At 38.8% G+C, this 230,686-nt stretch carries 195 protein-coding genes, 6 tRNA genes, 3 rRNA genes, 2 pseudogenes and 2 riboswitches (1 of these 208 only partly in view); of the genes and pseudogenes, 67 read left to right on the forward strand and 139 right to left on the reverse strand.

Annotated elements, in window-relative coordinates; translation table 11 throughout:
- Nucleotides 1–516 carry the start of a bifunctional UDP-sugar hydrolase/5'-nucleotidase UshA gene (gene ushA, locus F1325_RS14340; RefSeq protein ID WP_109371359.1) on the reverse strand. It extends 1,149 nt beyond the left edge of the window, so 516 of the gene's 1,665 nt are visible here — the first part of the coding sequence; its start codon is at nucleotides 514–516; its stop codon lies beyond the left edge, outside the window.
- A 261-nt stretch (nucleotides 517–777) separates the two neighbouring features.
- On the opposite strand from ushA, the gene F1325_RS14345 reads away from it, so the two are divergent.
- Both F1325_RS14345 and ybaL read left to right on the forward strand, forming a co-directional pair.
- Nucleotides 778–2,016 carry an MFS transporter gene (locus F1325_RS14345; protein ID WP_109371361.1) on the forward strand — a complete coding sequence of 413 codons (1,239 nt, stop codon included), beginning with the start codon at nucleotides 778–780 and terminating at the stop codon, nucleotides 2,014–2,016.
- Between the two features lie 238 nt (nucleotides 2,017–2,254).
- Complete coding sequence (gene ybaL, locus F1325_RS14350) at nucleotides 2,255–4,015, forward strand: YbaL family putative K(+) efflux transporter (RefSeq protein WP_109371363.1); 1,761 nt, start codon at nucleotides 2,255–2,257, stop codon at nucleotides 4,013–4,015.
- Between the two features lie 118 nt (nucleotides 4,016–4,133).
- Here the strand turns inward: ybaL and F1325_RS14355 are convergent, their stop codons facing one another.
- The 8 genes from F1325_RS14355 to F1325_RS14390 form a co-directional block, all read right to left on the reverse strand.
- Nucleotides 4,134–5,444, reverse strand: coding sequence for an inosine/guanosine kinase (locus tag F1325_RS14355; protein ID WP_160230620.1), 1,311 nt, complete (start codon nucleotides 5,442–5,444; stop codon nucleotides 4,134–4,136).
- A gap of 103 nt (nucleotides 5,445–5,547) precedes the next feature.
- Nucleotides 5,548–6,666, reverse strand: a complete 1,119-nt coding sequence (wzz(fepE), locus tag F1325_RS14360) for an LPS O-antigen length regulator Wzz(fepE) (protein ID WP_109371365.1) — start codon at nucleotides 6,664–6,666, stop codon at nucleotides 5,548–5,550.
- Nucleotides 6,667–6,829: 163 nt separating this feature from the next.
- Complete coding sequence (hemH, locus tag F1325_RS14365) at nucleotides 6,830–7,810, reverse strand: ferrochelatase (RefSeq protein ID WP_109371367.1); 981 nt, start codon at nucleotides 7,808–7,810, stop codon at nucleotides 6,830–6,832.
- A gap of 168 nt (nucleotides 7,811–7,978) precedes the next feature.
- The gene (gene adk / locus F1325_RS14370; protein ID WP_109371369.1) at nucleotides 7,979–8,623 is read right to left on the reverse strand and encodes an adenylate kinase; all 645 of its coding nucleotides are present in this window, start codon (nucleotides 8,621–8,623) and stop codon (nucleotides 7,979–7,981) included.
- A gap of 182 nt (nucleotides 8,624–8,805) precedes the next feature.
- Nucleotides 8,806–10,689 carry a molecular chaperone HtpG gene (htpG, locus tag F1325_RS14375; RefSeq protein ID WP_160230621.1) on the reverse strand — a complete coding sequence of 628 codons (1,884 nt, stop codon included), beginning with the start codon at nucleotides 10,687–10,689 and terminating at the stop codon, nucleotides 8,806–8,808.
- A gap of 226 nt (nucleotides 10,690–10,915) precedes the next feature.
- Nucleotides 10,916–12,100, reverse strand: a complete 1,185-nt coding sequence (purT, locus tag F1325_RS14380; protein WP_160230622.1) for a formate-dependent phosphoribosylglycinamide formyltransferase — start codon at nucleotides 12,098–12,100, stop codon at nucleotides 10,916–10,918.
- A gap of 125 nt (nucleotides 12,101–12,225) precedes the next feature.
- Entirely contained in the window at nucleotides 12,226–13,137 is a 912-nt protein-coding gene (gene rarD, locus F1325_RS14385) for an EamA family transporter RarD (protein WP_109371375.1), read from the reverse strand.
- 235 nt (nucleotides 13,138–13,372) lie between these two features.
- Nucleotides 13,373–14,320: an aminoimidazole riboside kinase gene (locus F1325_RS14390; RefSeq protein WP_109371377.1), complete on the reverse strand. Its 948-nt coding sequence runs from the start codon at nucleotides 14,318–14,320 to the stop codon at nucleotides 13,373–13,375.
- Between the two features lie 272 nt (nucleotides 14,321–14,592).
- Between F1325_RS14390 and F1325_RS14395 the strand changes: the two genes are divergently transcribed.
- A complete protein-coding gene (locus tag F1325_RS14395; RefSeq protein ID WP_160230623.1) occupies nucleotides 14,593–16,059 on the forward strand; it encodes a glycoside hydrolase family 32 protein in 1,467 nt (488 codons plus the stop codon).
- Nucleotides 16,060–16,088: 29 nt separating this feature from the next.
- Here the strand turns inward: F1325_RS14395 and F1325_RS14400 are convergent, their stop codons facing one another.
- On the reverse strand, nucleotides 16,089–17,084 hold the full coding sequence (locus F1325_RS14400) for a LacI family DNA-binding transcriptional regulator (protein WP_109371381.1): 996 nt from the start codon (nucleotides 17,082–17,084) through the stop codon (nucleotides 16,089–16,091).
- 467 nt (nucleotides 17,085–17,551) lie between these two features.
- Between F1325_RS14400 and F1325_RS14405 the strand changes: the two genes are divergently transcribed.
- From F1325_RS14405 to allS, 6 genes are all read left to right on the forward strand, one after another.
- A complete protein-coding gene (locus F1325_RS14405) occupies nucleotides 17,552–18,187 on the forward strand; it encodes a response regulator transcription factor (RefSeq protein WP_109371383.1) in 636 nt (211 codons plus the stop codon).
- A gap of 944 nt (nucleotides 18,188–19,131) precedes the next feature.
- Nucleotides 19,132–19,794: a CDP-alcohol phosphatidyltransferase family protein gene (locus F1325_RS14410; protein WP_109371385.1), complete on the forward strand. Its 663-nt coding sequence runs from the start codon at nucleotides 19,132–19,134 to the stop codon at nucleotides 19,792–19,794.
- Between the two features lie 3 nt (nucleotides 19,795–19,797).
- Nucleotides 19,798–20,520 carry a lysophospholipid acyltransferase family protein gene (locus tag F1325_RS14415; protein ID WP_109371387.1) on the forward strand — a complete coding sequence of 241 codons (723 nt, stop codon included), beginning with the start codon at nucleotides 19,798–19,800 and terminating at the stop codon, nucleotides 20,518–20,520.
- Nucleotides 20,507–21,442 (forward strand): phosphatidate cytidylyltransferase, encoded by a 936-nt coding sequence (locus F1325_RS14420; protein ID WP_160230624.1) that lies wholly within the window; start codon nucleotides 20,507–20,509, stop codon nucleotides 21,440–21,442. The genes F1325_RS14415 and F1325_RS14420 overlap by 14 nt, the downstream gene beginning before the upstream one ends.
- Nucleotides 21,443–21,760: 318 nt before the next feature.
- Nucleotides 21,761–22,582: a CPBP family intramembrane glutamic endopeptidase gene (locus tag F1325_RS14425; protein WP_160230625.1), complete on the forward strand. Its 822-nt coding sequence runs from the start codon at nucleotides 21,761–21,763 to the stop codon at nucleotides 22,580–22,582.
- A gap of 375 nt (nucleotides 22,583–22,957) precedes the next feature.
- Nucleotides 22,958–23,872 carry an HTH-type transcriptional activator AllS gene (allS, locus tag F1325_RS14430; protein ID WP_160230626.1) on the forward strand — a complete coding sequence of 305 codons (915 nt, stop codon included), beginning with the start codon at nucleotides 22,958–22,960 and terminating at the stop codon, nucleotides 23,870–23,872.
- A gap of 58 nt (nucleotides 23,873–23,930) precedes the next feature.
- Here allS and F1325_RS14435 read toward each other — a convergent pair whose 3' ends face one another.
- The 7 genes from F1325_RS14435 to F1325_RS14465 all read right to left on the reverse strand — a co-directional run bounded on the left by F1325_RS14435 (nucleotide 23,931) and on the right by F1325_RS14465 (nucleotide 31,848).
- A complete protein-coding gene (locus F1325_RS14435) occupies nucleotides 23,931–25,175 on the reverse strand; it encodes an MFS transporter (protein ID WP_109371395.1) in 1,245 nt (414 codons plus the stop codon).
- A 25-nt stretch (nucleotides 25,176–25,200) separates the two neighbouring features.
- On the reverse strand, nucleotides 25,201–26,106 hold the full coding sequence (locus F1325_RS14440; RefSeq protein WP_160230627.1) for a carbamate kinase: 906 nt from the start codon (nucleotides 26,104–26,106) through the stop codon (nucleotides 25,201–25,203).
- Nucleotides 26,107–26,153: 47 nt separating this feature from the next.
- Nucleotides 26,154–26,981 (reverse strand): DUF2877 domain-containing protein, encoded by an 828-nt coding sequence (locus tag F1325_RS14445; protein WP_109371400.1) that lies wholly within the window; start codon nucleotides 26,979–26,981, stop codon nucleotides 26,154–26,156.
- Between the two features lie 43 nt (nucleotides 26,982–27,024).
- On the reverse strand, nucleotides 27,025–28,290 hold the full coding sequence (locus F1325_RS14450) for a DUF1116 domain-containing protein (RefSeq protein WP_100160111.1): 1,266 nt from the start codon (nucleotides 28,288–28,290) through the stop codon (nucleotides 27,025–27,027).
- A gap of 12 nt (nucleotides 28,291–28,302) precedes the next feature.
- Complete coding sequence (locus F1325_RS14455; RefSeq protein ID WP_109371404.1) at nucleotides 28,303–29,970, reverse strand: acyl-CoA synthetase FdrA; 1,668 nt, start codon at nucleotides 29,968–29,970, stop codon at nucleotides 28,303–28,305.
- Nucleotides 29,971–30,516: 546 nt separating this feature from the next.
- Entirely contained in the window at nucleotides 30,517–31,083 is a 567-nt protein-coding gene (locus F1325_RS14460; RefSeq protein WP_160230628.1) for a YceI family protein, read from the reverse strand.
- Nucleotides 31,084–31,170: 87 nt separating this feature from the next.
- Nucleotides 31,171–31,848 (reverse strand): hydrolase, encoded by a 678-nt coding sequence (locus tag F1325_RS14465; RefSeq protein ID WP_023582649.1) that lies wholly within the window; start codon nucleotides 31,846–31,848, stop codon nucleotides 31,171–31,173.
- Between the two features lie 280 nt (nucleotides 31,849–32,128).
- Between F1325_RS14465 and F1325_RS14470 the strand changes: the two genes are divergently transcribed.
- On the forward strand, nucleotides 32,129–33,004 hold the full coding sequence (locus F1325_RS14470; protein ID WP_109371408.1) for a pirin family protein: 876 nt from the start codon (nucleotides 32,129–32,131) through the stop codon (nucleotides 33,002–33,004).
- A gap of 77 nt (nucleotides 33,005–33,081) precedes the next feature.
- Here the strand turns inward: F1325_RS14470 and F1325_RS14475 are convergent, their stop codons facing one another.
- Nucleotides 33,082–33,987: a LysR substrate-binding domain-containing protein gene (locus F1325_RS14475; RefSeq protein WP_109371410.1), complete on the reverse strand. Its 906-nt coding sequence runs from the start codon at nucleotides 33,985–33,987 to the stop codon at nucleotides 33,082–33,084.
- Between the two features lie 527 nt (nucleotides 33,988–34,514).
- Between F1325_RS14475 and F1325_RS14480 the strand changes: the two genes are divergently transcribed.
- Nucleotides 34,515–35,987 (forward strand): anion permease, encoded by a 1,473-nt coding sequence (locus F1325_RS14480; protein ID WP_160230629.1) that lies wholly within the window; start codon nucleotides 34,515–34,517, stop codon nucleotides 35,985–35,987.
- Between the two features lie 158 nt (nucleotides 35,988–36,145).
- On the opposite strand, the gene F1325_RS14485 is transcribed toward F1325_RS14480, so the two are convergent.
- Together F1325_RS14485 and F1325_RS14490 are read right to left on the reverse strand one after the other, a co-directional pair.
- Entirely contained in the window at nucleotides 36,146–36,751 is a 606-nt protein-coding gene (locus F1325_RS14485) for a histidine phosphatase family protein (RefSeq protein ID WP_109371414.1), read from the reverse strand.
- A gap of 22 nt (nucleotides 36,752–36,773) precedes the next feature.
- Complete coding sequence (locus F1325_RS14490; RefSeq protein WP_151435928.1) at nucleotides 36,774–38,267, reverse strand: SLC13 family permease; 1,494 nt, start codon at nucleotides 38,265–38,267, stop codon at nucleotides 36,774–36,776.
- A gap of 109 nt (nucleotides 38,268–38,376) precedes the next feature.
- Here F1325_RS14490 and F1325_RS14495 point away from each other — a divergent pair, with 109 nt between their 5' ends.
- The 4 genes from F1325_RS14495 to F1325_RS14510 all read left to right on the forward strand — a co-directional run bounded on the left by F1325_RS14495 (nucleotide 38,377) and on the right by F1325_RS14510 (nucleotide 42,157).
- Nucleotides 38,377–39,291: a LysR family transcriptional regulator gene (locus F1325_RS14495; protein ID WP_109371418.1), complete on the forward strand. Its 915-nt coding sequence runs from the start codon at nucleotides 38,377–38,379 to the stop codon at nucleotides 39,289–39,291.
- A gap of 120 nt (nucleotides 39,292–39,411) precedes the next feature.
- The gene (locus F1325_RS14500) at nucleotides 39,412–40,236 is read left to right on the forward strand and encodes a VanW family protein (RefSeq protein WP_167392466.1); all 825 of its coding nucleotides are present in this window, start codon (nucleotides 39,412–39,414) and stop codon (nucleotides 40,234–40,236) included.
- A gap of 225 nt (nucleotides 40,237–40,461) precedes the next feature.
- Nucleotides 40,462–41,040 carry a YebB family permuted papain-like enzyme gene (locus tag F1325_RS14505; protein WP_196564446.1) on the forward strand — a complete coding sequence of 193 codons (579 nt, stop codon included), beginning with the start codon at nucleotides 40,462–40,464 and terminating at the stop codon, nucleotides 41,038–41,040.
- A gap of 187 nt (nucleotides 41,041–41,227) precedes the next feature.
- Nucleotides 41,228–42,157, forward strand: a complete 930-nt coding sequence (locus tag F1325_RS14510; protein ID WP_109371420.1) for a Dyp-type peroxidase — start codon at nucleotides 41,228–41,230, stop codon at nucleotides 42,155–42,157.
- A gap of 73 nt (nucleotides 42,158–42,230) precedes the next feature.
- Here the strand turns inward: F1325_RS14510 and F1325_RS14515 are convergent, their stop codons facing one another.
- The 3 genes from F1325_RS14515 to F1325_RS14525 form a co-directional block, all read right to left on the reverse strand.
- Entirely contained in the window at nucleotides 42,231–42,578 is a 348-nt protein-coding gene (locus F1325_RS14515; RefSeq protein ID WP_109371422.1) for a hypothetical protein, read from the reverse strand.
- A 171-nt stretch (nucleotides 42,579–42,749) separates the two neighbouring features.
- Nucleotides 42,750–43,013 carry a hypothetical protein gene (locus tag F1325_RS14520; RefSeq protein ID WP_109371493.1) on the reverse strand — a complete coding sequence of 88 codons (264 nt, stop codon included), beginning with the start codon at nucleotides 43,011–43,013 and terminating at the stop codon, nucleotides 42,750–42,752.
- A complete protein-coding gene (locus tag F1325_RS14525) occupies nucleotides 43,001–43,144 on the reverse strand; it encodes a hypothetical protein (RefSeq protein ID WP_160230630.1) in 144 nt (47 codons plus the stop codon). The genes F1325_RS14520 and F1325_RS14525 overlap by 13 nt, the downstream gene beginning before the upstream one ends.
- Before the next feature lie 217 nt (nucleotides 43,145–43,361).
- Here F1325_RS14525 and mutS point away from each other — a divergent pair, with 217 nt between their 5' ends.
- On the forward strand, nucleotides 43,362–45,926 hold the full coding sequence (gene mutS / locus F1325_RS14530) for a DNA mismatch repair protein MutS (RefSeq protein WP_109371424.1): 2,565 nt from the start codon (nucleotides 43,362–43,364) through the stop codon (nucleotides 45,924–45,926).
- 113 nt (nucleotides 45,927–46,039) lie between these two features.
- On the opposite strand, the gene F1325_RS14535 is transcribed toward mutS, so the two are convergent.
- The 17 genes from F1325_RS14535 to cysJ all read right to left on the reverse strand — a co-directional run bounded on the left by F1325_RS14535 (nucleotide 46,040) and on the right by cysJ (nucleotide 64,768).
- A complete protein-coding gene (locus tag F1325_RS14535; RefSeq protein ID WP_160230631.1) occupies nucleotides 46,040–47,194 on the reverse strand; it encodes a hypothetical protein in 1,155 nt (384 codons plus the stop codon).
- Nucleotides 47,191–48,450, reverse strand: a complete 1,260-nt coding sequence (locus F1325_RS14540; RefSeq protein WP_160230632.1) for a hypothetical protein — start codon at nucleotides 48,448–48,450, stop codon at nucleotides 47,191–47,193. The genes F1325_RS14535 and F1325_RS14540 overlap by 4 nt, the downstream gene beginning before the upstream one ends.
- Nucleotides 48,451–48,620: 170 nt before the next feature.
- Complete coding sequence (rpoS, locus tag F1325_RS14545; protein WP_023582671.1) at nucleotides 48,621–49,604, reverse strand: RNA polymerase sigma factor RpoS; 984 nt, start codon at nucleotides 49,602–49,604, stop codon at nucleotides 48,621–48,623.
- Nucleotides 49,605–50,291: 687 nt separating this feature from the next.
- Nucleotides 50,292–51,410: a murein hydrolase activator NlpD gene (nlpD, locus tag F1325_RS14550; RefSeq protein WP_160230633.1), complete on the reverse strand. Its 1,119-nt coding sequence runs from the start codon at nucleotides 51,408–51,410 to the stop codon at nucleotides 50,292–50,294.
- Nucleotides 51,411–51,563: 153 nt separating this feature from the next.
- Nucleotides 51,564–52,190 (reverse strand): protein-L-isoaspartate(D-aspartate) O-methyltransferase, encoded by a 627-nt coding sequence (locus F1325_RS14555; RefSeq protein WP_075673789.1) that lies wholly within the window; start codon nucleotides 52,188–52,190, stop codon nucleotides 51,564–51,566.
- Nucleotides 52,184–52,948, reverse strand: coding sequence for a 5'/3'-nucleotidase SurE (gene surE, locus F1325_RS14560; protein ID WP_088494730.1), 765 nt, complete (start codon nucleotides 52,946–52,948; stop codon nucleotides 52,184–52,186). The genes F1325_RS14555 and surE overlap by 7 nt, the downstream gene beginning before the upstream one ends.
- On the reverse strand, nucleotides 52,926–53,978 hold the full coding sequence (gene truD, locus F1325_RS14565) for a tRNA pseudouridine(13) synthase TruD (protein ID WP_109371433.1): 1,053 nt from the start codon (nucleotides 53,976–53,978) through the stop codon (nucleotides 52,926–52,928). Before truD ends, surE begins: the two co-directional genes overlap by 23 nt.
- Complete coding sequence (ispF, locus tag F1325_RS14570; protein ID WP_109371435.1) at nucleotides 53,975–54,460, reverse strand: 2-C-methyl-D-erythritol 2,4-cyclodiphosphate synthase; 486 nt, start codon at nucleotides 54,458–54,460, stop codon at nucleotides 53,975–53,977. Before ispF ends, truD begins: the two co-directional genes overlap by 4 nt.
- Before the next feature lie 4 nt (nucleotides 54,461–54,464).
- Nucleotides 54,465–55,211, reverse strand: coding sequence for a 2-C-methyl-D-erythritol 4-phosphate cytidylyltransferase (gene ispD / locus F1325_RS14575; protein ID WP_109371437.1), 747 nt, complete (start codon nucleotides 55,209–55,211; stop codon nucleotides 54,465–54,467).
- Nucleotides 55,212–55,250: 39 nt separating this feature from the next.
- The gene (gene ftsB / locus F1325_RS14580) at nucleotides 55,251–55,541 is read right to left on the reverse strand and encodes a cell division protein FtsB (RefSeq protein ID WP_167392467.1); all 291 of its coding nucleotides are present in this window, start codon (nucleotides 55,539–55,541) and stop codon (nucleotides 55,251–55,253) included.
- A 331-nt stretch (nucleotides 55,542–55,872) separates the two neighbouring features.
- Complete coding sequence (gene cysC / locus F1325_RS14585; protein WP_406588809.1) at nucleotides 55,873–56,490, reverse strand: adenylyl-sulfate kinase; 618 nt, start codon at nucleotides 56,488–56,490, stop codon at nucleotides 55,873–55,875.
- Complete coding sequence (gene cysN, locus F1325_RS14590) at nucleotides 56,487–57,938, reverse strand: sulfate adenylyltransferase subunit CysN (RefSeq protein WP_109371443.1); 1,452 nt, start codon at nucleotides 57,936–57,938, stop codon at nucleotides 56,487–56,489. Before cysN ends, cysC begins: the two co-directional genes overlap by 4 nt.
- 11 nt (nucleotides 57,939–57,949) lie before the next feature.
- Nucleotides 57,950–58,858: a sulfate adenylyltransferase subunit CysD gene (gene cysD, locus F1325_RS14595; RefSeq protein WP_109371445.1), complete on the reverse strand. Its 909-nt coding sequence runs from the start codon at nucleotides 58,856–58,858 to the stop codon at nucleotides 57,950–57,952.
- 12 nt (nucleotides 58,859–58,870) lie between these two features.
- On the reverse strand, nucleotides 58,871–60,292 hold the full coding sequence (gene cysG, locus F1325_RS14600) for a siroheme synthase CysG (protein WP_160230634.1): 1,422 nt from the start codon (nucleotides 60,290–60,292) through the stop codon (nucleotides 58,871–58,873).
- Nucleotides 60,293–60,497: 205 nt separating this feature from the next.
- Nucleotides 60,498–61,229, reverse strand: a complete 732-nt coding sequence (locus F1325_RS14605) for a phosphoadenylyl-sulfate reductase (RefSeq protein ID WP_160230635.1) — start codon at nucleotides 61,227–61,229, stop codon at nucleotides 60,498–60,500.
- A complete protein-coding gene (gene cysI / locus F1325_RS14610; RefSeq protein ID WP_160230636.1) occupies nucleotides 61,226–62,956 on the reverse strand; it encodes an assimilatory sulfite reductase (NADPH) hemoprotein subunit in 1,731 nt (576 codons plus the stop codon). Before cysI ends, F1325_RS14605 begins: the two co-directional genes overlap by 4 nt.
- The gene (cysJ, locus tag F1325_RS14615; RefSeq protein ID WP_160230637.1) at nucleotides 62,957–64,768 is read right to left on the reverse strand and encodes an NADPH-dependent assimilatory sulfite reductase flavoprotein subunit; all 1,812 of its coding nucleotides are present in this window, start codon (nucleotides 64,766–64,768) and stop codon (nucleotides 62,957–62,959) included.
- 298 nt (nucleotides 64,769–65,066) lie between these two features.
- Between cysJ and queD the strand changes: the two genes are divergently transcribed.
- On the forward strand, nucleotides 65,067–65,432 hold the full coding sequence (gene queD / locus F1325_RS14620; RefSeq protein ID WP_160230638.1) for a 6-carboxytetrahydropterin synthase QueD: 366 nt from the start codon (nucleotides 65,067–65,069) through the stop codon (nucleotides 65,430–65,432).
- An 80-nt stretch (nucleotides 65,433–65,512) separates the two neighbouring features.
- On the opposite strand, the gene queE is transcribed toward queD, so the two are convergent.
- Nucleotides 65,513–66,184, reverse strand: coding sequence for a 7-carboxy-7-deazaguanine synthase QueE (gene queE, locus F1325_RS14625; RefSeq protein WP_109371455.1), 672 nt, complete (start codon nucleotides 66,182–66,184; stop codon nucleotides 65,513–65,515).
- Between the two features lie 166 nt (nucleotides 66,185–66,350).
- On the opposite strand from queE, the gene F1325_RS14630 reads away from it, so the two are divergent.
- Nucleotides 66,351–67,718: an amino acid permease gene (locus F1325_RS14630; RefSeq protein ID WP_098942033.1), complete on the forward strand. Its 1,368-nt coding sequence runs from the start codon at nucleotides 66,351–66,353 to the stop codon at nucleotides 67,716–67,718.
- Nucleotides 67,719–67,812: 94 nt separating this feature from the next.
- Here F1325_RS14630 and F1325_RS14635 read toward each other — a convergent pair whose 3' ends face one another.
- The 10 genes from F1325_RS14635 to gmhB form a co-directional block, all read right to left on the reverse strand.
- A complete protein-coding gene (locus F1325_RS14635; protein WP_109371457.1) occupies nucleotides 67,813–68,994 on the reverse strand; it encodes a methionine gamma-lyase in 1,182 nt (393 codons plus the stop codon).
- Between the two features lie 19 nt (nucleotides 68,995–69,013).
- Complete coding sequence (locus F1325_RS14640; RefSeq protein WP_160230639.1) at nucleotides 69,014–69,412, reverse strand: hypothetical protein; 399 nt, start codon at nucleotides 69,410–69,412, stop codon at nucleotides 69,014–69,016.
- 11 nt (nucleotides 69,413–69,423) lie between these two features.
- Entirely contained in the window at nucleotides 69,424–70,617 is a 1,194-nt protein-coding gene (locus tag F1325_RS14645) for an NAD(P)/FAD-dependent oxidoreductase (protein ID WP_109371461.1), read from the reverse strand.
- Between the two features lie 184 nt (nucleotides 70,618–70,801).
- Complete coding sequence (locus F1325_RS14650; RefSeq protein ID WP_109371463.1) at nucleotides 70,802–71,587, reverse strand: endonuclease/exonuclease/phosphatase family protein; 786 nt, start codon at nucleotides 71,585–71,587, stop codon at nucleotides 70,802–70,804.
- 217 nt (nucleotides 71,588–71,804) lie between these two features.
- A tRNA-Asp gene (locus tag F1325_RS14655) sits at nucleotides 71,805–71,881 on the reverse strand.
- Nucleotides 71,882–71,931: 50 nt separating this feature from the next.
- Nucleotides 71,932–72,047, reverse strand: a 5S ribosomal RNA gene (gene rrf / locus F1325_RS14660).
- A gap of 118 nt (nucleotides 72,048–72,165) precedes the next feature.
- Nucleotides 72,166–75,069 (reverse strand): 23S ribosomal RNA (locus F1325_RS14665).
- Between the two features lie 368 nt (nucleotides 75,070–75,437).
- Nucleotides 75,438–75,513: transfer RNA gene (locus F1325_RS14670), tRNA-Glu, on the reverse strand.
- Nucleotides 75,514–75,597: 84 nt separating this feature from the next.
- Nucleotides 75,598–77,140: ribosomal RNA gene (locus F1325_RS14675) — 16S ribosomal RNA — on the reverse strand.
- Together the 16S, 23S and 5S rRNA genes with 2 tRNA genes alongside form the textbook arrangement of a ribosomal RNA operon.
- Nucleotides 77,141–77,536: 396 nt before the next feature.
- Entirely contained in the window at nucleotides 77,537–78,103 is a 567-nt protein-coding gene (gene gmhB / locus F1325_RS14680; RefSeq protein WP_109373134.1) for a D-glycero-beta-D-manno-heptose 1,7-bisphosphate 7-phosphatase, read from the reverse strand.
- Between the two features lie 192 nt (nucleotides 78,104–78,295).
- On the opposite strand from gmhB, the gene metN reads away from it, so the two are divergent.
- The 6 genes from metN to proS all read left to right on the forward strand — a co-directional run bounded on the left by metN (nucleotide 78,296) and on the right by proS (nucleotide 84,295).
- The gene (metN, locus tag F1325_RS14685) at nucleotides 78,296–79,327 is read left to right on the forward strand and encodes a methionine ABC transporter ATP-binding protein MetN (RefSeq protein ID WP_099074391.1); all 1,032 of its coding nucleotides are present in this window, start codon (nucleotides 78,296–78,298) and stop codon (nucleotides 79,325–79,327) included.
- Nucleotides 79,320–79,973 carry a methionine ABC transporter permease MetI gene (locus tag F1325_RS14690; protein ID WP_109373133.1) on the forward strand — a complete coding sequence of 218 codons (654 nt, stop codon included), beginning with the start codon at nucleotides 79,320–79,322 and terminating at the stop codon, nucleotides 79,971–79,973. The genes metN and F1325_RS14690 overlap by 8 nt, the downstream gene beginning before the upstream one ends.
- A gap of 66 nt (nucleotides 79,974–80,039) precedes the next feature.
- Nucleotides 80,040–80,855, forward strand: coding sequence for a MetQ/NlpA family lipoprotein (locus F1325_RS14695; RefSeq protein ID WP_109373132.1), 816 nt, complete (start codon nucleotides 80,040–80,042; stop codon nucleotides 80,853–80,855).
- A 130-nt stretch (nucleotides 80,856–80,985) separates the two neighbouring features.
- Nucleotides 80,986–81,396, forward strand: coding sequence for an Rcs stress response system protein RcsF (gene rcsF, locus F1325_RS14700; protein ID WP_109373131.1), 411 nt, complete (start codon nucleotides 80,986–80,988; stop codon nucleotides 81,394–81,396).
- Entirely contained in the window at nucleotides 81,393–82,100 is a 708-nt protein-coding gene (gene tsaA / locus F1325_RS14705) for a tRNA (N6-threonylcarbamoyladenosine(37)-N6)-methyltransferase TrmO (protein WP_109373130.1), read from the forward strand. Before rcsF ends, tsaA begins: the two co-directional genes overlap by 4 nt.
- Nucleotides 82,101–82,579: 479 nt before the next feature.
- Entirely contained in the window at nucleotides 82,580–84,295 is a 1,716-nt protein-coding gene (proS, locus tag F1325_RS14710) for a proline--tRNA ligase (RefSeq protein ID WP_109373129.1), read from the forward strand.
- A gap of 89 nt (nucleotides 84,296–84,384) precedes the next feature.
- Here proS and nlpE read toward each other — a convergent pair whose 3' ends face one another.
- Nucleotides 84,385–85,065, reverse strand: coding sequence for an envelope stress response activation lipoprotein NlpE (gene nlpE / locus F1325_RS14715; RefSeq protein ID WP_160230640.1), 681 nt, complete (start codon nucleotides 85,063–85,065; stop codon nucleotides 84,385–84,387).
- 262 nt (nucleotides 85,066–85,327) lie between these two features.
- On the opposite strand from nlpE, the gene rof reads away from it, so the two are divergent.
- The gene (gene rof, locus F1325_RS14720; RefSeq protein WP_109373127.1) at nucleotides 85,328–85,588 is read left to right on the forward strand and encodes a Rho-binding antiterminator; all 261 of its coding nucleotides are present in this window, start codon (nucleotides 85,328–85,330) and stop codon (nucleotides 85,586–85,588) included.
- A 33-nt stretch (nucleotides 85,589–85,621) separates the two neighbouring features.
- Here the strand turns inward: rof and tilS are convergent, their stop codons facing one another.
- The 19 genes from tilS to rpsB all read right to left on the reverse strand — a co-directional run bounded on the left by tilS (nucleotide 85,622) and on the right by rpsB (nucleotide 107,639).
- Nucleotides 85,622–86,953: a tRNA lysidine(34) synthetase TilS gene (gene tilS / locus F1325_RS14725; RefSeq protein ID WP_109373126.1), complete on the reverse strand. Its 1,332-nt coding sequence runs from the start codon at nucleotides 86,951–86,953 to the stop codon at nucleotides 85,622–85,624.
- A 173-nt stretch (nucleotides 86,954–87,126) separates the two neighbouring features.
- Complete coding sequence (locus F1325_RS14730) at nucleotides 87,127–87,870, reverse strand: SDR family NAD(P)-dependent oxidoreductase (protein ID WP_109373125.1); 744 nt, start codon at nucleotides 87,868–87,870, stop codon at nucleotides 87,127–87,129.
- Nucleotides 87,871–88,109: 239 nt separating this feature from the next.
- Entirely contained in the window at nucleotides 88,110–89,069 is a 960-nt protein-coding gene (gene accA / locus F1325_RS14735; protein WP_109373124.1) for an acetyl-CoA carboxylase carboxyl transferase subunit alpha, read from the reverse strand.
- Nucleotides 89,070–89,081: 12 nt separating this feature from the next.
- The gene (gene dnaE / locus F1325_RS14740) at nucleotides 89,082–92,564 is read right to left on the reverse strand and encodes a DNA polymerase III subunit alpha (RefSeq protein ID WP_160230641.1); all 3,483 of its coding nucleotides are present in this window, start codon (nucleotides 92,562–92,564) and stop codon (nucleotides 89,082–89,084) included.
- 21 nt (nucleotides 92,565–92,585) lie between these two features.
- Nucleotides 92,586–93,176 (reverse strand): ribonuclease HII, encoded by a 591-nt coding sequence (rnhB, locus tag F1325_RS14745; protein ID WP_006535883.1) that lies wholly within the window; start codon nucleotides 93,174–93,176, stop codon nucleotides 92,586–92,588.
- Nucleotides 93,176–94,348 carry a lipid-A-disaccharide synthase gene (gene lpxB, locus F1325_RS14750; RefSeq protein ID WP_109373122.1) on the reverse strand — a complete coding sequence of 391 codons (1,173 nt, stop codon included), beginning with the start codon at nucleotides 94,346–94,348 and terminating at the stop codon, nucleotides 93,176–93,178. The genes rnhB and lpxB overlap by 1 nt, the downstream gene beginning before the upstream one ends.
- 7 nt (nucleotides 94,349–94,355) lie before the next feature.
- Entirely contained in the window at nucleotides 94,356–95,159 is an 804-nt protein-coding gene (gene lpxA / locus F1325_RS14755; RefSeq protein WP_088494703.1) for an acyl-ACP--UDP-N-acetylglucosamine O-acyltransferase, read from the reverse strand.
- 3 nt (nucleotides 95,160–95,162) lie between these two features.
- Nucleotides 95,163–95,615 (reverse strand): 3-hydroxyacyl-ACP dehydratase FabZ, encoded by a 453-nt coding sequence (gene fabZ, locus F1325_RS14760; protein WP_006535887.1) that lies wholly within the window; start codon nucleotides 95,613–95,615, stop codon nucleotides 95,163–95,165.
- A gap of 123 nt (nucleotides 95,616–95,738) precedes the next feature.
- Nucleotides 95,739–96,767: a UDP-3-O-(3-hydroxymyristoyl)glucosamine N-acyltransferase gene (gene lpxD, locus F1325_RS14765; protein ID WP_109373121.1), complete on the reverse strand. Its 1,029-nt coding sequence runs from the start codon at nucleotides 96,765–96,767 to the stop codon at nucleotides 95,739–95,741.
- Between the two features lie 3 nt (nucleotides 96,768–96,770).
- Entirely contained in the window at nucleotides 96,771–97,268 is a 498-nt protein-coding gene (locus tag F1325_RS14770; protein WP_036934019.1) for an OmpH family outer membrane protein, read from the reverse strand.
- Between the two features lie 92 nt (nucleotides 97,269–97,360).
- Complete coding sequence (gene bamA / locus F1325_RS14775) at nucleotides 97,361–99,754, reverse strand: outer membrane protein assembly factor BamA (protein ID WP_109373120.1); 2,394 nt, start codon at nucleotides 99,752–99,754, stop codon at nucleotides 97,361–97,363.
- A 39-nt stretch (nucleotides 99,755–99,793) separates the two neighbouring features.
- Nucleotides 99,794–101,146 carry a sigma E protease regulator RseP gene (rseP, locus tag F1325_RS14780; protein ID WP_109373119.1) on the reverse strand — a complete coding sequence of 451 codons (1,353 nt, stop codon included), beginning with the start codon at nucleotides 101,144–101,146 and terminating at the stop codon, nucleotides 99,794–99,796.
- Nucleotides 101,147–101,155: 9 nt separating this feature from the next.
- On the reverse strand, nucleotides 101,156–102,019 hold the full coding sequence (cdsA, locus tag F1325_RS14785; RefSeq protein WP_109373118.1) for a phosphatidate cytidylyltransferase: 864 nt from the start codon (nucleotides 102,017–102,019) through the stop codon (nucleotides 101,156–101,158).
- 1 nt (nucleotide 102,020) lies between these two features.
- The gene (gene uppS / locus F1325_RS14790) at nucleotides 102,021–102,722 is read right to left on the reverse strand and encodes a polyprenyl diphosphate synthase (RefSeq protein WP_232797595.1); all 702 of its coding nucleotides are present in this window, start codon (nucleotides 102,720–102,722) and stop codon (nucleotides 102,021–102,023) included.
- A gap of 283 nt (nucleotides 102,723–103,005) precedes the next feature.
- A complete protein-coding gene (ispC, locus tag F1325_RS14795) occupies nucleotides 103,006–104,199 on the reverse strand; it encodes a 1-deoxy-D-xylulose-5-phosphate reductoisomerase (RefSeq protein ID WP_100158755.1) in 1,194 nt (397 codons plus the stop codon).
- A gap of 192 nt (nucleotides 104,200–104,391) precedes the next feature.
- The gene (frr, locus tag F1325_RS14800) at nucleotides 104,392–104,949 is read right to left on the reverse strand and encodes a ribosome recycling factor (RefSeq protein ID WP_109373116.1); all 558 of its coding nucleotides are present in this window, start codon (nucleotides 104,947–104,949) and stop codon (nucleotides 104,392–104,394) included.
- Between the two features lie 112 nt (nucleotides 104,950–105,061).
- Entirely contained in the window at nucleotides 105,062–105,790 is a 729-nt protein-coding gene (gene pyrH, locus F1325_RS14805) for a UMP kinase (protein ID WP_023582710.1), read from the reverse strand.
- A gap of 136 nt (nucleotides 105,791–105,926) precedes the next feature.
- Nucleotides 105,927–106,778, reverse strand: coding sequence for a translation elongation factor Ts (gene tsf, locus F1325_RS14810; RefSeq protein WP_109373115.1), 852 nt, complete (start codon nucleotides 106,776–106,778; stop codon nucleotides 105,927–105,929).
- Nucleotides 106,779–106,913: 135 nt separating this feature from the next.
- Entirely contained in the window at nucleotides 106,914–107,639 is a 726-nt protein-coding gene (rpsB, locus tag F1325_RS14815; protein WP_023582712.1) for a 30S ribosomal protein S2, read from the reverse strand.
- A 597-nt stretch (nucleotides 107,640–108,236) separates the two neighbouring features.
- On the opposite strand from rpsB, the gene map reads away from it, so the two are divergent.
- From map to F1325_RS14835, 4 genes are all read left to right on the forward strand, one after another.
- The gene (gene map / locus F1325_RS14820; RefSeq protein WP_109373114.1) at nucleotides 108,237–109,034 is read left to right on the forward strand and encodes a type I methionyl aminopeptidase; all 798 of its coding nucleotides are present in this window, start codon (nucleotides 108,237–108,239) and stop codon (nucleotides 109,032–109,034) included.
- Nucleotides 109,035–109,190: 156 nt separating this feature from the next.
- On the forward strand, nucleotides 109,191–111,836 hold the full coding sequence (glnD, locus tag F1325_RS14825) for a bifunctional uridylyltransferase/uridylyl-removing protein GlnD (RefSeq protein ID WP_109373113.1): 2,646 nt from the start codon (nucleotides 109,191–109,193) through the stop codon (nucleotides 111,834–111,836).
- Between the two features lie 34 nt (nucleotides 111,837–111,870).
- On the forward strand, nucleotides 111,871–112,695 hold the full coding sequence (dapD, locus tag F1325_RS14830) for a 2,3,4,5-tetrahydropyridine-2,6-dicarboxylate N-succinyltransferase (RefSeq protein WP_160230642.1): 825 nt from the start codon (nucleotides 111,871–111,873) through the stop codon (nucleotides 112,693–112,695).
- Nucleotides 112,696–112,765: 70 nt separating this feature from the next.
- Nucleotides 112,766–113,152, forward strand: coding sequence for a DUF3461 family protein (locus F1325_RS14835; protein ID WP_006535910.1), 387 nt, complete (start codon nucleotides 112,766–112,768; stop codon nucleotides 113,150–113,152).
- 146 nt (nucleotides 113,153–113,298) lie between these two features.
- Here the strand turns inward: F1325_RS14835 and F1325_RS14840 are convergent, their stop codons facing one another.
- The 7 genes from F1325_RS14840 to syd form a co-directional block, all read right to left on the reverse strand.
- Nucleotides 113,299–113,742: a flavodoxin gene (locus F1325_RS14840; RefSeq protein WP_109373141.1), complete on the reverse strand. Its 444-nt coding sequence runs from the start codon at nucleotides 113,740–113,742 to the stop codon at nucleotides 113,299–113,301.
- A gap of 89 nt (nucleotides 113,743–113,831) precedes the next feature.
- Nucleotides 113,832–114,317: a hypothetical protein gene (locus tag F1325_RS14845; RefSeq protein ID WP_160230643.1), complete on the reverse strand. Its 486-nt coding sequence runs from the start codon at nucleotides 114,315–114,317 to the stop codon at nucleotides 113,832–113,834.
- A 41-nt stretch (nucleotides 114,318–114,358) separates the two neighbouring features.
- A complete protein-coding gene (locus F1325_RS14850; RefSeq protein ID WP_160230644.1) occupies nucleotides 114,359–115,363 on the reverse strand; it encodes a hypothetical protein in 1,005 nt (334 codons plus the stop codon).
- A gap of 158 nt (nucleotides 115,364–115,521) precedes the next feature.
- Nucleotides 115,522–116,967: a PTS glucose transporter subunit IIBC gene (ptsG, locus tag F1325_RS14855; protein ID WP_160230645.1), complete on the reverse strand. Its 1,446-nt coding sequence runs from the start codon at nucleotides 116,965–116,967 to the stop codon at nucleotides 115,522–115,524.
- Nucleotides 116,968–117,269: 302 nt separating this feature from the next.
- On the reverse strand, nucleotides 117,270–118,034 hold the full coding sequence (gene truC / locus F1325_RS14860) for a tRNA pseudouridine(65) synthase TruC (protein ID WP_160230646.1): 765 nt from the start codon (nucleotides 118,032–118,034) through the stop codon (nucleotides 117,270–117,272).
- Between the two features lie 8 nt (nucleotides 118,035–118,042).
- A complete protein-coding gene (locus tag F1325_RS14865; RefSeq protein WP_109373107.1) occupies nucleotides 118,043–118,366 on the reverse strand; it encodes a YqcC family protein in 324 nt (107 codons plus the stop codon).
- Between the two features lie 465 nt (nucleotides 118,367–118,831).
- On the reverse strand, nucleotides 118,832–119,383 hold the full coding sequence (gene syd / locus F1325_RS14870; RefSeq protein ID WP_109373106.1) for a SecY-interacting protein: 552 nt from the start codon (nucleotides 119,381–119,383) through the stop codon (nucleotides 118,832–118,834).
- Nucleotides 119,384–119,539: 156 nt separating this feature from the next.
- Here syd and queF point away from each other — a divergent pair, with 156 nt between their 5' ends.
- The 3 genes from queF to xni all read left to right on the forward strand — a co-directional run bounded on the left by queF (nucleotide 119,540) and on the right by xni (nucleotide 122,599).
- The gene (gene queF / locus F1325_RS14875; protein WP_109373105.1) at nucleotides 119,540–120,385 is read left to right on the forward strand and encodes an NADPH-dependent 7-cyano-7-deazaguanine reductase QueF; all 846 of its coding nucleotides are present in this window, start codon (nucleotides 119,540–119,542) and stop codon (nucleotides 120,383–120,385) included.
- Between the two features lie 90 nt (nucleotides 120,386–120,475).
- Complete coding sequence (ppnN, locus tag F1325_RS14880; protein ID WP_109373104.1) at nucleotides 120,476–121,843, forward strand: nucleotide 5'-monophosphate nucleosidase PpnN; 1,368 nt, start codon at nucleotides 120,476–120,478, stop codon at nucleotides 121,841–121,843.
- A 6-nt stretch (nucleotides 121,844–121,849) separates the two neighbouring features.
- Nucleotides 121,850–122,599 carry a flap endonuclease Xni gene (gene xni / locus F1325_RS14885; RefSeq protein WP_109373103.1) on the forward strand — a complete coding sequence of 250 codons (750 nt, stop codon included), beginning with the start codon at nucleotides 121,850–121,852 and terminating at the stop codon, nucleotides 122,597–122,599.
- A 132-nt stretch (nucleotides 122,600–122,731) separates the two neighbouring features.
- Here the strand turns inward: xni and rlmM are convergent, their stop codons facing one another.
- The 3 genes from rlmM to F1325_RS14900 are packed head-to-tail and all read right to left on the reverse strand — an operon-like array spanning nucleotide 122,732 to nucleotide 125,181.
- Nucleotides 122,732–123,829: a 23S rRNA (cytidine(2498)-2'-O)-methyltransferase RlmM gene (gene rlmM / locus F1325_RS14890; RefSeq protein ID WP_109373102.1), complete on the reverse strand. Its 1,098-nt coding sequence runs from the start codon at nucleotides 123,827–123,829 to the stop codon at nucleotides 122,732–122,734.
- Nucleotides 123,822–124,217, reverse strand: a complete 396-nt coding sequence (locus tag F1325_RS14895; protein WP_036913817.1) for a DUF423 domain-containing protein — start codon at nucleotides 124,215–124,217, stop codon at nucleotides 123,822–123,824. The genes rlmM and F1325_RS14895 overlap by 8 nt, the downstream gene beginning before the upstream one ends.
- A gap of 43 nt (nucleotides 124,218–124,260) precedes the next feature.
- Nucleotides 124,261–125,181 (reverse strand): transcriptional regulator GcvA, encoded by a 921-nt coding sequence (locus F1325_RS14900; protein ID WP_023582728.1) that lies wholly within the window; start codon nucleotides 125,179–125,181, stop codon nucleotides 124,261–124,263.
- 663 nt (nucleotides 125,182–125,844) lie between these two features.
- On the opposite strand from F1325_RS14900, the gene csdA reads away from it, so the two are divergent.
- The gene (gene csdA / locus F1325_RS14905) at nucleotides 125,845–127,056 is read left to right on the forward strand and encodes a cysteine desulfurase CsdA (RefSeq protein ID WP_160230647.1); all 1,212 of its coding nucleotides are present in this window, start codon (nucleotides 125,845–125,847) and stop codon (nucleotides 127,054–127,056) included.
- A gap of 5 nt (nucleotides 127,057–127,061) precedes the next feature.
- Nucleotides 127,062–127,502 (forward strand): cysteine desulfurase sulfur acceptor subunit CsdE, encoded by a 441-nt coding sequence (csdE, locus tag F1325_RS14910; protein ID WP_109373100.1) that lies wholly within the window; start codon nucleotides 127,062–127,064, stop codon nucleotides 127,500–127,502.
- 77 nt (nucleotides 127,503–127,579) lie between these two features.
- Here csdE and tcdA read toward each other — a convergent pair whose 3' ends face one another.
- Together tcdA and mltA are read right to left on the reverse strand one after the other, a co-directional pair.
- Nucleotides 127,580–128,428: a tRNA cyclic N6-threonylcarbamoyladenosine(37) synthase TcdA gene (tcdA, locus tag F1325_RS14915; RefSeq protein WP_109373140.1), complete on the reverse strand. Its 849-nt coding sequence runs from the start codon at nucleotides 128,426–128,428 to the stop codon at nucleotides 127,580–127,582.
- Between the two features lie 110 nt (nucleotides 128,429–128,538).
- The gene (gene mltA, locus F1325_RS14920) at nucleotides 128,539–129,633 is read right to left on the reverse strand and encodes a murein transglycosylase A (protein ID WP_160230648.1); all 1,095 of its coding nucleotides are present in this window, start codon (nucleotides 129,631–129,633) and stop codon (nucleotides 128,539–128,541) included.
- Nucleotides 129,634–129,929: 296 nt separating this feature from the next.
- Between mltA and F1325_RS14925 the strand changes: the two genes are divergently transcribed.
- The 3 genes from F1325_RS14925 to F1325_RS14935 all read left to right on the forward strand — a co-directional run bounded on the left by F1325_RS14925 (nucleotide 129,930) and on the right by F1325_RS14935 (nucleotide 130,212).
- Nucleotides 129,930–130,006, forward strand: a tRNA-Met gene (locus tag F1325_RS14925).
- A 30-nt stretch (nucleotides 130,007–130,036) separates the two neighbouring features.
- Nucleotides 130,037–130,113, forward strand: a tRNA-Met gene (locus tag F1325_RS14930).
- Between the two features lie 22 nt (nucleotides 130,114–130,135).
- A tRNA-Met gene (locus F1325_RS14935) sits at nucleotides 130,136–130,212 on the forward strand.
- A 204-nt stretch (nucleotides 130,213–130,416) separates the two neighbouring features.
- Here F1325_RS14935 and amiC read toward each other — a convergent pair.
- On the reverse strand, nucleotides 130,417–131,679 hold the full coding sequence (gene amiC / locus F1325_RS14940) for an N-acetylmuramoyl-L-alanine amidase AmiC (protein WP_109373098.1): 1,263 nt from the start codon (nucleotides 131,677–131,679) through the stop codon (nucleotides 130,417–130,419).
- A gap of 240 nt (nucleotides 131,680–131,919) precedes the next feature.
- Between amiC and argA the strand changes: the two genes are divergently transcribed.
- Nucleotides 131,920–133,254: an amino-acid N-acetyltransferase gene (gene argA / locus F1325_RS14945; protein ID WP_109373097.1), complete on the forward strand. Its 1,335-nt coding sequence runs from the start codon at nucleotides 131,920–131,922 to the stop codon at nucleotides 133,252–133,254.
- A gap of 73 nt (nucleotides 133,255–133,327) precedes the next feature.
- Here the strand turns inward: argA and recD are convergent, their stop codons facing one another.
- Genes recD through recC form a run of 4 tightly spaced genes read right to left on the reverse strand, consistent with a single transcriptional unit; the run spans nucleotide 133,328 to nucleotide 145,136 of the window.
- Complete coding sequence (gene recD / locus F1325_RS14950) at nucleotides 133,328–135,238, reverse strand: exodeoxyribonuclease V subunit alpha (RefSeq protein WP_160230649.1); 1,911 nt, start codon at nucleotides 135,236–135,238, stop codon at nucleotides 133,328–133,330.
- A 2-nt stretch (nucleotides 135,239–135,240) separates the two neighbouring features.
- Nucleotides 135,241–138,852: an exodeoxyribonuclease V subunit beta gene (gene recB / locus F1325_RS14955; protein WP_160230650.1), complete on the reverse strand. Its 3,612-nt coding sequence runs from the start codon at nucleotides 138,850–138,852 to the stop codon at nucleotides 135,241–135,243.
- On the reverse strand, nucleotides 138,849–141,737 hold the full coding sequence (gene ptrA / locus F1325_RS14960) for a pitrilysin (protein WP_160230651.1): 2,889 nt from the start codon (nucleotides 141,735–141,737) through the stop codon (nucleotides 138,849–138,851). Before ptrA ends, recB begins: the two co-directional genes overlap by 4 nt.
- A 15-nt stretch (nucleotides 141,738–141,752) precedes the next feature.
- Nucleotides 141,753–145,136 carry an exodeoxyribonuclease V subunit gamma gene (recC, locus tag F1325_RS14965; RefSeq protein WP_160230652.1) on the reverse strand — a complete coding sequence of 1,128 codons (3,384 nt, stop codon included), beginning with the start codon at nucleotides 145,134–145,136 and terminating at the stop codon, nucleotides 141,753–141,755.
- A gap of 134 nt (nucleotides 145,137–145,270) precedes the next feature.
- On the opposite strand from recC, the gene F1325_RS19485 reads away from it, so the two are divergent.
- Complete coding sequence (locus F1325_RS19485; protein WP_269812639.1) at nucleotides 145,271–145,393, forward strand: hypothetical protein; 123 nt, start codon at nucleotides 145,271–145,273, stop codon at nucleotides 145,391–145,393.
- Between the two features lie 87 nt (nucleotides 145,394–145,480).
- On the opposite strand, the gene F1325_RS14970 is transcribed toward F1325_RS19485, so the two are convergent.
- The 7 genes from F1325_RS14970 to rppH all read right to left on the reverse strand — a co-directional run bounded on the left by F1325_RS14970 (nucleotide 145,481) and on the right by rppH (nucleotide 151,920).
- Nucleotides 145,481–145,942 carry a DUF2509 family protein gene (locus F1325_RS14970; RefSeq protein WP_109373092.1) on the reverse strand — a complete coding sequence of 154 codons (462 nt, stop codon included), beginning with the start codon at nucleotides 145,940–145,942 and terminating at the stop codon, nucleotides 145,481–145,483.
- Nucleotides 145,939–146,583: a prepilin peptidase-dependent protein gene (locus F1325_RS14975; RefSeq protein WP_109373091.1), complete on the reverse strand. Its 645-nt coding sequence runs from the start codon at nucleotides 146,581–146,583 to the stop codon at nucleotides 145,939–145,941. Before F1325_RS14975 ends, F1325_RS14970 begins: the two co-directional genes overlap by 4 nt.
- Nucleotides 146,577–147,086 (reverse strand): potassium:proton antiporter, encoded by a 510-nt coding sequence (locus tag F1325_RS14980; protein WP_244185048.1) that lies wholly within the window; start codon nucleotides 147,084–147,086, stop codon nucleotides 146,577–146,579. The genes F1325_RS14975 and F1325_RS14980 overlap by 7 nt, the downstream gene beginning before the upstream one ends.
- A gap of 180 nt (nucleotides 147,087–147,266) precedes the next feature.
- On the reverse strand, nucleotides 147,267–148,118 hold the full coding sequence (locus F1325_RS14985) for a thymidylate synthase (RefSeq protein ID WP_109373090.1): 852 nt from the start codon (nucleotides 148,116–148,118) through the stop codon (nucleotides 147,267–147,269).
- Between the two features lie 46 nt (nucleotides 148,119–148,164).
- Nucleotides 148,165–149,055: a prolipoprotein diacylglyceryl transferase gene (lgt, locus tag F1325_RS14990; RefSeq protein ID WP_109373089.1), complete on the reverse strand. Its 891-nt coding sequence runs from the start codon at nucleotides 149,053–149,055 to the stop codon at nucleotides 148,165–148,167.
- Nucleotides 149,056–149,134: 79 nt separating this feature from the next.
- Entirely contained in the window at nucleotides 149,135–151,381 is a 2,247-nt protein-coding gene (gene ptsP / locus F1325_RS14995; protein ID WP_109373088.1) for a phosphoenolpyruvate--protein phosphotransferase, read from the reverse strand.
- A gap of 8 nt (nucleotides 151,382–151,389) precedes the next feature.
- Nucleotides 151,390–151,920, reverse strand: coding sequence for an RNA pyrophosphohydrolase (gene rppH / locus F1325_RS15000; RefSeq protein WP_036934096.1), 531 nt, complete (start codon nucleotides 151,918–151,920; stop codon nucleotides 151,390–151,392).
- Nucleotides 151,921–152,032: 112 nt separating this feature from the next.
- A riboswitch (TPP riboswitch) is annotated at nucleotides 152,033–152,124 on the forward strand.
- Between the two features lie 64 nt (nucleotides 152,125–152,188).
- On the opposite strand from rppH, the gene thiB reads away from it, so the two are divergent.
- From thiB to rluA, 6 genes are all read left to right on the forward strand, one after another.
- Nucleotides 152,189–153,202 carry a thiamine ABC transporter substrate binding subunit gene (gene thiB / locus F1325_RS15005; protein WP_109373087.1) on the forward strand — a complete coding sequence of 338 codons (1,014 nt, stop codon included), beginning with the start codon at nucleotides 152,189–152,191 and terminating at the stop codon, nucleotides 153,200–153,202.
- A complete protein-coding gene (gene thiP / locus F1325_RS15010) occupies nucleotides 153,202–154,782 on the forward strand; it encodes a thiamine/thiamine pyrophosphate ABC transporter permease ThiP (protein ID WP_160230653.1) in 1,581 nt (526 codons plus the stop codon). Before thiB ends, thiP begins: the two co-directional genes overlap by 1 nt.
- Nucleotides 154,775–155,476: a thiamine ABC transporter ATP-binding protein ThiQ gene (gene thiQ / locus F1325_RS15015; protein WP_160230654.1), complete on the forward strand. Its 702-nt coding sequence runs from the start codon at nucleotides 154,775–154,777 to the stop codon at nucleotides 155,474–155,476. The genes thiP and thiQ overlap by 8 nt, the downstream gene beginning before the upstream one ends.
- Before the next feature lie 88 nt (nucleotides 155,477–155,564).
- The gene (locus tag F1325_RS15020) at nucleotides 155,565–157,919 is read left to right on the forward strand and encodes a DNA polymerase II (protein ID WP_160230655.1); all 2,355 of its coding nucleotides are present in this window, start codon (nucleotides 155,565–155,567) and stop codon (nucleotides 157,917–157,919) included.
- A gap of 185 nt (nucleotides 157,920–158,104) precedes the next feature.
- A complete protein-coding gene (gene rapA / locus F1325_RS15025) occupies nucleotides 158,105–161,008 on the forward strand; it encodes an RNA polymerase-associated protein RapA (RefSeq protein ID WP_109373083.1) in 2,904 nt (967 codons plus the stop codon).
- A 55-nt stretch (nucleotides 161,009–161,063) separates the two neighbouring features.
- A complete protein-coding gene (rluA, locus tag F1325_RS15030) occupies nucleotides 161,064–161,717 on the forward strand; it encodes a bifunctional tRNA pseudouridine(32) synthase/23S rRNA pseudouridine(746) synthase RluA (protein WP_072064290.1) in 654 nt (217 codons plus the stop codon).
- 243 nt (nucleotides 161,718–161,960) lie between these two features.
- Here rluA and djlA read toward each other — a convergent pair whose 3' ends face one another.
- A complete protein-coding gene (gene djlA, locus F1325_RS15035; RefSeq protein ID WP_109373082.1) occupies nucleotides 161,961–162,761 on the reverse strand; it encodes a co-chaperone DjlA in 801 nt (266 codons plus the stop codon).
- A 430-nt stretch (nucleotides 162,762–163,191) separates the two neighbouring features.
- Here djlA and lptD point away from each other — a divergent pair, with 430 nt between their 5' ends.
- The 6 genes from lptD to apaH all read left to right on the forward strand — a co-directional run bounded on the left by lptD (nucleotide 163,192) and on the right by apaH (nucleotide 169,978).
- Nucleotides 163,192–165,564 (forward strand): LPS assembly protein LptD, encoded by a 2,373-nt coding sequence (lptD, locus tag F1325_RS15040; protein ID WP_109373081.1) that lies wholly within the window; start codon nucleotides 163,192–163,194, stop codon nucleotides 165,562–165,564.
- 77 nt (nucleotides 165,565–165,641) lie between these two features.
- Nucleotides 165,642–166,952: a peptidylprolyl isomerase SurA gene (gene surA, locus F1325_RS15045; RefSeq protein WP_244185047.1), complete on the forward strand. Its 1,311-nt coding sequence runs from the start codon at nucleotides 165,642–165,644 to the stop codon at nucleotides 166,950–166,952.
- Nucleotides 166,942–167,940, forward strand: coding sequence for a 4-hydroxythreonine-4-phosphate dehydrogenase PdxA (gene pdxA / locus F1325_RS15050; RefSeq protein WP_109373079.1), 999 nt, complete (start codon nucleotides 166,942–166,944; stop codon nucleotides 167,938–167,940). Before surA ends, pdxA begins: the two co-directional genes overlap by 11 nt.
- A complete protein-coding gene (gene rsmA / locus F1325_RS15055) occupies nucleotides 167,933–168,751 on the forward strand; it encodes a 16S rRNA (adenine(1518)-N(6)/adenine(1519)-N(6))-dimethyltransferase RsmA (RefSeq protein ID WP_156734007.1) in 819 nt (272 codons plus the stop codon). The genes pdxA and rsmA overlap by 8 nt, the downstream gene beginning before the upstream one ends.
- A 25-nt stretch (nucleotides 168,752–168,776) precedes the next feature.
- On the forward strand, nucleotides 168,777–169,154 hold the full coding sequence (gene apaG, locus F1325_RS15060; protein WP_006535978.1) for a Co2+/Mg2+ efflux protein ApaG: 378 nt from the start codon (nucleotides 168,777–168,779) through the stop codon (nucleotides 169,152–169,154).
- Nucleotides 169,155–169,156: 2 nt separating this feature from the next.
- A complete protein-coding gene (apaH, locus tag F1325_RS15065; protein WP_109373077.1) occupies nucleotides 169,157–169,978 on the forward strand; it encodes a bis(5'-nucleosyl)-tetraphosphatase (symmetrical) ApaH in 822 nt (273 codons plus the stop codon).
- A gap of 434 nt (nucleotides 169,979–170,412) precedes the next feature.
- On the opposite strand, the gene folA is transcribed toward apaH, so the two are convergent.
- Entirely contained in the window at nucleotides 170,413–170,898 is a 486-nt protein-coding gene (gene folA, locus F1325_RS15070; RefSeq protein WP_088494660.1) for a type 3 dihydrofolate reductase, read from the reverse strand.
- A gap of 175 nt (nucleotides 170,899–171,073) precedes the next feature.
- On the opposite strand from folA, the gene F1325_RS15075 reads away from it, so the two are divergent.
- Entirely contained in the window at nucleotides 171,074–171,688 is a 615-nt protein-coding gene (locus F1325_RS15075; protein WP_109373076.1) for a LysE family translocator, read from the forward strand.
- 46 nt (nucleotides 171,689–171,734) lie between these two features.
- On the opposite strand, the gene F1325_RS15080 is transcribed toward F1325_RS15075, so the two are convergent.
- The 10 genes and pseudogenes from F1325_RS15080 to nudF all read right to left on the reverse strand — a co-directional run bounded on the left by F1325_RS15080 (nucleotide 171,735) and on the right by nudF (nucleotide 186,363).
- Complete coding sequence (locus F1325_RS15080; RefSeq protein ID WP_109373075.1) at nucleotides 171,735–172,811, reverse strand: hypothetical protein; 1,077 nt, start codon at nucleotides 172,809–172,811, stop codon at nucleotides 171,735–171,737.
- A gap of 110 nt (nucleotides 172,812–172,921) precedes the next feature.
- A complete protein-coding gene (pta, locus tag F1325_RS15085; protein ID WP_109373074.1) occupies nucleotides 172,922–176,152 on the reverse strand; it encodes an autotransporter Pta in 3,231 nt (1,076 codons plus the stop codon).
- Nucleotides 176,153–176,604: 452 nt separating this feature from the next.
- The gene (ftsP, locus tag F1325_RS15090) at nucleotides 176,605–178,026 is read right to left on the reverse strand and encodes a cell division protein FtsP (protein WP_109373073.1); all 1,422 of its coding nucleotides are present in this window, start codon (nucleotides 178,024–178,026) and stop codon (nucleotides 176,605–176,607) included.
- A gap of 233 nt (nucleotides 178,027–178,259) precedes the next feature.
- Nucleotides 178,260–179,009: a 1-acylglycerol-3-phosphate O-acyltransferase gene (locus tag F1325_RS15095; RefSeq protein ID WP_109373072.1), complete on the reverse strand. Its 750-nt coding sequence runs from the start codon at nucleotides 179,007–179,009 to the stop codon at nucleotides 178,260–178,262.
- Nucleotides 179,010–179,073: 64 nt separating this feature from the next.
- A complete protein-coding gene (locus tag F1325_RS19575; protein ID WP_406588771.1) occupies nucleotides 179,074–179,799 on the reverse strand; it encodes a DNA gyrase C-terminal beta-propeller domain-containing protein in 726 nt (241 codons plus the stop codon).
- A gap of 51 nt (nucleotides 179,800–179,850) precedes the next feature.
- A pseudogene (gene parC / locus F1325_RS15100) lies at nucleotides 179,851–182,031 on the reverse strand (DNA topoisomerase IV subunit A); the annotation flags it as partial.
- A gap of 31 nt (nucleotides 182,032–182,062) precedes the next feature.
- Nucleotides 182,063–183,958: a DNA topoisomerase IV subunit B gene (parE, locus tag F1325_RS15105; RefSeq protein ID WP_109373070.1), complete on the reverse strand. Its 1,896-nt coding sequence runs from the start codon at nucleotides 183,956–183,958 to the stop codon at nucleotides 182,063–182,065.
- A 124-nt stretch (nucleotides 183,959–184,082) separates the two neighbouring features.
- Nucleotides 184,083–184,658 (reverse strand): esterase YqiA, encoded by a 576-nt coding sequence (gene yqiA, locus F1325_RS15110; RefSeq protein ID WP_109373069.1) that lies wholly within the window; start codon nucleotides 184,656–184,658, stop codon nucleotides 184,083–184,085.
- A 3-nt stretch (nucleotides 184,659–184,661) separates the two neighbouring features.
- Nucleotides 184,662–185,501: a 3',5'-cyclic-AMP phosphodiesterase gene (gene cpdA / locus F1325_RS15115; protein ID WP_109373068.1), complete on the reverse strand. Its 840-nt coding sequence runs from the start codon at nucleotides 185,499–185,501 to the stop codon at nucleotides 184,662–184,664.
- 226 nt (nucleotides 185,502–185,727) lie between these two features.
- The gene (nudF, locus tag F1325_RS15120) at nucleotides 185,728–186,363 is read right to left on the reverse strand and encodes an ADP-ribose diphosphatase (RefSeq protein WP_109373067.1); all 636 of its coding nucleotides are present in this window, start codon (nucleotides 186,361–186,363) and stop codon (nucleotides 185,728–185,730) included.
- Nucleotides 186,364–186,576: 213 nt separating this feature from the next.
- Here nudF and tolC point away from each other — a divergent pair, with 213 nt between their 5' ends.
- The 3 genes from tolC to F1325_RS15135 all read left to right on the forward strand — a co-directional run bounded on the left by tolC (nucleotide 186,577) and on the right by F1325_RS15135 (nucleotide 190,204).
- Nucleotides 186,577–187,974 carry an outer membrane channel protein TolC gene (gene tolC, locus F1325_RS15125; protein WP_109373066.1) on the forward strand — a complete coding sequence of 466 codons (1,398 nt, stop codon included), beginning with the start codon at nucleotides 186,577–186,579 and terminating at the stop codon, nucleotides 187,972–187,974.
- A 329-nt stretch (nucleotides 187,975–188,303) separates the two neighbouring features.
- Entirely contained in the window at nucleotides 188,304–189,032 is a 729-nt protein-coding gene (locus F1325_RS15130; RefSeq protein ID WP_072070058.1) for a DUF1190 family protein, read from the forward strand.
- 8 nt (nucleotides 189,033–189,040) lie between these two features.
- Complete coding sequence (locus F1325_RS15135; RefSeq protein WP_109373065.1) at nucleotides 189,041–190,204, forward strand: glutathionylspermidine synthase family protein; 1,164 nt, start codon at nucleotides 189,041–189,043, stop codon at nucleotides 190,202–190,204.
- Nucleotides 190,205–190,301: 97 nt separating this feature from the next.
- Here the strand turns inward: F1325_RS15135 and F1325_RS15140 are convergent, their stop codons facing one another.
- From F1325_RS15140 to ribB, 4 genes are all read right to left on the reverse strand, one after another.
- Nucleotides 190,302–190,622 carry a CcdB family protein gene (locus tag F1325_RS15140; RefSeq protein ID WP_160230657.1) on the reverse strand — a complete coding sequence of 107 codons (321 nt, stop codon included), beginning with the start codon at nucleotides 190,620–190,622 and terminating at the stop codon, nucleotides 190,302–190,304.
- Nucleotides 190,622–190,873: a type II toxin-antitoxin system CcdA family antitoxin gene (locus F1325_RS15145; RefSeq protein WP_099074463.1), complete on the reverse strand. Its 252-nt coding sequence runs from the start codon at nucleotides 190,871–190,873 to the stop codon at nucleotides 190,622–190,624. Before F1325_RS15145 ends, F1325_RS15140 begins: the two co-directional genes overlap by 1 nt.
- Nucleotides 190,874–191,218: 345 nt before the next feature.
- A complete protein-coding gene (gene ygiD, locus F1325_RS15150) occupies nucleotides 191,219–192,004 on the reverse strand; it encodes a 4,5-DOPA dioxygenase extradiol (protein ID WP_109373064.1) in 786 nt (261 codons plus the stop codon).
- 180 nt (nucleotides 192,005–192,184) lie between these two features.
- Entirely contained in the window at nucleotides 192,185–192,838 is a 654-nt protein-coding gene (gene ribB / locus F1325_RS15155) for a 3,4-dihydroxy-2-butanone-4-phosphate synthase (RefSeq protein WP_023582768.1), read from the reverse strand.
- Nucleotides 192,839–192,962: 124 nt separating this feature from the next.
- A riboswitch (FMN riboswitch) is annotated at nucleotides 192,963–193,122 on the reverse strand.
- Between the two features lie 202 nt (nucleotides 193,123–193,324).
- On the opposite strand from ribB, the gene ubiK reads away from it, so the two are divergent.
- The gene (gene ubiK / locus F1325_RS15160) at nucleotides 193,325–193,645 is read left to right on the forward strand and encodes a ubiquinone biosynthesis accessory factor UbiK (protein ID WP_160230658.1); all 321 of its coding nucleotides are present in this window, start codon (nucleotides 193,325–193,327) and stop codon (nucleotides 193,643–193,645) included.
- Nucleotides 193,646–193,747: 102 nt separating this feature from the next.
- On the opposite strand, the gene F1325_RS15165 is transcribed toward ubiK, so the two are convergent.
- Nucleotides 193,748–195,070, reverse strand: a complete 1,323-nt coding sequence (locus F1325_RS15165; RefSeq protein WP_109373062.1) for a 6-phospho-alpha-glucosidase — start codon at nucleotides 195,068–195,070, stop codon at nucleotides 193,748–193,750.
- Nucleotides 195,070–196,698, reverse strand: a complete 1,629-nt coding sequence (locus F1325_RS15170; RefSeq protein WP_109373061.1) for an alpha-glucoside-specific PTS transporter subunit IIBC — start codon at nucleotides 196,696–196,698, stop codon at nucleotides 195,070–195,072. The genes F1325_RS15165 and F1325_RS15170 overlap by 1 nt, the downstream gene beginning before the upstream one ends.
- A 301-nt stretch (nucleotides 196,699–196,999) precedes the next feature.
- Between F1325_RS15170 and F1325_RS15175 the strand changes: the two genes are divergently transcribed.
- The gene (locus tag F1325_RS15175) at nucleotides 197,000–197,704 is read left to right on the forward strand and encodes a GntR family transcriptional regulator (protein WP_109373060.1); all 705 of its coding nucleotides are present in this window, start codon (nucleotides 197,000–197,002) and stop codon (nucleotides 197,702–197,704) included.
- 107 nt (nucleotides 197,705–197,811) lie between these two features.
- Here F1325_RS15175 and hldE read toward each other — a convergent pair whose 3' ends face one another.
- From hldE to F1325_RS15190, 3 genes are all read right to left on the reverse strand, one after another.
- Complete coding sequence (gene hldE / locus F1325_RS15180) at nucleotides 197,812–199,236, reverse strand: bifunctional D-glycero-beta-D-manno-heptose-7-phosphate kinase/D-glycero-beta-D-manno-heptose 1-phosphate adenylyltransferase HldE (RefSeq protein WP_109373059.1); 1,425 nt, start codon at nucleotides 199,234–199,236, stop codon at nucleotides 197,812–197,814.
- Between the two features lie 95 nt (nucleotides 199,237–199,331).
- Nucleotides 199,332–202,172, reverse strand: a complete 2,841-nt coding sequence (glnE, locus tag F1325_RS15185; protein WP_109373058.1) for a bifunctional [glutamate--ammonia ligase]-adenylyl-L-tyrosine phosphorylase/[glutamate--ammonia-ligase] adenylyltransferase — start codon at nucleotides 202,170–202,172, stop codon at nucleotides 199,332–199,334.
- A gap of 26 nt (nucleotides 202,173–202,198) precedes the next feature.
- Nucleotides 202,199–203,122 (reverse strand): inorganic triphosphatase, encoded by a 924-nt coding sequence (locus F1325_RS15190; protein WP_109373057.1) that lies wholly within the window; start codon nucleotides 203,120–203,122, stop codon nucleotides 202,199–202,201.
- A gap of 219 nt (nucleotides 203,123–203,341) precedes the next feature.
- On the opposite strand from F1325_RS15190, the gene F1325_RS15195 reads away from it, so the two are divergent.
- Both F1325_RS15195 and F1325_RS15200 read left to right on the forward strand, forming a co-directional pair.
- The gene (locus F1325_RS15195; protein ID WP_109373056.1) at nucleotides 203,342–203,962 is read left to right on the forward strand and encodes a TIGR04211 family SH3 domain-containing protein; all 621 of its coding nucleotides are present in this window, start codon (nucleotides 203,342–203,344) and stop codon (nucleotides 203,960–203,962) included.
- 26 nt (nucleotides 203,963–203,988) lie between these two features.
- The gene (locus F1325_RS15200; protein WP_160230659.1) at nucleotides 203,989–205,227 is read left to right on the forward strand and encodes a multifunctional CCA addition/repair protein; all 1,239 of its coding nucleotides are present in this window, start codon (nucleotides 203,989–203,991) and stop codon (nucleotides 205,225–205,227) included.
- Here F1325_RS15200 and folB read toward each other — a convergent pair whose 3' ends face one another.
- Nucleotides 205,228–205,578: a bifunctional dihydroneopterin aldolase/7,8-dihydroneopterin epimerase gene (folB, locus tag F1325_RS15205; protein WP_109373054.1), complete on the reverse strand. Its 351-nt coding sequence runs from the start codon at nucleotides 205,576–205,578 to the stop codon at nucleotides 205,228–205,230.
- Between the two features lie 104 nt (nucleotides 205,579–205,682).
- Here folB and plsY point away from each other — a divergent pair, with 104 nt between their 5' ends.
- A complete protein-coding gene (gene plsY, locus F1325_RS15210; RefSeq protein ID WP_023582777.1) occupies nucleotides 205,683–206,339 on the forward strand; it encodes a glycerol-3-phosphate 1-O-acyltransferase PlsY in 657 nt (218 codons plus the stop codon).
- 80 nt (nucleotides 206,340–206,419) lie between these two features.
- Here plsY and tsaD read toward each other — a convergent pair whose 3' ends face one another.
- Complete coding sequence (tsaD, locus tag F1325_RS15215; protein ID WP_098941951.1) at nucleotides 206,420–207,442, reverse strand: tRNA (adenosine(37)-N6)-threonylcarbamoyltransferase complex transferase subunit TsaD; 1,023 nt, start codon at nucleotides 207,440–207,442, stop codon at nucleotides 206,420–206,422.
- Between the two features lie 342 nt (nucleotides 207,443–207,784).
- On the opposite strand from tsaD, the gene rpsU reads away from it, so the two are divergent.
- The 6 genes and pseudogenes from rpsU (at nucleotide 207,785) to F1325_RS15240 (ending at nucleotide 213,869) form a co-directional block, all read left to right on the forward strand.
- The gene (gene rpsU / locus F1325_RS15220) at nucleotides 207,785–208,000 is read left to right on the forward strand and encodes a 30S ribosomal protein S21 (protein WP_001144069.1); all 216 of its coding nucleotides are present in this window, start codon (nucleotides 207,785–207,787) and stop codon (nucleotides 207,998–208,000) included.
- 112 nt (nucleotides 208,001–208,112) lie between these two features.
- A complete protein-coding gene (dnaG, locus tag F1325_RS15225) occupies nucleotides 208,113–209,861 on the forward strand; it encodes a DNA primase (protein ID WP_109373137.1) in 1,749 nt (582 codons plus the stop codon).
- A gap of 186 nt (nucleotides 209,862–210,047) precedes the next feature.
- Nucleotides 210,048–211,904, forward strand: coding sequence for an RNA polymerase sigma factor RpoD (gene rpoD, locus F1325_RS15230; protein ID WP_109373053.1), 1,857 nt, complete (start codon nucleotides 210,048–210,050; stop codon nucleotides 211,902–211,904).
- A gap of 317 nt (nucleotides 211,905–212,221) precedes the next feature.
- Nucleotides 212,222–212,298 (forward strand) — tRNA-Ile (locus tag F1325_RS15235).
- Between the two features lie 171 nt (nucleotides 212,299–212,469).
- Nucleotides 212,470–212,597, forward strand: a pseudogene (locus F1325_RS19420) (site-specific integrase); the annotation flags it as partial.
- Between the two features lie 48 nt (nucleotides 212,598–212,645).
- Nucleotides 212,646–213,869 (forward strand): hypothetical protein, encoded by a 1,224-nt coding sequence (locus tag F1325_RS15240; protein WP_160230660.1) that lies wholly within the window; start codon nucleotides 212,646–212,648, stop codon nucleotides 213,867–213,869.
- Nucleotides 213,870–214,154: 285 nt separating this feature from the next.
- On the opposite strand, the gene F1325_RS15245 is transcribed toward F1325_RS15240, so the two are convergent.
- The 19 genes from F1325_RS15245 to F1325_RS15340 all read right to left on the reverse strand — a co-directional run bounded on the left by F1325_RS15245 (nucleotide 214,155) and on the right by F1325_RS15340 (nucleotide 228,613).
- A complete protein-coding gene (locus F1325_RS15245; RefSeq protein ID WP_160230661.1) occupies nucleotides 214,155–215,816 on the reverse strand; it encodes a terminase large subunit in 1,662 nt (553 codons plus the stop codon).
- Nucleotides 215,813–216,166 (reverse strand): phage terminase small subunit P27 family, encoded by a 354-nt coding sequence (locus F1325_RS15250; RefSeq protein ID WP_160230662.1) that lies wholly within the window; start codon nucleotides 216,164–216,166, stop codon nucleotides 215,813–215,815. Before F1325_RS15250 ends, F1325_RS15245 begins: the two co-directional genes overlap by 4 nt.
- Before the next feature lie 273 nt (nucleotides 216,167–216,439).
- The gene (locus tag F1325_RS15255; protein ID WP_160230663.1) at nucleotides 216,440–216,886 is read right to left on the reverse strand and encodes an HNH endonuclease; all 447 of its coding nucleotides are present in this window, start codon (nucleotides 216,884–216,886) and stop codon (nucleotides 216,440–216,442) included.
- On the reverse strand, nucleotides 216,887–217,183 hold the full coding sequence (locus F1325_RS15260; RefSeq protein WP_160230664.1) for a head-tail connector protein: 297 nt from the start codon (nucleotides 217,181–217,183) through the stop codon (nucleotides 216,887–216,889).
- Nucleotides 217,176–218,399: a phage portal protein gene (locus F1325_RS15265; protein ID WP_160230665.1), complete on the reverse strand. Its 1,224-nt coding sequence runs from the start codon at nucleotides 218,397–218,399 to the stop codon at nucleotides 217,176–217,178. Before F1325_RS15265 ends, F1325_RS15260 begins: the two co-directional genes overlap by 8 nt.
- Nucleotides 218,399–218,953, reverse strand: coding sequence for an HK97 family phage prohead protease (locus F1325_RS15270; protein WP_160230666.1), 555 nt, complete (start codon nucleotides 218,951–218,953; stop codon nucleotides 218,399–218,401). Before F1325_RS15270 ends, F1325_RS15265 begins: the two co-directional genes overlap by 1 nt.
- Before the next feature lie 54 nt (nucleotides 218,954–219,007).
- Nucleotides 219,008–220,162, reverse strand: a complete 1,155-nt coding sequence (locus tag F1325_RS15275; protein WP_160230667.1) for a phage major capsid protein — start codon at nucleotides 220,160–220,162, stop codon at nucleotides 219,008–219,010.
- Nucleotides 220,163–220,394: 232 nt separating this feature from the next.
- Nucleotides 220,395–220,649, reverse strand: a complete 255-nt coding sequence (locus F1325_RS15280) for a hypothetical protein (protein ID WP_160230668.1) — start codon at nucleotides 220,647–220,649, stop codon at nucleotides 220,395–220,397.
- Between the two features lie 295 nt (nucleotides 220,650–220,944).
- Nucleotides 220,945–222,618: a DUF5906 domain-containing protein gene (locus F1325_RS15285; RefSeq protein ID WP_160230669.1), complete on the reverse strand. Its 1,674-nt coding sequence runs from the start codon at nucleotides 222,616–222,618 to the stop codon at nucleotides 220,945–220,947.
- Complete coding sequence (locus F1325_RS15290; protein WP_151251034.1) at nucleotides 222,615–222,974, reverse strand: hypothetical protein; 360 nt, start codon at nucleotides 222,972–222,974, stop codon at nucleotides 222,615–222,617. Before F1325_RS15290 ends, F1325_RS15285 begins: the two co-directional genes overlap by 4 nt.
- A complete protein-coding gene (locus tag F1325_RS15295; RefSeq protein ID WP_151251035.1) occupies nucleotides 222,964–223,269 on the reverse strand; it encodes a hypothetical protein in 306 nt (101 codons plus the stop codon). The genes F1325_RS15290 and F1325_RS15295 overlap by 11 nt, the downstream gene beginning before the upstream one ends.
- A 2-nt stretch (nucleotides 223,270–223,271) precedes the next feature.
- Complete coding sequence (locus F1325_RS15300; protein ID WP_160230670.1) at nucleotides 223,272–223,490, reverse strand: hypothetical protein; 219 nt, start codon at nucleotides 223,488–223,490, stop codon at nucleotides 223,272–223,274.
- Nucleotides 223,491–223,492: 2 nt separating this feature from the next.
- Entirely contained in the window at nucleotides 223,493–223,663 is a 171-nt protein-coding gene (locus F1325_RS15305; protein ID WP_160230671.1) for a DUF4222 domain-containing protein, read from the reverse strand.
- On the reverse strand, nucleotides 223,656–224,630 hold the full coding sequence (locus F1325_RS19580) for a host cell division inhibitor Icd-like protein (protein ID WP_432277989.1): 975 nt from the start codon (nucleotides 224,628–224,630) through the stop codon (nucleotides 223,656–223,658). The genes F1325_RS15305 and F1325_RS19580 overlap by 8 nt, the downstream gene beginning before the upstream one ends.
- On the reverse strand, nucleotides 224,627–225,220 hold the full coding sequence (locus F1325_RS15320; protein WP_151251038.1) for a BRO-N domain-containing protein: 594 nt from the start codon (nucleotides 225,218–225,220) through the stop codon (nucleotides 224,627–224,629). Before F1325_RS15320 ends, F1325_RS19580 begins: the two co-directional genes overlap by 4 nt.
- Before the next feature lie 32 nt (nucleotides 225,221–225,252).
- Entirely contained in the window at nucleotides 225,253–225,456 is a 204-nt protein-coding gene (locus F1325_RS15325) for a helix-turn-helix transcriptional regulator (protein WP_160230672.1), read from the reverse strand.
- A 141-nt stretch (nucleotides 225,457–225,597) separates the two neighbouring features.
- Complete coding sequence (locus F1325_RS19425) at nucleotides 225,598–226,260, reverse strand: hypothetical protein (RefSeq protein ID WP_244313526.1); 663 nt, start codon at nucleotides 226,258–226,260, stop codon at nucleotides 225,598–225,600.
- A 9-nt stretch (nucleotides 226,261–226,269) separates the two neighbouring features.
- A complete protein-coding gene (locus tag F1325_RS15335; protein ID WP_160230673.1) occupies nucleotides 226,270–227,673 on the reverse strand; it encodes a tyrosine-type recombinase/integrase in 1,404 nt (467 codons plus the stop codon).
- Nucleotides 227,674–227,911: 238 nt separating this feature from the next.
- Nucleotides 227,912–228,613 (reverse strand): hypothetical protein, encoded by a 702-nt coding sequence (locus F1325_RS15340; protein ID WP_109373018.1) that lies wholly within the window; start codon nucleotides 228,611–228,613, stop codon nucleotides 227,912–227,914.
- 189 nt (nucleotides 228,614–228,802) lie between these two features.
- On the opposite strand from F1325_RS15340, the gene F1325_RS15345 reads away from it, so the two are divergent.
- Nucleotides 228,803–229,720 carry a bestrophin family protein gene (locus F1325_RS15345; protein ID WP_160230674.1) on the forward strand — a complete coding sequence of 306 codons (918 nt, stop codon included), beginning with the start codon at nucleotides 228,803–228,805 and terminating at the stop codon, nucleotides 229,718–229,720.
- Nucleotides 229,721–229,792: 72 nt separating this feature from the next.
- On the opposite strand, the gene F1325_RS19205 is transcribed toward F1325_RS15345, so the two are convergent.
- Nucleotides 229,793–229,978, reverse strand: a complete 186-nt coding sequence (locus F1325_RS19205; protein WP_167514951.1) for a DUF2474 domain-containing protein — start codon at nucleotides 229,976–229,978, stop codon at nucleotides 229,793–229,795.
- Nucleotides 229,950–230,174 (reverse strand): cytochrome ubiquinol oxidase subunit I, encoded by a 225-nt coding sequence (locus F1325_RS15350; RefSeq protein WP_167514935.1) that lies wholly within the window; start codon nucleotides 230,172–230,174, stop codon nucleotides 229,950–229,952. Before F1325_RS15350 ends, F1325_RS19205 begins: the two co-directional genes overlap by 29 nt.
- Nucleotides 230,175–230,686 lie beyond the last annotated feature (512 nt).

A 230,686-nucleotide genomic window follows, 5' to 3' on the forward strand; every position in this document is an offset into this window, starting at 1 on the left:
AGTCGTTAAGCCTAATACTGCAATTTTGACACCTTGCTTATCAAAAATGGTGTAAGGCTTGAATAAACGCTCACCCGTACTTTTTTGATAAATATTTGCAGATAAGAATGGGAATGTTGCCCATTTTTCTTGTTGACGTAAAACCTCTAATGGATTATCGAATTCATGGTTACCCAATGCCATTGCATCATAGCCCACAAGATTCATACCTTTAAAATCAGGCTCTGCATCTTGTAAATCAGATTCTGGTACGCCCGTATTGATATCACCACCTGATAACAGCAGTACGCTACCGCCTTTTTTAGCCACTTCATCACGAATATTATCAACAACCGTTTTTTGTGCAGCTAAGCCATATTCACCACGATCGTTATGCCAGAAATGACCATGGTGATCATTAGTATGTAGAATAGTTATTTCGTAGGTTTTATCCTTTTCCCATGCCTGAGACATCGCAGGCGCCATCGCTAAAGAAACTGTCAATGCGCATGCTGATAATTTAAAAGATAAGCTCATGGTATATCCCCATGTATATTATTTATTGAGAAGGTTCTGCCATGGTTCTACAGTAGAAAAAGAAGACAGAAGTTAAATACTTTTGCTGTATTTTATGACGTAGGTTATATAATTTTTTTATTATTTCATTGATCCAATAGTTTTTTTGAGACATGAATCAAACTCTATTTCTCACAAAAGCACTCAACTCCAAATAGATGTAAACTAGACCAATAAAAATAGAAACAATTTATTAACAAAATAATGTGGCAGGGAATTAAAATGAGCAATGCCGATCCAACGCTTCCCATAGAAGAAACTGACGTTTTACAACGAAAAGCCAATAAGCGTAATACGGTTTTTAGTATTTTAACTGCTATCAGTTTTTCACACCTTCTCAATGATATGATCCAATCATTGATATTAGCTATTTACCCTATGTTGCAATCTGAATTTTCTCTCAGCTTTGTGCAAATAGGGATGATAACGTTGACGTATCAAATTACAGCATCCTTGTTACAGCCTTTTATTGGTCTTTATACTGATAAATATCCTAAGCCTTACTCATTACCTATTGGTATGGGTTTTACGCTAACAGGGCTTATTCTTCTCGCCTTTGCTGATACATTCCCAATGTTATTACTCGCAGCAGGATTAGTCGGTACAGGCTCGTCTGTTTTTCATCCTGAATCATCTCGTGTTGCAAGAATGGCATCAGGTGGAAGACACGGACTAGCACAATCACTATTTCAAGTGGGTGGCAATTTAGGCAGCTCTTTAGGTCCTCTTTTGGCGGCTTTACTGATTGCTCCTTATGGCAAAGGTAATGTCGGTTGGTTCTCTCTTGCTGCATTACTGGCCATTATAGTGCTATTACAAGTTAGCCGTTGGTATAAAATTCAACAAGAAGCGAAGAAAAAACAACCTAACGTACTAAACAAAAAAGCAATATTGCCACGTAAAGCCCTTTTTGGCTCTTTAGCCATTTTACTTATTCTGATTTTTTCTAAGTATTTTTATCTTGCAAGCATCAGTAGCTACTATACTTTCTATTTAATACATAAATTTGGCGTTTCAGTACAAAATGCACAAATTCACCTATTTGTTTTCCTCTTTGCTGTCGCTGCTGGCACCATGATTGGTGGCCCCGTAGGCGATAAAATTGGCAGAAAATACGTTATTTGGGGATCTATTCTCGGTGTTGCGCCTTTTACGCTGATACTACCGTATGCCAGCCTTTACTGGACTGGCGTACTTACTGTATTCATTGGTGTGATCTTAGCTTCAGCATTTTCTGCTATCTTAGTTTATGCTCAAGAGTTAATTCCAGGTAAAACTGGCATGGTTTCAGGGCTTTTCTTTGGACTCGCTTTTGGGATGGGTGGTATTGGTGCTGCGGTCTTAGGATATATTGCAGATCAGAAGAGTATTGAATATGTCTATCATATCTGCGCTTATCTCCCACTGTTAGGTATTTTCACCATTTTTCTTCCTAATATTGGGGTAGATAAAACTGAATAACTTGTAATTACCCCTGTTATCTAAATGAACGGGTAACAGGGTATTTCTTACTTTAAAAGATAAGACTGATTAAAATAACATAAAAAAGTGCATTTGCATCAAAAAACTCAATCAACTTGCTATTTTTATAAATAATCGATAATTTTTAGCGAATTTATTGCATGAATACGTTAAACTATCAGCCTGCTATATTACTCGCCCCCCGATACATGTAGTTTTATAAAAAGAAGGAGAATTGATGCCGCATTCAACACCCCTCATTACCACCATTGTTGGTGGGTTAGCACTTGCTTACATTTTAGGCATGATCGCTCAACGGCTAAAAATCTCACCTTTAGTAGGATATCTTGCTGCGGGTGTACTCGCTGGTCCATTTACTCCTGGCTTTGTCGCTGATACATCTCTCGCTCCTGAACTCGCTGAAATTGGCGTTATTCTGCTTATGTTTGGTGTAGGTTTACACTTTTCGTTAAAAGATCTGATGGCAGTAAAAGCCATCGCTATTCCGGGTGCTATTGCTCAAATTGCAGTAGCAACACTATTAGGGTTGGGATTATCAGCATTTTTTGGCTGGGGTTTATTTAGTGGCATTGTATTCGGTTTGTGCCTATCAACAGCAAGTACCGTTGTTCTTTTGCGCGCGCTTGAAGAAAGAGGCCTGATTGATAGCCAACGAGGTCAAATTGCCATTGGTTGGTTGATTGTTGAAGACTTAGCAATGGTATTAGCCCTTGTTTTACTCCCAGCTATTGCCAATATGCTGGAAAGTAGCGATCAAACCAATATTTCTCAACTCATGATCAATTTAGGTATCACAATCGGTAAAGTCGTAGCCTTTATCTTAATCATGATGATTGTTGGTCGTAAGCTTATTCCTTGGATTTTAGCTAAAACCGCGGCAACTGGCTCTCGTGAGCTATTTACACTAAGTGTACTCGCCCTAGCTTTAGGTATCGCTTATGGCGCTGTAACCTTATTTGATGCTTCCTTCGCATTAGGGGCATTCTTTGCAGGTATGGTGCTTAATGAGTCTGAGTTAAGCCACAGAGCCGCGCAAGATACCTTGCCATTGCGTGATGCCTTTGCTGTTCTGTTCTTTGTGTCTGTTGGTATGCTGTTTGATCCAATGGTGTTAATTGAACATCCTCTTGGTATCTTAGCAACACTGGCTATCATTATTATTGGTAAATCTGTCGCCGCGTTGGTGCTTGTACGAATGTTTGGGCATTCCCGACGAACAGCCTTAACCATTTCTGTCAGTCTTGCTCAAATTGGTGAGTTTGCCTTTATCCTTGCGGGTCTAGGTGTAGCGCTAAACGTTTTAGAGCCAGATGCACGTAATCTTGTTTTAGCCGGTGCTTTAGTCTCGATTATGCTAAACCCAGTTCTGTTCTCTTTATTAGACCGTTATCTGGCAAAAACAGAAACCAAAGAAGAAATGGAACAGCTACAACAAGAAGAGCTGGAAGAAGAGATGCCTGTCCCTGTTGATATTTGTGGTCACGCCATTATCGTCGGTTATGGACGTGCAGGAAGCATGCTTGCTGAAAAATTATTAGCTCAATCTATTCCATTAGTGATTATCGAAAATAGTCGTAATAAATTTGCTGAGTTAAAAGAGAAAAGTTTAAATACCGTACTGGGTAATGCATCGACTAAAGAGTCACTTGCTTTAGCCCGTATTGATTGTGCTAAATCTTTATTACTGACGATACCTAATGGTTATGAAGCAGCCGATGTCGCTGAAACGGCAAGAAGTATGAACCCTGATTTAAATATCATTGTTCGCGCCCATTTTGACGATATTATCGTGCGAGCTAACTATGATGAAGAAGCTTCTTTTATCCTTGAAAAAGGCGCAAATCACGTCGTTATCGATGAAGATCAAACAGCATCTGCAATGGCGGATATGCTAATTAAAGAAGTTGAATTTGGTTGTGCTATTGATGATACACCTGAAAATGGTCAACAAATCATTGCACCTAGTGCAGCGCAATAATCAAACACAGGTAATCACTTAAATCCATAGAATTTAAGTCAATAAAAAACCTATCAATAAATGTTGATAGGTTTTTTTATTTCACACTGATAAAACAAGACTTAGAAACAATACAAACTTATCGTTCCCAATAGGCTTCTTCCAAGCTGTCTTCTTTTTCAGGTAAACCGCGCGTCAAGCGTGGAGAATGCTGGCTTAACACTTGATAACTCACTCGGTTAGCATATTTACATACTTGTGCTAATGATGAATAAGTTAAATAAGTCCGAGGATGCTTACTTGAATTTGGCACATTAATGCGATGATAGCTATTTGCTGTAATATCATGCAGTAATGCTGATAATGCTGCATCACCCGCACCATTGGTATTCATGATTTTTTCAGGGCCGCCCATATAAGGTTCAATATGAGAATAGACTTTCTCTGGCTCGTCACAATCTTTACGGCGCATTGCACGACTAAATTCATAACGATTAAATTCAGCAATAGCACCGGGTAATAAAGGATGTGTGGTTTGGCGCTTAAAGCTGTGCTCTGTATACCCCCCCATATAAAGCCCAGCAGGTCCCGCAGTACAAAGCACTAAATCAACCCATTCTAAAGCAACATCGGAAGCCAACAGAGGATCAGCATGTCCTGTTAATTCAAAAGCTTCATCTTCATTCATGGCTACAACAGAAACGTGCTCTTTTAAGAAATCACGCCACCATTGTGGATCATCTGCAATAACATATTTTGTGCCAAGTGTGAGAACGACCGGCACATCATATTTTTTCGCATACTCAATCGCTTTCATGGTTGCTAGTGGCATCGGTTCACCTGGTTTACAGCGAACTAAGTAAGCCGTTAACACCAATGCGGAAGCTTCTGCAATCACCCCTTCCGGAATGCTTTCAGGTTTAAGTTGATTCATTTGGCCGGGACTAATAGCAAATGTGCGTTCACCATTTTCCGTGATCAGCGTAAAGCAGCGCCCAATGGCACCATCAACACCTTGAAGGTAATTGAGATCTGTACGGCTAGATGTGTTACATAAATAACGATAAGCATAGCTACCAATCTGAATGTTATTACACATAGTACCTAATAACACAGAGCGGTCGTCAGCCAATACAGAGTAGTTATGTAGCGTATTACCAATAGTGCCACCAGCAAATTCGTGTGTTATCAGATTATTGTCTGTTAATTCACGATAAAGTGCCTCTGCGACATCATCTTCAATAACAAGAGAGTGTCCCTGACTCAAGTTATAACGGTTAATAAACTCTTCATCAACTTTCGCTTCAATATCAACCAATGTTTGGTCAATACCCACGATATAAGCGCGAGAGGATTCACTCTCCGTCATATTGATGATGGGTTGTAATAGAGGATCTCGTAAACTAACGGGAAAATAGTGTTTGGATTTTCGTTTGCCAGGGAATTTCATTGTGAACGATGCTACACAGCTAAAAAAGATGCGCAATGTTAACACAATATTATGGGAGAGGCAGTAGGTGTACGTCAGTACACCTACTTATTTAAAGATATTTTTATGCGGTTTTACGACGGCTTCTTGCCATATAGCTCAGTAAAACACCCATAACAGACAGAATGAAACCAACAAAAGCAGCACCCACTAAAATCAGAGCACGTTTAGGTGCATCTTTTTTAGTCGGTTCGTAAGGCTTCAACATATATTTGAATGGTACAAATTGAAGCTCGCCTAATTTCACTTTTTCTAACTGTTGAATATTGTATAAACGGTTTTTCAGATCAGTGCTTACTGTTGTTGGATCAGTAATAGCTTCTGTGATTGCCAGTTTACTGCCTAATGCATCAGAACCCATTGCGATAGAGTAATCAGGATCATCTTTAATCTGCGCACCTTCACTTGAAATCGGTTTTTTCACGCCAGCAGCATTAGCAATTTCTAACGCATATTTTAGACGTTGCACATTCACATTACGTGCATTGGCAATACGCTCTAAATCCATTTCATAGGCTTTTTGCGCAAAACTTAATTTACGTTCAATTTGGTCATCAATTTCGTCTTTTACTTCCATACGTACTTTGGTGGAAATAAAACGAATATAACCAGAAAGTAAATCATAAGCCTCTTCTGAAGTTGGTGCAGTAAAGCTTAGATTAATTTCTCCACTAAACTCATCTTCACTTTTTTTATCATCTGAAGCTTTTAGATTAATGTCTTTCGTTACAATCTCTTCAATTAGTTTACGCTTATCCAGAGGCGTTGGATTTTCCATTTTAGCCAACAAACGTTTGTAATAATCCGTACTTATTAAATATTCTTCACGTAAAACACGAGAGTTATAGTTATTGATAAACTTTTGATAAACAGATGAACCATTCACACCAGTATCAACATCCACTAAGCTAAGCTCAGTCAATGTTGCTCTTAATTGCTTCATCTCATCAAGCATTGGCTTGGTAATTGCAGCTTGGCTCGTCCATTTTTGTGGTAAAAAGCTTGCAACAGTAAAGCCAACGATAGCAAATAATAACGTGATACCAATAATGACAAATTTTGATTTATAAATAACAGAAAATAATTCAAAAAGATCGATTTCATCGTTCTGTTTTAGATAGAAATCGTCAAAATGTCCTTTATCAACTTCTGAAGATTGTGGTTTTGAAAGCTTACTATTCATTTTCCTGCCTAAATTTAGGTAATGCAGTGTCCGTTTATCAGCACTTTTAGTGGTTCACACTAAAATACTTAAAAAATGAGAAAAGATAAGTTTATATATAACTGAAATATGATCAAATTAATATATCATCAAATCCGATAATTTTATTTATCGAATTCAGTAATTATTTTTTGCATACCTCTCTGATCATCGCTTCTAGCAAGTCAATATGCTCAGGATCATCATTTAATGCCGGAATGTATTCATACTGTTTACCACCACCATGAATAAAGAACTCTCGGTTCTGTTCATTAATTTCTTCTAATGTTTCCAAACAATCAGATGAAAATCCTGGGCACACAACCTGTACATGTTCAATCCCTTCACTTCCCAGTTTTTCCATCGTTTTATCCGTATAAGGCGATAGCCAAGGTTCACGGCCAAAACGTGACTGGAATGTCAACATGACTTGTTCTTTAGGATAACCTAGCTTCTCTTCTAATTGCTCTTTTAATTTTTCTGTTGTGAGGCAACACTCATCGTAATAAATATCACCCGTTTTGATAAAACGCTCAGGTATACCGTGGAAAGAGAGAATTAAACGATTGGGTTTGCCATATTGCTGAAAACTTTTCTCAATAGAGGTGACAAGTGCTTTGATATAAAGCGGATGAGTAGGATAACTACGAATAAAGTGAAGAGAGGGCATTGTACGCATGTCTTTAAAAATTCGACTGACACCATCAAATACCGCAGCAGAAGTAGAGCAAGAGTATTGAGGATAAAGTGGTAACAAAATAATGTTCTCAACACCTTGTTGTAATAGTTTTTCAACCCCTTCATTTAGTGATGGATTGCCATAACACATTCCTAACTCTACAGGGATATTAGGTAATCGCTGAGCAACCGCACGTTGTTGCGCTCGACTATAAACTAAAAGTGGCGATCCCTCATCCATCCAAATCTGTTGATACAATTTAGCCACTTTAGGTGAGCGAAACGGTAATATAGCCCCTTGTAATATTGGTTTCCAAATCAAAGGAGAAACATCAACAACACGAGGATCGCTAAGAAATTGTGCCAAATAACGTCGAACAGCCCCCGTTGTCGGCGCATCAGGTGTGCCTAGATTAACCAAAAGAACACCATACTTAGCATCATTCATACTATGACTCCTTAGAGTTATTTTATTAGGATAACCAAAGAGTAGAAGAATAAAGGAAAATAATAGATTGTGCTTGTCAATTTATTGGATCGCGCTTTTTATCTCATCTTCTTATTTTTAAGATAAAAAAATCCCGGCTCAACCGGGATTAGTCATCACAATGACGAATTAGCCAAGGATACTTTTCAGTTCAGCGTTAATTTCGCTTACTTTTTGTGTACCATCAACTTTGAAGTATTTCGCATTGTTTGCTTTAGCTTCATTTTGGTAATAAGAAACTAATGGTGCAGTTTGAGTATGGTACTCAACTAAACGTTTACGAACAGTTTCTTCTTGGTCATCTTTACGCGTTGTTAATTCTTCACCCGTCACGTCATCACGATTTTCCACTTTAGGTGGATTAAATTTCACATGATAAACACGACCTGATGGTGCGTGAACACGACGACCAATAATACGATCGACAATGATTTCATCCGGTACAGCGAATTCCAGTACGAAATCCACGTTAATACCCGCTTCTTTCATTGCATCAGCTTGTGGAATTGTTCTTGGGAACCCATCCAACAAGAAACCATTACGGCAATCGTCTTGTTTGATGCGCTCTTTAACTAACGCAATAACTAATTCATCAGTCACTAACTGACCATTGTCCATCAGTGCTTTTGCTTTCAGTCCTAGTTCTGTACCTGCACTTACTGCCGCACGTAACATATCACCAGTTGAAATCTGTGGGATACCATAGTTTTCTTTAATGAATTGAGCCTGAGTGCCTTTACCAGCGCCTGGAGCGCCTAGCAGAATGATACGCATCGCGTAAATCCCCTTGCATTTAATTTTTTATATTTAAACTCGAAAACGCATTACCATACCATTTTGTGAGGTCATCGCTCAAGAAATCACGGTAGCGATTGCATTTTATTTTTTATCGAAAAAGAAAAAACCACGCTCTCTTTTCAGATAAACGTGGTTTAAATGTTTGAAAACGAAAACAGTTACGCTTTTTGAACTAAAAGTTGATTCACTAAGCGAATAAACTGGTTTGGATCCTCTAAAGAGCCTCTTTCAGCAAATAAAGCCTGATCCAGTAATAAATTTACCCAATCCGCAAACAACGCTTCATCGGTTAACTCGGCGGTTTGTTTCACTAATGGGTGATTTGGGTTCAGCTCAAAGTTATATTTCACTTCTGGCACTGCTTGTCCTGCTGCTGCAAACAACTTGGCCATTTGTGTTGTCATTTCATCAGCACTGGTTGTCACAATTGCCGGAGTATCTGTTAAACGATGTGTTAATTTCACATCTTTAACTTTATCCCCTAGCAAGGTTTTAATGCGTTCAACAAAAGGCGCTAATTGTTTATCTGTTTCTTCTTGCTCAGCCTGCTTCTCTTCATCAGCAAGTTTATCAAGAGATTCATCTGCTTTGCTGACAGACTGGAATGATTTGCCATCAAACTCAGTCAGGTAATTCATCATCCACTCATCGATACGATCAGATAACAGCAGTACTTCGATACCTTTTTTGCGGAACAGCTCTAAATGAGGGCTATTTTTCGCAGCGGCATAGCTATCAGCAGTGATGTAATAGATTTTTTCTTGGCCTTCGACCATACGGTTAACGTAATCTTCCAGTGAAACTGTTTGAGCATCGCTGTCATTATGCGTTGATGCAAAACGTAGTAATTTAGCAATAGTTTCAATGTTAGATGAGTCTTCTGCTGGGCCTTCTTTTAAGACTAAACCAAACTCTTTCCAGAATGCTTGATACTCTTCAGGCTTGTTTTCTGCCAATTTTTGCAACATCTGTAATGCACGCTTAGTTAATGCACTACGTAAATTACGTGTAACAGAGCTATCTTGTAAAATTTCACGAGAAACGTTTAACGGTAAATCATTAGAATCCACTAACCCACGAATAAAACGTAGGTAATTAGGCATAAACTGCTCAGCTTCATCCATAATAAAGACACGCTGAACATAGAGTTTTAAACCATGGCGTTGTTCACGATTCCATAAATCCCAAGGCGCTTTTGAAGGCACATATAATAAGCTTGTATATTCTTGCTTACCTTCTACACGGTTATGTGCCCAGCTTAATGGATCTGCGAAATCATGAGAGATATGTTTATAAAACTCTTTATACTCTTCATCACTCACTTCAGCTTTGTTTCGAGTCCACAGTGCTTGCGCTTTATTAATTTTTTCCCATGTTACTGTGCCGTCTTCTTCATTTTTCGTTTCAATTTCAACAGGCAGAGAAATATGGTCGGAATATTTACTAATAATGCTACGCAGACGCCAATCATCTAAATACTCATCTTCACCTTCACGCAAATGAAGCGTAATTTCAGTACCACGATCAGCTTTTTCAATATCAGCAACGCTGTAATCACCTTCACCTTCAGATTCCCAAAAAACACCTTTATCTGCGCTTTCACCAGCAGCCCGAGTGCGTACTGTCACTTTATCTGCAACGATAAACGCAGAATAGAATCCGACACCAAACTGACCAATTAGTTGGCTATCTTTAGCTTGATCTTGTCCGATAGATTCTAAGAATGATTTTGTACCTGATTTTGCAATAGTACCGAGATTATCAATGACTTCATCACGAGTCATACCAATACCATTATCACTGATAGTCAGAGTACGAGCTTCTTTATCAGTGGAAATGCGTACATGCAACTCGCCGTTATTTTCATAAAGCGCTGCATCTGATAATGCACGGAAACGCAATTTATCAGCCGCATCTGATGCGTTAGAAATCAATTCGCGAAGGAAAATTTCTTTATTGGAGTAAAGAGAATGGATCATTAATTGAAGAAGTTGTTTAACTTCTGACTGAAATCCTCTTGTTTCCTGACCTTTCATACTCATTTTTACCTCAATTAATCCTAATTTGGCGAAAAAAATCAATATGAATAAAAAGTGGGGATAGTTAAGCAAGTTTCAAGGGTTGAGTAAGAAATTAAGCTAATAAAAGTGATTACACACCTTATATGATTAAAGTTTGAGCCAAAATAATACTTGTTGGATGTTTTTACCGCTAAGTTGATAATATTCACTTAGCGGTAAAATAGGCTAATTTAGATTACATTTCTAATTATTTGGCATCACTTACAACAATTGCTTTTGCACCTGCTTTTGCTTCATCTAATGCGTGTTTTATCGTATCAGCGTGAGCAAGCACAACACCTAAACGACGAAAGCCAGCAATTTCAGGCTTAGCGAAAAGGCGAATTTGACGATCCGCCTTCAACGCTTTTTCAATACCAGAATACACAATATTCGTACTATAAAGCTCTGGTAAAATAACCGCTGATGCACAAGGCCCTAATTGGCGAATTCCACCAATGGGATAGCCTAAAAAAGCACGAACATGAAGCGCAAACTCTGATAAGTCTTGAGAAATTAGTGTCACCAATCCAGTATCATGAGGGCGAGGTGAGACTTCATTAAAGAATACCTCATCACCTTGAACAAACAACTCAACACCAAATAAACCATAGCCCCCTAAGTTCTCAACCACTTTACTCGCAATATGCTCTGCTTTAGCAAGCGCGATGTCACTCATCTTTTGAGGTTGCCATGATTCACGGTAATCACCCTTTTCTTGTCGATGACCAATAGGGGCACAAAAATGGGTACCATCAACAGCGTGAATAGTCAGTAACGTGATCTCAAAATCAAATGGGATCATTTTTTCAACGATAACGCGTCCTTTTCCTGCTCTCCCGCCCTCTTGCGAGTAAGTCCAAGCTTGAGCTAAATCGTTTTCATTACGAATAACACTTTGCCCTTTTCCAGATGAACTCATGACAGGTTTTACAATACAAGGGAAGCCTATTTCTAGAGCCGCTTTTTTAAAGCTCACTTCATCATCAACAAATTGATAGTTCGATGTAGGTAAATTCAGTGTTTCCGAGGCTAAACGACGAATACCTTCTCTATCCATAGTTAGCTTTACAGCACGGGCACAAGGAACAACTTTTTGCCCCGCTTGTTCTAATTCAACCAGTAACGTTGTTGCAATAGCCTCAATTTCAGGAACGATAAAATCAGGTCGCTCTTGTTCAATAACTTGCTTTAATGCATCGCTATCAAGCATATTTACAACATAATGACGATGAGCAATATGCATAGCTGGAGCATTGAGATAGCGATCAACGGCAATCACTTCAATTCCCAAGCGTTGGCATTCTATCGCAACTTCTTTGCCTAATTCACCGGCACCTAATAACATCACTTTTGTTGCACTTGCTGTAAGAGCCGTACCCAGCACTGTCATTTTTTATCCTCACCATTAATAAAAATCACAATCACGCAAACGATTGCCTTTCATATAGCATAACGGATTTAGCTTGATAGAAAAATAGCCAGACAAAAAAATAATCAGGCAGAGAAATAAAACAATTACATTGTTTGGCTACGTTTTCCTTTTTGAATTTTTAGATAATTAAGGCGTTTTCGGATAAGTGCTAAGATGCAGCATAAAAGTCCTAACCAAATCAGTGAGAAACTCACGCCTTTTACTTCATCAAAAGCTTCATGGAATAAGAAAACAGCCAATAAAAATTGAATGGTAGGTTCAATGTATTGCGCTAATCCTATCACGGTTAACGTGGTTCGTTTGACGGCAGCAGTAAAGAATAATAACGGTAAGATAGTCACTGGAGCTGTTAAGATATAATAAAAACGAGTCAAATTATCAGCCGAAGGTAATGCACTTTTATCGGTAACAACCAACCAAATCGTAGCGCCTATTGCTAATGGCATTAACCAAAGGGTTTCCATAAATAAAGACGTGATCACATCAAAACGAATAAACTTACGAATTAATCCATATACAGCAAATGCACCGCCCATCATTATAGCCAATACAGGTAATTCACCGTACATCCACAATTGATAGCCCACACCAGCACAAATTAAGGCAACAGCCCATTTTTCTGCTGAATTAAGCTTTTCTTTAAGAAATATGACGCCTAATAAAATTGAGAAAAGCGGATTAATAAAATACCCCAAGCTCGCTTCTAATACTTGTTGATGTGTTAATGCATAGGTAAATGTACACCAAGAAACAGCCATAGCCATTGAGCTAAATAGACACATAAAAATAGAGCGCTTATCTTGTAAAACAGCGCGCCATCGTGTCCTATTTTTAATAAAGAGTCGCACGAGTAATAAAAGAGGGATAGACCAGATCAAACGCTGAGCCAACATTTCTAACGGCTGCGCTCCCGGTAACAGCCGATAAAACAGAGGAGTAATTCCCCAAAGAATATAAGAAAAAATGGCTAATACCGCGCCCGATTGAGCCCACATTTAATGTTCCATCAATAAAAGTCGATAAGATTTAATATCATACGCTTAAAATTGGCAGAACAATATGATCGGCATCGCTGATTGATTGATCAAACATCAGTACAACAGCATAGATGAGATAAAAAAAATCTCCACAAATAACCACTCCGAGAAAAGTCGTTATAAATGGAGAATAGGAAAATCCATTAAGGGAAAACCGTGGTAAAAACCACAACCAGAAAAAATAGGTGAGTTGTTAGAAAATCTCCCTAACATGCAAAGGCGGTTGCTGCTGAACAAAATCATGTAATTTTTTACGACTTGGTGCCGCGGCTATTGCCCCCTTTTTAGTGGTGGCTAAAGCACCGCAAGCAGCTGCTTGCGTCACTATTTTTGATAGATATGGTTCATCTTCAGCAAAACCATATTCAGCAAGCGCAGCTAACAAGCCTGACATAAAGGCATCACCAGCACCGGTTGTATCAATACATTCAACGATAAAGGCACTAAATGCGACTTGGGTATTTGGCGTTAAAACTAAACAACCTTTAGAGCCTTGGGTGATCACTTTTAAACGAGCGGGATAATCTTCTAATTTTTTAAGTGCATTATTCAATGTCACTTCTTGTGTCATCCACGTAAGCTCATCTTCGGATAATTTTAATATGTCCGCTTTATGCGCATAATTATCAATAACTTCGCGCATTTCTTCATGATCACGCCACATTTGAGGTCGTAAATTAATATCAAAACTCAGTAGTGAACCGCTTTCTTTAATATTTTTGATTGCACAATCTAAGGTCGAGCGACAAATGGGATTCACTAATGCTAAAGAGCAAAAATGCAAAATATCTTTTTCAAACGCAGGTAAAGATTTTTCTGTTAAAAATTGATCAGCAGACTCAGCAACTAAAAAAGTAAAATCACGCTCACCATTTTCTTGTAAAGAGACAAGAACAGTACTGGTACGATGAAACTCATCAAATTCCATTGCACGAGTATCAACGCCCAGATCAAACAATGTTTTTTGCATAAAATGGCCGAACGCATCTTCACCTACACGTCCAATAAAACCACTTTGTTGACCAAGCTTAGCAACGCCCGCAGCAACATTGACTGGCGCGCCACCAGCACATGCTTCATATTGCATGTTTTGCAATGGGATCAAGTCAACAACAGCGTCACCTAAAGACCAGACTTTCATAATCTCTCCTGAAGATAAGCAATTATTTTTCTTAACTATATTCTGTTTTTATGACTATTCATAACGAATAAGTAAAGATATTGCTCGTAAATCCACACTGATAACGTTAACATAATGAGATAAAATGATAAAGTCAATCTCATGCATCGTATTTTTTTCACTCTAAATGTTATCGTTAACAGCAAGAATAATAGTGTGATTACATCTGTTCTTTACCCTTTTGTGATCTTAAAAACACACTAATAACTCTAAAATATAATAAGGATAATGATATGAAACACCGCTTAGAACAATCAACAAAAGCCTTAAATACTTTGATTGAAAAACGAGGCAATAAATTTTATCCCCAGTTTCATTTGGCAGCACCTGCGGGTTGGTTAAATGATCCTAATGGTCTTATTTATCACGATGGTTTATATCACGCCTTTTATCAGCACCATCCTTATTCTCAAGATTGGGGACCAATGCATTGGGGACATGCCACAAGTACCGATATGATCCACTGGCAACATCAACCTATTGCGTTAGCACCAGGAGATGACTACGACAAAAGTGGTTGCTTCTCAGGATCAGCAATTAGCCATGAAGGTAAACTCTATCTTTTCTATACCGGACACAATTGGTTAGCCGCCGAAGGGGATGATAGTCAAATCTATGAAGCGCAATGTGTTGCTATCAGTGAAGATGGCATTCATTTTGAGAAAAAAGGGATCGTTTTAGAACCCCCTAAAGGTTATATGCATTTTCGTGATCCTAAAGTCTGGTATCAAGACGGTAAATGGTGGATGGTTGTTGGTGCTCGTGATGAAAAAGATCAAGGACAAGTCCTACTCTTCTCTAGCGAAACCTTATTTGAAGAAGGTCAACAGTGGAACAACGATTACACTGTTTTAGGAAAAACGGATGATAAAAATGTCTATATGTGGGAGTGCCCTGATTTCTTCCCTATTAGCCAAGAAAACGAATTTGCAATCGTCTTCTCACCACAAGGAAAACGAGCCGAAGGCTATCAATATCGCAATCTCTTTCAATCAGGGGCATTAATTGGCCAGTGGTCGCCAAATCAACCCTTTAAACCACAAGGTCACTTTATTGAACTTGATAATGGCCATGACTATTATGCGCCACAATCATTTACGACACCTGATGGTCGTCGTGTTTCAATGGGATGGATGGATATGTGGAATTCGCCAATGCCTTCAAAATCTGAATTTTGGTCTGGTTGTTTTACACTCCCTCGTGAAATCACGTTTGATAAATCCAAAAATCGCTTACGCATGATCCCTGTTAAAGAAGTCGAATCATTGCGCCAAGAAAAACAGACTATCCAGCCATTAACACTCAGTAATCAATCTATCGAACTAATAAATAATACTACCGCTATCGAACTCGACTTAACATTATCTTTAGACAGTCATGCTGAAAAATTTGGCTTATGGCTAGGTAAAGGGCTTGAGCTATTTGTTGATAATCAATCAAATCGTTTGGTTCTTAACCGCCATTATCCTCAGCACAATATGAGTGGAGCTAGAAGTATTCCATTACCTGAAGGTTGTGAATTGAATTTACGTATTTTCATTGATCGTTCATCAATTGAAGTCTTTGTAAACAAAGGTGAATTCACCTTTAGCAGCCGATATTATGCTCAACAAGATACTCAAACTTTACGTTTTTTTGCCATGAATGGCGATGCAACACTGATTAATGGTCAATATTGGCAGCTAAATAGTATTTACTAATATTAAGAAGGTAAGTAAGACGTGAGTCTTTAAATAGACTCACGTTCAACTAATTGACAAGGTACGTGTACGGTATCTCTATGGTTTCGTTCTTGAATAATATGCAATGTCGCTTCTTTACCTAACTCATAATGAGGCAGTTGTACCGTTGTTAATGGTGGATAAAACAATTCTCCCGTACCAATCATATTATCGTATCCCAAAACAGCCACTTGCTCTGGAATACGTAACCCCATAGAAAGTAAAACTTGGTAAGCGAGAAAAGCGATACGGTCATTACCACAAATGAGAATATCAAAGTCAGCCTTTTGATGAACACAATGCTTTTTCAATATTTCAATCACATCACGATAGTGTTCATCTCCAAACATCATCGTATATTGTTGTAGATCCGACAATGGTAGCCCAGCCTCTTGCCAAGCATCTTCAACGGCTTTACGACGAATAGGCCCTGCAACAGACTCTTCAGGTATATAAAAGCACAAAGGACGGCGATACCCTTTCTCGATGACTTTTTTCATCCCAAAATACTGTCCATGATAATCATCGGGAATATAAGTTGGGAAAGCGTGCGTTTTATCCAAACAGTTTGCTAACACTAAATTCTTATCGAGCAACTTTTCATGTACGGTGATTTCACGCAATCCCATCGTGGTATAAATAATACCATCTGGACGTTGAGCCAAAAGTTGCCAAATGGCATTTTCATAACAATCTTGTGCAGTCAAATTAACAACAAATGAACTCCAACCAAATTCTCTTGCGGTTTGTTCTATCGATAAAATCATTTCCACAGAAAATGGTGTCGTTGCGGTATCAATTGCCAGAACACCAATTGATGATACTTTTGTTCCTTGACCACGAATTTTTCGTGCAGAATAATCTGGAACATAGTTAAGTTGATCAATCGCATTTTGGACTTGTTTCAGTGTTTCTGGTTTTAATAACTCAGGGTTATTAATCGCTCTTGAGACTGTCATCAAAGAAACGGATGCAAGTCGAGCTACATCTTTCAGTGACGCCATAGTATTGGCTCGGTTGGTTTATTAAAAAGGGTCAGTAGAAATAAAGTGCTATTTTACAAGAAGTAAAGCCAAAAAGCCACAAAGGGAATTGTATTGTAACTAAATGCGACTATTAATTACTTCATAAAAAAACACCTAGATATATTATTTTTTTACTTATTAAGTGAGTTTAATATAGTTAAAATCACTTACGATAAAAAACTTAGTTACAATTAATAATAGTTATCTCATCCTTTCATTATAGAAATAAATTATTCTTATCTATAAAATACAAATATTGAAACAAAACAAAGTTCTGATATTTTATCTATAATATAATACAGAAGTATTAATCATTTTTAATTTGATATATTCTGAATATGGCTCCGTTGCGTGAATGTTACCCTACATAAAAAACTTATAAATTAGTCAAATTTCGTTACTCATTCACTTTTAGTGTAAGAGCAGAGTAAAACCAGGAGCAACATATGGAATCAATAATCCACTTAATCACTTTTGAAGATGACAGTACAAAAGTTCAACTTAAAGCCGTTCTTTCTTCTTTAGCGGCTAATGTGAAAACCTATTCAAATGAGCAGGCTTTCTTGAAATACTATTTTTCATCAACAAAAGGAGCTCATAAAGAGTGCATCATAATTAATACAAAGAGTAGTGCAGCACCATCAATTGCACTGATTAAAGAACTCAACAAATTGAAAAACATCATCCCTGTTATTATTATTTCTGGGGATAGTTCCATTGAGAGTTGTCGTAACGCATTTAAATCAGGGGCTTTCGAATATTTAACTCGACCTCTAAATGTGAATGAACTTCTTAATATTGTCTCGGAATCTTTCCTGCATTATGAAAGTGAAGTTGAGCAATTCCGAACATATATATCTCTAAAAGATAAATTTGGTAAGTTATCTAATAGAGAAAAAGAGGTTATGGAGATGATCCTTGACGGAAATACGAGCAAAGAAGCGGCAGAAAAACTTTCGTTATCGCCTCGTACAGTTGAAGTGCATCGTTCAAATATGTATACGAAATTGAAAATAAGATCACTACCACAATTAGTTCAAGAGTATGATTTCTTTAAGAAATATGATTTAAGAGCAAACTAATTTACAATGTGATTTCTATTTATCAATGGGTTGTATTATCTTACTATATAACGATATGACCTGTTTAATTTTCATTAAATTTTATTAATGAGAGAAAGCTGTACTTCTAAAAATATTCTATTTTGGATGAATTACGCCTAATATGGGAATAATTAATACGCTAGACACCATTCTACGATAGAAAGGGCGGCAGCTTATTTTGATGCCACCCTTTCATTAGGGTTCGTTTAATTTCAATTTAAAACATTTGTATATATTATTTTCATAATCGCTATTATTAATAACTATTATGATTGTTTTTTATTAATAATAGCAATATAAGAATAGATGAAGCCCTTCATTTGATATAAATCATTTTTTACTTATTATAAAGATGAGTATTCTCATTTCTAATTTCTCATTTCCTTTATTCTTATTTTACGAAGAAAATTATTAATGAGTAAAAAATAATACAAAAGAAATTCCCGTCTCTTTTTTTTATGCCCATTTAAAGACTGGTTATGCGTTTTGATTTTCGATTTAAACAAAAAATTCCTTATAAGAAAATTCTAATCGAAGTGTTTTAATTGCGATTATTTAAACAGTAAAATAAGAAATAATAATAAGTATTTCCTTTTATACTCCCTTTTACTTAAGAAATTTATTCTCTTTATAGTTTAATTAATGTAATACATCATTTACCATTTCTACTTAATAACAATCAAATAAAGAGCATCATTAAATGATCACATTGTGTAAGTACAATGCACTAGCTCTAAATAAGTATTAACACCTAGAAAAACAAATAATTATTAATAATTTATTTATAGTCTTAATAAGAGCAAAAAAAGAAGGAATTAATCTGCATAAAAAAATATAAGATAAACTTATACGTTTATTCTTATTTTCACTTTGAGTAAATGCCCTTATGCTATACCCTCCTAACTCGCTTTTTACAAAGAAAAATGAACACTCAAGATAAAAACCGTCGCCCGATAAAAGCAAGACAAACAAACTGGGCTACAAAGTGCAGCCGCTACTTACAACAAAAAGGGGCAACTCCTAACGGTATTTCCGTGTTTAGTGTCATATTTGCATTACTTGCAGGCTTATCACTCTTTTGTGCCCTCTTCTACACATCTGGATTATTACGCTCAATTTTACTGCTCCTTGGCGCTATCATGATCCAAGGTCGCCTCATTTGTAATTTACTAGATGGTATGGTTGCCGTCGAAGGAGGCATGAAAAGCCCAGTAGGTGCTGTTTATAATGAATTACCAGACAGAATTGCTGATACTTTAATTATTTTGGGTGTCGGTTATGGGCTATCTTCTGACTTTTCTATGGCCATTACGTTGAGCTGGGTGGGCGCTTTTTTTGCAGTAATGACCGCTTATGTTCGTGTATTAGGTGGCGCTTGTGGACTAGATCAACAATTTACAGGCCCCATGGCAAAACAACACCGAATGGCGTTATTAACCTCTGTTGCTGTTATTGCTGCATTTATTCCTAATCTTTGGGGAATATGGCTCTTTTTGATTTCATTATGGATTATTATTTTAGGTTCAATGCTGACCACAATTTTCAGAACCCGTCGAATTTTACGGGATTTAGCACAAGGTGTCTGATTAATGAAAAATGGAAAACTTGCTTTAGATGCAAAAGTGGTATCATCCGTCTTAGTCTCTATTTGTCGATTCCTAACAGGTATTCGCGCTAAACAAACTTCTCCTATTGCAAAAGATATTCCTTGTATTTATTACGCTAACCATTCTAGTCATCTTGATGGCTTAGTTATTTGGTCTTGTCTTTCACCCAATATTCGCCCTTATGTTCATCCCGTTGCCGCTGAAGATTATTGGAACAAAAACCGCTTACGCCGTTATTTATCTCATCGTATCTTTAGAGCTATTCTTATTCCTCGTCATGCCACCAAAATGAATTTTCCACAAGAGGAAAATTCTTGCGGAGAAAGCGCAGAGCAACCCGCTAATGACGCTGCATCATCAGCACCAAATAAAGCCAATGCACTTGCTCTGATGCAAGAAATTTTAGACCAAGGGGATTCTTTAATTATTTTTCCTGAAGGTACTCGAGGTAATGGCGAATCTATTCAAGATTTTAAAGCAGGTCTTTGGCATCTTTCTCGTAAAAATCCGAATGTTCAATTAGTCCCTATTTATCTGGAAAACTTAAACAGAGTTCTTCCTAAAGGCTCTCGCTTAGTTGTTCCTGTTATTTGCAGTGCAATTTTTGGTGCCCCTATTGAAGCCACTCATGAACATGAAAGTAAACAAGAGTTTCTAGTAAGAGCAAAAAGTGCGTTAGAGGAGCTACACAATGGAACGTATTAATAACGAAGTCCTCTGGATCTTTATCGGACTCTTCTCTTTCTTAATTATCGCCAGCATTATTGGTGCTATTTTAGCGGCAGTAAAAGGCCCTACATCCACCATCACGAATCTTAATTCAAGGATCAATGCGTGGTGGGTGATGTGTATTATTGCAGGTGTTGCAATAGGGATTGGAGCAATAGGTTCTGTCGTCCTATTTACTATTATCTCATGGCTTGCATTACGTGAACTTATTACCTTAACACCCACACATCGTGGCGACCATGAAGCGCTGTTCTGGTGTTTCTTCGTTATATTGCCTATCCAATACATTCTTGTTGGTGTGCAATGGTACAACTTAATGGCAGTATTTATTCCCGTTTACGCCTTCCTATTAATACCAACACGTATGGCACTTTCAGGTGACACTCGCCACTTCTTAGAACGTATGGCAAAAGTGCAATGGAGCGTAATGATAGCAATTTATTGCCTAAGTTATGCACCCGCACTTTTAATGTTGCCAATTGAAGGTTTCGAAGGTCGTAATATCAATTTACTGCTCTTTTTAATGATAGTGGTGCAAGTTTCTGACGTACTTCAATATGTGTTTGGTAAATTATTTGGCAAACATCCTATCGTGCCTAAATTAAGTCCAAATAAAACAGTGGAAGGCTTTTTTGGTGGCATTATCTCCGCCAGCCTTATTGGCATGATGTTGTGGTGGGCAACGCCTTTCTCATGGTGGGCTGCATTTTTACTCTCTTTAGTAATCACATTGGCAGGTTTTGCCGGTGGTTTATGTATGTCTGCAATCAAAAGAGATAGCGGTGTAAAAGATTTTGGCACGATGATCGAAGGCCATGGTGGCATGATGGATAGAATGGATTCGCTCTGTTTTGCAGCCCCTATTTTCTTCCACGTTATTCGCTATTTTTACGTTTAGTTTTACTCTGTTTAATCAAAAGCAAACTAACCTATATAAACTAAAGTGCCGATATTAAAACTATCGGCATTTTTATATTCCCTGTTTTACTTATGCTAATTTAATATCATAAATTAACTATCATTATATAAACTAAACATTTGTTTTAATTTTGGATTAAAAGTCGATATATTATATTTTACATATAAATCAAATAATTAAATAAAATTATTGTGCATAAAGAGGTCTGCTTTCTCTACTTTTTTATTTATAGTGATAGCTTAGAAAGCTGCTATCTTTTACCCTAACGCTCCTTTTCTTTCTAGATTATTTATCATTATGATCACTTGGCTACTCATTGCTTTTTCTTTATTACTTTTGGGTTTTAATCGCACTCTTGCACTTATTACACTTGCATTTACGGCAGTTAGCGCATTTATAACTGGCGTTATTACATGGCAAACTTTGCCCATTATTTTTGGTATTCTGCTATTAGCATTTGCTTATTCACGTTATAAAACACAACCACTGCTACGCGGGATCATCATTCTTGCGCTTATCATCATTGCCAGCGGGTTAGCCTTTCACCTTATTCCTGGTTTTAACAATTTACGTTACCTTTCACACACCGCTATAGGGATAAAAAGCGCCCCTTTTTCATTTTATTTCAATGCTGACAAAGCATTATTACCTTTTATTTTTCTGATCTTTATTCCTACGCTTTTTGTCTGCACTCCATTAAAAGAAGCAAATAAATTACAGTGGGCAATGTTAATTATTGCCATTCCTGCACTGTTATTGATCGCTGTAAAGCTAGGGGGATTAGCAATTGAATTGCATTTACCATCATGGTTACCTGCCTTTATTCTTGCGAACCTCTTTTTTGTATCACTTGCTGAAAAAGCATTATTTAGAGGTGTGATTCAACAAACATTATCACGTTATCTACCTCCTTATGTTGCTCTACTAATAGCAGCCATTATCTTTGGTTTAGCACATTTCGCAGGCGGAGTATTGTTAGTTGTTTTTGCTTCACTCGCGGGGATTATTTATGGGTTAGCTTGGATGTGGAGTGGTCGGCTCTGGGTTTCAACGCTATTTCACTTTGCACTTAATCTGACTCACCTGCTCTTTTTTACTTACCCATTTAAAATAGCCTAATTGATTTTTTTTCTTATCTGCTCGAAGGATTTTTTATCCTAACTTTCACCACCTTTTACTGATATCTTAACTTCATCAGTAAAAGGATGTGTGAAACGTGAAAGCACTCACACAAATAGAATACAGATATTCTTATTGCGCCCATTATCCGATGAAAATTTTGTTAGTATGCTTTATCGCTTATCTATAAATAATCAAAACTTCATTCGGTACACAATAACAAGCTCAAAATAATAACATCCATTAATACGATAAGAAGTTGCCTTACTTTACGGTATAGACCTTAGAAAAAATAGGTAAGCTTTGCTCTGTTTTCTTTTTTTAGTTCAGCATTATCTGCTGAAAATTTGCCTCTTTCGCCATCAGGACAAAAATATGTTAGATCAAGAAATGATCCGCACTTTTATACAGGTCGCCGACTGCCAAAGTTTTACCAAAGCAGCCGATATGCTTCATAAAACATCAGCCGCGATTAGTTACTGTATAAAAACATTAGAAGAAAATATCGGCACCCAACTTTTTAATCGCACCACAAGAACCGTGACACTCACGCCAGCGGGCGAATATCTCTTAGAAAAATGTCGTCAATGGATTGTATGGCTAGAATCAATGCCTGTGGAACTTCAACAAATGAACGCGGGTGTCGAGCATCAGGTCAATATTGTGATTAATAATCTTCTTTATGATCGCACAGCTGTTGCCAGTATGTTGGCTTGTCTTCATCAACGTTTTCCTTCTACCCAATTTCATATTACTCGCCAAGTCTATATGGGTGTTTGGGATGCACTTATTAATGAAGATTACCATTTTGCTATCGGTGTTACGGGTAATGAATCCCTTAAGAATAATATTAACATTTGTGCGATGGGCGAAATTCAATGGCAATTTGTTGTCGCGCCGAATCATCCTTTAGCCAATATCAGTGGTGTATTAAATGATGATCAAATGCGTATGTATTCTGCTGTAAACGTCGAAGATACGTCTCGCCATCTTTCTAAACGCACTGCATGGCGCTTATCGGGTCAGCACGAGATCCGTGTACCTGATTTACACACAAAATTAGCCTGTCATTTAAAAGGTGTGGGAATAGGATTTTTGCCATTAAGTTTATGCAAACCACTTATTGATAGCGGACAGTTAATTGCGAAAGAAGTAAAAAATCGTCGTCATAACTCTCCTCTTTCATTGGCATGGTGTGAAGATAAAAAAGGCGCAGTAGTCAGTTATTTAGTGGAGTTGTTTAAGCAAAATCACCCGAGTGTGCAATCGTTTTACGATCCTTTAAATTAAAAAGGCAAACCGAAGTTTGCCCTTTTACTGTATATTCAGTGGCTATCTGAATAGCGTACTACGCTTTTGCTTCTTCATTATTGTTGTTGCTTTCTTTAATAAAGAGGCTTGCCACAATACCGATACAAATCAGAATAGCTGCAAAGTAGAAACCTGAGTCCATGCTACCTGTTTTGTCTGATAGGAAACCGGTTAATGTTGGTGCAAAAACAGAACCCAGCATACCGATACAGTTATAAACACCAAATGATGTACCTAGTGCATGTCGGGGTGAGTTATCAGCAACTACAGCAACAAGTACTGGGTTTGTACTGATTTTACCAACAATACCGTAAAGGATCAGAGCACCAATTAACACAGGCATTGATTCTGACATTGGCACAGCAAGAATAGCGACTAATGACAGCGGTAACATGATCAGTAACACAGGTTTACGGCGACCAATTTTATCTGAAACCCAGCTAAAAATAAGTGAACCAGGAATAGCAAACCACGGCATTAATGATGCGATAGTTGAAATTTGTGTCCCAGTAATTCCACGCTCAGTTTCTAAGTAATACGGTAACCAAGTTACTAAGACAAAGAAACCATAGATTGAACAGAAGATGGTGACATACGCAAGGTTGATATTGCGATTACCAAATAAATCTTTAAATGTCAGTTTAACTTTTTGTTTGGCTGCGCCATTTTCTGCCGCAGGTTGTGCTTTTGGCTTATCTTTGATGATCCATAACATAACCAAACCAATAATAATAATTGGCACACCAATGATATAGAACGGAGCACGCCAGCTCATTCCCATCTCACCAACAGAAATACTTGAGATGTAGTAACCAATAGACAAACCAAATGCCATACCACTATTGATAATCGCACTACCTAATGTAATACGATGTTTTGGTATCGCTTCTGAGGATAGACCATACTGAGGGCCATAATAGAAACCTTGGAATATCCCCACCATGACCCATGCAAACATAAAGGTCACGTAAGTTGGCATCATACCCGCAATAATGGTGAATCCACCGAAGAGAACAACACCTGTTACTAATACTTTTTTCTTACCTAAATAGTCACCAATCATGCCTGATGGAATATTTAGTGCAGTATATCCGATAAAGAAAATACTCATGATGGAGCCAAGTTGAGCTTTAGACAGATCAAACTCAGCACCAATATTTACCATTAAAGGACCAACAATAGCACGGCTACCATACAGCGCAATCCAACCAAAGAAGAAGATAATGGTCAGTTTAACCCAATAAGGGACTTTGCCTTTCTCATTCACTTGTGCATCGTTCATAATGACGCTCCTGAAAGCATTTTTATTAAGACTGATAAATTAAAGTGCCAGACTGACCTTCAATAACTTGTTGAATATTTTGTAATGCACCAATATGAGCTTGTTGCCCTGTTGCATTAACAAAATCACTCACTGCCATGATTTTTGGTCCCATTGCGCCATCAGCGACAGCCATTGGTGCAAGTTCTTCTGGTGTTGCTTCACGAATTGCAGCTTGTTCTGGTGTACCCCAATTTTTATAAATAGCATCTGCCTCTGTTAAAATAACAAAGTGCTCTGCATTTAATTCACGAGAAATTAAAGCCGCAGTTAAATCTTTATCAATAACAGCTTCACTACCAATAAATTCATTATTTGAATTGTTGACTGGAATACCGCCACCGCCGCCACAAATAACAATATGACCTTTATCTAATAAAAGTCTTACTGCTTCGATATCAATAATCTTTTTCGGTGTTGGTGATGGCACAACACGACGATAATATTTACCGTCTTGTTTAAATGTCCATTGATACTTCGCAATTAACTCTTCTTTAGCAGCTTCATCATAAATAGGGCCGATAAATTTACTTGGATCGTTAAATGCTTCATCATTAATATCAACGGAAACTCGAGTCATTACCGTTGTAATAGCTTGTTCAGGATGATTTTGATTAATTTTCTGCATCATCATATAACCAATCATACCTTGGCTTTCTGCGACTAAGATATCCAATGGATATGCAGGAACGTCTTGATATGCAAGGTTTTGAAGTGCAAGTAATCCAACTTGAGGCCCATTACCGTGTACTAATACAACACGATACTCTTTAGCTAATTTATTAATTGTCTCTGACATCAATTCAATATTTTTATATTGATTTTCAGCAGACAAAACTTCCCCGCGTTGCAATAATGCATTTCCGCCTAAAGCAATAACAATTGTTTTCATAATTATCCGTATCCGAATGTTTATATAAATTCTTTTATTAAAAAATATTAATCAATATGCTGTTGTTGTTTTTTAGTTTGGTAACCAATCCATAAGCCCAGTAATGTATCTGCACCAGAATGATGACCAATAGAGAGTATTTCCAACATATCCTTAAAAATAATCTCTTTATTCTTTATTTTTTTACCTAGTTGAATGAGATAGGTAGAAAATATTCCCTGTGTGGCATATTCCAAATAATGCTTACTGACAATGGTGGTTAATTCAGATAAAGGCGGTGTGTTATTAAAAAAATTATTAAGTTTATTTTCTGGCTCTGCTAAATAATGTGCAAATAGCATACCCACCAGCATATCATCTGAACTTGGTGTTAATCCGGGGCCTTTCCCTGTAAAAATAGCCCAGTTAACAGCATTGCCTAATAGCTGATTATGAAACAGCTTAGCTAATAACTTTATTTCACTGAGTTGCGCGATTTGACGGTAATTTTTCAATGAGCCGTATAACCCCGTTGCAATCGAGGGAGATAACAGAGAAAAAAAACTTTCTAACCAACGTAAATCTAAATTCGCTTTATCTTGTAAGCGTAAATTCTCACTTTGACCTGCGATCAATGTGAGTTTATTTGCGAGTGTCGCTTGATGATTTTTAAGACTCATCACAATCGAGGGATGGCACTGTTTGGCAAAATAATCAAAATCATCTTGTTTTAGTAACCATCCCATCGGGCTTAATCCTTTTCCTTCACGATGAAAAGTCATTAAGCGTTGTTGAGGGCAAATGAAATTCAAAGCATGGTCATAAATGCCCACACATTTAATCTCACCTTCAAAGTCAGTGATATGCTGGCTGGTTTGAAGTGCTTGAATTTGCATAATGCCCCCCTTTATTGCTGCATTTTGTCGTTAAAAAACGAGATTAAGCGTCGATGCCTAGCTCTTCAGCAAGTGCAACAATTGCTTTTTCAAAGCAACCTAAAGGTGCGCGTACAGTACCAGCACCAATCTGACCAACACCCGGCTCTTTATGTGCAATACCTGTGTTAATCAGTGGCGTGATCCCTGTTTCAACAACGCGACGAGCATCTAAACCTAAACATGCACCTTGGAAATCCCAAGTTGGAATTTGCAACATCATGTTGCGTGCAAGATAGATCTCAGCCATTTCTTCAGTCACTTCACGCGCCGCATCCATACCACCTGATGCCCCCACAAAGCGTGTTACACCAGGAGCGGCAACCATTGCCGCGCCACCAATACCGAAGGTTTCAGTGATTGCACTATCACCGATATCTGGGTTCGCATCTGCTTGACTAAAGCCTGAGAAGAACAGACCTTGTGGTGTATTTACTGGAGCGGTAAACCATTGGTCACCCATTCCGCTGATTTTGATACCAAAGTTGCTACCATTACGTGTCATTACAGTGACGATAGTACCTTGCTTGATTTGAGCACCCGCATCCATCGCGGCTTTACAGTAAGCCATGGCTAAGTTCAGGAAGAATTGGTCTGTAATGCTCAGGAATTTAGTCACTTTGGTGATTTCAGCTTCTTCAAAATCTAAAGTGCCTAGTACTGGTGCAAGCTGGCGCAGTAGCAGTGCAGATGCGGCGATGTTACGTTGGTGGAATTCATCACCCATCGTAATTGCTTGTCCCATAATTGCCGTCAGATCGATACCGTTTTCAAACGTTGCAATCGCTGCTTTTAATACTGGCGCCAAGCTATTTTGCATCCAATGTAAACGCTCTTGCACATCTGGACCGTAAGCACCAAAGCGCATCACTTTACCGATACCTTCGTTCATGTTGCAGTAAGCGTAGTTACCATGAATGTGGTTTTTGATAACCAGCATTGGCATATGAGCAGAAGTAATACCGCCCATTGGGCCTACTGCATTCACGTTATGGCAAGGAATAAACTCAATTTCGCCGGCTTCTAACATTGCCAATGCTTGTTCTTCAGTTTCTGCCCAACCTTCAAATAAAGAAGCACCGATACATGCACCGCGAACAGGGCCACTCATTTCCCCCCAAGTTACTGGTGGACCTGCGTGAAGTAATTTTTTACCTGTCTCTAAAGCAGGAACAACTTCTTTTGCTAAGCTAACATCACACCAGTGAGGACGGGCTTCACGGATACGTTCGATAACTGCTTCATTCGCTTGTTCGATAGTTGAGTACATATCTGCAATTCCTTATTTCAATTTCTTTAATATTTCAGCCAGTTTTTTATTGCCACCTGCGACAGGTGCCCACTGATAATGAACAACGGGGGTGCCACTTGATTGCAGATCGTCTGCGAAGCTACGTAATCCTGCGTTGATCACAGAGATCCCGTTAAGCAGTGGCGACACTTCAGCATGTGCTTCTGCTGGATGAGGCTGGATTAATTCTTTGGCCAATAAAACGGCTTCTGGCAACGTATCCATCACAATAATGCCCGCTTCTTTTAGCTGTTTTTGCTGTTCGCTACGGTTTTGTGGATCGTCTTCAGTACCCGTAATAGTTGCGATAGTGATCAATGGATTTGCTTCGTCACGTTTCTCATTCAGTTTTTTGATTTCCTGAATTAACGCGCCAGCTGGATCTTGAGTTGCGCCATAACCAATAACAAAATCAACCAGTAACACGCCAGCTTCGGTTTTATTGCTTAGCTCACTGATAAATTTGTTACGTGTAGATGGGTCAATCATTGGGTGTGGTTTACCCTGTGTATAGAAGTCATCACCCATATCGATAATTTTGTGGCCATCAGCATCTAGCATCGTGCCTTGTTTATGTTCGTTATCGACTTCAACATTGAGTTTCTCAGATAACAACATGGCGCACTCAGCCGCTAACGTACCACCAGCATAAAGACCAATGATTTTCTTACCCGCTACTTTTGGTAATTCCGCGGCAATATCTTCAACACGAGCTAATTCAGCCGCAATACGTGCAGTTTCATCTAAAGTGCGAGTGAAATAGATATTGTCGTCTTGGAATTTCTCAGGTTTTGTTCCTAAGAATTGAGCCACAATCGGTTTGTTATGGCGTTTCATTTCAGCAATGATTTTTTGGCGAACAGCTGGCGCTGGTGGCTTAGAAACAAAAGCAATAACTCGAGTGTTAGGATCAGCAGCCAGCATATTGATAGCTGTTATTGCACTGATGCCACCAATTTGCTCAGTTAAATCACGACCACCTAAACCAATGGAGTGAGAAATACCTTGGCGCTGTAAAACAATCTGTGAGGTGATTTCTTGAATACCAGTACCTGATGCGCCCACAATACCGATTGAACCTTTAGGAGCAATATTCGCGAAAGCAAGAGGAGCTCCCGCAATATTCGCAGTACCACAGTCAGGCCCCATCACAATCAGACCTTTTGCAGCTGCTTTTTCTTTTAATGCTTTTTCATCTGCGATAGAAACGTTGTCAGAGAACAGCATAACGTTACAGCCATCTTCTAAACCGGTATCAGCTAATTCAGCCGCATATTCACCCGCAATAGAGATAAGTAACATATTGGCATTCGTGCTTTTTTGTTTAGCGGTACGCCAGCTACGCACTGTTGTTAATTTGTTACCACCTTTTTGACCACTGGCTATCTCTGCCAGTGCTTCCTCTAATGCCGTAGAAATCATATCGATAATGGAAGGATCGTCTGATTCCGCTTTAATCGAAACACAAATGTCATTCGGTGTGGCTTCGTTAAACATGTCGTGCCAGAAACCGGTGACATCGAGAAGAGATTTATTCGCTGGTGTTCCCATCATGACGGAAATTTCTTCCACCTCTGGGGCTTCACTTAATTTTCGGGAAATAATCATCAGGCTTACTGAATCCTGAAAGCTCCCTTTTTTAATAAAAGCATGGATCATTATGATATCCTTAACGCATTTAATATATGTAACAGCACATATCTATTTGCATTTCGTTTTTTTGATAATAAGAAGCCTATTTGCTTAAGTTATTAAGCAATATAAATAAATGTCTGATTTATTAATTTCTAATCTCTGTATATAAACATACTGAAGAAATATCGAAATGTAGAGTGACAGAAGTCACACTTATTTATTGTAAAAAATTTTTATTTAATCGAACGATATTTATTAAATAAATTATGATGAGGAATGCTTATTAATTTAGGGATAGAACCTAAAACTTCACAGAGGGATTTAACGAATAAGAAACAATCAATGGAATACAAACTTCAAATAAAACAAAGACAACCAATTATCAAGTTACAATTTTATAACATACAACAATAAATAATTATTATCAATAAATAAAAAAGGCTATTTTCCTTTGTTAAATTTAAAAATTAATCTTTATTTTCAATTGTATTTTATTTTATAAAAAACAAAAAAAGCCTTTTATTTAATAAGGCTTTTAAAATAGAAAGAATATTTAATATATAACTTAAGTTACTGCTTAATAGCTTCAACTTGAATTTTTAATGTCATATTATCCGCCATCCCTTCTTTGACTAAAAAGTCTACGCCCCAATCTGAACGTTTAATGGTTGTTTCAAAATCTCCCCCACAAACAGGTGCATTAAATACAGGGTTTTCATAACAATTAAATTTAGTTGCTGTTAAATGAATTGGCAGTGTTTTCCCTTTCATTGTTAATAACCCATCAATAGATGTAGGCTTATTATTAGAAAAATGCCATTGTGTTGAAGAAAACTGAATTGTTGGGTATTTATCTGCATCTAAAATATCGGCACTTTTCACATGATTATCAAATGCCTTTAATCCCGTATTTAATGTTTTAACTGGAATAGAAACATTTATTTTTCCTATATTCTTTTCTGGTGAATAAGTTAAATCCCCTTCAATCTCATAAAAACCACCACTATTTGTCGAAGTACCAAAGTGATCAATATAAAACATAGCCTTAGTGTGTGTCGGCTCAAGTTTATATTCATTTGCTTGCACTGTCGGCACAAGTAATAATGAGGATAATACGGCAGGTAAAATAAATTTCATTATTTATTCCTAATATATTTTTATAAAATAATGCCCATAAAGAAAAAGCTTTATAGGCATTTTTAAACAAAGAGAGTTTAAAATTAATTAACGCTGAGAATCTAAAACTTCGTTATTTTTTAATACGTCTTGAGCTTTGCTATAACTTTCAATTAATAACTGGTAAGCAGGGAAAATCTGAGTATACGCTTGCGCCCATTCAGCGGCATCAGCACGGTTCCATGTTTTTTGAATTTCAGAAGCAACCGCTGCGGTATCCATCGGTACTACACCCGCCTGAACAATACGAGCTAAGGTAATTTCTTCAGCCATTTTACTGTAAGTACCTGATGCATCAATCACTGCAAAGACTTGATAACCTTCAGCAACCGCACTAATTGCAGGGAATGCCATACAAACACTCGTAATAGTACCCGCGATAATTAATTGCTTTTTACCTGTTGCTTTAACAGCTTCAACAAACTCAGGATTATCCCAAGCGTTAATTTCACCTTTACGTGCAATATATTTTGCATGAGGTGCATTTTGATGAATTTCAGGAATTAATGGACCATTAGGACCTTGTGGTACAGAAGCGGTTGTAATAACAGGCATATTAGCTAATGTTGCCATTTTCGCTAATACTGAAGCGCGTGCTCGTAATTCAGTCATTGGCATATCACCTACGGTTTGAAATAAACCACTTTGGTGATCAATTAATAACATAACAGCATCTTCTGGATTAATTACAGGGCGTTGACCATTAAAATTTGCTGGAGTGCTCATTTGTTTATTCCTTTTAATTAATAAAGTTGATTATTAACATGATTGAAGAAAAATATTAGAGAAAAATATTTTTATATCGTTTCTCTTCTGCTGTAATAAACAATAGTCAATTAATTAAAAGCTCGGTAGTAGCAATTCTGATAAACACTATTCTAAAAATAGAACACTGAAACATTTTATTATTGTTCTATTTTTAGGATGATGAAATCTAATTTTGATACTACTTAAATATATTAGTCGCTCTAAAATAGCACCTATAGACATTTTATAGGAACATTTTATGAAAAAGATCATAGGTATTTATAAAGCACCTCGTCAACATTGGGTTGGTGATGGTTTTCATGTTCGCTCACTCTTTAGTTATGGTAATCATGGTAAATATTTAAACCCATTTTTACTTTTAGATAGAGCTGGCCCTACTGATTTTCCTGCATCTCAAGGACATAATCGTGGTGTCGGTGAACACCCTCACCGCGGATTTGAAACGGTCACCATTGTTTATAAAGGTGAAGTTGCACACCATGATTCCACTGGAGAAGGTGGCGTAATCGGCCCAGGTGATGTGCAGTGGATGACCGCTGCTTCAGGTATTTTACATCAAGAATATCATTCTGATGCATTTACTAAAGAAGGCGGAGTGTTAGATATGGTGCAGTTGTGGGTTAATCTTCCATCGGAAGCTAAATCAGCACCTGCTGGCTATCAGTTATTAAAAGAAAGCGCGATCCCTGTACTTCCTTTGGCAGATAACGCGGGTCAATTGCGCGTTATTGCTGGGAATTACCATGACACAGATGGCGCAGCAAAAACCTTTTCACCTGTAGATGTGTGGGATCTCCAATTAAAAAGCACAAAATCAGTGACGCTGCCGACCAAGAAAGATCGCTATGTTGGCTTAGTCGTTTTACACGGTAGTGTTTATCTTGATAATCAGACCCAATTACAAACAGGTGATTTAGTTATTTTAGATAATGAAGGTGGTACTGTTAATCTTGAAGCGATTGAAGATGATGCTATCGTCTTATATCTCAGTGGTGAACCTATTAATGAGCCTGTTGTAGGTTATGGTCCTTTTGTGATGAATAGCGAAGCACAAATCAGACAGGCCATTGATGATTTTAACCAAGGTAAATTTGGTCGTATTCCTAATGAGTAACACTTTTTTAAGTACGATATAAAGCAATAAACATTCAAACGGCTCCCTTTAATATTCGGAGCCGTTTTTATATTGTTCTACTCTTTCAATGGAGACATATTATCAGCAAGGTATTCCAGTAACACCTGAATAGCAGGTAATAACCCTTTTCTTGACGGATAAACTGCATGAATAACATCTTTAGGAAAACGCCAATTTGGCAACACTTCAATTAGCGTGCCGTCTTGTAATTCTTTTTCAACCACACTCAGTGGTAATCGCGCTATTCCTAATCCTTTTAATGTTGCTTTATAAAGCGTAATAACATCTGTTGTCGCTAATTTCGGCATTACGTGTTGTGTGGAAACCGTACCATTTTCATGAGTCAACGTAAGTGTGTATTGTTGTGAGTGTTCGCTATTTGCCAAAATAGGATAATCTGCAAGTTGTTCTGGTGAATCAGGAAGCTCTTGCCCTTCAAATAACAGGGGACTGGCAACTAGAACACGTCGAGAATAGCCTAGAATTTTCATTGTTAAACCTGAATCATCTAGCGGTAATGCTCTTACTCGTAAAGCTAAATCTAGGCCTTCACTAATTACATCAACAGGTCGATTAATGGCTAAGATCTGAATATTAATATCTGGATATTTTTCCATAAAATCGACCAAAATATCTTGAATATAAATTTGTAATAATGCGACAGGACACGAGAGTTTAATGGTGCCATGTGGGTGCCCTTGTACCGAATAAATAATTTCTTCCGCTATTTCAGCTTCTGCAACCACATTTTTACACTGCTGATAAAATGTCTGCCCGATTTTAGTGACATGAAATTGACGTGTAGAGCGATAAATCAAAGAGACATTGAGTTTCTGTTCCAAATCAGCGATACGACGACTTAGTTTAGATTTAGGTATACCTAATGTTTCTGCCGCTTGAGAAAAACCGCCAAACTCAACGACTTTCACAAAATAGTAGAGATCATTTAAATCGTACTTCATTGTGTATCACCTATTAGGTTATTTTCAATATTTAGCTGAATTGTTTCAGGTATCGATATTATGGCAAAAAATAATTGTAAATATTATTTACCATTATTCAGCTATTGTTAATGACATTATAATCACATAGGTTAATAAAATAAAGGCGACCGAAAATAGTAACACAATCCGTTATAATCTTATTAATTTAATATTATAAATGTGATATGAGATAAAATTACATACCATAATTATATTTTATTTCCACCTATCATTGAATTTAGTTTTTATTATTAATGTTTAGTTATAATAAAAACAAAAACAACAATAAAAACATAAAGATAAATAATCACTCTGTATTTCAATAACATTAAGTTACATAAAATCGCTTATTTTAAAATTAAGTTAATAAATAATTTTATTTTTATGACATCAATCAATGAATATTTAATAATATGTTAATAAGATCATCTTCAATAAAAATACTTATTAGCTTTACTTTTTACTTCCGATTATTTATTTAACCTGCAACCTAATGGAATAACCTGATGAATAAATTAACTCCATTACGACCTATACCTACATTAATCGCCGTTTCTATTACCCTTATTATCTGGTTTCTTGTTCCTGTACCACAAGGTGTTGATCCCAATGCTTGGCATTTATTAGCACTCTTTGTAGGTACTATCGCCGCCATTATTGGTAAAGCACTTCCTATCGGTGCTGTATCTATTATTGCTATCGCATTAGTCGCTGTTACAGGTGTCACTAATCCTAATTCAACCAAAGCCGCTATCGGTGATGCATTAAGTGGATTTTCCAATGATCTTATCTGGTTAATTGGTATTTCCATTATGGTATCAATGAGTCTAAATAAAACGGGACTCGGCGCTAGAATTGGTTATTATTTTATTTCACTTTTTGGTAAAAGAACCATTGGAATAGCCTATTCATTAGCAATTGCAGAAACAATCTTAGCTCCTGTAACACCAAGTAATACCGCACGAGGGGGTGGGATTATTCACCCCATTATGCGATCAATTTCAGATAGTTTTAACTCTAAAGCGGAAGATGGTACAAGTAGTAAAATAGGCCGTTACCTCTCTTTAGTGAACTACAATATAAATCCTATTACTTCTGCTATGTTTATTACGGCAACAGCTCCTAACCCGCTAATTGTCAGTTTAATTATTAGTGAAACAGATCCTACACATGAGCTTAGTTGGTCTATGTGGGCAATTGCGGCTTTTGTGCCAGCTATCGTTTCATTAATTTTAATGCCTATTGTTATTTATCTATTTTATAAACCTGAAATAACCCGCACTCCAAATGCACCTCATTTTGCCAAAGAGCGTTTAGCGCAATTAGGCCCTATTTCATTACCTGAAAAAATAACTCTTGCCGTCTTCGCCTTGTTATTAATCATGTGGGCTGGTGTCCCAGCATTATTATTTGGTGATGGATTTAGCGTTAATGCAACAACAGCAGCCTTTATTGGTTTGTCGATTTTATTATGTACTGGCGTTTTAAATTGGGATGATATTTTAAAAAACAAAGGTGCATGGGATACAGTAGTTTGGTTCTCTGCATTAGTAATGATGGCATCCTTCTTAGGAAAATTAGGATTAATTAAATGGTTGTCACTCAGTGTAGGGGCAAGTATTGATAGCATGGGCATTAGTTGGGTCAGTGGCATGATATTACTGGTACTAATTTATGTTTATTCTCATTATTTCTTTGCTAGTACTACTGCTCATATTACCGCAATGTTCGCCGCTTTTTATGCCGCAGGTTTAGCCCTTGGCGCACCACCAATGTTATTAGGGCTTATTTTGGCATTCTCATCTTCATTAATGATGTCACTCACTCATTACGGCACAGGCACCGCCCCCATTATTTTCGGTTCTGGCTACGCCACATTAGGTGAATGGTGGAAAACGGGATTTGTGATGAGTGTGGTTAACCTTATCGTTTGGATAACCCTTGGTAGCATGTGGTGGAAGGTGTTGGGATATTGGTAGGATTTTAATAAATCAGAGCAAAGTTTCCCTTGCTCTGATTTAATATTGGAGTGACTTGTTTTAAATTTCAAATTTAAATTTCAGATTTAGATTCTAGTCTTAAATAATGAATACGTTTAAAACAGTATGATTAAATTGAAAACCACTTCTTATTAATCTTAATCAGCGACATTCTTATCCGGCATATAAGATCCAATATTATAGGCTTCTAATTTTGGCGCTTTATCAGAATTAAGATCAAAATTAAATATCGTTATTGTGCCTGGTGTTGCGGGTAATAAAAACTCAGGTGACAAATTTAAAAATACTTTACAGGCTGCACGAATAACACCACTATGCACAACCGCTAATAAATCACTGTCTTCTTTATGTACCCATTCCTTTAATGCCGCACCAATGCGATCACAAAAATCAAACCAATTTTCACCTTTAGGTGGCGTATATGTTCCTGCTCGCCAATTTTTGTATTTATCGGCATGATGTCTTATGAGTTCTGGTTTTCGCTGTCCTGTCCATTCCCCCATATTTAACTCACGTAATAACGGCTCTTTAACCGCTTCGGGATGACCGACAATTTCTGCGGTTTGTACTGTTCGCCCTAAATCTGACGTAATAATCCTAGCGGGTGATAACAATTTAATGCTCTCTTTTATCGCCATTGCTTGATTAATGCCTTTTGGTGATAAACAAGAATTAGCATGTCCTTGTAAGCGTGATTCCATATTCCATAAGGTTTCACCGTGTCTTAATAAAATTAGTCTCATTATTATTCCTTAATTTAATGGCTTAAAGACCATATCCAAGAATTTGGAACCAAGTGAATATCGCAATAGAAATTACCGATGCACCAACAAAACAGGTAATTAATCCATATTTCATTTGGTCTAATACACTAAAGTAACCACTTGAAAAATAGATGGTATTTACTTTTGAATGTGGCGGTAATGTAATGGTATATGTGAGTGTAAATGACGCGGCTAATGCTAATGTTACTGGGTCCATGCCTAATGTTTTGGCAAGTGCAATAATGGCTGGAATTAATATGGTCGTTTTCACGGTTTTACTCGTAAAAATTAAATGGCTATACATACAGATAAAAACAACCACAATATAAACCATCGTCGTACTCATATTTTCGAGTCCGAGCCCATAAACCATTTTACCAATTAACCATTGCGCACCTTGTGTGGATTCTAAAGTATTACCTGCCGCATAAGCGCCCGCTGCAAATATCATAAGATCCCATTTGATATTGGCTTCATTCCACGTTAATAAGCCAATACGAGGCATCAGGCAAAGAATGGCAGCAATAACAGCGGTCATATAAACGCTAATTTTGAAACCAAACATATCTTGGTGATAACTTTCGGTTGCCCATAAGAACACTGCCATTAAAAAAATATACATGGCTTTTTTCTCATTCTTAGTTAATGCACCAAGTTGAGAACGTTCTTTTTTTAATTTCTCTAGTGAACCTTCAAAATCCACTTCCCCTTTAAAAGAGAATAATTTTAATCCAATAAAAAAGGAGATAGTCATACCAACAATAGCTAATGGGAAAGAGGCAATTAACCAATCCATATAACCAATAGAACCACCGGCTTGTGAATTGATAAATCCAACGGCAATAATATTAGCTGCAGTTCCCGTCATTACACCGGATGTTGCCAAAGCATCAGCTTGCACGCCTTGCAACATCATTAGTTTCCCGTAATTACTTTTTCCAGGAATTGCCTTATGTATCTCTAATAAGATCATACAAATAGGCACCATTAATGTCGCACGGGCAGTCGTTGAAGGAACAAAGAAAACTAAGCTGAAGTTAATTAATATCAGGACAAATAACGCTTTTTTGGGTGTTTGCCCAAATTTGGTGATCATCCATAGAGCAAAGCGTCTGGCAATATTCGATTTGATCATGGCGGACGTTAAAACAAATGCTGAAACCATCAGCCAAATAACGTCATAACCTAATGTACCGAAAACCACTTTCTCTTTTGCGACAGTTCCCGTTATTGGAAGTAAAACAATAACGAGCATTGAGGTTAAATAAATGGGTAAAGATCCACACACCCATAAAATTAACGCCGCACAAAAAATAGCAATGGCTTTTTGCCCTTCAATACTTAATCCATCTGGTGTTGGCATAAAAAATAAAACGAGTAATACCAATAAAGCTAAAGGTATTCCTATTGTTTTTAAGGTTATTTTCTTACCGTTTTGTTTTGGTGATGATGGCGCTGGTTTAGCGATGTCATCTCGCTTCGCAGTCTTTTCCATAACCGATTCCTCTTAATGTGTAGGGTAGGAAGTTCAGTATAGAAAGATTGAGGTATAAAGATAATTGTATTAATATATTATAACTATAAAAATAATTTATGGTGTTGAGATGAATTTAAGCCAACTTGATGCTTTTCTACTACTTGCCAACGGTTTTAATGTTACTGAAACCGCAGAGCGCCTATTCTGCACTCAACCAAGTGTCAGTATTAAAATCAGAAAACTAGAAGAAGAATTGCAAGCAACGTTGTTTGAAAGGATCAATAATCGGCTTTATTTAACGCCTCAAGGTAAGGTTTATCAGCAGTACGCAACCCAAATTATTAATTTAGTAAAATCATCTTCTGAGCATATGCGACAATTTGATGATCCCTCTAAAGGTGAAATTAAGTTTGGCGCTAGTCATTTTGTTGGCGTTTACCTATTACCTCAAATTATGGCGCAATTTAGAGAGCAGTATCCAGATGTGAAATTAAGTATGGATATTTCAAGCTCAACACAACTTATCCATAAACTTGATACCCAAGAATTAGAGTTTTTGATCATGTCAGATCATATCTATTTAGATCCGACGGAATATCATCTTGATACCTTTCTTATCGATCCCTTAGTGCTTATTTGTTCACCTGAACATTGGTTGGCAAAAAAGAAACATTGCAGATTTTCTGATATTGCCTCAGAAGTTTTTCTGATCAAACCAGAGCACTCTGCTACCCGTGATTTTTTATTAGATAGGATCCAAGAAAATAATAAAGAACTAAAAAATGTGATGGAAATAAATAGTTTGGAAGGAATAAAACAGGGGGTTATTCACGGTTTAGGAGTCTCAATTTTATCCCGTCTGTCTATTATGCAAGAATTAAAATCAGGTCTTTTATGTGAAATTGCATTTGATGATATCCAATTTAGCCGAGGCATTCGTTACTTTTATCATAAAGAAAAATATATCTCTCCAGCCACTAAGAATTTTTTATCTGTTTTACAATCTCAAGCTCAAATTTTAACGAAAGATATCAATAAATAAATGTATTGGCTAAATCCTTAGCTCTATTATTTTAAGGATATCGGCGTATCAATATTCTCATTCAATCGTTATCATACTCACGTTTATCTCTTTCTATTAACTATTGTTTAAAAGGATTTTATGCGTAGAACACTCTCGTCTTATCACCCTATTCTTTATACTTTGAGAGTGGCACAACGTCGTTTATTTCGCTCTCTTAGTTGGCGATTTTCAGGTCGAAAATACAGCAGAGACGTTCAACCAGAACATCGGCTTTCACATCGTTATCTAAAACACACATCTAAATTAATTAGTCGCCGTGGCGAAAGTGATATCCAATTACAATACAATAAGATAACGAATCTTAAATTAGTTGAAAAAGCATTAGATGGTATCGTGATAAAATCGGGAGAGTATTTCTCTTTTTGCTATTTAATTGGTAAACCTAGTTATAAAAGAGGTTTTATTGATGGCATGCAACTCTCCTATGGTGAAGCAAGAAAAGGTGTAGGCGGTGGAATTTGTCAAGCCAGTAATTTAATACATTGGTTAGCACTACATTCTGAATTAAAAGTGATTGAAAAAGCCAATCACAGTTTTGATCCCTTTCCTGATGAAGGAAGAGTCCTTCCTTTTGGCTCAGGAGCCGCTATTTTTTATAACTATGTAGATTTAGTCTTATATAATCCAACGCCTTATGATTATCAAATTAGATTACATGTCGCTGAACATCAGTTAGAAGGCGAACTCCTTTGTAGCGAAGCAAGGGAATATCGTTATCATATTTATGAGAAATCTTCTTCTTTTATCAAAAAGGGAGAGCATGTGTATCGTTGTAATGAAATTTGGCGAGATATTTACACTAAAAGCAATGTGGGCGCTTTTCCTCAATTAATTGCATCAGAATTGCTTTATGAAAATAGTGTAGTTGTGAAATATGATATTTCAGATGAACAACTAAGTTAATTCACTTAGATATATTTTTATTACTCAATTAAAATGTTGATTTATTATTTTAAATTTATCTTCTTATTCTGAATAAAGAATAATTTTCCTCTTAAAATTAAGAACACCTTAAATCGGAGTGTTCTTTTACATTAACAATATTGAGTTATCAAATAGAAACCTTATCTACTTATTATGGTCAAATAATGGTAATTATGTTTCTATTTAATAGGTCATATAATGATGATAAAAATTGATTATCCACAAAAATTAGAAGTTGGTGATATCGTATTTACGTGTATTGGTACCTCTTTATTTCGTCAAATTTCTTCTGCTTCTTTATGCTGGAGTAATCATGTTGGCATTATTATTGGTCATAATGGTGAAGATTATTTAGTTGCCGAAAGTCGAGTTCCACTCTCAACAACAACCACATTAACCCGCTTTATTAACCGCTCTGCGGGTAAGCGTTATGCAATACGCCGTCTATCAACACAGCTCTCTGATGAGCAAAAAAAGGCACTTGTAGCGCAAGTTCCTGAAAGATTAAATAAGCTTTACCACACGGGTTTTAAATACGACTCTTCCCGTCAGTTTTGCTCTAAGTTTGTTTTTGATATTTATAAATCAGCACTCTCTATTCGTGTTGGGGAAATAGAAACATTCCAAGAATTATTAAGAAAAAATCCTAATGCCAAATTACAATTTTGGAAATTATGGTTTATTGGGCAAATACCGTGGGAAAGAACCACTGTCACGCCTGCAAGTTTATGGCAACATCCACATCTCTCTTTAGTTTATCAAAGTCATGAAAATATTAATTAATACAGGGTATTAGTATCATAAAAAAAGAAAACAATAGCTTTTATGATACTGTTTATTCATAAAAATCCGAATAAAGATCACCCCCTCTCTTTGTAATAGAGAGGGATTTGGTGTAAAACTAAAAAATAATATTTTGTAAATATAGATTAATAACTATTCATCTATTATTCGTCATTTAGGGATCACTATGAAATACCAAGATGTTACGAAATCACCCTGTGAGAATGCTTATTTTTTAGTTTTTAACCTCACCCACTCATCTGAAAACCGCGATACTCTGATCGATTTTTGTAATAATTTTTCTGGTTTGATACGTAGTATGAGGACACGTTTTCCTGAATTGGAAACAAGTTGTGTAATGGGATTCGGTGCAAATGCGTGGACTACATTATTTCCCAATCAGCCAAAACCCAAAGAGCTAAATACCTTTAAAGAAATTAAAGGTGACACTTATACTGCGGTTTCTACTCCAGGCGATCTCTTTTTCCATATTCGAGCCCTCAAAGTTTCAGCCTGTTACGAATTAGCGTCTATCATCAGCCAAAAGCTAAAGAATATTGTTACGCCTGTTGATGAAGTTCATGGATTTAGATATTTTGACGGCCGTTCTATTATTGGTTTTGTCGATGGAACTGAAAACCCAGAGTATGAAGATGAGCGTGCTTCTTATGCCGTTATTGGCGATGAAGATCCTGAATTTAAAGGTGGCAGTTACGCCTTTGTACAAAAATATATTCACGATATGGAAGCATGGGAAAAACAGCCTCTTATCGAACAAGAAAAAGTCATTGGTAGACACAAATTCAATGATGTGGAGTTAACCGATGAAGAAAAAGAGCCCGGTTCACATAATGTTGTAACCAATATTCAAGATGAGAACGGCGAAGATTTAAAAATTGTCAGAGCCAATATGCCTTTTTCCAATCCATCCAGAAATGAATATGGTACTTACTTTATTGGTTATGCGCGTTATTTTTCAACAACTAACCGTATGTTAGAAAATATGTTTGCAGGCACACCTGAAGGCCATACCGATAAATTACTTAAATTCAGTACCCCTGTAACAGGTACATTATTCTTTGTTCCATCACCTGAATTTCTAGATGATCTAGCGTAATTTATTACAAGTAGATATATAGGCTTGTTACTTATATATCTACTTTTTTATTATGGTTTTTTCTCTGGATCAATTATAAACCGAAAACATTAACGTAAAATTCTTTGCCGTCATCGGTGCTTTCAATGGTATAAGTAATCGGAATTGAATTTTTGCCGCCTTTACCTTCAAAAGAAAGTTCAGCAGCACATGAGTAAGTATCTCTTTTCTCATCATGTTCACGAGTACGCACGCTTTCTACTTTGATCTTTATTTGATCGATCACAGCAGCCATTTTTTGATCACGAAGTTCATCTTTTGTAATATCAATGACTAAGCCTTTTGCTTCTGAGCTGTCACAGGTCGGTGTTCCACCACCACATCCCACTAAAGGTAATGCTAATGCGCCTAATAAGGCTAATTTTAGAATTCTAGTTTTCATGTTGATTATTTCTTCCTTACTCACAAGATAAAATAAATTTTTCAATATTTTACCTAATAATTATCTCGCAACAATATAGTGAGTTAATAGTCAGAATAAGATAACGATAGAAATTAATATTTTGGTGTTAAGATAATCATTAAGTAAAACCTACAAACTTTAACGCCAATATTAATGTGCTTCGATTTCTTGTTTGTTAATCACACCAATAATATCAACACGAATATTTCGTGTATCCGCTCTTCTTTTATCATCTACTGCGCGAATACGATAGTGACCACTCTTTTTGGGATACCACTCTATTGAGCGCTGATTTGTACTATTCCCTAGATAAGCATCATCAACAAACCAATAAATAATATTGCTGTCATTATCTGTTGTTGCATTAAATACAATTGATGTGTTTGGTGCTGAAGTACGTCTTAAAGAATAGATTGTGTTGTTTGTTCTGTTTTATTTTTATCTTGTGAAGGTGTTCCTGTATTCGAATTTTCATTTGAATTATCACAACCTACGGCTGATATTAATAAAAGACTTATTATCGATGCCAATATGCTCTTTTTCATAATCCCTCATTATATTATTAAGTAACCAACTCAATATAAACTATAATGAGTTTAATAATTAATGACTATTATTTATTAAATTAATTTGAAGCATCACAACAACTGACTGAAACCTTGTGATATGATCGTGCAAAGCTTGTGAAATAGAACAAAATGCAGTGTAACAACAGATTTTCACAAATAACTAAAAATTCAATACGTTAAGACAGACAACAACATGACTGACATTCAACATTTAGACTCCCACACACCAATGATGCAACAGTATCTTAAGCTTAAAGCAGAGCATCCTGAAATCTTACTGTTTTATCGTATGGGTGACTTTTATGAATTGTTTTTTGATGATGCTAAAAAAGCCTCTCGCTTATTAGATATTTCATTAACAAAACGAGGTCAGTCTGCGGGCCAACCTATTCCTATGGCTGGTGTTCCTCATCACGCCGTTGAGAACTATCTCGCTAAATTGGTGCAATTAGGCGAGTCTGTCGCCATTTGTGAACAAATTGGTGATCCTGCAACAAGTAAAGGTCCTGTTGAGCGCAAAGTTATTCGTATTGTTACGCCGGGTACAGTGACTGATGAAGCCTTACTTGAAGAGCGTCAAGACAACCTTTTAGCTGCGATTTGGCAAGACAAAAATGGTGCTTTTGGCTATGCAACGTTAGATATCACATCAGGTCGTTTCCGTGTTACTGAAATGCCAGATAGTGAAAGCATGATTGCCGAATTACAACGCACCCATCCAGCCGAATTGCTCTATCCAGAAACCTTTGAGTCAATGGCACTTATTGAACGTCAGCAAGGTCTACGCCGTCGCCCTATTTGGGAGTTCGAACCAGAAACAGCAAAGCAACAACTGAATCTGCAATTTGGTACCCGTGACTTAACGGGCTTTGGTGTTGAAAATGCACGTCTGGCACTCTGTGCCGCAGGGTGTTTATTACAATATGTAAAGGACACACAACGCACTGCACTCCCTCATATCCGTAGCATCACGATGGAACGCCCTCAGGATTCTATTATTTTAGATGCGGCAACTCGTCGCAATCTTGAATTAACTCAAAATCTTGCCGGAGGTACTGATAACACACTGGCATCGGTACTCGACCTTTGTGTAACACCAATGGGCAGTCGTATGCTAAAACGTTGGATACACTCGCCTTTGCGCCAACGTGAACAACTCATCAAACGCCAAGATGCAATAACTGCATTACAGCCTCTCTATTTTGAACTGCAACCTTTTTTACGCCAAGTGGGTGACTTAGAACGTGTTTTGGCCCGTTTAGCGTTACGATCAGCACGCCCTCGTGATCTTTCTCGTATGCGTCATGCATTCCAGCAATATCACGATATTCATCAAGTGCTCGAACAAGCCGATATGCCTTACATTAAAGAATTACAAAAGCGTATTAGCCAGTTTGATGAATTATGTGAGTTACTTGAACATGCCATTGTTGAAACACCGCCTGTATTAGTACGTGACGGTGGTGTTATTGCCTCTGGTTATAATGCGGAATTAGACGAATGGCGAGCATTAGCCGATGGCGCAAGTGATTACCTTGATAAACTTGAAATTCGTGAACGTGAAAAATGGGGTATTGATACACTTAAAGTTGGCTTTAATGGTGTACACGGCTATTACATTCAAGTCAGTCGTGGACAAAGCAATTTAGTGCCTATGCACTATGTTCGCCGTCAAACATTAAAAAATGCTGAACGTTACATCATTCCTGAATTAAAAGAGTATGAAGACAAGGTGTTAACGTCTAAAGGTAAGGCATTAGCTATCGAAAAAATGCTTTATGAAGAGATTTTTGAAAAGCTATTACCTCACCTTGCAGCATTACAAAGTAGTGCTGAGGCTTTAGCTGAAACAGATGTTCTCTCTAATCTTGCAGAACGTGCTGAATCATTAAATTATACCCGCCCAGAATTGAGTGAGAAAACAGGTATTCTGATCACTGGGGGACGTCACCCTGTTGTTGAACAAGTCCTTAGCGAACCTTTTATTTCAAATCCATTACAATTATCACCTCAACGTCGCTTACTGATAATTACAGGCCCTAATATGGGAGGGAAAAGTACTTATATGCGCCAAGCCGCATTAATTACTTTACTTGCTTATATTGGTAGCTTTGTACCTGCTGAAAAAGCTTTAATTGGTCCAGTCGATCGTATCTTTACGCGTGTGGGTGCTTCTGATGATCTTGCTTCAGGTCGCTCTACCTTTATGGTTGAAATGACCGAGACAGCTAATATTTTGCATAATGCGACTGAAAACAGCTTGGTCTTAATGGATGAGATTGGTCGAGGTACATCCACTTATGATGGGCTATCTCTAGCTTGGGCCTGTGCTGAAAACTTAGCAAATCGAATTAAAGCAATGACACTCTTTGCAACCCACTATTTTGAATTAACCACACTGCCTGAAAAACTTGAAGGTACTGCAAACATTCACTTAGACGCAGTTGAGCATGGCGACACAATTGCCTTTATGCACAGTGTGCAAGAAGGTGCGGCAAGTAAAAGCTATGGTTTAGCTGTTGCAGCATTGGCGGGTGTTCCAAAAGAAGTTATCCGTCGAGCTAAGCAAAAATTAAAAGAGCTTGAAATGCTATCAGGCAACTCCGGCTCTGGTCATGTTGAAACATCACAGCTGATGTTATTAACAGAAGCGGAACCTTCAGAGATTGAATTAGCGTTGGATAAAATCGATCCTGATGCCCTAACACCACGACAAGCATTAGAACAACTTTATCGTTTAAAAGAGATGGCAAAATAGGCCATAAACAGTAAAACATACTGATAATAAAAAAAGCTCTGTTTGATTTCACAGAGCTTTTTTATGGTTTTTTATAATTTATCAAACAGAGATAGTCAGAGATAAATACAACTCTACTTAATGAAAGCATGGCTATATTTCAGTCGTTCACCCAATAGTAGTAAAGTATCTTCGTCGCCGTAATTATCAAACAAACGAATAAATGAAGATAAAGCAGGATTAAACATCATATCGTCATTAATTTTCTCATAAGAAGTATAATTTTTTGTTTTTAATGAGAAAACTAGCGTAGTTTGATCATCGTTACGGCCTTTATTTAAAATCAAATCATCATTACTTATCATCAAATCATTTAGATATTTATAACCACTTTCATAGAAAGTTTCTAAATTTCCATCAGTTTGACGTTGAACCACAGAATAGAGATCACGAGAAGCATGTTGAGCAATAAAATAGATATCACCTTTATCATTTTGAGCAACCTCTTTAACACGCAAAGGAAGCCAGCGTGTTTTTGTTACTTCTTTATTCACTAAATTTAGCGTGATTTCTAACGTGTTTGTTGTGTAATGATGATTGTAAAAAATAACAAGAGAATCACCTGAAAGGGCATAATGAAATTGTGTAAACTCACCGAAATCCTCAGCGTAATACTGCTTCACTAGATCTTCTGTATTAACTGAATATTCCCAGCTTTCACCTTCATCTAAACTTGTCAGTATTGTCTTATTATCAACTAATACTAATTGTGATGTTGTTTGTGAAAACAGTAATTTTCCACCGATAAGCGCTAAAGGGAAGCGATAATAGCCAGCGTTAGTCTCTTGCCAAGGCATTAAATCTGCGACTGTAAACTTTGCTAAATCTATATTTTGACGCCCCTGCTCTGTAAATAATACACACTTATCAAGAACACAATAAGCGTTATAAAAGCTACCTTGGCCTTGTGATACAAAGCGTGTACCTTCTTTGTCAGAAAAGTACAGCATATATTTTCTCTGATTATCTTGGCGGTGAAGTCGACCATAAATATCTACGTCATATCGCCCACTATCAGATTCAGTCTTAATTAATATCCCACTAGAAGCATAAAAAACCTTACGCCAATCATAACGAGAATAAGGATATGAAGATAACTCAGAGGCGTTTTCATTTTTCCATTGCCACTTAGAGGCAAAACCATGAAAAAGCACACCATAACAGAGCAGTAAGCTTAAAATAAATAAGCTTGTGATGATGATAAAAGGCTTACGGAAAAAAAGGTTCATTGACGCAGCTCCGTAATATACAGTGGTCGCTTGTTCTCAACACATTGCTGCTGAAGTAAAAAATGGGTTTGATAACTACTATTACCTTTTTCTGAAAACAAAATATAAAGGTTTGAAAACAATGCAATTAAAAAGGCAAAGCCACTCATGATTAAACCATAGATAATACCCATTCCTAAAAAAGCATCACCAATAGAATACCAATCCCATTTATCCCAATAATTTCCATTATCATAAACATCGGAAATAGATAAACCAGCAACCATTGAGAACACAAAAATACTGACTAATGCGGTTATTAACAGCGATAAACGATATGTGCGCTGATGCCCAATATACATTTGTCCTGAAATTGAATAAGCGCCATTATCTGTATGATTATAAACCCCTAAGATAACAGGCCCTGAGTTCTTATCTTCAGCTTGCCAAAAGAACAATTCAACATCATCGCCATCAGCAAGAAACAAATTATGATCAGAATAAAATAAGCGCTCTCTATAACTTAATACAAAAGGATGTTTATTAATCAGACAGGATATTTGCATTATTACAGTCTCGCTATTGCGGGAATGTATTTGAAGTCTATTAATACTATGAATTTGTATTATTCCTCTAACTCGCTGTACTTTACTTTGCTTTATTTGAGGAAACGACTTTTTACTCAAGGTAAATGAAGGTAATGGAGCTGATTTTATTCCAGTAATAATGAGTTGCTCGCCATCTGGAGCTATCAATGCTTGCTTGGCGATGACTTTATCCAACGCCTTTATTCTCTTCCTATGTTTGGGCCTGGTGCGCTGAAAATAGCGATAAACTTTTTCTCCGATATAACTGATCCCAGCCATGACAGCACCAAATGAAATAATCATTGTGATAATGATAAAGAAATTAGGCTCTAAATAAATTAACGAGAAATAGCTCCACCAGCCTCCAATCACGGTCAGAAAAAATGCAATCAATAACCATTTTTTCTGTTTTGCTGTTAGCGTGAATTTTCGTTCAGGCTCCAATCTTCCTTTTGTATCATGATAAATCCATTGCACCCAGAAACTGCCATCTTTCAGTAATTCTGCACAGATTTTAAGCTCATCACCTTGTTTTAATCGTTTAAGAAGATCTTGTGAGTTAGCAAAATCCGCTTCATTAAGATAAAAGTTTTTACCTGATGCTATTAATCTCACCATTCCCTTTGGAGAGATTTTACTTTGGCTAAAATCGCAACGCTCTAGTTTAACGTTTAAAAAATAATCTTTCATATCTTCCTTTATTACTTTCATCAGACTGGCGAGGTACAAGACTGCGCTCTTGTTTTATCGTTTTGAATCGTATAACACAAGATAAAGAAAAGCCGATTAGCAAACCCACTAATCGGCTTTGGTAATAACAATATGTCAATTAAAGCTATAAACAGAAATTGGGTGGCTAACTATGCTTTGAAAAGTGCTTCAATACATAATCCCTGACTTTGTAGAATGTCTTTTAGTCGACGTAGTCCTTCAACTTGAATTTGACGAACCCTTTCTCTTGTCAGACCAATCTCTCTACCAACATCTTCTAAAGTTTCTGCTTCATAGCCTAATAACCCGAAACGACGTGCTAATACTTCACGTTGCTTAGGATTCAATTCAAATAACCACTTTATGATATTTTCCTTGAGGTTATTATTTTGAATTGTTGCTTCTGGCCCTTCTTCATTTTCGTCAGAGATAATATCAAGTAATGCTTTATCTGAATCGCCACCAATTGGGGTATCAACAGAAGTAATACGTTCGTTTAAACGTAGCATTTTACTCACATCTTCAACTGGTTTATCCAATGTTTGTGCAATTTCTTCAACACTAGGCTCATGATCGAGTTTATGTGCTAATTCTCTTGCCGTTCTTAAATAAACATTCAGCTCTTTAACGATATGAATGGGAAGGCGGATAGTGCGGGTCTGGTTCATAATGGCACGTTCAATTGTTTGACGTATCCACCATGTCGCATAAGTTGAAAAACGGAAACCTTTTTCAGGATCGAATTTTTCAACAGCACGAATAAGACCTAAATTCCCTTCTTCAATAAGATCAAGAAGAGCAAGTCCTCGGTTTGTATAACGACGAGAGATCTTAACAACTAAACGTAGGTTACTTTCTATCATTCGTTGTCTTGAAGGGATATCACCACGTAGCGCTCTACGGGCAAAGAAAACCTCTTCTTCAGCGGTCAGCAACGGAGAATAACCAATTTCTCCTAAATAAAGCTGAGTTGCATCGAGCGCACGCTGGTTGACTCCTTCAATAAGTTCAATTTCGTCTTGAGCATCAGACTCATTTTCTGCCTCTTTTGCAGCAACTTCATCGAACTCTTCCATGTTCTCTTCAATTTCATCTGTATATAACTCGTCTACTCTTAGCGTACTTTGGCTCATCAGCTGCTCCTACCCTTGATAATTTAGGTAAACGACTCATGATTAAAGTCTGTTCACCAGTTTATCGCTGTGTCACGACACAACGGGTTTACTGATTTTCCCTTGTAACGAATTACAAAATAAAAGATAACATAATCTATTTTACTGTTAATTTTATTCTTTCTTTATTCAATATATAACTTAACTATTGAGTGCAGGTTATTAACAGTTTTTTTATTATATTCTACGTACATTTATCTATACGTAAAATTACTCTATTTAATGCGCTATTTGTGACTACTTACATCTAAAAAAACAAATAAAAATCCATAATAATAAAATAATATCCAATAATTTATATTACGTACTATTATTAAAAAGATAATCTAATAAAGGAAATATCCACCTAAACAAGGGGTTATTTTATAGTCCATCTTTTAATAACAACGAATCTTTATTCATTTTTTATATAACAATTTTTAGCATACGCATTCATTGGTTGAGAATCAACCGTCTAATTTAACGTTATCTATAATTTTATATTGATCTCTCATTTTTAATAATCTTTTAATAAGCACTTATACTTAGTCAAAATTTATTTTGTTTCAATATTTTAATTAATTACAGATAAGAAAAAGCCCTCTTCTTTTTGTAAAGGAGAGGGCTTAACTTTAGGATTATTCACTATGCGAGTAAAAAATCACTTATTTATTTCTTAGGTAAATAACTCATTGGGTTGAGTGATTTTTCTTTATAGCGGATCTCAAAGTGTAGTCGGACAGAACTGGTTCCAGAGCTACCCATTGTGGCAATTTGCTGACCCGCATTCACATTTTGCTGTTCACGCACCAAAATAGTGTCGTTATGTGCATATGCACTGAGGTATTCGTCATTATGCTTAATGATAACGAGGTTACCATAACCGCGTAATGCGCTACCTGCGTAAACCACTTTACCCGCAGCAGTGGCAACTATTGGTGAACCTTTTGTACCACCGATATCAATACCTTTATTGCCGCCAGGCGCACTTGAGTAACTTTCAATAATATTACCTTGCGCAGGCCAAATCCACTTACCAGAAGCTGCCGCTGGTGCTGGTGTTGCAGCAGTTGTAGTATTTGTATTCGTTGTTGGTGGCGGTGTCGTTGTTTTTGGTGGTGTTGTTGCCGGTTTAGTAATCAATGGTCCCATAGCACCATTGTTTGTTGGTTTAGCGTGTGCCGTTTGAACACCAGCGCTACTTGATTGATTAATAACCGATGTATTGACATTGGTATTAGTACCCGTGTTGACCTGACGGTTACCAATATTCAACACCTGCCCTACGTTTAAGCTATAAGGTTCTGGGATGTTATTCATTGATGCCAGTTCTTTTACATCACTATCAGTTATCCAAGCGATATAGAACATAGTATCACCGCGTTTTACGGTGTAAGTATTACCGTTGTAGTTTCCTTTTGGAATACTGTCGTAGTTACGGTTATACACAATGCGTCCAGAGCCATCAGTGTTTACATTTTGAGCTGCAACTGACGTTTGAGCGCGAGGCTGGCTTTGAGACTGAACCACGCCTCCATTAGTCGAAGCGGAGTTCACCTTAATAGAAGGAGGAGGTGACGATTGTAAGGGGGTAGTTCTTTCAATAGGTGTCGCATTACTGTTAGTCATCACAGGTGCGGTTGATACCGTATTATTTGAAGAGCTATCATTTACAGAGGTAATTGGCGCAGGACGATAAGGTGTATCTGCACAGCCTGTTAATGCAAATCCAATTACCGAACACATGATTGCCCAGCGGACATGCTTAATTGGGCTTTCTGAATTCATACTTCCTTCTCCCTTTAAAAAGGCATTAGCATCTAGCAATTTGTCGAGTTAAACAAAAAGACTGCAATTTTTTGAAAATGTTTCATTTATTAGTGCAGATTACGACAAGCTATTAAAAAGCAGTAATAAAAAACGGTCAGATTTATCTGGAAGTTATGCTAACTCACCTGCGATTAAAGGAACAAATCTAACAGTTTCTATAGATTGATAGTGAAAATCATTACCTAAACGTCGGATAAACTTCAGTATTTGTTGTTGTTCACCAACAGGTATGATCATCCTGCCACCATCGGCTAACTGCATCAATAACTGTTGTGGTACTTCTGTTGCACACGCTGTCACTATTATGGCATTAAAAGGAGCTTTTGATGACCAACCTTCCCATCCATCACCATGACGTGTCGAGATATTATGTAAATCAAGATGTTTAAAGCGCCGTTTAGCTTGCCATTGCAATATCTTTATACGCTCAACGGAACTAACATGATGAACTAAATTTGCTAATACTGCAGTTTGATATCCCGAACCTGTACCAATTTCTAATACAGAATCGGTACTTTGTAATTCCAGTAGCGTTGTCATTTTGGCAACAATATAAGGCTGTGAAATAGTTTGCCCATTGCCAATAGGCAAAGCCGTATTTTCATAAGCCTTATGAGAAAGCGCTTCATCAATAAAAAGCTCTCTTGGTACTTTACTCATTGCTTCCAACAGGCTCTCATCCTTGATACCATGCTGTTTTAACATTGTCAGTAAGTCTTTCATTGACCGACTTAACATGTTTTTTTGACCTCTGCTTTATTTAACCAATTTTGTAGTAAATCAAGTGCTTTATAGGCTGTTAAATCGACATGTAATGGGGTTATCGAAACATAACCTTCGTCAACAGCAGCAAAATCTGTATCAGGGCCTACATCATTTTTTTCACCTGGAGGCCCAATCCAATAAAGACTATTTCCTCGAGGATCAGTATGTGTATAAACATGTTGTGAAGCATGTCGACTACCACAACGTGTAATACGAAAACCTTTTACTTCATCAAGAGGAATATCAGGTACGTTAATATTGAGAATATTTCCCGCTCTTAACGGTACTTGTTGTAACATTGCCAAAACTTCACAAGTCACTTGAGCGGCTGTCTCAAAGTGCGTTTCACCATCAAGTGAAACAGCAATGGCGGGTAAACCTAAAAAACGCCCTTCTGTTGCCGCTGCAACAGTACCTGAATAAATAACATCATCACCCAAATTAGGACCATGATTAATACCAGAAACCACAATATCAGGACGAGGACGTACTAAATGGTTTACACCAAGATAAACGCAATCTGTCGGTGTTCCCTCAACAATCGCAATATCCCCATTCTCAAGCTCTTGCTTACGTAGAGGTCTGTCAATTGTTAAAGAATTAGATGCAGCACTACGATTACGATCAGGTGCAACAATTTGTACATCATAACGCTGGCGCAATGCTTTAGCGAGAGTCTGTATCCCCTTTGCCATCACACCATCGTCATTACTCACCAATATTTTCAGCATCATCATTCCCTAATAAAATTAATTCACGTACAACGCTAGTTGCAAAGCTTCCTGCGGGTAAAAAGAATGACAGAGAAACAGTGGTGTCGTCTACCCAATTCCATGACATATTTTCTGGTAATACATTGATAGCACGTCTTGTATTATCAACGCGTTCTTGTCGAGCTAGTGACCAGAAGACTTCATATTCTGCCAGATTTTCAGTTTCAAAATCCAATGCTTGTGATTGTGTACCTAAATCACCTTTACCTGGCAAAGGTGCCGTAATATGAACATCATGCTCTTCATAACGAGTTTGTGTTTGAGCCAATTCTGCTTCATCAACAACAAACCAGCTACCTCTTCCATGAAGCTGCATTGCATCACCGAGTATCACTTTTGAATATAAATCATATTCCAATCTTTTGCTGACAATATGATTAAACATCGCACTACGGGCTGCTGAGAGATAAAAGCTACGTTTTCCTCGTTCTTTTACGCGGATTTCGTCCGTTGCCCAACGCATGGCTTGTCGTAAATTATCACCATTACGACCGAATCGTTGAGCACCAAAATAGTTAGGAATACCTTTTGCTTTTATTTGCGCTAATCGAGTATCAACAAAATCGCGATCAGAAATTTCTCGTAACACCAATGTAAAGTGATTACCTTTTAGCGTTCCTATACGTAATTTACGTTGTTGGCGAGTCGTTTCTAGAATTTCACAACCTTCTAAAACAAGCTGACTAAAATCGGGCATCTCTTTACCCGGCATTCGCAGGCAAAACCATTGTTCAGTAACAGCATTTCTGTCTTTTAGTCCAGCGTAACTGGCATCACGCGGATGAATACCTACAAATTTTGCTAATTTTTCAGCAACAAAAGCCGTGTTACAACCTGTTTTTCTGATTTTCACCATGACATGCTCGCCTTCACCATCAAGGGTGAAGCCAAGATCTTCACAGACAATAAAATCTTCAGGAATTGACTTTAGTAAGCCTGTTGCTTGTGGTTTTCCATGTAACCAATGGAGTTCAGGTAAATCACTCATTCAGGTAATGACTCTTTCATTAATAAAACGACAGCTTCACAGGCAATGCCTTCTTTTCTACCAACAAAGCCAAGCTTTTCTGTTGTAGTCGCTTTCACATTGATATCATCAACATGGCAATGAAGATCTTCAGCGATATTGACGCGCATTTGCGGTGTATGAGGTAGCATTTTGGGTGCCTGAGCAATAATCGTGACATCTAAATTACCAATTCGGTAACCTTTTGCTCTCACGCGTGAGAATGCTTCACGAAGGAGTACACGGCTATCTGCACCTTTGTATGCAGGATCAGTATCAGGAAACAATGTGCCAATGTCGCCCATCGCTACCGCGCCTAAAATAGCATCTGTAACCGCATGTAATGCAACATCACCGTCAGAGTGAGCTAACAGCCCTTGCTCATAAGGAACTCTGACGCCGCCAATAATAATGGGACCTTCACCGCCAAATTTGTGTACGTCGTAACCGTGTCCAATTCTCATTTTATTATGTGTTCCTTATACTGGTGATTTGGCGTGAGAGGAAAAACTCTGCAAGCGCTAAATCTTCTGGCTGAGTAACTTTGATATTATCTGCACGCCCTTTAACTAATAAAGGTTCATATCCAGCAAACTCCATCGCTGAGGCTTCATCAGTGATCGTCGCTTTTTGTGAGAGTGCATTTTCTATATTTTGTTTTAATAACAATGCAGGAAAGACTTGTGGCGTTAATGCATGCCATAGGGTTGTTCTTTCTACTGTTTGTTCAATATGATTATCTTGTTGATGACTACGTTTCATTGTATCGCGAACAGGTGTCGCAAGAATGCCACCACAAAATTGTGGGTTCACAACGTTTTCATCAATTAATTTAATTAGATGATCAAGATCGCCAAAATGTAGGCAAGGTCTTGCGGCATCATGAACTAACGCCCATGTATTTTCAGAAAAGTGTTGAGTGACATACTCTAAACCAGACAATACAGAGTCAGCGCGTTCACCACCACCATTAACCGTAATTATTCTTTCATCTTGCGCTAAAGGTAACGTGTGAAAATAGCTGTCATTAGGGCTGATCGCCACGATAATGTGCGTTATACGTAAGTGTTTTAATAAGGCATTAATGGTATGTTCAAGAATAGTCAATCCGCCAATCTTCAAGTATTGTTTTGGGCAGACTGATTGCATTCGACTTCCAATACCGGCTGCTGGAATAATGGCAACAATAGGAAGAGTTGAGTTTGTTATATTCATTATGATATTTGTATCAGGACACACTATTAATTCAATAAATTAACGACGTGGTTGAGATTTATCGCTCACAATTCGGAAAAATGTCTCATTAGGCTTTATCATACCTAACTCACTACGAGCGCGTTCTTCTAACGCTTCTTGCCCGCCATTGAGGTCATCAATCTCTGCAAATAGACGATCATTACGCTCTTTTAACTGCGTATTTTGCGCCAATGCAGATTGAACTTCTTGAGTTACTTTGTTGTAATCATGGATACCATTTTTACCTAACCACAATGAATATTGTAGCCAACCAAGTAAAATCAGAAGTAAGACTGTTAATTTCCCCATTACCACCCCCAAGATTAATGGGCTAATCATCCCACAACTCAACAACAGACGCCACAAAAGCGCTGGAATATATTACATTATTATTCCTCTTCTCCTCACTATAAACGTGGGTAACATCTATAAAATCCAGACTAAGGTGTGATTTTTTCTTATTAAGATGAAGTGCTATGGGGTTACTTTATAAATAAGTGAATGCTCAATTAAAGCATGAATTGTATTTTAAATGATATACAAAAATAAGCGTTTTTACTCTAATTGCATACATTATCTCTACACATTTCCCCCTTTTTATCGGCGGTTCGTGTAAAGATAATTTAATGCCATCATAAAATTAACGGTAAATTTGGTTTTGCCGTAGATATGCGAGGATTTGTTGGGTTAGTTCACTTATAGAAAGTGTACCGTCTAAATGTAATTCAGGATCAATGGGCTGTTCATAAGGTGAATCTATACCTGAAAATTGCGTTATCTCACCACGTCTTGCTTTTTGATAAAGCCCTTTCGGATCACGGGCTTCACAAATAGAAAGGGGAGTATCAACAAAGATCTCAATAAATCTTCCTTGCTCAAAGCGATCTCTCACTTGTTGTCTGTCTTTTTGGTAAGGAGAGATAAAAGCCGTTAAGACAAGAAGCCCCGCATCGACCATCAATTTAGCCACTTCCCCTACACGGCGAATATTCTCATGCCTATCTTCGGCACTAAATCCAAGATCATTACACAATCCATGGCGTAAGTTATCCCCATCTAATAAATAGCTATGAATAGGCGAATGCTTTTGTGAATATTGATAAAGCGCTTGTTCTAGTGCATCGGCAAGTGTGGATTTACCTGAGCCAGATAACCCTGTAAACCAAAGCACACATCCTTTGTGTGCTTGTTGTGATTCGCGTTCATTTAATCCAATTTTATGAGGATGCCAAACAATATCGTTGCTTATCACCACTATTTTCCTCCAAGAAGATCTCTTGCTCCCCAATGGGGAAAGTGGCGACGGATAAGCTGGTTTAACTCGACTTCAAAAGCATCATATTGCGTCATCGTTTGTATCGCGTTATCTCTCGTTTCTCGAATAAGCCCAGCACCTACGGTGACATTGCTTAGTCGATCAATCAGTATTAATCCTCCGGTATCAGCATTAACTTGATAGTTATCCAGCACCAGAGGCTCTTCAAATGAGACTTCAACACTACCAATCGCATTTAAACTTAAATTATCTGTTACTTGTTGGGTGAGTTTATTTACATCCACTTGATAATGAATATTTTCTATTTTGGCGCGGCTTTTTTTACCTGCAATTTTGATATCCAGAGTATGGCCTTGTACTAAAGGCTGCTCTGACATCCACACCACATCAATTAACGCATGAGTGCTAATATTGGCAGTTGTATCATTATCATCAACGATAATATCCCCACGACTAATATCAATTTCATCAGCCAGAACCAATGTGATTGCTTGCCCTGCTTTAGCTTGCGTTAAATCACCATCAAAAGTGACAATACGTTTGATCGTTGTATGTTTTCCTGAAGGTAATATTTTGATTTGTTGCCCTTGATAAAGCACGCCTGAAGACACCGTTCCGCTGTATCCTCTAAAATCTAAATCTGGACGATTTACATATTGTACAGGGAAACGCAGTGATTGAGACTTAGAGCCTAACTTAACTGGCGCATCTTCCAATAATGAAAGCAATGTTTTTCCTTGATACCAAGGCATATTCAATGAGGGAGAAACCACATTGTCACCATCAAGAGCGGAAATAGGGACAAATTCAATAATAAGATCTGTTGGGAGTTGATCGGCAAATTTAAGATAATCTTGCTGGATCGAATCAAAGGTCGCTTGCTGATAATCCACCAGATCCATTTTATTGATCGCAACGATTAAATGGCGGATCCCAAGGAGTGTGCTGATAAAACTGTGTCGCCTTGTTTGTTCTTGTACGCCTTTTCGAGCATCGATCAACAGAATAGAAAGTGAACTTGTTGATGCACCTGTCGCCATATTGCGAGTATATTGAGCATGTCCTGGCGTATCAGCAATAATAAACTTACGTTTTGACGTTGAAAAATAGCGGTAAGCAACATCAATCGTGATCCCTTGCTCTCTTTCCGCAGCTAATCCATCCACCAGCAAAGCAAGATCGAGCTTTTCACCTTGAGTACCGATCTTTTTACTTTCATTTTGTAATGTAGAAAGCTGATCTTCGTAGATCTGCCTTGTGTCATGAAGTAAACGTCCTATTAATGTACTTTTTCCATCATCGACATTTCCACAGGTTAGAAATCGCAGTAATCCTTTATTCTGTTGAGCCTTAAGATAGCGATCTACACCGCCCTGTTGTGCGATTTCACCCGCGACAAGTTGATTCGTTTTTATGGCTAAAAGTCCCATATTTCCTCCGATTAAAAATAACCTTGGCGCTTTTTCAGTTCCATTGAGGCCGACTGATCACTGTCAATTAAACGCCCTTGTCGTTCGCTGCTGGTGGAAATCAGCATTTCTTCAATAATGGCGGGTAGAGTTTCTGCTTGTGAAGGAATAGCACCCGTTAATGGCCAGCATCCCAGCGTTCTAAATCTCACTTTTTGCTGTGTGATCACTTCACCCGGTTTTAGATCAATTCTGTCGTCATCTACCATAATTAAGGTGCCATCACGTTCAATAACGGGTCTATTTTTTGCAAAATAGAGAGGAACAATATCGATATTCTCTAAATAGATATATTGCCAAATATCGAGTTCCGTCCAGTTAGAGAGTGGAAATACACGAATACTTTCACCTTTATTAATCTGTCCGTTATAGTTTTTCCATAATTCAGGTCGTTGGTTTTTCGGATCCCAGCGATGTTTTCTATCTCTAAACGAATAAATACGCTCTTTAGCTCGTGATTTTTCTTCATCACGGCGTGCACCACCAAATGCCGCATCAAAACCATATTTGTCTAAGGCTTGCTTTAGCCCTTCTGTTTTCATGATATCCGTGTGTTTTGCACTACCATGAATAAATGGATTGATCCCAAGTTCTACACCTTGCGGATTGCGATAAACGTTAAGATCAAAGCCATATTCTTTAGCCGTTTTATCTCGAAACTCATACATTTCTCGGAATTTCCAGCCAGTATCAACATGCAATAAAGGAAAAGGTAATTTTGCGGGATAAAACGCCTTACGAGCTAAATGCAACATCACCGAGGAATCTTTGCCTATTGAATAAAGCATGACGGGATTTTCAAACTCAGCGACAACTTCACGCAGAATATAAATGCTTTCTGCTTCTAATTGCTGAAGATGAGTTAATTGTGTTTCATTCATAACAACCTCGTTTTAGGCAAAATGAACCAAAGGTGAATGGATTGATGATGTTGATTGGGATTGTCTATCGCCAAACCAAGCAAGTTGGTGATGTAGTGCTGCGACTTCCCCTACAATTAATAAAGCGGGCATTGGCGCTTTTTCGGCTAACTGCGCTAATTGTGTTAGATTTCCCGTGAAAACTTGCTGATCACGACGTGTACCACAACTAATCACCGCGATGGGCGTTAATGGAGAACGTCCAAGTTTGATTAAACGCTGGCTAATAAGCTCGGCTTTTGTTGTTCCCATATAAATTGCTAGCGTATGGTTCGCCTGCGCTAATGAAGCCCAATCAGGCTCTATTCCATCGGGTTTACAATGTCCTGTCATAAAGGTGACAGTTTGTGCGTATTGACGATGCGTTAATGGAATACCAGCGTATGCACTTGCGCCACTTGCCGCAGTAACCCCTGGAATAACTTGGAATGAAATACCATGCTGTACTGCAACCTCTAGTTCTTCGCCACCTCGTCCAAAAATAAAGGGATCGCCCCCTTTTAATCGGACAACACGTTTACCAAGTTGCGCATATTTCACAATCAGCGCATTGGTTTCTTCTTGAGAAACACTATGGTGTCCTGCTCTTTTACCTACACAAATAGTGTCAGCGTCACGACGAACAAGCTCTAAAACCTCTGGACTCACTAAGCTGTCATAGAGCACAACTTCGGCTTGTTGAATAACCTGTAAACCACGCAATGTTAATAATCCCGCATCACCAGGACCAGCCCCAACTAATGCTAGTTCACCTTGTTGGATCTCTTTTTGTTTCAATTGTTGTGCAAGCAAGGCTTCTGCTTGTGCCAGCTGATCACTTGCCACTAAAGCGGCGAATTTACCACTGAAGGCTTGCTCCCAAAAACGGCAACGCGCTTGAAACGAGCCCAGTTGCCGTTTCACTTTATTGCGCCATTTCCCAGCAATTGTTGCCATTGTGCCTAATGAGTTTGGCAATAAAGCTTCTAATTTTTCACGTATCATTCGCACTAAAACAGGAGCTTTTCCTGCCGATGAAATCGCAATCAAAATGGGGTTTCTATCGATAATGGCGGGAAAGATAAATGAGCATTGAGGTTGTGAATCCACGACATTGACAAAAATATGCCGTGCTTGTGCATCAAGATAAACTTGCTGATTAAGCACACTGTCATCCGTTGCCACAATCACAAGCATCATTCCTAATAAATATTCAGATTGATATTTGGCTGATACCCATTCAATTTTTTCTTGCTGATAAGCAAGATGTAATTCATCACACAACTGAGGTGCAATCACTCTTAAGCGAGCGCCTGCTCTTAATAACAGAAAAGCTTTACGCGCAGCAACATGACCACCACCAACCAATAACACTGGGCGTTCTTTTAATTCCACAAATAAGGGTAGGTAATCCATACGCGCATTTCACCTTCGTTGTTCACTTTATAACTAACGACTATAAAAGGTGCTTTAAGGGTTATGAAATGACAAAAAGCTATGTGATGGAACAGAAAGGAATAAGGAAAAATAAAATACTTTCAAATAGTTATGATTTTAAGAAATGACAAAAAGGGCAATAGATAAGCTCTATTACCCAATTATTTATTGGCAGATAATGACGTTATTCGTGTAATCCACACTCACGTTTTAAGCCAAAAAATCGTGTTTCTTCTTCACTCATACCCTCTTCCCATTTTCGAGTTGTATGAATATCTCCCACTGAGAGATAACCCTGCTCCCATAAAGGATGGTAAGGTAAGTCGTTTTCTTTAAGATATTGATAAACTTTCTTATTATCCCAATCTACGATGGGTAAAAACTTAAAAATCCCTTTTGTGATTGAAAGCACAGGCAAATGTTCACGACTTTTAGATTGCTGACGACGAAGACCTGCAAACCACGTTTGAGCCTGTAATTCACGTAAAGCTCTTTCCATTGGCTCTACTTTATTTATCTGGTTATAACGCTCAATACCTTCAATGCCTTCTAACCAAAGTTTGCCGTAACGCGCCTCTTGCCAAGATGAAGATATTTCAGCTCGATAGACCTTCAAGTTAAGTTGTAACTGCTGCGTTAGACTATCAATAAACTGGTAGGTTTCAGGAAATAAGTAGCCCGTATCAGTCAAAATCACGGGGATATCAGGGTATTGTCTTGTCATTAAATGCAAACAAACCGCGGCTTGAATACCAAAACTGGAGCTTAATACAAAGGCTTTAGGTAAATTATCTAAAGCCCAAGTAACCCGTTCAATGGCGTTTAATTGCTCTAACCGTTGATTAATCTGGCTCAAAGCATGTGTCTGCTCTTCAACAGGTAACTGTTTTAGCGAAGCAAGCTGAAATAGGCTCATACCGCCTCCTGCACTTCATAAAAATCAATAGCAGAATTAAGTATGGGTTTAACAACATCAGTGCGAATAAGAAAATCACCAAAACCTTCATTGTTATGACGAGAAACTGCCCATTCACCAATCAGTGAATCAAGTATTGCGATGATTTCTTGTGAGGTAATATTTTCGCGATACATTCTCGGAATACGTGTCCCGATACGATTACCCCCTAAATGTAAGTTATAGCGATCAGGTGCTTTCCCCACCAGCCCAACTTCTGCAAGCATTGCTCGACCACAGCCATTTGGGCATCCCGTTACGCGCACAACAATATGCTCTTCACTCACACCATGTTTAGTCATTAAGCTATCAAGTGCATCGGTAAATGCAGGTAGGAAGCGTTCTGCCTCTGCCATTGCCAATGGGCAAGTTGGGAAAGAAACACACGCCATTGCATGTTCACGCAGAGGTGTAACGTTATCGTTAATCAAACCATATTGACGTGCAATAGCTTCAATATTGGCTTTTTCGCTTTCAGGTACACCTGCGACAATTAAGTTTTGATTTGCGGTAAGGCGAAAATCACCTTGATGAATTTTGGCGATTTCAGCAACACCTGTTTTTAATGGAGCATCAGGCGCATCAATCAGCCGTCCACTTTCAATAAATAAAGTCAGGTGCCATTTATCATCAACACCTTTTAACCAACCAATTTGATCGCCTCGATGGGTAAATTCATAAGGTCGAATAGCCTCAAAAGTGACACCTGAGCGACGTTCAACCTCTTGTTTAAACGTTTCTACGCCAACACGCTCTAATGTGTATTTTGTTTTTGCATTTTTGCGTTCAGTTCGATTTCCCCAGTCACGCTGAGTTGTCACAATCGCTTCTGCAATTGCCAATGTATTCTCAATAGGGATATAACCAAACTCACTGGCTAAGCGAGGAAAGGTATTCTTATCGCCATGTGTCATAGCTAAACCGCCCCCCACAAGTACATTAAAACCGACTAAATGCCCGTTTTCAGCAATCGCAATAAAATTCATGTCATTCGCATGAAGATCAACATCATTATGAGGCGGGATCACCACTGACGTTTTAAATTTTCGTGGTAAGTAGGTTTCCCCCAAAATAGGCTCTTCGTCTGTGGTTGCAACTTTCTCTTTATCTAACCAAATTTCCGCATAAGCATGAGTGCGAGGTAATAAGTGTTCTGATATTTTTTTCGCCCACTCATACGCTTCTTGGTGTAATGAAGATTGTACTGGGTTTGAAGTACATAAGACATTACGGTTAACATCATTCGCAGTAGCTAGAGAATCCAACCCTGTTGCTGCAAGCATCTGATGTGCGGGTTTTACATTACCTTTTAAAATGCCATGAAATTGAAATGTTTGACGATTAGTAATACGAATACTGCCATAAAGCGTATTTTCAGTCGCAAACTTATCAATGTTAAGCCACTGTTTAGGCGAAATAATGCCGCCGGGTAAACGGCAGCGTAGCATCATGGCATGGCGAGGTTCTAGCATTTGCTCCGCACGTTCAGCACGAATATCTCTGTCATCTTGCTGATACATGCCATGAAAGCGAATTAACAAAAAGTTATCGCCTTCAAAGCCACCAGTTAAACCATTTTGTAAGTCTTCTGTAATAGTGCCGCGTAAAAAGTGACTCTCTTTTTTCATACGTTCACTATCAGCCAGTTTCCCTTCAACCACTAAGGGCGCTTGAGTGTGTGATTTCATTTAATAGACATCCCTCTGATAACGCCGTTCTAGGCGTAGCTCACTTAAGTATTCATCTGCTTCTTCAATATTTTTATTGCCATACTCCATCACAATATCTAACAACGCCTGTTCAACATCTTTTGCCATCCGAGATGCATCACCACAAACATAAAGATAAGCACCTTGCTGTAACCATTGCCAAATCTCATTACCACGTTCACGCAATTTATCTTGTACATAAATTTTATGTGCTTGATCCCGTGACCATGCTAAATCGATATGAGTTAACAGACCGCTTTTGACATAACGTTGCCATTCCACTTGATAGAGAAAATCTTCTACAAAATGAGGATTACCAAAAAATAACCAGTTTTTACCTGTTGCAGCGTCATTTTCGCGCTGCTGCATAAAACTTCTAAAAGGTGCAATTCCAGTACCTGGACCAATCATAATGACAGATGCGGTGTTATCTTCAGGGAGACGAAAATGTGCATTTTTTTCGATAAAAACATTGACGCTATCGCCTTCTTTTAAGCTATCGGCTAAAAAACCAGAGGCTCCACCGGTATAAGTACGCGAGTTAACGTCGTAACGTACAACCCCTAAAGTAAGGTGTACTTCGTCTTCTACTTCTTGTTGTGACGATGCAATAGAGTAAAGGCGAGGAGTTAGTGGACGTAAAATATCAACAAAATCTTGTGCCGTGGGTTGAGCACAATATTGACGCACCATCTCATTAATAGGATGTTTGTCTGCATATTGCTGAAGCTTGGTTTTATCAGCTACCAATGACAATAGATCTTCATGACGTGTCAATTGGGCATAGGCTTTTACGATAGGTGCGCTATTTTGAGTTAGTTCACAATGATGCAGCAACGCTTCTTTTAAGGTGAATGTTTGAGATTTTAACGTGACAGGTTCATCACCTTTTAGCCACAACAAGGCAATAAGTTCATCAACTTTTTCAGGTGAGTTATTAAACCAAACGCCTAGCGCATCACCCGGTTGATATTGTAAATCAGAACCTTCAAGGCTGATTTCAATATGGCGAATATCTCTATCTGAATTTCTGCCTGTGATTTTTTTATTAGTCAGTAATGTAGCAGTAAAAGGCGCATCTCGATGATAAATAGAGGCATTAACTATATCTGTCGTACCTGACTGTGTTTGTTGCAGGATTTGCGTACTTTGTTCTGGTACTCTTGCTTTTAAGAGCTCTGTAAGCTGTTTTATCCATTCATCCGCAACAAATTGATATTCAACATCGGCATCAACTCTTGGTAATAAACGTGTTGCTCCCAGTTGTGCGATTCGCTCATCAAAGTCTTTTCCTGCCTTACAGAAATGCTCATACGAAGTATCACCTAAGCTCAATACTGCATAAGCTGTTTCTTTCATTTCAGCGGCTTTTTTAGAGTTCAGATATTTATAAAAAGCTATCGCTTCTTCAGGAGGATCACCTTCACCTTGCGTCGATGCAATGATGATCAAGGTTGTTGTTTTATGGATCTGCTTAAACTTATATTCACCTGCGGAATATAGTTCTACATTCAATTTGTGAGCAACCAGATTATCTCGTAACTGTTCTGCAAGGTGACGCGCATTACCGGTTTGAGAAGCAGAGATCAATGTAATGGTTTCCTGCTCTGGCACTTGTGCTGAGGTAACCGTTGTCGATGTGGGTATGACAGAAGGATTAAGCTGTCCCCACAAATAGCCAGATAACCACGCAATCTGCGCTGTTGAGAGATCTTTTGTTGCGTCCTGTAATTTACTCAATTGCTCCGAGGTTAATGGAAGCATTGATAATAATGGAGGTTGATTGCTCATTTATCCTGCCTTAAAAAAGCGAAGCACTTATCTGTGCTTTATTGTTCTTTGATAATATTTCTAATATTGAGAGGGTATCCCACGACTAGAAGGTGAATTAAAGACCTGTTGGCTCTATCTAATAACCTTAAATGCTAAATTTATTTATTGGTTTCCTTTATCAATATAATGAATAAGCAAAAAGGAACATAATAAGCCATTAAGATTAAGGGAGATTAGGCGTGATACGCTAAATCAGCTACACTGGTAGACTTCGTTCTATTTGTGTCTTTTTTTTACTAATTAAGTCAAGAGAGTTTTGATGACAACCACCATCTTTAAAGATTTTCAGTTTGAAGCAGCCCACCATTTGCCACATGTTCCTGAAGGCCACAAATGTGGGCGTCTTCATGGACACTCTTTTCTTGTTAGATTAGAACTAACAGGTGAAGTTGATGAACATTCAGGTTGGCTTATTGATTTTGCTGATGTGAAAGCCGCATTTAAACCTACTCTTGAGCGTCTAGATCACTACTATCTTAATGAAATTGAAGGCCTAGAAAATCCTACTAGCGAAGTGCTGGCAAAATGGATTTGGCAACAAGTAAAACCGTCATTGCCATTATTATCTGCGGTGATGGTAAAAGAGACGTGTACGGCGGGATGTATTTATCGCGGTGAATAAATCGGGTTTTACATTAACCCATTATCACTTAAAAGAAAATCAGCCTTTTATTGGCTGATTTTTTTATATTAAAAACGCGATCACGCAATATTTAAATACTTATGCGTTTGCATCGAGAAACGCCAATTACGTTCAATACAGGTTTTAATACATAATGCTGTCGCACTCTCTTTACAACTAATGGGCTGTAAGGCAACAACAGGCGCAGGGTGCTCTGTGCGTAATATCAGTAAGGCATCTAACGCTTCAATATCTTTTTCACGCCCAACGGGATGTTTTATCTCATTAGCTCTATTAATTGCGCTAGGTAATACCGTAAATCCCCCTTTCATGCCTACTTTTGGGGAAAGTGTCACCCATGTTTTCTCACTACATAAAATATCGTGAGTACCACTGGTTTCTATCTGACAGGCAAAACCTGCTTGCTCCAATCCTTCTGTTAAAGGGCGTAAATCATATAAGCAAGGCTCTCCTCCCGTGATAACCACATGTTTTGCACTATAACCTTGCCGTTGGAAAAGTGATAAAATCTGGGCAACACTGGCTTCTCCCCAAGTATCGCTTTCTTGCGTTTTAATAGGAATATCGCCAAGAGGAACTTTTTTTTCGTCTTCTTTTTCCCAAGTATGTTTGGTATCACACCAACTACAACCTACAGGACAACCCTGTAATCGAACAAAAAGTGCAGGAACGCCAGTAAAAACACCTTCACCCTGTAAGGTTTGAAACACTTCATTAATGGGGTATTGCATAAGAAACTCTGATATCCAATGAATGCTGATGATTATTACAGATAACTATCTCACCGTAAGAGGCTTTATGATAAGGTACATGGTTTGTTTTGAATAGCTAACGTGCGAGAAGACACTGAAAAAGAGGATAGAGTTCCTCCGTTGGACAGAGATGGGAATACTTTAGATGCAAAAAGAGAATCAACTTTCACGAGGATTATCAGGGCGGCACATTCGTTTCATGGCGCTTGGCTCTGCAATCGGTACAGGTTTATTTTATGGCTCTGCGGCTGCCATTGAGAAAGCGGGTCCGGCTGTATTGCTTGCTTACCTTATTGGTGGTGCAGCAGTATTTATGGTTATGCGTGCATTAGGTGAAATGGCAGTTCATCATCCTGTTGCAGGCTCTTTTTCACAATATGCAAGCCATTATATGGGGCCTTTAGCTGGCTTCTTAACTGGCTGGAACTACGTTTTTGAAATGCTGATTGTATGTCTTGCTGACGTCACGGCATTTGGCTTTTATATGAAACTCTGGTTCCCAGATGTTGATCAGTGGATATGGGTTTTAGGAATAGTTTGCTTTATTGGTGCCTTAAACCTTTGCCATGTCAAAATATTTGGTGAAATGGAATTTTGGCTTTCTATTGTTAAAGTGACCGCCATTATCGCCATGATCATTGGTGGTGTTGTCATTATGATGTATGGTTTTGGCCAACAAACTGAACACCCTATTGGTATCTCTAACTTATGGGAGTTCGGCGGCTTTATGCCAAATGGCATAGAAGGAGTAATAGCCTCACTTGCCATTGTGATGTTTGCGTTTGGTGGGATTGAGGTCATTGGTATTACTGCCAGTGAAGCTAAAGATCCTGAAAAAACCATTCCTAAAGCTATCAATGCCGTACCGTTTCGTATCTTATTATTCTATGTACTGACGATTTTCATTCTAATGTGCATTTTCCCTTGGCAACAAATCGGCCATAACGGTAGCCCATTTGTACAGATTTTCTCAAATCTAGGGATCAATTCAGCGGCAAATATCTTAAACCTTGTGGTTATCACAGCAGCAATTTCTGCGATCAACAGTGATATCTTCGGCGCCGGTCGTATGATGTACGGCATGGCTCAAGAAGGGCAAGCACCAAAATCTTTTATGAAGCTCACTCGCAATGGTGTGCCTTGGATGACGGTGCTAGTGATGTCTGTTGTATTGTTGCTGGGCGTAGTACTTAACTACCTTATTCCAGAGCAAATCTTTGTTTTAATCGCTTCTATTGCGACATTTGCAACAGTTTGGGTGTGGTTAATGATTTTGCTTTCTCAAGTTGCTATGCGTCGCAAGATGAGCGCAGATGAAGTGAAAACGCTTAAATTTCCAGTACCGCTATGGCCTGTTGCACCAGCACTGACTATCGTATTTATGGCGTTTGTTATCGCAATCTTAGGCTATTTTGAGTCAACCAGAATGGCATTGGTTGTCGGTATGGTATGGGTAGCTATTTTAACTGTTGGCTATTATGTCGGTATCAAACCGAGAATGAACCAGAAATAAATCACATTTCTGAATCAAATAATTCTGAGTTAAACAATAAAGGCTGTGGATTAATTCACAGCCTTTTTCTTTATTATAAATTATGCGATTTTCACTAAGCCAGAGCTTGTTTTAAATCAGCAATTAAATCATCCACATCTTCAAGACCAATCGATAGTCGAATTAAACCATCACTAATACCATGTCTTTGTCGTTCTTCTGCACTATAAGTGGCATGAGTCATTGTGGCAGGATGTTGAGCTAAAGATTCGCAGTCTCCTAAACTCACTGCTCGACTAAAGAGATTTAAACGATTGAGAAACTCTCTACCCACTTTTATGCCTCCTTTTAGCTCAATAGCTATCATGCCACCAGATAAACGCATCTGGCGTTTGGCGAGTTCATATTGAGGGAAAGAAACTAATCCCGGATAATGAATAGTTTCAACCTTAGGATTATCTGTAAGATATTCTGCAATACGTTGTGCATTTTTACAGATCTGCTCCATCCTTATGCTCAGTGTTTTTATTCCTCGTAATATTAACGAGGCATCATGAGGAGATAAACAAGCCCCCGTCATATCCTTTAAACCTTCAACACGTATTTTATCCGCTAAGGCGTGCGTGGTAATAATCGCTCCCGCAGTGACATCCCCATGACCTGATAAATATTTGGTCATAGAATGCACAACAATATCAGCACCAAGTTTTAAAGGTTGCTGTAAATAAGGCGAGCAATAAGTACTATCGACCATGACTAAAATATTATGTTGATGCGCAATTTCTGATATTTTTGCAATATCACTCACTCGCATATTAGGATTAGCCGGAGTTTCAAAAAAAATTAATTTTGTTTTCTCAGTAATCGCTTCTTTCAGTTTTTCAAGGTTAGTTAAATCAACGTGCTTTATTTTAACACCAAATTTAGCAAGTCCATGATTAAAAAATGTAAAAGTGCAACCATAAAGCGTCATATCAGCAATGAGTTCATCACCAGGCTGAAGTAACGACCAGCAACTAGAAGTAATTGCCCCTATTCCTGAAGAAAAAACAACGGCGCCTTCACCATTTTCTAATTGTGCTAAACGCTTTTCTAATAACTCTAAAGTAGGGTTTGAGATCCGAGAATAAAAATACCCTTTTTGTTTTCCAGCAAAGCAATCAGCACCATATTGTGCCGTTGGAAAAACAAAAGTGGATGTTTGAAAAACAGGAGGCACTAATGCCCCCTGAGAATCTAACGGAGAATAACCATAATGTATTGCTTGAGTATTAAAATGTTTATTACTTTGCGTCATTACATCTCCTATTTATTAATTAACTTTCTATTAGTTTGTTATTTCCCCCGATAATTTGAACTGTTCTTAAAATAATTGAAATCCCTTTAAGAGTATCAGGATTTCTTAATAATGCAAAAGTTGAACCTAATGTATATTTTTTATCTTGATAAAGAGATTCTTTCTTTGCCATATTATAAGCAGCACTTAACTCCCATATTGGAATTAATGTTTCTTCAAACGCAACCGAAATTTTTTCAACTGTTGCATTATCCATAATATCTATTGAGTCAGATATTAAAGATAATAAATCGACGATATTATCAAAGCGCTTTAATGCTAATAATGGTCTTGCTTTTTCTAATAAATGTTGAAGATGTAATTTATCTTCATCAGATAATAGTTGAATATCTGCTGGGCTTAAGTTATTTTCACTCATTATTGTATCCCCTATAATAATCCTCTAACGGTTGCCCAATATAAACCTCGGTTATAACTATTACGCAGTAATCCGCCTAGCTTTGTCGGTGGTGTAGGAATTACGTCATGTTTATAGTCATACTGTAATGGCATACCTGCTGATAATCCCATTTGTGCGACCGCTTGCACACGACCATCATAAATCGCAGCAGGATAACCGTAACGAAGTTCACCACAGATGTTATTTGCAATTACACCCGCTTGGTTATGACAACTACCGCCGGCTTTACTAATCGGTAAATCAACCGTATCACCAAGAACATACACTTGATTTAATCCATAGACTTGCAATGTTTCAGGATCAGTAGGTAACCAACCTTCACCATTATTATGTTCACTCAAACCAGTATTACGAATCGCCTCAACGGCAGTAATAGGCGGTGTACTCATAAGGATATCAAATGGCTCTTCCTCGCCCTCTTTTGAGTAAGCTATTTTCTTATCAGGATCAACATGGCTCAACGTAAAGCCTCGCTTAGCTTTAATATCTCGCTCAGAGAATACGGCCGGAAGAACTTCACAAACTTCCTGTTGCATAAACAGACAGTTTCTTAGAAGTTGAGCAACCGTAGGATAGGTATAAACAATTTCAATATTATTTCTCACCCGACGCTGACGAAGAAGCTCATCCAGCATCAATGTTGTCTCCATAGGAGCAATACCACATTGATGCGGTACATTAGGTGTTTCAGGGAAGCTAACAGTAATAAATACACGGCCTTTTTCAATTTTAGCTAATTTATCAGCAAGTGTTCTTGCGGCTTCATATTGGTAAAAATGATTTCCCGCTTCTTTTAAGCCTTCAATTCTATGAGGACTAGGAACACAACCTGTTGCTAATACTAAAAAATCATAGTTATATTTTTTATTAGACTCGCAATAAATTACTTTATTATTAAAGTCAAAACGTTCTGCTTTATCAATAACAAATTCAATTTCGGGTCTTAATAAACTTCTTTCTGATCGCATTAGCTCTTCTTTTAAAAAAAGATTAAATGCAATATACATAAATGCAGGTTTGTAATAATGATTAGGATTATCTGAAATAAGCGTAATTTTAATTTTATTTGAAAAGATTTCGTCATTTAATTTTTTAGCTAGGATATTAGCAAGAATAGTTCCGCCGGTACCACCGCCAATAATAACTATATTTTTTGTTGGCATTTTATTTCCTATATCTAGTGATATTAGATAGACCAAAAAAGTATAGTAAATAACGTTAATATAACAAATAGATTAAATAGATAGATAAATTACCCATAAAATAATATATCTAATTGATAGATGATATAATCATATTTAATTTAAATATTAAAAATTAAATATTAACTTATGTTATTATTACCTACTAATAAAATGTCGCGATTAAAGGATGATGGTCAGATGCATCTGTGATTAAGACCTCAGCTTTATTCAACGATAACCCTCGATAAAAAATATAATCCAAAGGTTTACCAAAGGCTTTTGTACGCCAATCATTATCAAAAATAACTTCTTTAAGTCTTAACGCTCTTGCAAAACGTTTTAATACATTGACTCTTGGGCGGCTCCACGCATTAAAATCACCCGCTAAAATAACAGGTCCTTTGTGATTCATGATATGAACAGATAAATTGCTCAATTGACGCTGATAAACATCGACACCAAAACTAAAATTAATCGCATGTACATTAATAACCATTAAATGATCACCCGTAATTAATGGATATACCGTAATTAATGCTGATTTGGGTAGTCGTAAAAAGGGCTCTTTCTCTCTGAGAGGGCAGCAATAGATAGGATGGGAACTTGATAATGTCATCACACCAGCTGGGTGTTGTTGAAAAGCCAAAGCAGGGACTTGGTCTGCAATTAAATGGTGAATTCCAGCAAAACGTACAAGCTCAGGTGTAGTTTGAGCTTCTTGTAACAAAAGCAAATGCGTATCTGTTGAGAGCGTTTCCAACATATTACGCCAATTGAGTCGTTGCTGTTTATAGATATTCCAAACCGCAATTTTTAGAGTGCCTTCAGTGTAAAGGGGCATTCCGATAGGTAAGGTATCCTTTCTTTCACTTAAAGGTGGGCTGGGCTCAATCCTTTCAACAGGTTGACCTGCTACAAAACGCACTGAATAATTCGGTTTTTTCGCCATTAGCAACCTCAGATAAACAGCAAGATATCTTGCTATAACTAAAGTATACCAAAGCCAAGCTTCGCTCTCACCCTTTAAAAGGACACCATAATCAACAAAAGTAATTATTTTTATATATAATAGTTATGTTTACTTAAAATTATCCGATTAATTTATTTTTTATTCTAAATTTTAAGCAAAAAAAAACCTAAGTCGTTAAACTTAGGTTTCTTAATGTTGGCGGAACGGACGGGACTCGAACCCGCGACCCCCTGCGTGACAGGCAGGTATTCTAACCAACTGAACTACCGCTCCGCGTATTCTTTGCGCGATTAATGTTATCTAACACTAACGCTTTAATTAATGCCTGGCAGTTCCCTACTCTCACATGGGGAGACCCCACACTACCATCGGCGCTACAACGTTTCACTTCTGAGTTCGGCATGGATTCAGGTGGGTCCGCTGCGCTATGGCCGCCAAGCAAATTCGGTATCATTACCCGTTACTGTTGTTTCTTTCTCAGTAACCAGCAATATTCAATCTTAAACAAGCTTACTTCATCGATGTTCGTCTCTCAGACAAAACACCTTCGGTGTTGTCAGGTTAAGCCTCACGGTTCATTAGTACTGGTTAGCTCAACGTATCGCTACGCTTACACACCCAGCCTATCAACGTCTTAGTCTTAAACGTTCCTTTAGGTCACTCTAGGTGACAGGGAAGACTCATCTCGAGGCAAGTTTCCCGCTTAGATGCTTTCAGCGGTTATCTCTTCCGCACTTAGCTACCGGGCAATGCCATTGGCATGACAACCCGAACACCAGTGGTGCGTTCACTCCGGTCCTCTCGTACTAGGAGCAACCCCTCTCAATCTTCCAACGCCCACGGCAGATAGGGACCGAACTGTCTCACGACGTTCTAAACCCAGCTCGCGTACCACTTTAAATGGCGAACAGCCATACCCTTGGGACCTACTTCAGCCCCAGGATGTGATGAGCCGACATCGAGGTGCCAAACACCGCCGTCGATATGAACTCTTGGGCGGTATCAGCCTGTTATCCCCGGAGTACCTTTTATCCGTTGAGCGATGGCCCTTCCATTCAGAACCACCGGATCACTAAGACCTACTTTCGTACCTGCTCGAGCCGTCACTCTCACAGTCAAGCTGGCTTATGCCTTTGCACTAACCGCATGATGTCCGACCATGCTTAGCCAACCTTCGTGCTCCTCCGTTACTCTTTAGGAGGAGACCGCCCCAGTCAAACTACCCACCAGACACGGTCCCCGACCCAGATTATGGGCCTAGGTTAGAACATCAAACGTTAAAGGGTGGTATTTCAAGGTTGACTCCATGCAGACTGGCGTCCACACTTCTAAGTCTCCCACCTATCCTACACATCAAGGCTCAATGTTCAGTGTCAAGCTATAGTAAAGGTTCACGGGGTCTTTCCGTCTTGCCGCGGGTACACTGCATCTTCACAGCGAGTTCAATTTCACTGAGTCTCGGGTGGAGACAGCCTGGCCATCATTACGCCATTCGTGCAGGTCGGAACTTACCCGACAAGGAATTTCGCTACCTTAGGACCGTTATAGTTACGGCCGCCGTTTACTGGGGCTTCGATCAAGAGCTTCTCCTTACGGATAACCCCATCAATTAACCTTCCAGCACCGGGCAGGCGTCACACCGTATACGTCCACTTTCGTGTTTGCACAGTGCTGTGTTTTTAATAAACAGTTGCAGCCAGCTGGTATCTTCGACTGGCTTCGGCTCCGTCCGCAAGGGACTTCACTTACCGCCAGCGTGCCTTCTCCCGAAGTTACGGCACCATTTTGCCTAGTTCCTTCACCCGAGTTCTCTCAAGCGCCTGAGTATTCTCTACCTGACCACCTGTGTCGGTTTGGGGTACGATTGTTGGTAACCTGAAGCTTAGAGGCTTTTCCTGGAAGCAGGGCATCAATTGCTTCACCACCTTAGTGGCTCGTCATCACACCTCAGCATTAAGTGACCGGATTTGCCTAATCACTCTGCCTACATGCTTGAACCGGGACGACCGTCGCCCGGACAACCTAGCCTTCTCCGTTCCCCCATCGCAGTTACCACCAGTACGGGAATATTAACCCGTTTCCCATCGACTACGCTTTTCAGCCTCGCCTTAGGGGTCGACTCACCCTGCCCCGATTAACGTTGGACAGGAACCCTTGGTCTTCCGGCGTGCGGGTTTTTCACCCGCATTATCGTTACTTATGTCAGCATTCGCACTTCTGATACCTCCAGCATACCTCACAGTACACCTTCGCAGGCTTACAGAACGCTCCCCTACCCAACAACACCTAAGTGTCGCTGCCGCAGCTTCGGTGCATGGTTTAGCCCCGTTACATCTTCCGCGCGGGCCGACTCGACCAGTGAGCTATTACGCTTTCTTTAAATGATGGCTGCTTCTAAGCCAACATCCTGGCTGTCTGAGCCTTCCCACTTCGTTTCCCACTTAACCATGACTTTGGGACCTTAGCTGGCGGTCTGGGTTGTTTCCCTCTTCACGACGAACGTTAGCACCCGCCGTGTGTCTCCCGTGATAACATTCTTCGGTATTCGTAGTTTGCATCGAGTTGGTAAGTCGGGATGACCCCCTAGTCGAAACAGTGCTCTACCCCCGAAGATGAGTTCACGAGGCGCTACCTAAATAGCTTTCGGGGAGAACCAGCTATCTCCCGGTTTGATTGGCCTTTCACCCCCATCCACAAGTCATCCGCTAATTTTTCAACATTAGTCGGTTCGGTCCTCCAGTTAGTGTTACCCAACCTTCAACCTGCCCATGGATAGATCACCGGGTTTCGGGTCTATACCCTGCAACTCATTCGCCCAGTTAAGACTCGGTTTCCCTACGGCTCCCCTATTCGGTTAACCTTGCTACAGAATATAAGTCGCTGACCCATTATACAAAAGGTACGCAGTCACCTCACGAAGAGGCTCCTACTGCTTGTACGTACACGGTTTCAGGTTCTTTTTCACTCCCCTCGCCGGGGTTCTTTTCGCCTTTCCCTCACGGTACTGGTTCACTATCGGTCAATCAGGAGTATTTAGCCTTGGAGGATGGTCCCCCCATATTCAGACAGGATAACACGTGTCCCGCCCTACTCGTCGAGTTCACAATAACAGCATCTTCAGATACGGGGCTATCACCCTTTACTGCCGGACTTTCCAGACCGTTCTCCTGATGCTGCTATTGATTAAGACTCTGGGCTGTTCCCCGTTCGCTCGCCGCTACTAGGGGAATCTCGGTTGATTTCTTTTCCTCGGGGTACTGAGATGTTTCAGTTCTCCCGGTTCGCTTCATTAACCTATGTATTCAGTTAATGATAATATCCATTGGATATTGGGTTTCCCCATTCGGAAATCGTCGGGTATAACGGTTCATATCACCTTACCGACGCTTATCGCAGATTAGCACGTCCTTCATCGCCTCTGATTGCCTAGGCATCCACCGTGTACGCTTATTCGCTTAACCTCACAACCCGAAGGTGTTTCTCTCGAAGACGACTTTAAAGGTCATGGCTACACAAGCATCAATTCGTTGTTGGGCAGTGCTCGTAATGCTCACATACTTATGTATGCTGCGCTTACTGCGCGCTGTCCGCCTAGAATTGCTGTTGCTCGCTCATGACACTCGCCTTGGAGTATCACACATTCAAGGTCTGAGATTTTGAGAGACTCATCAATATACCTCGGTGATATATTGATTTGTTTTCAATTTTTCAGCTTGTTCCAGATTGTTAAAGAGCATAATAGGTAAAATAACTCATGCGAATTATCTTAACTATTCTCTGATTCTCATCAGACTATAGTGTGGTACGCCTTTCACTCATACCGCGCAATTGGCGTCCCCTAGGGGATTCGAACCCCTGTTACCGCCGTGAAAGGGCGGTGTCCTAGGCCTCTAGACGAAGGGGACTTCAGTCAGCTTCGCAGACGCGCTTTTGCTCGTTCTTCATCAGACAATCTGTGTGAGCACTGCACATAACACGTATCTCTTAGGTAAGGAGGTGATCCAACCGCAGGTTCCCCTACGGTTACCTTGTTACGACTTCACCCCAGTCATGAATCACAAAGTGGTAAGCGCCCTCCCGAAGGTTAAGCTACCTACTTCTTTTGCAACCCACTCCCATGGTGTGACGGGCGGTGTGTACAAGGCCCGGGAACGTATTCACCGTAGCATTCTGATCTACGATTACTAGCGATTCCGACTTCATGGAGTCGAGTTGCAGACTCCAATCCGGACTACGACAGACTTTATGAGTTCCGCTTGCTCTCGCGAGGTCGCTTCTCTTTGTATCTGCCATTGTAGCACGTGTGTAGCCCTACTCGTAAGGGCCATGATGACTTGACGTCATCCCCACCTTCCTCCGGTTTATCACCGGCAGTCTCCTTTGAGTTCCCGCCATCACGCGCTGGCAACAAAGGATAAGGGTTGCGCTCGTTGCGGGACTTAACCCAACATTTCACAACACGAGCTGACGACAGCCATGCAGCACCTGTCTCAGCGTTCCCGAAGGCACTCCTCTATCTCTAAAGGATTCGCTGGATGTCAAGAGTAGGTAAGGTTCTTCGCGTTGCATCGAATTAAACCACATGCTCCACCGCTTGTGCGGGCCCCCGTCAATTCATTTGAGTTTTAACCTTGCGGCCGTACTCCCCAGGCGGTCGATTTAACGCGTTAGCTCCGGAAGCCACTCCTCAAGGGAACAACCTCCAAATCGACATCGTTTACAGCGTGGACTACCAGGGTATCTAATCCTGTTTGCTCCCCACGCTTTCGCACCTGAGCGTCAGTCTTTGTCCAGGGGGCCGCCTTCGCCACCGGTATTCCTCCACATCTCTACGCATTTCACCGCTACACATGGAATTCTACCCCCCTCTACAAGACTCTAGCTGACCAGTCTTAGATGCCATTCCCAGGTTAAGCCCGGGGATTTCACATCTAACTTAATCAACCGCCTGCGTGCGCTTTACGCCCAGTAATTCCGATTAACGCTTGCACCCTCCGTATTACCGCGGCTGCTGGCACGGAGTTAGCCGGTGCTTCTTCTGCGGGTAACGTCAATTGATAAAGGTATTAACTTTATCACCTTCCTCCCCGCTGAAAGTACTTTACAACCCTAAGGCCTTCTTCATACACGCGGCATGGCTGCATCAGGCTTGCGCCCATTGTGCAATATTCCCCACTGCTGCCTCCCGTAGGAGTCTGGGCCGTGTCTCAGTCCCAGTGTGGCTGATCATCCTCTCAGACCAGCTAGAGATCGTCGCCTAGGTGAGCCATTACCTCACCTACTAGCTAATCCCATATGGGTTCATCCGATAGCGCAAGGTCCGAAGAGCCCCTGCTTTGGTCCGTAGACGTCATGCGGTATTAGCTACCGTTTCCAGTAGTTATCCCCCTCTATCGGGCAGATCCCCATACATTACTCACCCGTCCGCCGCTCGTCAGCAAGAAAGCAAGCTTTCTCCTGTTACCGCTCGACTTGCATGTGTTAGGCCTGCCGCCAGCGTTCAATCTGAGCCATGATCAAACTCTTCAATTAAAAGTGTTTGATGCTCAAAGAAATCGAAAACTTAGCTATTCATAAATGAATTTACTTTTGTTGTTCACTCTTCAAGACTTGATACATCTAATATTTTAGAAGATATCGTCTCTGCGAGTGCCCACACAGATTGTCTGATAATTTGTTAAAGAGCAGTGCAACATTCGCTGCCGTTTCCGGTCTTCTGCGTTGTTGCGAGGAGGTGCATTCTACATCTTCCTCATTCAGTGTCAAGCGTTTATTTTCAAGGCTTTTCACTTTTTTTCTTCGTTCTCTCAGTCAGTTCGCTTAGCGCCCTGTGCCGTGACAACGAGGACGCATTATAGGGAGTTTTCTGAGGCTGGCAATAGTTTTTTAAAAAAAAATGTTCGTTTGTTGGTAAATTAAACGAAGTGCCTATTTTTTGTGGCTTTTTAGCCATTTTGGCAAGTCTGCAAGGCTATCGAGAACAAAATCTGCACACTGTTGTGCCTCTTCAGTTATCTCTTTTCCAGTGCGAACAAGAATTTTATGACCCACTCCCGCAGTTTTTGCTGCCAACATATCTTCTTTTTTATCGCCAACCATATAAGAAGAAGCCATATCGATGTTTAATTGTGCTTTTGCATCCATAAACATACCTGAGGCTGGTTTGCGACAATCACATTCTTTCTTATATTCTTCTACAGTGGCATCAGGATGATGAGGACAATAATAGATACCATCTAAATCAACACCTCTATCTGCCAAAGACCAATCCATCCACTCTGTTAGATGTAAAAATTGATCTTCACTATAGTAGCCACGCCCAATGCCCGATTGATTAGTCACTAGTACCAAGGCATATCCCATAGCTTTTAATTCAGCCATTGCCTCAATCACGCCATCGATAAATTCAAAGTTATCAATTTCAGACACATAACCATGGTCTATATTAATAGTTCCATCGCGATCTAAGAAAATCGCAGAAATCCCCTTGCTCACAGCATTACTCCATTTAGATATTTTTATTAGTATCGCATGTTTTTTCTTATATAGAGAATGATATCCACGGCTTTCTTTCTTTATTAGTCTTCAACTCTTTTTTATTGACTTAGCCGTCTAGACGCCTTAACATCTATTTTAACTCGGGCAGAATAGTCTTTATGTCCCATATCTACTTATATAAAGAAAAACATGATTAAACTGACGAATATAAACAAAGTATTTAAGCAGGGAGAGCGTTCTATACAAGCGCTATCAAATATTAACCTGCATGTGCCACAAGGGCAGATTTTTGGTGTTATCGGATCGTCAGGTGCGGGTAAAAGTACACTTATACGTTGTGTGAATATGTTAGAAAAACCCACTTCAGGTGAAGTGCTTGTTGATGGGCGTGATCTCACAAAGTTATCTGATAAAGAATTAACGAAAGCACGTCGTGGTATTGGCATGATTTTCCAACATTTCAACTTACTGTCTTCACGTACCGTATTTGATAATGTGGCACTGCCATTAGAACTTGATAACACACCTCGCGCTGAGATTAATAAGCGTGTTAATGAATTACTTGAATTAGTTGGTTTATCAGATAAGAAAGAGTATTACCCAGCAAACTTATCTGGTGGACAAAAGCAACGTGTTGCAATAGCGCGTGCATTAGCAAATTCACCCAACGTTTTGTTGTGTGATGAAGCCACCAGCGCACTTGATCCAGCAACAACACGTTCTATTTTAGAATTGCTGAAAGACATTAACCGTCGTTTAGGCCTCACCATTTTATTAATCACTCATGAAATGGACGTTGTAAAACGCATTTGTGATCAAGTCGCAGTAATAAGTGGTGGTGAATTAGTTGAAAGTGATGCAGTGAGTGAAGTTTTCTCTCATCCAAAAACACCTGTTTCTCAGGCTTTTATCCAATCAACACTACAATTGGATATTCCTGAAGATTACAAAGAACGTATGAAACCAGAGTGGGAAGAAGGTTTATTCCCATTATTGAAACTTGAATTTAACGGTCAATCCGTTGATGCACCATTAATGTCCATCGTTGCTCGTCGTTTTGACGCAGATATTAATATCTTAAGTTCACAAATGGACTATGCCGGTGGTGTGAAGTTTGGCGTGATGTTAGCTGAGCTACACGGTAAGAATGGTAATACTGAAAAGTCGATTGCGTTTTTAGAAGAGCATCATGTGAAAGTAGAGGTTCTCGGTTATGTCTGAAGGAATGGTTTATTTATTAATTAGTGGGATCTGGGAAACCTTAGTCATGACCTTCGTTTCAGGCTTCTTTGGTTTTGTCATCGGGCTACCACTTGGTGTTTTACTTTATGTCACTCGTCCTGAACAAATTATGGCAAATCCACCTGCCTATCGTGTTATCTCAGCACTTGTGAATATTTTTAGGGCTATCCCTTTTATTATCTTACTTGTATGGATGATCCCTTTTACTCGCTTGATTGTAGGAACATCTATTGGCTTGCAAGCAGCCATCGTGCCATTAACTGTTGCCGCAGCACCTTTTATTGCTCGTATGGTCGAAAATACGCTATTGGAAATCCCACAAGGATTAATTGAAGCATCTCGTTCTATGGGTGCAACACCAATGCAAATTATTAAGAAAATTTTATTACCAGAATCTTTACCAGGCTTGATTAATGCTGCAACCATTACACTAATTACATTAGTGGGTTACTCAGCGATGGGTGGTGCTGTTGGTGCAGGTGGTTTAGGTCAAATTGGCTATCAATATGGTTACGTTGGCTATAATGCAACTGTAATGAATATTGTGATTGTTCTACTCGTTATTCTTGTTTTTATCATTCAGTTTTTCGGCGATCGCTTAGTGAAGCTGACAACACATAAATAATTAGATTGAAGGTTTCAATTATTAAATCGAAACCTTTTAATTAACAGATCAAATAAGGGTAAATGTATGTCATTGAAATTTAAATCGCTCGCAGTCGTAAGTGCTTTAGTTGGCGCATTAGTATTAGCTGGTTGTGGTGAAAAAGAAAAAGATCCAAACCATATTCGTGTTGGTGTTATTTCTGGCTCTGAACAACAAGTTGCAGAAGTAGCAAAACAAGTTGCTAAAGATAAATATGGTCTTGATGTAGAACTCGTTACTTTCAATGACTTCGTAATGCCTAATGAATCATTAAGTCGTGGTGATATCGATCTTAATGCATTCCAACACAAACCTTATTTGGATCAACAAATTAAAGATCGTAATTTCAAGATTACTGCGGTAGGAAATACGTTTATTTACCCTATCGCGGGTTACTCTAAAAAAATTACTGATTTAGCTGATTTACCTGATGGCGCTCAAGTGGCTATCCCTAACGATCCAACTAACTTAGGTCGTTCACTGCTGTTATTAGAAAAAGTGGGATTAATTAAATTAAAAGATGGTGTAGGCTTATTACCAACTTCTTTAGATATTATTGAAAATCCTAAAAATCTAAAATTAGTAGAATTAGAAGCACCTCAATTACCACGTTCATTAGATGATCAAAAAATCTATTTGGCGGTAATCAATACCACTTATGCAAGCCAAGTAAACTTAACACCAGCAAAAGACGGTATTTTTGTTGAAGATAAAGAATCTCCATATGTAAATATCATTGTTGCTCGCGAAGATAATAAAGACAGTGAGAATGTGAAGAAATTTATTCAAGCTTACCAAACTGATGAAGTTGATAGTGCTGCAAATAAAATCTTTAACGGCGGTGCTGTAAAAGGCTGGTAATACGTTAAAATTTAACTTAATTATAAAAAAGGCGGACATTTGTTCGCCTTTCTCTTTTTTACTTGGCTAATTTGCATTAAATTAGTGCCGTTTAATTTTTGTATAGACAATAATAAAGAGGATATAACCCATGCACATGCGCTTGCTACTTCTTGGCATCATGGCGCTGTTTATGACAGGCTGTTCAATGCAAAAATCATCTGATGTTGATCAGTCTAAATTTACGGATATGCGTTTAAATAAACCAGGACAACCACAAAAACCGAGGTCACAAACTTTACCTTCAGTGCGTATTGTTGAAAAAACAGAAGACCTTTTAGGTGCACCTTTTAAAGATCTCGGTATTGTCGCTGGCGAATCTTGTCGTCAAACATTACAAGACCCTCCAGCAAGTTTACCTATTGCTAAAAAAAGAATGGCAACAAAAGCGGCTTACAAAAATGCGAATGCCGTTTTATTGCATGAATGCCAAATTGTCACAGGCTTAGGTTGCTATCAATCCGCCATTTGTGAAGGCACAGCCCTACTCATTACAAAATGAACACCTACCAAATGAATCCTATAGGGTATATTTCAAGCCCTTATAAAGAAAAATTTGCCGTTCCACGCCAACCTGGATTAGTCCAGGATGGTGGCGGTCAACTTATTCTACATACCCCTTATAATCACCCCGATGCAGTCAGAGGTTTAGAACAATTTAGCCACCTTTGGTTACTGTTTGTTTTTCACCAAACAGCACAACAAGGTTGGCATCCTTTGGTTCGCCCACCGAGATTGGGTGGAAACGCAAAGATTGGCGTTTTCGCCACCCGTTCAACCTTTCGTCCTAATCCAATTGGTATGTCGTTAGTTGAATTAAAAAAAGTAAATGCCGAAAATCAGTCTGTTATTTTAGAATTAGGCAGTCTCGATTTAGTGGATGGCACTCCTATTCTTGATATCAAACCTTATTTACCGTTTGCAGAATCTCGACCAAATGCGATTGCAGGTTTTGCACAAGAAGCCCCTAATAACGAAATGCCAGTTTTCTTTTCACAGATTGCATCAGAACAACTGCAACACTATGCAAGTGAATACCCTCATCTTTCACGCTTTATTACCCAAGTATTACAGCAAGATCCTCGTCCTGCTTATAAAAAGGGAGAACAAAGTGATAGAATTTATGCGGTACACTTACTCGAATTCAATGTTCGCTGGCAAGTCAATGGACAACAGACACTTGTTCTTAGTGTAGAACCGAGGTAACTTGCTATTATCTTCATTGATATTGCTATCATGAATAATCTAATCTGAGAGTCATTCTCATGTCTTTAGACAAATCAGATTGAAAAAAATGCTTTGCCCCTTTTGGCAGACCTAAGTCACTGGTAGACTAGAGCGTGTTGACCTTTGATGGTCGATTTTTATTCGAATTAAAAGCATTTTAGGCAAGGAGAGGGGCTCGCCGCCTAGTGAACTAGGCTAGCGCCTCTCAACGCAGAATAAAATGAGTGAAACGTCTTTTAATCGAACCCGTAGGGCTGTTTTTATTTTTAAGTGGTCATTGTTAATATCAATCAATGCCCAAACCCAAAATAGTTGAATATGTTGCTTGTTTTATAAATTTCTTTTGCTGTAAAAATAAGCAGCAAAGATCAACACGCTCTAAAGTCTTTCTCTAATTATATTGATATAGACTGGCGTGACAGTCAGCCTAAGTATTTTTGTTCTAATGGAACCTAATAATGCGTACTAGCCACTATTTGCTCTCTACTTTAAAAGAGACACCTGCTGATGCAGAAATTGTCAGCCATCAACTTATGCTTCGCGCAGGCATGATCCGTAAACTCGCTTCTGGTCTTTATGATTGGATGCCGACAGGGGTTCGTGTTCTAAGAAAAATTGAAAAAATTGTTCGTGAAGAGATGGACAACGCAGGATCACTTGAAATTTCAATGCCCGTTGTTCAACCCGCTGACTTATGGCTAGAAAGTGGTCGTTGGGAACAGTATGGCCCTGAATTACTGCGTTTTTCAGACAGAGGTGAGCGCCCATTCGTTTTAGGCCCAACTCATGAAGAAGTTGTTACTGATATTGTTCGTAATGAAATTACCTCTTACAAACAACTTCCACTGAACTTATATCAAATTCAAACTAAATTCCGCGATGAAGTACGCCCTCGTTTTGGTGTTATGCGTTCTCGTGAATTTATTATGAAAGATGCTTACTCTTTCCATATCTCTCAAGAGTCTTTACAAGAGACTTACGACAGAATGTACGAAGCTTACAGCAAAATTTTCTCACGTATTGGTTTAGATTTCCGTCCAGTACTTGCAGATACAGGCTCTATCGGTGGTAATGCCTCTCATGAGTTCCAAGTTTTAGCAGACAGCGGTGAAGATGACATCGTCTTCTCAACTGGCTCTGACTATGCAGCCAATATCGAATTAGCAGAAGCAGTAATGCCTGCAACTCCACGAGCTGCCGCAACTGAAGAATTACGTTTAGTGGATACACCAAACGCTAAAACAATTGCTGAATTAGTTGAACAATTCAATCTACCCATTGAAAAAACAGTTAAGACACTGATTGTTCGTGGTACAAAAGAGAGTGGTCACCCATTAGTTGCATTATTAGTCCGTGGCGATCACGAACTTAATGAAGTTAAAGCAGAAAAATGCGCTATCGTTGCAGCACCTTTAACTTTCGCTACTGAAGCTGAGATTCGCCAAGCTGTAAATGCAGGCCCAGGTTCATTAGGCCCAGTTAATCTGCCACTACCTGTTATTATGGATCGTTCTGTTTCTGTGATGAGTGATTTCGGTGCAGGTGCAAACGTTGATGGTAAACACTATTTTGGTATCAACTGGGAGCGTGACCTGCCTGTTGCTGAAATTGCAGACATCCGTAATGTTGTTGAAGGCGATCCAAGCCCAGACGGTAAAGGAACGTTACTAATCAAACGTGGTATTGAAGTTGGTCATATCTTCCAACTTGGCACAAAATATTCAGAAGCATTAAAAGCAACCGTACAAAACGAAGAAGGTCATAACCAAATCGTTACTATGGGCTGTTATGGTATCGGTGTAACTCGTATTGTTGCTGCCGCTATTGAACAAAATCATGATGCTCGCGGTATTATTTGGCCAGATGCAATTGCACCATTCCAAGTTGCTATTTTACCAATGAATATGCATCGTTCTTATCGTGTTAAAGAAGTCGCTGACAAACTTTATGACGAATTACGTGCTCAAGGTATTGATGTTCTGTTTGATGATCGTAAAGAACGTCCGGGTGTAATGTTTGCTGATATGGAACTTATCGGTATTCCACACACGATCGTGATTGGTGATCGTAACCTCGATAACAATCAAATCGAATATAAAGCACGTCGTAGTGATGATAAATCACTAGTCAATGTTGATGATGTTGTTGCCTTTATCAAAGAGCAACTCGCTTAATCATTAAGCCTCTTGACAATAAGAGGCTTCATTGAGCAACAAAAAACCCGCAAAAGCGGGTTTTTTATTAGGAATAGAATAACTAAAACTTAGCTTCTGCTACCACGATGATTTCCACAAGAACCATGACGATTAAAACGAGGTTTTTCATCTGCAACAACTAAAGCTCGGTCATATTGACCGTCTTCCATTGAAGGACGAATACTGTAATAACCATTTACTTCGAGGTAAACAGGTGTTCCACCCTCAACACCCGTTGAGAAATAGCCTTTTTCCAATTCAATACCACTAGCTGCGTAAACACGCCCTGATTGGCAATCTTTAAACGTACCTGCATCAGCAAAATAAGTGAACTCGCCGGCAAGCTGTTTAGGTTGAACCTTAGCTAAAGTATAATTTAGTTCTGAATTAATAACATTGCCATCAATATCAAGCATGACTAATTTATCTTCACGAGGTAAATAATAGCTCTTCTCACCATAACTATTAGTCAATGTCAGCTTATCTTTACCTAATACCCATGTTCCTGATTCAAAGAAACTACGTTTATCATCAGGTGAACCTTGATAGCTTTGCTCCATAACATAAGAGCCATCTTGATTAACAAGAATTGTCGTGTCGATGCCAGAGCAATCGGCACAAGGCAGAATACTGTTGTAAGTTTGGTCTACAATTTTTCCATCAAGTGATAAGCCAATATTATTTTGGCAACCTGACAGTATAAATAACCCAGCAGCAACGGCTGCAAATAAAAATTTTTTCCCCATCATCGACTCCCTACATTCTGGGTACTTTTTAATAAATCATTCTCTATATGATTCTAACATTTTTTAAAATAAAAGGGGGCAATAAAACAAGCTTTAAGATAAATGCACCCATAATTGTTAATTATTTCTCAAATCACTTCGAATAAAGAACTATTTCAGAAAATTATTATAATAACTATTGTGCTCACATCGAATAACAGCATAATGATTTTATTCTGAATTATTCACTGGCGGCAACACCGCCACGAAAGAGTGGTGAGGGAATATGTCAACAAATACAGAATATCAACCAATTAACTGTGATGATTATGAGTATCTGGAGTTAGCATGTCAGCGTGGTTTAGCACTCCATATTGAACTGCATGATGGTGAGCTTATTGAAGGTGTTGCGGATGACCTTTTCTTAAGCAAGAAAGTTGAATACCTAAAAGTCAAAACGTCTGAAGGCTCTAAAGATTTACGACTGGATGTTATTGCCAGTTTTTCTAATCCCGAACTTGGGACAATTGTTATAAAATCGGAATAACCGAATAAAGAACAACCGCCAACCGGCGGTTGTTCATTCATGAGCCTTTCGCCACTCAATAGTAATAGCGTGTTCTGATGTTGCTTTTCCCTCAAAAGTAACAAATGTGTCAATAGCTGCAATTAACGTATCATTATAATAAATCAAAGGGATCCGGGTTCTACGCCAAGGTGCAACTTCAAGCTCTTGCCAAATCTTTTTACTATGTCGAGCATGCTCTCGCCCTACAATACGTAAAGATGCTTGTGTTAAACCAAAACGCACAGTGACTTTTTCATCACTCGAAGGCTTTCTGACAGTGTTTTTTCCAATTTCGGCTACGAGTGATAGAGCACCTAATCCATTAGGTAAACATAAAGGCTCATTGAGCGACCACTCAATAGCATGCTCAGCAGGCTCTTTAATGATTGGAACTAGATAAAGGCGCTGTTTATAACGTCTGACTTCATCTTGATAAAATTGTAATCTAGGTTCGGCATCCGCTTTGGCTAAAGCCACTTCTTGCCATAGTCGTAATATTTGTTGTCTTGAAGGCATGGTTTTATTGTGTTTAGCAAACCAGCGCCTCAGTAAAGCATTGCGCTTTATAACACTACAATGGGCAAGTTGATTAATATCTAAGCTGTGTTCACTGTCCATTAAACCATTAAGTTCAGAATCTAATAGTTCGTCTAGTAGTGCTTCTTGTTCACCACACAATGCAGCACTTCTAGTTACCGCTTGTGAAAAATGAGGCCAACGTTGAGCTAGTAAGGGCATAACACGCAATCGTAAAAAATTGCGATCATAACGATCATCTTGATTACTATCGTCTTCTATCCAATTTAATCGTTGCTCTGTCGCATAGGACTCGATTTGCTCACGAGTAATATTAAGTAATGGTCGAAGTAAATAACTATTCTCAAACAACATCTTGGCAGGCATTGAAGACAATCCAGCAGGGCCACTGCCTCGCTTTAAAGCCAGTAAAAAAGTTTCAGCTTGATCATCTTGGTGTTGAGCAGTTACTAATACTTGTTGTGGCTGTAAATATCGGCGAAAGGCTTGATAACGCGCCTCTCTTGCACCACTTTCAAGGCCACCCTCTTTAGGATCTACATTCACTTTTTCACTGATAAAATCGACACGCCATTGCTGACAATATTGTTTACAGTGGGCAAGCCAATCATCTGCTTTGATATTTAATCCATGATGAATATAGATAGCTGCTAATTCTAAAGGTAACTGGAATTCATCACGCAAACGAACAAGCCCATGCAATAAAACTGTTGAATCTACCCCACCACTAAAACCCACCAAAATTTTAGTGTAAGGATCAATCTGTTGTTTGATTTCTTCAAGAAGTGAACAGTTTTCCAGTTCCATAGCATTATCATTTATCTGTGAATTCAGATGATTATGTTAAGCTTTTCTACCTGATTTTGCACGAATACAAAGCATTCCTGCAATTAATACCATATCCAAGGATCTTGAATGGCTCATATAAAGAGCCAAAAGAAAGCAGAATATTGATTATTCTGCCTTTGAACAAAAGCTATTTATGCTGTAAAACCACCATCGACCAAATAAGAGGCTCCAGTGACAAACGAAGCTGCGTCACTAGCCAAAAATGCTACAACATTAGCCACTTCTTCTGGCGTACCAAGACGACCAATCGGGTGCAATGTCGCCAACTTTTGCTTATCTAGTTCACGCCCATCTAATAAAGGTGTATCAATATACCCTGGACAAACCGCATTAATACGAATACCTTTGCTTGCATAATCAATAGCAAGTGTTTGTGTCAGTAATTTAACACCACCTTTTGATGCACAATAGGCAGGAAACTCGTGTTGACCAACAAAGGAGCAAATCGAACTACAATTAACAATTGCACCTGATAGTTTGTTTTTCAGCCAATATTGAATAGCTGCACGATTAATCAGAAAGAGCCCATTAAGATTAACGTCTAATACCCCTTTCCATTTTTCATATTCTAATTTATCTGCAATGTTATCAGTTAAAACACCAGCATTAGCAAAAATGAAATCCAGTCGCCCATATTTATTTACTACATAATCAATAAGTTGTTCGTTCTCTTTTTCACTTTTCACGTCCATTTGTATAAATTCACCCGAAAGCCCTTTTTCTTTTAGGTATTTTTCTGCTTTTTGTCCTCGAGTTAAATTACTGCCAATGATAACAACAGATGCGCCTAAGGATAAAAACTTTTCCGCAGAAGCTAATCCAATCCCGCTATTACCACCTGTAATTATCCCAACCTTACCATTAAACGATATCATCGCTTTTTCCTCACAAAAGAAGTAAATGACCCTATAAAATAATAGATAGGGTTGATTATTCTTTTAGTAAAAAAGTGAATTAATATTGTTTTTGAGATCAACTTAACATATTGATATATAATGTATTATAGTAAATATAACCTCATTTTATTATCTCAATGAGGATAGTTTTTAGAGACAAAAAAACCTCATGTTATCAACATGAGGTTTTCTTTTACTTTTTGAATAACATGGTGCTATCAGCAGTAACCGTATTCCATTAAACGTTGGTAGCGACGGTTTGTTAGCTCTTCTGATTCAAATGCATCTAACTCGTCTAAATCAGCTTTGATTTGTGCTTTTAAAGACGCTGCAATTTCATCATAGTGACGATGTGCGCCACCTAAAGGCTCAGGAATAACTGTATCAATCAGCTTAAGCTCTTTTAAACGATTTGCAGTGATACCCATCGCTTCTGCGGCTAATGGTGCTTTATCAGCGCTTTTCCAAAGGATAGATGCACAACCTTCTGGTGAAATAACAGAATAGGTGCTGTATTGCAGCATATTCACTTTATCACCAACACCAATGGCTAGTGCACCACCAGAACCACCTTCGCCAATAACAGTACAGATGATTGGCACGCCAAAGCGTGACATTTCACGTAAGTTACGTGCAATCGCTTCTGATTGACCACGCTCTTCAGCACCAACACCTGGATAAGCACCAGGAGTATCAATAAAGGTGATAATAGGAAGATTAAAACGTTGCGCCATTTCCATTAAACGAAGCGCTTTGCGATAGCCTTCTGGCGCTGGCATACCAAAGTTACGGCGGATTTTCTCTTTCGTTTCACGCCCTTTTTGGTGCCCAATAACCATCACTGGACGACCATCTAAACGAGCGATACCACCAACAATGGCTTTATCATCAGCATAAGCACGGTCGCCTGCTAATTCTTGGAAGTCAGTAAAGATACGATGAATATAATCCAGTGTGTAAGGTCTTAATGGATGACGTGCAAGTTGTGCTACTTGCCATGCACCAAGATCAGAAAAAATCTTACGCGTTAGCTCTAGGCTTTTTTCTCTTAAGCGTGAAACTTCTTCATCGATATTAATATCAATTTTTTCATCATGTTGGCTAACTGCGGTTAGCGAATCAATTTTCGCTTCTAACTCGGCAATTGGCTGTTCAAAATCCAGAAAATTAAGACTCATAACATTCCTATTTTAGTCAAATTCTAATTCTACCTGCTCATTACCCAGCAGAGTTCGCAGATCCGTTAAAAGCATATCTGTTGGCGTTACACGCCAAGTCGCACCAAATCGTAAACGTGCACAGGCATCATGCTTTTCAAAATAAAGGTGAACCGGTATCGTGCCTGAACGATGAGGTTCTAAAACGCCGCGAAGACGATTTAATAATTGCTCATTAATTTGCCTGTCCGATAATGAGATAGCAAGTCCTCGTGCATATTTTTCACGGGCTTCGTTGATATCCATAAGTTCGCGGACTGTCATTTTAAGCCCACCATTGAAATCATCAAAGCTGACCTGCCCAGTAGCAATTAAAATCTTGTCTTGTTCTAATAAATGTTGGTATTTATCCAATGCATCAGAAAATAACATAATTTCTAAGCGACCTGAACGATCATCTAAGGTACAAACGCCGATCCGATTTCCACGTTTCGTTGTAAATACTTTAGAAGCAAGTACTAAGCCTGCTACCTTCACCATTTGACCACGAGGTGTTGGTACTAAATCTTTTAGACGCGTTCCTGCCGCATATCGTTCAATTTCTTTTAAATAACGTGTGATCGGATGACCTGTTAAATATAAACCTAACGTCTCTCGCTCACCTTCTAAAACGACTTGATCTGGCCATTTAGGTATATTGGCATAAGAACGCTCAACTTGTTCAGGAGCTTCAGCTAACACACCAAACATATCCGATTGGCCTATTGCTTCAGCCTTGGCATGTTGGTCTGCGGCTTTTAATGCATCTTCTAATGAAGACATTAAAGCAGCACGATGAGGTCCCAGCTTATCGAATGCGCCTGACATTATCAGTTTTTCCATCACTCGGCGATTCAATTTTTTGGTTTCTGTTCTAGCACAGAGATCAAAAATATCTTTAAAGTGACCGCCTTGCTGACGCGCCTCTACAATCGCTTCAATTGGCCCTTCACCCACACCTTTAATGGCACCAATACCATAAACGATTTCGCCTTCATCATTTACGTGGAAATGATAAAGACCGCTATTAATATCAGGAGGAAGAACCTTTAAGCCCATTCTCCAACATTCATCAACTAATCCCACCACTTTTTCAGTGTTATCCATATCTGCCGTCATTACAGCAGCCATAAATTCAGCTGGATAGTGGGCTTTTAGCCACAATGTTTGATAAGAAACTAATGCATACGCTGCTGAGTGTGATTTGTTAAATCCATAACCGGCGAATTTCTCCACCAAGTCAAAGATCCTCATAGCAAGCTCACCATCGACACCGTTTTTAATAGCACCCTCTTCAAAAACAGAGCGTTGCTTTGCCATTTCTTCAGGTTTTTTCTTACCCATTGCGCGTCGTAACATATCCGCGCCACCTAGTGTATATCCCGCAAGCACCTGTGCAATTTGCATAACTTGTTCTTGGTATAGGATAACACCATAGGTTGGTTCTAGAACGGGCTGTAAGCTTTCATGTTGCCACTTAACATCAGGATATGAGATCTCTTCAACACCGTGTTTACGGTCAATAAAGTTATCTACCATGCCTGATTGCAATGGCCCCGGACGAAATAGGGCAACAAGTGCAATCATATCTTCAAAACAGTCAGGACGTAGGCGTTTGATGAGATCTTTCATACCACGAGATTCTAACTGGAATACCGCGGTCGTTTCTGAACGCTGCAACATGTCAAAACTGCGCTGATCCGTTAATGGGATCGCCGAAATATCAACAGGTTCGAGAGACTTTTTAGCTCGTCGGGCATTAATCATCTCTAATGCCCAGTTAATGATGGTTAGTGTTCTTAAACCTAAGAAGTCGAATTTAACAAGACCCGCGTATTCAACGTCGCTCTTATCAAATTGTGTAACGGGGTTATTTCCCTCAGCATCACAATAAAGTGGCGCAAAATCGGTGATTTTCGTTGGTGAAATAACGACACCACCCGCGTGTTTACCCGCATTACGCGTCACACCTTCTAATTTACGAGCCATATCAATAAGAGATTTAACCTCTTCGTCGGCTTCATAAATTTCTGGTAATTGAGGCTCGGCTGCAAACGCTTTTTCCAGCGTCATACCTGGATCAGGAGGAACGAGTTTTGAAATTCTATCAACAAAACCGTAAGGGTGTCCTAAAACACGACCAACATCGCGAATAACGGCTTTAGCCGCCATCGTACCAAATGTAATGATCTGAGATACCGCATCTCGACCATACATTTCAGCAACGTGGTCGATAACTCTATCCCGTTTTTCCATACAGAAATCGACGTCAAAGTCTGGCATCGATACACGTTCTGGGTTAAGAAAACGTTCGAAAAGTAAGTCGAATTCAAGAGGATCAAGGTCAGTGATTTTGAGTGAGTAAGCGACTAATGAACCAGCACCAGAACCACGCCCTGGTCCTACAGGAACACCGTTATCTTTAGACCACTGAATAAATTCCATCACGATCAGGAAGTAACCTGGGAATCCCATTTGGTTAATCACTTGCAGCTCAATATCAAGACGCTCATCATATTCAGGGCGTCTTTTTTGTCGCTCTTCAGGATCGGGAAATAAAAAGGCTAAGCGTTCTTCTAAACCTTCTTTCGATTTTTTGACGAGGAAATCTTCTGTGCTCATATCCCCAGTTGGGAATTGTGGAAGAAAGTATTCCCCTAAGCGGATCGTGACATTACAGCGTTTAGCGATTTCGACACTGTTTTCTAATGCTTCAGGTATATCAGCAAATAATTCACACATTTCTTCTTCTGTGCGCATATATTGCTGAGGACTATAATTCTTAGGACGTTTGGGATCAGATAACGTAAAACCATCATGAATTGCGACACGAATTTCATGTGCGTCAAAATCATCACTGTCGAGAAAACAGACATCATTGGTTGCAACGACGGGCAGACCTTTTTCAGAAGCCAGTGCTACTGCTTCATGAAGATAAGTTTCCTCATCAGTACGACCTGTACGAATAAGCTCTAGATAATAACTATCGGGAAAATGAGTTTGATAATATTCAAGGCACTGATCAACTAAAGCGCGATTTCCGCGAAGTAGGAACTTACCCACATCCCCCATTCTACCGCCAGAAAGCAACAAGAGCCCTTCTTTGTAGGTTGTTAACCATTCTTGTTTAATCGTCGGTCCAACAGCACCATAACCGTGTTTGTAAGCTTCTGAAATCAATAAAGTGAGGTTTTGGTAGCCTACATTATTACGGGCAAGAATAGTAAGATGAGCATATTCATCACCTAATAATTCTGTTTCAAGGTAAACATCAGCACCAATGATAGGTTTAATGCCAGCACCATGTGCAGCACCATAAAATTTCACTAACCCACATAAGTTAGTGAAATCAGTAATCGCAAAAGCAGGCATTCCCAGCGAAGCCACTTTCTTCACAAGAGGCCCTGTTTTTGCCAATCCATCGATCATTGAATAATCGCTGTGTACCCTAAGATGGATAAAACGAGGATCTGCCATAGTGTTTAATTACTCTGTGGATTACTTTAAATTTAAAGCACGTTTTACAGGCGCAAAACTTTTTCGATGATAGGGTGTTGCCCCTAATAAGGCTAGTTTTTCCATATGGAAAACAGTTGGATACCCTTTATGTTTAGCAAAACCATAATCAGGGTAAAGCTTATCTAACTCTTCCATTTCTCTATCACGAGTCACTTTAGCAAGAATAGAAGCTGCACTAATTTCTTGAACTAAACTATCACCTTTTATAACCGCTTGAGAGGCCATTGGTAATTTAGGACAACGGTTACCATCAATTAAGACCATATCAGGTGTTATTGATAATCCCGCAACAGCACGTTCCATTGCTTTCATGGTTGCCCAAAGAATATTTAATTCATCAATTTCTTCTGGCTCTGCACGACCTATCGCCCAGCATAATGCTTTTTCTTTTATTTCGTCATAAAGAGCATTACGCTTTTTTTCTGTTAGCTTTTTGGAGTCTGTTAATCCTTCAATTGGATTTGCTGGATCAAGAATAACAGCAGCGGTAACTACTGCACCGACTAATGGGCCTCGACCAACCTCATCAACTCCAGCAATAAGATTTGCTTTTGGATATACAAATTCCATTATTTCTCTACCAATTCTAATACTGCATTTGCTGCTTGCTCATCCGCATTACAACGAATATCACTATGTAGCTGTAAAAATATCTCTTTTAATTGACGTACTTTTTCTTCATCGGTTAAAAGAGGTAAAAGTTGTTGTGCTAACGCTGAGGGTTCGCACTCTTCTTGCAATAATTCTTTGATAATTTCTCGGCCAGCTAACAAATTAGGTAACGAGACATAAGGCGTTTTAACTAACCTTTTTGCTAACCAGAAAGTAAATGGTTTCATGCGATAGCCAACAACCATCGGGCATTTCGTTAACATGCATTCTAATGCAGCTGTGCCTGATGCTAACAATGTCGCATCGCTCGCTGTCATTGCTTCTCTTGCTTGCCCATCAAGAAGTTGTATTTCAAGTTCTGGTGCCACATTTTGATGTATCTGTTCAAATTGGGCTCGTCGCTTAGCATTAACTAATGGCACAACAATATGAAGAGCAGGGATTTGCTGTTTTAGTAACTGTGCTGTTTTTATAAAATCAGCACTTAGCATTTCAACTTCAGCATGACGACTACCGGGAAGCAGTGCTAAACAAGGGATTTCTTCAGATATCCCTAGATGTTCACGAGCAGCCTTTTTATCTGGATTTAAGGCTATGGCATCAGCCATTGTATGACCAATAAAACGACAAGGAACCTGATACTTATCATAAAACGCTTTTTCAAAAGGCAGAAAAGCTAAGACGAGATCTGTCGCTTTACCAATTTTGAAAACACGTTTTTGACGCCAAGCCCACACAGATGGACTGACATAGTGAATAGTTTTGATCCCTTTTTGCTTTAAACGACCTTCAAGAGTGATATTAAAATCAGGTGCGTCAATCCCCACGAAAACATCTGGTTTTAATTCTGAGAATCGTTGAGTGAGATCTTTTCTGATCTTTAATAAGCGAGGTAATCGTTCGAGAACTTCAACGATCCCCATGACGGCAAGCTCTTCCATCTCATACCAAGCCTCACAACCTTCAGCTTGCATAAGAGGCCCAGCAACGCCGACAAAGCGAACATTGGGATGCATTTGTTTTAGAGCGCGGATTAATCCCGCGCCCAAGATATCACCGGACGTTTCACCAGCAACTAAGCCGATAACTAACGGACACTGAGTAGTAGATAATTGGCCTGACAAGGTCATATCCTAATTAGCGAATGATACCGCGGTTAGATTTTGCTGAGTTCTCCAGAAAATCACTGAACAGTTTGACATGCGGATTATTATTATCAGCAACCAATTGTCCAATTTCTTCACGCGCTTCTTCCAGTGTTTTACCATTACGATAAAGTACTTTGTAAGCATTACGAATTGCATGAAGATCTTCTTTAGCAAAACCTCTGCGCTTTAACCCTTCAATATTCAGCCCATAAGGAGTCGCGTGGTTTCCTTGTGCAATAACAAAAGGAGGAACATCTTGTGCCACGCCTGAACATCCACCGACCATCACATGAGAGCCAATTTGGCAAAACTGATGAACGGCGCTCATACCACCGATAATCACAAAATCACCTAAAGTGACGTGACCACCCAGTGTGCCGTTATTTGCAATAATACAACGATCGCCAATGATACAATCATGTGCGACGTGGGTATTAATCATCAGTAGATTATCGTTACCAATTTTTGTGATATTGCCACCTTGGGTTGTTCCACGGTGGATAGTCACACTTTCACGAATAAGGTTTCGATCACCAATAATGACTTGCGTTGGTTCACCACGATATTTCAGATCCTGATTAACTTCACCGATAGAAGTGAATTGATAAATCTGATTATCTCGGCCAATGCGTGTATGCCCATTGATAACAACGTGAGATTTGATGTCAGTACCTTCACCAATCTCAACGTTAGCACCAATGACACAAAAAGGGCCAATGCGAACATTAGCACCGATTACCGCACCCTCTTCAATAATTGAGGAAGGGTGAATTACTGCGGATTTATCTATCATAGGCTAGACCTCACGGCGGCGAGCACACATCATTTCAGCTTCGCAAGCAATTTCCCCATCAACTTTAGCGACGCCTTTAAAGCGAGCAACACCACGACGTTCTTTAATGAATTCTACCTCTAGGATCATTTGATCCCCAGGTAAGACAGGACGTTTAAAGCGAGCACCGTCAATAGCAGCAAAATAGTAGAGTTCACCAGGTTCCAGCTTTCCTACACTTTTGAATGCTAAAATACCCGTTGCCTGTGCCATGGCTTCGAGGATCAGTACGCCCGGAAAAATTGGTTTTCCTGGAAAGTGACCTTGAAAGAAAGGCTCATTAAAAGATACATTTTTTACTGCTCTTAGAAATTTCTTTTCTTCAAAATCAAGGACACGATCAACCAATAAGAATGGGTAACGGTGTGGAAGTAAATCTAAAATTTCTTCGATTTGCAGAGTATGATTCTCACTCATTGCAATACTCTTCCTGTCTAATAAAACTGAGTCTAATTAATAATGACACGACCTGCTGTGACTCAAAAAGTGAGTTAACCCGCAGGTCGCAAAATGGGTAACATTCGTCAATGACGTATATTGTTACTTGTCGCTACTTTCTACTTGACGTTCAAGCGACTTGAGCCTTTTTTGCATTTCATCAATTCGCAACACAAGAGCTGCGGTTTTACGCCATGCTTTATTCGATTGCAGCGGAATTCCTGAAGAATAAACACCCGGCTCAGTGATAGGACGCATTACCATTCCCATACCTGTTACCGTGACTTTATCACAGATTTCCATGTGACCATTGATAACACTTGCTCCACCAATCATACAATAGCGGCCTATTTTCAGGCTGCCCGCCATGATGACACCACCAGCAACTGCGGTATTATCACCAATAATAACGTTATGTGCGATTTGGCACTGGTTATCAATGATAACACCATTACCGATAACTGTGTTATCTAATGCGCCTCGGTCGATTGTAGTACATGCACCGATTTCAACGCGATCACCAATCACTACTGAACCTAATTGTGGAATTTTGATCCAATTACCACGTTCATTAGCATAACCAAAACCATCTGAACCAATCACTGTACCTGACTGAACCAAACAATCTTTACCAATGATAACTTCATGATAAATAGATACATTTGCCCATAAACGGCTATTATCGCCAATATGTGCTTTTTTACCCACAAAACAACCGGCACCAATCACAACATTATCACCAAGGATAACATCAGATTCGATAACGGCATTTGCACCCACTGATACATTTTTTCCTAACTTAGCGTCAGGAGAAATAACAGCACTTGGATGGATATCCTGTGCTGGCTGCGGTGTTGTATCCATTATCTGTGCCATTTGAGCATAGGCAAGATACGGGTTTTTCACCACAAGTGCGGCAACGGGACAAAACGGAAGATCAGCTTCTGTTAATACAACAGCAGCAGCCTGACATTCACTTAATTTTTCACGATAGCGACTATCGGAAAGAAATGTAATTTGTTCGCTATTTGCTAGGCTCATTGAAGCAAGACCGGCGATAGTGATATCACCATCGCCGTGTAACTGTGCATTCAACTGCTGAGCAAGATCAGCTAATCGAATTGAAAACATCTATTATTTAACCTGTTTTTGAACCTGAGCAGTAATATCTTTACCATCTGCGAAATAAGGTACAGTGTTAGCATCAAGGATCACATCATAGCCTTCTTTCTTCGCTACTGCATCAACAGCGTCTAATACACGTTTCATGATTTTGTTACGTTCTTCAGCTTGACGACGGCTAAAGTCTTGCTCAAAAGCTTGTGCTTTTTGTGCATATGCTTCACGTTTAGCAACCAGATCTTTCTCTGTATTTGCACGTTGTGTTGCATTCATAGTTGGCGCGTCTTTTTGATATTTCTCAACAGCTGTCTGTAATGCTTTACCTAAGTTCTGCAATTCAGTGTCACGTGATTTGAATTCATTTTCCAATTGTTTCTCTACCGCATCACGGTTAGGAATTTGTTGGAGAACTTGACCGATGTTCACAACACCTACTTTATCTGCGGCTTGAACACCTGCTGACATGGTCAATGCCATTCCTAGGGCAGCGGCACATAACAATTTTTTCACGATTAAACTCCTTAAAACCAAAAATAATTTTTTGTCAGAAATCGGATGCCTTTTTCAGCATTGTGAATCAGGCATCAACTTTACTTACATCGCTACCACGTTCTACCAATATTAAACTGGAATTGCTCTGATTTATCGCCTTCGTAATCTTTTATTGGCTTAGCATAAGAGAATACTAACGGACCTAAAGGAGATAACCATTGTAACGCAACACCGGTTGAAACACGTATATCACTTGCACGGCTATAATCAGGCATACCTGCTGTCCAAGCTGAGTTAGTGCTACTCCACTTAGTATCCCACACCGTACCTGCATCAACAAACAGAGAGGTTCTAACTGAAGATGAGTATTTATCATCTACAAATGGCGTTGGAGTGATCAGCTCAAAACTTGCCACAGCCATTGCGTTACCACCGATAGCATCGCTAGATGGCTCACCTGGTTTTGGCTTACCATTTGCATCAAGATAAACCGCTTTAGGACCGATATTATTTGAACGGAAACCACGAACTGTACCCGAACCACCTGCATAGAAGTTTTCATAGAATGGTAATTCTTTACCACCTAAACCATCACCGTAGCCTAAACGACCTTTAAGTAAGGTTACCCAAGACTCTTTCTCATTAATTGGGTAATAGTACATACCGTCCCAAGTGACTTTATAGTACTTGTTGTCAGAGCCCGGTACAGTCACACGTCCACTTAAGTTACTTCTCGCACCTGATGTTGGGAAGAAACCTTTGTTTAAGTTATTAAATGTCCAACCCATACTGACAGTATAGTCATCAGCATTAAACGATTCACGTTTATCAAAGCCTGGATTTTCACCCATACTTTCTAGGTAACGCCACATTGCAACCTGCGGTTCCATACGTGACAGACCATTATGAGTATAGCCTAAGCCAAGACGTGCTGAGTTATATTCATTAATTGGGAAGCCTAATGTACCATCTACACCATAAGATTTATTGGTATAACCAGATAAATCAGCATCATTAGCGCGGAAGTCATTATAGAAAACTCGACCGCCTAAACTCACACCATTAACGGTAAAGTATGGGTCAGTCACAGATAATTCTGCGTAAGTTGAGTAATCATTTTTACTCGCGTTAATAGCAACTGCGTTACCTGTACCTAACCAGTTATCTTGAGTAACACCTACTTGGAAGCTCACGCCACTTTCAGTACCGAAACCGACACCAAAGTTAAGAGAGCCTGTGTTACGCTCTTTGACACGATAAACGATATCAACCTGATCAGGAGAACCTGGAATACGCTGAGTTTCTGTTTCAACCGTTTCGAAATAACCTAAACGATTTAAACGCTCTTTACCTTGTTCAACTAAATCGCTACCTAACCATGCACCTTCCATTTGACGCATTTCACGACGTAAAACAGAGTCTTTAGTGATGTCATTACCAGCGAAACGGACTTGACGAACATAGAAACGGTTTCCTGCATCTACGTTTACATGCAGTTTGACGGTTTTATTTTCATCATTAATTTCAGGGTTTGTCATAACGCGAGGATAAGCATATCCATAACGACCTAACAGATTTTTTATATCATTTTCTGTTTTAGTGACTTGCGCGCCATTATAAAGAGAGCCGGGTGCAATTTCGATAAGCTCTTCAATTTGTTTAGTGTAGCCCGCCGTATTACCATTGACTTCAGTATTTTCTACTGTGTATTTATCACCTTCTTTCAGGTTAATGGTAATGTAAATTCCTTTTTTGTCTGGCGTTAAACTGACATTCGTCGATTCAATATCAAAACGTGCATAACCACGATCAAGATAGAAGCTTCTTAATGTTTCTAAGTCACCAGCCAGTTTTTGCTTCTGATATTTTTCATCAGCCGCTAAGTTCCACCAAGGAACATCATCACGTAATTGGAAACGGTTAACGAGCTCAGCCGTAGAAAATGCTTTATTACCAACAATGTTGATTTGCTGAATAGTTGCTGAAACACCCTCTGCAAACACGAGTTTTAAGTCAACACGATTACGAGGAAGAGGTGTAACAACCACTTTTACAGTTGCATTATATTTACCAACACTATAATAGAAATCTTCAAGCCCTTTCTCGATATTCGCTAGCATTGTACGGTCAAGTGTTTCACCGATACGAATGTTAGAAGCATCAAGATTCTGTTTTAGCATCTCTTCCTTGATTGCTTTGTTACCAGAGAAAGTAATGCTGGCAATAGTTGGACGCTCTTTTACTTGAACAATCAGAGTATTTCCGTCACGCAGGACACGAACATCATCAAAGTTTCCTGTCGCAAATAATGAACGGATAGTTCGGCTGATATCATCATTACCGACCGAGTCTCCAACCCGGACAGGCATGTTCAGTAATGCTGCACCAACGGCGACGCGTTGAAGACCTTCAAATTGAATGTCCTGAACTACGAATCCGTCTGAACCGTATGCAGTGGCGCTGCCCAGCAGCAGCGACGCTATAAGCAACTTTTTCATCGCCATCGTTGTTTTGTGTTTTCCTAACCGGTCCCTGCTTACCAATTATAAGCGAGAGAAATCATTGAAAAGTGCAAGTCCCATTAAAAGCATCAGTGCCATAATACCAATACGATAACAGAAATCTTGTACACGCTCAGATACCGGCCCTCCCTTTATCTTCTCGATAACCAGGAAAAGCAGGTGCCCGCCATCTAGGACAGGCAGGGGAAACAAGTTAATGATCCCCAAATTGACACTGATAAGCGCCATAAACATCAAATAATAAACAAAACCAGAATCAGCAGACATTCCTGCGCCTTTCGCGATAGAAACAGGTCCACTAAGGTTAGTTAATTTGACGTCACCAACCACTAACTTGCCAATCATTTTGACAGTTAAACCCATCAACTGCCATGTTTTATCAGATGCTTCATAGAGCGCTGAAAATGGGTTGTATTGCTGCATTATCAAATATTGCTCATCAGGAGGTAATATTTGCAATTGCGCACCAACTTGCCCTACTTCAGTACCATCTTTCAGTGCAACAGCTGTCGGTGTAATATTCAACATCAACGACGAGCCGTTACGTTCAACAAGAAGCTCCAAGACTTTATTTGGACTTTGTCGAACAAAATAAGTAAATGGATGCCATGTATCAATTGGCTGACCGTCAACTTTAACGATACGATCCCCTGCCTGTAAACCCGCTTTTTCAGCAGCGGAGCCTTCCGTAACTTCAATAATCTTTGAGTCTAACCTTGCGCCAACAGGCATTATCCCTAGGGACAAGATAGGATCTTGTTTTTCAGGATCAAAATTCCATTGTTGTAAATTCAGTATATTCTCACTCTCAGAAAGAGAATTTAGATCTGAAACAACGAATGAAACCTCTTTGGCACCAATTTGACTAACTAACGCTAAACGAACTGCATTCTGATCAGGCGTTTCGATACCTGCAACGGATTTTAGTTCCATTCCAGGCGTTAATTTTGCTTGTTCTGCGATAGAATTAGGACGAATGTCTGCAATTATAGGTTTTAATGCAGGAACACCTATCATAAAAACTATCCAATAGGCGACTATCGCTAACAAAAAGTTGGCAATAGGTCCTGCGGCAACAACCGCAGCACGCTGACCAACTGTTTTATTATTAAATGCAAGATGACGGCGCTCAGGTGCAACCTCAGCGACTCTTTCATCTAACATTTTTACATAGCCACCCAAAGGTATCCATGCGATAACAAATTCAGTGCCATGTTTATCTATTTTGCGCCAAATTGCTTTTCCAAAACCAATAGAAAAACGCTCGACATAAATACCACAGCGCCTAGCTACCCAAAAATGCCCAAACTCATGTACCGTAATTAAAATACCTAAAACGATAATAAATGCGGCAAGATTCCACAGGATACCCATTACTTACCTTTATAGTTTAAAGCCAGAAGAAATCAGAAAGACCAATCCTGCAAAGACTGGGATAGCCGCAGTCAAACTATCAATTCTATCAAGCACACCACCATGTCCCGGTATCAATTGGCTACTGTCTTTAATGCCTGAAACACGTTTAAACATGCTTTCTGCTAGATCACCAAATACCGATACTATGACGACAACGCCAGATATTAATAACAAGTTATTGGGTACTTCAGTCACAGGTGCAAAATAAGTAAATAACCACGATGCAACACCTGCCGTAATCAACCCACCAACTAAGCCTTCGAGGGTTTTACCTGGGGATACTTTAGGCGCCATTTTATGTTTTCCCATTAAACGACCGAAAGCATAAGCACCAGAGTCAGCAGCCCAAACTAATAACATGACATACAGTAACCACCATGCGCCTGTATAAGTGTCAGTGTTATAACCCAACATACGCAGCGCCATCATGCCACAATAAAAGGGAACAATCGTCAATATACCGAACAATAGCTTAATAAAAACTGAATTTTTCCACATATTGGCTGAATTAGGATAACTTACAACTAATAAAATTGCTGCTACCCACCAAATTAAACCCGCCCACAAACCATTTTTTATCATTGGAGTATCTAGTAGGTGGTCAAAATTAGGTAAAGAAAATTGCATAACGAGTAACAATGCAGCAAAACCGATCCCTGTTGCAATACGTTTGCCTTGAGAATGCCAGCCAATAAATTGTGCCCATTCCCAACCCGCTAAGCCTGATATTGCGATAATCACTAATCCAAAACCTGCTGGAGGAAGTAGAAATAGTGCAGCAATAACAATAGGGATTAAAATTAATGCGGTGATGACACGATACTTAAGCAAGTTATCCTCCCAGATTTATAGTATCTGTTTCTGATGTAGTACCACCGAAACGTCTTTCCCGTTTAGCAAAAGCATCTAATGCATTCTGAAAAACTTGTTCATCAAAATCAGGCCATAAAACCTGTGTAAAATAAAGCTCAGCATAAGCAATCTGCCAAATAAGAAAATTACTTATGCGATGCTCACCACCTGTACGAATAACAAGATCGACTTCAGGCTGATTATGCAAGCAAAGATGTGAAGATATTGCATTTTCATTAATATCTTCGAGACTAATTTCCCCTTTTGCGAGGGATGTCGCTAATTGTTTTACGCTTTGAGTAATATCCCACCGACCGCCATAATTAGCGGCAATATTTAAATTAAGCCCTGTATTATTCGCAGTGAGTGCCTCAGAACTTTTAATTCGGTCCTGTAAACGACGGCTAAAACGGCTAATATCACCAATAACAGTTAATTTAACATTATGTTTATGCAGGCTCTTCACTTCGTTATCTAAAGCGAAAACGAATAACTCCATGAGAGAACTCACTTCCTGCTCTGGTCTATTCCAGTTTTCGCTACTAAATGCATATAACGTTAGTGATTCAATTTTGTGTTTTACGGAAAAGCTAACTGCATCCCGAACTGCTTTAATTCCCGCGCGATGCCCCGTTACTCGGAGCTTCCCTTGCTTTTTTGCCCAGCGTCCATTGCCATCCATAATGATAGCAACATGCTTTGGTTTTGATGCGGATGAATCATCACTGGATAAGTTCACTCAATTTAACCCTTTGCTAATCTGATACTGATACAGACAGTCCTCTTCGGATAACCTATGCACAAAAAAAAACCGTGTCACCCACGGCCCTTGGCAAAGCCTCAAAGTTGCTAAAGCAATAGCCTTAGTAATGAACTGTTAATTTTCATTATTGTCTTTAGTGATTCGGCAACTATACCATTAGCCAGAAAGACGAACAAACACCCTATATTAAATATAATCACCATTATACAAATTGGGTGATTATCTGATGAGTTTCTAATCTTGCTAATTTATCAATTTCTAGGACATCATTAATACTTTGAGGCTCTGATAAGTCAAAATGTTCAACAACTTTGCGATTAATTTTAGCAATATCAGTAAATTTCACTTTTTCGTGTAAAAATGCATCAACAACCACTTCATTAGCCGCATTTAACACTGTTGTTGCCGCTTGCCCACGTTTTGACGCTTCAATAGCAAGTGCTAAACAAGGGTAACGTTGATAATCTGGGCGAATAAACTCTAGAGATTGAATCTCAAAGAAATCTAATGCTTTTGCACCAGATTGAGTACGATGAGGATAAGCCATTGAGTACGCAATTGGTGTTCTCATATCGGGCTCACCAATTTGAGCAATAATACTGCCATCTCGATAGCGAACCATTGAATGAATGACAGATTGTGGATGAATAATAACTTCCATTTCTTCTTCAGAAGCATTAAAGAAGTAACGAGCTTCAATATACTCAAGCCCTTTATTCATCATCGTTGCAGAATCAACCGAAATTTTACGCCCCATAGACCAATTTGGATGCGCACACGCTTGATCTGGCGTCATTGCATCCAGCTCTTCTAATGGCGTATAGCGAAATGGCCCACCAGAGCCTGTTAACAAAATGCTTGTCACACCTTCATTCGCTAAAGATGCATGACCTAGGTTTTCTTGAATTGCTTTAGGTAAGCTTTGATAAATTGCATTATGTTCGCTATCAATGGGTAAAATTGTCGCACCATATTTAGCAACCGCATCAAAGAAAAGACGCCCACTCGTTATCAGTGATTCTTTATTCGCTAACAGAATTCTTTTGCCTTTTTCAATGGCTGCAAGTGTCGGTTTTAATCCTGCAACACCAGTTATAGCAGACATGACCTGATCAGCTTCATCAAGAGCTGCAATTTCATTGATCGCATGAGAGCCAGATAGAATTTCTGTTTTACAAGATGTATTAGCGAGTAACTGTTTAAGTTGATTTGCACTTTTTTCATCAGACATCACAGCGTATTTAGGCTGGAAAGCAAGGCACTGCTGTGCCATCTTGTCTGCATTTTTACCTGCGGCTAGAGCAAGGACCTGATACTCATCAGGATTATTTTCAATTACGGAAAGAGTGCTAGTTCCGATAGATCCTGTTGAGCCTAATATAGTTATTTGTTTCATTTATTAATCAATCAGTATGTCTACAACGTTTTAATTAAAGAGAATTATATCAGTATGGCAAGGTAAATGAGGATTAAAGATGAAAACTTTAATAAATAATGTGACAAAAGAAGGTATTAAGCACGAATTTTCAAATAAATAATTAAAAATAATGCCGCTAAAGAGCGGCATTATCGAAAAAAGATATAAAAATTAGAATTCCATTAACTCTGCTTCTTTCAGCGCTAATGCATCATCAATTTTTTTAATGAACATGTCAGTTAACTTCTGAATGTCATCTTGTGAACGGCGTTCATCATCTTCGCTGATTTCTTTATCTTTCAGTAATGCTTTTATTTTATCGTTAGCATCACGACGGATATTACGAACAGAAACGCGACCTTGTTCTGCATCACCACGAACAACTTTGATTAAGTCTTTACGACGTTCTTCAGTTAACGGAGGCAGTGGAACACGGATAATGGTGCCAGCAGATGAAGGATTTAAACCTAAATCTGATGCCATAATCGCTTTTTCAACAGCTGGTGCTAAAGTACGGTCGAATACAGTGATTGCCAGTGTACGGCCATCTTCTGCGACAACGTTAGCAACTTGGTTTAATGGCGTTGGTGCTCCGTAGTATTCAACTACAATGCCATCTAAAAGGCTAGGAGACGCACGACCAGTACGAACTTTATTAATCTGGCTTTTTAGTGCTTCAACGCTTTTATCCATGCGTTCTTGAGCATCTTTTTTGATTTCATTAATCACGTTATAAACCCTTGGGAACTGGTTATCTTCCAGTCGATATGAAATCATATCGACATAAATAAATTGGCGTACTCTAGATGTTAACGCCAAATTATACCGTTGTCTCTGTGTATTAAGCGTGAGAAATCAAAGTTCCTTCACTTTCACCCATTACAACCCGACGTAATGCACCCGGTTTATTCATATTGAATACGCGGATAGGTAAATTATGATCTCGGGCTAATGTGAATGCAGCAAGATCCATGACTTTCAATTCACGTTCTAATACATCCTGATAAGTCAGTGTTTCATAAAGTACTGCATCAGGATCTTTGGTTGGATCGGCAGAATAAACGCCGTCCACTTTCGTTGCTTTTAATACAACGTCAGCTTCAATTTCAATACCGCGTAAACACGCAGCTGAATCGGTAGTAAAGAATGGGTTACCTGTACCAGCCGAGAAAATAACGACTCGACCGTGGCGTAATAAGCTAATTGCTTCTGCCCAACTGTAGTTATCGCAGACACCATTCAGTGGAAATGCAGACATAAGGCGTGCGTTTACATAAGCACGGTGCAATGAATCACGCATTGCTAAACCATTCATTACTGTCGCGAGCATTCCCATGTGGTCACCCACAACACGGTTCATACCTGCCGCAGCAAGACCCGCGCCACGGAACAAGTTACCACCGCCAATTACGACACCGACTTGTATACCTAATTCAACGAGTTCTTTGATTTCCTGAGCCATGCGATCAAGTACGCTCGCATCGATACCGAAACCTTCGGCGCCTTGCAGGGCTTCGCCACTCAGCTTTAATAAAATTCGCTGATATACAGGTTTTGCATTGGTAGCCATGGTGTTCTGTCCTAAGCAGATTAGTTAATTGGAGGTTTTAGATAGCTTCTCTTTTTAACAAAAAAAAGCAAACAGCCAGTGGAGATTACAACAAAACAGAACCGCCATTAGGCGGTTCTGTTAACGCTAAGCGTTATTATTTGCTCATTGCAGCAACTTCAGCTGCGAAATCAGCTTCAACTTTCTCAATACCTTCACCAACTTCGAAACGAACGAAGTTGATAACATCAGCATTGTTTTCTTTCAGCAGTTCACCAACAGTTTTGCTTGGATCCATTACGAAATGCTGACCAGTCAGAGAAATCTCACCGGTGAATTTGTTCATGCGACCGATAACCATTTTTTCTGCGATTTCGCGTGGTTTACCTGATTGCATTGCAATATCCATCTGAATTTGGTGCTCATGTTCAACAACATCAGCAGGAACATCTTCAGGACGAACATATTCTGGTTTGCTTGCAGCAACGTGCATAGCAATGTGTTTGATCAGTTCTTCGTTAGCGCCTTTAGCTGAAACTAAAACACCGATGCGAGCACCGTGTAGGTAAGTACCTAATTCGTCAGCTTCTAATACAGCAACACGACGAATGTTGATATTTTCACCGATTTTAGCAACTAATGCAGTACGTGCTTCTTCGAATTTAGCTTTCAGAGCATCGATATCATCAGTTTTGTCTGCTAATACAGCAGCCATAACTTCTTTACCGAAAGCGATGAAACCAGCATCTTTAGCAACGAAGTCTGTTTCACAGTTCAGCTCAACCAGCGCACCGAATTTACCATCAGCAGCAACTTCTGCAAGGATGATACCTTCAGCAGCAACACGGCCTGCTTTTTTAGCAGCTTTAGCTTGACCTGATTTACGCATGTTGTCGATTGCTAATTCGATATCACCATTAGCTTCAACTAGCGCTTTTTTACATTCCATCATGCCTGCGCCAGTACGTTCACGCAGTTCTTTTACCAATGCAGCGGTAATTCCAGACATTTGTTTCTTCCTCGACTTTTCTATGGACTAGCCATAGATGTTCTCATAGCAGATGTGTAAAGGGGGCCTATTGAGGCCCCCTAACCAATATATAGCAATACCTGGTTAAATAAGGGCTCTTACGAGCATGCCTTATTATTCAGCTTCGACTAAGCCTTCTTCAGCCTGAACAGCCAGATCTTGAGAACGACCTTCACGAACAGCTGTAGCTGCAGCGGTCAGATATAATTTAACCGCACGGATTGCATCGTCATTACCAGGGATAATGAAGTCGATACCATCTGGATCAGAGTTAGTATCAACGATAGCAAATACTGGAATACCCAGGTTGTTTGCTTCTTTGATAGCAATGTGTTCGTGTTCAGCATCGATAACAAACAGAGCGTCAGGTAAACCGCCCATGTCTTTGATACCACCCAGGCTGTTTTCTAACTTACCAAGTTCACGAGAACGCATTAACGCTTCTTTCTTGGTCAGTTTGTCAAAAGTACCGTCCTGAGATTGTGATTCTAAATCTTTCAGGCGTTTGATTGACTGACGAACAGTTTTCCAGTTAGTCAGCATACCGCCTAACCAGCGGTGGTTTACATAAAACTGGTCACAGCTTTCTGCTGCTTCTTTAACAGCTTCAACGGCAGAGCGCTTAGTACCAACAAACAGGATTTTGCCTTTACGAGAAGCAATTTTGTTCAGTTCAACCAGAGCTTCATTGAACATTGGAACAGTTTTTTCCAAGTTAATGATATGAACTTTGTTACGCGCACCAAAGATGAATGGTTTCATTTTTGGATTCCAGTAACGAGTTTGGTGACCGAAGTGAACACCAGCTTGCAGCATATCGCGCATTGAAACAGTTGCCATTTTAGACCTCTATAAATTTAAATTTGGGGTTATTTCGTCCACAAATCCCATACGACCGACTCATCAGCTGTAAAGGTTTGGCCTTTACATAAGAGCACCCCGGCGTTATGTGCCGATTTGTGTGTGTAATTAACACAATTGAATGTTTCAGATTTACGGCTATTACTCACAGTGTGATGCAATAACAGAACTCCGGCGCGCTTTATACCATAAATAACCTCAAGAAACCACTATTACTTGCGTTTACCACGGGCTTATTTGACATAAAAACACATCATTTGAACAAAGAAAAAAGCGAGACTAACGCAATGATGAGAAATATTGCTCTAATATCAATTTGCTAGAAAAACACAAAATAGAAAAGCGCAATATGTAAAGACAATCAGATTAAGAAGGCGTAATGTTCGTCATTATTCTCGATATCAGACAGATTGCACATATCCTCTTTATTGGCACGCCTACTTTCTGCTGATATTATAAATGGTAATCAGAATTATTTCTCATCATCATTCATTTAACCTGCAATACAAAATATGAATACAACAAAGTGTGTTATCTAATTCGTATTGTGGCTTTTAATCTAGACGAAGAACTCAAATGGCTATTGTAATCAAGACAGAAGAAGATATTCAAAAAATGCGCGTCGCAGGTCGTCTTGCGGCAGAAGTTCTTGAAATTATCGCACCGTTCGTAAAACCTGGCGTAAACACCGCTGAATTAGACCGTATTTGCCATGAACATATTGTTAACGCACAACAGGCTATTCCTGCTTGTCTTAACTATCATGGTTTCCCTAAATCAGTCTGTATTTCGGTTAACGATGTTATTTGCCACGGTATTCCTAGCGAAGAGAAAATCCTTAAAGATGGTGATATCGTTAATATTGATGTCACTGTCATTAAAGATGGTTTTCATGGCGATACTTCAAAAATGTTTATCGTAGGTAAACCAACAATACAAGGTGAACGTTTATGTCGTATCACCCAAGAAAGCCTCTACCTTGCCATTAAAATGGTTAAACCAGGCATTCGCTTACGTGAACTTGGCAAAGCAATTCAAAAATTTGTTGAAAGTCATGACTATTCTGTTGTTCGCGAATATTGTGGTCATGGTATTGGTGAAGGATTCCATGAAGAACCTCAAGTTCTACACTACGATGCAGATGATAGCGGTGTTGTGCTACAAAAAGGCATGGCATTCACCATTGAGCCAATGGTAAACACAGGTGATTACCGTATTCGTACAATGAAAGATGGCTGGACTGTTAAAACTAAAGACAGAGGTTGGTCAGCACAATACGAACATACGTTAGTCGTTACCGATAATGGCTGTGAAATCATGACATTACGCAAAGAAGAAGAACCGTTTATTTCTGCGGTATTAGTCAACGAATAAGCTTCTTTTTAGCTAAAAATGTAAAAGCGACATATTTTTTCGAGATGTGTCGCTTTTTTTATTTTATTTGCTATGAAACAGCAGAATTACTAGTCAGGTTATCGTTTTAACATTAGTCTTAATGTCATAAGCAAACATTGAGAAAGAAGACGAACAATGACTCATAAAAACGCATTTCAAACACCGCCCCCTTCCCCTTTTTTGCTGACAGAAAATACCCTAAATTGTGCTGAGCTTAAGCAATCAATCGAACAATTTCAGTCTTGGTTAACAGAGGCTTTTCACCATGATGTTGATGTCGCTTTATTACTTCAAGCCCGTAGCCATTTCATTGATCAACTATTAACACAATTATGGCGCTATACACAATTATCCGATTATCCAGACCTTAGTATCATTGCGGTCGGTGGTTATGGCAGACAAGAATTACATCCACTTTCTGATATTGACCTTCTCTTTTTAAGTGAAACACCTTTATCACCAGAAGCAGAAGATAAAGTCAGCAAACTCATTACATTACTGTGGGATGTACGCCTTGAAATTGGTGCCAGTGTTAGAACAATGGAAGAATGTCTTTTAGAAGGTCTTTCAGACTTAACGGTTGCAACAAACTTACTAGAAGCACGTCTTATTTGTGGGAATAATTCACTTTATCAGCAATTAATTAACCATATTTTTAGCCAAGGATTTTGGCCATCACCTGATTTTTTTGCTGCAAAAGTTGAAGAACAAAAACAGAGACATCAACGATACCATAGCACTAGTTATAATCTAGAGCCTGATATCAAAAGTAGCCCTGGTGGACTACGCGATATCCACACTCTAATTTGGGTAGCACATCGCCATTTTGGTGCTGCCTCAGTATCTGAAATGGTGAATTTTGGTTTTTTAACGCCAGCGGAAGGACAAGAGCTATTAGAGTGCCAATACACGCTATGGAAAATTCGCTTTGCTCTCCATCTTGTGCTTTCTCGCTATGACAATCGTCTATTGTTTGATAGACAACTCAATGTTGCTCAACTTTTAAATTATGAAGGTGAAGGCAATCAGCCCGTTGAAAAAATGATGAAGGATTATTATCGCGTAACTCGTCGTGTCAGTGAGTTAAATGATATGTTACTTCAATTATTTGATGAAGCCATTCTTGCTCTGCAACCTAATGTAAAACCGCGACCTTTAGATAATGAATTTCAACTAAGAGGCTCATTAATTGATGTCGTTGATGACAGTTGCTTCCTTGATGATCCTATCGCTATTATGCGCCTCTTTTTACGTATGGCTGAGCATAAAGAGATCACCGGAATTTATTCAACAACACTCCGCCATTTACGTTACGCTCGTCGGCACCTAGTTCAGCCGTTATGTGAGTACCCACTCGCACGTCAAGTTTTTATGCAGATCTTGCGCCATCCTCGTGCAGTTTCTGGTGCTTTCGTTCCCATGCATAAACACAGTGTATTAGCGGCTTATTTCCCTCAATGGAATAATATTGTGGGTCAGATGCAGTTTGATTTATTCCATGCCTATACCGTTGATGAACATACAATTCGTGTTTTACAAAAACTTGAAAGTTTTGATTCTTATGAAAACCACGAACAACATCCGCTTTGTGTTGATATTTATCCCAAACTTCCTCAACTTGAATTATTACGTTTAGCTGCACTTTTTCATGATATTGCCAAAGGTCGCCATGGTGATCACTCCGTATTAGGAGCCCAAGATGTTGCTCATTTTGCTCAGCAGCATGGTTTAAATCAAAGAGAATCGGCATTAGTTGAATGGCTTGTTAGTCATCACTTACTTATGTCTGTTACAGCGCAGCGACGTGATATTCAAGATCCTGACATTATTTTTCAGTTTGCATCAGAAGTAAAAAATGAAAGCCGATTACGTTATCTTTTGTGCTTAACGGTTGCGGATATCTGCGCAACCAATAGCAGCCTATGGAATAGCTGGAAACAGAGCCTATTACGTGAACTTTTTTTATCAACAGAAAATCAGCTACGCCAAGGTATGCACTCTATTCCCGATTTACGTGAACGTATTCGCCATCATCGTTTGCAAGCACTAACTATTTTACGAATGGAACAGGTTGATGAAGATAAATTGCAGGCAATTTGGGGACGTTGCCATGCCGACTATTTTTTACGGCATACACCAGAACAAATTGCATGGCATGCACTTGCATTAATTGAGCATAATAGCGCTGAACCTATGGTACTAATCAGCCAACAAACTGAACATGGTGGTACTGAAATCTTTATTTGGTGTGCTGATAGGCCTTCCCTTTTTGCATCTGTTGCAGGTGAATTAGATAGACGTAATTTAAGTATCCATAATGCTCAAATTTTTACTAACCGCGATAATATGGCTATGGATACTTTTATTGTGTTAGAGCCTAATGGTAAACCTCTAGCAATTGATAGATATAATGCAATCCGCAACGCTCTGATCCAAGTTGTATCTGCCCCTTATAACGCCAATGCAAAAGCACGCTCATTACCCGCCAAATTACGCCATTTTGACGTTCCGACAAAAATTAACTTTATCGCTTCGAATCATAACAAGCGCACTTATATGGAACTATTTGCACGAGATCGTCCGGGATTATTAGCAATTATTGGTAAAGTGTTTGCTGATCTTTCACTTTCATTACATGGTGCCAGAATAACCACAATAGGCGAACGTGTTGAGGATTTCTTCGTATTAACCGATAGCGAAAATAAGGCATTAAACCAAAAAATGAAGGATGAAGTCGTAGAAAGGTTGACAAAAGCCCTAGTTTCAAAGGATAAAATATAGGAACCCACGACAATACATATAGGAAATACTATTAATGCAAGCATTACAATCTATTATTGATAACGCCTTCGAACATCGTGCTGATATCACTCCAAACAACGTTGAGCCTCATATTCGTGATGCCATTAATAGCGTTATTGCACTGCTAGACAGCGGGAAACTGCGTGTCGCGGAAAAAATTGACGGTCAGTGGGTGACTCATCAATGGTTGAAAAAAGCGGTTCTGCTCTCTTTTCGTATTAATCACAATCAAGTGATAGATGGCAATGAAAGTCGCTATTTTGACAAAGTACCTATGAAATTTGCTGATTATGATCAAGCACGTTTTGAAAAAGAAGGTTTTCGTGTTGTTCCTCCCGCAGCAGTTAGACAAGGGGCTTACATCGCTCGCAACACTGTTCTAATGCCATCTTATGTCAACATTGGTGCTTACGTTGATGAAGGTAGCATGGTTGATACATGGGCAACAGTAGGTTCATGTGCTCAAATCGGGAAAAATGTTCATCTCTCTGGTGGTGTTGGTATTGGTGGTGTTTTAGAGCCACTACAAGCAAACCCAACCATTATTGAAGATAACTGCTTTATTGGCGCGCGTTCTGAAATTGTTGAAGGCGTTATTGTCGAAGAAGGCGCAGTTATTTCAATGGGCGTTTATATTGGTCAAAGTACCAAAATTTATGACAGAGAAACGGGTGAAGTTCATTACGGTCGAGTCCCTGCTGGCTCTGTTGTTGTCTCTGGTAATTTACCGTCTAAAGATGGAAGTTACAGCCTTTACTGCGCCGTAATTGTGAAAAAAGTTGACGCTAAAACGCGTGGAAAAGTAGGCATTAATGAATTGTTAAGAACTATCGACTAATATAAGAACAGCGGATAGAATTAATTCTGTTCGCTATTCTTTCACTCATCTTTCTATCAGGTGCCAATATATGTACGATAATTTAAAAAATTTAGGGATCCCGCATCCTGAAGATATTGACCGCTATACTCTACGCCAAGAAGCTAACAACGATATTTTAAAAATCTATTTTCGCAAAGATAAAGGTGAATTCTTTGCAAAAAGCGTAAAATTTAAATATCCACGCCAACGTAAAACAATTTCTGATGGTCAATCAGGACAAGGTTTTAAAGAAGTAAATGAAATCAATACTAATTTACGTTATGTTATTGAAGAATTAGATCAAATTTGCCAACAAGACCAAGTAGAAGTCGATTTAAAACATAAAATTCTGGACGACTTGCGCCATCTTGAGCACGTTGTAGCAAATAAAATTGCTGAAATCGAAGCTGATTTAGAAAAACTGACTCGTCGTTAATAACAAGGCATTTTAGTTGTTATGTATGTCAGTTTTATAGAAAAACACCGCTTAGTTACTGTATAAAATAGAAACAAGCGGTGTTTTAAAATACAGAATATGGCTCATTATTTTATTAACCAATTAAATATCAGATTATTTTCTACTTAATTTAATAGGCTAACCCAGTTTTCAAGCCACTCGATTGCAAATACTTCTGGCTCTGCGACATCCATACCGTCTATTTTTAATATTTCACCAATACGCTTTGCTTGGTGCTCTTGTAGCAACTCATCAAATTGCATCCCGGCACCACAAAAATAGTCATAGCTACTATCACCTAAGGCAATCAAGCCATAACTTAGGTTTGGCTGATATCCTACATTATCACGTAGTTCATGAAATAGAGGTGCGATGGTATCAGGTAAATCACCTTGCCCTGTACTTGACGTTATCACAAGTACTGTTGAATATTTTTCCCAATCTGCAAGTGTACCTTCTTCATAAACATTAGCTTGATGATTATGCTCAAGTAAAATACGCTGCGCCTCTTCAGCAACTGCTAATGCATTACCATAAACTGTACCCACAAAAATGCCGATTTTAGCCATAATATTTAGCCCACTTAATGCTGTTTGATAACTAATAAACTAAGCATCAAACATATAATATTGTCAATTCATTCTCAATGAGAATAAATTCAGCCATCCTTTTTAAAAAGGGACTGCTTAAAATTATTCCACTTATTCTTTTCTCCATATAAATAGCCTAATAAACTTTCAGGGTACGTTATTTTAGATAACTTTGATGTAATTATTAAGATAATATCATTAATAGAAAAATATTTATTTACTTCTTCTTTATAAAGTTCAAGATAAGATGATATTTTATTAACCTCACTCTTATAATCAATTAATAAACTCACAGATTCATTATGTCTTTTAGGAAAAAAGAATTTATATACTTTAGAAAAAAAACCTGTTTCCTTTCTTTTTATACACTCATCTAATAATGATAAGCACTCATTTGTTTTTGTTGTAATTTCATTAATCGAACTGCAAGAACTATTTTTAATTGCTATATTGGAAACTTTATTTTTTATTTTCTTTTCATAATCATTATAAGCATTGGAGAAAGACTCCAGCGACTTTAATTCAATCGCTAAGGAATCTGTATTAGATTCCACCTTTCTCGTCATTTCTAATAACTTATTAATCTCGATTTTTTCTAATTTTTTTCTCTAAAGAAATTAATATAATCTTGATAAAAAACATCAAGCAATCTATGTGTTTCATTAAATTCCCTATAAGTACCCAAGCATTTTACTATATATTCCCCATCATCTTTTTCATTGAAATTTTTATAAAAATTATCAAATAAACCATCATTCTTAATAAAATTAAAGGTATTATTAGCATTATTAAGACTTACACATTTATGATATTTATTGAGTACATTATATAATTCATTAATATTTTTATTAAGAAAATTAAATGATATTTCAAATTTAGTAAGCTCAGATTTAATATTTTCTTCATTCAATGGATTATTAACTTTATTAAGATGAGTTTCAATATTATTGTCATCTTCATTTTTTATTTTAACTTCATTTTCTAATTTAACTTGATTATTAGCAGCTTCTACATTACCTAACTTAACAAATATATATTTTTTCTTATCTACTATAAAAGGTAGGTTACATCCAGGATTTAATTCTATTGTTTTATTCTCTATCTCTTTAATTAACTTACTAATAGATTTTCTCTTAAATCCACACAAAAAAACCTTCTCAAAAAATAAATTAATAGCTGGATTATTATCTTTATTAAGAATTTTATCTTTCAGAGAAGAGAAGCCTGTTTCACTAATTATAGTATCAATAAATTTTTGTACAGTATCTAATGAGTTAAGGTTTATAACTTTAAGACAATTAATATTTTCTCTATCTAAAAAAACACCACCGCATTTATTATTAGCTTTATTAATTTTATCTAAATGATGAGGAGCATCTTTTATATACTGATTAATTAAATTAGTTAATTCACTTTTTATTTCAGTGAAAAAATTCTTATCAATATAAATGTTATTACTTTTATGTTTTAAAACAAAAAAACTATCATTAGGTAATGAGTTTGAACAATTAGCTATTTTTTCAGATAGTAAAAATACTACATTTTCTCTTTTATCATTTACAGGTAAAACATTTGCTAATTTATTGAAATATAATTCCATTATTATTACTCACATTCAATTATAATATTACAATCATAATACTATTGAATAGCAGATAATAATTTCAAAAAAGAGTTTAATTCATATGCGCTATGATATAAAAAAACACGCTCAATAATAAATTTAAGCGTGTTATTTTAATTAAAGGCTATTATTTATCACTCACCAGAATCCAAAGACCGAATATATTCATCCATTTCAGTTTTTAGATTATCTGACTTAGGACCAAAAATCGCTTGAATACCCGAGCCAACAACCACAACACCTGCAGCACCTAGTCTTTTCAACTCATCACGATCGACTTTTTCAATCTCTTTAACGCCAATACGTAAACGAGTAATACAAGCATCTAAACTACTGATATTGTCTTTGCCACCAAACGCAGCGACTAAAGATTGTCCCATAGCACTTTTATCCGCTTGTTTTGCATTTTTATCTTCTACTTCTCGACCTGGGGTTTTCAGGTTTAGTTTCACGATTAAGAAACGGAAAATAGAGTAATAAGTTATCGCATAAAGTATGCCAATAATTGGGAATAAATACAGTTTACTGCTATTACCACTTAATACGATAAAATCGATTAAACCATGAGAGAAACTTGTTCCATCACGCATACCTAACAAGATACAAATAACAAATGCTAAGCCCGCTAAAATAGCGTGAATAACATAAAGAATAGGTGCGACAAACATAAATGAGAATTCGATAGGTTCTGTGATCCCTGTTAAGAAGGCAGTTAATGCCGCAGAAATCATGATACCACCGACTTTTACACGGTTCTCTGGACGTGCTGAATGCCATATCGCAATCGCGGCAGCAGGTAAACCAAACATCTTAAATAAAAAACCACCTGACAACATACCCGCAGTTGGATCACCTGCCATATAGCGAGGAATATCACCGTGGAATACTTGCCCTGCACTATTTACGTATTCACCCACTTGCATTTGGAACGGCACGTTCCAGATATGGTGTAAACCAAATGGTACTAATGCACGCTCTACAACACCATAAATACCAAAAGCAACAGCAGGGTTTTGATACGCAGCCCATTCAGAAAAACGTTGAATTGCTGTACCAATAGGGGGCCAAATAAAGGCTAAGATAATCCCAACAAAAATAGCGATTAAACCTGAAATAATAGGAACAAAACGCTTACCAGCAAAGAAGCCTAAATACTCAGGTAATTTGATGCGATAAAAACGATTGAACATAGAGGCGGCAATAATACCAGCGATGATCCCCCCTAATACTCCTGTATCAGTAAGGTGCTGAGCCTCAATTTCTGCTGGTGTTAAACCTAAAACCCAAGGAGCAACCACAATCATAGTTTTAGACATAATGCCATAAGCTACAACAGAGGCCAGTGCTGATACCCCATCATTATTGGTAAAACCTAACGCAACACCAATGGCAAAAATAAGTGGCATATTAGAGAAAACCGAACCACCAGCCTCTGCCATAACTTGAGAAACAGAAGAAGGGATCCATGAAAGATCAGCGGAACCAACCCCTAATAAAATACCGGCAATAGGTAGTACAGATACCGGTAACATCAAGGACTTTCCGATTTTTTGTAAAACAACAAATAGGTTTTTAAACATCAAGCAGACTCCCGGAATGTGGGTTTTTATATGTTGTAAGTTTTTATTTGTTTAAAGTAGTGTGGGTTTTATTTCATAAACTTATCTAATGATAAGCCTTATTTATTTTACATCATAAAATAAATCGCTTAATGAATACATGATAGCTGTCACGTTTCAAACATGTGGTCAGATCAATTAATAGAATTATATATTTTACAAATAGTTAAAATAGATTATAAATTTGCGCAAACCATTAAGACTTAAGTAAAAAAGCCTTAATAGTCACGCAAAGAAAGTAATATTTGAAATTAAGAAAGGAATTAAAAATGATGAGCTAAATCTTCACCATACTGCTCTAATTCAGGTCTTAATCCACGCCAACCAAATTGATTAATAAGGTGTTGCCAAGGCAGATCCCATTTAGCTGTTAAGTTAAGTGGTTGCAATGTGATTGGATGAATTAAGTTTAGATGGCTTGCATGTAACATCAAGCGATGAGATTGAAAATGATTTACAACACCACGGTTTTGACGTAAATCACCATGAGCAGTATCACCAATAATCGGGTGTCGAATATGAGACATATGGCGACGTAATTGGTGCTTGCGCCCCGTTTCAGGACATAACTCTAATAAACTAAATCGAGATGTAGGATAACGCCCGATCGCAACCTCTTTTTCAACAATACCTAATGGCTGACAGTGCGTCACGCAATCTTGAATTTGTGGAGGTTGAGTTGCAAATTTGTCTGCAATTTTGTCGAGCTCCTCAACTAAAGGGCTATCAATAACAGACGCCTCTTCAACGTATCCTCGAACAACAGCGTGATAAATTTTTTCTGTTTTATGTTGTTCAAAAGATTGAGATAGCGCCCTAGCAACATCAGAAGAAAGTGCCATTAATAGAACACCTGATGTAGGCCTATCTAAACGATGAACAGGGAAAACATGTTGCCCTATTTGATCTCTTAGGGTCTGCATCACAAACACTGTTTCATGTCTATCTAACCAACTGCGGTGAACAAGCCAACCCGCAGGTTTATTCACCGCAACAAGATGTTCATCTTGATAAATAATATCTAGCATTATCGACCTTATGATTTAAACATTGCGTCAAGTTCACGCAAATGATTGAGTAAATCAGTAACATCTCGACTCTTATCTTCTTTAAATGCTTCTTCGTAATAAGGTGCGATTGCGAATTTATTAGGTAATGGCATCTCGTTTTCAATCATCGATGACAATCGCGGAATTAATACCCACTGCAACCATTCATGAGCACTCATTGTATCAATACAGAAAGGCTCAACACTTTCAAATGCTTGTTCAGTAGGAGATTCTAATTGCCATAGCTCAATGTTCTTCATCTCTTCTTCAATCAAGAGCAATTTTGCTAAAATGCGTTGTTCTGGTGTCATCATTTATCCCTTATATAAAACTTACGAATAAGGATAACATTGGGATGGAATAGCAGAAAACAAATAAAAAAATAAAAGGAGCCGAAACTCCTTTTAGACAAGAAAAATAGTTGTCTGTACAACACATGCATCCAAGCAAGACCGTTTTTATCTATCCCTGTGATTAAGTCCGTATCCACATTAATGGAAATATCCTATTTCCTGTGTCCTTGATTACTCTACATTTTATCGGTCACCAAACAGTCCCTTATTTGGTGAACGTAGAATGCCAATAATTGATTAGTTAAACAACCCACAAAACAAAAGCAATTAAATAGCCATAACCATAAATAAAAACAATGAGTTAATAACTTATTGTTCTACTTAAATAAACCGATTTTATTTTTATCAGTGACGTTTTTTGATAAAAAAATACACGCTTTTTTGTAAGACATATCTCACAAGAAAAAAGGTTTATAGACTACGTCACTCATTATATACAGCGACTAATTCTGATAGAAAGAGAGATAAATTTTCAGCTAAAACTTCTCTTTTCTGTTTGCCGAAAGTTTCAAGAATAACTTCCCCCGAAACATTACATACAGAAATTATTTCATTTTCTGAATCTGTGGTGCCGATAAACAATGTTGGTGTAAGTTTTAAACGCTTTTGAGTCACCAAATGACCAATAATATTTTCTTGTAAGCGAATAAAATCCTCTTCACTCCACACTTGGATCAGGCTGAAATCTACCTCTCTAAAGCGAACCTGCATATCTCCAGCATACTGAGTGGTAAAGTAATTGTGCAATTCAGGACGAATAATAATCCCCATTGCTTTTTCAACTTTTTCTAGTTTATCTGTTCCTACAAAAGGTTGCGGTAACCAGTAAACAACTTCATCGCCTGTTCTTGATATACAAATAGAAGGAACACCATAAAGATCTTCACTTGCAGGAGGTAAGCCTGATTTTTCTTGCCATAAATCAACATACTTTTGCGTAAAGGCTTTTAATTCAGAGGAGATGTTTTCAGTCATGATTATCTGTTTTATCTATTTAAATAAGAATTTCCTTTATGTTACCTGATTATGTCACTAATTCAGAGCATCAAAAATAAAGCATTCATATACTATTGATGTTTCAATAGTATAATTAACCTTCTTTTATTTTCAGCTAAAGTTAGGATGTAAATTATGTCTTTATATCAAGGTGATAAATCTCTTGAAGCATTATCTCTGGGCAAAGAGACTCAATATCATGATCAATATGATGCCGGATTATTGCAAGGTGTACCACGTAGCCTAAATCGAGATTCACTCTCTTTAACTGCTGAAAATTTACCTTTTCATGGTGGTGATATTTGGACCATGTATGAGCTCTCATGGCTTAATAGCAAAGGCTTACCACAAGTTGCTATTGGTCATGTTGAATTAGATGCAACCACTGAAAATCTTATTGAATCTAAAAGTTTTAAATTATATCTCAATAGTTTTAATCAAACTCGTTTTGAAAGTTGGGATATCGTCGAAAAAACCTTACTTAAAGATCTAACGACTTGTGCTAAAGGCAAAGTTAATCTAATCATTTATCCACTTTCGCATTTTACATCACAACCTATTGTTGATTTTGCTGGAGAGTGTATTGATGAACAAGATATTGAAATTGATAATTATCAGTTTGATATGCAATGGTTAAACGAATCGACAACCGATACACTAGTTGAAGAAACCCTTGTCAGCCATCTGTTAAAATCAAACTGCCTCATTACTAATCAACCAGATTGGGGCTCAGTTGCTATTCAATATAAGGGTAAAAAGATTGATCGTGAAAAACTACTACGCTATTTAGTTTCATTTAGACAACACAATGAATTTCATGAACAGTGTGTTGAGCGAATTTTCCACGATATCATGCAATTATGTGCGCCAGAAACATTAACTGTTTATGCAAGATATACACGACGCGGTGGATTAGACATCAATCCTTGGCGTAGTAATTGTGAGTTTGTTCCAGAAATTAGTCGATTAGCCAGACAATAACGGAATAATGCCTGTATGTTAATATGATCTGTGTTATACCAAGATCAGTTGCACTTCAGTTTGTTATTTCAGGAGAAAAAGGAGTCCTACGTGATAACTCATGTCAGCCCATTAGGTTCCATGGATCTGCTTTCACAGCTAGAAGTTGATATGCTAAAGAGAACCGCAAGCAGTGATCTTTATCAGCTGTTTCGCAATTGTTCTCTCGCTGTTCTCAACTCTGGTAGCCTTACTGATAGTAGTAAAGAACTGTTATCTAAATACCAAGATTTTGATATTAACGTACTGCGCCGTGAACGTGGCGTAAAACTAGAGTTAGTCAATCCTCCTGAAGACGCTTTTGTTGACGGAAAAATTATTCGCTCATTACAAGCTAACTTATTTGCAGTGCTTCGTGACATATTGTTTGTTCACGGGCAAATCACAACAGCAAAACGTGATCTTCACCTGAACTTAGAAAATAGTACTCACATCACTAATACCATTTTCTCGATTTTGCGTAATGCACGAGCTCTTCATATTGATGAAGATCCTAATATGATCGTTTGCTGGGGTGGTCACTCAATCAATGAAACTGAATACCTTTACGGCAGAAAAGTAGGTAACGAATTAGGGCTACGTGAGCTTAATATCTGTACGGGTTGTGGTCCCGGAGCAATGGAAGCACCAATGAAAGGTGCTGCTGTGGGTCATGCTCAACAACGTTATAGAAATAGCCGTTTTATTGGTATGACAGAACCGTCAATCATTGCGGCAGAGCCACCAAATCCATTAGTTAACGAACTGATTATTATGCCAGATATTGAAAAACGTCTGGAATCTTTCGTACGAATTGGACATGGTATTATTATTTTCCCAGGCGGTGTAGGAACAGCAGAAGAATTGCTGTATCTGCTTGGTATTCTTATGTCTCCAGAAAACCAAGACCAAGTATTACCACTAATTTTAACTGGTCCTAAAGAAAGTGCAGACTACTTTAATGTATTAGATGACTTTATCGCCAATACATTAGGCGATGAAGCTCGTCGTCATTACCAAATCATTATTGATGATGCACCTGAAGTAGCTCGTATCATGAAAAAATATATGCCATTGGTAAAAGATAATCGTCGTAGCACAGGTGATGCTTATAGCTTTAACTGGTCAATGAAGATCAATGCTGATTTACAACATCCTTTTGAACCAACCCATGAAAACATGGCATCACTTAACCTAAGCACAAATCAATCACCAGAAAAATTAGCCGCTGACTTGCGTCGTGCTTTCTCGGGTATTGTCGCGGGTAACGTAAAAGAAGTGGGTATGAAAGCGATTGAAGCTCATGGTCCTTATAAAATTCATGGTGATAGTGAAATCATGCGTCGCATGGATATTTTATTAGCAGGCTTTGTTGAGCAACACCGTATGAAACTTCCCGGTGGTACAGCTTACCAACCGTGTTACGAGATTATCAGCTAATTTATTATGATACATTTGCTGATTATTGATGCTTTAAACCTGATCCGCCGCATTCATGCGGCATCAGGTTCTTCCTGCCTTACAGTGTGCGAACAAAGTGTCAATCAACTACTTGGCCACACACAACCTACTCATGCCGTAGCAGTTTTTGACGAAGAAGACAGAGACGGTAGCTGGCGACATAAACTGTTACCCGATTATAAAGCGGGTCGCACACCAATGCCTGATGACTTGCGACAACAATTACCTGAAATTAAAGCAATGTTACTTAATTTAGGAATACAGAGCTGGCACTCAGGTGGTGATGAAGCTGATGACGTTGCAGCAACATTGGCAACTAAAGTGGCAAATGCAGGTTTTCGAGTCACGATTATTTCAACGGATAAAGGCTATTGCCAGTTGCTTTCGCCCTCTATTCGTATACGCGATTATTTTCAACGACGCTGGTTAGATTTAGAATTTATTAGAGCTGAGTTTGGTGTTGAGCCATCTCAACTTACCGACTATTGGGGATTAACAGGCGTAAGTAGCAGTAAGGTTGCAGGCGTTCCTGGTATTGGGCCTAAAAGTGCTACCGAGCTTTTACACATTCACCCAGATCTAGAATCACTCTATCTGCATATTGATGATGTTCCGACTAAATGGAAAAACAAACTTATTACCCATAAAGAGTCTGCATTTATCAGTCGGAAAATCACGACATTACGTACTGATATTCAATTAAACGGTAATCTACAACAGTTACGTTTAAAATAGCCAAGTTCCCACACGTTAAAACTTAACGAGCGAATATCTTTGAATAACTCGCTTCCATTAAAAAAGGCTAAGTTTCTATTTATAAACTTAGCCTTTTATTGCCATCAACAAATCGATGTACTTTGAACAGTTTTAGAACTCACGATCTGGTCGATAAGCAGCCCAAATATTTTGAATATGAACCGTTATCTCTTCTCTATCATGATAAAGGTGCTTAGCTTGGATCTTAACGTTGATCCCTTTTTCCGCTAACTCTGACTTTATTTTTTCAAGGATATGAGAGACTTCCTCATAGCGCTTTTTCATTGGCAGTTTTAGATTAAAGATAGCTTCGCGACACCATTCATTAGCAATCCAAGTTGTCATTAATGCAGCAACTTTAGCTGGCTTTTCAACCATATCACAAACAAGCCATGTGATATTTTTAGTTGTAGGCTCAAATTTAAAACCATCAACTTGGTGATGACGAACTTGTCCTGTATCCATCAAAGATTGTGCCATTGGGCCATTATCAACAGCATGTACCATCATACTGCGTTTCACTAATTGATATGTCCAACCGCCGGGGCATGCTCCTAAATCAACCGCTTTCATTCCACTTGCTAAACGCTCTTCCCACTCCTCATAAGGAATGAAAATATGAAATGCTTCTTCAAGTTTTAATGTCGAACGACTTGGTGCATCTGATGGGAATTTTAATCGAGGAATACCCATATAAAATGCGGAATTATTAAAACTATAAGAGTAGCCAACATAACAACATCCCGGTGCAATAAAAAACACATGGATAATAGGGCGGCTAAAATTCTCTACTTTCAGCAAAATTTTCTCATTACGTAAATGATTACGTAATGGCACCGTAAATTTACGGCAGAATTTTAATAATTCTTTGCTTTCGTTAGTATCTGCAACTTCAACTCGAAGTTCACCCGCTTTTTCGACAGCACCTTTTAACATTCCAACAATCGGTGTAATTCTATCTTCTGGCGGTAAATCTTTAAGTAATTCACCTGTTACAAACATCTGACGAGCAAAAATTAATTCACGGAAACTCACTTCACGCGCGATCTTGTCTGCTTCACCTTCTTGGTAGCATTCAAAGATCACATAACCGCTTCCCTCTTTAACACGAGGAAAGCCATAAACGCCGATTTGACCTGCTTTATCCGTAATCTCAGCCGCGCACTCTTTTTCAAAACCTTGGCGACAATATAATGCAACTTTATTCATGGCGAGACGCCGGTGCCCTTAGACGCAAAGCGCCAATAAAAATTAAAGCCCAACCAATAAGAAAACTAAATCCACCAATTGGCGTAAAATAAGATAACAACCTAACTTGTGTTAGCGCCATACAATAAAGGCTACCACTGAAAAGTAGAATACCAACACCAAAGAAAATACCTGCCCAATAAAACCATAAAATGGTTTTACGCATTAACATTGCCGCGATCCCGACAAGTAATAAGGTATGGACGATTTGGTAGCGCATCGCTAACTGAATGTATTCCCAATGTTGTGGCGATAAATGCGGTGCAAGTTTATGAGTTGCAAATGCACCAAAAGCAACATAAAAGAAGCCACTAATCGCGGAAAACATAAGCAATGTACGACTATTCACTGTTTATTCCTTCCTATCTAGAAGATATTTGCCAATCGCAATATTAAGATGATGTCAGTAAACCCAGCTTTTCTTGCTCATTCGCTGCTTGAGATAAAATCCATTGGCGAAAAGCCGCAATTTTACCTAATTCAGCCTGGCTATCTTGGCAAACTAAATAAAATGCATTTTTACTAACAAGGACATCTGGAAAAGGTCTTACTAATCGACCTGATTCTATTTCACTACGTGCCATTACATTATTAACTAATGCAACGCCTTGTCCATGTACAGCGGCCTGTATCACCATTGAACTATGGCTAAAAATAGGCCCTTGTTGCACATTTATCTGATTTTGTATCTCTAATTGACGTACATAAGCTTGCCAATCTCGACGAGATGTATCATGTAGCAATGTATGATAAATCAGATCGGATGGGGTTTTTAGTGGTTTTTCACCTGTAAGTAAAGATGGTGCACAAACAGGGATCAAATATTCCGCATAAAGGCGGTCTGTACGTAAACCAGTCCAATTTCCTCGACCATAAAAAATAGCTACATCAACATCATCAGCCAGCTTATCTTCTTCTCTATCAACAGCCTGAATTCGCACATCAATTCCCGGATAAGCTTGATTAAATCCAGATAGCCGTGGTACTAACCATTGAATAGCAAAACTTGGAGAAAGGCTAACAGTAAGTGCGCCTTTCGCGCTTCGAGCTAATAATTTGCGAGTTGCCTCGTTAATTGATGAAAAGATTTCCTTAATATCGAGGTAATAACTCTGCCCTTCTTCGGTTAATAAAAGAGAGCGGTTGCGTCTTCTAAATAATTTTAGCCCAAGGAATTCTTCTAATGTTTTAATTTGGTGGCTCACTGCTGCTTGTGTCACAAATAATTCTTCAGCGGCTTTAGTAAAACTTAAATGACGTGCCGCTGAATCAAAAACCCTAAGCGCATTTAATGGCGGTAAACGTTTAGACATATTCGGTTCTTAAACCCCTATTTTGGCTATTAGTAGATCCTAACTTTCATCATTAGTTTTTTTTATGCGAAGCATTATAAATTGTCCCTTGATGATTAGCCAGTAAATACCTATAGTAAGCGCACTTCCTAAGCCGGAACGAAAAGTTGTGTAGTAGTAATACTGCAAAACTTTTGGCTTTGTGGTTGTGATGTTGTGTTTGCAAGTTGTCTGGAAATTCCAGACTTAGTAGCTGATGCTACTGTTTTTTTTCACTTCCTGTACATTTACCCTGTCTGTCCATAGTGATTTTATAGTGCACCGCCAAGGCGGTGCTTTTTTTATTCCTTATTTTTCTCTACTTTTGAATGACTCACACATACCGTTTTGATGTTTTCATCCATTTTTTATAATGAAGTTATCATCTTTATTCTAAAAAAACTCACCACAAATTATCCCCAATAAATTAAAACAAGAAAAAATAGGATATTAATCTGATCTCAGTGATTTGTTATTGAGTGAACTTTCATCATCTTAATCGTGTTATTATGAGCACAATGACTTATAACAAACGGATGCCTTTAGGTTTCCGTTATAAATAAATATAATTAACTGTATAATCTATACGCCCTATTTTTAACGACAAATCACGAAAATTTATTCGTCTACCAATACAGCCTAACTATGAACATATTTTCACCTGATTTATTTCGACAACAATTTCCAGCTCTTAAAGAAAAAACTATTTATCTCGATAGTGCAGCAACAGCATTAAAGCCTCTCGCCATGATAGAAGCCTCAGATGCGTTTTATCGCCATAATTTTGCGACGGTTCACCGTAGCCAATATCAGCATGCTAAAGAGACAACGCAACAATATGAGGCGACACGTCAACAAGTTGCCGAATTAATCAATAGTGCTGATAGTGATACGATTATTTGGACAAAAGGCACCACAGAATCACTCAACTTTATTGCTCAAGGTTATTTTCGTCCACGCTTACAAGCAGGTGATGAAATAATTGTTAGTGAGCAAGAACACCATGCAAACCTTATTCCTTGGTTGATACTAGCGGAACAAACAGGCGCTAGAGTGATCCGTTGGGCTATTGAGGATCATTTTTTACCTTCAATTAATAGCTTAAATGCTTTAATCAATAAGCGGACACGAATTGTTGCTGTTAGCCAAATGTCGAATGTGACAGGTGCTCAAATCGCATTAGATAAAGTGTCTCAATGCGTTCATCAATATGATAATTGCTTACTGGTTGTCGATGGAGCGCAAGGTATTGCGCATCACCCAACAGATGTCACAGCATTTGATATCGATTTCTATGTTTTTTCTGCTCATAAACTTTATGGCCCTAATGGGTTAGGTATTTGTTATGGTAAACGAAAACATTTAGAGGACATGGCACCTTGGCATGGTGGTGGGAAAATGCTCACTAACGCAACATTTGATGGTTTTACTCCCGCTCCGATTCCTCAGCGTTTTGAAGCTGGAACGCCTAATGTTGCGGGTGTTATTGCATTTTCAGCCACATTAGCCTGGTTAGAAAAACAAGATATGCATCATGCTAACCAATATGCTCTTGAGCTTGCAGAAGAAGCAGAGAGGCGTCTGAGTGAGCTAAATGGTTTTATCAGTTACCGAGCCAGCAACTCATCGATTGTTTCTTTCAATTTCGAAGGTGTTCATCATAGTGATTTAGCAACATTAATCACAGAGAAAGGTATTGCATTACGCACAGGGCAACACTGTGCACAACCTCTTATTGATTCATTAAATATTTCAGGCTGCTTACGCATTTCTTTTATGCCTTATAATCAACTTTCTGATATTGATGCCTTTATTGACGCTGTTATTTTTGCGTTAACACTCTTAAAAGACGAATAACCATCATGACCAACATTACAACACAGCATCCTTTTGGCAATGAAATTACCCTAGATATCTTGCTTAATGATTTTCAAAAATCAAAAGCATGGGAAGATAAATATCGCCAATTAATTCAACTTTCTCGTAAATTACCTGCATTACCTGATGAATTAAAAACAACAGAAAAAGAAATCAAGGGATGTGAGAACAGAGTGTGGCTAGGCGTTGAATTAAATAATGACGGCAAATACCATGTTTATGGTGATAGTGATGGTCGTATTGTAAAAGGCTTATTGACTATTATTTTAGTCGCTGTTGAAAATAAAACGGCACAAGAAATAGCTGATATCGATATGTTAGCTATTTTTGAACAATTAGGATTGGCTAATCAAATTAGCCAATCTCGCACTGACGGAGTGAATGCGATTATCGCACGATTGAAATCACTCACATCCCAGCATTAAGTTTTATACTCTAAATAATTCAAGATGTAGCTAGGCGACAAGTGAATGAGTCGCTAGGAGCATACATAAGTATGTGACTAGTGCGAATGAACGCCGTCAACAACGCTACAACTTGAAGTATGACGAGTACGTTGCGCCTTTGCTAGCATCTTCTTCAAAGCATGAGACACCGCAATAAAACCAAACGATGCCGTTACCATCGTTACTGCACCAAAGCCAGCTGAACAATCCATACGTTTCACACCATCCGCCGTACTTTTTGCCGCACAAACCGTACCATCGCCTTGTGGATAAACGAGTTGTTCTGTTGAGAAAACACAATCAATCCCTAATTTTCCCTTACTATTTTTTACGACATTAAAATCAGATTTCAAACGCTCTCTTAATTTAGCCGCTAAAGGATCTTGAATTGTTCTTGCTAAATCAACCACTTGGATTTGTGTTGGATCAATTTGTCCACCAGCACCACCCGTTGTGATCACCGGAATTTTATAACGACGACAATAAGCTAATAATGCAGCCTTTGGTCTTACACTATCAATTGCATCAATGACATAATCAAAGTTGTTATTCATCATTTCAGCGACATTATCAACCGTGACAAAATCATCAATACTAGTCACTTTGCATTCTGGATTGATTTCTAAAATACGCTGTTTCATCACATCGCATTTAGGCTGACCCACGCTTTCTTTTAACGCATGTATTTGACGATTAGTGTTAGTCACACACACATCATCCATATCAATTAAGGTGATGGCACCAATACCACTACGTGCTAATGCTTCAGCAGCCCAACTGCCGACCCCGCCTATACCCACGACACAGATATGAGCCTGAGCAAAATAAGACAACGCGTTTTGCCCATAGAGTCGCCCTATTCCAGAAAAGCGTTGTAAATATGAATCTGATAATGAATTTTGCATAATGCGATAACAACCTAAATAACAGAAATAATCATGGCTCTTAATATCCATAGCCATGTCGTTTGCATAATTTTACCGTTAATAACGAACAGATAAATAGCAAATCGTTTTTATAACGAAGGATTTAATAAGTTAAGTTGTGATTTTTTTAATACCCAAACACGCCCATAATGATTATAAAAACCTGCCATATGACCCGCATCTTTACCAATTCCATGATAAATATCGAAATGATGCCCTTTAATTGCCCCGCCTACATCTAATGCCACCATTAAACGCATTTGATATTCGCCTGTAAAATTACCGGTATTATCAAGTACAGGAATTTCAGCAAGCAACACAGTTCCGGCAGGAATAATACTTCTGTCAGAAGCCACAGAGGCAAGTGCAACAAGTGGGATAGCACTAGCGCCTCTAACCGGTGTAAAAGGCTCTGGTTTGAAAAAAACAAATGAAGGGTTTTCTTCTAATAATTTTCTCACTTCGGTATCACTATGTTTATCTGCCCACTCTCTGATAGCCAGCATAGACATATCTTTTCTTTCTACTTCGCCATTATCAATAAGTACTTTACCAATACTACGGTAAGGGTGTCCGTTTTTCCCTGCATAACCAAAGAACGTTAAAGGTTTACCATCACCAAAATCAACATAACCACTTCCCTGAACTTCCATCATAAAATTATCCATAATGGAGTTACTGTAAGCTGCAATTAAAGATTGGCTTAATGCACCATTATAAATAGCAGCACGAGACGGCAACTTTGAACGGCTATTAGCTGGCATTTTATAAAGAGGGTATTGGAATTCACCTTGTTGTGTTAAACGGGCTTCAAGAACAGGCGTGTAATATCCAGTAAACTGAACGTTACCGTACTTATCGACGCCTTCCATTTGAAATGCAGAAAGATTGAATTGACGTAATTGTCGTGTATCTGCACCAGATCGTAACCAGTTTTCTACCGCCTGATAAGTTTCTTTATTGCTATTGTATAAGCGGGATGATGTTTGGTTTATCTGGCTTACTTGTTGTAAGTAATCAGGACCATTAATCGGTGTACCTTGCGTATTTGGCGAGCTTACCTCAATAAGATCTTGCTTAAGCTTTCCATCTTTATACTGTTGCCCTTGCTCTGTTGGACGATGACATCCAGTCAAGGCAAGCGCTAACATACCTAAAATTAACGATTTTCGCCAAGTAACCATTTTTTTCCCGCTTAATAACTAAATTTGAGTACTGATTTTGAATGAGAAAGATACCAAAGCCAAATCAATAAAGATAATGAATATACATGTTGTACCTGCATTCTATTATCACCCAATCAATATGACTTTTAAACATCAAGTATATGCTCGCTAAATAACTTGAAGTATGACGAGTATAACTGCCTAAATTTGCATCTTGATGTGTTATTTCTGACCGTTTTTAAAAGAAAACTGTAAAAATTTCATAAAAAACTTGCAACTCAGCAGATCCTGAGTATAGTGCCCCTCTGTGGAGACGCGGGGTGGAGCAGCTTGGTAGCTCGTCGGGCTCATAACCCGAAGGTCGTCAGTTCAAATCTGGCCCCCGCAACCAATTCACAAAGCAGTAAGTTATAGTATCAGTCGCGGGATGGAGCAGCATGGTAGCTCGTCGGGCTCATAACCCGAAGGTCGTTGGTTCAAATCCAGCTCCCGCAACCAATTCTATAAACAACAATTCAGTCGCGGGATGGAGCAGCATGGTAGCTCGTCGGGCTCATAACCCGAAGGTCGTTGGTTCAAATCCAGCTCCCGCAACCAATTCTTTTCAATGTTATTCCTCATTTTTACCATCTCTCTTGATTTATTAATTCAAATCTATTACCCAACTTATTTATACATTTATTCTGATCATTCTCTTTTATTTTAATAAGATTATTGTGTTGAAAAACAATAAGACATTCCAATAGAAAGCAGATGATATTCACTTTCTACTGGAATATGAAAAGAAGGTATAAAAAGAATTTAACTACGATCAGCTAACGTTAATTCACCGCCATTAGCAAAATAAGCTTTGATGCCTTTGAAAATAGATTCTGCAATCTGTTGCTGGAATTTTGCTGTTTTCAGTTTTTTCTCTTCTTCGATATTACTGATAAAGGCCGTTTCAACCAGAATTGACGGAATTTCTGGCGCTTTTAATACCGCAAACCCAGCCTGATCGACTTTATTTTTATGCAGTTTATTAATTCCACCCATCAGCTTAAGCACTTCACTACCAAATTTAAGACTGTCGTTGATAGTGGCTGTTTGCACAAGATCAAGCATTGCATGGTCAACGTAGCGGTCACCACTTTTACTCACACCACCAATTAAGTCAGACTCATTTTGTGTTTGAGCAAGATAACGCGCTGTATTACTGGTTGCACCAGTTTTTGATAATGCAAAAACAGATGAACCTCTTGCAGAGCGGTTTGTAAACGCATCAGCATGGATAGAGACAAATAAATCTGCCTGCATTTTTCGCGCTTTAGCAACACGTACAGTCAATGGAATAAAGACATCTTCATTACGTGTCATATACGCCTTCATTTTGGCATCTTTATCAATAAGCGTTCTTAAGCGACGAGCAATTTGTAAAACCACATCTTTTTCACGAGTTTTATATTTGCCGATTGCTCCCGGATCTTCTCCACCATGACCAGGATCGATCATTATAATAATCGGCCTATCACGCCCCGCTCTGCCAGGTTTACGTGTGTCTGTTTGTGCGGGTACAGCTTGTTGTAAATCACCGTCGTTATATTCACGCAATAGTGCTAATAGTGGATCATCTTCAGTATCAGCCCCATGACTTGGGTAGAAATCTAGCACTAAACGGTTTTTAAATTCAGCCACAGGTTTAAGCGTAAACATTTGTGGTTGTACAGGCGTTTTTACTTCAAATACCAGTCGCACTGTTTTAGGTGTATTTTGACCAACCCGAATAAGTTTTAAATACGGATCGCTAGTCTGAACTTGATTAGCAACACCTTTCAATACGCTATTAAGTTGAATACCTTCTAAATCCACCACAATACGTTCAGGGTTTGACAATGCAAACTGACGATATTTCAGTGGTGTACTGGATTCTATAGTCACGCGAGTATAAGTCGAGGCAGGCCAAACCCTCACAGCAACAATAGATGCTGTGGCTGCAAGACCAACAGGACTAATACTTAACAATAATAACGCGCCAATTCCTTTAACAAGACGACGACGAGTTTGATTGTGCTCAGAATGACTCATGAAAATATTCCAAAAAAACGATTAACGTCAATAAACTCTAAAAAGAGATAAAAAAAGTTAAGAACAAAAAACTTTACCCAATCCACACTTCACTGTCACTTAAAAACAGCACAATTACTCACTTTTACACGAATATTCTGCCTTCAGGGAAAACAATAAGATAGGATTTTACTTGCCATTCCTCTCCAAAAAGAATAAAAATACATTAAATTCGAATAAAAATTCACTTGAGAGGGTTTTATGAAAGAGCGTAGCACCGAATTGGTCGATGGATTTCGCCACTCGGTTCCGTATATTAATGCACATAGAGGCAAAACATTTGTCATTATGCTAGGTGGCGAAGCCATTGCTCACGAAAACTTCCCATCTATCATTAATGATATTGGGTTGTTACACAGCCTAGGCATTCGTTTAGTGGTTGTTTATGGTGCTCGCCCACAAATTGATACTGCTCTTGAAATACAAAAAGTATCTCCGATTTATCATAAATATACGCGCATCACAGATAGCAAAACCTTAGAAATCGTTAAACAAGCTGCGGGTACATTGCAACTTGATATTACAGCTCGCCTATCAATGAGTTTAAGCAATACGCCATTACAAGGTGCGCATATTAATGTTGTTAGTGGTAACTTTGTTATCGCGCAGCCATTAGGGGTTGATGATGGTGTTGATTATTGTCATAGCGGAAAAATTCGCCGTATTGATGAAGAAGCTATTCATCGCCAGTTAGACAGTAATGCTATTGTATTAATTGGCCCTGTTGCAGTGTCTGTTACTGGTGAAAGCTTTAATCTCACCTCAGAAGAAGTGGCAACACAGCTTGCGATAAAACTTAAAGCACAAAAGCTGATTGGTTTTTGCTCATTCCAAGGTGTTATCGATGAAGCAGGTCACATTGTTTCTGAACTGCTGCCTAATCAAGCTGAAGATAAAATTCGAGAGCTACAAACAGAAGGCGATTATCACTCAGGTACAGTAAGATTCTTACGGGGAGCTGTTAAAGCCTGTCGTCGTGGTGTAGAGCGTAGCCACTTATTAAGTTATCAATCTGATGGTGCGCTTATTCAAGAATTATTCTCTCGTGATGGTATTGGTACTCAAATCGTCATGGAGAGTGCGGAGAAAGTTCGTAGAGCAAATATTAATGATATTGGTGGCATACTCGAACTTATTCGCCCATTAGAACAGCAAGGTATTTTAGTCAGACGTTCAAGAGAACAATTGGAAATTGAAATTGATCAATTCACTATTATTGAACGCGATAATATGACTATTGCATGCGCAGCGCTCTACCCTTATCCATCAGAAAAAATTGGTGAAATGGCCTGTGTTGCAGTGCATCCTGATTATCGTAGCTCTTGTCGTGGCGAGGTCTTGCTACAGCGCATTTCAGCGCATGCTAAGCAATTGGGGTTAGAAAAGCTATTTGTTCTAACAACTCGTAGCATACACTGGTTTCAAGAAAAAGGATTTGAACCCGCTGAAATTGATAAATTACCCATTGAAAAACAAGCACTCTATAATTACCAACGCCGTTCTAAAATTTTGATTTTAGACTTACATAAAGAGTAATTACCAAGCACAAAAAAAGACAGGTATCCCTCTCAATGCCTGTCTTTTATTATTTTCCATTATCAACTAACCGCTAATAACGTAATTTATCAATTAAGCCACTTCGACGTTGAATACGCGTTTGTATTGCCATTTTCACCATAGATTCCGAAGCATAAAGAGAAAGCTTCTGTTTTGCGCGTGTTAATGCGGTATACAACAATTCTCGACTAACAACAGGTGAAAATTTATCGGGAAGAACTAATGCTGTATGGGTAAATTCCGAACCTTGTGATTTATGCACCGTCATTACATATGCAGTTTCGTGTTGTGGTAATCGGCTAGGTTGGATCGCTTTCAATTTTCCATCAGGTAATTGGAAAAAAGCTTTCATTTCACCTTCATCGTTATTGAGCATAATGCCAATATCACCATTAAACAGACCTAACGTACTGTCATTTCGTTGGATCATAATGGGACGCCCAATATAATTACTTTGATAACTATTTGTAGGACGCCGGATCAATCGCTGGCGATGCAATAACATTTCAATTCTGTCATTTAAACCACTCACACCAAAAGAGCCTTCTCTTCGTGCGCACAATAAACGGTATTGGTTAAATGCATTAAGAATAATATCAGGTGATGCTTTTTGAGAAACTAAAGTGAGATACTCTCGATAAGCATTAACAGTATCTTGTATCATCAGTAAATAACTTTCTTTTGACTCTAAAGCAATAAAGCTCACATCTTGAGGCTCTAATGCTATTTCAAGCTGTTGTGGGCTAACCTCTGCTTTTTTCAACAACGCAATAGCTATTTTGGTTTGTCCTTTATTAACCGCAAAAGCAAGTTGTCCTATCCCTGAATCTTCACCAAAACGGTAGCTTTTACGTAATAGACACAGAGAATCACTGACGACAGACACTGGAGTTTGAGAGACAGGAATAATATCCGTAGATTTAACCAATTCACCTTGAGTTAAGTGATTAATCTGATCAAATCTTTTTTGACTAAAACCATCTTCAGAAAAACGGCAAATATCACCTAATACAGCACCCGCCTCAACAGAAGCAAGTTGGTCTTTATCACCTAAGAAAATGACGTGACATTTTGATGGAAGTGCATCAATCAAGCGTGCCATCATGGGTAAATCAACCATTGAGGCTTCATCAACAACTAAAATATCAAGCTGTAATGGATTATCTTTATGGTAACGCACTTGCTGACTTTCAGGCTGAGCCCCTAATAAACGATGAATAGTTTGCGCTTGCTTTGGCATCCACTTATTTTCTTCTTCGCTTAAATTAAGTTGCGCCAAAGCCTTACCTAAAGATTCCGTTAATCTCGCAGCGGCTTTTCCAGTTGGTGCCGCTAATTGAATAATGGGCTTATCATTTGATGTGAGCATCACAAAAGCCGCTAAAATTTTAGCAACTGTCGTGGTTTTCCCCGTTCCTGGCCCCCCTGAAATAATAGAAATGGGGCTTGTGATAGCAACACTAGCAGCTACTTTTTGCCAATTTGTTTCTTGGCTTTCTTTCGTTGCTGGAAAAAGCTGGTTGAGTACCTTAATTAATTCATTTTCATCAATATCAACAATGCTGTGCTCTTGCCTAAAAAATTGCGCTACTTTCTCTTCATAGCTCCACATTCTTTGTAGATAAAGAAGTCCATTATCTAAAATAATGGGAGAGGAAAGATCATCGTTACTTTGACTAACGCAATGACAATGAGTCAACTCTTCTACTATTTTTTTAGCAGAAGGCTTACCCATTTTTTGCCAAATTTCTTGTGCAAACTCTTTTTGTCTACCATCAAACAGTTGATCTTTTTGAATAATACTCAATGGTAAACAAACATGCCCCGCTCCAGTTTGAGCACTCAAATAAGCAAATACAAATAGTAAAATAGGGTTTTCATCTTCAACCAGCATTTGTGCAAACCGAAGATCTAAAGGTCGCAATAAGTTTTGTGTAATCGCTTGTTCTAATAGTTTGATCATTTTTATTTCTCACCGACTACATCGGATTTGCTACTTTTACCTGTAAATAATGAATCTAACGCCAAAACAAAAGCTTCATCAAGCAAATAAGCGTAAACCCCATTTCCGGGATGTTCTTTATCTATACCCCGTAAAAAAAGATAATAAATACCACCAAAATGAGTTCGATAATCATAATCAGGAATACGTTGCTGTAAAAAACGATGTAACGCTAAGGTATAGAGTTGATATTGCAAGTCGTAGCGATGATCCATCATTGCATTCATCATCGCTTCTTGTGTGTAATCCTCACTCGATTCACCTAACCAATTCGATTTATAATCCACAACATAGTATTTACCTTCCCAAGAAAAGACTAAATCAATAAAGCCTTTGAGCATGCCTTCTACTTGTTGAAATTGCAAAGTAGGACAACGTTTTGATAGAGGATCAAACTGACTAATTAATTGAGTCAATTGAGCTGATGATACTTCTTTCTCAATAGGTAAATAGAATTGTAATTCATCAAGTTGTTGTGATTTTGGGATATCAGCAAGACATAATCCTTGAGAATTAAGAGGCGTATGAAACAGCGTTTCCATCCATGTAACTAAAAGAGGAGCCCACTTTTCATCAAAGCCTTGAGCGGTCAATTGTCCTTGTATCCACAGTTCATCAATAGGCTGCGAAAAATCCAACACTTCAAGCAAACTATGTAAGAATGTTCCTGCTACTGCACCACGAGGGAAATGATGAATAGAATTTTCATCAACCTCTCCTTGTTGCTTCTCACCTTTAGCATCTGTATCAAGCCCTGGTGCGATAGATTGCACCAAAGCCTCAATATCACCCAAATCAAAATGATAATTACGATTTGAATGCTGATAGGTTAATCCTGAATAACTCGTTATACGCCAATTATCATGGATCTGACGTTTAAATATAGCGGCTTCAAGTTTTGTTTCTGCCATTAATTGAGGCTGATAGCGATGTGCTGATATGTTATCAAGCGTTGTTACTCTGATATTATCATCTAATAAAGCGTGAATTGATTGATGTAATAACTCACTATCGCCTTCTTCACCTTGCTGTAATAAATACCCTAAAGCATTTTTATGCAAATCAGTAAGTCCTGATTTACGTTTAGTCCCTTTAACAAGAGGCGCAACACCAACATAACAGCAGAATTTAGATCGTGTTAATGCCACATAAAGTAAGCGTAAATCTTCAGCTAAGCGTTCTTCATCCGCTAAACGTAAACTTTCAGGTCGGCTAAAAATATCTAATTTCGCGTGAAATTTTTCTCTGTCATGATAAAGCGCCCCTCTTTGTTCTTGGTAATTACAAGCAAAAGGTAAGCAAACAATAGGATATTCAAGGCCTTTAGATTTATGGATAGTACAAATTCGCACAAGATTTCGGTCGCTTTCCAAGCGCATTTGTTGACTTTCAGATTGCGCATCAGGATGAGAAATCTGTTGTGCTAACCAACGAATAAGGGCGTGTTCACTATCAAGTTGTAATGATGTTTCTTGTAATAATTCACCAATATGCATGATATCTGTAAGCCGGCGCTCCCCATCAATACTTGCGAGTAAATTTTCCGCAATTTGATTATCCATCATGATTTTACGCAACATTGGTAAAACACCACGCTTTTGCCATAGTACATAGTAATCAGCAAATTTCTCCACGTAGCTATTCCAGTCCGCCTCATTGCGGTTCAAATCATCAATTTGCCTTGCGCTAAAACCAAATAATCGGCTGGCTAAAGATGCCCGTAAAACACGTTCTTTCTCTGGTGTTACAACCGCTTGTAATAACCACAGTAGATCTTTAGCTTCATTGGTTTCAAATACACTTTCACGATTGGATAAGAATACGGATTGTATTGAAAGTAAATTCAGTGCATCACGGATCAGTATCGCTTCTCTACGGCTACGCACCAGTACCATAATATCAGCAGACGTAACCGCTTTTCTTGCACCTTGCTCAATCAGCCAAGCCTGTTGCTGATCCCCGGCTGATAACCAATCACGAATTTGTGCAGCACATTGCGCTGCCATGATTTGCTCATAATTTCCCGTAGAAACACTTTCGCCTTCAGCAAGCCAAAAATTAAAAGGCGAAATCGGCTCATCATGATAAATAAAGGCCATGTCTTGGTTTTTTTCAGCCGAACTTACTTCAATAAAAGGGATATGTTCAAATAAAAATGGGGCCTTGGAACACATAAAAAGCTTGTTAACTGCATTCACCATACCCGGCGCAGAGCGCCAGTTAGTATTTAATGTGTAGTGATGAGATGTCTGCTTTCGTGCTTGAATATAAGTAAAAATATCCGCACCACGGAAAGCATAAATTGCCTGTTTGGGATCACCAATAAATAGCAAACCACTATTTTCATACTCACCATAAATGGCATCAAAAATACGATATTGTTGAGGATCGGTGTCTTGGAATTCATCGATCATTGCAACTGGATAACGTTCACGAATAGCTTGCGCTAAAGCCTCTCCACTTTCACGTTTTAACGCTCTGTCTAGACGTGTTAATAAATCATCAAATCCCATTTCACCACGACGCATCTTTTCATTTTCAATACCTTGGCGTATTTCAGGGATGGCGTTGGCAAGAATAACATCACGCAGAGTTAGGCTCTGCTTTGTTAATCGTTCAATTTCAACAAAAAGAATATGCTCTGGTGCAGGGCCTTTCGTTGCCTTTTCATTCAGCGTTTCTTGAGAAAAACGAACCAAACAATCAGGTAATTGATAGCTTTTCGTTTCTAATGTTGATGCCCACAGAGTAATTTCTTCAATCCATTTAGGTAAGAAACGACTGCTATAACTACGTTTATCAACACCTGAAGCGGTTATCCATGCTTCAACTTCATGATGATGTTCATGCCAACGAGCTTTCACCTTGTTAATTGCTTCAATAACCGCTTGATGACGCTCTTTGACTGATTCATTTTCACTGTCTAATGCCACACCTTCGATTTCAGGCATTTCACCTTGTAAATAAGGCTGTATTTCATAAAGTAGTTGTTCAGGGCCAGACCAAATCTGGCTTACTGCATTAGCAACATCATAAGAAAGTGGATAACAATGACGGCGCCAAAAGTCAGCACATACCCGTTTTTTAAGCTCATATTCATCTTGGATCAAGACTTGTTCAAACAAGACTCCTGATTCAAATGCATTGTTTGCCAACATACGCTGGCAAAAGCCATGAATAGTATAAATAGCCGCCTCATCCATTTGTCGTTCTGCTTCTAACAACCACTGTGCAGCCAGCTCTTTATTCGGGATTTGTTTAAGTAATTCGTGGTAAGCGTTATCACTACTTTCAACATCATGACGGATACAGGCAAGTCTTAGTTCATGGATATTTTTACGAATACGGGCTCGTAATTCATCTGTCGCCGCATCCGTAAATGTCACAACTAAAATCTCTTCAACACTGAGAGGGCGGTAGAATGCAGACTCTCCGCCTAATCCAAGAAGCAACCGTAAATACAACAACCCTATTGTATAAGTTTTCCCTGTTCCCGCTGACGCCTCGATGAGGCGTCTTTGGTACAGAGGAAGTGTATACGGGTTTAATGGCTGTGCCTGTATCACATCACTCACTCTTTAATTTCCTCAATAGGTAAGGTTTTTTGTAATTCACTTACCGTAGCATAACGTTTCCATTGTTTATTGTCGGCGTAATCAGCATCTTTGCCATCTTTACCAATAATTTGAGAAACAAAAATAAATCCGTTTGGTTTTATAATTGCTTTTTCATAAAACTCAATAGCTTGTTTTAACGTTACTTTATTAAGCTCAGCTAAGAATTTTTCACGTCCATCATATTTTAAGTTATTACGATGGAAGTCATTTCGATAAAGAGAAACTTCTTCATAGAATGTTTGAGGTGGCTGTTTAACTTCGGTAATAATCGCTTGTTTATACTGATTAAAATCAGCCTCTTTCATTTTTTTCAAACGCTCATAAGCTTGTTGATAAAATGCGTTATAGCGCTCATTTAAATAGACAGGTGGTTTTGCATTACTTTGCAGTAAAAAGCCGATACCTGATTGCTCACCCATAGTGGCTTGATAAGCAAATACAGCATAACCAAGTTGCTCTTCTGTTCTTAATTGATCATAGAACCAAGGTTTGATAATAGACGATAACACTGAAGAAATTGCCTGACCTTCAAGGCGGCTATAACCTGTTGGGATATAAAGCTCACCTAATGCGTTATCTGTGCTCTTCGATTTATTTTGGAATTCAACTGCATTTAATTTATTGAATACTAATGTTTCACCGATCCAATATTCTGTGCCTTGATTACCTAATAATTCGTGTGCAGATTTAGCAATATTGCGGCTTTGCTCTGGCGTTAAGTTACCAATAATCAGCGCTTGAAGTGCAGCGTTTTTAATGACTTCACGGCGATTATCAATAATGTCTTGCAGTGTAATTGACTCTAATGCTTTGAGTTTGTCAGCTTCTTCATAGTACGGGATCGTATTTAATCGACGAGCTGGCAGCATAGCTGCTTCAAATGCTTTTAAGTTATGGGTCACTTCAAGTTGTTCACGATACCAAGATTTAGCTTGATCTAGCTCTTCTTGAGTTGATTCAAAACTCATGTAGTTTTTCAGTGTCGCATTAACGAGTTCTGGTAAATGTTGCGTATAACCATTCATTGAAAAATCAATACCTTGTCCTGATGTAGATGAGATATTCATTCCCGCAACAGAAGCTTGGTAAGATAATTCACTTAATGCTAGACCTGCAAGATAGTCTGTTAAAGTTTGTGTCACTTGTTGCTTAACAGTGATATCCGATTTTTTATTCACCAAACTTAATGTCACACTCGCTTTCGGTTCATCAGAAAAATAGTGTGATGGCATATAGAACAGACGAGCACTTTTATCCTGCCACAACAATTGTGGTTTGATGATTTTACTGTCCGCATCAATCAGTGAAAGATTATCAGGGATATAAGGGTTAAGTGCTGGCAATGATAATGAAATATCATCTGATAATGTTTGCCATGTTTTTAATTGTTTATCTGTGATTTTATCAACCTGATAAGGCGCGTTAACAAAGTAAGCTTGTTTGTTAGAAGGTTCATTAGGACTTATTACCCAAATACGAGCCTTCTCTGGTGTCAGTGAATCAAGACGTGAAAGGATAGCTGAAGGCTCATAATTATCAGCGATATAGTCTGCATTAAGGATATTTTTGACTGGATAACGCAGCATCATATCCGAAATGCCTTCTATGTAATTCATATCTCTTACAATAGAGCCATAACGGAATGAGAGATCTAATACATTCGCAATTTCATCAAAGTAACGCTGACTGATACCTTCTGTTTGAATTAAACGAATGTACGAAAAGATAGCGGAAATCACTTTGTCTTTTTGCGCTAACCCTTTATCGGTTAACGAAACATAAATAGTAAACGAGCCTTGGTTACGATCAATATATGGCTCTGAGAACGCACTAATATTTTCGGCTAAACCTTGGTCTTGTAACCATGTTGCTAAAGTGCCTGAACTACGATTACCAATTAAATAGCCAATGTATTCGTCCGTTTTACTGCGAAAATCAGCAACGTTGTTATCTATACCAAACTCAATTTGTAAAGTCTTTTGCGGTTGAGCGGGTACTAAGTGGATCATTAACCCTTTTTCTTTATCCGTCATGGCAGGTACAGTGGTGACAGGCACATCTGCCTTTTTATTCGGGATACGAGCGAAAGTGTCTGCGGCTAATTTAGATAATTCATCAAGTGACTTATTACTGTAAATTACCCCATTCATTAAGTTGCCAGAATAGTGCGTTTGATAGAATTTAATTAATTCATCTTGTAATTTACTGTTTGGCTTATCACTCAGCGTTTCTAAATTTCCGCCCATAAAACGGGAACTTGGATGAGCAGGGTTTAAGGTTTCTGCCCTGACTTGCCAAAAACGCATACCATCGCGCGCACGCGCCATAGTTAATTCTGCATTAACAGCATTACGTTCACGATCTGCATTTTTAGGATCAAGTAAAGGTTCAGCTAAAGCATCAGCAAGTCGATCAACCGCTTCATTAATGGCACTATTTTCCACTTCTAAATAGAATGCAGTACGATAAGTCGTTGTACTCGCATTATGAGAGCCACCATTCTTTTGTAAGAACTCAGACATGCTGCCTGATTGAGGATATTTCACCGATCCCATTAACACCATATGTTCTAAATAGTGCGCAAGACCTTGCTGACTATCAGGATCTTCTAATGCGCCAACAGGTAGCGCAACTGCCGTTAATGATTTAACTGCTTTTTCATCAGAAACCAGTAATACAGTCATTTCATTAGGTAGTTTAATCGCTTGATATTGCCGTGGATCGCTCTCACTTTTTTCAATGCTATCAGGCAATACTTGCCAGAGTGGATCAGCGGCAAAGCTGTTGATACTCACTAGCATCAATAGCAACATGATCCATAGTTGCGAGCAGTACTTTCTCATCGGATATGAGCTCCCTTATTTTTTCAGAAATGGAATTATTGGTTTAAATATTGTTAATGCCGTCTGTTTGACCGTTTGTAAAAAAGGCTCGTCTAATTGAGAGAAAGCACGCTGAACATACATATCACTCATTTCACCATCTCGATTATAGCTATCCGTTAAATGTTGCATCAGTACTAATTCTGCTTTCTCAAGTGTCTCTTCATCATCAAGTAAAAACTCTTGTGATTTTTTATCATAGCAAGCTTGTAACCAAGCCCAGCCACTTTTCGCAAATAGCGCTAATGGGCTGTTTAACCCTTGTTTATAGTCACTGATTAACTTGTCTAACGTTGAATAGGCAAATTCAGGATCAACCGGTAACAAACACCATTGAGTCTCTTTTCTGCCGTAAAACCGACTCTCGCCCGTTCCCTGTTTCAAACAATAAACTAGGTGCTCAATCCACAGCTGCAATAAGTCATTAGCGGTTAAGCTGGCTGGCCGCCAACGTAATAAACCATCAGCTTGTACCTCATTTAAACGACCAATCAATGGCATTGCACTAAAGCTTTGCTCTAATGTGACAGAATGTGTAGCTAATCGTTCACTTCTTATCTTTTCAGCTAAAGGAAGTAACTCTTCTATTTGCTGCTCCCAATAAATTTGACCAAATGCACTTGCAGGAAGTTGACCTGCTGCTTTGATACGCTCAAACAAAGCTTCTGTTGAGGTTTGATCAATTAATGCTTTTAATAACCATTGATTCAATAGATAACGTTGAAGAGCATTTATCACAAATGGCTCTTCTTCAGGTAATTCTGTTTCTTCAATAACAAAGTTTGTTTTTAACCTTTGTTGGAAGAATGCTCGAATAGGATGACGATAAAAACGTGCAAGCGCATCAACAGAGACTTGATCTATTGTGTCATCATCGTTTAGTGGCTCGGTAAAAGTTTGATGAACCATTCCTTGCCCACTGGCAGCAGGCAGCCATTCAGAGGCATAAGAACGAAAGAAAGCGCCTATTTGGAAATTTTCTTGAGCAAAAGGAACACGGCTATGTTGTGTTAATAGATGCTGATTTATACGAGCCGCACTGTCATCGACATTGAGTTCACCATCCTCCGGTAAACGGAAATTTTGCCCAATATAATCTTGTAACTCTTTGATTAAGACTGATGGATTGCATTCTCGATCGTCACGGATCGATTTTCCGATATAGCTGATATAAAGGTATTTTTCAGCTGAGCTAAGCGCTTCAAGGAATAAATAGCGGTCATCATCACGACGTTTTCTATCACCGCGACGGCGTTTTTCCGCCATTAAATCAAATCCTAACGGCTGAATATTACGAGGATAAATACCATCGTTCATACCTAATAAACACACTGCCTTAAAGGGAATGGAGCGCATAGGCATTAGTGTACAGAAATTAATGCTGCCAGCTAAAAAACGCTGACTAATTTTTTCATCATCGAACCGTACTGTTAATTCATCACGAATAAGGACTAGCGGAATTTCATTTTGATATTGTGCTTTCAATCCATTTTCAATCACTTTTTGCCATTGTTGGATAATAAGCACTAAAACTAATTCCGTTTCCTCATCAGACTCAAAAAAGGCATCAACTAATTGTTGTCCAACTTCTAGCCATGATTCTAATGAACGAGTTTCACTTAAACGTGTACGCCAATCACTTAATGTATAAAGAAAATCAGCGAGATGACCTGCAAGCTCCGCAACTAATCCACTGGATTCATCATAAGGAAGCACACCTTTCCAAGGACCATTTTCACTTTCCATCGCATAACCAAGCAACATGCGCAGTAAGCCAAACTCCCATGTATTTTTGCCCGTGATTGGCAATAAGAATGAAGCCACATTCTCATCATCTAATCCCCAGCGTATGCCTGACTCATCAACCCAACGACGTAGTAGTTTTAGTTCATTTTCAAAAATAGAAAAATGCCCTGCTAAAGCAGGGACTTCAAGCAGTGCCAACACTTGTTCAGCGGTAAAACGACTTTGAGGAAGTTCTAGCAACGTAATAAAAGCCTGTAATACAGGATGCGCTTGACGCGCTTTTCTATCTGAAATAGCAAAAGGAAGATAACGTTCTGAAGGTGCATTACCAAACACTGCTTGAATATAAGGTGTATAGCTATCGATATCCGCAACCATCACAATAATATCGCGCGGTAACAATTCAGGATCTTGTTCTAATAAATGCAGTAATTGGTCTTGCAGTACTTCGACTTCGCGCTGTGGGCTATGGCTTGCATGGAAAGTCAGTGAGTGATCATCTGGTGAAATCACACGTTTATTTTCACTACACTCATAAGTTTCAAGTGTTGTACCTAATTGCGAAAAATCTTCTAAATCAAGAATATCTGCTTGTAATTGATGAAGTAAATTATCTCTTGGGATCTCAACAAACGCATCTAACACATCGGTATATTCAAGTTCAGAGAGGAAATAAAGATTATCTTTACCTAGTTTTCCCCATGATGCTAATAGCGGATTACCGATGTTTTGCTCGCCCTCATCATTAAATAACGAAGAAGCATTTTTTTCATCTTTAAACCAAGGCGATTCATGCAATTGCTTATAATGGCGTGGCTTTCTGCTATTAAGACGAGAGAGAAATTTAGGATCTTGAATATCTCCCCAATAGTAACGGCAAGGATTAGTAAAGAGTAAATAGATCTCAGTATGACGCCCTATCGCTTGTAATGCCTGCAAATAAACTTGAGGTAGAGCCGAAATCCCACAAATAAAAATACGAGGTGGAAAACAGTGTTGAAGCTCCCCTTCTTTTGCATTATTTAAAGTCGAAATAAATTGCTGATAAAGATTAGAACGGTGCCATTGAGGCTGATTAAGATCTTTTGTGTATTGCTGTAATGCTACCCACAATATTTTTTGCCAGCGTTGATTTTCACTCAACCCTTCGATTAACTCATCATTTTCCCACGAAGCTAACCAATCTGAACGATAAACTAAATATTGGTCAAATAAGTCAGCTACACGTCCTGCTAACTGGTGAAGTTTACGTTTATCTTCATCATCATCAAGGTAATGCAGTAAGGGTTTAAATTCTTCATTAGGCAAAAATTCAGGAAGTAATGCCATTAATTTCCATGTCATCGCATCTTTAGAAAAAGCGCTTTCTTTAGGTATACCTGATAATACCCGAGTAAACATTTCCCAAATAAAGGTTGCTGGTAATGGATAACGGATATTAGCGGCAATACCCAAGCTTTCGGCAAGCTGGATTTGCAACCATTGAGACATTCCAGGGCTTTGTACAAGGATCACTTCTTGTTCAAAAGGAGAAGAAAGTGGCCTGGTCTGCATAAAGTGCACCATAAGTGACTTTAGTAATGACAACTGATTTGAGTGATATATATGAAACATCAGATCCTCATCTTATTAATAGCATGACCAGTAATACAGCCTTATTTCGGGTAATACATTATTGGCAACATAACCTTCTATTTGCTGACAACCTTCAGACTGTAAAAGTGAGCGTGTCATTATTCTGGGGTTAGATGCGAAATAATCAGGTGATTTATCAGACATTTGTTCAAATAAAACAAAAAGTTCCTGCCCTGACTGCTGAATTTGAATTAGCTGCTGAAAATCAGCTTTTAATGATTGACTATACCCTATAATAGCGACAAAACTAATATTAAAAAACAGCAATATAAACATTGTATTAAGTAATATAGAGCCACTTTCTGATTTATTTTGAATGTTATCTATAACACACACTCCTTATGCACTAATGGGCAATAATCTAGCCATCCGCTTGGATGAATAGTTATTGTTCTATTTTTATCCTTTAAGATACTAACCCATTGGTAATGATATATTTTATAACCTTTTAAGCTTTCTGCTTGTCCTTGAAGTAAGCCCTTATCTAGAGAGATCAAAAGTAGACAGCTTTTTATTTTAGGATTTGCATGAAAAGTATGACATTGCCATTTATTTAATCGAGTTGATGAAAGATCCCAATTAAGTGCGATCCCCCACTGCAATGCAGATTCAGCAAATAAAAAAGCTTGCCGTGCTTGTAACTCTTGCATCACTATTTGTTGAGACTGCCTGTAATGATAAGCAAAGCTTCCAAGCACAGATAAACTCATCACAACAAAACCCATCACCATTAATAAACTTGCAAATCCCTGTTCATTTTTTCTGTATGTAAAATCAGTATTCATAACAAGGTCACATTCCTTAAACGAATGATATTTTGATAATGTGACTTCACTTTATGATTTTGTTTTAAATGAAATTTTAAGGAGATTGAAAGATAAAAAAGAGACATCCCTTTCATTAAGTGAGGCTTTGTATAAGAACGCAAAGTAAATTCAGTCACCTCAATTTCATTACTCTCAAAAAAACGTTGCCATCCTGAAGAAGCGCAATCTTTGACTCCTCTTCGTTGTTCTAGTTGTCCATTTTTAAGACGGTATCCAAAATAATCACTCTCTTTTGAAGAAGGCAGTTCCCATTTGCCATTGCTGTTTATGTCGTAAGCAAAAATAACGCAGGAGTTTTTTTCTTGAAGGGGATATTGTCCTATCTTTAAAGAAGACTCAGCCAAGCCGTTTGGCTTCAACGTATTAACACAACTGTCATAACAATACCCTGTGCGTCTTAATTGTGCTTCTAACACCAATAACCGTTCTCTTAAAAAAATATCTAACTGGTATTGTTGGTAAGAGTAGATCAGTGTGTTCATTATTTGAGGATAAGCTCGACTGATACATAGAAACAAAACCCCACTTATCGCGATAGCAAAAAGGTATTCCATCAACATCATGCCAGACGAAAATGAAATTCCAGATCGTTTCAACATGATGAAAATGCCTTCATGCTCTGACTACATGCTCTTATTCTGCCTAATGATGAAATAATAATTTTCACTTCGCCTTCTACACTGTGAAGAACAAAGCTCATGGGCTTTAATGTTTGACGAATTCCACCGAACGTAAAATTTGAAACTGTTGATTGCTTAAGTTGAATGCCTGAAGCTAATTGAAAAATATCTTGTTGCTCTGATAAATGGCGAGAATGAAGAGGAGTCGCAATTATTTTATTATTTGGTGATAACAAAAGCGTAATTTTAATTCTTACATTAAATAATAGAGCTTGTTGTTGCTGATAAGAAAGAAAAGCAATGGTTTCACGCACGCTATGCAGTAACTGACGCTGGTAAGTAAAATGCTGATAAGCAGGAATTGATAAATAGCTTAAAATAGAAACTATCATCATCACAACCAATATTTCAAGTAAGCTTATACCAAATTCGCCCTCTTGCTGATGCACCCTACTTAGGCTTATATCCATGTTATTATTCATTTATTCCTCCTTTTAACCTACTGCGAGAATGCAGACAAAACATTTAAAGGTAAATAAAGGAAAGTGTTTTTTTCGAACAACAACGCAATAACCGTATTTTCAGAATAAATACAAAATAAGGGTAAAATGAAAAAAGCCCCTGTTTATTGCTAAACAGAGGCCTTTAAAGCAAGGAATAAATTAAACTGTAAATGGATATTTTATTGCTTCATGGCATTGATAACCTTCAACAGTAAAATCATCCGTTGTTACCCAAGTTTCAATATCTTCCAACGTTTTGATTTTTGGATTGACATGTAATGTTGGTAACGGTAATGGCTCTCTTTTTAACTGCACATCACGCATTAGTGGTAATTGATTTTCATAGATATGTGCATTGATTATCTTATGAAATGCTTTACCCGGCTTATGCCCTGTAATTTGAGCCACCAGCGCCAATAAAACAAAGCACTGAATTTGGTTGAAATTCAAACCTAACGGCACATCACAACTGCGCTGATAAGAGGTTAAATAAAGCGTATCCCCCACAAGTGAAAAGGTATGCGTATGCATACAAGGGCGTAAACAACCCAGTTCCGTTTCACCCGGATTATAGAACGTTACGATTTCACCACGATCATCGATACCTTTAGTCAGGTTATCTACCACTTTACGCAGTTGATCAAAATGAGAACCATCAGGGCGTTTCCATTGACGTCCTTGAACGCCATAAACACGCCCCATATCGTCTTCGCCTTTACGATGAGGGTTATTTAACCATGCACCATTTTCATTCGCATTGGCATTCCATGTATTGCAACCAATTTCACGAAATTGAGCGGCATTGTCATAGCCACGTAAATACCCTAACAGTTCTGCAATGGCCGCTTTATAAAAACTTTTTCGTGTTGTTATCAGCGGAAATTGGTTATTCGCAACATCATATTCCAGATCGGCATTAATCACCGTTAAACAACGGGTTCCTGTCCGTTTATTATCAATCCATTGCCCTTCATCGATAATGCGTTGACACAATGCCAGATACTGCTTCATGTTGTCTCTCTTGTTAATTAGCTAATAATAAAAAATTTATCTCACACTATTTGTGAGCAGATGTTGGGTTTTGTGCCGTTTTTTTATCTTGACGATAAGCCCATACCATAAAAATAATACCCAACAGAATCATTGGAATTGAAAGTATTTGCCCCATACTCACACCACCAAATAATCCTAGTTGTGCGTCTGGTTGACGGAAGAATTCAACAATAATACGGAATGCGCCATAACCAATCAGGAATAGACCTGACACACTTCCGACAGGACGACTTTTGCGCACAAAAATATTCAGAATAATGAATAACACCACGCCTTCTAACAGCATTTCATAAAGCTGAGAGGGATGACGAGGTAAAACACCATATTCTTGAATAATAGGCAGTAACGTTGTTGGATCTTGGGCAACAAGCTGGAGATCCGCAGAACGCGAGGTTGGGAATAAGAACGCCCAAGGCGTATCTAATGTGACACGTCCCCATAATTCGCCATTGATAAAGTTACCAATACGGCCTAACCCTAATCCAAATGGAATTAACGGTGCAACAAAGTCTGCCACTTGGAAAAATTTACGTTTAGTGCGTTTAGCAAACCAAATCATGGCACAAATGACCCCAATTAAACCGCCATGGAACGACATTCCGCCATCCCACACTTTAAAGAGGTAAAGAGGATCATTTAAAAAGACAGGTAGGTTATAAAATAAAACATAACCTAAACGACCACCGATAAATACACCCACAAAACCGACATAAAGTAATGTTTCAACTTCATTTTTATTCCAACCACTATTCGGTTTTGCAGCTCGACGATTTGCAAGCCATAAGGCAAAGACAAACCCAACTAAATACATCATACCGTACCAGTGTAGTGACACAGGCCCGATAGAGAACATAACGGGATCAATCTCTGGAAATTTAAGGTAGCTTATACTCATTATTCCCTACTTCACTTAATCAATAATTTCTGTGCTGGTTATTTATTGCCAACACAAAAAAGGCTTATACGAAGGTCTGCTAGATACCTCCGCGAATTAATCCACCTAATCCTTGCCGTTCCATAAATTCAGAAGACAATTTTTTGATTTCTGTTGTGGTTTCAGCTTGCAACACCTGTTGCATAAAAGACTGTAACATCACAGGATCAAGATGGCGCAATAAGTATTTTACCCTAGGTAAACTACGACCACTCATGCTTAACTGCCTAAAACCGAGCCCTATTAACAGCAATGCCCCTATTGGCGTACCCGCCATTTCACCACAAACACTCACTGGCAACTGATAATATTGGCATTGTGTTGCAATCAAATTCAGTGAACGCAATAACGCAGGATGCAAATTATCATAGAGTGATGCTACATGGGTATTATTACGATCGACAGCAAGCAAATACTGAGTCAAATCGTTTGTTCCAACAGAGATAAAATCGACCCGATTAGCTAATTGTGACAACATAAACACCAACGAAGGAACTTCAAGCATGATGCCTAACGGTGGTGGAACACACTCACACTTTATTTCTCGACTGACTTCATCACATGCTCGTAGCAGCAATGTTCTTGCTTCGTCAATTTCATCAAGACTTGTCACCATCGGCAACAATATTTTCAAATTTTTAAATTCGAGATTTGCTTTTAGCATTGCACGTAGCTGAATAAGGAAGATTTCAGGTTGATCGAGCAATATTCTTATTCCTCTCCAACCTAAGCAGGGGTTTTCCTCATTAATTGGCATATAAGGAAGTTGCTTATCAGCACCAATGTCTAAAGCGCGCAATACAACGGGTTTATCTGGAAAAAAAGAGAGAATTTCACGATAACGGTTTTTTTGTTCATCTTCAGAGGGAAAACCGCTTTGCAACATAAAAGGTATTTCGGTGCGATATAAACCCACACCATCTATTCCCACACTAATGCGTTGCTCATATTTTATATTTAATCCCGCATTCAATTGAACACTAACTGCTTCACCGTTTTTTAAAACCGCTTGCTGTTCAAGTTGATCTTCTGCAATTTGGCTTAATACACTCTCTTCATCAATAATTTGTTTATATTCTTGAGTAATAAAAGGCTCTGGCTCAATAAATATTTCTCCACGATAACCATCAAGAATAAGCATGCGATTATGTAACAGCTCAGGTTGAATATCTGCTCCCATAATCGCGGGTATTCCCATCGCTCTAACAAGAATGGCAGAATGTGAGTGAGTTGCGCCATCTCGAACAATGACACCAGCAAGTTGTTGCTCTGGTAACTCCGCCAATAAACTGGCACTTAATTCATCAGCGACCAAAATAAAACGCTCTGGCCAAATATTGGTTGAGCTTAGATCATCATCTAAATGGAATAATAAACGCTGTCCTAATGCTTTAAGATCAGACGCTCTTTCTCGCATATAACCGTCTTTCAGGCTGGAAAATTGCGCTGATACTTTCTCAACCACCACTTTAACTGCCCATTCTGCGACATAACCTTGTGTGATTATCGCGGTCATTTTATGTTTAAGCTGTGGATCATTAAGTAAATGCGAGTAGAGATCAAAAATGGCCGCACTCTCTTTTTGTGCATTCGCCATAAAACGCTTACTAAAACGGCGACATTCTGCTGTTGCATCTTCTAAAGCAACAGTGAGTCGATTGAGCTCTGCTTTTATATCAAGTGCACTGGCTTTAAATACATTTTCAAGGATTGGCTGAGCGACTTCTTGCCAGCCATATGCCATCACCACACCCGTCGAAACCGAAAGTGCTTTAATACGGCTTTGGCGATATTGTCCAAAAAGCCCTTTAGTTTGTACTTGCGATAACGTTGCACCTAATTGTGTCGCCAGTGTCACCATAAAAGATTCTTCGCTTTCATTAAATAAGCGACGCTCTTTTTGCTGAACGACTAATACACCAAGGAGTTGGCGACGATAGACAATAGGTACACCGAGGAAAGCACGGAGATCATCTTCTTTAACTTGAGGAAGGTATTTAAAGCTAGGATGCTCGCGAATATCAGCGAGGTTGATGAGCTCTGAAAGACGCCCCACTTCACCAACAACGCCTTCATCAAACGAGAGGCTAACGGCTCTCCCTCTAGGTTTTTTTAACCCTTTGGTCGCCATAAGATAAAAACAACTACGTTGTTTATCGGCAAGATAAATAGAACACACATCCGTGTGCATTGCCTGACACGTTTCCTTGACTAAGAGTTCAAGCGCTTCTGGAAGCCCCGCTGCCATAGCCACTTTTTCTACAATTTCTCGCAAACGTGTCAGCATAGTGTTATCTAATACCTTTTACGCCGATATCCATACGATGGACGAGGTAAAGACACTTGTTCTTGCAACGGCATGACTACGGGTGCGAACTCTTTCATTACACGTCGATAAACATCGCGTTTAAAAGAGACGACTTGTCTAACAGGATACCAGTAACTCACCCAACGCCAGCCATCAAATTCTGGCGTTTTGCTTTGTTGAACATTAATGTCTTTATCATTACTTGTTAACTGCAAGAGGAACCAACGCTGTTTTTGTCCAATACAAACAGGTTTTGTGTCCCAACGCACCAAACGCTTCGGTAACTTGTAACGTAACCAGTTACGTGTGGAGGCAAGAATTTTAACATCCTTGCGACTTAACCCAACTTCTTCGAACAACTCTCGGTACATTGCCTGCTCTGGCGATTCTCCAGGATTAATTCCCCCTTGAGGAAATTGCCATGAATGTTGCCCATAGCGACGAGCCCAAAGCACTTGCCCTTGCCGATTACAAATTACAATCCCTACATTCGGGCGGTAGCCATCATCATCGATCACTAGACTACCTCAATAACCAAATTTGAAAGATAACTCATTGTTTCATACTACCCACAAACGGTAAACCTCTATCAACAGACTTTGCACGACGCGCGTATTTATCTACAATGGGAAAGTCTCAACGGGGTGCCTTTTTAGGCTGAGAAAAACTCGTGGAACCTGATCCAGCTAATACTGGCGTAGGGATTTGAGTCAGGATGTTGCAATATTCATTGGTTTGCCATCCTCACTCCTCAGATCCTACCTGACTTTTACTGAGGAACTAAACGTGTTAACTAAATCGCTTCGCTTTACTTTCCTTCTGGGCGCACTGGGCATTGTAAGTACTTTTTCAACTCAAGCCTTAGCACAAAAACCCACGCTCACTGTTTACACTTATGATTCATTTACCGCAGATTGGGGGCCAGGGCCTGCAATAAAAAAAGCGTTTGAACAACAATGTGATTGCGAATTAAAACTTGTTGCCCTTTCTGATGGTGTTTCTCTGCTTAATCGCTTACGTATGGAAGGTGATAAGAGTAAGGCTGATATTATTTTGGGTTTGGATAACAATCTGATCCACGCAGCAAAAGAAACGGGACTTTTCGCACCAAGTCATATCGATACATCAAAACTCACCCTACCTGAAAAATGGGCTGATGATACCTTTGTGCCTTATGACTACGGTTATTTTGCTTTTATCTATGATAAAAACCGCATTGCTAATCCCCCAAAAAGTATGGCTGAACTGCTAAATAGCAAAGAAAAGTGGAAGATTTTGTATCAAGATCCTCGCACCAGCACACCGGGTTTGGGTTTAATGCTATGGATGCAGTCACTTTACCCTGAAAATACGGCCTCTGAATGGAAAAAATTGTCAGAGAAAACGCTGACAGTGACTAAAGGTTGGAGTGAGTCTTATGGCTTATTCTTAAAAGGTGAAGGTGATTTTGTGCTTAGTTACACATCATCTCCAGGTTATCACATTTTAGCGGATAAAAAAGATAACTATGCAGCGGCAATTTTCGATGAAGGGCATTACTTACAAGTCGAAGTCGCGGCAAAATTGAAATCGAGCAAACAACCTGAATTAGCTCAACAATTTATGCAATTTATGCTCACCCCTGCTTTCCAAGAAACTATTCCTACAACCAATTGGATGTATCCTGTTATTGATATGCCATTACCTGACGTCTATTCCGTGATGCCTAAACCCGAAAAATCATTACAATTCGATGCAGATGTTGTCGCAAAAGAGCGCCAAACATGGACTCGTAATTGGCAATCTGCGGTTAGTCGCTAATGGGAAGATGGCTTATCCCGGGGCTATGTGCCTCGGGTTTACTGCTTATTGTGGCGTTATTGTCATTTGGCGCATTGTGGTTTAACGCACCAAGTGGTGAGCTGACCTCAATTTTTGCTGATGAATATTTATGGCATGTTGTCCGCTTTACTTTTTGGCAAGCCTTTTTATCTGCGCTGTTTTCGATATTACCTGCTATTTGGCTCGCCAAAGCACTCTATCGACGCCAATTTAAAGGACGAACACTGTTTTTACGCCTATGTGCCATGAGTCTTGTGTTACCTGTTCTAGTTGCACTTTTTGGTATTTTAACGGTTTATGGCAGAGTGGGATGGATTGCTCAAATTTGTGAATGGCTAGGGATCGACTACCAATTTACCCCTTATGGTTTGCAAGGCATTCTATTAGCTCATATTTTTTTCAATATGCCATTAGCAACCCGAATGCTATTACAAGCACTCGAAAGTATTTCGTCAGAACAACGCCAATTAGCCTCACAGCTTGGCATGAATGGCTGGCAACGTTTTCGTTTTCTTGAATTTCCCTATTTGTGGCGTCAAATTCTGCCCACGGCATCACTCATTTTTATGCTCTGCTTTGCAAGCTTTGCCACTGTATTGGCATTAGGCGGAGGTCCTGCGGCAACGACTGTTGAACTCGCGATTTATCAAGCGTTAAGCTATGACTACGATTTACACCGCGCTGCACTGTTAGCGTTGATCCAGCTTTTTTGTTGTTTAGGTTTAGTACTTATTAGCCAAAAGCTAAAAGGCACCCTTTTTGTGGGAAGCAGTCAAAAGCTACATTGGCGTGATCCCTATGATCCTATCTTTAGCAAAATAACCGATGGTTTAGTGATCACTCTTGCGATCCTCTTTTTAGTACCGCCAATTCTAGCGGTAATAACGGACGGTCTTAACAGTCAATTTATACATGTCATACAACAACCTGTACTTTGGCAGGCGTTTACTACCTCACTGATTATTGCGGTTGGTGCGGGTATTGTTTGTGTTGTATTAACGATGATGTTGCTATGGAGTAGCCGAGAACTTCGCTTACGGCACTTTAAAAAAGCAGGACAAGCCATGGAAATGAGTGGTTTGATTATTCTGGCGATGCCGGGGATTGTGTTGGCAACAGGCTTTTTTCTTCTATTCAACAATACGATTGGATTACCCGAATCACCGTATGTTTTAGTCATTTTAACCAACGCATTAATTGCTATTCCGTATGCATTAAAAGTACTTGAAAATCCAATGAATGACATCGCTTCGCGTTATGGTCTTTTGTGTCAGTCGCTCAATTTACAAGGTATAAATCGACTCCGTTGGATAGAATTACGCGCATTAAAAAAACCAATTTCACAAGCCCTTGCTTTTGCTTGTGTGATTTCTATTGGGGATTTCGGTATTGTGGCTCTTTTTGGTAATGAAACCTTTAGAACCTTACCTTTCTATCTTTATCAGCAAATTGGCGCTTATCACACTCAAGATGGTGCCGTGACCGCCATGATCTTATTGCTACTTTGCTTCACTCTTTTTAGCTTAATAGAACGATTGGCAGGAAAATCTCATGATTAAATTAGAGCACCTTGCTTACACCTATGAACACCAACATCTCTTATTTAATTTAACCGTTAATACGGGAGAGCGTATCGCTGTGTTAGGTCCCAGTGGCGCTGGAAAAAGCACATTACTCAGTTTAATTGCGGGTTTTTTACCGTCAGAAAAAGGAAGCCTTTTTCTCAATGGTGAAAACCATACTAAAACAGTCCCTGCTAAACGTCCTATCTCCATGTTATTTCAAGATAATAACTTATTTCCACATTTAACTGTCAGACAGAATATTGGTTTAGGGTTAAATCCCAGTTTAAAACTGACTGATGCGCAAAAAGTACTATTAGAAGATCGCGCTAAACAAGTGGCTCTCAGTGAATATCTTGAACGCTTACCATCCCAATTATCAGGTGGCCAGCGCCAACGTGTCGCAATTGCGCGCTGCTTGGTACGTGAACAACCGATTTTATTACTCGATGAGCCTTTTTCTGCATTAGATCCCGCTTTACGCATTGAAATGCTGGCACTACTTGAGCAACTTTGTGATGAGAAAGCGTTAACCTTATTGATGGTTTCGCATAGTTTAGAAGATGCTGCAAAAATCGCCTCAAGAGCGATTGTGATTGATAACGGTATGATTGTGTATGATGGAAATACACAATCACTAATAAATGGTGAAGTGGATCAATCACTTATTTTAGGTATTCCGTTTAATTAATCTCAGCCAAAATTAACTGTATAAATAACCACTATATTGACTATAATAAACACATATTTAGTGAATTATTTGTGTTTATTGGGTGCTCATGATTGGTCATACGGAACAAGGTTTTATTCTTACTCGCCACTGGAGCGACACACCAAAAGGTATTGTCGTCTCTTATTGGCTGGCGACAGATCATGGTCCGCATAAAGTGACTGTTCCTATGCAACGTGCTATCGGTTTTGTTGCCCGTCAACATGAAACTGTTTTACGCTCACTCGTTAATAAAAATCCTGATATTGAAATTCGCCCTCTCGAGTTAAAAGATTTCGAAAGACAGCCCGTTTTCGGTGTTTATTGCAAACAATACCGCCAACTTGTTCAACTTGAGCAACAACTTAAAGAGCATCACATCCGACTTTATGAAGCAGATATCCGCCCACATGAACGTTATATGATGGAGCGCTTTATCACCGCACCAGTCTGGTTTCGTTATCAACAAAATAATATTGCTACATTAAAACCCGCTCCTGATTATCGCCCAACGCTTCGAACCGTGTCTTTGGATATTGAAACCAGTGAGTTTGGTGAACTTTACTCCATTGGACTTGCAGGTTGTGGCGATAATGTGGTGTTTATGCTTACTGATGAGTTGCCCGTAGAGTGTGAAAACCAGCAACCTCAAGGCTATCGTTTATGTTATGTCAGTAGCCGATTACGTTTAATTGAAAAGTTAAATGAATGGATACAACACTATGATCCCGATGCCATTATTGGTTGGAATTTAATTCAATTCGATCTACGTATTTTGTACACACATGCCCAACGATATGGCGTCAGTTTATTATTAGGTCGTCAAAATAGCCCGTTAGAATGGCGTGAGCATGGATTTAAAAAAGGACATTTTTTTGCATCGGCTCAAGGTCGTTTAATTATCGATGGCATTGAAGCATTGAAAATGGCGACGTGGAATTTTCCCTCTTTTAGCCTCGAATCGGTTGCTCAAACACTGTTAGGTGAAGGTAAAGCCATCGATACACCTTATGCCAGAATGGATGAAATTAATCGGCGCTTTAAAGAAGATAAACCTGCACTGGCTTATTATAATTGGCAAGATTGTGTCTTAGTGAACCGTATCTTTGATACGACATCTCTTATGGCATTCTTATTAGAAAGAGCCTGTGTTACAGGGCTTTCAGTTGATAGAAGCGGTGGCTCTGTCGCGGCTTTTACTCACCTCTACTTACCCTCAATGCATCGCATTGGATATGTCGCGCCTAATCAAGGTGAAAAACCTGAAGAGCATAGCCCCGGTGGCTTTGTGATGGATTCTGCTCCCGGCTTATATGATTCTGTTGTTGTGCTTGATTACAAAAGCCTTTATCCCTCTATTATTCGTACTTTTTTAATCGATCCAGTAGGAATGATTGAAGGAATGCACCAACCTGACGAAAACTTTTCTATTTCTGGATTTCGCCAAGCACGATTTTCACGAGAACGGCACTGTTTACCCGCTATTGTGTCGCAAATTTGGCATGAAAGAGATAATGCCAAATTACATAAAAATACCCCGCTCTCTCAAGCGCTCAAAATCATTATGAATGCTTTTTATGGTGTTTTAGGCTCTGTGGGTTGTCGCTTTTTTGATCCTCGTTTAGCGTCTTCCATTACGCTACGAGGTCATGAAATTATGAAAAAAACACGAGAATTAATTGAGGCCAAAGGTTATCAAGTTATTTATGGCGATACGGATTCAACCTTTGTTTGGCTGAAATCACCTCACACAGAACAACAAGCACAACAGATTGGGTATCAATTAGTACAAGAGGTAAATCAATGGTGGAAAACACATCTCTTTGAAAACTACCAACTAGATTGCAAATTAGAACTAGAATACGAAACCCATTATCGCCGCTTTTTAATGCCCACTATCCGAGGTATGGAAACGGGTAGCAAGAAACGCTACGCCGGACTCAGCAATGATAAAATGGTATTTAAAGGATTAGAAACCGTCAGAACAGATTGGACTCCCCTTGCTCAAAAATTTCAACAAGAGCTTTATACACGCATTTTTCATCAGCAACCTTATCAGCAGTTTATTCGTGATTATGTTGCGGATACGCTTGCGGGAAAATATGATGAGAGATTAGTGTATCGTAAACGGTTACGTAGAAAATTATCAGAATATCAGCACCACGTCCCCCCTCATGTCAAAGCAGCACGTAAGGCTGATGAATATAATTTATCCCAAAATAGACCGCAACAATATCAGCAAGGCGGTTGGATTAGTTATATAATTACCCTCTTGGGGCCTGAGCCATTAGAGCACATTACCACTGCACCTGATTATGAGCACTATATCAATAAGCAATTAATGCCTATTGCAGATGCAATCCTACCTTTTATACAAGATGATTTTTCAACCTTGTTAAATGGGCAAATGACACTCTCATTTTAAGTTGTGTCATTTTGCAGGTGACGGTTTGCTTTGCATCTATTAACATAACGCCCCTTTGGTGATAATTAGCTTTTCTTTGTTCAAGGAACAAGCACTTTTTATCCCGCAGATTTTAATGACAACACCGCAATACTGCATTCATTAATAATTCCTAAATTATATATTTGAGAGCTGAGTTTATATATATGCCTTTTACTCTTGGTCAACGTTGGATTAGCGATACTGAAAGCGAGCTTGGACTGGGTACTGTTGTGGCAATTGATGCCCGCATGGTTACCTTACTTTTTCCTGCCTGTGGCGAAAACCGCCTTTACTCCCGTCATGATGCACCAATAACGCGGGTGATGTTCAATGCAGGGGATACTGTCACCAGTCACGAAGGCTGGAAACTCGCCATCGATAACGTTGTAGAAGATAACGGCCTACTTATCTATCAGGGTGTACGTTTAGACACTGAAGAGCCTGCACAATTACGTGAAGTGTTCTTAGATAACAAACTCACTTTTAATAAACCTCAAGATCGCCTTTTTGCAGGTCAAATCGACCGTATGGATCGCTTTGCATTACGCTACCGCGCTCGTAAGTTTATGAGCGAGCAGTTTAAGCAAGCACAAAGTGGTTTACGTGGTATCCGCGCAAGCCTTATTCCTCATCAGCTTTATATCGCCAATGAAGTGGGTAAACGTCATAACCCCCGCGTATTATTAGCTGATGAAGTGGGTTTAGGTAAAACAATTGAAGCTGGTATGATTATCCATCAACAATTAATGGATGGTCGTGCTGAGCGCGTGTTGATTATTGTGCCTGAAAGCTTACAACATCAGTGGTTAGTTGAAATGTTACGCCGTTTCAACCTCCGTTTCTCACTGTTTGATGATAGCCGTTATAGCGAATCTTTATTAGATAGCGATAATCCATTTGAAACAGAACAGATGATCATCTGCTCTTTAGATTTTGTGCGTAAAAACAAACAACGTTTTGAACACTTGGTTGAAGCAACATGGGATATGTTAGTTGTCGATGAAGCTCATCACCTTGTTTGGAGTGAAGATGCTCCAAGCCGTGAATATCAAGTAATTGAAGAATTAGCTGAATCTATTCCTTCGGTATTGCTATTAACCGCAACCCCTGAGCAATTAGGTCAAGAAAGCCACTTTGCCCGTTTACGTCTGCTTGATCCAAGCCGTTTCCATGACTACAACGAATTTATTAATGAGCAACAAAAATATCGCCCTGTTGCTGATGCTGTCACTATTTTGCTATCAGAAGATGATTTAAATACCGAACAACAAAATATCATCAGTGAAATGATCAGCGAGCAAGATGTTGAGCCATTACTGAAAGCGGCAAATACCCAAGGTGAAGAACGTACTAAATCTCGCCAAGAACTTATCCATATGCTAATGGACAGACACGGAACAGGTCGTTTGCTATTCCGTAACACTCGTTCTGGCGTTAAAGGTTTCCCGAATCGCTTACTTCACGCGATAAAAATGCCACTGCCAACACAATATCAAACCGCAATTAAAGTGGCTGAAATTATGGCGGCGAAAAAGAGCCTCGAAGTTCGTGCAAAAGAGATGCTTTACCCTGAACGTATTTACCAAGAATTCGAAGGTGAAAACGCAACATGGTGGAACTTTGACCCTCGTGTTGAATGGTTACTGGGTTTCTTAACTGCAAATCGTAATGAAAAAGTACTGGTAATTTGTGCTCAAGCAGCAACCGCACTGCAATTAGAACAAGTTTTACGTGAGCGTGAAGGTATTCGCGCGGCAGTCTTCCACGAAGGTATGTCATTACTTGAACGCGACCGTGCAGCTGCTTATTTCGCGTCTGAAGAAGAAGGCGCACAAGTTCTACTATGTTCAGAAATCGGCTCTGAAGGACGTAACTTCCAGTTTGCTAATCAACTAGTTATGTTTGATCTGCCATTTAACCCTGATTTACTAGAACAACGTATTGGTCGTCTCGATCGAATTGGTCAAAATCGCGACATTGATATTAGCATTCCTTATCTTGAAGGTACGGCTCAATCCGTATTATTGCGTTGGTATCACGAAGGCTTAGATGCCTTTGAGCATACTTGTCCAACAGGTCGTACTATTTATGACAGCAAATATGATGCTCTCGTCAATTACCTTGCGCAACCTAATGAATTAGCGGACTTTGACGAGTTTATCGCTGCTTGTCGTAAACAGCATGATGAAATGAAGCTCAAACTTGAGCAAGGCCGCGACCGCCTATTAGAAATGCATTCTAACGGTGGTGAAGTTGGCGTTGAATTAGCGGGTGAGATTGCAGCGCAAGATAACGATCCTGAGTTAGTGAACTTTGCACTGAACTTGTTTGATATCGTCGGTATTAATCAAGAAGATCGCAGTGATAGCTTAATTATTTTAACGCCATCCGATCATATGTTAGTGCCTGATTTCCCAGGATTACCGCAAGATGGTTGCACCATCACATTTGATAGAGAGCAAGCATTATCTCGTGAAGATACCCAATTTATTAGTTGGGAACACCCAATTATCCGTAATGGCTTAGATTTAATTTTATCTGGCGATACAGGAAGTTGTGCCGTTTCTTTATTAAAAAATAAAGCATTGCCAGTGGGAACGCTGTTAGTAGAACTGATTTATGTGGTCGAAGCGCAAGCACCTAAACATCTTCACTTAAGTCGTTTCTTACCTGCAACACCAGTTCGCTTATTACTTGATCTGAAAGGTAATAATCTTGCATCTCAAGTTGAGTTTGAAAGCTTTAACCGCCAATTAAATGCAGTTAATCGTCATACTTCGAGCAAACTGGTCAATGCGGTACAAAGTGAAGTCCACCATGTACTTAAAGCCTCTGAACCGTTAATGGAAGTTGAAGCGAAAGGACTTATCCAAAAAGCGAAAGAAGAAGCGGATCGCGTGCTGACTCATGAATTGTCGCGCTTAGAAGCTTTACGTGCGGTAAACCCAAATATTCGTGATGATGAAGTCGAAGCAATTGAAAATGAACGTGCTCATATTCTTAACCATTTAGATGAAGCAACGTGGCGTTTAGATTCAATTCGCCTCATTGTTGTTACCCACCAATAATCACCGTTAAAGCGGGGAGTATTTTACTCCCCGTTGTTTTGATGAGATATCCACCATGATGGAAGTGTATAACCCGCCGACAGATCCTTGGTTACATGTTTTATATCAAGATGAGCATATTATTGCCGTCAATAAACCCAGCGGATTACTGTCAGTACCGGGCAAAGCGCCAGAACATAACGACAGTATTATGTCGCGCATTAAAGCTGAATTTCCTAATGCTGAATGTGTGCATCGCCTTGATATGGCAACCAGTGGCGTTATTGTTGTTGCACTAAATAAAGAAGCAGAGCGTGAACTAAAGCGTCAATTTCGTGAACGTGAACCCAAAAAAACCTATATCGCACGCGTTTGGGGACATATCGAAAAAGAAGAGGGATTGGTTGATTTACCTTTGATTTGTGATTGGCCTAATCGGCCAAAACAAAAAGTCTGTCATGAAACAGGGAAAGCGGCGCAAACTTTTTATGAAGTGTTGGAATATGAAGAGAATGCGACAAGAGTGAAACTCTCACCAATTACTGGGCGTTCACATCAATTGCGGGTACATATGCTAGCGTTGGGGCATCCAATTCTTGGGGATCGCTTTTATGCACACCCACAGGCAAGAGCGATGGCGCCTCGCCTGCAGTTACATGCTCAGGAATTATTTATTACGCATCCTGCTTTTCGATCCCCGATACATTTTGAATGCCTTGCCGATTTTTAATGTCTTATGACACTAAAACAGTCACTGAACTCAATGAAGCAAGGAGCAGGCAAAGCGCTAATCCCATAACCCCAACAAGAACACGGACGTTTGACATGGATATAGTTCCTTTTTTAAGAGAAGAGAGAATGAAATAATTAAATTTCACTTATATTTTACCGTGATAAATAATAAACTCAACTCAGTCTAAGTTATCTCTATCACGGAATAATTCTCTCTTTTCTCATCTTCTTTTACAAGATGTTAACGAAATCCTTTTTCTTTTTTAATCAAATCATAAGCAACTTGTATAGACTGTGCTTTTTGTTTTGCAATTTCCATCATTTCTGGCGGTAAACCTTTCGCTACAAGTTTATCCGGATGATGTTCTCCCATCAATTTTCTATAAGCTCTTTTTATGGTTTTAACATCATCATTCTCATCGACGCCAAGTACCTTACACGCATCAGAGAGCGTTGGGCCTTGAGGTTGGGGCTGATAACCCTGTCCATTTTGATAATGAAAATTCTGACCAGCCTGCATCATTGCTAATATATGTTCAAAATGCGCACGAGAAAAACCTAGCTCATCGATAATGATAAACAACATTTTTCTTTCATTTGGATGCAGTTGACCATCTGCAAAAGCAGCTTGTAATTGGATTTCCAGAAACATCTGAAGTAAGTCACGGCGCCCAACACAAATTTGCCGAACACGTTGCAATGTGGCTCTTAATGGAAAATCGGATGATTTACCTTCTCTAAAAGCTTGTTGCGCGGCTTGGCGACCAACACCATGCAGATTCATGCGATCCATTAATTCGCTGGCAAGAGAGATATCGGTTTGAGTCACTCGCCCTTTTGATTTTGTCAGATGGCCTAAAACTTGAAAGGTTGCAGCAAAGAAAAAAGCTTGTCTATCACGCGTATAGCGCCCACCACTTCCTAATTTACTTCGTTGCATGTCATAGAGGTGCCCAAGAAAAACACCAATAACAATGCCCCAAAAGCCTATTCCTGCAAAACTACCAATGGTAAGGCCTAATAATTTTCCCCAATAGCGCATAGACTCCTCAAATCTTCAATGCTCTGACTGCAATTTTGCATTATCATACTATTCATTTGCTTGCACACCTAACACCAAGCAACCTCTAAATAGACTTTTTCTTAAAATGAAGAGATTTACTGTTTCTCTTTGGACTGAGGTAATGCTGTTTTCGTTTAAATTGTGTTAAAGTAAAATGAGTGACCAAACGAATAACTTTAGCGTTGTTATACAGCACGAAATACCGCATCAGCGCGGTGTTTTTTTGTTTCTAATAAGGCTATAACCCTATTTCAACACAGAAACATCGAAAAAATGAGGCATACGCCTATTTTTCGGTTACCGTTAGAACAATGTTCAGAACGTTGGGCTGGTGCCGCATAACTCCCTGCGTTAGTTTCTCGCTGTTTATCAGCACGAAGCCACTGATGACGGAAGCACATAAATACTTATGAAAAAAAGTTATCCCACACTGCTGGCCACCCTAGTTTGGGCCACAATATACGGTCAGCCTGCTTATGCTGATCTTGCCTCCCAATGTTTACTGGGAGTTCCTGTTTATAACAAACCATTAGTACAAGGCGATCCTAACAGCTTGCCCGTCACCATCACTGCAAATGATATGCAAGGTGAATATCCTCGCATGGTCAAATATAAAGGTGATGTTGATATTAAACAGGGAAACCAAACCTTAAGTGCCGACAGTGTTGAACTGACACAGACTGAGGGAGAAACACCATTAAGAATGGTCACAGCAACAGGAAATGTGTCTTATGATGATCCTCAAATCATCTTAAAAGGCCCGCGAGCTTGGTCTAATCTTAATAATAAAGATACGGATATTGAGCAAGGTGATTACCAAATGGTTGGTCGTCAAGGCCGTGGTTACGCAGACAAAATGCAAATGCGTGGCGAAAACCGCTATACCATTATGGATAAAGGCATGTTCACCTCTTGTTTACCAGGAGATGATAGCTGGAGCGTTGTTGGCTCAGAGGTTATTTTAGACCGTGAAGAGCAAGTCGCTGAAATTTGGAATGCGCGTTTTCGTGTAGCCAATGTGCCTATCTTTTATAGCCCTTATCTTCAATTACCAATTGGTGATAAACGCCGTTCTGGTTTCTTAATTCCTAACGGAAGCTATTCCAGTAGCTCTGGATTTGATTTCCAACTTCCTTACTATTGGAATATAGCTCCTAATTATGATGCGACCATTACGACTAACTATATCAGCCGTCGTGGTTTAAAATTAGATAATGAATTCCGTTATTTAACGACTCCAGGTCGCGGTACGATTGCCGTTGATTGGATTAATCACGATAGCCAATACAATAAAGACAAAGAAGAAAATAAAGCTGGCTATCTTCCTCGTGATTCTGCAACACGCTGGTTATTCTACTGGGGACATAGTGGCGTCATGAACAATGTGTGGCGATTTAATATCGATTACACAAAAGTAAGTGATAACAAGTACTTCACTGATTTCACCTCTCAATATGGTAACACCACAGATGGTTATGCAACTCAGAAATTTAGTACGGGTTATGCGCAACAGAACTGGAATGCCACATTAACAACCAAACAGTTCCAAGTCTTCTCTGATAATAAAGATGCAAGGGCTTATCGTGCAGAGCCACAACTTGATCTCAATTATTATAAGAATGATATCGGGCCGTTTGATTTCCGTACTTACGCTCAATTTGTTCGCTTTACCAGTGTGGGAGATAACACCCCTGAAGCAAATCGTTTCCATATTGAGCCAACGATCTCACTGCCTGCATCAACAGGTTGGGCAAGCTTTAATAATGAACTGAAAGTGATGGCAACTCATTACGATCAGGACATTCCTGAGGCTTATAAGAAAAGATATCCTAACCAATTAGATGACAGTGTTAATCGTGTATTGCCACAGTTTAAATCTGATATGAAAGTGGTTTTCGAGCGCCAATATCAAACCAATGATATTACCCAAACCCTCGAACCTCGTGTGCAATATCTTTATGTTCCTTATAAAGATCAGTCTAATATCAATAACTTTGACTCCGCATTATTACAATCAAACTATGGCGGACTTTTCCGCGATAGAATGTATGGTGGTTTAGACCGCATTGCTTCTGCAAACCAATTAACCACGGGTGTAACTTCGCGTTTTTATGATAGCGAATTAGTTGAACGTTTTAACGTTTCTGTAGGTCAAATCTACTTCTTTGAGCGTCCAAGAACAGGTCCTTCTTCTATTGGTAATGAGATTATTAATAGCAAAGATGAAACAGGTTCAATGGTATGGGCGGGTGATGCCTACTGGCGGATCACAGATACTGTAGGTATGCGTGGTGGTTTACAATATGACCGTCGCTTAGGTAGCGTCTCAATGGGCGATGCGATTATGGAATATCGCGCAGATAGCGATCATCTTCTACAGTTAAGCTATCGTTATGTTGATCGTGACTATATCCAAGCAACGCGTGTTCGCCCTTATGATGGTGGTATTAATAAACTTCCTGAATACCAAAAAGGTATTTCACAAATCGGTGTCGTAGGAAGTTGGCCATTAGCAGAGCGTTGGGGACTTGTGGGTGCTTATTACTTTGATACCAAAGAATCAGAGCCTGTTAGCCAAATGGTTGGTCTACAATACAACACCTGTTGCTGGGCTGTGAATGTGGGTTATGAACGGAAAATTGTTGGCTGGAAAGTTGACCACAGCGATATTGATAATAAATGGTCTGTCAATGTGGAACTCAGAGGCCTAAGTAACAATCATAGTTTGGGTAGCCAGAAAATGCTTGAACGCGGTATCTTACCTTATCAAAGAGCATTCTGATTTAATCAGACTACGGAATTGGCTGAATAAATATGTCACCCCGCAATAAGATGCGGAAAATACATAATGGGAAACTTATGAAAAATTGGAAAACGCTGTTTATCGGCTTAATGATCACGGTCGGTGCAGCCACCAGCTCAACAACATTTGCTGCTCAAGAATTAAACCGTGTATCGGCGATTGTCAATAACGGTGTCGTTCTAGAAAGTGACGTCAATAGAATGCTACAGACAGTCAAAATGAACGCAAAAAATGCGGGACAAGAGATGCCTGATGAGCAAGTTCTTCGCCAACAAATTCTAGAGCGTTTGGTGATGGATAACATCATTTTGCAAATGGCACAGCAAATGCAAATTGATATTCCTGATGCCGCAGTAGAATCTACAATTCAGGGTATTGCTGCTGAAAATAAACTCTCTCTTGAGCAACTGAAAAAGCGTCTTGCTGCCGATGGGATTTCTTATAACGAATATCGACAAGATATCCGTAAAGAGATGATGCTAGCTGAAGTTCGCAATAATGAAGTGCGTCGCCGTATTACTATTTTGCCTCAAGAAGTTGATTCTCTTGCTAAGCAAATTGAAGGTCAAGCAAGCCAAAGTATTGATCTAAACCTGAGCCATATCTTAATTCCATTATCAGAAAATCCTGCGCCGGCAGAAATGGAAAAAGCAAAGCAAGTCATTACTCGCATTATGAATCAGCTTAAAAATGGTGCAGATTTCGGCAAATTGGCTGCAACTTATTCTGCTGATCCACAAGCTTTAAATGGCGGTAATATGGGTTGGGCATCTATTGATGAATTACCAACCCTATTTGCAAAAGAATTAGCAAATGCACAAAAAGGCCAAATCGTAGGGCCTCTTCACTCTGGTGTTGGCTTACACATTATCAAAGTAAACGATATTCGTGGTGGTTCTAATACCCTTTCTGTTACGGAAGTGAAAAGCCGCCATATTCTGCTAAAAAGCTCGCCAATCATGAATGATGAGCAAGCCTATGCCAAGTTACAGCAGATCTCTGCCGATATTCGCAGTGGTAAAATAACCTTTGCCGATGCAGCAAAAGAATACTCTGAAGATCCAGGTTCAGCATTACGCGGCGGTGAGTTAGGATGGTCAATGCCTGATGTTTACGATCCGGCATTCCGTGATGCGTTAATGCGCTTAAATAAAAACGAATTAAGCCAACCTGTTCGCTCAAACTTTGGCTGGCATTTAATTGAATTAGAAGACACACGTAGTGTTGATAAAACAGATGCCGCGAATAAAGAACAAGCATACCGTTTACTCTTCAACCGTAAATTTAATGAAGAAGTACAAAACTGGATGCAAGAGCTACGAGTAGGGGCTTATGTGAAAATAATGAACGAGAATAATGCAAACTAAGCAAATAAAACCACTTGTTATCACCCCCGGCGAACCAGCCGGGGTTGGTCCTGACCTTATTATCTCATTAGCACAAATGAGTTGGGATTTACCTTGGGTTGTTTGTGCTGATCCTCAGTTACTTAAAACAAGAGCAGAATTGTTAAACCTGCCTCTTTCATTAGTTGAATACGATCCTGCTACGCCACCTCAAATACACACACCAAGCCAAATTTGTGTACTCCCAATTGCACTTCACACTAATGTCATTCCGAGTACATTAGATGCACGCAATGGTTTATACGTTGTAGAAACATTAGCTCGTGCTTGTGATGGTTGCCTAAATGGTGAATTTTCGGCACTCGTGACTGGACCAGTTCATAAAGGCATTATCAATGATGCAGGTGTGCATTTTACAGGACACACCGAATTTTTTGCTGATCGTAGCCACTGTGAACGTGTCGTTATGATGCTGGCGACAGATACATTAAGAGTCGCATTAGCAACCACACATTTACCATTACGAGATGTGGCGGATGCAATTACAGGTGAGCTTCTGCATGAAATTATCACTATTTTAAACCACGATTTAAAAACCAAATTTGGTATAGCAGAACCTCAAATTTATGTTTGTGGCCTTAATCCTCATGCAGGAGAAAGCGGTCATATGGGGCGTGAAGAAATTGATATTATTGAGCCTGCATTAACACAATTACGTCAGCAAGGCATTCATCTTCATGGTCCTTATCCTGCTGATACCTTATTCCAACCTAAATATTTAACACATGCTGATGCGGTACTTGCGATGTATCACGATCAGGGATTACCTGTGCTAAAATACGAAGGTTTCGGTCGTGCCGTGAATATAACTCTCGGCCTTCCTTTTATCCGTACTTCTGTTGATCATGGCACCGCCCTTGAGCTTGCAGGTACGAAAAGCGCAGATGCTGGCAGTTTTTGCACCGCATTAAATTTAGCCATTAATATGATACAAAATTGTAATGAATAATAGAGTCCATCAGGGGCACTTTGCCCGCAAACGCTTCGGGCAGAACTTTTTAACAGACAGCTATATTATTGAAAGTATTGTTGAATCCATTTATCCTCAACCTGGTGAAGCCATTGTTGAAATTGGTCCTGGTTTAGGTGCAATTACAGAGCCAGTAGGCGCAAGAATGGATAAAATGACGGTCGTAGAAATTGACCGTGATTTAGCCGCTCGTTTAGAAGTTCATCCTACATTAAAAGACAAGCTGACCATTATTCAGCAAGATGCTATGACGATTGATTTTGCGCAATTAGCAAAAGAGCGTCAGCAGCCTCTGCGTGTTTTCGGTAACTTGCCTTATAACATTTCTACACCACTCATGTTCCACTTATTCAGTTTTGCTGACGCAATTTCTGATATGACATTTATGTTGCAAAAAGAAGTGGTCAATCGCCTTGTTGCTGGTCACGGCAGCAAAACTTATGGTCGCCTAAGTGTGATGGCGCAATATTATTGCCAAATCATCCCTGTACTTGAAGTTCCACCAACTTCATTTAAACCGGCACCTAAAGTTGATTCAGCAGTTGTTCGCTTGATCCCTTACAAAGAAAAGCCATACCCAGTAACGGATATTACAATGCTTAGCCGTATTACCGCTCAAGCATTCAATCAACGCCGTAAAACACTACGTAATAGCTTAGGTGGATTACTCACAGCAGAAGATATGATAGCTCTTGATATCGATCCAACTGCAAGAGCAGAAAATATTTCTGTTGAGCAATACTGCAAAGTGGCAAACTGGTTATCGCAAAAGCAAGACTCACAAGCATAAGATAAAGCCAGAGACAGGAGGCACTATGTTTACCTCATCAAAAGTGGCGATACAGGTACAAAGCGTTTACATTGAAAGCCAATCTTCCCCTGAAGATGAGCGATATGTTTTTGCTTATACCATATCAATTCATAATTTGAATAAATGTGCAATTCGCCTCCTGCGCCGCTATTGGTTGATCACCAATGCACAAGGTAATACCACTGAAGTTCGAGGTGAAGGTGTTGTTGGCGAACAGCCGCTTATTGAACCTGGCACACAATATCGCTATACCAGTGGTGCCGTTCTTGAAACACCAATGGGAACAATGGAAGGTCATTATGAAATGATTGACACTGATGGTCGATTATTTCAAATAGAGATCCCTGTTTTCCGCCTTGCACTTCCAACATTGATAAACTAACTATGGCAACTTATTTAATTGGTGATATTCATGGCTGTTACCATGAACTGCGCCACCTTCTTGATAAAGTCAGTTTCAATCCAGCACAAGACACATTGTGGTTAACGGGTGATCTTGTTGCACGAGGCCCTGATTCTCTTGAAGTACTGCGCTTTGTAAAAAGCTTAGGGACTTCACTTAAACTCGTCTTGGGCAATCATGATCTTCATCTTTTAGGTGTATTTGCAAAAATTAGCCGCAACAAACCAAGAGATAAGTTGAATGATTTACTTAATGCGCCAGATGCAGACGAATTAATTAATTGGTTAAGACGCCAACCTGTATTGCAAGTTGATGAAGACAAAAAAATCATCATGGCTCACGCAGGGATCACGCCACAATGGGATTTAGAAACAGCCAAAATGTGCGCTCGTGAAGTCGAAGCTATTTTAAGTAGTGATAGCTACCCTTTATTTATTAACTCAATGTATGGTGATTTACCAAACAACTGGTCACCAGAACTTTCGGGTCTAGCGCGATTACGCTTTAGTACTAATGCACTCACTCGTATGCGTTACTGCTTTCCTAATGGTCAGCTTGATATGATTTGCAAAGATAAACCACAAGACGCGCCTGCACCATTAAAGCCTTGGTTCGATTTGCCAAGCCAATTACCTGAAGGTTATAGCATTATATTTGGGCATTGGGCCTCTCTTGAAGGGAAAGGCACTCCTGATAATATTTATGCGTTAGATACGGGATGTTGCTGGGGTGGGGATCTCACTTGTTTACGTTGGGAAGACAAACAATATTTCACTCAATCTAGCCTATCTGCACCCAAATAAATCACTTATTATCCCCTTCCTTCTTGAAGCGCAAAAATGGCTACATTGCCTTTTGCGCTATGCGGGCTTTATCCTCACATATTACCTAAATTACTCTTTTTTATTCTAAAGAGAACATTTTACATACAAAAACGAACACTTTAAAATCCCCCTAAATTTAACTGTTAATAATCAAGATGTTATTTTTTTTCATAGCAAAATAAGTATAGAAAAACACGATATTAAGAATAAAAAATCTCTATATTGATTAATATCTCATATATTATTCTTATAAAATGAGTTTATTAAAATATAAATAATGATTACATTTAATAAATCTTTATAAATAAAAATTTTAGTTAGAATAATAAATCTTATTTTTTATTATTCTTATATTAATAAAATAGGAATAATAAAAAGGGAGATATTTAATCTCCCTTTTTATTTAATTCTTGTTATTTTCTTCTTTTTAATATTTCGAAGCAGTAGTTATGTGAGTTATTTTCATCTGCTTCATGGTATTCCATAAAGGTAGAATCCCACTCATCAGGCTCATAATCTGGGAATGTTGTATCACCGATGACTTCAGCATCGATATGAGTTAGATAGAGTGTATTTGCCATAGGCAGAAATTGCTCATACACTTTTCCACCACCGATAACCATAATTTCTTCATGATTTTCAGCAGCTTGCAAAGCTTCTTCTACGGATTTAACCCAAACAACATCGCTATCTGTTCCTGGCTGGCTACTTAAAACAATATTAAGACGATTCGGTAAAGGACGTCCAATAGACTCATAAGTCACCCGACCCATAATAACGGGTTTATTTAGCGTATTCTTTTTAAACCATGCTAGGTCGCCCGGTAATGTCCAAGGCATTGCCTTTTCCATACCAATAATGCGATCCATCGCTAATGCTGCGATTAAACTAATATTCATTTACACACCTACGGGTAAAGATGGGAAAAAAACTGTTCACACTATACGTAAAGCTAAAACCTGAGTCGATACAAATTATGCTTCCTTGATAATAAATAATTGCTTTATACTCGAAATGTTAACTTAATCATATAAGATTCAATCATTATAATATTGTTATATACAAGGCGCTATTATGCTTGAAACTTCTTTAGTTGTTTTTACAATTGCTTTACTTGGTATGATCTCACCAGGTCCTGACTTTTTTCTCGTTGTAAAAAATGCTGCACGTTATCAACGATCTGCGGCAATGATGACCGCAATGGGTATTGTAGCTGCATTGCTTGTGCATATGTCATATTGTGTTGCAGGTATTGCTGTGCTTATCACCACAACACCTTGGCTTTTTTCCATCTTAAAATATGCTGGAGCCGCATATTTACTGTGGATTGGTTTTCAGAGCTTACTCTCAAAATCTAATCATTCGATTGATGAAAAAGCAGCACAACATTCACAAATCAGCTTTAAAAAAGCCTTTATGCAAGGTTTTCTCTGTAATTTACTTAACCCTAAAGCCACCTTGTTCTTCCTTGCCGTTTTCACTCAAGTATTAAGTGTTGATTCCAGCATCGGTGAAAAATTATGGTATGCCTTTATTATTTGGGGTTTAGCTTTAGTCTATTGGCCTTTATTGGTTCTATTAATCCAAAGTGCGCCAGTCAGAAAAATGCTCAATAAAATCCAAAAAAGCATTGATAAAGTGCTGGGTGTAGTACTGATTGGTTTGGGGATTAAAGTAGCATTAAGTTAACCTTATCTTCTGAGAAAAGCACCTTTATAGGTGCTTTTCTTTTCACTTAGCACTCTAGCCGTTTAAACACATCTAAAATTTGATCCACTCTAATAAGATATTGTTCTTTATCTATTCCTATATATGAATCATCATTAATTTTATTTAAATGTTGGAAAATATAGCTATTAATATCTTTAATAATATTATTTGTATTTTTCATAATTTTATTAAATTGTTCATGATTTATACAATCTAATTTATATTTATTTATCACATCATTCAAAACTTTTAAATAATATTCTGCCGCACAATAACGATTAAAATATTCTTGTAATTTTTTTACTTCTTTCGTTTCTTCAACGCCTTCAATCTCTTCAACTACAATACCAATAAGATCTTTTATAAATTCATTAAAATCAATATTTTTATTAATCATATTTTTCATGATATTCTTAAACGCTTGCTTTAATTCATCAGAACGTTCAATGACATAACTATTTTCTAAAAATAAATCTAGTTTTTTTACTTTCAGGCTAGATTCAAAATCACTTTTATTCTTATCAAAGTAGTCTTCAATAATATCGAAGAAAATTTTCTTTTTTATTTCATTATTTACTTCTGTAATTAGAGAGTTGAATAGAAATAAATAATTTGATATACATTTTGATTCAATGATTAATTTAAATGGATTAAATTTACGCTTATTATCTTCTAAGAAATATGCTATTTTTGTTACTAATAATAAATCACCTTTTGTTTTAACATACTGACCAACAAACCAATTAAATGAGTTTAATTTATTATTATCATTATAATCAATAATAAAATCATGCAATTCTTTTTTGCTAATAGTTATTTTATCAAGATCCTTTACCTTCTTTTTGCGTATATCATCAGTTAAAAATTTTGATAAATTAAACATCCATTTTGTTTTAATAAATTCTATTTTTTTCTCTACATTAAAAATAGACTTTATTTTCTCTACTATTTTATAGATAAAAGATTTTTTTTCGACTGATAAAAAGAGAGAAAGATTGATATTTTCTATCTTATTAATTCTATTTCTAGCTTTATTTAAATCAACAGAAAATTCATTACATGAATAATTAAAAGAAGTATCATTACTTATTGATTTAACCATAATTGTCACACTCTATTAAATAATAATACTTATACTTAAATTAATAATTTTAAATATAAAAAAAAGCCCTTATTACTAAGGGCTTTAATATTTAAATTAATTAATACAATTTAGAAATTAATTTTCAATGTTGCATTAATTCCACTTGAACTTACATCACTATTATATTGACCTTGGTAAGACAGCCCGAAAGTCGTTGATTTACTTAATTGCGCATCAACACCTAAGCCAACACCAAATAAATTATCCAGTTTGCCACCTCGTAATGTTGCATCACCAGAATTTGATAAGAAGAGACGTGATTCAGGGCGATTGTCACCAAACAAGTGGCTTGCAGAAATATCGCCTTTTAATGCCATATTTATATTACCTGCCATAAATGGATAGCCACCACGTAAACCGATAGTACCCACTTGAATATCTTGTGAGTCTGTCTTAGTGGTAAATTTCATATTACCGACATTCTCATTGATATCATCAGTTGATACACGTAACCAGCTAAATCCTGCATATGGTTCAATAGAATACTGATTGGTATTAAATTGAGTATAAGCCCCTTCTAAGAAAATTTGAGTAATTTTTGCATCATAACTGGTAGAGTTATAACCTGCATTTTGTCCTATCCAAAGTGTTCTTTTTGCATCTCTATCTTGGTTAGTATGTGTGAAACCATAGTTCAATGAAGCCACGTCATACAAATTAGAAACACCGTAAGCACCAATATGAATATCGTTGCTGTCTATTTTACCGTGCTCATTACCTTTATATTTGGTTGAACCCGCACCAAAGAACAGACCCGCCTTAGTATTTTCAGTCACATCAATTTCTGCGCCTAATAAGCCGACATAGAAATCAACATCCATATTGCTGTGACCATAATCAGCATTACCCCATTGACCAATGCCTGTCATCCAAATACGTGCGTTGCTGTTATCCAATTTAGCATAGCGACCTTGACCAATACCCATGGCTTGATCTTTCACTATCCGCGTTAACCCTAAAACATTAACCACACTCGCACTATTGGCATTTAAATACATATCACTACCTAATGATTCATAGGTCTTATTCAGATCTCTTTCATTCATTGGTAATACTACATTAAATAGATCACCACTACCTGTATTATCTAAAGCATTGGCAATAGAACGACCATTTTCATTATTAGCAAAAGTCGCTAAAGACGTATTTTCTTTTTTACTTAATGTGCCTGTAATGGTGTTGTCTTTTACAGCAACATTTTTATCAAATAATGCATAATCATTATTTGAAGCTACATTGTTATTCGCTAACATTTTAGCTTTAACGCGATTATCAACTAAATTGTCTGCATTAACGGTGCCTGTTGCGACAGTATTATTTAGGTAGATATCTTTTAATTGCCCTTCATTATCAGCACCAACGTCTAAATTCGCGCCTTTGTTGAGTGCAATATCACCAACATTAACATCATGTCCAACGGTAACTAAATAAGTCCCTTTATCGTTGATATTAATATTAGCTTTGTGGCTTTCATTTGAGGCCAATTGACCTTTTTGAGTAAAAGTATCGTTATAGCGATCAATAACACTTAATTTGCCGCCATTCACATTGACCGCTTCTGTGCCAAATGATTCTGTAAAGCCATATAAAGTACCTTGTTCGACTGTTGTACCTCCGCGATAAGTATTATCGCCAGTCATCACTAATGTACCTTCACCTTTTTTAACTAAAGTGCCGTCATATAAACCCGCGTCAATTTTAGCCTGAATAGCATCAGCACGTTTTTGGTAATACTCTTTACGCCATTTTTCAGCATCTTCTTTGCTGACAATGTGTGAGGTTGGATCTGGGTTACCATCATTGATAACAAAATCAGTTCCTAAATTGTAGTCACCTCCCGCAGCAATGCCTTTGTCTTTATATTCAGTTAACCAGGCAAGATCTTCTTGTTCACGTAAATCTAAAGCTACTTGTGAGATATCATTTGTCCATACATCAAGTGGCATCATGCTTAGGTCATACTCAAATTTACCTAAGAATTGACCAGGTCCATACATGCCTTTATCTAAATCTGGTGTACCCCAACCATAACGCACATCAGGAGTGCCTTCTGCCGCAGTCCAGCTATCATATAAAGAGCCATCTGGATTACGGTGATTAGCCGTTGTAAACATCACATCACGCACTTGCATTGCATTCATTGAAGCATAACGTGACATTAATACACCCATCGCGCCAGTAACATGAGGCGCTGCCATTGATGTACCACTAAAGGTATTCCAGCCAGCATTGCCCTCTTCATCAACAACTGAAGAATAAATAGCACGACCAGGTGCAACAACCGTCCACCATTTCGCATTACCCGCTTCATTAAAGACTTTAATTAATTGATAGCCTGATTTATCGGCTGTTTGCTCTAGTCCCGCAACTGCAATCCAATGTTTTTCTGCCTCAGGATTAAAATAAGGATAAAGAGGACGATAATAAGGCTGGGCAAAATCTCGGTTACCTGTTGTAAACACTTGTACTACGTTAGTCCCTTTTACGGCGTCATAAGCGGCATCAACAAAGGAAGGCTTATCACCATAGACTTTTTTGAAATAGAAATATTCGTATTCAGTTTGCGCTGTGGTATCAACAGGCATGTGTACAGTGGTATTTCCCCCATCAGGACCTTTAGTTGGAATAGTATTAACAATTCGAGGGTTTGTTCCCCAACTGTTATTAATTACCTGCGCCCCTGCATCTACCATCGCTTTCCAGCCAGTATAGAAATAAGCGTAATCTTGATAAGGGCCGTAGTTATTGCTATCTGTTGCGCCAGTATTTCCTAAATAAACATCAGAACCCCACGCAACCCCATGCATGCCATTACCGTCACGGTTAGCACCGACTGTTCCTGTAACGTGTGTACCATGTGTATCATTCACACCTTTGATCCAACCTCCATCAACATCAAAGGCTTGACCTTTTTCATAATGCCCGCCCATTTCTTGAGGATAACGCATCCCTGTTGAGCCATATTGACCTTTGGCTTTCACCGCATGAAAACGTGAACCACTTAACTCTTCATGTGATAATAATGCACCAGAGTCCATTACACCGATTTTGGCACCTTGCCCATGAAAACCAAGTGCATAAGCACTAGAGGCATTCATAGCAGCCAGCCCCCAGTCTTTTTGATATTCTTGGCTTTCCCAACTTTTGGTATCTCCTAATTGCCCAGCTTCTGAATATGCTACGGAATATCCAGAAAAAAGAAGTGCTGATGCAACAATGGAAAGTTGAAATATATTATTATTTATTTTATTTTTTTTATTCATTTTGTGATGATGACTTAAAGCTATTTCTTTGTTCATTCTGTACCTTCAGTTATATTAAAATTTAATAACATTAATTAAGGATCAAAAATAAAAGACGCAAAGATTCTCTAGTTTCTAGAGAAATAATTACTTGAAGGGCATCTCAAAAATATGATTTCATGCCACAAAAATAGATAGATTGACTACGTAATCACAAATTAATAGATAGATTAAACAAAATCAGATCACTTGTTATTATATTACAAACAACAAAAATTAACCTATCTCAATATTAACCTCATTAATGACAATATTTAAATCAACTTAATAAAGAGAACTTAAATAAATAAACAAAAATATCAAATTGATTAACAATTTTTTTTGAGAATATTTTTCTCTATTTAACTTTAGTCTAAAAAATATAATCCACATTATTTTTGATATAAAAAAAACAGTATCTTTATTTTAAAAATACTGTTTTCCTTTTAATTGGTGTTACTACTTAGTTTTTATTCTAAAGGCGTAACTTCCATTTGTCCTACCATACCTTTATCTGCATTTTCTAATAACTGACTGTAATATAGAAAAGGAAAATGCGAATAAGAAGGTTGTTTTAATTCCACCAGCAATTCACTTTGGCTTTCAATCCAAACAGTATCTTTCCAGCCAAAATCTGCAGGTGCGGGTTTCTGACCATTATGGTTAATCACTTTAAAACGAGCACCTTCAATATGGAATGGTTGCGGCGTCGGTACTGTTACAAGCCAACGCTCCCACCCATTTTGCTTACCGACTAAATCAATTCTTGAAAGCTCCCAACGAGCATTATTTATTCCCGGAGGACTGTTATGCAGTTGAATGGTTCTAGGCTGAATAGAGGTGGTGATTTGTGTGTCATCTACCGCTAATTGTGCAGGTGCTTTGTCTGTTACTAATGACATTAACCCAGTTGGTTTAATGGTTAATATATTGGCATTACGTAGTAAATCTGAAGGTTCAAAAATACCACGAAGTCTATCCATAAAACCCGCACTTTGCCCTGCGGTAATTGTGACTTCACCACCTTCAGACATATCAACCAATATTTCACGTCGCTCACCCGGAGCCATTGGAATTGATTTCAGCTCTACGGGAGATGTTAATAGACCTTGATCAGAGGCGATAAGGTAAAGTGAACGACCATCATTTGCGGTTAGTTCATAACGACGAGCATTAGATGCATTGACTAAACGTAAGCGGATCCAACCTCTAGAGACTTCAATATAAGGATCTTCACGTCCATTGACTAGCAATGTATCACCATAGAAACCATCACTAGCGGCTTCTTTGTCATATTGTGGTGTACCAAAATTATCAATCCGCTTATCTTGAATAATGATCGGAAAGTCATTCACTCCATAATGTTTTGGTAAAGGTAGGGATTTGCTCTCTTCATCTTCCACAATCCACATTCCCACCAACCCATTATAAACATGAGGTGCCATTTTAAAGGGAGTATTGGCGTGATACCAACATGTTGCTGCTTTCTGACGAATAGGCAATACTGGCGACCAGTAAGCGCCAGGTGACATTAATCTTGCCGCGCCACCGACTTGTGTACCCGGAACTAATAAGCCGCTTACCGTCATTGATACCGCTTCATTAAGGCGATTACTATAAATAAGTTTTATATCATCGCCACTTTTTACTTTGATTGTCGGTCCCGGAGTTGAGCCATTGATCCCCCAAACTTCCGCTTTTTGCGTACCATTAAACGCCCAATGAACATTTTGCAACGTCAAAAACAGCGGCTGACCACGACGAGATTCCAACAATGGCGGTATAGGTAATTGTTTATCATTGACTGATTCAGCACGAACAGAAGAAGATATAGAGCCCAGACATACCGCTAAGCCTGAAGCCTGAATAAACTGGCGACGACTAAATGACATACTTTCTCCGCAACAAAATACAAATATTCCTATCGCATAATCAAAAATGCTGTGACAGGAAAAAAAAGCTGCTGTGATTTAAAGACAAAAGGACTTAAATGAAATTACAGGAGCATAATAGCGCGGATGTGACATAAATCCTAAAAATAGTTGATAATCAGCACTCTTATATCCCCGCCCGCATTGGGCGAGGGTTTACGGCGTTTTTTGCTAACAAAGAAACTAAATAAGTATTAATTTAATTTACCTGGAAAATCACGCTTATTCATTTCTTCAACTTCTTTATCTAGCTCTTCGATTTTCGCTTTCATAATTTGACGACAATCTTCTGCTAATTCTCGAACTTGATCTTTGCTGTATTTTGAAACATCAATTGGAGGCAACATTTCAACAATAACGTAACCATTATTCCAACGATTTAGCTTAATTTTATCCTGTGTTGTAGAAACACAAACAGGAATAATAGGCACGCCAGCTTGAATGGCTGCATGGAACGCCCCTGTTTTAAACGGTAAAAGGCCGCGACCACGGCTACGAGTTCCTTCAGGAAACATCCAAACAGAAATCTTCTTCGATTTAATTTGATCAGCAACTTGTGAAATAGTGCCATGCGCTTTAGAGCGGTTTGCTCTATCAATCAAAATATTACCCGTTATCCAATACAACTGACCAAAGAAAGGAATAAAAATTAAGCTTTTTTTACCCACTGTTACGGTATTAGGTTGTACCGCATTTGACATCGTCACCATATCAAAATTGTTTTGATGGTTTCCGATATAAATACTTGGGCCATAGCTTTCCGCTTCTTTTGGAAAACGCTCAACGAGTTTAATCCCAAAAACAGTAGATAACTTGCCGAATAAGCGTCCGTAAGTCATTACATGTTTAGGATTTCTTGGTGAAAACATGCAATAAATCATTCCAAACGTCACCACAATAATGGTGTAAAGAATGACAATGATGCCTCGAATAATGGCTAACATAAGTTTTAGCGTCCTAAATAGAAGTGGGTCAACAGACCCACTCAATATCAATTAAGTATTAGATTTAATTTGTTTCAATATCAATATGATCGATAACTTGAGCACCGCGAGGTAAAGAGGTTCCTCGGCGTCCACGTTTTGCTTTAAAGCTAACTAACTCATTCATCGACATTGTCATTTTACGTTTACCAAAATGCAGGGTAACAGAGGCATTTTCAGGTAATACTCGTAACCAAGCGACGTTATCCTCACCACTTGCTGCTTGTGAAGCTGGAATAGAAACCATCTGGTTTCCCTTTCCTTTTACCATAGTGGGTAATTCTGCTGCTTCAAAAATCAGCATTCTACCGCCTTTAGTAATGATCATAATGAGATCAGTGAGCTCATTATTCAAGCGTTGTGGCGGTAATGGTAATGCATTTTCAGGTAAAGTCAGTAGTGATTTTCCTGCTTTATTTTTAGAAGTTAAATCATCAACCTGACAGATAAAACCATAACCAGCATCAGATGCCATTAAGATCTTATCGGTATTTTCGCCCATAACAACATGACGTAATTGCGCACCTTTCTGAACTTTTAATCGTTCAGTTAGCGCATCGCCTTTGCTACGACCAGAAGGTAATGCATCAACATCAACAGTATAGCTTTGACCTGTGGTATCAATTAAGTGTACCGGTTGATTACTCATACCTTCAACGGCATCAAAATAGTCATCACCAGATTTAAAACCAGCTGATTTAGCATCAATGTTATGTCCTTTTTGGCAACGAATAAGCCCTTTTTCAGACATAATGACGGTAACAGCTTCAGGATGTAGATGTTTTAACGGAATAGGTTCATCACCCGCATTACCGCTAAAATAGTTGATCTCTTCTGCTTTAAGCACTTCTTGCTGACCATCAACAGTAAAGATTAATGCTTCATCTTTAGGTGCAAACAGCATTTGTTCAATCACATCGCCTTGCTCTTTTCCTAAAGACACCAAGCGAGTACCACGTCCTTTTTTATTCATTTCATTCAGTTGTTCTGCTGAAATGGCTAAAATACGTGTTTTGTCAGTGATGATAATAAACCAGTGTTGCTCATTTTTCTTTTGAGGATCAACTAAAAGCGGTGCTAATAATTCAGTCTCTTCAGAAACAGTGAGTAGCCCTTTACCTGTCTTATTCTTCGTTTCCATCTCATCGTAAGAGAGAACCGAACCATAACCTTCTTTTGTTGCCAGTAAATATTCTTGTCCAGCACTTCCCGCTAACATGTATTTCACGCTGGCTTCAGGTGGAAAAGTTAACTTACCAGTTAGTGGTTCGCCTTGGCTACGTCCTGAAGGCATATCATTTGGACTTAAGGTATAGCTTCGACCTGTGGAATCAAGGAACAGAACAGGCTGATTACTCATGCCTCGTACTGCACTGTGATAACTATCCCCTGCGCGATAACTCATGCCACTAGGATCAATATCATGCCCTTTTGCATTACGTACCCAGCCCATTTCAGACAGCACAATAGTCACAGGCTCTGATGGCAACATATCCTGTTCATTCACCACTTTCGCCTCTTCTTGAGGGCGAATAGGCGAGCGTCGATCATCACCAAATTCTTTCGCGTCGGCTTCAATCTCTTTTTTAAGTAAAGTATTTAAACGGCGTGGTGAACTTAACAATTTCTCAATGCTATCGCGTTCTTTTTCAAGCTCATCACTTTCGCCTTTTAGTTTCATCTCTTCAAGTTTGGCTAAATGACGCAAACGTAGTTCTAAAATAGCTTCTGCTTGAATGTCTGATAATTCAAAGCGACGCATTAATTCTGCTTTGGGTTCATCTTCATGACGAATAATTTCAATCACTTCATCAATATTGAGATAAGCAATTAATAAACCTTTGAGGATTTCTAAGCGGCGTAAAACTTTCTCTAAACGATGATTTAAGCGGTTTGTCACTGTTTGGCGACGATAAACTAACCATTCGTTTAAAATAGTTAGTAGTCCTTTTACTGCTGGACGGTTATCTAACCCAATCATATTCAAGTTAACGCGATAACTTTTCTCCAAGTCAGTATTCACAAACAAGTAGTACATGACTTGTTCTAAATCAACACGATTACTACGAGGAACAATAACAAGTCTAGTAGGATTTTCATGATCAGATTCATCACGTAAATCTTCAACTAAAGGCAGTTTTTTGGCTCTCATCAATGCTGCGATTTGCTCAAGTACTTTGGCGCCAGAAACTTGATGAGGCAATGCAGTGATCACTGCACATCCCTCTTCTTTTTGCCAAACAGCACGCATTCTGACAGAACCACGCCCTGTTTTATAAATCTTCTTGATATCGTCTTGAGCGGTAATAATTTCAGCTTCAGTCGGATAATCAGGGCCTTGAACATATTGCATTACGTCAGATAATCCTGCATCAGGATTATCTAAAAGCATCACTAAAGCTTGCCCTATTTCACGCGCATTGTGAGGCGGAATATCCGTTGCCATCCCAACAGCAATACCCGTTGTGCCATTAAGCACGATATTAGGTAAGCGTGCAGGCAACATTTTCGGCTCTTGCATCGTGCCGTCAAAGTTAGGGATCCAATCCACCGTACCATGTCCTAACTCACTCAATAATGTTTGTGAATATTTAGAAAGACGTGATTCGGTATAACGCATGGCGGCGAAAGATTTTGGATCATCCGGCGCACCCCAGTTACCTTGTCCATCAATTAACGGATAACGATAAGAGAACGGCTGAGCCATAAGTACCATTGCTTCATAACATGCAATATCACCATGCGGGTGATATTTACCTAGCACGTCACCAACAGTACGGGCTGATTTTTTAAATTTAGCGTTATTACTTAAGCCAAGCTCTGACATCGCATAAACGATGCGACGTTGTACGGGTTTTAGCCCATCTCCAATAAAAGGTAATGCACGATCCATAATGACGTACATGGAGTAGTTGAGATAGGCATTCTCTGTAAATAAGTGGAGCGGTTGGCGCTCTACACCATCATGAGTCAATTCACTCATTCAATTTTTCCTCAGACTCTTGTGGTATCCATTACACTTCGATGTCAACTTCATCGCCTTTCTCTTGTAACCAATTTCGGCGATCTTCAGAGCGTTTCTTCGCTAACAACATATCCATCATGCCTAGGGTTTCTTGATAATTTTCATCATCAATAACCAATTGCACTAAACGACGCGTATTAGGATCAAGCGTTGTTTCACGCAGTTGAAGTGGGTTCATTTCACCCAAACCTTTAAAGCGCTGTACGTTAGGCTTTCCTTTTTTACGGCTTAAACGTTGTAAAATGGCATTTTTTTCTGATTCATCAAGGGCATAATGAACTTCTTTACCTAAATCGATACGATAAAGTGGTGGCATTGCCATATAAACGTGCCCTTCCTTAACAAGAGCAGGGAAATGGCGCACAAATAAAGCACACAATAAGGTTGCGATATGTAAACCATCCGAGTCCGCATCCGCAAGAATACACACTTTACCGTAACGCAGTTGGCTTAAATCATCACTATCAGGATCCATACCAATTGCTACCGAAATATCATGGACTTCTTGTGACGCAAGTACTTCATCTGAAGAGACTTCCCATGTATTTAGGATTTTACCGCGCAGAGGCATAATTGCTTGATATTCACGATCTCGAGCTTGTTTAGCAGAGCCTCCAGCAGAGTCCCCTTCAACCAAAAACAGTTCGGTGTAACGTAAATCTTGAGAAGTACAATCAGCCAATTTACCCGGCAATGCTGGCCCTGAAGTGAGTTTCTTTCTCACCACTTTTTTAGCAGCTCGCATACGACGTTGAGCACTGCTAATTGCCATTTCAGCAAGTAACTCACCGACTTGAACATTCTGATTTAGCCATAAGCTAAACGCATTTTTTACAGCATTTGCAACAAACGCACTGGTTTGTCTTGAAGAGAGTCGCTCTTTGGTTTGCCCTGCAAATTGAGGATCTTGCATTTTCACTGATAATACATAAGCACAACGCTCCCATGTATCATCGGCAGTTAATTTAAGACCTCTCGGTAGTAAATTACGGAATTCACAAAATTCACGCATTGCATCTAACACACCTTGGCGTAAACCATTTACGTGTGTACCACCTTGAACTGTTGGAATTAAGTTAACATAGCTTTCAGTGAGTAGATCGCCACCTTCAGGCAGCCATAACATAGACCATTCAACAGCTTCATTATCACCTTCAAATTTGCCTGTAAAAGGCTCTTCAGGAAGGCGAACAAACTCAGCAACCGCTTCACTTAAATAATCGGTTAAACCATCAGCGTAGCACCAATTTTCTTGGGTATTGTTTACTTTATCGACAAAAGAAACATTAACGCCCGGACACAGTACTGCTTTGGCTTTTAATACGTGAGATAAGCTTTTAGAAGAAAAACGAGGAACATCAAAATAAGAGCCATCAGGCCAAAAATGCACACTCGTTCCTGTGTCCCGTTTTGCACAGGTGCCAATCTCATGTAACTCTTCAACTTTATCGCCATTTTCAAAGGCAATTTGGTAAATTTTACCATCACGACGAACAGTTACTTCAATACGCTTTGAGAGGGCGTTAACAACCGAGATCCCCACACCATGTAACCCGCCAGAAAATTGATAATTTTTATTAGAGAATTTTCCTCCGGCGTGGAGGTGAGCAAGAATTAACTCGATAGCAGAAACGTTAAGTTCAGGGTGAATATCGACAGGCATTCCTCGCCCATTATCGATAACTTCGATAGATTGGTCTGCATATAAAATGACATCGACCTTCGATGCGTGTCCCGCAAGCGCCTCGTCCACGCTATTATCTATCACTTCCTGTGCCAAATGGTTCGGTCTTGTTGTATCTGTATACATCCCCGGACGACGACGTACAGGCTCTAGACCATTAAGAACCTCAATATCCTTTGCGTTATAACTTGATTGAGTCATTGTTTTAATCTGCGGTTCGCTGTTAGAAAAATACTGTTTATAATAACAGGTGTTGGCGGCAATATGATATTAATTTTCGGCTAGATACATCAACCTACGTTTTACAGGTTAATCGACCGAAAGGCTAAATTATCTTTAAAAATTGAATAATTTTCGGAAAAAAACGTTCAAAACCCACAAAAGCATGGTTTCCATCCGATTCTATGGTTTGCCTACACGCGCCAAGATATGAGACAGCTTGACGATAATCAAGTATTTCATCTCCAGTTTGTTGAAGCAACCAAATAAGTTCCGGTGAGGTAATTGCAGGAATACGCAAAGCAAGCAACTCATCCATATGGTGAGGTTCTAGCTTATATTTTTGATGTGTATAAGGATTTTCGTTTTCACCCAAGAAATCTTGCAAAAGATCGAAAGGACGTATCGCAGGATTAACAACAACAGCAGGTAAATTAAAACGTTGAGATAGCCAAATAGATAAATAGCCACCTAATGATGAGCCAATTAATCCAAGCTTGTCATCTGCACTCTCTTTAACTAACGTTTCAATTAGCTGAGCGGCTTCTTGAGGATAAGGTGGCAGTTGAGGTACTAACAATTCAATTTCAGGATGTGTTACTTCAAGCCATTGACGAAAAGCCTGTGCCTTTGCTGATTGAGGTGAGCTATTAAAGCCATGCAAGTAAAGAATACGAGGCATAACTTAATAGCCATCCGCATCAAGATCAGGACAAAATTCAGTGCCCGCTAAACGGTAAACTTGTGTTTCAATTTTGCCCTTCTCATCAGATGAAAGTGACATTTCCAAATAGCGCCAGCCCGGAGAAACAGTATCTAATGTAAAATTCGTACAATGAGGGCGAAACTGAATGCATGTAGAAGGCGTTGCCAACAAACGAATGCCATTCCACATTTCATCCATTTCTTGGTGAATATGGCCACAAAGCATCATTTTGACTTGAGAGTGATTTCTTAAACGTTCTGCCAATTCTTGAGAATTTCTTAAACTGTGTTGATCTAACCATGTACACCCCGAAGGCATAGGATGATGATGCAACAAGATAATCGTATCTCTGTGCTTTTGACTTTCGAGACAACGTGTTAGCCAATCTAACTGACAATCTGATAACTCACCATGAGGAACGCCTTGAATTTGGCTATCTAATAACAGCATTTGCCAATTATCACCAATCAACACTTGTTTAGCTGACAAAATTCCTGCCTGATTTAAAGCATCAATCATTGCAGGTTGATAGTCATGATTACCCGGCAACCAAACACAAGGAGGTGTTAGCGTTGCAATGCCATCAGCAAAATGCTGATAAGCTTCAAAGGTTTGATCTTGAACTAAATCACCTGTCGCAACAATCAAGTCAACATCAAGACCCTGCTCTCTAATCGTATTTAATACCGCATGGTAGCTACGATAGGTATTTATACCCAGCAGAGTGTCTTCCACATTAGCAAAGAGGTGGGTGTCTGTGATTTGTAATATTCTTACGGTGTTTTTGTGTTTCACCGATAATTCAAGCTGGCTTTCCAAAAGGTTTCCTTGTTTCACTCTCATTAGCCGTTATGTTAACGTATTTTCGTAGTAAAGATCTGCCAACCAATACACATTTCAAAAGATTAGTGAGAAATATTCTCGCTTTCAATCACGTTTTTTTCACTTCATTTTACAATTTAATTCATTTGATATCGTACACTTAGAGATAGTTACTCTACTTGATAATATTACTAAAAACATCCTTTAAAGATTGATTAATGTATTAAATTATCGACCAACGCTTTCTTAACGCAACATGATGAAGTTGTAGCCATTGAAGCGCGATAACGGATGCTGCGTTGTCAATAATCCCCTCTTCGACCCAAAGATAAGCTTGTTCTCTGCTGACAACATGAACACGAATATCTTCATTCTCACACGCTAATCCATGAACACCTTTTGCTGTTGTTGCATCAACTTCACCAACGTAAACATGCATTCTTTCGCTCGTACCACCGGGGCTTGAAAGATAACTCACAATAGGTTCACATCGTCCAACAATAACACCCGCTTCTTCTTGGGCTTCACGTCTAACAACATCTTCTGGACTTTCTCCTGGTTCGACCATACCCGCAACCACTTCAAGTAGCCAAGGTGTATCACTGGTTTCATACGCAGGAATACGAATTTGCTCAATTAACACCACTTCATCACGTTTGGGATCGTAAGCAAGCAAAACACCTGCATTGCCTCGTTCAAAAACCTCTCGCTTAACTTCTTCACTCCATCCACCTTCAAAAAGGCGATGTTTAAAGCGATATTCGGTCATGCGGAAAAAGCCTTTGTATAAATCTCTTTGATTGAGCAATTTCACATCTTCACGACCGTATAAAAATGGTGTATTTTCCCTTTTCTTCATACAATGTTCCTTAAGTTACATTTAAGAGTCTTTTTATTGCTTACGTTTAATACAGATTTAAAGAAATTTGCCAACAATTCATGTAAAGTTAATCTAAAATAAAAGGATATGGCACAAATGGCTACCCCTAGTTAGGGAAACAATCTGCTAGAATTATCCCCAATCAAGATTAACAGAGGCAACTCAGCGAAACTGTTGCAACAAGGAATTAAAATGAAAAAACTGCTCTCTCTTTTGGTCACGATGAGTTTGGCAGGATTCAGCACTGCAAGTCAGGCTGAGGATCTGCTTCAAGTTTATCAAAAAGCAAAGGACAGTAACCCTGAGTTACGCAAGTCATTAGCTGAACGAAATCAAGCTTTTGAAAAAATTAATGAAGCTCGTGGCTCATTATTACCACAATTAGGATTAGGCGCATCCGCAGATTATAAAAGTGGCTACCGCGATAATAGCAACACCGAATCCAACGCTATTGGTGCAAGTTTAACGCTGACTCAAAGTGTGTTTAACATGGCGTTATGGCGCCAATTAAATATTCAAGAAAAAACAGCGGGCATGAGCGATGTGACTTACCAAACAAGTCAGCAAAAACTGATTTTAGACACCGCGACCGCTTACTTTGATGTTTTGCGTGCTATCGATTCATTATCATTTATTGAAGCGCAAAAAGAACAAGTTTACCGTCAGTTAGATCAAACAACTCAACGTTTTAACGTAGGTTTAGTGGCTATTACTGACGTACAAAATGCGCGTGCAAATTACGATAGCGTACTGGCGCAAGAAGTGGCTGGTCGAAATCAATTAGATAATGCATTAGAAAAACTACGCCAAGTAAGTGGTATCTATTACATTAATCTAGCATCACTAAACATCAGCCGTTTTTCAACAACTTCACCAGACTCTATTGAGAAACTGCTAAAAGATGCTGAAGAGCGTAACTTAAGTTTATTAAGCGCACGTTTAGGTCAAGATTTAGCGCGCGAAAATATTCGTTTAGCACAATCAGGTCACTTACCAACAGTAGATTTAAATGCATCAACCGGTGTGTCCAATAGCCATAGCCACGGTAGCGCATTACCACCAGCAACAGCGGGTAATAGTCGCAATAGTTACAGTGGTCAAAATAGTATTGGTCTATCTGTTAGTATTCCTCTGTATACTGGCGGCAAAACAAGCTCACAAGTTGAACAAGCACAATATGGTTTTACGAGTGCTAGCGAACAATTAGAATCGGTTTATCGTTCTATTGTCCAAATCGCGCGTTCTTCTTATAACAATATTTCTGCATCAATCAGTAGCATTAAAGCGTATCAACAAGTTGTTGTTTCTGCGCAAAGTTCATTAGATGCAACTGAAGCGGGTTATCAAGTAGGTACTCGTACTATTGTTGATGTGTTGAATGCCACCACAACGCTTTATGATGCAAAACAGAAATTATCCAACGCACGTTATGACTATTTAATTAACCAATTAAATATTGAATATGCGCGTGGTACATTAAATGAAAATGACTTAATTCAGTTAAATAATGCACTAGGTGCAGAAGTTTCTACTTCACCAGATAGCATTATTCGCTCGTTAACAAGCCCTGCTCTTAACGTTGCACCTTGATCGTGAATTAAGAATTTAGTCACTTATAAAAAACCGCTTTCAGCGATAAACTGATAAGCGGTTTTTTTTATGCTTCCTCTCCGCATAAGATATTGTGTTATGGCTTAAATTAAGATCTCAGCAATATCTATATTCTTGTATTAACAAATACCTTAATTACAATTAGGTTAAAAAGAGAGGATTTACCTAATTTCATTACTCTTAACCTTATAAAGATCACAAATTTCTGGTTATCCCTGATGATTAGGCGTTTCTTATTTATTTTCTAGACTATTTAACCTATCCTAGATTTTATTTTGAACGTTTTACCTTTTATGGATCTTATCAATATGCCAATGAAACGTACCAAATCGATTAATCGTGATGCTTTCCGTAAAGCATTTCGTCCTTATCGTCTGGCGCCTGTTGCAATCGCCATCACTGCTGTATTCGCGCTTTCAGGATGTGAAGAGAGCGATGAGACAGTTTCACTGTATATGAATGCACAAGAATGTGCTCAAGCGAATCCTTCACAAGCGGCACAGTGCGAAGACTCTTATCGCACTGCATTGCAAGAAGCACAGCGTACAGCACCGAAATACGCAACATTAGAAGACTGTGTAGCTGAATTTGGTGATGCACAATGTACACAAACAGCGTCTATCGATGGACAGCCTGTTAGTACCGAAAATGCCAATAATTTAAGCCCAGACAGCTCACAAATGGCTCAAGCTAACTCTGGTGGTAGCTTCTTTATGCCATTAATGGCGGGTTATATGATGGGTCGCCTAATGGGTGGCGGTGCGCCAGCACAACCTCTGTTTAGTTCACGTAATCCAACAAGCCCTGCGAATGGTAAATTTGTGGACGCAACAGGCCGTAACTATGGTCCAGCAGTTGGTGGTCGTCAAATGAACGTACCAAAAACAGCCATGACACCAAAACCATCAACAACCTCGACAGTAACTCGTGGCGGCTTTGGTAATACAGTTTCAAGACAAGCAGCGGCTCAACGTACCAGTGCAACAAATAATAACCGTAGCTCAACTGGTTCATCTTCTTATCGTTCAGGTGGTTAATTAAAACCATGAAACGCGAAAATATCATTGAACGCCCAGATTGGCGTGAAAAAGCCACTGAATTTGGCTTTAATTTTCATACAATGTATGGCGAGCCTTATTGGTCTGAAGATGCTTATTATCAATTCTCAATGGAAGAGGTTGAAACGTTAGAAGAAACAACAGAAGAGTTGCATCAGATGTGCTTACAGGTCGCTGATAAAGTGGCTAATAGTGAAGAGTTGCTGACTCGTTTTCAAATTCCTCGTCACTGCTGGGATTTTGTACGTGATTCATGGAAATCATCTCAACCTTCGCTCTATTCACGTCTTGATTTAGCCTATGACGGCAAAAGCCCAGCAAAACTGTTAGAAAATAATGCAGATACGCCAACGTCGCTGTATGAATCTGCTTTTTTCCAATGGATCTGGCTTGAAGATCAAGTCAACGCAGGCCGTTTACCGCAAAATGCCGATCAATTTAATAGCATTCAAGAGAAGTTAATCGATCGATTCGCAGAGCTTCGTGATCAATACGGAATGCGTTATCTGCATATGTCTTGTTGCCAAGATACTGAAGAAGATCGCGGTACGGTTCAATATTTACAAGATTGTGCTGAAGAAGCCGAAGTTACAACTGACTTTGTGTTTATTGAAGATCTAGGTCTAGGTGAACGTGGTGAGCTAACTGATCTGCAAGATCAGATAATCAGCAATATGTTTAAGCTTTACCCTTGGGAATTTATGTTCCGCGAAGACTTCTCAACTAAGTTAGCTGATGCGGGAATTCGTTGGTTGGAGCCATCTTGGAAGAGTATTATCTCGAATAAAGCATTACTGCCAATGCTTTGGGAGATGTTCCCTAATCACCCAAATCTGCTACCTGCTTATTTTTATGATGGTAAAGCACCTGATTCATTATCACGTTATGTTATCAAGCCACTGTTTTCACGTGAAGGTGCAAATATTCGTATTGTTGAAAATGGCAAAGATATTGCTGTTGCAGATGGTCCTTATGGTGAAGAAGGCTTTATTGTTCAAGATTTTCATCCACTACCAAAATTTGGTGATAGCTATACATTAATTGGTAGTTGGTTGGTTAACGACCAATCCGCAGGTATTTGTATTAGAGAAGATAGAGAGCTTATCACTCAAGATCTCTCACGCTTCTATCCACATATTATTTTAGATTAATAGAAATCTTAAAATTATATTGAGCACCTTATTGTTTATAAGCAGTAAGGTGTTTTTTATTGCAAAAACCTTCTCATTTTATGATTTCAATATATGGCTATATTCCAGAAATAATCATATCCATAGCAGATACAATCGCGGTATGGATCTCTGGTTTAACACACACGATATCAACTGTTCTTAACTTATTCTTTGCTACAACGGTTATAGATTTCGTCATAACAACATATTTCTGATTATCTATTTTAATAACGGGTGTCAATATTTCTACTTGAGAATTCTTATATGATAGCTGAGTAATCGGTATAATAACCCGAGAATCAAGATCACTTAGTAGCTCATTTTGAATATCAATAAAATAAGGGTATTGTTCTTTCGATTTAAGGGATTTGTTACGATATACCGTATATTGAGACATTAAATAACCCCATATTCATCGTCATCAGTAAACAACCCCATTTCTTGTTCAAATTCATTAAGAGCTTGGATGCCATTTTTGTTTTCCGCTTTCCACTGTTCTCGCTTTTTTTCACGAATTGCATCAGATAACATTTGATCGAGTGTTGCTGATAAATTAATTCCAAGCGCTCGCGCTTCATCCACCAATTTTGCAGTTAGATACACATTAACTCCTCGTTTATCTTTTTTACTCATTGCTAATGTTTTCATTATAAGCTCCATTTATGCGCATCATTTATGTGCATAAGTGTAGAGCAGATAATTATCAACATCAAACTAGAAGATATTCAAAAAAACATAATCGATTTATTTAATGAAAGATGAAAAGTATTCATTGAATAGTAATGAAGCTTATCAGAGATTTATCCAAATAAAAATAAAATCAATATAAACAAAAGGTTAAAATCATTTATTATATCTATATAGAAAATTGGAAAGGTCAATAACGAGGGAAATATAATGAGTCGATACATTATATTTAATATAAAAAAGGTCAAATTCCACAAAAGTGCATTTGACCTTTAGATATTATAAATTAGTTTTTATTGAACAATCTTATCCAATTTGAAATGTCATCATACTGAGCGATTTATTAATGATATCATTATTTAGCAACGTTACTTTTTCACCTTCCTGTTTTAAACCTAATAGGTATAACGCGGGTAAAAAATGCTCTGCTGTTGGATGTGACAATCGTCCTTCTTCCGTTGATAAAATCGTAAAGAGCTCAGTTGGCTCTTTGTCACTTTGCAAGCTACTTTCTATTGCTTCACTAAACGAAAGTGCCCAAGGATAAGGCGTTGCATCACTGTTTTGCCAATCCATCATTCTTAAGTTATGAACAATATTACCGCTACCAATAATTAAAACGCCTTCTTTACGTAGCTCAACTAATTTTTGACCTAATTCGTAGTGCCATTGTGCTGATTGACGCGCATCAATGCTTAATTGAACAACAGGAATATTTGCCTTGGGATACATTTTTTCAAGTATCCCCCAACTTCCATGATCTAATCCCCATTGATCCATATCGAGTTTTAATTTAATCGGATCAATAAGATCTTCAATCAGCGCTGCTAAACCTATTGAGCCTCGCGCTGGGTATTCTATTGCATACAATTCTGGTGGAAATCCATAAAAATCATGAATTGTCTTTGGTTGCGACATTGCTGTTACATAAGTTCCATCGGTATACCAATGGGCTGAAATCACTAAAATCGCTTTAGGTTGAGGAAGCGTTTCCCCTAATTTTGACCAGAGGCGAGTGTATGTATTATCTTCTAATACATTCATTGGACTACCATGCCCAATAAACAGCGCTGGCATCATTTTTGTTTCCATAAACCACCTCTTATGGCGAGTGTTCTTATCACATAAGCATACTGCCTTCTTACTTGAAATATAGTCAAAGAAGTATGAAATAGTTATTCAAAAAATATGAAAAAAGCCACCTAAGTTTCCTTAAGTGGCTTGATATAAGTGTGTGTGTGTGTTTTCAGTGTCGTTTATAACATGTTAATTTCAGCCAGCTTTTTTCTCCTCACGAAGACGATAAGCCACTAAATCTTCAATAGTTAAGACTGGCATATTGTGCTTTTTAGCAAAAGTGATCACTTCTGGTGCTCTTGCCATTGTGCCATCATCGTTTGTTAACTCGCATAACACTGCAACAGGTTTAAAACCGGCTAAAGTTGCTAAATCAATCGAAGCTTCAGTGTGTCCGCCACGCGTTAACACACCGCCAGGTTGAGCACGTAATGGGAATACGTGACCTGGGCGATTTAAATCACTTGGTTTTGCATTATCAGCTGCCGCTGCACGTACTGTGGTTAAACGATCTGATGCTGAAACACCCGTTGTAACACCTTGTGCCGCTTCAATTGTTACCGTAAACGCGGTATGAAAATGACTGGTGTTATTTTCCACCATCATAGGCAAATCAAGTTGTTGACGGCGTTCTTCTGTAATGCATAAACAAACAATGCCACTACCATGACGAATAGACATCGCCATCTGTTCTGTGGTCATAGTTTCTGCTGCGAAAACCATATCGCCTTCATTTTCACGGTTCTCGTCGTCGAGCACCATCACGCCTTTACCAGCACGAAGGGCTTCTAGAGCAAGTTCAACACGCTCAAATGGATTACCGAATTCGGAAAGTAGCGTCTGATTCATGGTAAAAAAACCTCAATAATTAATGAAAGTTACCAGAATCAGGGCAGTCTTAGGAGTGGATCTCTGCTTAATAAATACACAAGCAGAAACAACAGGAATGGATACAATAATCCTACTGATGCTATTTTATTCTCTCCCATCCAGACTTTAACTGTCGGCTCCAGAATCACACTGGATCTGCTGACCTTTGCATTACAATGGCAACACAAAGCGCTCGCGGGCTTTACCTAAGTATTTAGGTATCTACCGCCGGTGGGGACTTACACCCCGCCCTGAGATTAACGGTGAAACTATACGCTTTAAAATTATAAGAGGCAATCATCAATCGGTGACAATCTTTGTTTCATCACATTATCATTTTATGACATACGGTTATTTAACGATTTATAATAAAAAAGTAACAATAATCTTGATATCTGGTTTAATTCCCTCAGTCCTCATATTACACTTAGCCTCAGCTTTCTATTTTATTTGTGAGGACTTCCCATGTTGGACCCGAAAAAACTTGAACAAGTCGCGCGCCAAATCCAAAACGTTCTGCCACAGGGCATTAAAGATTTTGGTGATGATATTGATAAAAAAATCCGCACTGTTCTACAATCTCAATTAAACAAATTGGATTTAGTCAATCGCGAAGAGTTTGATGTACAAACTCAAGTCTTATTACGTACTCGTGAAAAACTTAATCGTTTAGAACAACGTTTAAATGAGCTAGAAGCGGGTCTGCTTGCAAAACCTCAAGCTGAAGTTGCTCAAATTGAAGAAGTTGAAATTGTGGTAGAGGCGCAAGCTGACAATAAAGCTTAATTCGTTCACTTTATTGCTGATTTTAGTTTAGTAATAAAGCAAAAACCCTGTATCTCACAAAGACGCAGGGTTATTTTTTATACATAACAAGTCAATTGATCACTATTTTAACTCTGGCCAATAGTCTTTATTAACTTCAATTAAATCATCTAAAATTGCTTTTGCGACAGTCGCACTTGGCACCGTTTTGGACATTGTAATAGCCTGCCACAGTTTCAAATATGATTTTTCAATCCATGCTTCTACCACTAATTTTTCAACTGCAACTTGCTGACTCATCATCCCTTTTTGGAATAATGGAATTTTGCCCATCACTAACGGCTCTGGCCCGTGACTTCCGACAATGCAAGGGATCTCAACCATTGCATCAGGATCAAAATTAATAATTGATCCATTATTAGGAACGATCAGTAACATTCTTTCTTGAGTATTAAATGCGATCGCCGTTGCGAGATCGACAATATAAGAGGCATGTTCATCTATCTCAAGATGACCCGCTGATGATTTACCCGCTGCCGTAATGGCACGACAAGCACTGAAAACATTCTTTTCTCTGTGCTCCATCACTTCATTCGCACGCGTATGGTTAGGATCAGAATGCTCAACAACATAATCAGGGAATAGATAATATTTAAGATAAGTATTTGGCATCGTATCAGGATCTAATGCCCACACATCTTTTGCTTTACCGAATGTATCATTCCAGCTTGCTTCAACAGGCTCCCCTGCCACTTTTGGAATATATCCATGTTCAGCAACATGCTTACGGATAACGGGTAATAAATCATTACCTTGCAAATCTTCAATTTGCGTCCACCAGCCAAAGTGATTTAAACCATAATAACGGACACGCATCTCTTTACGTGACTTTAATCCTGCAATTTGTGCCATGCGTGATTCAATACCAATTGGCATATCGCAGATATTTAAGATTTTTGCATTTGGTTTTAAACGGCGGGTAGCTTCAGCGACAATAGCTGCTGGATTAGAATAATTTAGCATCCATGCATTTGGTGAATATTTTTCCATATATTCAACCAATTCTAACACGCCACCAATAGAGCGCATGCCGTAAGCAATACCACCAGGCCCACACGTTTCTTGCCCTAACACACCGTGACGTAAAGGAATTTTTTCATCTTTTTCACGCATTGGGTATTTACCGACACGAATATGTGCCATGACAAAATCAACATCAGTAAAGGCTGTTTTAGGATCAGTGGTATAGCAAAATTCAATATCAGGTGCTTTTTCAGTAAGAATAATTTCACACGCTTTAGCAATAGTTTCTTGCCGCTCGGCATCATTGTCATAAAATTTGATGGCTCTTAATGGAAAACGCTTTAAATTTTCCAATAGCATCAAAATAATACCGGGTGTAAATGTGCTACCGCCACCTGCAATTACGACTGAGAACTTCTTCATTATATAGCCTCCGACAAGGTGATTTTTTGTGTATCTTCTTTCATTAATTGTTCAATTTTGTCTCTCACTTGAGAAACGTGTAGCCCGATAATAATTTGTAATGCATGACCTTTGCGCACCACACCATGTACACCGAGCCCTTTAAAATAGGCATCTGTTTCAACTAGTTCGCTATCTATCACTTCAATACGTAAACGTGTTGCACAGTTATTTAAAGATTTGATATTTGCACTTCCACCTAAGCCATCGAGAATGCCTTTAGGTAGTGCCAACTTTCGGTCTTCTTTTGCCGATTTGGAATTATCTGAAGCCTGTGACTTTTTATTTTTATAATCTTGTTTGCTATAGAGTTTGATCTCTTCATCATCTTCTTCACGACCAGGTGTTTTTAAATTAAGTTTGATAATTAACGTTCTAAACACCACAAACCAAATCATTGTAAAAATAAGGCCGATGACTATCTGTGTAATAATCATTCCGTAATGGTTATGAAACATTGGGATCCAATTCATCGGAAGGAAATTGTCAATGATCCCACCGCCCATATTCCCAACAACCCCAAAGTGATAGAGGGTTGTGGCTAGTGTGGCAGCTAATACGGCATGAATGGCAAATAAGAGAGGTGAGATAAATAAGAACGTGAATTCTAATGGTTCTGTTATTCCCACAAATACAGCGGTCAATGCAGAAGGTATAAGTAAACCAGCAATTTTAGCTCTATTTTTAGGTGCCGCAGTAAAATAAAGAGCAAGCGCTATACCAATAGAACCAAAAACTTTGCTATTACCATGTAGCGCAAAACCACCTTCAGGAAATAATTCTTTTAAAGATTGGGTACTTTGACTGAAATATTGCATATTTTGAGCCCAATCAACTTGAATACCATGTTCAGTGACCGCTGGGCCAAAAATAAAAGGTCCGTAAATAAAGTGATGTAAACCAGTAGGAATTAAAATACGCTCAAGAAAGGTATATATCCAAACACCCAAAGAGCCCGATTCAACCATAAATACTTGCAAAGATTGAATACCAATTTGCACTTTAGGCCAGAAAAATAACGTTATCCACGCTAACGGTAACATCATAAAAAAACTAATTAATACGACATAAGATGTTCCTTGAAATATACCTAGAAATACAGGAAGTTGTTTATCGAAATAACGATTATGTATACTCGTGACAATACCAGCGATAATAATTGCACCAATAATACTGGTATCTAATGTTTTAATACCAGCAATCATTGTAAGACCACTATTTCCACCGACTTCATTTGTAAAATCCACGCCAAAATAATTGCCCCAAACAATTCCCATAGCGTTAATAAAATAATTCCAAGTGAGAAAACTCACCATAACGGCAAGGCAAGCTCTTGCTTGTGCAGTTTTAGCTAAACCTATTGGTAAACCAATTGCAAAAATAAGAGGCATATTACGAAAAACAGTCCACCCTCCTTCTTCAATAATATGAACAATTTGAGCGAATAAACTATCGGGTCTTAATAAATCTTCACTAATAAATAATGGATTCTGTAATAGAATTGCAATGCCTACAACAATACCTGCAAAAGGAAATAGCAGGACAGGGGTAAACATGGCTCCACCAAATCTTTGTATTTGACTGAGCATAAAAATATCCTCTTATTTACTGCTACTGAAATGACACGCTTTTTAATTTATTTTTATTCTGTGAAATTAGATTAGATTCTTTTCTCTTTATTCTCTCATCTCAAATGAACTATTCGTGATCTGATTCATACTAATCTTTCACACTAAGTGATCTACTTTTTAGTTAAAAGACAGATCATTTTTTATTTTTTGATAACGTTCACATTTTAAAGGTATAAATGATTATGCTATATATCAAAAGATTAGATTCATATAGATTAAATAGAATAAGCTAATTTTTAGAATAAAAAGAGGTATAAAAATGATCTATAAAGACATTGCAAAAAGCCTAAGAATTCAAATAAATTCTGCTGGATATCAAATTGGCGACCCACTACCCGCAGAAAAAACATTAGCGCAACAATACAACGCATCGAGAATGACAATACGTAAAGCAGTAGATTTATTAGTTATTGCAGGATTATTAGAACGAAAACATGGCTCAGGGACTTATATTAAAGAAAAAGACGTTCATCATGAAAATGCTAGCCTAAAAGGCTTTGTCGAATTAATGGCAAATACAGGCCACAACGTAAGAAGCGAAGTGATAGAGTTTAGTGTTATTCCCTGCCCTTTATCTATTTCTAGCAAATTACGTATTAATTCAAATGAACGTATATTTTATTCAAGACGAATACGTTTTGTAGACAACAAACCGCTTATTGTTGAAGATAGTTATATGCCCGTAAAATATTTTAGTAATTTAACATTAACGCACTTAGAAGGATCTAAATTTGATTTTATTGAAAATGTTTGCCAAATAAAAATAGCGGGAAGTTACGAAACTTTCCACCCTATCATGCCAGATAACAATATTTGTCAATTATTAAAAATAGAGAATAACATTCCCATATTAAGGCTCAGCACATTATCATACAGTATTCATGGTGATTATATTAATTACTCAATAATGTATAGAAACACCCAAGATTATATTGTTGAATATCATTTAAAACGAGAACAATAATCATTAATATAAAATAATGTTGAAGCTTTAGTATTAATAATTAGATTTATTGTTATGAGAGCAAAAAAAAGCACTCCGAAGAGTGCCTTTCATTTTTATAAATGCCATTATTTCTTTTTAATCGCATTAATAATATTTGTTGTAGAAATGCCGTCTTCAAAATTCAGCACTTTTACTTCACCGCCTGCTGCCCAAACTTCTTTGCTACCTGCGATGTCTTCAGGCTTATAATCGCCACCTTTAACTAAGATATCCGGTAATACAGAGGCAATTAAGCGCTGTGGTGTATCTTCTTCAAACGCAACAACCCAATCGACAGCACCTAATGCGCCCAACACAGTCATACGCTGTTCTAATGGGTTAACAGGACGACTTTCACCTTTTAAGCGCTTAGTAGACGCATCACTATTTACCGCAACAATAAGGCGATCTCCTAATTTACGTGCATTCGCTAAATAGCTAACATGACCTGCATGAAGAATATCAAAACAACCATTTGTCATCACAATACGCTCACCGCGCTGACGCGCTAATTCGACGGCTTGTTTTAATTGTTCTTCCTCCATCATGCCAAACCCGTTATCAGCTCGACCACGAATAGCATTTTCAAGCTCAATAGGTGATACCGTTGATGTCCCTAATTTACCCACAACAACGCCTGCCGCTGCGTTAGCAAGGAAACAGGCTTCACCTAAAGGTTTGCCAGCAGCTAAAGAGGTTGCTAATACGCCAATTACTGTATCACCTGCACCTGTTACATCATAAACTTCTTGGGCTTGGGTTGGTAAATGCAATGGAGCTTCATTAGCACGCAGTAAGCTCATTCCTCGCTCTGAGCGAGTGATCAGCAACGCTTCAAGATCTAAATCTCGAACTAATTGAGTCCCTTTTTCCACCAGCTCATCATCAGTTTTACAAACACCAACCACTTGTTCAAATTCAGACATATTTGGCGTTAATAGCGTCGCACCGCGATAGCGTTCAAAATCTGATCCCTTAGGATCGATTAATACAGGTACACCAGCTTTTTTTGCCAGTTGGATCATCTCTTGAACATGAGAAAGTGCCCCTTTGGCATAGTCAGATAAAACCAATGCGCCAATAGAAGGTAATGCTTGCTGAATACGTTCATAAATAGGTTGAGGATCAACATTGCTAAATCCTTCTTCAAAATCAAGACGGATTAATTGCTGATTACGTGAAAGTACACGTAATTTTGTGATCGTTGGGTGTGTCGCAACAGAGACAAAATCACAACGCACATTGACCTGATTTAATGTATTGCTCAATGCTTTTGCGGCTTCATCAATACCTGTTAAACCCACTAAACGCGAATTAGCACCAAGAGACGCAATATTCATCGCAACGTTTGCTGCACCACCTGGTCGCTCTTCTGTGGTATCAACTTTAACCACTGGCACTGGGGCTTCTGGTGAAATTCGACTTGTTGGGCCATACCAATAGCGGTCTAACATGACGTCACCGACAACCAACACATTGGCCTTATTAAAATCCGGTAGCGTTACTTTCATCCCATACTCCACATTTATTTTCAAAATAAGCCGAAATAATACCATAACTTGTTAGGCAAAAAGAGATACACATAAGACTTCATGCCAACAAACCATTACTCTTGTTCACCAAGCCACTTCAATTTGCTTTTTAATACACACTCTCGCTCTGCGATAAAACAATGATTATCCACAATGGCAGGTAATGCTTGTAACGCCAGATGATGTAATTCATTACGCAATGTGACATAAGCATGTGTTAAAGCGAGAGCTTCATCTTCATCCATCACTTGATGCTTTGCCATTAACTCAAAAATACGCACATTATCAGACCAACGAGTTAAAGCAGGGTATTGGTGAGAAAAACGCAATACTAAATATTGCGCGATAAATTCAATATCAGTAATACCGCCAGATGAGGTTTTTAAATCAAACTTATCGGCTTGTGTTGGTGCAAGATGTTGCACCATTTTTTTACGCATATCGCGTACTTCATTTTGTAACACATCAGCATCACGAGAAAGGCATAACGTTTCATGACGAATACGTGAAAACATCTGTTGTAATTTATCATCGCCATAAATCATTCTAGCGCGAATTAAAGCTTGATGCTCCCAAGTCCAAGCTTCATTTTTCTGATATTCATCAAAAGCTTGAATAGTACTAACCAACATACCTGATTCACCCGAAGGACGTAAACGCGCATCGACTTCATACAACACACCAGAAGATGTTCTGGTACTAAACAAATGGATAATACGCTGTGCTAAACGCAGATAAAACTGGCGGGCATCAATCTTTTTTGCCCCTGTTGTCACAGTGTTTATTGGACAATCTAATAAAAAGACCAAGTCCAAATCAGAGCTATATCCTAACTCCCATCCCCCCAATTTACCGTATCCAATCACCGCAAAACCCAGCCCATCACGATGAGCTAAATGTTCAGGTTCACCATAACGTTTCACCATATATGACCAAGCTTGATAAACAACAGCATGAATAATAGCTTCCGCTAAATATGTTAAGTGATCACTAACCTTCATTACTGGCAATACACCTGTAATATCTTCAGCGGCGATGCGTAGTAATTGGGCTTGCTTAAACTGGCGTAATGCTTCTAATCGTTGCTCTTCATCTTCTTCTGGTACACGTAATAAATATTGACGTAATTCATCACGATACGCATCTAAAGGTAAAGGTTGATAGAGAGAATTAGGATCAAGTAATTCATCTAATAGTAAAGGATGAAGCGCTAATTGTTCAGCAATCATCGGAGATGCCGCACAGAGTCGTATAACATGCGTTAAAACTTCATCCGACTCTTGCATCAACTCTAAATACGTTGTACGACTCACAATGCTTAATAGCAAAGGCGTCACACGTTGTAGTGTCACTAAAGTAAGGGGTTGCTGGCAAATTTTAGCCAATAGTTTTGGCATTAAGGCATCAAGAACATCGCGTCCTCTCGGCCCAATGGTTCGCTTGCCAATATCTTGGCGAAAATTCTGCAACGTCTGATTTATTGCCTCAAGCGCTTCACTGGTTAATGTTTCATGAAATAATGACGATGTTTCAGGCAAGCGACCAAGTAACCAAAGACGCTTAAATTCAGAGATATCGTCTTCATCATCGTTTTCGTCTTCTTCACCAATTAATTGCGTGAAAATTACGGAAACAGCCTGCATCTTGTGATTAATTTCTTGATAAAGCGCTTTCCAATCATCAAATCCCATTGCCAAAGTCAATCTGGCTTTATCTTCTTCACTTTCAGGTAAGGCTTGGGTTTGTTGATCACCAATAGACTGTAAAAGATTTTCTAATCGGCGAAGAAAAAGGTAGCTTTCAGCCAATTGTGCCGTTTCTTCTGCGGTGAGTAATTCAAGTTTCGCAATAACGTTAAGCACCGTTAATAATGAATTGCTTTGAAGCTCAGGCTCTCTACCACCACGAATTAGCTGAAAAACTTGCGTAATAAATTCGATTTCACGAATACCACCAGAGCCTAATTTTATATTATCAATCATGCCACGACGACGAACTTCACGACTTATCATGGATTTCATATTTCTAAGTGATTGAATAACACTAAAATCAATATAACGACGATAAACAAAAGGACGCAACATTTGGCGCAATACTTGGCAATACTCTTTCTTTTCTGCCCCTAAAACGCGTGCTTTGATCATGGCGTAACGTTCCCAATCGCGCCCTTGCTCTTGATAATAATCTTCCAGTGCTGCAAAGCTCATTACCAAAGGCCCACTTTCGCCAAAAGGACGTAACCGCATATCAACGCGGTAGACAAAACCATCAATAGTATGCTGATCCAGCGCTTTAATCAGCTTTTGACCTAAGCGCGTAAAAAACTGCGCATTATCTAATTCTCGTCGTCCACCTTGTGTAAACCCATTTTCAGGATAGGCAAAAATTAAGTCGATATCAGAAGAAAAGTTAAGTTCAAACCCACCTAGTTTTCCCATTCCTAAAATCAGTAATGGCTGAGGTTTTCCCTCATTATCACAAGGCGTTCCCCATTGTTGGCAACATTGCTGATAAAGCGTATCTCTTGCGCCACAAATTAATGTTTCAGCTAATACACTCAAATGTTTTAGCACACAAGGAATATCGGCTAATTGAAAAAATTGTAGCCATGCAATGCGCACTAATTGTTGATGACGAAATTGGCGTAAAACTCGCATAACGTCATCTTCATTATCAATATCGGCTAATTTTGCTGTCAATTGAGGCTCATAACTCTGCCATTCCACACTCGTTGGCGGATTTTGCCTGATATCAGTCAACCATTGAGGATTAACGCGCAAATGCTCTGTTGCAAAGGGGGTAAAAGCAAAAAACTGTTGTTCTTGTTCACTAAAAGGCGCTAACGCATTCAATTGAGAAGAGAACCCACACTGTGCTTTATTCCACAATTGTTGAAATACACCAATAACAGACATAAATAGACTCTCAAGTTGTCAGGAAATTAAGCAATAGACAGTAACCATGCCATAGAAGATAACTTAAAATTCAACCATAAAACATGATAATAGTCGGTTGCTGTTGTAAATGTTAACGGCGAAATCGCATTGAGTGATTGTTCCATAGATCTAGGCAAATCAGACTGTTTTTTGCACCAATCTGAAAATAATGCCAACATGGCAGGCATGGTAATTGTTGGTGGCGTCGGATTGGCAAAAATCGCTTCTTCTAATGCCTGTATCGCACTTAACCATTTAGTCAATTGCTGAGCCGTTGTATCACTAGGAGAAAGATTCACCACACTCAACGATAATGCAGGTTTATCTTTCGCCAAATAGTAGCCTCGAGCCGCCTTACTGCGAGAAGCAAGACGCAATCCGCCCTTTTCACCTAAATAAGTCGCTAATGCGATAACATCCGACACATTGCCCTTTTTGAGTTCTAACTCGAACTCTTCAATGGGCAACTCATATTGATGAGTGCGAACAGCACCTTTATCTAACACCACTTCAATTTGGCTATCTTGAAAATCCACCAGCCAAATTTCACGGTAAAAGTTCGTATTAAACAGCACATCAAGTTGAGACTCTAATTGTGTAAGGTCGGTATTTTCAGGCCAGATTTCTGCTGGGAAGCGTGCTAGATCTAATTTAGGTTGTTCTAATTCCACGTTATATTCTGGACGTTGATGCAAACCAGCAACGACTTTACCGGCAGTTTTAATTGTCATTTCATAACGTTCATCAACACCACGAATACGCAGCCCCATATCCCAGCGACGAATTTGATTATCTGCGGTTTCAAAGTAAAGATTAGTCAGCTTTTTGGGTGCAGTATGCTGATGAGGTAGAGTCAGAATGCGCTGAATAATGTGAGGAATAGCGGCAGGTATGGCACTCATTTTGAGTTCAGTTTCTAATTGGCTCATTCTATTTCCCTTAAGTAAATCAATTGATTAGTAAAATATTTGACGCATTTTCATTTTGCAAGTGATAGCCTAATAACAATAATGAATAAAAGGCAGATTATCCCTATATTCTACCAGTTAAGACTGTTCTCATTCTGGTTTACTATTTGCTTACGCAAACTTTACTCTTTAGTATCAGTAAAAATATTCTCTTGTATAGATAAAAAAGTTGAAAACATAATGCGAAAATTACCCTTACTTTTTCTTTCCTTACTTGGCTTAGGCTTTTCTCTGAGCTCACACGCAGAAACTCGTTATGTTTCCGATGAATTATCCACTTATGTGCATAGTGGACCAGGAAATCAGTATCGAATTGTTGGCTCTTTAAATTCTGGCTCAACAGTCACTGTACTTTCTCGTAATGCAGCAACGGGCTACGTACAAATTAAAGACGATAAAGATCGTACTGTTTGGATACCTGAAAGCCAACTGAGTGCTCAGCCAAGCATGCGTACTCGCATTCCTGCAATGGAAAAAGAGATCCAAACACTGCGCGACAAACTGGCGAATATCGACCAAAGTTGGAATCAACGTACAATAGATATGCAAAATAAAGTTTCAAACAGTGATGACATCATCAATGGCTTGAAAAAAGAAAATGAACAAATGAGAACTAAGCTCGCTGTCGCAGAGAAAAAACTCGATTTTGCTAATCAACAATTAGATGACAGACAACGCGATATCATCTTACAGTGGTTTATGTATGGTGGTGGTGTTGCTGGTGCAGGTCTTGTCTTTGGTCTGATCCTTCCACATATTATTCCGCGTCGTCGTAAACGTAATGATCGTTGGATGAACTAATATCCAACCAAAGGAACAGTGATCCCGTGAATATATATCTTGTTGGTGGCGCTGTACGCGACCAACTGTTACAGATGCCAGTAAAAGACAGAGATTGGGTTGTTGTTGGTGCAACACCTCAAATGCTATTACAACAAGGCTATCAACAAGTAGGCAAAGATTTTCCTGTTTTTCTTCATCCAGATACTCATGAAGAATATGCCCTTGCGCGCACAGAACGAAAATCAGGCTCAGGTTACACGGGATTCACTTGCTATGCAGCACCCGATGTCACATTAGAAGACGATCTTGCGCGTCGTGATCTCACTATTAACGCTATCGCTTATTCCGTTGATGGCGGATATGTCGATCCTTACCACGGCATAGATGACATCAATGCGAGACAACTTCGCCATGTTTCTGAGGCATTTTCAGAAGATCCGTTAAGAGTTTTGCGAGTTGCACGTTTTGCGGCACGGTTTGCGCCTTTAGGATTTAATATTGCACCTGAAACACTGCAATTAATGAAGACGATGGCACAAAGTGGTGAGTTAAATGCACTGACTGCTGAACGTGTTTGGAAAGAGACTGAAAAAGCTCTTGAGAGCCCCGCGCCTCAAGTCTATTTTGAAGTTTTACGTCAATGTGGTGCTTTAAGCGTTCTTTTTCCTGAAATTAATGCTTTGTTTGGTATACCTGCTCCTGAAAAATGGCACCCAGAAATCGATACAGGCATTCATGCCATGATGGTACTTAATATCGCCAGTCAATTAACAGACGATATTGCGGTACGCTTTAGTGCCTTATGCCATGATTTGGGAAAAGGATTAACACCTCCTGAAAATTGGCCTCATCATCACGGTCATGGCCCTGCGGGTGTGCCTTTAGTTGAAGCCTTGTGTCAACGTTATCGTATTCCTAATCATATCCGTGATCTCGCGCGTTTAACGGCAAGATTTCATGATCATATCCATCGTATTGATAGAATGCGCCCTTCTAAAATAATCCGCTTATTTGATGCTATTGATGCATGGCGAAAACCAGAACGTGTTGAACAACTTGCAATGGTGAGTGAAGCCGATGCGAGAGGACGTAAGGGCTTAGAAAATATTGCTTATCCACAACGTGCGTTTCTTTGCCAAGCTTTCCTTGTTGCAAATAATGTGGATATTAAGCCAATCATTGAAAGTAGATTAAAAGGCAGTGCAATACGAGATGCGCTAACCAAGCAACGAGAAGCCGCGATTATAAAATGGAAATCGCGACTTAATCAGGAACAGCGCTAATTAAGCTTTACGCTCAATAATCACACCTACATTTGTGGCTTGTGCAACAGCTCCTGGTTTCGCTAATTTAATTTTTACTCTTGGTACAGCAAAGTGCGTTATCAATAGCTGTGCCACTTCTTCAGCAACACGTTCAACTAATTCAAAACGTCGAGTCTCAACATAGTCAATAATTGCATTGCTCACACTGGCATAATCTAAACAATGAACCACATCATCGGTTTGGGATGCGCGTTTGTTATCCCATTCCATTTCGATATCGAACACTAATTTTTGTTTTATGGTTTTTTCCCAATCATAAACACCGATTGTGGTTATTACTGATAATTGCTCAATAAATACGATATCCATCACGTCATCTCTTATTTTTTCTGCTCATCGGATACCACTTCCGATGAAATATGCGTATTATCCATACATGCCTAACGAACTTACATAAACATTGGAGAATACAAATGAGTGCTAACGCACTTGGAATGATCATCTTCGCCTACTTGTGCGGCTCAATCTCCAGCGCGATATTGATTTGCCGACTGGCAAGACTACCTGATCCAAGAAAATTTGGCTCTGGCAATCCCGGAGCAACCAACGTCCTACGTATTGGAGGAAAGGCAGCTGCAGCAGCCGTTCTTATCTGTGACGTCCTAAAAGGGATGATCCCTGTTTGGCTCGCCTATTACTTAAATGTGCCTCCTTTTTACCTCGGTATTGTCGCAATAGCAGCTTGTCTAGGTCATATTTATCCTGTTTTTTTCCACTTTAAAGGCGGAAAAGGTGTAGCCACTGCATTTGGTGCTATCGCTGCCATTGGTTGGGATTTAAGTGGGCTTATCGCAGGAACGTGGTTACTCACTGTCTTACTGAGTGGCTATTCATCGCTTGGTGCGATTATCAGCGCACTGCTTGCCCCTTTTTATGTTTGGTGGTTTAAACCAGAATTCACTTATCCCGTTGCTTTATTATCATGTCTGGTACTTTACCGTCATCACGACAATATTCAACGTTTATGGCGTGGTCAAGAGAGCCGTATCTGGCATAAATTAAAGAAAAAGACTGAAAAAACAGAAAAAGAGATCATTCAAGAAGCTAAAGAGCAAGAAAAAGAAGATTAACCTCACCAAATCGTAAAGATAGGATGGATAAAAAAGCCACTTTTCAGTGGCTTTTCTTTTACTACTGACGTACTGACGCGCTACTTATTTTCAAGTGCTGGCAACTCAGCTAAAGGCCAACGCGGTCTTACTGTTACGCTTAATGGACCTTCTGTACCGCCTTTAAAGCGGATCATTCCTGCTAGTGCAATCATTGCACCATTATCAGTACACAATTCAGGACGCGCATAAAAAACTTCGCCACCTAATTGCTTCATTACGGTTTCCATTTTTGCACGTAATGTACGATTAGCACTTACACCACCCGCCATCACCAAACGTTTAAAGCCTGTTTGTTCTAACGCTCTACGACATTTTATCGCAAGCGTATCAACAACCGCATCTTCAAATGCCCGTGCAATATCAGCGCGAGTTTGGTCTGAATCATCATTTTGACGAATAGTATTAGCGGCAAAGGTTTTTAAACCCGAGAAACTAAAATCAAGTCCAGGTCTATCTGTCATTGGTCGAGGAAAGACAAAGCGACCTTCTGTGCCTTGTTGCGCCATTTTCGATAATACTGGACCACCAGGATAATCTAATCCCAGTAGTTTTGCCGTTTTATCAAAAGCTTCGCCAGCAGCATCATCAATAGATTCACCTAATAAGGTGTATTCGCCAATTCCCGTCACACTAATTAACTGTGTATGGCCACCAGAAACCAAAAGTGCCACAAATGGAAACTCTGGTGTTTTCTCTTCAAGCATTGGAGCCAATAAGTGGCCTTCCATATGATGAACAGGAATAGCTGGGACATCCCACGCAAAAGCTAATGAGCGTCCAATAGTTGCCCCTACAAGCAACGCGCCAACAAGACCGGGGCCAGCAGTATAAGCAACCGCATCAATATCTTGCGCCGTAAGATTTGCTTCTTTCAGTGCCGCTTGAATAAGAGGTACTGTTTTACGGATATGATCCCGTGAAGCAAGCTCAGGAACTACCCCACCATAATCAGCGTGCAGTTTAATCTGGCTATAAAGTTGATTCGCTAATAGGCCGGCTTTATCATCATAGATTGCGATACCGGTTTCATCGCAAGATGTTTCAATACCTAAAACTCGCATGACGCTTCCAAATTCTTCTTCGCTAACTCGCGTAATGAATCGATTGTATCATTATTTCGGTGATTTTATACGCCTTCGCAACATCTTTTACATACCAGCATGTGACAAATTCCTTTTTCTGGTCTATAATTATTCACCTATTTTAAGTGATTTAAATGTGTGGTTAGCGACTGTCGCTTTTTGTGTACTTATTAAAAAGACACAAAAGTGAGAGTTTGCGTTTCAATTTTGTGCATCTCTTTACAAAGTGCCCTGCTTTGAAGTAAAATTCCGCACCATTTTAAATGTCGGCTGGCTTAAATAATGCCAGCGCAAACCGATTTCTATTGAGGTGAGAGGCACATGCCGGTAATCAAAGTACGTGAAAACGAGCCATTTGACGTTGCTCTTCGTCGTTTCAAACGCTCTTGTGAAAAAGCAGGCGTATTAGCAGAAGTTCGTCGTCGTGAGTTTTATGAAAAACCAACGACTGAACGTAAACGCGCTAAAGCATCAGCAGTAAAACGTCACGCTAAAAAATTAGCTCGCGAAAACGCACGTCGTACTCGTCTGTACTAATATTTTGCGGCTTATACCGCAACGTATGCAGACACTGTAGTCGCAGTTAAAGGCCGTGCTTTCTTCTGAGAGCGCGGCTTATTCTCGTTCAACAACAGGCGTAAAAGGGCTTATGGCTGGACGAATTCCACGTTCATTTATCAATGATTTGCTAGCTCGAACCGATATCATCGATCTTATCGACGCTCGTGTGCCGTTAAAAAAACAAGGCAAAAATCATTCAGCGTGTTGTCCGTTTCATAATGAAAAAACGCCCTCTTTCACAGTAAATAGCGACAAACAGTTTTACCACTGTTTTGGTTGCGGCGCGCATGGCAATGCTATTGATTTTTTGATGAATTACGACAGACTCGATTTTGTCGAAACCATTGAAGAGTTAGCAGCAATGCATGGGTTAGAAGTTCCTTATGAATCAGGAACAAGCAGTAGCCCTATTGAACGACATATAAGACAAAATCTCTATCAAGTGATGGAGAAATTGAATCAGTATTATAGTAGCGCTCTCAATAAACCTGATGCACAGGAAGCAAGAAACTACCTTGCGCATCGTGGGCTTAGTGAAGATATTATTACCCGTTTTTCTATTGGATTTGTACCAACAGGTTGGGATAACGTCCTAAAACGTTTTGGTCAAAGTGCCGATAATAAAGCCTTACTTCTTGAAGCGGGTATGGTAATAACTAACGATAATGGTCGCACTTATGATCGTTTTCGCCAACGAGTCATGTTTCCTATCCGAGATAGACGTGGTCGTGTTATTGCCTTTGGTGGGCGTGTTTTAGGTGATGATTTACCTAAATACTTAAACTCACCAGAAACAGAGATATTCCATAAAGGACGTCAACTTTACGGACTTTATGAAGCGCAACAATCTAATAATAACGTCACAAAGCTATTAGTTGTTGAAGGTTATATGGATGTTGTGGCATTAGCGCAGTTTGGTATTGATTATGCCGTTGCCTCATTAGGAACCTCCACCACAGCAGAACATATCCAGTTGCTCTTTCGGACAACGGATAACATTATTTGCTGCTATGATGGAGATAGAGCTGGACGTGATGCTGCATGGCGAGCATTAGAAACCGCCCTTCCTTTTTTAAATGACGGTCGCTCTTTACGTTTTATGTTTTTACCCGAAGGTGATGATCCCGATTCATTGGTTCGTCGTGAAGGTAAAGAAGCTTTTGAAAAACGTATGGAACAAGCACATTCATTATCAGAATTTTTATTTGATTCACTCGTTCCTCAAGTGGATCTGAGTACTCAAGAAGGCAATGGTAAGCTATATAGTTTAGCCAGACCATTAATAGATAAGATCCCAAGTGAAACTTTACGTCTATATTTATTAAGAGAGCTTGGAAGCTTAACGGGAAATCCCGATATTGAGCAGATGGATCGTTTATTTGGTAGAACGCCGGTTAATCACGAGTTATCGTATCAACCGACAAAATTACGCACAACACCGATGCGTATATTGATTGCCCTATTGATACAAAACCCAGAATTCTCTAAATTAGTGCCCCCTCTCGAGGGATTAAGTACAGAAAAAATTGCAGGTCTATCACTTTTTATTGAATTAGTTTCTGTTTGCCAAGCACAACCTGGCCTAAATACGGGACAGATTATCGAACTCTATAGAGAGAATAAATTCGGTAAACAGCTTGAAAAATTGGCAATGTGGAACGATATAGATATAGATGAGATTGCAGAAAAAACCTTTACAGACACGTTAGATCATCTTTTTTTAACCGCAATGGATGAACGTTTAAACACGCTTATTGCGAAAGAGAGAACAGAAGGCCTAACGCAAGATGAACGCGAAGAAGTCCAATTGATAATACAGGCACGCGTTAAAAAGTAAATACAGAATTAAGATTAAAAACACGGCTTAATTGCCGCTATCGGTAGGTACTAAAAACCTACATTTGCTACGCTGAGGGGACCGTAGCAATCGACAATGAAAATGCCCCTCCGTAGTTATTGTTGGCTGAACAGTTATCGCCGACCGACACCAACCCAAATTACTTTGAAGTGTGGATACCGTCTTATGGAGCAAAACCCGCAGTCACAGCTGAAGCTACTTGTTACTAAAGGTAAGGAGCAAGGCTACCTGACCTATGCTGAGGTCAATGACCATCTGCCGGAAGATATCGTCGATTCAGATCAAATCGAAGACATCATCCAGATGATTAACGACATGGGCATTCAGGTTATGGAAGAAGCACCTGACGCCGATGATCTGATGCTGGCAGAAAATTCAAATGATACTGATGATGATGCTGCAGAAGCCGCAGCTCAGGTACTTTCTAGTGTAGAATCTGAGATTGGCCGTACAACCGACCCTGTGCGTATGTATATGCGCGAAATGGGTACCGTTGAACTGCTCACCCGGGAAGGTGAAATTGATATCGCAAAACGCATTGAAGATGGTATTAACCAAGTTCAATGTTCCGTTGCAGAATATCCTGAAGCAATTACTTATCTTCTTGAACAGTATGATCGCGTTGAAGCTGGCGAAGCACGTCTTTCAGATTTAATTACTGCGTTTATTGACCCTAATGCCGAAGAAATGGCAGAAAGTGAAGATGTCAACTTAGGCAAAGATGATGATGAAGTTGACAACAGCGCTGAAGACGAAGATGAAGACGAAGATGAAGATGGCGATAATGACAGCGATAGCGATGATGATAACAGCATCGATCCTGAATTAGCGCGTCAGAAGTTTACTGAGCTTCGTGAGCAATATGAAAAAACTCGCCAAACTATCAAGGCGAAAGGTCGCAACCACAAAGATACAGAGCTTGAAATCTTATTATTATCTGAAATTTTCAAACAGTTCCGTTTAGTACCGAAACAGTTTGATTATTTGGTTAACAATATGCGTGACATGATGGACAGAGTTCGTGCACAAGAACGTCACATCATGCGTCTTTGTGTTGATCAAGTTAAGATGCCAAAGAAAAACTTCATTACGCTGTTTACAGGTAACGAAACCAATGACACATGGTTCACTGCTGCTCGTGCAATGAATAAGCCTTGGTCTGAAAAACTGGCAGGTATTGAAGAAGAAGTACAACGCAGCTTACAAAAACTGCAACAAATTGAAGTTGAAACTGGACTGACAATCGAACAGGTTAAAGATATTAACCGTCGTATGTCTATCGGTGAAGCAAAAGCACGTCGTGCGAAAAAAGAGATGGTCGAAGCGAACTTACGTCTCGTTATCTCTATCGCGAAAAAATATACCAACCGTGGCTTACAGTTCCTTGACCTGATTCAGGAAGGGAATATTGGTCTGATGAAAGCGGTTGATAAATTTGAATACCGTCGTGGTTATAAGTTCTCAACTTATGCAACATGGTGGATCCGTCAGGCAATTACTCGTTCAATCGCTGATCAGGCGCGTACAATCCGTATCCCTGTTCACATGATCGAAACGATTAATAAACTGAACCGTATCTCTCGTCAAATGTTGCAAGAGATGGGGCGTGAGCCTTCACCAGAAGAACTTGCAGAACGCATGCTGATGCCTGAAGACAAGATCCGTAAGGTACTGAAAATCGCTAAAGAACCAATCTCCATGGAAACCCCAATCGGTGACGATGAAGATTCACATTTAGGTGATTTTATCGAGGATACTACTCTCGAATTACCACTGGATTCTGCAACATCAGAAAGCTTACGTTCAGCAACTCACGAAGTGTTAGCAGGCTTAACATTGCGTGAAGCGAAAGTCCTGCGTATGCGTTTTGGTATCGATATGAATACCGACCATACCTTGGAAGAAGTGGGTAAACAGTTTGATGTTACCCGTGAACGTATTCGTCAGATTGAAGCGAAGGCACTGCGTAAATTACGCCACCCAAGCCGTTCTGAAGTGTTACGCAGCTTCCTTGATGAGTAATCGACTTACTTTTCAATAAAAGTTATAACAAACGCCTGTGATATCACAGGCGTTTTTTTATGGAATTTCGATACGGTATCTACAATCTATCTAATCTACGATAGATTTCACCTACATATATTTATAAAAAATAGCCTTATTATTTATATTATTGTACCTGTGCGTAAGCTTATCCATAAATCGTTACTCTATGTTATTGATATCACAGTTATTCTCTGTTTTATTTTTTTATTGTTTAGATTGAACAGAATTTGCGCATACAGTCATTCAAAGGCTAGACCTCGTGCCAAATGGCACGTATAATCACACTCCATTAAGGCCCCTTAGCTCAGTTGGTTAGAGCAGGCGACTCATAATCGCTTGGTCACTGGTTCAAGTCCAGTAGGGGCCACCACATTTATCAAGGAGTTATGTTAATAGCATGACTCCTTTGTTTTTTCTAGGATACCTATAGGATACCAGCGAACGGTAACACTAGGTATATTGATCTCTTCCCTTTCTTCAGTACCAGTATAAAGTAGAGTTTCCTGCCTTTCTTCTCCTGAAAAAAGAGATCATACTTACAGAACTACCTGACGGACAGTTGTCACATGTATTACAACATACATTTGCAAGTTGCTTTATGATGCGCGGGGTAACATTTTGGTACTACAGTGTATTCTTGGGCACACGGATATTAAGGTAACTATACGCCGGACCACTTATCTGAAGCTATATGCCTTAATCCATTAGCAATAATTAATGATAATTGAGCATAAAAGGAAAATAAAAGTGTATTTTGACAAAAGAAAATACAAAGGCAGCTGTCCTCATTGTGAGGTGGTGATAGAGTATCACGTAATAATTTTTCCTGTTGAAAATGATGACGGAGAAATGGTCTGTACATGCGGTGCTTGCGGTGAAGAAATAAGTATTCCGTGCCTCAACCCAGAAGAGTCACATATTATAAGTGGTGCTAACAAAGATTACGTTATAGATTACAGTTACGAGGCTCCATCTTATCTTACAGAAATAGATGCAATGTTTGAATATAACGGAGATATATTTAAAAACGCACCGAGTTATAATTCCAATACAATATCATTGTATAGTTGTGAAACTTGTGATGACAATTTAGAGTTAATAGCTCATCAAGAAATTGATAAAAAATTCAATGAATTTGCTAGTGCTATAAATAATTATACAATAATTGATATCAAAGGTTACGGATTCCTACCTGAAAAAATACTCGTAGCAATCAATTTTAAGTGCTCTTGCGGAACAGAACATAAAGCGTTATTTTATAAAGACTACAATCACTGTGGCTTCGCATCAGACGATTTCTTACTCGCAAACATAACTAATACCCAAGATCTAAATGACAAGATTGATGGTACTCTAACAAAAAGTGACTCACTAGAAATTTTAAAGAAAATAATAGTCAGATGGGAACTTGTCTTTGATAGAACTTATTTAATATTCCCCTATGTTGGTTATTATAAATCCCCTGCTGATAAAACATTGAAATTGTGGAAGGAAATACTATCACAAAGCCACTCACCAAAATTAAGTATTGTAACCAAGACACAAACCTTAAACAGCTTTAAAAAAGCAGTTACAACTGAATATTTGGATTATAAAATCCTTGAAAGGTTTGACTTTACTCCAAAAGCTATAACTTCGGCTATCAAAAACACAAATTCGCACGCGAAGATATACTGTGGGGTATCGGAAGATTATGTCGAGTCCATTAGCGGCTCCGCAAACATAGCTCAGGGACCGTCAGCAGAACAACTTACCTTCAAAAGATACTATTCTTACTCTGATTTTCACCGCAGATACCTTGCACCATTCAATTTAAAAGAAATACCTGAAGACTTATTTCCATTGAAGTCTACTCATGATTGTCATGTCTTATTTGATGAGGACAACAACTTTGAGTTCAAAAAATTGTACAAAAAACAGCTCTTTAAGTTGCTTGATTGAGGGTTATCAAGAAGTGGCAGCAAAATGGCAGAACATCTAGTCATGATACTTTAAAATCCTCCACTATTCGACGGTGCAACACATTGAAAAATAGTAATTTATTGTTTTATATGAGTTTAACTTGGGGCTCATAATCGCTTGATCACTGGTTCAAGTCCAGTAGGGGCCACCAAATTTATCAAGGAGTTACGTTAACAGCATAACTCCTTTATTTTTCCCAGGATACCGCCCAGGCGGATTGTCACCTGCGGATCGTTATCAATTGCAGTTGTCATAGTTCCCCCGTTAAATACCGTTAAATGTATCAAGGCGCTGCTGCTGTTCACTGGTCAGGCTGAAAGCAAAGTCCTCATGTTCAATCTGCCACGTCCCGAAACTCATCAGAAACGCAATGGCCGGGTCTATTTTGTTGGCTGACTTCTTTTTATTGGGCTTGATATTCGCGTTTGCGTCGGTTTCCATGACAACATTAGCCATCGCCCACGCAAGCACGGGATCACCATTGTGACGAATGATTTTACGATTAACGAATACCTCGGCTGATTTCGCCACAGGGCTAAACTTCATGTAAGTTTGAGGGAATGGCTCAACATCTAACCCCGCACCTTGTAGCTGTGTCCTTAAATGGGTAGCGTTCCATGTATCAAATCCTGTCAATTTGATATTAAATTGTTGGCTGTCTCTAAGCACATCATCACGAATGCGATCATAATCAATACAATCACCAGGAGTGGTACGAAGCCAACCTGATTTAACCCATTGACGGTAAATCGCCCTGTTCTTATTGGCGGGGTTCTGTAACTGCGCTTCGGGGATATAGTGACGAGTCAATAATAACAATTCATTATCAACAGGAAAGGTATAGCAGACACTGGTAATATCACCCGTAGAAGATAAGTCCATTCCCGCATAACACGCCAAGCCTTTAAGGTCTATTTCGGTATAGTCCATTTTACACGCTAACCATGCGCCCTCGCCCATCCAAGGCGTTTCACCCTGACACCAGATATTAAAGCGTTTAGTTAACATTTCCGTCCATTGTGAGGGAATGCCTCGCGCCTTTTGTATCGTGTCATACAAAGCATCACCATCAACCGACACATTAAGATTGGGGTTTGCCTTTATCCACAAGCGTTCATCGTCAATTTCTTTTTCGTCATCAAGTTCATAAATCAAAGCAAATAACGATTCATTTTGTTCTTCACCAGCGAGGATTTGACAACAATAATCATAATGTTGTTTACAGGCTGAAATGACATTGCTTCCTGACGTTGTGATCGCAAATAAAATACCCTCAGGACGCGCACCCATCCCTAACTCAAGAGCAGAATAAACCGCATTATCAGGGTGTAAGTGATATTCATCAACAATGGCTAAACTGGGATTAGTTCCCTCAATCGTGGCGGCTTTAGCGGCAAGAGGTTTCAATAAGCTATTACGTTTCGGATTAATGACTTTATGTTGCTGTATGGCCACCCGTTTTTTAAGCGGTTTAGACAGCACACACATTTGACGGGCATCATCAAAAACAATACGCGCCTGATCTCGGCTCACTGCAGCGGTATAAATATCTTGCTGCCCGTTTTCCATCACCAAGAACCAATTAGCCAGTATTGCCGCAACGGTAGATTTTGCATTTTTGCGGGGAACCTGAATATAAGCACTGCGGTATTTTCTTCGCCCCGTTGAGATCACCTTGAAACCAAGGAGATTCGCAAAGGCAAATTGTTGCCACGGTTCAAGCTCTATCGGCTTACCTCGCAAGTGCCCTTTAACATGCGGGCAAACACGGGAGAACCCGATAAAACGCTCTACGACCTCATTATCAAAGGTATAAAGCGGATTATTTAAGTCATTATAGTAACGTTCAACAGCTTGTTTTAACCGCTGACAGGCGGGGATTTTGCCTGTTTTGATGTCACTTGCGTACTGCTCCCATGCGTTCATAGGCGATCTAATTCGTCCTCTTCCTCGGTTTCAATTGGATTTTTACGACGAGAAACGGGATCGAACCCCAGTAAGGAAGACATTTTAATCATGATTTTTTCAGCATCAGCCTTGGCACTCAATGAGGGATTACGGCTCTCACTGCCTTGACTATTGATAATGCTAAACCCTCGAGTATCTAAGTCTTCAACCGCTTTACGGTACATCGCGTAATTGACGCAATACAATTCTAAATTGTTCCAATCAGCTAACGTCAGATCGTCACGTTCTGCCAATATTTTGGCTTTTGTTTTCCACTCTTTCGTCGCTATCTCATTAAGATAAACGGGGGGTTTAGGTGCTCTTGCCATAAGTATTTCTATTTCCTAGTAAATTATTTTCAAAAAAATTACCGTGCGTAAAAATTCGAGGAGGCGTTCGGTGCCACGGGATGAAGCATTTGTCATTTTTAACTCCCCTACCCCCTATATACGTTTTCCTACCGATTCCTGAAACATTCCATTAGCGCCTTATCGCGTTCACTCTTGCGCCTTGCTATGGGCTTCACAGACTGTTTTAGTTTCGATTGACGGTATGGTTCACTGTGCTTTAAGAGTCCTTTAACTATCTGATTTACTTCATCATCACTCATTGCGGTTGTGCTCATATATCCAGTCATTGCGGTGTGTGGCCTGATCTTCCTGCTCACGGTAGTCTCCGTTCTTACGCTTCTGTTTAGTAAGAGGGTCATGCTTAAAGGTTTTGGTGTTGTGACAGCCATGACATAGTGACTGGTGATTCCAATCAGGCCAGAACAACACATCATTACCGCCATCAATCGGGATAATGTGGTCAACGATAGTTGCAGGGGTATACACGCCATTCTTAAGACAATGCACACACAACGGGTTTAACTTGAGATAGTGCAAACGGTACTTATCCCATGTAGGCGTATAACCTCGCTCACGCCTTGAGCCTCGCTTACTATCCTGTTGTCGTCTGGCTTCTCGTTTATGTTCATCACACCGTCCAGACTTCACACGTTTATTACAGCCTTGATAACTACAACGCTTTAGGGGTTGCCATGGCATCTAGTACACTCCCACATCTCGATAGGTTGACCACAGAGAATGAATAGTAAGCGGAACTTCTTTTAATCCATCACTGCCTATCATCTCTCGGTTCTCATAAAGCAAACTGATATACATTAAACAGCCCACCTTGATCGCAGGAGTGAACGACAATCCATCTTCAAATCGTTTACCGATATGTTGTTGGCAAACTTCTAATGCGGCTTCGGCATACACGATTAATATTTCATCGTCATAATCATTATCTATACGACAATGCAATTTCACTTCCTCTAAGGTGATTTCGGGTTTAGTCATCGTTCACCCCATCAGGTTCTTTTTTAACTTCAACGGTCTGTTTCCATGCCTGACTAAATTCATCACCGCCTTCACGAGGAGGCAATCCCTCACGCTCACGGGCTTCATTCGGACACATGACCCCCGACTTAATCGCGGTTTCATAACTGCGAAAACGTTCGGTGGGATTAGCGCGGAGTAAATCTGCCGTATCAAATTCCACTTGATAACGAATATTCGGTGTGGGCGAAGTCAGTAATAGCGCTGATTTAATTTGTTGCTCAAAGTTGGCTAACCATGGGCGCATAGTGATGGTCAGTAAGGCACGACTTGCCTCACTAAAGTTACTGTAGGTACTGTTGGAATACTCTTGTAAAAAGATGGGGCTAATGTTGAACATACGGGCAATATCTTCAATGGTAAAACGCCTTGAGGCTAACCACTCCGCATCTTGGTTACTCATGCCTAATTGTTCATATTCCATGCCCCCCTCAAGAATGGGGGTTTTCCCTGCATTACGTGCCCCTTTGTAGCGTTCTAGGGCTTCTAATGCCTTAGTTCCTTTGAGGCTATCGAGCCATTCACCCGATTTAATAATGCCAGATGCCATCATGCCGTCTTTCATGATACTCGCGCCGTGTCGTTGTTGAGCTAATCCTAGGCCCAATGTTTCACGGCAAATCGTGACGGGTGAGCGTCCTAAAAAACCGTCATCAGTCGCATAACGTAAATGCAAGATTTCTTCTTGTAGATAGGTTTTCACCTTACCGCTATACGGTTCAGTCACGGTATAACTGTATCGGTGATCCCCAAGTCGATTAATCACCACCGCACTAGGAGGATAAGGATGTATTGATTTAGGCTGTCCATCTTTGCCCCACGCAATCACCGCATAGGCGTTACCATTGAGCAAACAATGACGCATTAACGTGCGCTTAAATTGAAAAGCGGTCTGACAGTCATTCGGGTTTTCATTGAGAAGATAATCAACAGGATGATCACTTAACCACTCTCGTGATTCACGCCCTTTATCATTGTGTACCCGATACAGAAAACACGGCATGGAGGCAATGGCTTCACTAATGACCGTCACCGCATTCATCACGGCAGGTAAGCCCTCCGCTGTCGACGAGCTAACGTGTTCCCCTGAGTTTGTGTTAGATACCCCTGCCAGAGAAAGAAACTCATCAATACTTAAACTGCGGGATTCGGAGGCTTTACGTTTGAATGGCCACATTATTCCACCTCAACCAATTGTAACCAGCGGTCAAAATCTTTTACCGCTTGCGGTTTACTGAGTGTTAAGGAGCGTTTGGCAATTTCTACGCCACTATCAGGATAAGCGGGTAAACTGGTGATGGTGATTTCATGGAGTTCGGCTTCTAATACAGTTCTGACATACGGCTCTTGACCAATATCCCACTGATCTTTAATCGCTCGGAAACCAAAACTCATACCGTCAATATCACCTCGTTCAACCAAGGTGAGAACATCACGCCCTAGTTGCGTATCAGGCGGAGTGAGTTCAAAACGTAACCCTGTTTCATCTTCGGTGAGTTGTAATGTGCCAGAAGTCGTGCGCCCCAATAGGTTTGTGTAATCATGTTCGTATAACGCCCTGACATCACTCCCTTTTGATAAGCTGTTACTAAACGCATTTTGGGCAAATTGCTCGACAAACTCATCCCAAAGCACATGAGAGCGTAAGCCCCACTTAATCACATAACCGATAAGTTTTTTATCACTGGCAGAAAGTGTTGCAGTACGGATTTCTAACTCGGTATTTTTCATAGCCTATTCCTGACAAAAAAGAGCGCTCCTGAGATCACAGGAACGCCCCTTGAGTTATTTACCCGCGACTTTAACTTCCAACACTTTAATGGCGTTAGAATCCACCAGCCCACCGCCTAAATATTTATCGGTGTGAACTTTGATAAAGCCAGGTTCAGTAATATTGTCAGGGCGAGTACGTGTACCCGTTTCATGATCCACAATGAAGTAACCGCGTTTAAAGTCACCTAATGCAATCACATCATCAGCCATGTTTTCGAGGTAATGAACCGGTAAGCCTAATAAGGTATCAGGATCGCCAGACTGTAAACGGTCACGCCAGATATAATCACCATTGCCATTTTTCAGTTTCTGCACTTTAGCGGCAGTATTGGAATTCATCACCCAAACGGCATTTTTGCGGTATTTCGCACGTAATTTGAATTTCAGGTCAATCAGGCTATCGGCTTCAATGCTGGCAACTTCCAGTTTTTCTAATGTACCAAACGCGCGCACTTTATCGGTTTTAGCTTCACGAGGATAAGCTAAGAATCCTTTTGCTTTTTTCGTACCATCACCCGTGACAAGATCGGTTTCTTCGGTATCAACAAACGTGTCGCCAATTTCAGTGGTTAACCAGCTAAGAATATCCACATCACTAAAATCAATAATTTCTTGCGTGGTTTTGGGGTAGGCGTAGATAGGGAATAATTTGATACTGACTTCTTCTAACTTTGGTGTACCTGTTTCGGTGCGGGCTTGACCTTCTTCACCATGATTGACCTTTGCCCCACCCACAGAAACCAGTTGTTTATATTCGTTGCTGTGCGTGGTTTTGACAGTACAGATTTTACGCATCACCGAATCATCGGTTAATTGCTGCATAATCTGCTTATTCAGTTCAGGAATAACAGTATAGCCACCATCAGCCGGAACCCCTGTCGATAAAGTGCGGGTTTCCCCTGTCAGGATATAATGACGTAATTCATCATTACTGACGGCTTTATCACCTAATACGAGCTTACCTGTTTGACTGCGTTCTTCCTCTGCAATCGCTTCATAACGGGCAATTTCAGTATTCAGAGACTCCGACTGACTACGCAATTCATCAAAGTTTTTTGCTTCATCTTCGGTGAGTGAGCGTTTTTCTGTTTCTGCTTTAGTGAGCAGTGAGCGCATTTGCTCGGTGAGAGTTGCCTTTTGTTGGCGTAATTCGAGTAGTTTTTTCATGAAGTGGTTTCCGTAAACAATAAAATGTTAAGACGTGAAACCAGCTCGGAAATAGGGGAGACCGTTTAACTGGAGATACCTGTCTGATGAGCAAGGATTAAACGGTCAAGTGGCGGCTCACGTCTGAGTGCCACTTCTTAATATATATCTGAAAAACTTAAAGAAAACACCTAAGTTATTACACAGTAAACATACAAAAACATGAGTAATATTAATTTACATAACTTTACTTTTAAAGATAGCGTTTATCATGCTTTGGCATTTTTCCTCGCTCTTCCTGTAAATAAGCAATGAGTATATCCAATTGCTCCTTACTTGCTGCAAAACGACGACCTGTGAAGTCATCAACTAAAATGCCATGCCCTTCAACAAACAAAAAATGATCCATTTTCACATGATATTTGTATTCCTCAAGGGACATAGTTTCTAAATCATCAATCTGACAATCATCTAAATATTCATTACGTAACGTTGTCATATCATTCATATTATCAATCCTATACTGTCTATCATTTAGTCTAAATAACGCTTTCTAGTAAAATCATGGTTTTTGCTAAGCCACCTGTACCACTTAGTTAAAATTCATTTTAAAACAAATGATTATGGTGGTTTTTAATATGGTTTGATTATTTTTTAACCTAAACCACCTGTACAGATTTTTGGTATAGGTGGTATAGGTATAATTCTATCTGTACCTTTTGCTATACCACCCTTAAAGCCTTTGTTTATCTGAACATCCTTGATATTGGGTTAGGTGGTACAGCAAATCTCTCGTGCATGTGTTATGAGAAAAGTTTTTCAGTCTTTTCCCCTAATATTGCTGCAAACGAAGATTTTATTTCGCCAATAGCAGGGAGGTCATAATAACGCCCATTACCTCTATCTGAACGCCCTGCTACTTGGATTCCCAATGTCCTCATGATACGACCAACCGTAGAACGTGCGGCAGGAGGTTTAATATTTTCGCCATTGGCTTCACTCCAAAGCATAAAAGAGTCCACTAGCTCCGTAGTGTAAATTCGAGTTTGAGATTTAAACGGTTGTTGGCTCCATAGTTCACTATAAAAAAATTGATAGACAGGTGGCATACTGGCTAACTTCTCTTCAACTAATGCAGCAGTAACTGGCGCACGTCTTGGATCAAAGTGTGTTAAGTCATACGACAATAACCACGCCAATAACTTTTGTGCGCCGTTATCATTTATCCATTGATGTAAACGGTCAAAATAACCTTTGTTTTGTGCATAAATCATATCTGGTTCTAACACAAGGTAACGCCTTTCCCGTAACCCAGCATTAATCACCCTGTCACGGTTACTTGCAAAAATAAAACGGGCATAGTTCGGCATGATTTCGGGATCTTTACCTTTTCGCTCTAAGTTAACCGTGTCCTCGCTAATAATTGCCTTTAACTTTTCTGCTGTACGCCCATCAGTTAAATCAGCTTCATCCACAAATACAAATAGCTTATTTGCTATGGTGCTATTAAAACGTCCGGCTATTTGACCAGAACCATTCACTTGAATAGCATACATGCCTAATATCTCTAACAATGGACGAACCATGGACCCCTTACCTGTACCCTCTATGGATTTCATCACAATGGCAACAGAGGGTTTTTCTTCGGGCTTCTGAAATAAATGAGCTAGCCAACCAACAAGATATTGATAAGTTTCATTGTCGCCCGCGCAAATTACCTTTTCTAAATGCTCAAGGTAGGGAATAACATCACCCGCTACAGGTTCAATACTTAATCCTGTGTACAGGTTATAAACTTCTTTAGGGCAATTTTCAGGATTTGGATAAAAGCCAACACCTCCTAATTGCTTTGAATGACCAGGCCAATTTAACCATGCTTCACCCAATCGACGACCAACAACCCTACCTTGATCAAGAAAATTATTTCTGAATGAGTTCAATGTTTGAAAGCAATGTGTTTCCCCAGTAACTGGATTAGGACGCATACTAACAACATGGTGATCGCCAAAAGCATAAACATGCGTATAGGTTTTGTTGACTTCATCCAACATATCAACATCCTCAGCAGTAATACGTGTTCCATCACCTAACCGGTTAATAGCAATCACATCTGCTGTTTTCTCATAGTCACGAGGCCACAAATAATCAGCCCTAGCAACATCAGATAAAACCTGCCGTAATTCACTTTCGTCTATAAATTCTAAAACTAAAGATTTACGTTTACTTTCGGCTTTGTCAGGCTCCTTTGAAGAATGGTAGCCTTGTTCAATAAACCAATCAGGAGTAATTTCCCCCTCCATAACCAATGAGCGCATACGAATGGCCAGCGCATTTAAACGATGATCTTGCGGGTAACGTAAAATGGATGCGTCAGTATCTGCCTTTTGAGGTGGTGTTCCTCTTTTTACCCACAAATAAACTGTAGCGAATAAAGAGTCAGACCACTCTGGTAATTTTTTATGTCCTGCTATACTCATTTTTTCACCCCACCAGCCATAATGAATTTACCGATCAACGGGTGAAACCAATATTTGCTACCTACCTTTCTTTTTGCACCTTTAATAATGATTGCCGCAGCTTCTTTAAACTTTGACTCATTAACAATCAATTGACTACCCTGACGAACCACCAGCACACCACAATTTTTAGCTAATAATTCCGCTTTGCTGGTGGATAAACCCATTTCAGACGCTAATGTGGTTAATGGACTCATGCCCTCAGGTATAGAATGTTTACGCTGCATAACAGCAATTACTTGTTCTAACTCAACTAAGCGTGATTCATACTGGCGAACTTGCTCAGCTAATTGATTAAATTGTAATTTACTGATCATGTTTTACCTCTCTACGCTGAATTTCGTATTGAGCCGTCAATAGATTTTGCTGTATTGCGTTAATTATTCTTGGTAAATAAATCAATAAATCACTCATACCATTGAGATGTTCTCTCGCATTCTTGTCTGTGTATTCATCACTATTTAAGGAATGAGCCGCTAATTGACCTACCGTTCTCATGCCTAACGCTAAACCGGCACAAGCATCTTCTGAGTCACGAATAACATTCTTTAACTCTTGAGTCGTCATTCGATTTAAATCGTGACGGATAACAACATCATAGATATCAGCCATGCCTAAGCTCCCTCATTGTTAGAATTAATTTCTATCAAATTAAGATCTGTAATTAATTGCCCGCAATGCTCAGAAGCGATAATAGATAGCATGGGAATAAATCGAACTAACTCAGGATCGCCATTACATGCAATTTCTTTAATTAAATTAACTAAATCACCCGTTGAGATGGCATGGGTTAATAACTCATAAACCGTTTTGTTTAATACTTTAGACGCCATAATTAATCCCTCCCAACATAGGTGTATTCTTTACTAAATTGGCTAAGAGACATAATTACTGGGCTATTAAAACCATCACGAATAAACGTTACTCGATTAAACCTAACTGATAATACTTTGATGGTTTCGCCATTTTTATGAGTATAAAACTCATTAACTTGGGGATTACGCACGATTTACCCCCTGACGAATACGAGCAGAGAAAAGGCAAGGGGAATCTGGAAGTAGTGAGCGGGCTTCCTGTTCGTTATTCGCTTCAACAGAAAAGTATTTAGATTGCTGGCATGAGAAAAAACGCCATAGGAATTTAGGGTGAGTTTGGGTAGACTTATACATAGCCATAGTGTTACCTCTGATAACGTTGTGGTTAAACGCCTCGAAAGTGTTCCAGCACTTCGGGGCGTTGTTATTTTTACAGCCACACGAATACGTGGTGTACACCCACCATAAGATAAAGTGGGTATACATGTCAATGCTATTTATTAAAGATTTTTTATAGTAAGGTGTGTGTACAAATAATCTTGATAAGGACTTGGTATTCATGGCAACCGGCAATATAAATAACAAATCAGAAAAGAAAAACATCCGCTTTCCACATGAATTACTTGAAGAAATTAATTCAAGTGTAGAACGCGAAAAATCTAATTTCTCATCATGGGTTATCGATGCTTGTGAGGCAAAACTAAAATTAGAGAAACGGAAACCCAAACAATCAGGTGAATAATTAACAATCAATAATTGCTGAACTAGGTTATTGAATAATTTTGCGTTATTATCACCATTGTCATTTACACAATGATTTATAAAGTTGTTTTTTAAAGAGGTAGCATTCGCAGTGCTACCTTTTTTATTGGTTAGCGCATTGCAGATCTGTAGCTTATTGCTCAGATATAAGCATCGGTATTTCTCGCTATTCCCACCTATTTGATTTTGTTCCTGTATCAGATTTCCGGTGGCGATTATAACTTGTCTGTTATTTAAGCGTCCCCATATTGGTGACCTCAAAAAACTTCCAGTAGGGTGATACTCCTGATCTGGTGTTAGGGTTATCAGGTTTTCAACCCCTCGGTTATGGTAGATAATTTTTGTATAGTTTTTAATCCAGCCAATGGCTGAGTTAAATTCTGTGATGCCACTCATTGTGGTTCCTCCTCTGCCATAGCTGGCAACTGAGGCTGATATTCATCCCAGAGTCGATTTTCCTCTTTCTTTAAACTGATTTTCTCTGCTTTGCAGGATTGAAGGTCCCGCCCGCGCTGTGACGAAATTTTCAGATACTCATTGCTACGCCGAGTAAAGTCATTCAATAATCCAAACGGAACACCATAGGCTCCAGTCTTACGGATTGATGGGATAACGTCACGAAATACCCAGTTACTAAAACGGTGCGCTAATGTCCCGCTGGTAGCTGCTTTACGACTACGGGTAATAAGTTTGTAGAAGCCTGATTCTGAAATAATGATTAATTTTCTAGCTCCTCCGCGAGAGAGATTATGACTATAACTTAAAGTTACAGTCATCTTTTCGTCTTCATCAAGGCTCTTTACAGCTTTTGCTGTATTACTTTGCTCTAATGCGCCACAGAGGTCTGTAGCAACAAACCACGGTTCATTGTTAATTTTAATAATCCGAACCTGAACGCCCTCAAAGCGGATAACTGAAATATCGGTTTGACTGATTTCAGGGTGAGCGAAACCCTGACCGGTAACGGTCTTAATTTTATTTTTCATAATTTAGATACCTATTTTAATTTATTTTGCTACTACTCAGAGTGGGTGGTTCTGGTAGATGCAATATAGGCATCAATGTCTGATTGATAGTAAAATACCTTTCTCTTACCAATTTTATGATAGGGAATATCTATCTTTCCATTACTGGCCCAATTAGCCAATGTTTGCGGACTGACACAAAGCTCTTTTGCAGCTTCTTTTCTGGAAAGTTTTTTATCTATTCTGATTGTTTGCATAATTATCACCGTATATTTCTAATTAACATTGGTGATAACTATCAACGAAAACAACTAATTTATTCAGACCATTAACATGCTGTATGGTTACAATTACTGGCTAACCTAGCACAATAGCCAGTTATCGCCCCCAATAACTGGCTATTTGGGGAAAACTAATTCAAAAGATAGATACTTTTTAGGCCTATCCGGCTGCATACCTGATTTACTTACCCAGTTTGACAAGGTATTTCTGCTAACCTTTTCATGGTAATGAAAGCATAAAGCATTAATTAACCCTGTTTTGCTTGCACAGGGATATTTTTCCCAAGTCAATTTTATTACAGCCATTACTTCATCATAGTATGAATTCCTTGGTTTTGAAGCCTTCGCCTTATTTACATTGGATATTATTTCTTTTTCTACAGTATCGCTTCTTATAGATTGATACATAATTTCAGTAAATAATTTGGCATATCTAATTCTAAGTTGCTTAGCCAATCTTTCAAAACCCATTACCTCATGGATAGCAGCTGACTTAATTAAATCTGACAAACCACTTTCATAGAAAGAAAATAAATCTTTCATCTCATCACTATCCCTAAAAATACTTGACCCTACAAATATTTTTTCACTTTCAATATCTGATGCTAAATTAATTCTCTCCTCCCATGAAAGCTTAGATAGATGGATATTTAATTGTTTAGATACTGATTCTCTTGAAAAATTCTCGATAAGATTTAAAGATACAATATCTGCTAATAAACTTGGGTCATTTATTAAATCATTCATGTCATGATCTATCTTAGTTTTGTAGTTGCTCATATTTACAACCTATTTATTTAAAATTTCCAATAAAAAATGTTTTTTATCTTCATCAGATAAATTACGACATGCCAAAATAATTTGGTCATTTAAGCTAAGGCTTTCATTTATTAAATTTGCATTTTTTAAAATCCTATACTCTATCTTCTCTGCAGGCTCTCTCAACTCATCAGCAGAAAAATATAAATATCCCTGAGTAACATCAGCGCTTCTCATTGTTCTGTGGTTCAATAAGCGTTTGAGAATGTAGTTTCCTACCCCCACCAGCTCCGCTATTGTACCGAACGTCCGGCGACCATCATGCCATTTAAACGGGATAGGCTGTAACAAGTCCTGATTTGGTTCTGGCACTGTAGCCGCACTGATACGCTCGATAATATGCCGATACTCTTTGATAACCCCTCTTTCGCCCGGAAAAACCAAAGTACCATCACCAGACTTCATCTTTGCCCTACGTCGGAATAAAGCTAAGAGGGTATTAGTTATAGGCAACTCAAGCGGATCACCGTTCTTTGTCGTATCAATCCAGAAATAACGGCCTCCAAGATTAACCCTGTCCCATGTCAGCTCTAATATTTCTGATTTACGTAACCCGGTAAAAATAGACATTTCTACGGCATCACATATAGCAGCGGCGATATCATCCCGTTCCTGTTCGGCCTGTTCACGAATACTACTCAGGGCATTAAACCATCTGGCAAGATCATTGGTTCTTATTCGCTCTGTTTTTCTAACGATACCGTGCCACTTACGCTTTGTACTGAGAACCATTGTGGGTGGGTCAGGCAACAGAATATTTCCATGATCATCACGGTAATGATCATGAGAAAAACGGTAGATAGCCCGGAGAACCCGCGCCCAAAGATCAGCCTGTGCTTTACTTCCTGAGCCTACCCCAGCTCGCAATGTTGATTTATCCTCCCCGAACCACACAGTTCCGTCAGTGATTGCTTTATGCCGCAATTCAACCCGTTCCCGGCTGATAGATGAGAGTTGCTGTTTCATCCAGTCGCCAGAAAAATTCTGCAGGATAGAGCAATACTGTTTTGCCGTTTTCGATCCCAGCCTCTCCCCTCTGTTTTCAATGTAGGTATCCAAAGCATCCGCTAGTGTTATAGCTGCTTTCTGATGGGTGCGCTTTACCACGTTCGGGTTCTGTCCGGTAGCTGCAACATCTCCCAGCAGTTCGAGAGCCTTTGCCCTAGCATTATCAATTGTCAAATCAGGGAAGCGCCCCAGCGTTGCACGGATGAATTTGCCGTTTCTTTTTCTGGAGATGCAAAAGCTCTTTACCCCGCTGACTCCCACACGGATACGCAGACCGTTAACAACTGTATCGCCATACTCAATCTGCCCTCGCTCTGCAGGTGGCAGACTTTCAAGTTTTGCTTTTGTGAATTTGAACGTATCCACCAGAACCTCACACCAACCGATTAGGGTATCCTGCAAATCGCTTGCAGCACTCTAGGATACTTATAGGATACCAGAGTGCGGGATTTTGAGGTATTTCTAAGTAATAACTGGTATGAGACGAATTATCTAAATAATTGAAATTATATGAAAAGTATTTTTAGGTAACATTTTGGTCAAAAACTCATAATCGCTTGGTCACTGGTTCAAGTCCAGTAGGGGCCACCAAATTCTATTAAAATTATTTGCTCTCAAACATTTCCTGAATTTTATCTATCCATGTTGTAATTTCGCTTATTCCTCCTGTCGCGAAAAGAACACTAAAATCAATAAATTTTTCCCCCGATTTATTAGCAGCTCCAGCTAGAAACTCTTTCAGTAATGTTTTAAATTCAATCGAATTTTTATCAGGTATTGCTTTTTTCACTTTTTCAACTAACTCTTTACGCTCATCATCTGAGAAAAAATCTTCAAGTAAATCTATGAATGACTCCTGTGATATCTTAACTATTTCACTATTAAATGAATTATCTGCGAAATGCCCTAAGGATTTTAATTTTCCTTGAATTCCTTGTTTAACATATAAGTCTTCAATAACCATGATTATTTTTGCTGAAGCCCCCTGTTTACTCTCACCTTGTAATTTCGCTCTATGTAACAATGCAAAAAATTCACCTTTAATATAATTATCAGCATCATCATTGAGCAGAAATTGTAATTTAGCTTTATGTTTTATTGATTTAACTCTAGCTTCTGTAATTTTTAACTTTATACTTAGTTCATAATTTTTATCATTTTTTAAATCATCACAATATTGCATCAATAAATGCATAACTAATGTATCAATATCACTCTTATTTAAACTACCAAATCCACCATTTAGATAATATTTTAAAAATGTATCTACGAAACCATCTTTATCTTTTATATTCAGTTCACTCATACTATCCTCGTTTAATCTAAAATAAATATTTTAACTATAGAGCAAAATTTCCAATAGATTGCCTAATCTTTAATTAATTAGAACAAGCTCAAAGAAATAAAAAATTTCCAAAAAAATTAATTAGATAGTCTCTTATTTTATTGCAATAATATTCTCACAATTCAAATCTTGTCTTATATAATTACTATTATGGTCATTCGTCCTAATCAACACTGGTTCTTTCGGTTATTTGATTGGCATGGTTCTGTGCTTTCAAAAATAATCTTTCGTTTATGCCTTAATGTTATTATGTCAATTATCGCTATTTTGATTTATCAATGGTATGAACAATTAGGAATACACTTAACAGTTGCTCCTTTTAGTTTACTCGGTATTGCCATCGCAATATTTCTTGGTTTCAGAAATAATGCAAGCTATAGCAGGCTTGTGGAAGCCAGAACCCTATGGGGTAATATGTTAATTACTCATCGTAATATATTAAGAAATATAAAAGCATTATTACCTGAAGATAAACAATTTAATCGAGATTTTTCTAATTTATTAATTGCTTTTAGTTGGAGCTTAAAACACGAGCTAAGAAAAACAGATCCAATGGTTGATCTTTACCGCCTATTACCTCGAACTTTATTTAATGAAATAATGAATAGCCCTTATCCCACTAATCGTATTTTATTACATATCGGTTTAAAAATAGGTGAATTGAGAGATAACAAGATGATAAGTGACGTTATTTTTCAATCAATTAATAAAGATATTAATAATTTATCTGATGTACTCGGAGGTTGCGAACGGATCTCAAATACCCCAGTTCCATTTGCTTATACTTTGATATTGCAACGTACTGTTTATTTATTTTGTACATTATTACCTTTTGCTTTGGTAGCCGATCTCCATTATATGACACCGTTTGTATCAGTTTTTATCTCTTATACTTTTTTATCTTGGGATTCATTAGCTGAAGAATTAGAAGATCCTTTTGGTGTATCTGCAAATGACTTACCCTTAAATGCCATTTGTAATACAATTGAAAGAAACTTATTAGAAATGCAAGATATTTCCCCATTACCGATAACTGTAAGACCAGATAAACATTATAATTTACTATGATCAATAAATAATAATATAAAAAAACAGTGTAAAAAATCACACTGTTTTTTATTGTTACTGATCATTTAAAAGCTAATGTGTTCTCATTCCCGCACTGTACATTAATAATTTAAATAAAGAAGCAATAATTGCTAAACTTAGTACACTTAAAGTCCAAATAATTATCATCCATCCTATTTTTTGATACCAATGTGCTTTTTTTTGAATAGGTTTTATTATTAAAAAATGACTAATGTTTGTCCCAAATTGGTACGCCATAACGAGTCCCGATACGACTCCCATACCAAAATTGATATAAAGTGAGATAACTCGACTCTTTTGTTTTTAGCCAAAAACCTTCTAATAAAGCTAAAAAGCTTGCTAAGCCTATTGTAATGGCAGGGAAAATAATATGAAAAGAGACAGTGAAAGCAAATTGTATTCTAGCTAAGTGAAATGCATCTAATCCAAACATAATGCCCCACCTAGTATAAATCTATTTGTCATAAATTTATTCATTTCTATTTTCCTATTTTCCTATTTTTATTTTTCTCAAATAAATTATTCTTAATTTTTAATTATTAATACCAATTACCTTTATTCCATTTTTGGAAAATTAAAAATAAAAGTATTTAATTTATATTTATATATTATTCATATAATCATCTTTATCTTTTCTAATAAAAATAGAAATAATAATCAATTTTATATATTTAAATATATATCGATAATAAATTTGCACCACATTGATTAACAAGTACATTTTAAAAAATGTAGAGTTGCAGAGTGTATATTCACTAACGTGTTAATATTTTTAACCAGCCTATAACAGTTAGTCAAATAAATTGATTTTATTGAGCGATAGATATGCTCTATCACGCCTTAAAATATAGCGATAAAGCACTATTTAGAATGTTAGCTTCGTTGACAAATAAGACACATTGTTTTAACTTTTTAAACAACAGAAAATTCGTATGTTTATATAAC

This window comes from Proteus columbae (assembly GCF_009914335.1).
In the GTDB taxonomy this organism is placed as follows: Bacteria; Pseudomonadota; Gammaproteobacteria; order Enterobacterales; family Enterobacteriaceae; genus Proteus.

Excerpts from the sequence above, each read along its gene's own strand:
- lpxA (WP_088494703.1), bottom strand. The coding sequence starts at position 95,159 with ATGATAGATAAATCCGCAGTAATTCACCCTTCCTCAATTATTGAAGAG.
- purT (WP_160230622.1), bottom strand. The coding sequence starts at position 12,100 with ATGACAGTGCTGGGTACGGCTCTTACAGCAAGTGCAACAAAAGTGATG.
- metN (WP_099074391.1), top strand. The coding sequence starts at position 78,296 with ATGATTAAACTGACGAATATAAACAAAGTATTTAAGCAGGGAGAGCGT.
- rcsF (WP_109373131.1), top strand. The coding sequence starts at position 80,986 with ATGCACATGCGCTTGCTACTTCTTGGCATCATGGCGCTGTTTATGACA.
- F1325_RS14495 (WP_109371418.1), top strand. The coding sequence starts at position 38,377 with ATGAATTTAAGCCAACTTGATGCTTTTCTACTACTTGCCAACGGTTTT.
- rapA (WP_109373083.1), top strand. The coding sequence starts at position 158,105 with ATGCCTTTTACTCTTGGTCAACGTTGGATTAGCGATACTGAAAGCGAG.
- F1325_RS14690 (WP_109373133.1), top strand. The coding sequence starts at position 79,320 with ATGTCTGAAGGAATGGTTTATTTATTAATTAGTGGGATCTGGGAAACC.
- ribB (WP_023582768.1), bottom strand. The coding sequence starts at position 192,838 with ATGAATCAGACGCTACTTTCCGAATTCGGTAATCCATTTGAGCGTGTT.
- ptsP (WP_109373088.1), bottom strand. The coding sequence starts at position 151,381 with ATGCTGACACGTTTGCGAGAAATTGTAGAAAAAGTGGCTATGGCAGCG.
- tsaA (WP_109373130.1), top strand. The coding sequence starts at position 81,393 with ATGAACACCTACCAAATGAATCCTATAGGGTATATTTCAAGCCCTTAT.
- F1325_RS14440 (WP_160230627.1), bottom strand. The coding sequence starts at position 26,106 with ATGAAAACAATTGTTATTGCTTTAGGCGGAAATGCATTATTGCAACGC.
- F1325_RS15130 (WP_072070058.1), top strand. The coding sequence starts at position 188,304 with ATGCCAATGAAACGTACCAAATCGATTAATCGTGATGCTTTCCGTAAA.
- F1325_RS14390 (WP_109371377.1), bottom strand. The coding sequence starts at position 14,320 with ATGAAAGTCTGGTCTTTAGGTGACGCTGTTGTTGACTTGATCCCATTG.
- pta (WP_109373074.1), bottom strand. The coding sequence starts at position 176,152 with ATGAACAAAGAAATAGCTTTAAGTCATCATCACAAAATGAATAAAAAA.
- F1325_RS14970 (WP_109373092.1), bottom strand. The coding sequence starts at position 145,942 with ATGAATACTGATTTTACATACAGAAAAAATGAACAGGGATTTGCAAGT.
- hldE (WP_109373059.1), bottom strand. The coding sequence starts at position 199,236 with ATGAAAGTAACGCTACCGGATTTTAATAAGGCCAATGTGTTGGTTGTC.
- lptD (WP_109373081.1), top strand. The coding sequence starts at position 163,192 with ATGAAAAAAAGTTATCCCACACTGCTGGCCACCCTAGTTTGGGCCACA.
- rsmA (WP_156734007.1), top strand. The coding sequence starts at position 167,933 with ATGAATAATAGAGTCCATCAGGGGCACTTTGCCCGCAAACGCTTCGGG.
- F1325_RS14650 (WP_109371463.1), bottom strand. The coding sequence starts at position 71,587 with ATGGCGAAAAAACCGAATTATTCAGTGCGTTTTGTAGCAGGTCAACCT.
- F1325_RS15255 (WP_160230663.1), bottom strand. The coding sequence starts at position 216,886 with ATGCCATGGCAACCCCTAAAGCGTTGTAGTTATCAAGGCTGTAATAAA.
- nlpE (WP_160230640.1), bottom strand. The coding sequence starts at position 85,065 with ATGATGGGGAAAAAATTTTTATTTGCAGCCGTTGCTGCTGGGTTATTT.
- F1325_RS14525 (WP_160230630.1), bottom strand. The coding sequence starts at position 43,144 with ATGAAAAAGAGCATATTGGCATCGATAATAAGTCTTTTATTAATATCA.
- F1325_RS15295 (WP_151251035.1), bottom strand. The coding sequence starts at position 223,269 with ATGGCTGATATCTATGATGTTGTTATCCGTCACGATTTAAATCGAATG.
- F1325_RS14645 (WP_109371461.1), bottom strand. The coding sequence starts at position 70,617 with ATGCCAACAAAAAATATAGTTATTATTGGCGGTGGTACCGGCGGAACT.
- F1325_RS15285 (WP_160230669.1), bottom strand. The coding sequence starts at position 222,618 with ATGAGTATAGCAGGACATAAAAAATTACCAGAGTGGTCTGACTCTTTA.
- F1325_RS15190 (WP_109373057.1), bottom strand. The coding sequence starts at position 203,122 with ATGAGCCAATTAGAAACTGAACTCAAAATGAGTGCCATACCTGCCGCT.
- rpoS (WP_023582671.1), bottom strand. The coding sequence starts at position 49,604 with ATGAGCCAAAGTACGCTAAGAGTAGACGAGTTATATACAGATGAAATT.
- ptsG (WP_160230645.1), bottom strand. The coding sequence starts at position 116,967 with ATGTTTAAAAACCTATTTGTTGTTTTACAAAAAATCGGAAAGTCCTTG.
- cysJ (WP_160230637.1), bottom strand. The coding sequence starts at position 64,768 with ATGAGCAATCAACCTCCATTATTATCAATGCTTCCATTAACCTCGGAG.
- lpxD (WP_109373121.1), bottom strand. The coding sequence starts at position 96,767 with ATGTTTTCAATTCGATTAGCTGATCTTGCTCAGCAGTTGAATGCACAG.
- argA (WP_109373097.1), top strand. The coding sequence starts at position 131,920 with ATGAAAGAGCGTAGCACCGAATTGGTCGATGGATTTCGCCACTCGGTT.
- F1325_RS15340 (WP_109373018.1), bottom strand. The coding sequence starts at position 228,613 with ATGAGTGAACTGAATATAAAAGATAAAGATGGTTTCGTAGATACATTT.
- F1325_RS14415 (WP_109371387.1), top strand. The coding sequence starts at position 19,798 with ATGAAAAATGGAAAACTTGCTTTAGATGCAAAAGTGGTATCATCCGTC.
- truC (WP_160230646.1), bottom strand. The coding sequence starts at position 118,034 with ATGCTAGATATTATTTATCAAGATGAACATCTTGTTGCGGTGAATAAA.
- map (WP_109373114.1), top strand. The coding sequence starts at position 108,237 with ATGGCTATTGTAATCAAGACAGAAGAAGATATTCAAAAAATGCGCGTC.
- tsf (WP_109373115.1), bottom strand. The coding sequence starts at position 106,778 with ATGTCTGGAATTACCGCTGCATTGGTAAAAGAACTGCGTGAACGTACT.
- F1325_RS14465 (WP_023582649.1), bottom strand. The coding sequence starts at position 31,848 with ATGAGCACTCCAGCAAATTTTAATGGTCAACGCCCTGTAATTAATCCA.
- adk (WP_109371369.1), bottom strand. The coding sequence starts at position 8,623 with ATGCGTATCATTCTGCTAGGCGCTCCAGGCGCTGGTAAAGGCACTCAG.
- thiP (WP_160230653.1), top strand. The coding sequence starts at position 153,202 with ATGGGAAGATGGCTTATCCCGGGGCTATGTGCCTCGGGTTTACTGCTT.
- F1325_RS15075 (WP_109373076.1), top strand. The coding sequence starts at position 171,074 with ATGCTTGAAACTTCTTTAGTTGTTTTTACAATTGCTTTACTTGGTATG.
- F1325_RS15140 (WP_160230657.1), bottom strand. The coding sequence starts at position 190,622 with ATGTCTCAATATACGGTATATCGTAACAAATCCCTTAAATCGAAAGAA.
- htpG (WP_160230621.1), bottom strand. The coding sequence starts at position 10,689 with ATGAGTATGAAAGGTCAGGAAACAAGAGGATTTCAGTCAGAAGTTAAA.
- surA (WP_244185047.1), top strand. The coding sequence starts at position 165,642 with ATGAAAAATTGGAAAACGCTGTTTATCGGCTTAATGATCACGGTCGGT.
- cysI (WP_160230636.1), bottom strand. The coding sequence starts at position 62,956 with ATGAAATCACACACTCAAGCGCCCTTAGTGGTTGAAGGGAAACTGGCT.
- F1325_RS14395 (WP_160230623.1), top strand. The coding sequence starts at position 14,593 with ATGAAACACCGCTTAGAACAATCAACAAAAGCCTTAAATACTTTGATT.
- F1325_RS15345 (WP_160230674.1), top strand. The coding sequence starts at position 228,803 with ATGGTCATTCGTCCTAATCAACACTGGTTCTTTCGGTTATTTGATTGG.
- F1325_RS14555 (WP_075673789.1), bottom strand. The coding sequence starts at position 52,190 with ATGTTAAGTCGGTCAATGAAAGACTTACTGACAATGTTAAAACAGCAT.
- hemH (WP_109371367.1), bottom strand. The coding sequence starts at position 7,810 with ATGAATGATGCTAAGTATGGTGTTCTTTTGGTTAATCTAGGCACACCT.
- truD (WP_109371433.1), bottom strand. The coding sequence starts at position 53,978 with ATGAGTGATTTACCTGAACTCCATTGGTTACATGGAAAACCACAAGCA.
- F1325_RS14475 (WP_109371410.1), bottom strand. The coding sequence starts at position 33,987 with ATGAAGTACGATTTAAATGATCTCTACTATTTTGTGAAAGTCGTTGAG.
- nlpD (WP_160230633.1), bottom strand. The coding sequence starts at position 51,410 with ATGAATTCAGAAAGCCCAATTAAGCATGTCCGCTGGGCAATCATGTGT.
- F1325_RS19485 (WP_269812639.1), top strand. The coding sequence starts at position 145,271 with ATGCGAAATAATCAGGTGATTTATCAGACATTTGTTCAAATAAAACAA.
- F1325_RS14420 (WP_160230624.1), top strand. The coding sequence starts at position 20,507 with ATGGAACGTATTAATAACGAAGTCCTCTGGATCTTTATCGGACTCTTC.
- nudF (WP_109373067.1), bottom strand. The coding sequence starts at position 186,363 with ATGAAGAAAAGGGAAAATACACCATTTTTATACGGTCGTGAAGATGTG.
- queE (WP_109371455.1), bottom strand. The coding sequence starts at position 66,184 with ATGCAATACCCCATTAATGAAGTGTTTCAAACCTTACAGGGTGAAGGT.
- F1325_RS15195 (WP_109373056.1), top strand. The coding sequence starts at position 203,342 with ATGCGAAAATTACCCTTACTTTTTCTTTCCTTACTTGGCTTAGGCTTT.
- F1325_RS15275 (WP_160230667.1), bottom strand. The coding sequence starts at position 220,162 with ATGAAAAAACTACTCGAATTACGCCAACAAAAGGCAACTCTCACCGAG.
- dapD (WP_160230642.1), top strand. The coding sequence starts at position 111,871 with ATGCAAGCATTACAATCTATTATTGATAACGCCTTCGAACATCGTGCT.
- F1325_RS15325 (WP_160230672.1), bottom strand. The coding sequence starts at position 225,456 with ATGCAAACAATCAGAATAGATAAAAAACTTTCCAGAAAAGAAGCTGCA.
- F1325_RS15165 (WP_109373062.1), bottom strand. The coding sequence starts at position 195,070 with ATGAAGAAGTTCTCAGTCGTAATTGCAGGTGGCGGTAGCACATTTACA.
- uppS (WP_232797595.1), bottom strand. The coding sequence starts at position 102,722 with ATGGATGGCAATGGACGCTGGGCAAAAAAGCAAGGGAAGCTCCGAGTA.
- accA (WP_109373124.1), bottom strand. The coding sequence starts at position 89,069 with ATGAGTCTTAATTTTCTGGATTTTGAACAGCCAATTGCCGAGTTAGAA.
- dnaE (WP_160230641.1), bottom strand. The coding sequence starts at position 92,564 with ATGGCAGATCCTCGTTTTATCCATCTTAGGGTACACAGCGATTATTCA.
- F1325_RS14540 (WP_160230632.1), bottom strand. The coding sequence starts at position 48,450 with ATGAAAGATTATTTTTTAAACGTTAAACTAGAGCGTTGCGATTTTAGC.
- F1325_RS14515 (WP_109371422.1), bottom strand. The coding sequence starts at position 42,578 with ATGAAAACTAGAATTCTAAAATTAGCCTTATTAGGCGCATTAGCATTA.
- rnhB (WP_006535883.1), bottom strand. The coding sequence starts at position 93,176 with ATGGAATTTGTATATCCAAAAGCAAATCTTATTGCTGGAGTTGATGAG.
- F1325_RS15175 (WP_109373060.1), top strand. The coding sequence starts at position 197,000 with ATGATCTATAAAGACATTGCAAAAAGCCTAAGAATTCAAATAAATTCT.
- rpsB (WP_023582712.1), bottom strand. The coding sequence starts at position 107,639 with ATGGCAACTGTTTCAATGCGCGATATGCTGCAAGCTGGTGTTCACTTC.
- F1325_RS14510 (WP_109371420.1), top strand. The coding sequence starts at position 41,228 with ATGAAATACCAAGATGTTACGAAATCACCCTGTGAGAATGCTTATTTT.
- F1325_RS14865 (WP_109373107.1), bottom strand. The coding sequence starts at position 118,366 with ATGACACCAGAACAACGCATTTTAGCAAAATTGCTCTTGATTGAAGAA.
- tolC (WP_109373066.1), top strand. The coding sequence starts at position 186,577 with ATGAAAAAACTGCTCTCTCTTTTGGTCACGATGAGTTTGGCAGGATTC.
- F1325_RS15300 (WP_160230670.1), bottom strand. The coding sequence starts at position 223,490 with ATGGCGTCTAAAGTATTAAACAAAACGGTTTATGAGTTATTAACCCAT.
- F1325_RS15145 (WP_099074463.1), bottom strand. The coding sequence starts at position 190,873 with ATGAAAACATTAGCAATGAGTAAAAAAGATAAACGAGGAGTTAATGTG.
- F1325_RS15095 (WP_109373072.1), bottom strand. The coding sequence starts at position 179,009 with ATGTTAGCCATTATTCGAGGCATCATTGTCATTCTTTACACCATTATT.
- xni (WP_109373103.1), top strand. The coding sequence starts at position 121,850 with ATGATACATTTGCTGATTATTGATGCTTTAAACCTGATCCGCCGCATT.
- F1325_RS14470 (WP_109371408.1), top strand. The coding sequence starts at position 32,129 with ATGAAAAAGATCATAGGTATTTATAAAGCACCTCGTCAACATTGGGTT.
- rpoD (WP_109373053.1), top strand. The coding sequence starts at position 210,048 with ATGGAGCAAAACCCGCAGTCACAGCTGAAGCTACTTGTTACTAAAGGT.
- F1325_RS14980 (WP_244185048.1), bottom strand. The coding sequence starts at position 147,086 with ATGAATAATAACATGGATATAAGCCTAAGTAGGGTGCATCAGCAAGAG.
- bamA (WP_109373120.1), bottom strand. The coding sequence starts at position 99,754 with ATGGCGATGAAAAAGTTGCTTATAGCGTCGCTGCTGCTGGGCAGCGCC.
- F1325_RS14435 (WP_109371395.1), bottom strand. The coding sequence starts at position 25,175 with ATGAACGATGCACAAGTGAATGAGAAAGGCAAAGTCCCTTATTGGGTT.
- rluA (WP_072064290.1), top strand. The coding sequence starts at position 161,064 with ATGATGGAAGTGTATAACCCGCCGACAGATCCTTGGTTACATGTTTTA.
- F1325_RS14500 (WP_167392466.1), top strand. The coding sequence starts at position 39,412 with ATGCGTAGAACACTCTCGTCTTATCACCCTATTCTTTATACTTTGAGA.
- pdxA (WP_109373079.1), top strand. The coding sequence starts at position 166,942 with ATGCAAACTAAGCAAATAAAACCACTTGTTATCACCCCCGGCGAACCA.
- fabZ (WP_006535887.1), bottom strand. The coding sequence starts at position 95,615 with ATGAGTGAGAATCATACTCTGCAAATCGAAGAAATTTTAGATTTACTT.
- syd (WP_109373106.1), bottom strand. The coding sequence starts at position 119,383 with ATGACTGAAAACATCTCCTCTGAATTAAAAGCCTTTACGCAAAAGTAT.
- rlmM (WP_109373102.1), bottom strand. The coding sequence starts at position 123,829 with ATGAATAAAGTTGCATTATATTGTCGCCAAGGTTTTGAAAAAGAGTGC.
- F1325_RS15245 (WP_160230661.1), bottom strand. The coding sequence starts at position 215,816 with ATGAACGCATGGGAGCAGTACGCAAGTGACATCAAAACAGGCAAAATC.
- F1325_RS14405 (WP_109371383.1), top strand. The coding sequence starts at position 17,552 with ATGGAATCAATAATCCACTTAATCACTTTTGAAGATGACAGTACAAAA.
- F1325_RS15265 (WP_160230665.1), bottom strand. The coding sequence starts at position 218,399 with ATGTGGCCATTCAAACGTAAAGCCTCCGAATCCCGCAGTTTAAGTATT.
- rseP (WP_109373119.1), bottom strand. The coding sequence starts at position 101,146 with ATGGGTATCCTGTGGAATCTTGCCGCATTTATTATCGTTTTAGGTATT.
- F1325_RS14850 (WP_160230644.1), bottom strand. The coding sequence starts at position 115,363 with ATGGAATTATATTTCAATAAATTAGCAAATGTTTTACCTGTAAATGAT.
- tsaD (WP_098941951.1), bottom strand. The coding sequence starts at position 207,442 with ATGCGAGTTTTAGGTATTGAAACATCTTGCGATGAAACCGGTATCGCA.
- queF (WP_109373105.1), top strand. The coding sequence starts at position 119,540 with ATGTCTTTATATCAAGGTGATAAATCTCTTGAAGCATTATCTCTGGGC.
- F1325_RS15260 (WP_160230664.1), bottom strand. The coding sequence starts at position 217,183 with ATGACTAAACCCGAAATCACCTTAGAGGAAGTGAAATTGCATTGTCGT.
- F1325_RS14355 (WP_160230620.1), bottom strand. The coding sequence starts at position 5,444 with ATGAAATTCCCTGGCAAACGAAAATCCAAACACTATTTTCCCGTTAGT.
- F1325_RS14400 (WP_109371381.1), bottom strand. The coding sequence starts at position 17,084 with ATGGCGTCACTGAAAGATGTAGCTCGACTTGCATCCGTTTCTTTGATG.
- F1325_RS14490 (WP_151435928.1), bottom strand. The coding sequence starts at position 38,267 with ATGGAAAAGACTGCGAAGCGAGATGACATCGCTAAACCAGCGCCATCA.
- F1325_RS15290 (WP_151251034.1), bottom strand. The coding sequence starts at position 222,974 with ATGATCAGTAAATTACAATTTAATCAATTAGCTGAGCAAGTTCGCCAG.
- plsY (WP_023582777.1), top strand. The coding sequence starts at position 205,683 with ATGAGTGCTAACGCACTTGGAATGATCATCTTCGCCTACTTGTGCGGC.
- F1325_RS14450 (WP_100160111.1), bottom strand. The coding sequence starts at position 28,290 with ATGTACTCAACTATCGAACAAGCGAATGAAGCAGTTATCGAACGTATC.
- F1325_RS14975 (WP_109373091.1), bottom strand. The coding sequence starts at position 146,583 with ATGTTGAAACGATCTGGAATTTCATTTTCGTCTGGCATGATGTTGATG.
- yqiA (WP_109373069.1), bottom strand. The coding sequence starts at position 184,658 with ATGCCTCGTATTCTTTACTTGCATGGCTTTAATAGCTCACCTCAATCA.
- F1325_RS14630 (WP_098942033.1), top strand. The coding sequence starts at position 66,351 with ATGCAAAAAGAGAATCAACTTTCACGAGGATTATCAGGGCGGCACATT.
- ispF (WP_109371435.1), bottom strand. The coding sequence starts at position 54,460 with ATGAGAATTGGACACGGTTACGACGTACACAAATTTGGCGGTGAAGGT.
- F1325_RS14445 (WP_109371400.1), bottom strand. The coding sequence starts at position 26,981 with ATGCAAATTCAAGCACTTCAAACCAGCCAGCATATCACTGACTTTGAA.
- amiC (WP_109373098.1), bottom strand. The coding sequence starts at position 131,679 with ATGAGTCATTCTGAGCACAATCAAACTCGTCGTCGTCTTGTTAAAGGA.
- apaG (WP_006535978.1), top strand. The coding sequence starts at position 168,777 with ATGTTTACCTCATCAAAAGTGGCGATACAGGTACAAAGCGTTTACATT.
- proS (WP_109373129.1), top strand. The coding sequence starts at position 82,580 with ATGCGTACTAGCCACTATTTGCTCTCTACTTTAAAAGAGACACCTGCT.
- dnaG (WP_109373137.1), top strand. The coding sequence starts at position 208,113 with ATGGCTGGACGAATTCCACGTTCATTTATCAATGATTTGCTAGCTCGA.
- lpxB (WP_109373122.1), bottom strand. The coding sequence starts at position 94,348 with ATGACCTTGTCAGGCCAATTATCTACTACTCAGTGTCCGTTAGTTATC.
- ftsB (WP_167392467.1), bottom strand. The coding sequence starts at position 55,541 with ATGGGGAAATTAACAGTCTTACTTCTGATTTTACTTGGTTGGCTACAA.
- F1325_RS15020 (WP_160230655.1), top strand. The coding sequence starts at position 155,565 with ATGATTGGTCATACGGAACAAGGTTTTATTCTTACTCGCCACTGGAGC.
- ftsP (WP_109373073.1), bottom strand. The coding sequence starts at position 178,026 with ATGTCATTTAGTCGTCGCCAGTTTATTCAGGCTTCAGGCTTAGCGGTA.
- ispC (WP_100158755.1), bottom strand. The coding sequence starts at position 104,199 with ATGAAACAAATAACTATATTAGGCTCAACAGGATCTATCGGAACTAGC.
- csdE (WP_109373100.1), top strand. The coding sequence starts at position 127,062 with ATGACCAACATTACAACACAGCATCCTTTTGGCAATGAAATTACCCTA.
- F1325_RS19205 (WP_167514951.1), bottom strand. The coding sequence starts at position 229,978 with ATGGCGTACCAATTTGGGACAAACATTAGTCATTTTTTAATAATAAAA.
- rarD (WP_109371375.1), bottom strand. The coding sequence starts at position 13,137 with ATGTGGGCTCAATCGGGCGCGGTATTAGCCATTTTTTCTTATATTCTT.
- F1325_RS14345 (WP_109371361.1), top strand. The coding sequence starts at position 778 with ATGAGCAATGCCGATCCAACGCTTCCCATAGAAGAAACTGACGTTTTA.
- lgt (WP_109373089.1), bottom strand. The coding sequence starts at position 149,055 with ATGAGTATAAGCTACCTTAAATTTCCAGAGATTGATCCCGTTATGTTC.
- F1325_RS14840 (WP_109373141.1), bottom strand. The coding sequence starts at position 113,742 with ATGGCTAAAATCGGCATTTTTGTGGGTACAGTTTATGGTAATGCATTA.
- ybaL (WP_109371363.1), top strand. The coding sequence starts at position 2,255 with ATGCCGCATTCAACACCCCTCATTACCACCATTGTTGGTGGGTTAGCA.
- surE (WP_088494730.1), bottom strand. The coding sequence starts at position 52,948 with ATGCTGAAAATATTGGTGAGTAATGACGATGGTGTGATGGCAAAGGGG.
- F1325_RS15270 (WP_160230666.1), bottom strand. The coding sequence starts at position 218,953 with ATGAAAAATACCGAGTTAGAAATCCGTACTGCAACACTTTCTGCCAGT.
- rpsU (WP_001144069.1), top strand. The coding sequence starts at position 207,785 with ATGCCGGTAATCAAAGTACGTGAAAACGAGCCATTTGACGTTGCTCTT.
- apaH (WP_109373077.1), top strand. The coding sequence starts at position 169,157 with ATGGCAACTTATTTAATTGGTGATATTCATGGCTGTTACCATGAACTG.
- tcdA (WP_109373140.1), bottom strand. The coding sequence starts at position 128,428 with ATGCAAAATTCATTATCAGATTCATATTTACAACGCTTTTCTGGAATA.
- ubiK (WP_160230658.1), top strand. The coding sequence starts at position 193,325 with ATGTTGGACCCGAAAAAACTTGAACAAGTCGCGCGCCAAATCCAAAAC.
- parE (WP_109373070.1), bottom strand. The coding sequence starts at position 183,958 with ATGACTCAATCAAGTTATAACGCAAAGGATATTGAGGTTCTTAATGGT.
- ptrA (WP_160230651.1), bottom strand. The coding sequence starts at position 141,737 with ATGAGAAAGTACTGCTCGCAACTATGGATCATGTTGCTATTGATGCTA.
- F1325_RS14535 (WP_160230631.1), bottom strand. The coding sequence starts at position 47,194 with ATGAACCTTTTTTTCCGTAAGCCTTTTATCATCATCACAAGCTTATTT.
- F1325_RS15280 (WP_160230668.1), bottom strand. The coding sequence starts at position 220,649 with ATGAATGATATGACAACGTTACGTAATGAATATTTAGATGATTGTCAG.
- F1325_RS15250 (WP_160230662.1), bottom strand. The coding sequence starts at position 216,166 with ATGGCAAGAGCACCTAAACCCCCCGTTTATCTTAATGAGATAGCGACG.
- F1325_RS14605 (WP_160230635.1), bottom strand. The coding sequence starts at position 61,229 with ATGAGCCTATTTCAGCTTGCTTCGCTAAAACAGTTACCTGTTGAAGAG.
- recC (WP_160230652.1), bottom strand. The coding sequence starts at position 145,136 with ATGTTTCATATATATCACTCAAATCAGTTGTCATTACTAAAGTCACTT.
- F1325_RS15350 (WP_167514935.1), bottom strand. The coding sequence starts at position 230,174 with ATGTTTGGATTAGATGCATTTCACTTAGCTAGAATACAATTTGCTTTC.
- F1325_RS14480 (WP_160230629.1), top strand. The coding sequence starts at position 34,515 with ATGAATAAATTAACTCCATTACGACCTATACCTACATTAATCGCCGTT.
- csdA (WP_160230647.1), top strand. The coding sequence starts at position 125,845 with ATGAACATATTTTCACCTGATTTATTTCGACAACAATTTCCAGCTCTT.
- F1325_RS14410 (WP_109371385.1), top strand. The coding sequence starts at position 19,132 with ATGAACACTCAAGATAAAAACCGTCGCCCGATAAAAGCAAGACAAACA.
- F1325_RS14985 (WP_109373090.1), bottom strand. The coding sequence starts at position 148,118 with ATGAAGCAGTATCTGGCATTGTGTCAACGCATTATCGATGAAGGGCAA.
- mltA (WP_160230648.1), bottom strand. The coding sequence starts at position 129,633 with ATGGTTACTTGGCGAAAATCGTTAATTTTAGGTATGTTAGCGCTTGCC.
- allS (WP_160230626.1), top strand. The coding sequence starts at position 22,958 with ATGTTAGATCAAGAAATGATCCGCACTTTTATACAGGTCGCCGACTGC.
- rof (WP_109373127.1), top strand. The coding sequence starts at position 85,328 with ATGTCAACAAATACAGAATATCAACCAATTAACTGTGATGATTATGAG.
- glnD (WP_109373113.1), top strand. The coding sequence starts at position 109,191 with ATGACTCATAAAAACGCATTTCAAACACCGCCCCCTTCCCCTTTTTTG.
- F1325_RS14730 (WP_109373125.1), bottom strand. The coding sequence starts at position 87,870 with ATGATATCGTTTAATGGTAAGGTTGGGATAATTACAGGTGGTAATAGC.
- F1325_RS14900 (WP_023582728.1), bottom strand. The coding sequence starts at position 125,181 with ATGTCTAAACGTTTACCGCCATTAAATGCGCTTAGGGTTTTTGATTCA.
- folA (WP_088494660.1), bottom strand. The coding sequence starts at position 170,898 with ATGAATATTAGTTTAATCGCAGCATTAGCGATGGATCGCATTATTGGT.
- cysG (WP_160230634.1), bottom strand. The coding sequence starts at position 60,292 with ATGGATTACCTACCCTTATTTGTGGAATTAAAAGAACGCCCAGTGTTA.
- ygiD (WP_109373064.1), bottom strand. The coding sequence starts at position 192,004 with ATGGAAACAAAAATGATGCCAGCGCTGTTTATTGGGCATGGTAGTCCA.
- F1325_RS19580 (WP_432277989.1), bottom strand. The coding sequence starts at position 224,630 with ATGAGTGGCATCACAGAATTTAACTCAGCCATTGGCTGGATTAAAAAC.
- F1325_RS15170 (WP_109373061.1), bottom strand. The coding sequence starts at position 196,698 with ATGCTCAGTCAAATACAAAGATTTGGTGGAGCCATGTTTACCCCTGTC.
- F1325_RS15240 (WP_160230660.1), top strand. The coding sequence starts at position 212,646 with ATGATAATTGAGCATAAAAGGAAAATAAAAGTGTATTTTGACAAAAGA.
- F1325_RS15320 (WP_151251038.1), bottom strand. The coding sequence starts at position 225,220 with ATGAAAAATAAAATTAAGACCGTTACCGGTCAGGGTTTCGCTCACCCT.
- F1325_RS14635 (WP_109371457.1), bottom strand. The coding sequence starts at position 68,994 with ATGACGCAAAGTAATAAACATTTTAATACTCAAGCAATACATTATGGT.
- F1325_RS19425 (WP_244313526.1), bottom strand. The coding sequence starts at position 226,260 with ATGAGCAACTACAAAACTAAGATAGATCATGACATGAATGATTTAATA.
- F1325_RS14460 (WP_160230628.1), bottom strand. The coding sequence starts at position 31,083 with ATGAAATTTATTTTACCTGCCGTATTATCCTCATTATTACTTGTGCCG.
- cysN (WP_109371443.1), bottom strand. The coding sequence starts at position 57,938 with ATGGGACTTTTAGCCATAAAAACGAATCAACTTGTCGCGGGTGAAATC.
- djlA (WP_109373082.1), bottom strand. The coding sequence starts at position 162,761 with ATGCGCTATTGGGGAAAATTATTAGGCCTTACCATTGGTAGTTTTGCA.
- F1325_RS14425 (WP_160230625.1), top strand. The coding sequence starts at position 21,761 with ATGATCACTTGGCTACTCATTGCTTTTTCTTTATTACTTTTGGGTTTT.
- F1325_RS15135 (WP_109373065.1), top strand. The coding sequence starts at position 189,041 with ATGAAACGCGAAAATATCATTGAACGCCCAGATTGGCGTGAAAAAGCC.
- F1325_RS15080 (WP_109373075.1), bottom strand. The coding sequence starts at position 172,811 with ATGGTTAAATCAATAAGTAATGATACTTCTTTTAATTATTCATGTAAT.
- F1325_RS19575 (WP_406588771.1), bottom strand. The coding sequence starts at position 179,799 with ATGTCTGAAAAAGGGCTTATTCGTTGCCAAAAAGGACATAACATTGAT.
- thiQ (WP_160230654.1), top strand. The coding sequence starts at position 154,775 with ATGATTAAATTAGAGCACCTTGCTTACACCTATGAACACCAACATCTC.
- recD (WP_160230649.1), bottom strand. The coding sequence starts at position 135,238 with ATGATCAAACTATTAGAACAAGCGATTACACAAAACTTATTGCGACCT.
- ispD (WP_109371437.1), bottom strand. The coding sequence starts at position 55,211 with ATGAATATAACAAACTCAACTCTTCCTATTGTTGCCATTATTCCAGCA.
- tilS (WP_109373126.1), bottom strand. The coding sequence starts at position 86,953 with ATGGAACTGGAAAACTGTTCACTTCTTGAAGAAATCAAACAACAGATT.
- glnE (WP_109373058.1), bottom strand. The coding sequence starts at position 202,172 with ATGTCTGTTATTGGTGTATTTCAACAATTGTGGAATAAAGCACAGTGT.
- cysD (WP_109371445.1), bottom strand. The coding sequence starts at position 58,858 with ATGAATGAAACACAATTAACTCATCTTCAGCAATTAGAAGCAGAAAGC.
- mutS (WP_109371424.1), top strand. The coding sequence starts at position 43,362 with ATGACTGACATTCAACATTTAGACTCCCACACACCAATGATGCAACAG.
- folB (WP_109373054.1), bottom strand. The coding sequence starts at position 205,578 with ATGGATATCGTATTTATTGAGCAATTATCAGTAATAACCACAATCGGT.
- F1325_RS14640 (WP_160230639.1), bottom strand. The coding sequence starts at position 69,412 with ATGAGTGAAAATAACTTAAGCCCAGCAGATATTCAACTATTATCTGAT.
- F1325_RS14695 (WP_109373132.1), top strand. The coding sequence starts at position 80,040 with ATGTCATTGAAATTTAAATCGCTCGCAGTCGTAAGTGCTTTAGTTGGC.
- pyrH (WP_023582710.1), bottom strand. The coding sequence starts at position 105,790 with ATGGCTACCAATGCAAAACCTGTATATCAGCGAATTTTATTAAAGCTG.
- F1325_RS14835 (WP_006535910.1), top strand. The coding sequence starts at position 112,766 with ATGTACGATAATTTAAAAAATTTAGGGATCCCGCATCCTGAAGATATT.
- F1325_RS14455 (WP_109371404.1), bottom strand. The coding sequence starts at position 29,970 with ATGATCCATGCTTTTATTAAAAAAGGGAGCTTTCAGGATTCAGTAAGC.
- F1325_RS14485 (WP_109371414.1), bottom strand. The coding sequence starts at position 36,751 with ATGAGACTAATTTTATTAAGACACGGTGAAACCTTATGGAATATGGAA.